At 65.1% G+C, this 218555-nt stretch carries 225 protein-coding genes and 1 pseudogene (2 of these 226 running past the window's edge); 120 read left to right on the top strand and 106 right to left on the bottom strand.

Annotated elements, in window-relative coordinates; genetic code table 11:
- Positions 1-3121 carry the 5' portion of a YhdP family protein gene (locus AC0WRY_RS18635; RefSeq protein ID WP_194402270.1) on the bottom strand. It extends 695 nt beyond the left edge of the window, so 3121 of the gene's 3816 nt are visible here — the first part of the coding sequence; its start codon is at positions 3119-3121; its stop codon lies beyond the left edge, outside the window.
- A 195-nt stretch (positions 3122-3316) separates the two neighbouring features.
- On the opposite strand from AC0WRY_RS18635, the gene AC0WRY_RS18640 reads away from it, so the two are divergent.
- Complete coding sequence (locus AC0WRY_RS18640; protein WP_491120314.1) at positions 3317-4006, top strand: peroxiredoxin; 690 nt, start codon at positions 3317-3319, stop codon at positions 4004-4006.
- A gap of 111 nt (positions 4007-4117) precedes the next feature.
- Positions 4118-5470, top strand: coding sequence for a M23 family metallopeptidase (locus tag AC0WRY_RS18645; protein WP_491120316.1), 1353 nt, complete (start codon positions 4118-4120; stop codon positions 5468-5470).
- 33 nt (positions 5471-5503) lie between these two features.
- Here AC0WRY_RS18645 and AC0WRY_RS18650 read toward each other — a convergent pair whose 3' ends face one another.
- Together AC0WRY_RS18650 and AC0WRY_RS18655 are read right to left on the bottom strand one after the other, a co-directional pair.
- Entirely contained in the window at positions 5504-6682 is a 1179-nt protein-coding gene (locus tag AC0WRY_RS18650; protein WP_491120318.1) for a DUF5666 domain-containing protein, read from the bottom strand.
- Positions 6679-7578, bottom strand: a complete 900-nt coding sequence (locus AC0WRY_RS18655; protein WP_194402274.1) for a DUF6502 family protein — start codon at positions 7576-7578, stop codon at positions 6679-6681. Before AC0WRY_RS18655 ends, AC0WRY_RS18650 begins: the two co-directional genes overlap by 4 nt.
- Positions 7579-7703: 125 nt before the next feature.
- On the opposite strand from AC0WRY_RS18655, the gene AC0WRY_RS18660 reads away from it, so the two are divergent.
- The 5 genes from AC0WRY_RS18660 to AC0WRY_RS18680 are packed head-to-tail and all read left to right on the top strand — an operon-like array spanning position 7704 to position 13220.
- On the top strand, positions 7704-7865 hold the full coding sequence (locus AC0WRY_RS18660; protein WP_194402275.1) for a hypothetical protein: 162 nt from the start codon (positions 7704-7706) through the stop codon (positions 7863-7865).
- Positions 7866-7873: 8 nt separating this feature from the next.
- Positions 7874-9808: a glycosyltransferase gene (locus AC0WRY_RS18665; protein WP_491120322.1), complete on the top strand. Its 1935-nt coding sequence runs from the start codon at positions 7874-7876 to the stop codon at positions 9806-9808.
- Between the two features lie 3 nt (positions 9809-9811).
- Positions 9812-10552, top strand: coding sequence for an ABC transporter ATP-binding protein (locus AC0WRY_RS18670; protein ID WP_491120324.1), 741 nt, complete (start codon positions 9812-9814; stop codon positions 10550-10552).
- On the top strand, positions 10549-11943 hold the full coding sequence (locus tag AC0WRY_RS18675; protein WP_491120326.1) for a glycosyltransferase family 4 protein: 1395 nt from the start codon (positions 10549-10551) through the stop codon (positions 11941-11943). Before AC0WRY_RS18670 ends, AC0WRY_RS18675 begins: the two co-directional genes overlap by 4 nt.
- Positions 11940-13220 carry an O-antigen ligase family protein gene (locus AC0WRY_RS18680; protein ID WP_491120328.1) on the top strand — a complete coding sequence of 427 codons (1281 nt, stop codon included), beginning with the start codon at positions 11940-11942 and terminating at the stop codon, positions 13218-13220. The genes AC0WRY_RS18675 and AC0WRY_RS18680 overlap by 4 nt, the downstream gene beginning before the upstream one ends.
- Here the strand turns inward: AC0WRY_RS18680 and AC0WRY_RS18685 are convergent, their stop codons facing one another.
- The 6 genes from AC0WRY_RS18685 to AC0WRY_RS18710 all read right to left on the bottom strand — a co-directional run bounded on the left by AC0WRY_RS18685 (position 13221) and on the right by AC0WRY_RS18710 (position 21882).
- The gene (locus tag AC0WRY_RS18685; RefSeq protein ID WP_491120330.1) at positions 13221-14453 is read right to left on the bottom strand and encodes an ABC transporter substrate-binding protein; all 1233 of its coding nucleotides are present in this window, start codon (positions 14451-14453) and stop codon (positions 13221-13223) included. It abuts the gene before it with no gap.
- Positions 14454-14559: 106 nt separating this feature from the next.
- The gene (locus AC0WRY_RS18690) at positions 14560-15471 is read right to left on the bottom strand and encodes a DMT family transporter (protein WP_194402281.1); all 912 of its coding nucleotides are present in this window, start codon (positions 15469-15471) and stop codon (positions 14560-14562) included.
- 142 nt (positions 15472-15613) lie between these two features.
- Entirely contained in the window at positions 15614-16495 is an 882-nt protein-coding gene (locus AC0WRY_RS18695; protein WP_491120333.1) for an NAD(P)-dependent oxidoreductase, read from the bottom strand.
- Between the two features lie 2 nt (positions 16496-16497).
- Positions 16498-17629, bottom strand: a protein-coding gene (prfB, locus tag AC0WRY_RS18700; RefSeq protein WP_145659441.1) for a peptide chain release factor 2 whose coding sequence is annotated in 2 segments (ribosomal slippage) — positions 16498-17559 and positions 17561-17629 — 1131 coding nt in all. Because the reading frame shifts where the segments join, the coding sequence is not laid out codon by codon here.
- Positions 17630-17737: 108 nt separating this feature from the next.
- Positions 17738-20251, bottom strand: a complete 2514-nt coding sequence (locus tag AC0WRY_RS18705; protein WP_211417218.1) for a penicillin-binding protein 1A — start codon at positions 20249-20251, stop codon at positions 17738-17740.
- A 335-nt stretch (positions 20252-20586) separates the two neighbouring features.
- Positions 20587-21882, bottom strand: a complete 1296-nt coding sequence (locus AC0WRY_RS18710) for an N-acetylmuramoyl-L-alanine amidase (RefSeq protein WP_491120336.1) — start codon at positions 21880-21882, stop codon at positions 20587-20589.
- Positions 21883-22588: 706 nt separating this feature from the next.
- On the opposite strand from AC0WRY_RS18710, the gene AC0WRY_RS18715 reads away from it, so the two are divergent.
- The 3 genes from AC0WRY_RS18715 (at position 22589) to AC0WRY_RS18725 (ending at position 28595) form a co-directional block, all read left to right on the top strand.
- Positions 22589-25732, top strand: coding sequence for an Rne/Rng family ribonuclease (locus AC0WRY_RS18715; RefSeq protein ID WP_491120338.1), 3144 nt, complete (start codon positions 22589-22591; stop codon positions 25730-25732).
- Positions 25733-25839: 107 nt separating this feature from the next.
- Positions 25840-27336 carry an amidase gene (locus AC0WRY_RS18720; RefSeq protein ID WP_491120340.1) on the top strand — a complete coding sequence of 499 codons (1497 nt, stop codon included), beginning with the start codon at positions 25840-25842 and terminating at the stop codon, positions 27334-27336.
- Between the two features lie 26 nt (positions 27337-27362).
- Complete coding sequence (locus AC0WRY_RS18725; RefSeq protein WP_491120342.1) at positions 27363-28595, top strand: NAD(P)/FAD-dependent oxidoreductase; 1233 nt, start codon at positions 27363-27365, stop codon at positions 28593-28595.
- A 66-nt stretch (positions 28596-28661) separates the two neighbouring features.
- On the opposite strand, the gene AC0WRY_RS18730 is transcribed toward AC0WRY_RS18725, so the two are convergent.
- The 3 genes from AC0WRY_RS18730 to AC0WRY_RS18740 all read right to left on the bottom strand — a co-directional run bounded on the left by AC0WRY_RS18730 (position 28662) and on the right by AC0WRY_RS18740 (position 31916).
- Positions 28662-29996 carry a dicarboxylate/amino acid:cation symporter gene (locus AC0WRY_RS18730; RefSeq protein WP_194402288.1) on the bottom strand — a complete coding sequence of 445 codons (1335 nt, stop codon included), beginning with the start codon at positions 29994-29996 and terminating at the stop codon, positions 28662-28664.
- 82 nt (positions 29997-30078) lie between these two features.
- Entirely contained in the window at positions 30079-30636 is a 558-nt protein-coding gene (locus tag AC0WRY_RS18735) for a biotin transporter BioY (RefSeq protein WP_194402289.1), read from the bottom strand.
- Between the two features lie 92 nt (positions 30637-30728).
- A complete protein-coding gene (locus AC0WRY_RS18740; RefSeq protein ID WP_491120345.1) occupies positions 30729-31916 on the bottom strand; it encodes a pyridoxal phosphate-dependent aminotransferase in 1188 nt (395 codons plus the stop codon).
- Positions 31917-32108: 192 nt separating this feature from the next.
- On the opposite strand from AC0WRY_RS18740, the gene AC0WRY_RS18745 reads away from it, so the two are divergent.
- The 10 genes from AC0WRY_RS18745 to aat all read left to right on the top strand — a co-directional run bounded on the left by AC0WRY_RS18745 (position 32109) and on the right by aat (position 42010).
- Positions 32109-33509 (top strand): M48 family metalloprotease, encoded by a 1401-nt coding sequence (locus AC0WRY_RS18745; protein WP_491120347.1) that lies wholly within the window; start codon positions 32109-32111, stop codon positions 33507-33509.
- A gap of 90 nt (positions 33510-33599) precedes the next feature.
- Positions 33600-34367, top strand: a complete 768-nt coding sequence (locus tag AC0WRY_RS18750; RefSeq protein WP_194402292.1) for a DsbA family protein — start codon at positions 33600-33602, stop codon at positions 34365-34367.
- Positions 34368-34575: 208 nt separating this feature from the next.
- On the top strand, positions 34576-35400 hold the full coding sequence (locus tag AC0WRY_RS18755; RefSeq protein WP_491120349.1) for a DUF1236 domain-containing protein: 825 nt from the start codon (positions 34576-34578) through the stop codon (positions 35398-35400).
- A gap of 248 nt (positions 35401-35648) precedes the next feature.
- A complete protein-coding gene (aroQ, locus tag AC0WRY_RS18760) occupies positions 35649-36116 on the top strand; it encodes a type II 3-dehydroquinate dehydratase (protein WP_259210680.1) in 468 nt (155 codons plus the stop codon).
- A gap of 37 nt (positions 36117-36153) precedes the next feature.
- The gene (accB, locus tag AC0WRY_RS18765; RefSeq protein WP_194402295.1) at positions 36154-36645 is read left to right on the top strand and encodes an acetyl-CoA carboxylase biotin carboxyl carrier protein; all 492 of its coding nucleotides are present in this window, start codon (positions 36154-36156) and stop codon (positions 36643-36645) included.
- Between the two features lie 81 nt (positions 36646-36726).
- Positions 36727-38085 carry an acetyl-CoA carboxylase biotin carboxylase subunit gene (gene accC / locus AC0WRY_RS18770; protein WP_211417228.1) on the top strand — a complete coding sequence of 453 codons (1359 nt, stop codon included), beginning with the start codon at positions 36727-36729 and terminating at the stop codon, positions 38083-38085.
- A gap of 107 nt (positions 38086-38192) precedes the next feature.
- The gene (locus AC0WRY_RS18775) at positions 38193-39719 is read left to right on the top strand and encodes a sensor histidine kinase (protein WP_491120352.1); all 1527 of its coding nucleotides are present in this window, start codon (positions 38193-38195) and stop codon (positions 39717-39719) included.
- Positions 39716-40156 carry a response regulator gene (locus AC0WRY_RS18780; RefSeq protein WP_194402298.1) on the top strand — a complete coding sequence of 147 codons (441 nt, stop codon included), beginning with the start codon at positions 39716-39718 and terminating at the stop codon, positions 40154-40156. Before AC0WRY_RS18775 ends, AC0WRY_RS18780 begins: the two co-directional genes overlap by 4 nt.
- Positions 40153-41268 (top strand): sensor histidine kinase, encoded by a 1116-nt coding sequence (locus tag AC0WRY_RS18785; RefSeq protein ID WP_491120354.1) that lies wholly within the window; start codon positions 40153-40155, stop codon positions 41266-41268. Before AC0WRY_RS18780 ends, AC0WRY_RS18785 begins: the two co-directional genes overlap by 4 nt.
- 61 nt (positions 41269-41329) lie before the next feature.
- Positions 41330-42010: a leucyl/phenylalanyl-tRNA--protein transferase gene (gene aat / locus AC0WRY_RS18790; RefSeq protein ID WP_491120356.1), complete on the top strand. Its 681-nt coding sequence runs from the start codon at positions 41330-41332 to the stop codon at positions 42008-42010.
- A gap of 7 nt (positions 42011-42017) precedes the next feature.
- On the opposite strand, the gene AC0WRY_RS18795 is transcribed toward aat, so the two are convergent.
- Positions 42018-43052, bottom strand: coding sequence for a DUF2155 domain-containing protein (locus tag AC0WRY_RS18795; RefSeq protein ID WP_491120358.1), 1035 nt, complete (start codon positions 43050-43052; stop codon positions 42018-42020).
- 206 nt (positions 43053-43258) lie between these two features.
- Between AC0WRY_RS18795 and lipP1 the strand changes: the two genes are divergently transcribed.
- Positions 43259-44206: a LipP1 family hormone-sensitive lipase gene (gene lipP1, locus AC0WRY_RS18800; protein WP_194402302.1), complete on the top strand. Its 948-nt coding sequence runs from the start codon at positions 43259-43261 to the stop codon at positions 44204-44206.
- Between the two features lie 13 nt (positions 44207-44219).
- Positions 44220-45224: a Na+-dependent transporter gene (locus tag AC0WRY_RS18805; protein WP_491120360.1), complete on the top strand. Its 1005-nt coding sequence runs from the start codon at positions 44220-44222 to the stop codon at positions 45222-45224.
- Here AC0WRY_RS18805 and AC0WRY_RS18810 read toward each other — a convergent pair.
- The gene (locus AC0WRY_RS18810) at positions 45221-46159 is read right to left on the bottom strand and encodes a GlxA family transcriptional regulator (RefSeq protein WP_194402304.1); all 939 of its coding nucleotides are present in this window, start codon (positions 46157-46159) and stop codon (positions 45221-45223) included. The genes AC0WRY_RS18805 and AC0WRY_RS18810 overlap by 4 nt on opposite strands.
- 95 nt (positions 46160-46254) lie before the next feature.
- Here AC0WRY_RS18810 and AC0WRY_RS18815 point away from each other — a divergent pair, with 95 nt between their 5' ends.
- Complete coding sequence (locus AC0WRY_RS18815) at positions 46255-46941, top strand: DJ-1/PfpI family protein (protein ID WP_194402305.1); 687 nt, start codon at positions 46255-46257, stop codon at positions 46939-46941.
- 410 nt (positions 46942-47351) lie between these two features.
- Here AC0WRY_RS18815 and AC0WRY_RS18820 read toward each other — a convergent pair whose 3' ends face one another.
- The gene (locus AC0WRY_RS18820; protein ID WP_194402306.1) at positions 47352-47759 is read right to left on the bottom strand and encodes an NADH:ubiquinone oxidoreductase subunit NDUFA12; all 408 of its coding nucleotides are present in this window, start codon (positions 47757-47759) and stop codon (positions 47352-47354) included.
- 241 nt (positions 47760-48000) lie between these two features.
- On the opposite strand from AC0WRY_RS18820, the gene AC0WRY_RS18825 reads away from it, so the two are divergent.
- From AC0WRY_RS18825 to AC0WRY_RS18835, 3 genes are all read left to right on the top strand, one after another.
- A complete protein-coding gene (locus AC0WRY_RS18825) occupies positions 48001-48621 on the top strand; it encodes a BA14K family protein (RefSeq protein ID WP_491120363.1) in 621 nt (206 codons plus the stop codon).
- Between the two features lie 244 nt (positions 48622-48865).
- Positions 48866-49282 carry a response regulator gene (locus AC0WRY_RS18830; protein WP_194402308.1) on the top strand — a complete coding sequence of 139 codons (417 nt, stop codon included), beginning with the start codon at positions 48866-48868 and terminating at the stop codon, positions 49280-49282.
- Positions 49279-51519 carry a CHASE3 domain-containing protein gene (locus AC0WRY_RS18835; RefSeq protein ID WP_491120365.1) on the top strand — a complete coding sequence of 747 codons (2241 nt, stop codon included), beginning with the start codon at positions 49279-49281 and terminating at the stop codon, positions 51517-51519. Before AC0WRY_RS18830 ends, AC0WRY_RS18835 begins: the two co-directional genes overlap by 4 nt.
- Here AC0WRY_RS18835 and AC0WRY_RS18840 read toward each other — a convergent pair.
- Positions 51516-52412 (bottom strand): DMT family transporter, encoded by an 897-nt coding sequence (locus AC0WRY_RS18840; protein ID WP_491120367.1) that lies wholly within the window; start codon positions 52410-52412, stop codon positions 51516-51518. The genes AC0WRY_RS18835 and AC0WRY_RS18840 overlap by 4 nt on opposite strands.
- A 797-nt stretch (positions 52413-53209) precedes the next feature.
- On the opposite strand from AC0WRY_RS18840, the gene AC0WRY_RS18845 reads away from it, so the two are divergent.
- From AC0WRY_RS18845 to AC0WRY_RS18860, 4 genes are all read left to right on the top strand, one after another.
- The gene (locus tag AC0WRY_RS18845; RefSeq protein WP_194402311.1) at positions 53210-56980 is read left to right on the top strand and encodes a vitamin B12-dependent ribonucleotide reductase; all 3771 of its coding nucleotides are present in this window, start codon (positions 53210-53212) and stop codon (positions 56978-56980) included.
- Between the two features lie 31 nt (positions 56981-57011).
- Complete coding sequence (locus tag AC0WRY_RS18850) at positions 57012-57257, top strand: DUF4160 domain-containing protein (protein ID WP_194402312.1); 246 nt, start codon at positions 57012-57014, stop codon at positions 57255-57257.
- A complete protein-coding gene (locus tag AC0WRY_RS18855; protein ID WP_194402313.1) occupies positions 57238-57486 on the top strand; it encodes a DUF2442 domain-containing protein in 249 nt (82 codons plus the stop codon). The genes AC0WRY_RS18850 and AC0WRY_RS18855 overlap by 20 nt, the downstream gene beginning before the upstream one ends.
- A 201-nt stretch (positions 57487-57687) precedes the next feature.
- Positions 57688-58548 (top strand): hypothetical protein, encoded by an 861-nt coding sequence (locus tag AC0WRY_RS18860; protein ID WP_491120370.1) that lies wholly within the window; start codon positions 57688-57690, stop codon positions 58546-58548.
- Between the two features lie 245 nt (positions 58549-58793).
- On the opposite strand, the pseudogene AC0WRY_RS18865 reads toward AC0WRY_RS18860, so the two are convergent.
- Positions 58794-59357: pseudogene (locus AC0WRY_RS18865) on the bottom strand (type 1 glutamine amidotransferase domain-containing protein).
- 166 nt (positions 59358-59523) lie between these two features.
- On the opposite strand from AC0WRY_RS18865, the gene AC0WRY_RS18870 reads away from it, so the two are divergent.
- On the top strand, positions 59524-60039 hold the full coding sequence (locus AC0WRY_RS18870; protein WP_491120372.1) for a ParB N-terminal domain-containing protein: 516 nt from the start codon (positions 59524-59526) through the stop codon (positions 60037-60039).
- A 217-nt stretch (positions 60040-60256) separates the two neighbouring features.
- On the opposite strand, the gene AC0WRY_RS18875 is transcribed toward AC0WRY_RS18870, so the two are convergent.
- Positions 60257-60523, bottom strand: a complete 267-nt coding sequence (locus AC0WRY_RS18875) for a DUF2312 domain-containing protein (RefSeq protein ID WP_097660861.1) — start codon at positions 60521-60523, stop codon at positions 60257-60259.
- Positions 60524-60633: 110 nt separating this feature from the next.
- On the opposite strand from AC0WRY_RS18875, the gene AC0WRY_RS18880 reads away from it, so the two are divergent.
- On the top strand, positions 60634-61416 hold the full coding sequence (locus AC0WRY_RS18880; RefSeq protein ID WP_491120374.1) for a class I SAM-dependent methyltransferase: 783 nt from the start codon (positions 60634-60636) through the stop codon (positions 61414-61416).
- A gap of 114 nt (positions 61417-61530) precedes the next feature.
- Positions 61531-62394: a nitroreductase family protein gene (locus AC0WRY_RS18885; RefSeq protein WP_491120376.1), complete on the top strand. Its 864-nt coding sequence runs from the start codon at positions 61531-61533 to the stop codon at positions 62392-62394.
- A gap of 17 nt (positions 62395-62411) precedes the next feature.
- Here the strand turns inward: AC0WRY_RS18885 and AC0WRY_RS18890 are convergent, their stop codons facing one another.
- The 4 genes from AC0WRY_RS18890 to AC0WRY_RS18905 all read right to left on the bottom strand — a co-directional run bounded on the left by AC0WRY_RS18890 (position 62412) and on the right by AC0WRY_RS18905 (position 64217).
- The gene (locus tag AC0WRY_RS18890; protein WP_194402320.1) at positions 62412-62693 is read right to left on the bottom strand and encodes a hypothetical protein; all 282 of its coding nucleotides are present in this window, start codon (positions 62691-62693) and stop codon (positions 62412-62414) included.
- 122 nt (positions 62694-62815) lie between these two features.
- Positions 62816-63349 (bottom strand): helix-turn-helix domain-containing protein, encoded by a 534-nt coding sequence (locus AC0WRY_RS18895; protein ID WP_491120378.1) that lies wholly within the window; start codon positions 63347-63349, stop codon positions 62816-62818.
- 142 nt (positions 63350-63491) lie between these two features.
- Positions 63492-63854 (bottom strand): HdeA/HdeB family chaperone, encoded by a 363-nt coding sequence (locus AC0WRY_RS18900; protein ID WP_491120380.1) that lies wholly within the window; start codon positions 63852-63854, stop codon positions 63492-63494.
- Between the two features lie 36 nt (positions 63855-63890).
- A complete protein-coding gene (locus AC0WRY_RS18905; protein ID WP_491120382.1) occupies positions 63891-64217 on the bottom strand; it encodes a hypothetical protein in 327 nt (108 codons plus the stop codon).
- Positions 64218-64377: 160 nt separating this feature from the next.
- On the opposite strand from AC0WRY_RS18905, the gene AC0WRY_RS18910 reads away from it, so the two are divergent.
- Positions 64378-65214 (top strand): PhzF family phenazine biosynthesis protein, encoded by an 837-nt coding sequence (locus tag AC0WRY_RS18910; RefSeq protein ID WP_491120384.1) that lies wholly within the window; start codon positions 64378-64380, stop codon positions 65212-65214.
- A gap of 14 nt (positions 65215-65228) precedes the next feature.
- On the opposite strand, the gene AC0WRY_RS18915 is transcribed toward AC0WRY_RS18910, so the two are convergent.
- The 3 genes from AC0WRY_RS18915 to AC0WRY_RS18925 form a co-directional block, all read right to left on the bottom strand.
- A complete protein-coding gene (locus AC0WRY_RS18915) occupies positions 65229-65876 on the bottom strand; it encodes a cell envelope biogenesis protein TolA (RefSeq protein WP_491120386.1) in 648 nt (215 codons plus the stop codon).
- A gap of 110 nt (positions 65877-65986) precedes the next feature.
- On the bottom strand, positions 65987-66391 hold the full coding sequence (locus AC0WRY_RS18920) for a VOC family protein (protein ID WP_491120388.1): 405 nt from the start codon (positions 66389-66391) through the stop codon (positions 65987-65989).
- Positions 66392-66661: 270 nt separating this feature from the next.
- A complete protein-coding gene (locus AC0WRY_RS18925; RefSeq protein WP_491120390.1) occupies positions 66662-67021 on the bottom strand; it encodes a c-type cytochrome in 360 nt (119 codons plus the stop codon).
- A gap of 169 nt (positions 67022-67190) precedes the next feature.
- On the opposite strand from AC0WRY_RS18925, the gene AC0WRY_RS18930 reads away from it, so the two are divergent.
- Positions 67191-67541 (top strand): zinc ribbon domain-containing protein YjdM, encoded by a 351-nt coding sequence (locus tag AC0WRY_RS18930; RefSeq protein ID WP_491120392.1) that lies wholly within the window; start codon positions 67191-67193, stop codon positions 67539-67541.
- Between the two features lie 11 nt (positions 67542-67552).
- Here AC0WRY_RS18930 and AC0WRY_RS18935 read toward each other — a convergent pair whose 3' ends face one another.
- Positions 67553-68473, bottom strand: coding sequence for a DMT family transporter (locus AC0WRY_RS18935; RefSeq protein ID WP_194402328.1), 921 nt, complete (start codon positions 68471-68473; stop codon positions 67553-67555).
- Between the two features lie 89 nt (positions 68474-68562).
- Positions 68563-68979: a nuclear transport factor 2 family protein gene (locus AC0WRY_RS18940; RefSeq protein WP_491120395.1), complete on the bottom strand. Its 417-nt coding sequence runs from the start codon at positions 68977-68979 to the stop codon at positions 68563-68565.
- A gap of 124 nt (positions 68980-69103) precedes the next feature.
- Here AC0WRY_RS18940 and AC0WRY_RS18945 point away from each other — a divergent pair, with 124 nt between their 5' ends.
- Positions 69104-69673 carry a bifunctional transcriptional activator/DNA repair enzyme AdaA gene (locus tag AC0WRY_RS18945; RefSeq protein WP_194402330.1) on the top strand — a complete coding sequence of 190 codons (570 nt, stop codon included), beginning with the start codon at positions 69104-69106 and terminating at the stop codon, positions 69671-69673.
- A gap of 19 nt (positions 69674-69692) precedes the next feature.
- Here the strand turns inward: AC0WRY_RS18945 and AC0WRY_RS18950 are convergent, their stop codons facing one another.
- The 3 genes from AC0WRY_RS18950 to AC0WRY_RS18960 all read right to left on the bottom strand — a co-directional run bounded on the left by AC0WRY_RS18950 (position 69693) and on the right by AC0WRY_RS18960 (position 70819).
- On the bottom strand, positions 69693-69851 hold the full coding sequence (locus AC0WRY_RS18950; protein ID WP_194408503.1) for a hypothetical protein: 159 nt from the start codon (positions 69849-69851) through the stop codon (positions 69693-69695).
- A 335-nt stretch (positions 69852-70186) separates the two neighbouring features.
- On the bottom strand, positions 70187-70441 hold the full coding sequence (locus tag AC0WRY_RS18955) for a hypothetical protein (protein WP_491120398.1): 255 nt from the start codon (positions 70439-70441) through the stop codon (positions 70187-70189).
- A 174-nt stretch (positions 70442-70615) separates the two neighbouring features.
- Positions 70616-70819 carry a hypothetical protein gene (locus AC0WRY_RS18960; protein ID WP_194402332.1) on the bottom strand — a complete coding sequence of 68 codons (204 nt, stop codon included), beginning with the start codon at positions 70817-70819 and terminating at the stop codon, positions 70616-70618.
- 259 nt (positions 70820-71078) lie between these two features.
- Between AC0WRY_RS18960 and AC0WRY_RS18965 the strand changes: the two genes are divergently transcribed.
- Positions 71079-72419 (top strand): hypothetical protein, encoded by a 1341-nt coding sequence (locus tag AC0WRY_RS18965; protein ID WP_491120400.1) that lies wholly within the window; start codon positions 71079-71081, stop codon positions 72417-72419.
- A gap of 6 nt (positions 72420-72425) precedes the next feature.
- Here AC0WRY_RS18965 and pdxY read toward each other — a convergent pair whose 3' ends face one another.
- Both pdxY and AC0WRY_RS18975 read right to left on the bottom strand, forming a co-directional pair.
- Positions 72426-73244 carry a pyridoxal kinase gene (gene pdxY / locus AC0WRY_RS18970; protein ID WP_491120402.1) on the bottom strand — a complete coding sequence of 273 codons (819 nt, stop codon included), beginning with the start codon at positions 73242-73244 and terminating at the stop codon, positions 72426-72428.
- A 136-nt stretch (positions 73245-73380) separates the two neighbouring features.
- Positions 73381-74013: a TetR/AcrR family transcriptional regulator gene (locus AC0WRY_RS18975; RefSeq protein ID WP_212066259.1), complete on the bottom strand. Its 633-nt coding sequence runs from the start codon at positions 74011-74013 to the stop codon at positions 73381-73383.
- Between the two features lie 97 nt (positions 74014-74110).
- Between AC0WRY_RS18975 and AC0WRY_RS18980 the strand changes: the two genes are divergently transcribed.
- From AC0WRY_RS18980 to AC0WRY_RS18990, 3 genes are all read left to right on the top strand, one after another.
- Positions 74111-74776, top strand: a complete 666-nt coding sequence (locus AC0WRY_RS18980) for an O-methyltransferase (RefSeq protein ID WP_491120405.1) — start codon at positions 74111-74113, stop codon at positions 74774-74776.
- Between the two features lie 178 nt (positions 74777-74954).
- Entirely contained in the window at positions 74955-75299 is a 345-nt protein-coding gene (locus AC0WRY_RS18985) for a DMT family transporter (protein WP_194402337.1), read from the top strand.
- Positions 75299-75868, top strand: a complete 570-nt coding sequence (locus AC0WRY_RS18990; RefSeq protein WP_491120407.1) for a TetR/AcrR family transcriptional regulator — start codon at positions 75299-75301, stop codon at positions 75866-75868. Before AC0WRY_RS18985 ends, AC0WRY_RS18990 begins: the two co-directional genes overlap by 1 nt.
- Before the next feature lie 9 nt (positions 75869-75877).
- Here AC0WRY_RS18990 and AC0WRY_RS18995 read toward each other — a convergent pair whose 3' ends face one another.
- The 5 genes from AC0WRY_RS18995 to AC0WRY_RS19015 all read right to left on the bottom strand — a co-directional run bounded on the left by AC0WRY_RS18995 (position 75878) and on the right by AC0WRY_RS19015 (position 80297).
- Positions 75878-76198, bottom strand: coding sequence for a hypothetical protein (locus AC0WRY_RS18995; RefSeq protein WP_491123485.1), 321 nt, complete (start codon positions 76196-76198; stop codon positions 75878-75880).
- Positions 76199-76281: 83 nt separating this feature from the next.
- Positions 76282-76716 carry a hypothetical protein gene (locus AC0WRY_RS19000; protein WP_491120409.1) on the bottom strand — a complete coding sequence of 145 codons (435 nt, stop codon included), beginning with the start codon at positions 76714-76716 and terminating at the stop codon, positions 76282-76284.
- Between the two features lie 12 nt (positions 76717-76728).
- The gene (locus tag AC0WRY_RS19005) at positions 76729-77007 is read right to left on the bottom strand and encodes a hypothetical protein (RefSeq protein WP_194402340.1); all 279 of its coding nucleotides are present in this window, start codon (positions 77005-77007) and stop codon (positions 76729-76731) included.
- Between the two features lie 194 nt (positions 77008-77201).
- Positions 77202-78218: an SH3 domain-containing protein gene (locus AC0WRY_RS19010; RefSeq protein WP_491120411.1), complete on the bottom strand. Its 1017-nt coding sequence runs from the start codon at positions 78216-78218 to the stop codon at positions 77202-77204.
- 156 nt (positions 78219-78374) lie between these two features.
- Complete coding sequence (locus AC0WRY_RS19015; protein WP_491120413.1) at positions 78375-80297, bottom strand: FAD-binding monooxygenase; 1923 nt, start codon at positions 80295-80297, stop codon at positions 78375-78377.
- 104 nt (positions 80298-80401) lie between these two features.
- Between AC0WRY_RS19015 and AC0WRY_RS19020 the strand changes: the two genes are divergently transcribed.
- Together AC0WRY_RS19020 and AC0WRY_RS19025 are read left to right on the top strand one after the other, a co-directional pair.
- Positions 80402-80866, top strand: a complete 465-nt coding sequence (locus AC0WRY_RS19020) for a MarR family winged helix-turn-helix transcriptional regulator (protein ID WP_194402343.1) — start codon at positions 80402-80404, stop codon at positions 80864-80866.
- A 117-nt stretch (positions 80867-80983) separates the two neighbouring features.
- On the top strand, positions 80984-81415 hold the full coding sequence (locus AC0WRY_RS19025) for a COG4315 family predicted lipoprotein (protein WP_491120415.1): 432 nt from the start codon (positions 80984-80986) through the stop codon (positions 81413-81415).
- A 43-nt stretch (positions 81416-81458) separates the two neighbouring features.
- On the opposite strand, the gene AC0WRY_RS19030 is transcribed toward AC0WRY_RS19025, so the two are convergent.
- Positions 81459-82076 carry a L,D-transpeptidase gene (locus tag AC0WRY_RS19030; RefSeq protein ID WP_194402345.1) on the bottom strand — a complete coding sequence of 206 codons (618 nt, stop codon included), beginning with the start codon at positions 82074-82076 and terminating at the stop codon, positions 81459-81461.
- A gap of 345 nt (positions 82077-82421) precedes the next feature.
- On the opposite strand from AC0WRY_RS19030, the gene AC0WRY_RS19035 reads away from it, so the two are divergent.
- Entirely contained in the window at positions 82422-83480 is a 1059-nt protein-coding gene (locus tag AC0WRY_RS19035) for a hypothetical protein (RefSeq protein ID WP_194408314.1), read from the top strand.
- Positions 83481-83862: 382 nt separating this feature from the next.
- A complete protein-coding gene (locus tag AC0WRY_RS19040) occupies positions 83863-84093 on the top strand; it encodes a DUF6894 family protein (protein WP_194402346.1) in 231 nt (76 codons plus the stop codon).
- On the opposite strand, the gene AC0WRY_RS19045 is transcribed toward AC0WRY_RS19040, so the two are convergent.
- On the bottom strand, positions 84094-84879 hold the full coding sequence (locus tag AC0WRY_RS19045; RefSeq protein WP_491120418.1) for an SDR family NAD(P)-dependent oxidoreductase: 786 nt from the start codon (positions 84877-84879) through the stop codon (positions 84094-84096).
- A gap of 130 nt (positions 84880-85009) precedes the next feature.
- On the opposite strand from AC0WRY_RS19045, the gene AC0WRY_RS19050 reads away from it, so the two are divergent.
- Both AC0WRY_RS19050 and AC0WRY_RS19055 read left to right on the top strand, forming a co-directional pair.
- Positions 85010-85399 (top strand): hypothetical protein, encoded by a 390-nt coding sequence (locus tag AC0WRY_RS19050; RefSeq protein WP_194402348.1) that lies wholly within the window; start codon positions 85010-85012, stop codon positions 85397-85399.
- A gap of 108 nt (positions 85400-85507) precedes the next feature.
- Entirely contained in the window at positions 85508-85759 is a 252-nt protein-coding gene (locus tag AC0WRY_RS19055; RefSeq protein ID WP_491120420.1) for a hypothetical protein, read from the top strand.
- A gap of 19 nt (positions 85760-85778) precedes the next feature.
- Here AC0WRY_RS19055 and AC0WRY_RS19060 read toward each other — a convergent pair whose 3' ends face one another.
- The 5 genes from AC0WRY_RS19060 to AC0WRY_RS19080 all read right to left on the bottom strand — a co-directional run bounded on the left by AC0WRY_RS19060 (position 85779) and on the right by AC0WRY_RS19080 (position 89261).
- Positions 85779-85964, bottom strand: a complete 186-nt coding sequence (locus AC0WRY_RS19060) for a hypothetical protein (RefSeq protein ID WP_194402350.1) — start codon at positions 85962-85964, stop codon at positions 85779-85781.
- Between the two features lie 207 nt (positions 85965-86171).
- On the bottom strand, positions 86172-86453 hold the full coding sequence (gene minE / locus AC0WRY_RS19065; RefSeq protein ID WP_097660833.1) for a cell division topological specificity factor MinE: 282 nt from the start codon (positions 86451-86453) through the stop codon (positions 86172-86174).
- Positions 86450-87265 carry a septum site-determining protein MinD gene (minD, locus tag AC0WRY_RS19070; RefSeq protein ID WP_194402351.1) on the bottom strand — a complete coding sequence of 272 codons (816 nt, stop codon included), beginning with the start codon at positions 87263-87265 and terminating at the stop codon, positions 86450-86452. The genes minE and minD overlap by 4 nt, the downstream gene beginning before the upstream one ends.
- Positions 87266-87284: 19 nt before the next feature.
- On the bottom strand, positions 87285-87983 hold the full coding sequence (minC, locus tag AC0WRY_RS19075) for a septum site-determining protein MinC (protein ID WP_194408315.1): 699 nt from the start codon (positions 87981-87983) through the stop codon (positions 87285-87287).
- Between the two features lie 273 nt (positions 87984-88256).
- Positions 88257-89261 (bottom strand): ABC transporter substrate-binding protein, encoded by a 1005-nt coding sequence (locus AC0WRY_RS19080; RefSeq protein ID WP_194402352.1) that lies wholly within the window; start codon positions 89259-89261, stop codon positions 88257-88259.
- Positions 89262-89361: 100 nt separating this feature from the next.
- On the opposite strand from AC0WRY_RS19080, the gene AC0WRY_RS19085 reads away from it, so the two are divergent.
- From AC0WRY_RS19085 to AC0WRY_RS19110, 6 genes are all read left to right on the top strand, one after another.
- A complete protein-coding gene (locus tag AC0WRY_RS19085; RefSeq protein WP_491120424.1) occupies positions 89362-90009 on the top strand; it encodes a TetR family transcriptional regulator in 648 nt (215 codons plus the stop codon).
- A gap of 102 nt (positions 90010-90111) precedes the next feature.
- Positions 90112-90882 carry an ABC transporter permease gene (locus AC0WRY_RS19090; protein ID WP_194408316.1) on the top strand — a complete coding sequence of 257 codons (771 nt, stop codon included), beginning with the start codon at positions 90112-90114 and terminating at the stop codon, positions 90880-90882.
- Positions 90883-90908: 26 nt separating this feature from the next.
- Positions 90909-91946, top strand: a complete 1038-nt coding sequence (locus AC0WRY_RS19095) for an NAD-dependent epimerase/dehydratase family protein (RefSeq protein ID WP_491120426.1) — start codon at positions 90909-90911, stop codon at positions 91944-91946.
- Positions 91933-92754, top strand: coding sequence for a GNAT family N-acetyltransferase (locus AC0WRY_RS19100; RefSeq protein ID WP_491120428.1), 822 nt, complete (start codon positions 91933-91935; stop codon positions 92752-92754). Before AC0WRY_RS19095 ends, AC0WRY_RS19100 begins: the two co-directional genes overlap by 14 nt.
- A gap of 6 nt (positions 92755-92760) precedes the next feature.
- Entirely contained in the window at positions 92761-93816 is a 1056-nt protein-coding gene (locus AC0WRY_RS19105; RefSeq protein WP_194402356.1) for a dihydrodipicolinate synthase family protein, read from the top strand.
- Positions 93804-94586: an ABC transporter ATP-binding protein gene (locus AC0WRY_RS19110; protein ID WP_194402357.1), complete on the top strand. Its 783-nt coding sequence runs from the start codon at positions 93804-93806 to the stop codon at positions 94584-94586. Before AC0WRY_RS19105 ends, AC0WRY_RS19110 begins: the two co-directional genes overlap by 13 nt.
- Before the next feature lie 154 nt (positions 94587-94740).
- On the opposite strand, the gene AC0WRY_RS19115 is transcribed toward AC0WRY_RS19110, so the two are convergent.
- The 3 genes from AC0WRY_RS19115 to AC0WRY_RS19125 all read right to left on the bottom strand — a co-directional run bounded on the left by AC0WRY_RS19115 (position 94741) and on the right by AC0WRY_RS19125 (position 97268).
- On the bottom strand, positions 94741-95832 hold the full coding sequence (locus tag AC0WRY_RS19115; protein WP_491123486.1) for a TRAP transporter substrate-binding protein: 1092 nt from the start codon (positions 95830-95832) through the stop codon (positions 94741-94743).
- A 133-nt stretch (positions 95833-95965) separates the two neighbouring features.
- Positions 95966-96223 carry a hypothetical protein gene (locus tag AC0WRY_RS19120; protein ID WP_036000273.1) on the bottom strand — a complete coding sequence of 86 codons (258 nt, stop codon included), beginning with the start codon at positions 96221-96223 and terminating at the stop codon, positions 95966-95968.
- 67 nt (positions 96224-96290) lie between these two features.
- A complete protein-coding gene (locus AC0WRY_RS19125) occupies positions 96291-97268 on the bottom strand; it encodes a DUF2778 domain-containing protein (protein WP_491123487.1) in 978 nt (325 codons plus the stop codon).
- A 180-nt stretch (positions 97269-97448) separates the two neighbouring features.
- Between AC0WRY_RS19125 and AC0WRY_RS19130 the strand changes: the two genes are divergently transcribed.
- Positions 97449-97889 (top strand): DUF1810 domain-containing protein, encoded by a 441-nt coding sequence (locus AC0WRY_RS19130; protein ID WP_491120431.1) that lies wholly within the window; start codon positions 97449-97451, stop codon positions 97887-97889.
- Between the two features lie 87 nt (positions 97890-97976).
- Complete coding sequence (locus AC0WRY_RS19135; RefSeq protein WP_491120433.1) at positions 97977-100058, top strand: methyl-accepting chemotaxis protein; 2082 nt, start codon at positions 97977-97979, stop codon at positions 100056-100058.
- 47 nt (positions 100059-100105) lie between these two features.
- On the opposite strand, the gene AC0WRY_RS19140 is transcribed toward AC0WRY_RS19135, so the two are convergent.
- The gene (locus AC0WRY_RS19140) at positions 100106-100696 is read right to left on the bottom strand and encodes an NADPH-dependent FMN reductase (RefSeq protein ID WP_491120435.1); all 591 of its coding nucleotides are present in this window, start codon (positions 100694-100696) and stop codon (positions 100106-100108) included.
- Between the two features lie 49 nt (positions 100697-100745).
- The gene (locus tag AC0WRY_RS19145) at positions 100746-101693 is read right to left on the bottom strand and encodes an AraC family transcriptional regulator (protein WP_194408319.1); all 948 of its coding nucleotides are present in this window, start codon (positions 101691-101693) and stop codon (positions 100746-100748) included.
- Positions 101694-101988: 295 nt separating this feature from the next.
- Between AC0WRY_RS19145 and AC0WRY_RS19150 the strand changes: the two genes are divergently transcribed.
- Genes AC0WRY_RS19150 through AC0WRY_RS19160 form a run of 3 tightly spaced genes read left to right on the top strand, consistent with a single transcriptional unit; the run spans position 101989 to position 104587 of the window.
- The gene (locus AC0WRY_RS19150; RefSeq protein WP_194402361.1) at positions 101989-103098 is read left to right on the top strand and encodes a DUF2336 domain-containing protein; all 1110 of its coding nucleotides are present in this window, start codon (positions 101989-101991) and stop codon (positions 103096-103098) included.
- Entirely contained in the window at positions 103095-103421 is a 327-nt protein-coding gene (locus tag AC0WRY_RS19155) for a PilZ domain-containing protein (RefSeq protein WP_194402362.1), read from the top strand. Before AC0WRY_RS19150 ends, AC0WRY_RS19155 begins: the two co-directional genes overlap by 4 nt.
- 47 nt (positions 103422-103468) lie before the next feature.
- Positions 103469-104587, top strand: a complete 1119-nt coding sequence (locus AC0WRY_RS19160) for an HD-GYP domain-containing protein (protein ID WP_246776269.1) — start codon at positions 103469-103471, stop codon at positions 104585-104587.
- Between the two features lie 365 nt (positions 104588-104952).
- Here AC0WRY_RS19160 and AC0WRY_RS19165 read toward each other — a convergent pair whose 3' ends face one another.
- Positions 104953-106968, bottom strand: coding sequence for an FIST N-terminal domain-containing protein (locus AC0WRY_RS19165; RefSeq protein WP_491120438.1), 2016 nt, complete (start codon positions 106966-106968; stop codon positions 104953-104955).
- Here AC0WRY_RS19165 and AC0WRY_RS19170 point away from each other — a divergent pair.
- Complete coding sequence (locus tag AC0WRY_RS19170; RefSeq protein ID WP_491120440.1) at positions 106967-107218, top strand: hypothetical protein; 252 nt, start codon at positions 106967-106969, stop codon at positions 107216-107218. The two genes, AC0WRY_RS19165 and AC0WRY_RS19170, sit on opposite strands and share 2 nt — an antisense overlap.
- A gap of 18 nt (positions 107219-107236) precedes the next feature.
- Here AC0WRY_RS19170 and AC0WRY_RS19175 read toward each other — a convergent pair whose 3' ends face one another.
- Entirely contained in the window at positions 107237-107914 is a 678-nt protein-coding gene (locus tag AC0WRY_RS19175) for a nitroreductase (protein ID WP_491120442.1), read from the bottom strand.
- A 128-nt stretch (positions 107915-108042) separates the two neighbouring features.
- On the opposite strand from AC0WRY_RS19175, the gene AC0WRY_RS19180 reads away from it, so the two are divergent.
- Entirely contained in the window at positions 108043-109005 is a 963-nt protein-coding gene (locus AC0WRY_RS19180) for an alpha/beta hydrolase (RefSeq protein ID WP_491120444.1), read from the top strand.
- 6 nt (positions 109006-109011) lie between these two features.
- Here AC0WRY_RS19180 and AC0WRY_RS19185 read toward each other — a convergent pair whose 3' ends face one another.
- Positions 109012-109476, bottom strand: a complete 465-nt coding sequence (locus AC0WRY_RS19185) for a cupin domain-containing protein (protein WP_491120446.1) — start codon at positions 109474-109476, stop codon at positions 109012-109014.
- 200 nt (positions 109477-109676) lie between these two features.
- On the opposite strand from AC0WRY_RS19185, the gene AC0WRY_RS19190 reads away from it, so the two are divergent.
- Entirely contained in the window at positions 109677-109925 is a 249-nt protein-coding gene (locus AC0WRY_RS19190; RefSeq protein WP_491120448.1) for a hypothetical protein, read from the top strand.
- A gap of 201 nt (positions 109926-110126) precedes the next feature.
- Here AC0WRY_RS19190 and AC0WRY_RS19195 read toward each other — a convergent pair whose 3' ends face one another.
- Positions 110127-111002, bottom strand: coding sequence for an MBL fold metallo-hydrolase (locus AC0WRY_RS19195; protein ID WP_491120450.1), 876 nt, complete (start codon positions 111000-111002; stop codon positions 110127-110129).
- Positions 111003-111142: 140 nt separating this feature from the next.
- Between AC0WRY_RS19195 and AC0WRY_RS19200 the strand changes: the two genes are divergently transcribed.
- Positions 111143-112126, top strand: coding sequence for a glycerophosphodiester phosphodiesterase family protein (locus AC0WRY_RS19200; RefSeq protein WP_491120452.1), 984 nt, complete (start codon positions 111143-111145; stop codon positions 112124-112126).
- Here AC0WRY_RS19200 and AC0WRY_RS19205 read toward each other — a convergent pair.
- From AC0WRY_RS19205 to AC0WRY_RS19230, 6 genes are all read right to left on the bottom strand, one after another.
- Complete coding sequence (locus AC0WRY_RS19205; protein ID WP_491120454.1) at positions 112123-113745, bottom strand: ABC-F family ATP-binding cassette domain-containing protein; 1623 nt, start codon at positions 113743-113745, stop codon at positions 112123-112125. The genes AC0WRY_RS19200 and AC0WRY_RS19205 overlap by 4 nt on opposite strands.
- A gap of 230 nt (positions 113746-113975) precedes the next feature.
- Entirely contained in the window at positions 113976-114632 is a 657-nt protein-coding gene (locus AC0WRY_RS19210; protein WP_491120456.1) for a hypothetical protein, read from the bottom strand.
- A 10-nt stretch (positions 114633-114642) separates the two neighbouring features.
- Entirely contained in the window at positions 114643-115137 is a 495-nt protein-coding gene (locus AC0WRY_RS19215; RefSeq protein WP_194402371.1) for a type II 3-dehydroquinate dehydratase, read from the bottom strand.
- Positions 115138-115170: 33 nt separating this feature from the next.
- Positions 115171-116451, bottom strand: a complete 1281-nt coding sequence (locus AC0WRY_RS19220; protein ID WP_211417287.1) for a TRAP transporter large permease — start codon at positions 116449-116451, stop codon at positions 115171-115173.
- Between the two features lie 49 nt (positions 116452-116500).
- Positions 116501-117010 carry a TRAP transporter small permease gene (locus AC0WRY_RS19225; protein WP_194402373.1) on the bottom strand — a complete coding sequence of 170 codons (510 nt, stop codon included), beginning with the start codon at positions 117008-117010 and terminating at the stop codon, positions 116501-116503.
- Between the two features lie 73 nt (positions 117011-117083).
- The gene (locus AC0WRY_RS19230; RefSeq protein ID WP_194402374.1) at positions 117084-118103 is read right to left on the bottom strand and encodes a TRAP transporter substrate-binding protein; all 1020 of its coding nucleotides are present in this window, start codon (positions 118101-118103) and stop codon (positions 117084-117086) included.
- Between the two features lie 229 nt (positions 118104-118332).
- Between AC0WRY_RS19230 and AC0WRY_RS19235 the strand changes: the two genes are divergently transcribed.
- The 3 genes from AC0WRY_RS19235 to AC0WRY_RS19245 are packed head-to-tail and all read left to right on the top strand — an operon-like array spanning position 118333 to position 121098.
- Positions 118333-118992 (top strand): GntR family transcriptional regulator, encoded by a 660-nt coding sequence (locus AC0WRY_RS19235; RefSeq protein ID WP_211417289.1) that lies wholly within the window; start codon positions 118333-118335, stop codon positions 118990-118992.
- Positions 118993-119041: 49 nt separating this feature from the next.
- Positions 119042-120208: a M24 family metallopeptidase gene (locus AC0WRY_RS19240; RefSeq protein ID WP_491120460.1), complete on the top strand. Its 1167-nt coding sequence runs from the start codon at positions 119042-119044 to the stop codon at positions 120206-120208.
- A complete protein-coding gene (locus AC0WRY_RS19245) occupies positions 120205-121098 on the top strand; it encodes an SMP-30/gluconolactonase/LRE family protein (RefSeq protein ID WP_491120462.1) in 894 nt (297 codons plus the stop codon). The genes AC0WRY_RS19240 and AC0WRY_RS19245 overlap by 4 nt, the downstream gene beginning before the upstream one ends.
- A 541-nt stretch (positions 121099-121639) precedes the next feature.
- Here AC0WRY_RS19245 and AC0WRY_RS19250 read toward each other — a convergent pair.
- Positions 121640-121894, bottom strand: a complete 255-nt coding sequence (locus tag AC0WRY_RS19250; protein WP_491120464.1) for a hypothetical protein — start codon at positions 121892-121894, stop codon at positions 121640-121642.
- Between the two features lie 148 nt (positions 121895-122042).
- On the opposite strand from AC0WRY_RS19250, the gene AC0WRY_RS19255 reads away from it, so the two are divergent.
- Positions 122043-122774 (top strand): DUF3750 domain-containing protein, encoded by a 732-nt coding sequence (locus tag AC0WRY_RS19255; RefSeq protein WP_491120466.1) that lies wholly within the window; start codon positions 122043-122045, stop codon positions 122772-122774.
- Between the two features lie 103 nt (positions 122775-122877).
- Here AC0WRY_RS19255 and AC0WRY_RS19260 read toward each other — a convergent pair whose 3' ends face one another.
- Entirely contained in the window at positions 122878-123582 is a 705-nt protein-coding gene (locus AC0WRY_RS19260) for a GrlR family regulatory protein (protein WP_491120468.1), read from the bottom strand.
- Positions 123583-123866: 284 nt separating this feature from the next.
- A complete protein-coding gene (locus AC0WRY_RS19265) occupies positions 123867-124016 on the bottom strand; it encodes a hypothetical protein (protein WP_194402381.1) in 150 nt (49 codons plus the stop codon).
- A gap of 100 nt (positions 124017-124116) precedes the next feature.
- Between AC0WRY_RS19265 and AC0WRY_RS19270 the strand changes: the two genes are divergently transcribed.
- Positions 124117-124575 (top strand): hypothetical protein, encoded by a 459-nt coding sequence (locus tag AC0WRY_RS19270; protein ID WP_194402382.1) that lies wholly within the window; start codon positions 124117-124119, stop codon positions 124573-124575.
- A 39-nt stretch (positions 124576-124614) separates the two neighbouring features.
- Here the strand turns inward: AC0WRY_RS19270 and AC0WRY_RS19275 are convergent, their stop codons facing one another.
- The 3 genes from AC0WRY_RS19275 to AC0WRY_RS19285 all read right to left on the bottom strand — a co-directional run bounded on the left by AC0WRY_RS19275 (position 124615) and on the right by AC0WRY_RS19285 (position 127244).
- Positions 124615-125298 carry a substrate-binding domain-containing protein gene (locus AC0WRY_RS19275; RefSeq protein ID WP_491120470.1) on the bottom strand — a complete coding sequence of 228 codons (684 nt, stop codon included), beginning with the start codon at positions 125296-125298 and terminating at the stop codon, positions 124615-124617.
- An 18-nt stretch (positions 125299-125316) separates the two neighbouring features.
- Positions 125317-126018, bottom strand: coding sequence for a GrlR family regulatory protein (locus tag AC0WRY_RS19280; protein ID WP_211417297.1), 702 nt, complete (start codon positions 126016-126018; stop codon positions 125317-125319).
- Between the two features lie 191 nt (positions 126019-126209).
- Complete coding sequence (locus tag AC0WRY_RS19285; protein WP_194402385.1) at positions 126210-127244, bottom strand: glutamine synthetase beta-grasp domain-containing protein; 1035 nt, start codon at positions 127242-127244, stop codon at positions 126210-126212.
- A 540-nt stretch (positions 127245-127784) separates the two neighbouring features.
- Here AC0WRY_RS19285 and AC0WRY_RS19290 point away from each other — a divergent pair.
- A complete protein-coding gene (locus AC0WRY_RS19290; protein WP_194402386.1) occupies positions 127785-127988 on the top strand; it encodes a DUF2735 domain-containing protein in 204 nt (67 codons plus the stop codon).
- 111 nt (positions 127989-128099) lie between these two features.
- Here the strand turns inward: AC0WRY_RS19290 and AC0WRY_RS19295 are convergent, their stop codons facing one another.
- Entirely contained in the window at positions 128100-128426 is a 327-nt protein-coding gene (locus AC0WRY_RS19295) for an MliC family protein (RefSeq protein WP_194402387.1), read from the bottom strand.
- An 86-nt stretch (positions 128427-128512) separates the two neighbouring features.
- On the opposite strand from AC0WRY_RS19295, the gene AC0WRY_RS19300 reads away from it, so the two are divergent.
- Both AC0WRY_RS19300 and AC0WRY_RS19305 read left to right on the top strand, forming a co-directional pair.
- A complete protein-coding gene (locus tag AC0WRY_RS19300) occupies positions 128513-129256 on the top strand; it encodes a tyrosine-protein phosphatase (protein ID WP_491123488.1) in 744 nt (247 codons plus the stop codon).
- A 23-nt stretch (positions 129257-129279) separates the two neighbouring features.
- Entirely contained in the window at positions 129280-129960 is a 681-nt protein-coding gene (locus AC0WRY_RS19305; protein ID WP_491120474.1) for an SDR family oxidoreductase, read from the top strand.
- Here the strand turns inward: AC0WRY_RS19305 and AC0WRY_RS19310 are convergent, their stop codons facing one another.
- The gene (locus AC0WRY_RS19310; RefSeq protein ID WP_491120476.1) at positions 129961-130308 is read right to left on the bottom strand and encodes a hypothetical protein; all 348 of its coding nucleotides are present in this window, start codon (positions 130306-130308) and stop codon (positions 129961-129963) included. It abuts the gene before it with no gap.
- Positions 130309-130436: 128 nt separating this feature from the next.
- Here AC0WRY_RS19310 and AC0WRY_RS19315 point away from each other — a divergent pair, with 128 nt between their 5' ends.
- The gene (locus tag AC0WRY_RS19315; RefSeq protein WP_194402390.1) at positions 130437-131141 is read left to right on the top strand and encodes a DUF2161 domain-containing phosphodiesterase; all 705 of its coding nucleotides are present in this window, start codon (positions 130437-130439) and stop codon (positions 131139-131141) included.
- A 77-nt stretch (positions 131142-131218) separates the two neighbouring features.
- Complete coding sequence (locus AC0WRY_RS19320; RefSeq protein ID WP_491120478.1) at positions 131219-131518, top strand: hypothetical protein; 300 nt, start codon at positions 131219-131221, stop codon at positions 131516-131518.
- A 78-nt stretch (positions 131519-131596) separates the two neighbouring features.
- Here AC0WRY_RS19320 and AC0WRY_RS19325 read toward each other — a convergent pair whose 3' ends face one another.
- Entirely contained in the window at positions 131597-132202 is a 606-nt protein-coding gene (locus AC0WRY_RS19325; RefSeq protein WP_194402391.1) for a GNAT family N-acetyltransferase, read from the bottom strand.
- Positions 132203-132354: 152 nt separating this feature from the next.
- Positions 132355-132753: a PaaI family thioesterase gene (locus AC0WRY_RS19330; RefSeq protein WP_491120480.1), complete on the bottom strand. Its 399-nt coding sequence runs from the start codon at positions 132751-132753 to the stop codon at positions 132355-132357.
- Positions 132754-132872: 119 nt separating this feature from the next.
- Here AC0WRY_RS19330 and AC0WRY_RS19335 point away from each other — a divergent pair, with 119 nt between their 5' ends.
- The gene (locus AC0WRY_RS19335; protein ID WP_491123489.1) at positions 132873-133652 is read left to right on the top strand and encodes a cobalamin-binding protein; all 780 of its coding nucleotides are present in this window, start codon (positions 132873-132875) and stop codon (positions 133650-133652) included.
- Positions 133653-133743: 91 nt separating this feature from the next.
- Here the strand turns inward: AC0WRY_RS19335 and kynU are convergent, their stop codons facing one another.
- The 5 genes from kynU to AC0WRY_RS19360 form a co-directional block, all read right to left on the bottom strand.
- Positions 133744-134946, bottom strand: coding sequence for a kynureninase (gene kynU / locus AC0WRY_RS19340; protein WP_491120482.1), 1203 nt, complete (start codon positions 134944-134946; stop codon positions 133744-133746).
- A gap of 20 nt (positions 134947-134966) precedes the next feature.
- A complete protein-coding gene (kynA, locus tag AC0WRY_RS19345; RefSeq protein ID WP_194402394.1) occupies positions 134967-135806 on the bottom strand; it encodes a tryptophan 2,3-dioxygenase in 840 nt (279 codons plus the stop codon).
- Positions 135807-135842: 36 nt separating this feature from the next.
- A complete protein-coding gene (locus tag AC0WRY_RS19350; RefSeq protein ID WP_491120484.1) occupies positions 135843-136652 on the bottom strand; it encodes a hormone-sensitive lipase in 810 nt (269 codons plus the stop codon).
- A gap of 251 nt (positions 136653-136903) precedes the next feature.
- Entirely contained in the window at positions 136904-138181 is a 1278-nt protein-coding gene (locus tag AC0WRY_RS19355; RefSeq protein WP_194402396.1) for an ArgE/DapE family deacylase, read from the bottom strand.
- A gap of 53 nt (positions 138182-138234) precedes the next feature.
- On the bottom strand, positions 138235-138960 hold the full coding sequence (locus tag AC0WRY_RS19360; RefSeq protein ID WP_211417309.1) for a pyridoxamine 5'-phosphate oxidase family protein: 726 nt from the start codon (positions 138958-138960) through the stop codon (positions 138235-138237).
- A 74-nt stretch (positions 138961-139034) separates the two neighbouring features.
- On the opposite strand from AC0WRY_RS19360, the gene pdxR reads away from it, so the two are divergent.
- Together pdxR and AC0WRY_RS19370 are read left to right on the top strand one after the other, a co-directional pair.
- Entirely contained in the window at positions 139035-140507 is a 1473-nt protein-coding gene (pdxR, locus tag AC0WRY_RS19365; protein WP_491120487.1) for a MocR-like pyridoxine biosynthesis transcription factor PdxR, read from the top strand.
- A gap of 67 nt (positions 140508-140574) precedes the next feature.
- Positions 140575-140820 (top strand): DUF6719 family protein, encoded by a 246-nt coding sequence (locus AC0WRY_RS19370; RefSeq protein WP_491120489.1) that lies wholly within the window; start codon positions 140575-140577, stop codon positions 140818-140820.
- Here the strand turns inward: AC0WRY_RS19370 and AC0WRY_RS19375 are convergent, their stop codons facing one another.
- On the bottom strand, positions 140821-141186 hold the full coding sequence (locus AC0WRY_RS19375) for a hypothetical protein (protein ID WP_491120491.1): 366 nt from the start codon (positions 141184-141186) through the stop codon (positions 140821-140823).
- Between the two features lie 34 nt (positions 141187-141220).
- Entirely contained in the window at positions 141221-141385 is a 165-nt protein-coding gene (locus tag AC0WRY_RS19380; RefSeq protein ID WP_491120493.1) for a hypothetical protein, read from the bottom strand.
- Positions 141386-141803: 418 nt separating this feature from the next.
- On the opposite strand from AC0WRY_RS19380, the gene AC0WRY_RS19385 reads away from it, so the two are divergent.
- Positions 141804-141989: a hypothetical protein gene (locus AC0WRY_RS19385; RefSeq protein ID WP_491120495.1), complete on the top strand. Its 186-nt coding sequence runs from the start codon at positions 141804-141806 to the stop codon at positions 141987-141989.
- Here AC0WRY_RS19385 and AC0WRY_RS19390 read toward each other — a convergent pair.
- Complete coding sequence (locus AC0WRY_RS19390; RefSeq protein ID WP_194402402.1) at positions 141979-142527, bottom strand: CreA family protein; 549 nt, start codon at positions 142525-142527, stop codon at positions 141979-141981. The genes AC0WRY_RS19385 and AC0WRY_RS19390 overlap by 11 nt on opposite strands.
- Before the next feature lie 208 nt (positions 142528-142735).
- On the opposite strand from AC0WRY_RS19390, the gene AC0WRY_RS19395 reads away from it, so the two are divergent.
- The 4 genes from AC0WRY_RS19395 to AC0WRY_RS19410 all read left to right on the top strand — a co-directional run bounded on the left by AC0WRY_RS19395 (position 142736) and on the right by AC0WRY_RS19410 (position 146757).
- Positions 142736-144343 carry a L,D-transpeptidase gene (locus AC0WRY_RS19395; RefSeq protein WP_491120497.1) on the top strand — a complete coding sequence of 536 codons (1608 nt, stop codon included), beginning with the start codon at positions 142736-142738 and terminating at the stop codon, positions 144341-144343.
- Between the two features lie 92 nt (positions 144344-144435).
- Positions 144436-145005, top strand: a complete 570-nt coding sequence (locus AC0WRY_RS19400) for a glutathione peroxidase (RefSeq protein ID WP_194402404.1) — start codon at positions 144436-144438, stop codon at positions 145003-145005.
- A 164-nt stretch (positions 145006-145169) separates the two neighbouring features.
- On the top strand, positions 145170-146192 hold the full coding sequence (locus AC0WRY_RS19405; protein ID WP_194408324.1) for a polysaccharide deacetylase family protein: 1023 nt from the start codon (positions 145170-145172) through the stop codon (positions 146190-146192).
- Positions 146193-146199: 7 nt separating this feature from the next.
- The gene (locus AC0WRY_RS19410) at positions 146200-146757 is read left to right on the top strand and encodes a dihydrofolate reductase family protein (RefSeq protein ID WP_194402405.1); all 558 of its coding nucleotides are present in this window, start codon (positions 146200-146202) and stop codon (positions 146755-146757) included.
- 122 nt (positions 146758-146879) lie between these two features.
- Here the strand turns inward: AC0WRY_RS19410 and AC0WRY_RS19415 are convergent, their stop codons facing one another.
- Complete coding sequence (locus AC0WRY_RS19415; RefSeq protein ID WP_491120500.1) at positions 146880-147332, bottom strand: DoxX family protein; 453 nt, start codon at positions 147330-147332, stop codon at positions 146880-146882.
- 298 nt (positions 147333-147630) lie between these two features.
- The gene (locus AC0WRY_RS19420) at positions 147631-149940 is read right to left on the bottom strand and encodes an NADP-dependent malic enzyme (protein WP_259211089.1); all 2310 of its coding nucleotides are present in this window, start codon (positions 149938-149940) and stop codon (positions 147631-147633) included.
- Between the two features lie 246 nt (positions 149941-150186).
- Here AC0WRY_RS19420 and AC0WRY_RS19425 point away from each other — a divergent pair, with 246 nt between their 5' ends.
- The gene (locus AC0WRY_RS19425; protein ID WP_491120503.1) at positions 150187-152154 is read left to right on the top strand and encodes an aq_1923 C-terminal domain; all 1968 of its coding nucleotides are present in this window, start codon (positions 150187-150189) and stop codon (positions 152152-152154) included.
- 155 nt (positions 152155-152309) lie between these two features.
- Here AC0WRY_RS19425 and aspS read toward each other — a convergent pair whose 3' ends face one another.
- On the bottom strand, positions 152310-154082 hold the full coding sequence (aspS, locus tag AC0WRY_RS19430; protein ID WP_491120505.1) for an aspartate--tRNA ligase: 1773 nt from the start codon (positions 154080-154082) through the stop codon (positions 152310-152312).
- Positions 154083-154278: 196 nt separating this feature from the next.
- On the opposite strand from aspS, the gene AC0WRY_RS19435 reads away from it, so the two are divergent.
- The 9 genes from AC0WRY_RS19435 (at position 154279) to rnd (ending at position 163937) form a co-directional block, all read left to right on the top strand.
- Positions 154279-155751 carry a protein adenylyltransferase SelO gene (locus AC0WRY_RS19435; protein ID WP_491120507.1) on the top strand — a complete coding sequence of 491 codons (1473 nt, stop codon included), beginning with the start codon at positions 154279-154281 and terminating at the stop codon, positions 155749-155751.
- Between the two features lie 207 nt (positions 155752-155958).
- Positions 155959-156810 (top strand): phosphodiesterase, encoded by an 852-nt coding sequence (locus AC0WRY_RS19440; RefSeq protein ID WP_491120509.1) that lies wholly within the window; start codon positions 155959-155961, stop codon positions 156808-156810.
- A gap of 1 nt (position 156811) precedes the next feature.
- Positions 156812-157762 carry a carbohydrate ABC transporter permease gene (locus AC0WRY_RS19445; RefSeq protein WP_491120511.1) on the top strand — a complete coding sequence of 317 codons (951 nt, stop codon included), beginning with the start codon at positions 156812-156814 and terminating at the stop codon, positions 157760-157762.
- A complete protein-coding gene (locus AC0WRY_RS19450) occupies positions 157759-158628 on the top strand; it encodes a carbohydrate ABC transporter permease (protein ID WP_491120513.1) in 870 nt (289 codons plus the stop codon). The genes AC0WRY_RS19445 and AC0WRY_RS19450 overlap by 4 nt, the downstream gene beginning before the upstream one ends.
- 11 nt (positions 158629-158639) lie before the next feature.
- Positions 158640-159974, top strand: a complete 1335-nt coding sequence (locus AC0WRY_RS19455; RefSeq protein WP_194402414.1) for an ABC transporter substrate-binding protein — start codon at positions 158640-158642, stop codon at positions 159972-159974.
- Between the two features lie 235 nt (positions 159975-160209).
- Positions 160210-161076 (top strand): hypothetical protein, encoded by an 867-nt coding sequence (locus AC0WRY_RS19460; protein WP_194402415.1) that lies wholly within the window; start codon positions 160210-160212, stop codon positions 161074-161076.
- 20 nt (positions 161077-161096) lie between these two features.
- Positions 161097-161378, top strand: coding sequence for a hypothetical protein (locus tag AC0WRY_RS19465; protein ID WP_194402416.1), 282 nt, complete (start codon positions 161097-161099; stop codon positions 161376-161378).
- Between the two features lie 61 nt (positions 161379-161439).
- Positions 161440-162444 carry a glycoside hydrolase domain-containing protein gene (locus tag AC0WRY_RS19470; RefSeq protein ID WP_194402417.1) on the top strand — a complete coding sequence of 335 codons (1005 nt, stop codon included), beginning with the start codon at positions 161440-161442 and terminating at the stop codon, positions 162442-162444.
- A 344-nt stretch (positions 162445-162788) separates the two neighbouring features.
- Positions 162789-163937, top strand: coding sequence for a ribonuclease D (rnd, locus tag AC0WRY_RS19475; protein WP_194402418.1), 1149 nt, complete (start codon positions 162789-162791; stop codon positions 163935-163937).
- Positions 163938-164070: 133 nt separating this feature from the next.
- Here the strand turns inward: rnd and AC0WRY_RS19480 are convergent, their stop codons facing one another.
- The 5 genes from AC0WRY_RS19480 to AC0WRY_RS19500 form a co-directional block, all read right to left on the bottom strand.
- A complete protein-coding gene (locus tag AC0WRY_RS19480) occupies positions 164071-165453 on the bottom strand; it encodes an aspartate aminotransferase family protein (protein ID WP_194402419.1) in 1383 nt (460 codons plus the stop codon).
- A 214-nt stretch (positions 165454-165667) separates the two neighbouring features.
- Positions 165668-165838 (bottom strand): hypothetical protein, encoded by a 171-nt coding sequence (locus tag AC0WRY_RS19485; RefSeq protein ID WP_194402420.1) that lies wholly within the window; start codon positions 165836-165838, stop codon positions 165668-165670.
- Between the two features lie 30 nt (positions 165839-165868).
- Positions 165869-166432, bottom strand: a complete 564-nt coding sequence (locus AC0WRY_RS19490; protein WP_194402421.1) for an isochorismatase family protein — start codon at positions 166430-166432, stop codon at positions 165869-165871.
- Between the two features lie 25 nt (positions 166433-166457).
- Complete coding sequence (locus AC0WRY_RS19495; RefSeq protein WP_024338084.1) at positions 166458-167078, bottom strand: GNAT family N-acetyltransferase; 621 nt, start codon at positions 167076-167078, stop codon at positions 166458-166460.
- Complete coding sequence (locus AC0WRY_RS19500; RefSeq protein WP_194402422.1) at positions 167065-167682, bottom strand: hypothetical protein; 618 nt, start codon at positions 167680-167682, stop codon at positions 167065-167067. Before AC0WRY_RS19500 ends, AC0WRY_RS19495 begins: the two co-directional genes overlap by 14 nt.
- Before the next feature lie 70 nt (positions 167683-167752).
- On the opposite strand from AC0WRY_RS19500, the gene AC0WRY_RS19505 reads away from it, so the two are divergent.
- Positions 167753-168793 (top strand): LysR family transcriptional regulator, encoded by a 1041-nt coding sequence (locus AC0WRY_RS19505; RefSeq protein ID WP_491120519.1) that lies wholly within the window; start codon positions 167753-167755, stop codon positions 168791-168793.
- A gap of 21 nt (positions 168794-168814) precedes the next feature.
- Here the strand turns inward: AC0WRY_RS19505 and AC0WRY_RS19510 are convergent, their stop codons facing one another.
- A complete protein-coding gene (locus AC0WRY_RS19510; RefSeq protein ID WP_491120521.1) occupies positions 168815-169972 on the bottom strand; it encodes an autotransporter outer membrane beta-barrel domain-containing protein in 1158 nt (385 codons plus the stop codon).
- Between the two features lie 370 nt (positions 169973-170342).
- Between AC0WRY_RS19510 and AC0WRY_RS19515 the strand changes: the two genes are divergently transcribed.
- Positions 170343-170549, top strand: coding sequence for a cold-shock protein (locus tag AC0WRY_RS19515; RefSeq protein WP_018645416.1), 207 nt, complete (start codon positions 170343-170345; stop codon positions 170547-170549).
- A gap of 92 nt (positions 170550-170641) precedes the next feature.
- Here AC0WRY_RS19515 and purN read toward each other — a convergent pair whose 3' ends face one another.
- The gene (gene purN / locus AC0WRY_RS19520; protein ID WP_194402425.1) at positions 170642-171295 is read right to left on the bottom strand and encodes a phosphoribosylglycinamide formyltransferase; all 654 of its coding nucleotides are present in this window, start codon (positions 171293-171295) and stop codon (positions 170642-170644) included.
- Positions 171295-172368 carry a phosphoribosylformylglycinamidine cyclo-ligase gene (purM, locus tag AC0WRY_RS19525; protein ID WP_491120524.1) on the bottom strand — a complete coding sequence of 358 codons (1074 nt, stop codon included), beginning with the start codon at positions 172366-172368 and terminating at the stop codon, positions 171295-171297. The genes purN and purM overlap by 1 nt, the downstream gene beginning before the upstream one ends.
- Positions 172369-172525: 157 nt before the next feature.
- Between purM and AC0WRY_RS19530 the strand changes: the two genes are divergently transcribed.
- The 4 genes from AC0WRY_RS19530 (at position 172526) to ppx (ending at position 177733) form a co-directional block, all read left to right on the top strand.
- Complete coding sequence (locus tag AC0WRY_RS19530; protein WP_491120526.1) at positions 172526-173068, top strand: CDP-alcohol phosphatidyltransferase family protein; 543 nt, start codon at positions 172526-172528, stop codon at positions 173066-173068.
- Between the two features lie 118 nt (positions 173069-173186).
- Complete coding sequence (locus AC0WRY_RS19535) at positions 173187-173864, top strand: P-loop NTPase family protein (protein ID WP_491120528.1); 678 nt, start codon at positions 173187-173189, stop codon at positions 173862-173864.
- Positions 173865-174022: 158 nt separating this feature from the next.
- Positions 174023-176215: an RNA degradosome polyphosphate kinase gene (locus AC0WRY_RS19540; protein WP_194408325.1), complete on the top strand. Its 2193-nt coding sequence runs from the start codon at positions 174023-174025 to the stop codon at positions 176213-176215.
- Positions 176216-176230: 15 nt separating this feature from the next.
- Complete coding sequence (gene ppx / locus AC0WRY_RS19545; protein WP_194408326.1) at positions 176231-177733, top strand: exopolyphosphatase; 1503 nt, start codon at positions 176231-176233, stop codon at positions 177731-177733.
- Between the two features lie 28 nt (positions 177734-177761).
- Here ppx and AC0WRY_RS19550 read toward each other — a convergent pair whose 3' ends face one another.
- From AC0WRY_RS19550 to AC0WRY_RS19560, 3 genes are read right to left on the bottom strand one after another with little or no spacing between them, the layout of a single operon-like run.
- Positions 177762-179147, bottom strand: a complete 1386-nt coding sequence (locus AC0WRY_RS19550; protein WP_194402428.1) for a sensor histidine kinase — start codon at positions 179145-179147, stop codon at positions 177762-177764.
- Complete coding sequence (locus AC0WRY_RS19555) at positions 179144-179809, bottom strand: response regulator transcription factor (protein WP_194402429.1); 666 nt, start codon at positions 179807-179809, stop codon at positions 179144-179146. The genes AC0WRY_RS19550 and AC0WRY_RS19555 overlap by 4 nt, the downstream gene beginning before the upstream one ends.
- On the bottom strand, positions 179809-180069 hold the full coding sequence (locus AC0WRY_RS19560) for a PepSY domain-containing protein (protein ID WP_491123490.1): 261 nt from the start codon (positions 180067-180069) through the stop codon (positions 179809-179811). The genes AC0WRY_RS19555 and AC0WRY_RS19560 overlap by 1 nt, the downstream gene beginning before the upstream one ends.
- 199 nt (positions 180070-180268) lie before the next feature.
- On the opposite strand from AC0WRY_RS19560, the gene AC0WRY_RS19565 reads away from it, so the two are divergent.
- The 5 genes from AC0WRY_RS19565 (at position 180269) to AC0WRY_RS19585 (ending at position 185794) form a co-directional block, all read left to right on the top strand.
- Complete coding sequence (locus AC0WRY_RS19565) at positions 180269-180547, top strand: PepSY domain-containing protein (protein ID WP_194402430.1); 279 nt, start codon at positions 180269-180271, stop codon at positions 180545-180547.
- Between the two features lie 11 nt (positions 180548-180558).
- Positions 180559-181119, top strand: coding sequence for a cytochrome b/b6 domain-containing protein (locus AC0WRY_RS19570; RefSeq protein ID WP_194402431.1), 561 nt, complete (start codon positions 180559-180561; stop codon positions 181117-181119).
- 257 nt (positions 181120-181376) lie between these two features.
- Positions 181377-182411, top strand: coding sequence for an efflux RND transporter periplasmic adaptor subunit (locus AC0WRY_RS19575; RefSeq protein WP_246776270.1), 1035 nt, complete (start codon positions 181377-181379; stop codon positions 182409-182411).
- Positions 182412-185486 carry an efflux RND transporter permease subunit gene (locus AC0WRY_RS19580; RefSeq protein ID WP_194402433.1) on the top strand — a complete coding sequence of 1025 codons (3075 nt, stop codon included), beginning with the start codon at positions 182412-182414 and terminating at the stop codon, positions 185484-185486.
- Positions 185483-185794, top strand: a complete 312-nt coding sequence (locus AC0WRY_RS19585; protein ID WP_194402434.1) for a DUF3240 family protein — start codon at positions 185483-185485, stop codon at positions 185792-185794. The genes AC0WRY_RS19580 and AC0WRY_RS19585 overlap by 4 nt, the downstream gene beginning before the upstream one ends.
- A gap of 6 nt (positions 185795-185800) precedes the next feature.
- On the opposite strand, the gene AC0WRY_RS19590 is transcribed toward AC0WRY_RS19585, so the two are convergent.
- Complete coding sequence (locus AC0WRY_RS19590; protein ID WP_194402435.1) at positions 185801-186661, bottom strand: TerC family protein; 861 nt, start codon at positions 186659-186661, stop codon at positions 185801-185803.
- A gap of 44 nt (positions 186662-186705) precedes the next feature.
- Entirely contained in the window at positions 186706-187128 is a 423-nt protein-coding gene (gene ndk / locus AC0WRY_RS19595) for a nucleoside-diphosphate kinase (RefSeq protein WP_194402436.1), read from the bottom strand.
- Between ndk and AC0WRY_RS19600 the strand changes: the two genes are divergently transcribed.
- From AC0WRY_RS19600 to AC0WRY_RS19615, 4 genes are all read left to right on the top strand, one after another.
- Positions 187121-187291: a hypothetical protein gene (locus AC0WRY_RS19600; RefSeq protein WP_194402437.1), complete on the top strand. Its 171-nt coding sequence runs from the start codon at positions 187121-187123 to the stop codon at positions 187289-187291. The genes ndk and AC0WRY_RS19600 overlap by 8 nt on opposite strands.
- A 141-nt stretch (positions 187292-187432) precedes the next feature.
- The gene (locus AC0WRY_RS19605; protein ID WP_135165369.1) at positions 187433-187687 is read left to right on the top strand and encodes a sulfur globule protein precursor; all 255 of its coding nucleotides are present in this window, start codon (positions 187433-187435) and stop codon (positions 187685-187687) included.
- A 227-nt stretch (positions 187688-187914) separates the two neighbouring features.
- Positions 187915-188088, top strand: a complete 174-nt coding sequence (locus AC0WRY_RS19610) for a hypothetical protein (RefSeq protein ID WP_194402438.1) — start codon at positions 187915-187917, stop codon at positions 188086-188088.
- Positions 188089-188149: 61 nt separating this feature from the next.
- On the top strand, positions 188150-190015 hold the full coding sequence (locus tag AC0WRY_RS19615) for an ABC-F family ATP-binding cassette domain-containing protein (RefSeq protein WP_194402439.1): 1866 nt from the start codon (positions 188150-188152) through the stop codon (positions 190013-190015).
- A gap of 94 nt (positions 190016-190109) precedes the next feature.
- Here AC0WRY_RS19615 and AC0WRY_RS19620 read toward each other — a convergent pair whose 3' ends face one another.
- From AC0WRY_RS19620 to leuC, 4 genes are all read right to left on the bottom strand, one after another.
- Positions 190110-191075, bottom strand: a complete 966-nt coding sequence (locus AC0WRY_RS19620) for a tripartite tricarboxylate transporter substrate-binding protein (RefSeq protein WP_194402440.1) — start codon at positions 191073-191075, stop codon at positions 190110-190112.
- Between the two features lie 56 nt (positions 191076-191131).
- A complete protein-coding gene (locus tag AC0WRY_RS19625; RefSeq protein WP_491120535.1) occupies positions 191132-192454 on the bottom strand; it encodes a 2-hydroxycarboxylate transporter family protein in 1323 nt (440 codons plus the stop codon).
- A 64-nt stretch (positions 192455-192518) separates the two neighbouring features.
- The gene (gene leuD, locus AC0WRY_RS19630; protein WP_491120537.1) at positions 192519-193127 is read right to left on the bottom strand and encodes a 3-isopropylmalate dehydratase small subunit; all 609 of its coding nucleotides are present in this window, start codon (positions 193125-193127) and stop codon (positions 192519-192521) included.
- Positions 193124-194548: a 3-isopropylmalate dehydratase large subunit gene (gene leuC, locus AC0WRY_RS19635; protein WP_194402443.1), complete on the bottom strand. Its 1425-nt coding sequence runs from the start codon at positions 194546-194548 to the stop codon at positions 193124-193126. Before leuC ends, leuD begins: the two co-directional genes overlap by 4 nt.
- A gap of 125 nt (positions 194549-194673) precedes the next feature.
- Between leuC and AC0WRY_RS19640 the strand changes: the two genes are divergently transcribed.
- Positions 194674-195594, top strand: a complete 921-nt coding sequence (locus tag AC0WRY_RS19640) for a LysR family transcriptional regulator (protein ID WP_491120540.1) — start codon at positions 194674-194676, stop codon at positions 195592-195594.
- 70 nt (positions 195595-195664) lie between these two features.
- On the opposite strand, the gene AC0WRY_RS19645 is transcribed toward AC0WRY_RS19640, so the two are convergent.
- The 3 genes from AC0WRY_RS19645 to AC0WRY_RS19655 all read right to left on the bottom strand — a co-directional run bounded on the left by AC0WRY_RS19645 (position 195665) and on the right by AC0WRY_RS19655 (position 198301).
- Positions 195665-196150: a hypothetical protein gene (locus AC0WRY_RS19645; RefSeq protein WP_194402445.1), complete on the bottom strand. Its 486-nt coding sequence runs from the start codon at positions 196148-196150 to the stop codon at positions 195665-195667.
- 191 nt (positions 196151-196341) lie between these two features.
- Positions 196342-196794, bottom strand: a complete 453-nt coding sequence (locus AC0WRY_RS19650; protein WP_194402446.1) for a DNA polymerase III subunit chi — start codon at positions 196792-196794, stop codon at positions 196342-196344.
- 7 nt (positions 196795-196801) lie between these two features.
- Positions 196802-198301 (bottom strand): leucyl aminopeptidase, encoded by a 1500-nt coding sequence (locus tag AC0WRY_RS19655; protein ID WP_194402447.1) that lies wholly within the window; start codon positions 198299-198301, stop codon positions 196802-196804.
- 339 nt (positions 198302-198640) lie between these two features.
- On the opposite strand from AC0WRY_RS19655, the gene lptF reads away from it, so the two are divergent.
- The 9 genes from lptF to AC0WRY_RS19700 all read left to right on the top strand — a co-directional run bounded on the left by lptF (position 198641) and on the right by AC0WRY_RS19700 (position 208746).
- A complete protein-coding gene (gene lptF, locus AC0WRY_RS19660; RefSeq protein WP_194402448.1) occupies positions 198641-199810 on the top strand; it encodes an LPS export ABC transporter permease LptF in 1170 nt (389 codons plus the stop codon).
- The gene (gene lptG / locus AC0WRY_RS19665; protein WP_194402449.1) at positions 199807-200904 is read left to right on the top strand and encodes an LPS export ABC transporter permease LptG; all 1098 of its coding nucleotides are present in this window, start codon (positions 199807-199809) and stop codon (positions 200902-200904) included. The genes lptF and lptG overlap by 4 nt, the downstream gene beginning before the upstream one ends.
- A complete protein-coding gene (locus AC0WRY_RS19670; RefSeq protein WP_194402450.1) occupies positions 200904-203390 on the top strand; it encodes an LPS-assembly protein LptD in 2487 nt (828 codons plus the stop codon). Before lptG ends, AC0WRY_RS19670 begins: the two co-directional genes overlap by 1 nt.
- Before the next feature lie 69 nt (positions 203391-203459).
- On the top strand, positions 203460-204398 hold the full coding sequence (locus tag AC0WRY_RS19675) for a SurA N-terminal domain-containing protein (protein ID WP_194402451.1): 939 nt from the start codon (positions 203460-203462) through the stop codon (positions 204396-204398).
- Positions 204398-205438 (top strand): 4-hydroxythreonine-4-phosphate dehydrogenase PdxA, encoded by a 1041-nt coding sequence (gene pdxA / locus AC0WRY_RS19680; RefSeq protein ID WP_491120544.1) that lies wholly within the window; start codon positions 204398-204400, stop codon positions 205436-205438. Before AC0WRY_RS19675 ends, pdxA begins: the two co-directional genes overlap by 1 nt.
- Positions 205435-206292, top strand: a complete 858-nt coding sequence (rsmA, locus tag AC0WRY_RS19685; protein ID WP_491120546.1) for a 16S rRNA (adenine(1518)-N(6)/adenine(1519)-N(6))-dimethyltransferase RsmA — start codon at positions 205435-205437, stop codon at positions 206290-206292. The genes pdxA and rsmA overlap by 4 nt, the downstream gene beginning before the upstream one ends.
- Before the next feature lie 24 nt (positions 206293-206316).
- Positions 206317-207375, top strand: a complete 1059-nt coding sequence (locus AC0WRY_RS19690; protein WP_491120548.1) for an alcohol dehydrogenase — start codon at positions 206317-206319, stop codon at positions 207373-207375.
- Positions 207376-207452: 77 nt separating this feature from the next.
- The gene (locus AC0WRY_RS19695; protein WP_211417363.1) at positions 207453-207689 is read left to right on the top strand and encodes a hypothetical protein; all 237 of its coding nucleotides are present in this window, start codon (positions 207453-207455) and stop codon (positions 207687-207689) included.
- 340 nt (positions 207690-208029) lie between these two features.
- Entirely contained in the window at positions 208030-208746 is a 717-nt protein-coding gene (locus tag AC0WRY_RS19700) for a Crp/Fnr family transcriptional regulator (RefSeq protein WP_194402456.1), read from the top strand.
- Between the two features lie 13 nt (positions 208747-208759).
- On the opposite strand, the gene AC0WRY_RS19705 is transcribed toward AC0WRY_RS19700, so the two are convergent.
- Complete coding sequence (locus AC0WRY_RS19705; protein WP_194402457.1) at positions 208760-209497, bottom strand: Crp/Fnr family transcriptional regulator; 738 nt, start codon at positions 209495-209497, stop codon at positions 208760-208762.
- Between the two features lie 157 nt (positions 209498-209654).
- On the opposite strand from AC0WRY_RS19705, the gene AC0WRY_RS19710 reads away from it, so the two are divergent.
- Complete coding sequence (locus tag AC0WRY_RS19710) at positions 209655-209894, top strand: hypothetical protein (protein ID WP_491120551.1); 240 nt, start codon at positions 209655-209657, stop codon at positions 209892-209894.
- Positions 209895-209910: 16 nt separating this feature from the next.
- Positions 209911-210612, top strand: a complete 702-nt coding sequence (locus tag AC0WRY_RS19715) for a Crp/Fnr family transcriptional regulator (RefSeq protein WP_194402459.1) — start codon at positions 209911-209913, stop codon at positions 210610-210612.
- Positions 210613-210690: 78 nt separating this feature from the next.
- On the opposite strand, the gene AC0WRY_RS19720 is transcribed toward AC0WRY_RS19715, so the two are convergent.
- Entirely contained in the window at positions 210691-210942 is a 252-nt protein-coding gene (locus tag AC0WRY_RS19720) for a hypothetical protein (RefSeq protein WP_491120554.1), read from the bottom strand.
- A 245-nt stretch (positions 210943-211187) separates the two neighbouring features.
- Between AC0WRY_RS19720 and AC0WRY_RS19725 the strand changes: the two genes are divergently transcribed.
- The 4 genes from AC0WRY_RS19725 to AC0WRY_RS19740 all read left to right on the top strand — a co-directional run bounded on the left by AC0WRY_RS19725 (position 211188) and on the right by AC0WRY_RS19740 (position 215473).
- Positions 211188-212069 (top strand): AraC family transcriptional regulator, encoded by an 882-nt coding sequence (locus AC0WRY_RS19725; protein WP_491120556.1) that lies wholly within the window; start codon positions 211188-211190, stop codon positions 212067-212069.
- A 131-nt stretch (positions 212070-212200) separates the two neighbouring features.
- On the top strand, positions 212201-213541 hold the full coding sequence (locus AC0WRY_RS19730; protein ID WP_194402462.1) for a caspase family protein: 1341 nt from the start codon (positions 212201-212203) through the stop codon (positions 213539-213541).
- Between the two features lie 37 nt (positions 213542-213578).
- Positions 213579-214103 (top strand): hypothetical protein, encoded by a 525-nt coding sequence (locus AC0WRY_RS19735; RefSeq protein WP_491120558.1) that lies wholly within the window; start codon positions 213579-213581, stop codon positions 214101-214103.
- Positions 214104-214231: 128 nt separating this feature from the next.
- Positions 214232-215473 carry a hypothetical protein gene (locus AC0WRY_RS19740; RefSeq protein ID WP_491120560.1) on the top strand — a complete coding sequence of 414 codons (1242 nt, stop codon included), beginning with the start codon at positions 214232-214234 and terminating at the stop codon, positions 215471-215473.
- Here AC0WRY_RS19740 and gmk read toward each other — a convergent pair.
- The 4 genes from gmk to fabF form a co-directional block, all read right to left on the bottom strand.
- Positions 215406-216065: a guanylate kinase gene (gmk, locus tag AC0WRY_RS19745; RefSeq protein WP_194402464.1), complete on the bottom strand. Its 660-nt coding sequence runs from the start codon at positions 216063-216065 to the stop codon at positions 215406-215408. The genes AC0WRY_RS19740 and gmk overlap by 68 nt on opposite strands.
- Positions 216066-216068: 3 nt before the next feature.
- Positions 216069-216956 (bottom strand): YicC/YloC family endoribonuclease, encoded by an 888-nt coding sequence (locus tag AC0WRY_RS19750; RefSeq protein WP_491120562.1) that lies wholly within the window; start codon positions 216954-216956, stop codon positions 216069-216071.
- Positions 216957-217071: 115 nt separating this feature from the next.
- Positions 217072-218346, bottom strand: coding sequence for an endolytic transglycosylase MltG (gene mltG / locus AC0WRY_RS19755; protein ID WP_194402466.1), 1275 nt, complete (start codon positions 218344-218346; stop codon positions 217072-217074).
- A gap of 123 nt (positions 218347-218469) precedes the next feature.
- Positions 218470-218555, bottom strand: the end of a protein-coding gene (gene fabF, locus AC0WRY_RS19760) for a beta-ketoacyl-ACP synthase II (RefSeq protein ID WP_212066089.1). 1180 nt of this gene lie beyond the right edge of the window; 86 of the gene's 1266 nt are visible here — the last part of the coding sequence; its start codon lies beyond the right edge, outside the window — the gene reads right to left on this strand; the stop codon is at positions 218470-218472.

Consider the following 218555-nt stretch of genomic DNA (forward strand, 5'->3'; position numbering starts at 1 on the left):
CGCGCAAGTCCGCCGCCACCGGCGTGTCTTTGCCGACCTTGCCGCTCAGCGTGAATGCCTTGATGGCGCCGTTGCGCTTCGACATCTTGGCATCGACGCTGCGCATCGCCTCGCCGTTGAAACCCGCGACGGCACCGAGCTTCACGTCGATGTCGAAATCGACGTTCTTCATCTTGCTCTTGTCGTCCTTGGAATTGCCTGAGATCGCCGACTTCAGGAAGCCGCGCCCGTCGAACACGTCGCCGCGCATCGTGCCCTTGACCACGCCGTCCTGGCTGCGCTCCACCTTAAGTGAAGCCTTGTCGCCGTCGGACGGTGAGTAGACCGGGAAGTTCGCGTTCATGAGGTCGCCGTTCGCGTCGACCTCGAGCGAGCCCTTGATCGAGGCGCCGCCGCCTTCGATGACGATGTCCTCGAAGCGCGTCGATTGTGCCGTCGGCACGACCTTGAAGCTGGCCTTGCCTGATTTGCCCGGCAGCTTGACCCAACCCGGCAGGATATTGTCGAGCTTGACCGATGTCAGGTCGGCCTCGACACCGAGCTTCGTCGTCTGGTCGGGGCCGCCGGCGATCTTGCCCGACAGCTTGATCGGCAGCGATCCGCTGACGGCGGGGCTCAGATCGAATCCGAGGCGCGCGCGGCTGGCATCGTCCAGCGTCGCCTGCAGCCTGACATCCGCATCGCCTTCGTTGGGCTTGCGATAGTCGAGCGAGGCGGCCTGCCCGTTGATCTTGACGTCGCCCTTGACCTGATAGCCCTGGTTGTTGGCGACGATCTTGAGGTTGTTGGCTTCCAGCTTCTGGTTCATCACCAGCTTGTCGGCCGAGAAGCCGTTGAGGTCGGCAGTGACGGCGTAGGTCGTGTCGGCCTTCGTCAGCTCGCCCTTGACCGGCAGGCCGAGCTGGATATTGGCCGCGAACGTCCCCTTGCTGGTGTTGGGATCGATGACGGTCGACGACAGATCGCTCAGGCGATCGTTGGCGAGCATTTCGGCTGCGGCCGGCACCGGCCCCTCCACCCGAAACCTGGTTCGCGACGGCGACGGCTTGGGCGCCATGTCAGGCACCTCGAAGACGAAGTCGGAAATCGTGACCTTGCGGCCGGCGGGCGTATCGGCAATGCCCTGCCCGATATTCACGGTCGCGGTGCGCCCGGTCACGCGCGCCTTCAGATCGGCATCGTGCACGACGGGCATGCCGTCCACGGGACGGACCGCGACGCCGCTTGCGACGATGTTGACCGACAGGCCGTCGTCGGGAATGGGCGGACCCTTGCGCGGCAGGTTCTTCGTGGGCGAATTGATGCCGATCTCGATGCGCTGGAGCGTGCCGCGCTCGATCCGCTCGATCACCCATTCGCGCAACTCGGGAACGACGAGCGTCGGCCACATCCGCTTCAGCGCGGAGGCCGACATCGGCGTTCCCGCAAAGCCCAGCGTCAGCCGCGGCTCGCCCGAATAGTCGATCGCACCCGTGCCGGCCACGCCGATCTCGCCATTGCTGATGTCCGCCTGCGTCAGCAGGAAGCGCTTGTGGTCGGTGTCGAAGCGGAAGCCGATCGCGATGCGGTTGAAGACGAGCGGCGGCTCGTTGTCGATGCCGCCGAGCAGGATCGACCCGCCGCTGAAGCCAAGCTGCCAGTCGTTGACGGTGCCGTTAGGCGGCTCGAGATGGGCCAGAAGCGTCAGCCGGTTCGCGCCCGACAGGACCTTGAACGGCGCGACCAGCACCCGCCGATTCGCATCCCACTCGACATTGATCTCGGCCTGGTCGATCGCCATCGGATAGTCGGGCGTGTCCGTGTCGATGATACTGCCTGCGCCGACCGCGATCTTGCCGCGGAAGAAGGTCGGCACGCCGTCGCGGCCGAGCTCGCCCTTGAGCTCGCCGGTCAGCGGCAAATCGGCGGTATAGGTGAGATCCTTGACCCGCAACGCCAGGAGGATGTTGGAGGTCGAGACCTTGTCGGCCTTGATGTCGATCGAGCGCACGCCGTTCTCGGCCGGACCGATCGTGGCCCGCAGCATCCAGGGGCGCGCGCCCTCCTCGCCGAGGCTGAGCGTGACGCCACCACGGCTCGGCCGGCGCAGGCTGAGCGTGATATTCTCAAACGACCATTTGCTGCCGCGCTGCTGGTCGTCGACGATCAGATTGCCGTTCTTCAGACCAATCTCGTTGAGGTTCTGGCCGTCGAGACCCGTCATGCTCAGGCTGTCGAGCCAGTCGAGGCCCTGAAGAATGCCACTCTGTGCGGTCGCCTGAGGGGCAGCCTGTGAGCCGGCCTGAGGATCTTGGCCGGCGGGCGCCGTGGCGAATGGCGGCGGCGGGACCCCGTTGCGCGGGAATGTCGGCGGCAGGCCCGCATCCTTCTTCGAGGCGACGCCGGTTGCCAGGGGCTTTGCGGTATCGCCGGCCGACACGGTGACCGTGCCGTCGGGCGCGATGCGGATCGCGAGCTCGGCGTCGACGAGATTGAGGCTTTCGGCGCGCAAATGCCCCATCAGGAGGCCCGCCCCCGACAGCTTCACCTCGGCCTTCGGCGCGCTGGCGACGATGGCGTGATCGCGATCGCGGACGACGATGTCACGGATACGGACGGCGATGCGGATCCGCCCGGCCCGCTCGATCTGGGTGCCTCCGATCTCGACCGTGTTGCCGTGACCGATATTGTCCTCGATCGCGGCGGCCAGCCACGGCGTTGCGATGTCGAGATTGATGGGACCGGCACCGAGCCGCCACCACAGCGCCGCGAAACAGCCGACGAAGATGACGGCGAGGGTCCCGACGACGAGGACGAGGCGCTTCAGCCAGCGATCGGCGGCCAGCCAGCGGCGCAGCGCGCCAAACCCGTCACCGAAGCGATGAAGGCCCGAGTTGGAACGCGACAACAGCCGGCGCGCGCGATGGCCCGCGGCCGCCTCCTGATCCGGATCCCAATCGGCGTCGTCCCATTCCTGCGGCTGCTCTTGACCGCCGCGCCGATCGAAGTCCCGATTGTAATCCTGGGGCGACTTATTCCTTGCCATTGCCTCTCGATACAGGCGCCCGTCACGAGATTGAGCGCCGCCGGGACCGCAGCCGCCCTCGGGAAGCGGAGCTCCCTGCGCCGGCACTGCAGCCATACCTCGAATATTCCTGCTGTTCGTCATTTCGCCCCGGGAGCGCGTTCAACGAGCAGTGGGGTGGTGCGTGGAATTCCTTGTAACCATACTCCGGCGTCGTCAGACTTGCCCAGCCGAGGGCACGATTCCGGCACGCCGGACGAGGACTGCAATAGCGTTTCGGTTGACCCGCCGAAAGCGTCGAAAGGAAGGCGTATGTCCAAGAAATCCCGAAAGAAATCGTCCAAAGCGCCCTCCGGCAGTCCGACGGCTAAAAAGAAGACCCTGAAAACGCGGGCATCGACTCAAGCAAAATCCGCGAAGACGCAGCGGGCACCGGCGAGCAAATCAGCCGGGACTTTAGCAAAAGCAGGATCACATAAGGCCGCATCGAAACAGTTAAATTCCTCCAAATCGGCATCGGCGCCCGTGACGGCGAAGTCCGGCCTGGCCGAAGGCCAAAAGGCACCCGCCTTCCGCCTGCCCCGCGACGGCGGCGACGTGGTCACATTGGCGGACTATGCCGGCCAAAAGCTCGTCCTGTTCTTCTACCCCCGCGCCGACACGCCCGGCTGCACCCGGGAAGCCATTGACTTCACCCGCCTCGCCGGCGCCTTCGCGGCCGCCGGCACCGCCGTGCTGGGGATCTCCGCCGATCCGTTAAAGGCTCAGGAGAAGTTCCGCGACAAGCATAGTCTCAAGGTCCCCCTGATCTCGGACGAGCAGCACGAGATGCTGGAAGCCTATGGAGCCTGGGGCGAAAAGTCCATGTATGGCAAGAGCTTCCTTGGAATTCTTCGCACTACGGTGCTGGTCGGGGCCGACGGTAAAGTCGCCAGGGTCTGGCGCAACGTCCGGGTCGACGGGCATGCCGACGCGGTGCTCGAAGCGGCAAGAGGCCCTTAACCAATCCCTGGAATTCGCCTGTTCCTGTTTCCGGAAAATTAACCATGACCAGCCCAGATTGCTGCGGCAATTAGGGCCGTACGGACTCATCCGACCGGCGCGGGAGTGCCGATGTCGAAAAGTTCTGCCCAATATTCGCAGTACCCCCAACATCATCCTCACGACCACGGACGGGCCTTCCAACGCCGTGCTGCCGTCGCGGCAGCCGCAGCGATCCCCCTTCCCGCGACTGACGACGCCTACACCATCGTCCATGCCGGCAAGCAGGTCCGCTTCGGGCCCGTGATGTTCTGGATCGTGGTCGGAACGGTGGTGCTGCTCGGTCTCTGGTCGGCGGCGACCGCCACCTATTTCGCTTTCCGTGACGACGTCCTGACCCGGCTGATCGCCCGCCAGGCCGAGATGCAATATGCCTATGAGGACCGCATCGCCGAACTGCGCGCCAAGGTCGACCGCACCACCAGCCGGCAGTTGCTCGACCAGGAGCAGTTCGACCAGAAGCTCGACCAGATCATGAAGCGCCAGACGGCGCTGGAGTCCCGGGCCACGGCACTCGGGGCCATGCCCGACGTAACAGGTTCGATTCCCCGCGCAGCCCCGCAGCGCGGCGAGGCGAGCCAGAGCACTCCGAAGCCCTCGCCGATCAGCGACACCGTGATCTTCGTGGCGCCGCCGGACCGTGAGGCACGGCTCGAATCGCGCGCGCCGACTGTGGCGGCACCTCCGACCCACCAATTCGCCAAGAACCATGGTTTCGACAACGTACTGGTCCGGCTCACGACCTCGCTCGACCAGGTCGAGCGTCGCCAGATGGCGGCGCTCAGCGCCGTCGAGGAAGGCATGGATTCACGCATGCGCCGGATGCGCGGCGTGGTCAGTGATCTCGGCTTGAATCTCGCCAGTCTCGAAGCCGCCGTGCCGCGCACCGCGATGGGCGGGCCTTTCGTGCCCGTCAAGCTGACCGCCAATGCCGGGCCGTTCGAGAAGCAGCTCTCTCGCATCAACACCACGCGCGCCGAGATGGACCGCCTCAATCGCACGCTGGCGCTGGTGCCCTACCGCAAGCCCGTCATCGGCGAGGTCGAGTTCACGTCCGGCTTCGGCGTCCGCAGCGATCCCTTCCTCGGCCGGCCCGCGATGCATACCGGGCTCGACTTCCGCGGCGCCACCGGCGATCCGGTTCGCGTCACCGCCAATGGCAAGGTGGTTTCCGCCGGCTGGTCCGGCGGTTACGGCCGCATGGTCGAGGTCGATCACGGCAACGGGCTTTCGACCCGCTACGGCCATCTCTCCGAGATCAACGTCAAGGTCGGCGAGACCGTGAAGATCGGCCAGGTCGTCGGCCTGGTCGGCTCGACCGGTCGCTCCACCGGTCCGCATCTGCATTACGAGACCCGCATCGAGGGTGAAGCGGTCGATCCGCAGAAATTCCTGCGTGCTGGCGTGCGCCTCAGCGCGAGCTAGGCCCAGCTCCTCCGTTTCGGCCGCGCAGCTGCTCTACCGCCGGCCGCCGCCCATCCCTCCTCCGGGACCGCCGAATCCGCCGCCACCCATTCCACCCCCGGGACCCATCGGCCCGCCGGGCGAGCCCATGCCGCCCGGGCCTGACGGGCCGCTTGGTCCGCTCGGTGCGGAGCCGGGGCTCGATCCAGGTGGAGATGCCCCCGGTGCGCCGGGCCGACTGCCGCCCGGATGGGGCGTGCTGCGATCCGGGTGCATGATCGAGCCACCGGGCGACCGGTTCGGATTGCTGCCGCCGGGTGCAGCTGCCCCGGGTCCCTGACCGATGGCCTGCGCCGAATCCACCTGGAAGCCGCGGGAACGGTCGAATGCACCATTGACCACCATGCGCGCTTCACCGGCTGCCGGCCCGAAACGCGAGCCGTCGCGGGCCACGAGGCCGGAGCCGAGCTGGAGGTTCGCGCCGGCGCGCTGCACATAGGCCTCGACCGACAGACGGCTTGCGCCGACGAGATCTGAGAAATCGTCGATCCGCGTGCGCGTCGCCTGCATCGCGCCCTGGCTCGCGCTGCCTTCGACCTGGACGCGCTGGCCGACCAGCAGCGGATCGACACCGTTCAGTTTCAACCCGCCAATTCGCAGGCCGTCGGGTCCGCGCTCGACCAGGCCGGTCACGCGCTCGGTCGCCGCACGCCGCGGCTCGACCAGGCTTGCGACGACCACGCCGTCGGTCCGGCGCAGACCATAGACGGCCACTTGCGTGCCCGGGCGGAGCTTGCCCTCCTTGTCGCCCGCGACGATTTTCTGGCCGAGCACCGTCAGCTCGTTGCCCTTCACCCGCTCGACCGGACCTGCAACCTCGCTCGCGATCGTGATGTTGCGCGTGACGAGCGTGCCGTCGGCCTGGCGGACCGCGACCACGCGCGCAAGCTGGCCGATGCGGAGCGCTTTGGCGCTTGCCGCCTCGCCGTCGATCCGGACCGGCACATCGCTGGCATAAGTGATCCGCTCGCCGTTGACGTAGATGCTGCCGAAGCGCTGGATGACGCCCACGATGCCGGTACCGCCGATGCCGTGGTCATCCCCGCGGGTGATCCCGGTGCCGCCGATGCCCTGATCGGTGCCGCGCTTGACCTGCGCATGGGCCATCGCGGTGCCGGCGAGCCAAAATCCTGTCAGCAGCAGACGGCGGGAGATCAGCGGCGGCCGGCTCATGCATAACCGCCTTCCTTGCCGCTTTCCTTACTATTTTCCTTACTGTTTTCCTTGGCCCCGCTCTGCTCGTCGGCGTCCTCACTGTAAATGTAGATGCCGAAATTCCAGCGGGCGTCACCGCCCTTGTCCTTGGCGAGCGCGCGGTTGGCCTCGCGGTTGGCGGTCTTCAGCGCGTCCATGGCGAGCTCGCGCGAGCGCGCCTCGAGCTTTCGCGCCAGCTTCGGCGAGATGTTGTTGTAGTGCACCGCGCGTTCGAGGAAGCGCGGCCCATCGGAGACGTTCTGCGCGGCGGCCGCGATGTGGTCGTGCAGATTGCGACCGAGATAGTGCCACTTGCTGTCGTCCTCGCCGCTCGGAACAAAGGCCGCCTCGACCAGCTCGATCTCGTCCTCCGCGTTGATGATGACGAGCTTTCGGTCGATCCATTCGTCGAGCACAGCGCGCGGGCGCACGTCCTTGGTGACGGACGCAACCAGCTGCTCGAACGACGGCGCATCCGCCTCTGCCGTGCGCGGCAACGGCAGCGGCTCGCCCTTGGCATCGGTGAATTCGGGCGCGGCCAGCCAGCGCGCGATCACCGCGCTGGTCAGCGACACCGCCGCCGGCGCCTCGTGCACGGGCGCACCCGCGCCGCGCAGCCGCGCCACCTCCTTGCGATGGATGCCGGTGAGCAGGCTGACGCGGCTGTCGGTCTGCTCCTTGCCCTCCAGCGCGAAATCGTGCTCGGCGACGTTGACGAAAAGCTCGCGAAGCAATTGCGCCAGCGCCGGAAAAGTCATCCCGCTACGGATGCAGAGCCGCACGAGCGGGCGCAGCAGCCGCGCCAATGGCGCGTGCAGCTTCGCGGCGGCATTCGGCTGCGGAGCCGCTGCTTTGGACCCGGGCTTGGCGTTCATTTCTGAATTGTATCACGCCTCATGTGGGACACAATCCCACATTTTTCGCCTCGGCGATTGACGTGGTAAAGTTTCCCACATATACGAGACGCCACTGAGGGGCGCGACGTAAAGGGACAACACCCATGGCTGACCGCTTGGTCCGCATTTCCAGTTCACCGCGTTCCGTGCCGGCTTCCGGCCGGGAGCGCGGCACGATCGACCCGATGCTGCCGGGGCTGCTGCGCGGCGTGATCTTCATCTCGGTGCTGGCCGCACCGTTCGTCGCAGCCATTCTGGCAGGCTGACCGCCATCATGCATCACACTCAAGGAACCTTGCACGACACTCCGCGCCGCCCGTCGGTGCTGCACATCTTCAAGATCTATTATCCCGACCTGTTCGGCGGCACGCTCACGGTGATCCGCGACATCTGCGCGAACCTGAAGGACGCCTTCGCCTCCGCCGTGCTGGTCTGCTCGCAAGCGCCCGAAAAACGCCAGATCGTCGTCGACGACGTGCCGGTCGAGCGCGTTCGCTCGTTCGGCAATCTGTTGTCGCTGCCCGCCGCCCCGACCTATCCCTGGCGTCTCTGGCGGAAGATCGCCGAGCACGATTTGCTCGCGCTCCACGCACCCTTCCCGCTCGCCGATCTGGTTTTCGCGTTCGGTTTCGGCCGGAAGCGGCCGCTCGTGGTGCACTGGCACGCCGACATCGTCACCCATGCCGGCCTGCGCTGGTTCATCGAACCCCTGATGCGGCGGACCTTGCGGCGCGCCAAGGCGATCATCGTCTCCGACCACGTGCTGGTCGACAACACGCCGCTGCTCCGCGAATACGAGGACAAATGCCACGTCGTGCCATTTGGCATCGACATCTCGGGTTACGACTGGCCGAAGATCGAGCCGCATCACGTCAATGATCGCGGCCGGCTGGTGCTCGCGTGCGGCCGGCTCGTGCCTTACAAGGGCTTCGACGTGCTGATCCGCGCCGCGGCCGCATACAATTTCGAAGTCTGGATCGTTGGCGAAGGCACCGAGCGACCGCGGCTGGTGCAGCTGATCGAGGAGCTTGGGCTCTCAGAGCGCGTCCGCCTGCTCGGCTCGGTCAAAGATTGCGAGCGCATCAAGCTGATGTGCCTCGCCGACGTCTTCGTGATGCCCTCCGTCACCACCGCCGAGACATTCGGCCTTGTCCAGCTGGAGGCCATGGCCGCAGGACGCCCGGTCGTGAACACGGCGCTCGACACCGCAGTGCCGCGGGTCGCCCGCCACGGCATGGAGGCGATCACCGTGCCGCCCGGCGACGCCGAAAAGCTTGGCGAAGCCATCGACACGCTGATCCGCGACCCCGAACGCCGCCGGCGCATGGGACTTGCGGCGCGCAACCGCGCCCTCACCCGATACTCGGCCTCGGCTTTCAAGCAGGGCATGGAAACAATCTACCGCGACGCAATTGCCGCGCCATGCCAGCAGCGTTCGGCGAGCGCCGAGCCGGCCACCGGTTGGCTCGACAGCATCCGGATCGCGGCGACGCTGGCCTGGTCGGACATGCGCCATCGCTACGTGCGTTCGCTGCTCGGCCCGTTCTGGATGTCGCTCCAGATGGCGATCGTGGTCGCGGTGCTCGGTTCGGTGATCGGGCAGATGTCGAACGCCGACGTGCTGTCGCGTCTACCCATGCTCGCGCTCTCGATGACGGCCTGGACCTTTCTCAACAGCGTGGTGCTCGATGCGACCACGGCGCTGCAGAACTCCGCGAGCCTGATCCGCGACCGCGCGCTGCCACCGGTCATCTTCCTCCTGCAATGCACGTTCCGCCAGGGACTGTTCGCGCTTCATAACGCCTGCGTGCCGCTGCTGCTGTGGCTCATCCTGTCGCGCCACGACCTCTCCCACGCGCCGGCGGCGCTCCCCGGCCTGCTGCTGTTCGTGGTCTGCACCTTCGCCTTGAGCCTCGTTCTCGGCGCGATGGCAACGCGCTATCGCGATCTCAAGCCGATCGTCGAATCGACGCTGATGCTGGCATTTCTTGCCTCACCCGTGATCTGGTCGTCGGACATGATCAACCATCGCTCGACGGTGATGCGGCTCAATCCGCTGACCCATCTGTTCGCGGTGTGGCGCGAGCCGCTCGTGGGCGGCCACGTTGATCCCGTCAGCATCGCCTATGTTCTGGTCGCGTTGGCACTGCTGGTCTTTGCGAGCATGCTGACGCTGATCCACCTGCGCAAAGCCGCATTCTGGATCTGACCCATGGTCTCGATCAGCCTGCGCAACGTCTGTCTCGATTACCCGCTCTACGGCGCCTACGACTATTCGCTGAAGCGGCGGCTGCTCGGCCATCTCATCCGCGAGCCGGGGGAGACGCGGATCATCCGCGCCGTGGATAACGTCTCGATCGAGGCCGAAACCGGCGCCCGCATCGGGCTTGCCGGCCCCAACGGTTCCGGCAAATCGACACTGTTGCGATTGATCGCCGGCGTTTATCCGCCGAGCAGCGGCAGCATGACGGTTCAGGGCAATGTCGTGCCCCTGCTCGGCCTCAACGCCGGCGTCAATCTCGACTTCGTCGCCGAGGACAACATCGCCCTGCTGCTGCGGATCAGCGGCCGCAAGCCGACCCGCGAGATGATCGACGAGATCTGGGCCTTCACCGAGCTCGAGACGCGCATGCAGCGACTGCCGCTGCGGATGTTCTCCTCGGGCATGCTGATGCGGGTGCTGTTTGCGACCGCCACCGCGTTTCCGGCCGACATCCTCCTGCTCGACGAATGGCTCAGCGTGGTCGACGAGCATTTTGCGGAGAAGGCCCAGGAGCGGCTCCTGAACCTCGTGTCGCAGGCGGCGATCGTGATCATCGCCTCCCACGATCAGCCGCTGCTGCGTCGGACCTGCACCCGCATCGTCAACCTCGATCACGGCCGCGTCGCCTCGACCGTCACGGTCGCCCCGCCGGCCACCCACGCCCTCGATCTCCACGAGAAACGCGCATGAAGCAGAACATCCTCGTCATATCCGAAGCGCTGGGCGAGCCCAACCACAAGCGCGGCATCTTCCACTTCACCCGCGAGCTGATGCGCTCGCTCGCGGCCGAGGGGCACGAGCTGACGCTGCTGGTGGAGACCACGCGGCGCTATCGCAAGCTGCAGCGGCGCGAGCGGCGCACCAAGCTGTTTCCGGCAGAGGCGCGCAACATCGAGCTGCTCGCCCTCTATCGCTTCCTCGACGAGGTCAACATGGCCGAGCCGGTCGTGCGTGGCGGCCTGCGCCGCACGCTCGACTGGATCCGCCACAAGGCCACCATGTCCGTGTCGTGGGACTACATCATCTGTTTCCTGCGCGCGATCGGCCTGCGGGCTTTGCGCGCCCGGCTGATCGAGAACAGGACCGCGGCGCTCGAATACGTCCCGCCCGACCTGCGCCATCTCGAGCTGTTCCGCGAGTTTCAGCTCGAGCCCGGCTTCTACAGCTACCAGGACTCCTCGGCCTTCTTCCTGCTGCCGCCGCCGCGGGTCGATGCCCGCGGCTACGACGTCATCGTCGTGGATACCCCGACCCGGGTCGCGATCACGCGCAGGCCCGGCGCCAAGGTGATCTGCGTCGTGCATGATCTGTTGCCGCTCACCGACCTCAAGCTCAGCGATATCGCAACGCGGCTGTTCCTGTCGCGGCTCCTGACGAGCCTGCGCCAGGCCGACGAGCTCGCCTTCGTTTCAAACTACAGCATGATGCGGTTCAGGGAGCTGCTGCCGCAATTTGCGCACCTGCCGGCGCGGGTCGTGTATCCCCGCACCCGGTTCGACGCCCCGGATGTCCTGCACCTTCCAGCCCCGTCGGGCCGTCCGGGGCGGCCGAGCTTCGTCGTCATCGTCTCGAACGAGCCGCGCAAGAACGTCGCCACCGTCGTTCGCGCCTTCCGTGGCGTGCCCCAGGCCGATCTCGTCGTGATCGGCTATGCTGGCGAGATCGGCCGGATGCGCAATCCGCCGCAAAATGTCCGCTTCGCCGGCTATGTCGACGAGCACGAAAAGGCCGCCCTGATCGCCGAGGCACACGGTCTGATCATGCCGAGTTTCGCCGAGGGGTTCGGCGTGCCGATCATCGAGGCACTGGCCGCGAACACGCCGGTGCTGTGCTCCGACATCGCCGTGTTTCGCGAGGTCGCGGGCGAGCTCGCCGACTATTTCGACCCGTTCTCGACCGACTCGATCGCCGCCTCCGTCACCCGCGTGCTGACCCGGCAGGAGGAGTGCCGCGGCAGGATCCGAGCGCGACGGCACGAGCTCGCCGAGCGCTTCGGCTACGAGACCCAGGCCCGCGATTTCCTCGGGCATCATGCGCCCGCGGCAAGCCTTGTCGGCGCGCAACTCGCTTCATACGGATGACCGCCGAATCCGCGTTGTGGTCCGGTCCTGCCGATCGGCAAGGCAGGACCGGCCGATGGCAGAGTTGGCGCAGCTCGGCCGCGCTGATCCGGGCCGCAGACGTCCTTGCCGCCCTGATCGCGGCGTCCCTGCCCTGGTCCACGACAGTGCCGTCGATCTTCGTCGGACTCTGGCTCCTGGTGGTGACGCCAACCATCGATTGGCGCGACTATGGACACGAGGTCGCGCGGCCGGCGTTTGCCCTGCCCTTCGCAATCCTGCTGCTCGCACTGCTCGGCCTGCTGTGGTCGGACGGCGCGTGGGCGGATCGGCTGCATGCGATCAAGCCGGTCGCAAAGCTCGTGCTGATTCCGCCGCTGCTCTACCATTTCAGCCGGTCGGAGCGCGGTCTTTGGGTTGGCCTCGCCTTTGTCGTGTCCTGCGCCTTGCTCGCCGTCTTCTCCTGGATCGTGTTGCTCGATCCCGCCTGGAAGATCACGGCGACGGCGTCATCAGGCGTGCCCGTCAAGAACTACATCGACCAGAGCCAGGAGTTCACGCTGTGCGCCTTCGCGCTTGCCCTGCCCGCGCTGACCTTCTGGCGTCGCGGAAACGTGGTCGCGACGGCGGCCTGTCTGGCGCTGATCCTGCTGTTCGCGGCCAACATGGTGTTCGTCGCCTCCGCGCGCACGGCGCTGCTCTGCATTGCGGTCCTGCTGGCTCTGTTCGCCTGGAAGCATCTCAACCGGCGCGCAACGCTGGTCCTGCTCGCGGGCACGGTCGCCGTAACCGCGCTGGCCTGGGCGACGTCGCCCTATCTGCGCCAGCGCATCACGGACATTGGGGTCGAATATCGCCATGGCCATGAGGACATCAGCCGTGCCTCGACCGCGCAGCGGCTGACCTATTGGCGCAAGGCGATCCACAGCTTTGCCGAGGCGCCCTTGATCGGGCACGGCACCGGCTCGATCAAGCGGCGGTTCGAACGCGCCGCCACGGGCGGAAGCAGCCTCGATGCGGAGGTCGTCAACAATCCGCACAACCAGACCCTCAACGTCGCCATGCAATGGGGCCTCTTGGGCGTCGTTTTGCTCCACGCCATGTGGATCGCCCATCTCCGCCTGTTCCTCGGCGGAGGGCTCGCAGCCTGGATCGGGCTGGTGGTCGTCGTGCAGAACGTCACGAGTTCGCTGTTGAACTCGCACCTGTTCGATTTTCACGAGGGCTGGATGTATGTGCTCGGTGTCGGGGTCGCCGGCGGCACGGTGTTGAAGGCCAAAACCCGCAGCCAACCGTGATTACTGGCTGCGCTCGTGGCCGACCTCGCCGGTAATGACGTCGCCGAACAGCTCCCAGGCCTGCCCGTTGAAACGCATCAGCTGCATCTGCTCGATCGGAAAGTAGTCATCTGGCGACGTGTTGACCATGATGCCCGGCAGCATCAGGTCGGTGTGGAAGTCCTTCAGGCTGGACGCCTGCTTCATGACGTTCTCGCGCGTGAGATTGTCGCCGCACTGCTTGAGCACCTGCGCCATCGCCTCGGCCTGCACATAGCCGTAGATGTTGTTGGAGTTGGTCTTGTCACCATCGGGGTAATATTTGTCCATGAACTCCCGCCATTTCACCACGGCCGGATCCTTGTCCCAGGTCGGGTCGGTCGGGTCCTTCAGGTAGACGGTCGAGATGATGTCCTTGGCGTAGTCGAGCCCGGCGGGCTTGAGCACCGAGGCGACCGAGGTCGCGGTGTTGGCCAGGAAGAACTTCGGCTTCCAGCCGAGCTCGCCCACTTTCCGGATCGCCTGCGCCGATCCCTTCGGGGCGGCCCATGAGAAGAAGATATCGGCACCTGAATCGTGAAGTGCGACGATCTGCGAGTCGATCGAGGGATCGCTGACCTCGTAGGATTTGTCGGCGATGATCATGTTCGCCTTGTCGCCGAGCCCGTCTTTCAGGCCCTTGAACTGGTCCTTGCCGGCATCGTCATTCTGCCAGAACACCGCGATCTTGCTGTTGGGAAAATGATCGCGAATGTATTTCGCGTAGATCCGCCCCTCGCTCTGGTAGTTCGGCTGAAAGCCCATGGTCCACGGGAAGTTCTTGGGGTCGCCGAACTTGGTGCCGCCGGAGGCGACGAAGAGTTGCGGCACCTTCTTGGCGTTCATGTATTTCATGATCGCGGAGTTCGAGGGCGTGCCGAGCGCCTGGAAGATCAAGAGCACCTCGTCGCTCTCGACCAACTTGCGCGCCTGCTCGATCGCCTTCGGCGGCGAATAGGCATCGTCATAGCTGATGAAGTCGATCTTGCGTCCGTTGATGCCGCCCTGGTCGTTGACCATCTTGAAATAGGCAGCCTCGGTCTTGCCGATCACCCCATAGGACGACGCCGGCCCGCTATAGGGCATGATGTTGCCGATCTTGATGTCGGTGTCGCTGGCGCCGGGGTCGTATTTCTTCTGCGCCAAGGCCGGTGTCGTGACGAGCACGCCGGCAACAAGCATGGCGAGGGCAAGATTCTTGCGACGACCCGGCATTGGTCTCCCCTGTGTTTTGTAGTCTTGTTTTGCTGGGAGTGTCGCAAGGCGGGTTGCGCCTGGCAAGCGCCGCGATTTTCCGCAAGGTGAAACAGCGGATGTGGAACTACGCGCTGCGCCGCAGCAGGCGCGAAGCGCGCCCGTCAATGACCAGCAACGCGCTGCCGATGACGATGGCGCCCGCGATCTCACGCGCGGAGATCGGCTCCCCCAACACCAGCCATCCCAGCAGAATGGCGGTGACGGGAATGAGCAGCGTCACCAGCATGACATTGCTCGCGCCCGAGCGCCGCACGATCTGAAAGAACACGATATAGGCGAGCGCCGTCGACAGCGCGGCAAGGCCGAGCACCGCGGACCACGTCGCGACGCCCGGTACTGCGAGGCGCCATGGCTGCTCGACGACGCCGGCGACAATCGCCATCATCACCGTCGACACCATCAGCTGAAACGTCGCCGTGCCCAGCGGCGGGGAGTCCCTGAGCAATCGCCGCGCTGCCAGTGCGGCGAATCCATAACTGAGCGCCCCGCCGAGGCAGAGCAGAATGCCGAACCCCTGCCCTGGCCTCGTCTCGAGGCCCCATCCGCGCAGGATGACGACGCCGACGAGGCCCAGCGCCACGCCTGCGACACGGCGGATATGCAAGGTCTCTTCGCCTGCCGCAGCCATCACCAGCACCGTGAACAGCGGCGTCGTCGCGTTCAGGATCGATGCCAGACCGCTCGGGATGAAAGTCTGGCCGATCACGATCAGCGAGAACGGGATGACGTTGTTGAGCAGCCCCATCGCAACGAACGGCGTCCACCCCGTCATGCCCTTGGGCCAGCCGATCCCCTGCATGCGCAGCAGCGGCAGCAGAATGGCCGCACCGAGCGCGACGCGCAGGAACACCAGCGTCAACGGCGGCAATTCCCGCAACGCCGCGCCGTTGAAGAAGAACGAGCCTCCCCAGAGCACCGAGAGCACAGCAAGCAGCGACCAGTCTCGCGCGTCGATCCGGCTATCGGTTGGGGACATGGGCTTTCACGTCGGTAGTCGGCCCATGGGCTTAGGATGACACGGCGAACACAGCCACCCGATTTCCGATGAAAGGCCGATCCAAGAAGCGAATGCCGAGAACGAGTGGAACGATCGAAATTGCCTGTGACGATGCAGCCGCCTAGGACGGCTTCTTCGGCCGCGACACCAGCTCGATCATCTTGCCTTCGTCGTCATCGGGCATTGCGGCCTTGGCCTGCGCGTACGCCTCGACCGCGGCACGTGAGACCAGCGGCTTGTCGGCCAGCAGGCTCTCGGCGAGCTTCACGGCGTAGGCTGCATCCTTGTGCCGCAGCGCGGCCGTAAAGGTTGCACCGGAAAAATCGCGGGCGACCATGCGCTTGGAATGACGCTGGACCTGCGGACTGGCGGCGACGCCTGCCTGGATCGACTCCAGCACGAGGTCCATGTCGAGCCCGGCCTGCTCGGCGATCGCAAGCCCCTCGGCGAGGCCGGCGATCTGGATCGCGCCCATGAGATTGTTGATGAGCTTGTAGACGGTGCCGGAGCCGACCGCGCCGAAATGGCGGATGGTCGAACCGATCGGCTCGAGGAACGGGCGTGCGCGTTCGAGATCGGCGGCATCGGCACCGACCAGCAGCGTCAGTTTTCCGGCGGCCGCCGCGTCCGGCAAGCCAGTCACGGGGCAATCGATATAGATCAGTCCGCGTGCATTCAGCTCGCGGCCCATCTCGCGGGCATGGTCATAGGAGACAGTCGAGCATTCGATCGCAATGGTGCCGGCCTTGGCGGTCTTGGCCGCGCCCTTCGGCCCGAGCCAGACCGCGCGCGAGGCCTCGTCGTCGGCGACCATGGTCACGACGGCGTCGGCATCGATCGCCGCATCCTCCGGCGAGGTCGCCCAATGCGCGCCGCGCGCGATCAGGTCCTCTGCCTTGGCCTTGCTGCGATTCCACAAGCTGACCGTGTGGCCGGCATCGAGATAGCGGCCGGCCATGCCGTGCCCCATCCGCCCCAATCCGATGAAGGCGACGCGGGGCATGATCAGTCCACGTCCTCGACGTCGCCGGCGGTGGTGCCGAAGGCGCGCTGCGCCAGCGTCGCGGCCATGAAGTCGTCGAGCTCGCCGTTGAGCACGCCCGATGTGTCCGAGGTCTGCACGCCCGTGCGCAAATCCTTCACCATCTGATAGGGCTGCAGCACGTAGGAGCGGATCTGGTGGCCCCAGCCGATATCGGTCTTGGCGGCCTGGTCGGCGGCGGCCTTCTCCTCGCGCTTCTTCAGCTCGATTTCATAAAGGCGCGCGCGCAGCATGTCCCAGGCTTGGGCCCGGTTCTTGTGCTGGGAGCGGCCGGCCTGGCAGACCACGGCGACGCCGGTCGGAATATGCGTGAGGCGCACCGCGGATTCGGTCTTGTTGACGTGCTGGCCGCCGGCGCCGCCCGACCGCATCGTGTCGACGCGGACGTCGGATTCCTTGATGTCGATCTTGATACTGTCGTCGATGACGGGAAACACCTGCACGCTCGAGAACGAGGTGTGCCGCCGCGCGTTGGAATCGAACGGCGAGATGCGCACGAGGCGGTGCACGCCGGCTTCCGTCTTCAGCCAGCCATAGGCATTGTGGCCGGAGACCTGGATCGTCGCCGACTTGATGCCGGCTTCCTCGCCCTCGGACTCTTCGAGATATTCGACCTTGAAGCCGTGCGTCTCGGCCCAGCGCGTGTACATGCGCAGCAGCATCTGCGCCCAGTCCTGGCTCTCGGTGCCGCCGGCGCCGGCATGGACTTCGAGATAGGAATCGAAGCGGTCGGCTTCGCCCGACAGCAGCGCCTCGAGCTCGCGCCGCGCCACTTCCTTTTTGAGGTTCTTCAGAGCAGCTTCGGCCTCGGCGACGACGCCGTCATCGCCCTCGGCTTCGCCGAGCTCGATCATGCCGATATCGTCTTCGAGCTCCTGCTCGACCTTGCCGATGCCCGAGAGCGAATCCTCCAGCGAGGTCCGCTCCTGCATCAGCTTCTGGGCCTTCTGGGGATCGTTCCAGAGATTGGGATCTTCAGCGAGCTTGTTCAGCTCAGCGAGGCGCGCCGTCGATTTCTCGACGTCAAAGATGCCTCCTCAGCAGCCCGACTGACTGCTTGATCTCTTCTACCAACCGTTCGATTTCGGCGCGCATGTCGTTCTCTGGTCTCGCGGAATCCCGCGTGCAATTCGAGATGGGGATGTAGCGGCGGCGGCTGCAAAGCGCAACCGCCGGAACCGCGATCGTCCGTGTTATCCGGCCTTAGTAGAGCCCGCCGGTGCCGGGCCGCATGAAGAAGCCGGAATCCGGCTGTTGCTGCTGCGAGGCCGGCATGCCGCCGCCGCGCCCGTCTGCGTCGGCCACGCCGATGACGGAGTAATTATCCGGCGGAGCCGTGCCCGGCTTGAAGGCTTCGAGGATGGTTCCGCCGGTCTCGCCGGGACCGGCGCGCATGCCGGTCTTGGAGACGACGCGCACGAGCTTGATGCCGGCCGGCACCTTGAACGGAACCGCGGGCTTGTCGGCGAGCGCGAGCTTGAGGAAATCGCGCGCGATGGGTGCCGCCAGATGGCCGCCGGTCGCAGCATTGCCCTTACCCAGCGGCCGCGGCTTGTCGTAGCCCATATAGATGGCGACGGCGACGTCGGGCGAGAAGCCGACGAACCAGGCGTCCTTGGCCTCGTTGGTGGTACCGGTTTTGCCGGCGACCGGCTTGCCCACTTCCTTGACCACGGTCGCGGTACCGGCCTGGACCACGCCTTCCATCAGCTCGGTGATCTGATAGGCGGTCATGGAATCCAGCACCTGCTCGCGGCGGTCGATCAGCTGCGGCTCGGCCTGGTTCTTCCAGCCGCCCGGCGCGTCACAGCCGCGGCATTCGCGCTGGTCGTGCTTGAAGATGGTGCGGCCGTAACGGTCCTGGATACGATCGATCAGCGTCGGCTTCACGCGGCGGCCGCCATTGGCCAGCATCGAGTACGCCGTGACCATGCGCATCGCCGTGGTTTCGCCGGCGCCGAGCGCGTAGGACAGGTAGTTCGGCAGCTCGTCATAGACACCGAAGCGGCGGGCATATTCGCCGATCAGCGGCATGCCGATGTCCTGCGCGAGGCGCACCGTCACCGTGTTGAGCGATTGCCGCAACGCGTTGCGCAGCGTCACCGGTCCCTGGAATTTGCCAGAAGAGAAGTTTTCCGGCCGCCACACGCCGGCGCCCTGACCCTGATCGATTTCGATGGGAGCATCGAGCACGACAGTCGAGGGCGTATAGCCGTTGTCGAGCGCAGCCGAATACACGATCGGCTTGAAGGACGAGCCCGGCTGCCGATAGGCCTGCGTGGCGCGGTTGAACTGGCTCTGGTCGAACGAGAAGCCGCCGACCATCGCAAGCACGCGGCCGGTCCAGGGATCCATCGCCACCATCGCGCCCGACACTTCGGGGATTTGCCGCAGCCGGTACTGGCCTTCGACCGGATGTCCCTCTTTGCTATAGAGCGGATCGGCATAGATCACGTCGCCGGGGGCAAGCACCTGCGCCACGGACGTCGGCGTCTTGCCCTTGGCATTGCCCTGAACCGCGCGTGCCCAGCGCACGCCATCGAGCGTGACAATGCCGGTCTCGCGCTGCTTGCTGACGGCGCCGCCGAGTTCGCGGCTCGGCTGGAAGCCGATGCGCGCCGACTGGTCGCTAGTCTCCAACACCACCGCCATACGCCACGGCGAGATGTCGGAGAGCGATTTGATCTCGGCGAGCTTGACGCCCCAGTCGCCCGAAATATCGAGCTTGCTCATGGCGCCGCGATAGCCCTGCTGCTCGTCATAATTCACGAGGCCGGTGACCATCGCCTTGCGCGCCATGACCTGGATCTTCGGATCCAGCGTGGTGCGGACGGACAGACCACCTTCGTACAACTTCTTCTCGCCGTAGCGCTCGAAGATGTCGCGGCGAACTTCCTCGGCGAAATATTCGCCGGCGAAGGTGTGGGCCCCGTTGGAGCGGCTGGTGACGGCCAGCGGCTCCTTGCGCGCCTTGTCGGCGTCGGCCTGCTTGATCCAGCCGTTCTCCAGCAAGCGATCGACGACATAGTTGCGACGCTCGATGGCGCGGTCACGGTTGCGCACCGGATGCAGGGTCGCCGGCATCTTCGGCAGCGCCGCCAGATAGGACGCTTCCGCCACCGTCAGCTCGTTCACCGACTTGTCGAAATAGACCAGCGAGGCCGCCGCGATGCCGTAGGCGCCGAGGCCGAGATAGATCTCGTTGAGATACAGTTCGAGGATCTTGTCCTTCGAATAGGTCTTCTCGATGCGCATCGCCAGCAAGGCTTCCTTGATCTTGCGCGCGAAGGAGACCTCGTTGGTGAGAAGGAAGTTCTTGGCGACCTGCTGGGTGATGGTGGAGGCACCCTGCGGACGGCGGTTCGAGCCGTAGTTCTGGATATAGACCAGACCCGCGCGCGCCATGCCGGTGTAGTCGATGCCGCCATGCTCGTAGAAGTTCTTGTCCTCGGCCGCGAGAAACGCGTTGATCACGAGCTTGGGCACCGCCTGGATCGGCAGGTACAGCCGCCGCTCCTTGGCGTATTCACCGACCAGCGAACCATCGACCGCGTGCACGCGAGTCATCACCGGCGGCTCGTAATCCTGAAGCTGAGAGTAGTCCGGCAAGTCCTTGGAGAAATGCCAGATCAAGCCTGCCACGGCCCCGACACCAACAAGGAACACCACTGTTCCCGCGGCGAACAGGAAGCCCATGAACCGCACCAGCAAGCGCATTATCTGTTTATCCGTTCAAACTCTGGATCAGCCCAGTATCAGCCCAGTATCGGTGCCTTGGCACCCCAAACTGGCGCCAACCTCACGTCGCGAATTCGCCGGCTTACACAATACCATCTGTGCCGGACTTAAGACGCTTGCCGAACGGGATTCTCGCCGATTCCGGAACCCCCTGCGGCGTTTTTATAAAGCGCCCGCTGTGGCCAAACTAGGGCTTTTGCGGCGGGACGCAAAAACCCTTTCAGTTTGAAGGCCTTTTGGGGCCGTCAATTGCGCGATCTCCGGATCGTCGGTTCGACGATCCCCGGATCGTCGGTTCGACGATCCCCGGGTCGTCAGTTTGACGATCCTGCCGTCGCCATCCGTTTGGTCAAAAACCCGTCGATCGCCTGCGCCATCGAGCCCACGGCCTTGGACCGCCAGCCCTCGGAGACCAGGTGCTCCAGGTCGCCCTTGTTGGAGACATAACCGATCTCGACCAGCACCGAGGGCACATCGGGCGCCTTCAGGACGCGGAAACCGGCCGACTTCAGGGGATGCTTGTGCATCCGCACCGTCGACTTCATTTCCCCTATCAAGAGGCGGGCGAAACGGTTTGAAAAGGTGCGGGTTTCTCGCTGCGTGAGGTCGATCAGGATGTCGGCGACATCGGTCGGCTCCTCCGCGAGGTTGAAGCCGGCAATCGCATCTGCCCGGTTTTCCGCATCCGCCAGCCGCTGGGCCTCGGCGTCGGACGCCTTGTCGGACAGCGTGTAGATGGTCGCGCCCTGCGCATCACCCTCGGCACGCGGCAGCGCATCGGCATGGATCGAGACGAACAAGGCGGCCTTGAGATTGCGGGCGATCTTGGTCCGGTCATTGAGCGGAATGAAGGTATCGTCGTCCCGCGTCATGACCACGCGGTACTTGCCGGCCTTCTCCAGTCTGTCGCGGAGCGCCACCCCGAACGCCAGCACCAGGTTCTTCTCGCTCTCGCCGCTCGACTGCGTGCCATTGTCGATGCCGCCATGGCCGGGATCGATCACCACCACCGGGCGGCCATCGGCCTTCTGCTGCGCCGTGTCGGGGGCCGCGGTCGCGGGAGTCGCGGCGGGCGGCGCCTCGGCGATCGTGGGCCGCAGCTCAGGCCGATTTTCGGGCGCGAGCGCCTGCACGAACGCGGCGCGATCGACCTCCTCGAGCTCCAGCACGAGCCGGGCGGGCTGGCCGTTGGCCGCCTCCACCACGTAGGACTTGGCGATCTTGGCCGGTCCGGTCAGGTCGAACACGATTCGCGAGCCGCCGGGCATGACCAGCCCGTAGCGGAAAGCCTTGACCAATCCGCGCCCCCCGGCCCCCGTCCCCGCCGGCAGCTGAAAATTGACCTGCGGCACGTCGACGACGACCCGGTACGGGTCGGCCAGCGTGACGGCACGGAAGGTGACGGCCTTGTCGATGTCGAGAATGAAGCGGGTCTGCTTGCCGTCGCCAGCCAGCCGGGCGGCCGAGGCGATCGGAAAATTTGCCGCTGCAACAGCGGGTTGCGGCTGGCTCTCCGCCGCCCTCAGGCGCGAGGAATCGGCACACGGCAACGCTGCAGCGCACAGCAATGCGCATCCCAGCAAAACCCGTTGATTTGTGCGGCTCGCCACCGATTCCGTGCCTCCGAGCAGCCCTCTTTAACGCAATAGAACCACAGGGTTAATCGATCCTTAATGACAGAAACGCGAAACTCGGCGACTGTGACCGCCGTGCGACGCTCCCTTGCACGGATGGCTCATTCCTCGTATGTACGGAATGCTGACGGCCGATATTTCAGGTTGTGTCGCATTCAGCCTCCCGGTGCACCGCGGGAACTCTCAAGGTTTGGGAATTCCAGCGTTTTCCGTTTCCCTCAAAGACCAGCGCGGTGCGCGGCAGCGAGTGGAACGGGTCAAGCGCCGGCGGCGGAACGGTCCCGGGTTACCACTTTCGTTGCCGGGGCGGTTCTGACAGCGATGTAACCCATTACCCGATCCCTTGATCCCAAGGGAGCGGTTCGTGATCCCCAAGGCGAGCGCGCTCGCGCCATGCCTGGCCAGCAGCAACTGATTGAAGGGCGGCCTCGCCGCCCAATGTTTCATACGGGCCGACGCTTGATGCGCCAGACTGTGCCGACGAATTCTGAAGGACCATTCGCGACGCTGCGGAGTGACAATCCCGCGCGCCGCCTTGGTCCTGAAGCTTCCGGTCCGGCAAGGCGCGAGAGACGGCGTTTCGGCCTTCCCCTCACCCCCGAATCAGGTGGACCGTCGCGTCACCCGGCGGCGCGATACGCGCCCACGGTGAATCGCGCCCGCCGCCGCCAAGAGTTAAGACATGCCCAACAAGATGTTGATCGATGCCACCCACCCGGAAGAGACCCGGGTCGTCGTGGTCCGCGGCAATCGCGTCGAAGAGTTTGATTTCGAGACCGCGCAACGCAAGCAACTGCGCGGGAATATCTACCTCGCCAAGGTCACAAGGGTCGAACCCTCGCTCCAAGCCGCCTTCGTCGAATATGGCGGCAACCGCCACGGCTTCCTCGCCTTCAGTGAAATCCATCCAGACTACTATCAGATCCCGGTCGCCGACCGGCAGGCGCTGATCGAGGCCGAGGAACAGGCCCATCGTGAAGCCGAAGAGGAGAGCGAGAACCGCTCCCACGGACGCCGCCGTTCGCGCCACCGCAACGCCCGCCGCCGTGGTCATGGCGAGCGCGTGCGCAGCGACATCGTCGAAGGCCTCGACGCCGGCGCTGATCCCGCCGCCCAGCCGATCGAGGGCGCGGCGCAGCCGGAGCATGCCGAGGGCGCCTTGCACGACGGCGAGCATTCGCACGCCGATGCAGAGCACCGTGGCGAGCACGAAGGCCACGATCACCACGACGACGATCAGGGCGAACCTGCTCATGGCGAGCATGATCACGACGATCATCATGCCCATGATGACCAGCACGCCCACGACCACGACCATGGCCACGACCACGACCACGACCACGACCATGGTCACGATCACCAGCACGATCATCACGACCATGATCATGTTGGCGAGACGCCCGCGCCTGTCGCGGCCGTCGGCGCCGAGCCCGTGGTCGCGACCGAGATCGCTGCCGAGCCGCAGGAGGCCCAGACCTTCGAATCTCACGCGCCCGAGGCGCATGCGGAAGCTCTGGCCGAGGCCGTGACGTCGGCCGATGAGCCAGCTGATGCGGTGTACGGCGGCGGAGAGAATGCCGAGACGTCGCTTGCCGAGGCTGCGGAGGCAACTGGCGAAGAAGACGACGAAGATGAGGACGACGAGGAAGCCGAAGAGGAAGTCGTCGAATCCGTCGGCGGCGACGACGTGCTGGAGGAAGTGCCGGAGCGTACGTTCCGTCCGCGCCGCCAGTACAAGATCCAGGAAGTCATCAAGCGCCGCCAGGTGATGCTGGTGCAGGTCGTCAAGGAAGAGCGTGGCAACAAGGGCGCCGCGCTGACGACCTATCTGTCGCTGGCCGGCCGCTATGCCGTCTTGATGCCGAACACGGCGCGCGGCGGCGGCATCAGCCGCAAGATCACCAGCGCCCAGGACCGTTCCCGCCTGAAGGAAGTGGTGCAGGATCTCGACGTGCCGGAAGGCATGGGCATCATCCTGCGCACCGCCGGCGCCGCCCGGACCAAGCCCGAGATCAAGCGCGACTTCGAATATCTGATCCGGATGTGGGAGACGGTGCGCGACCTCACGCTGAAGTCGCAGGCCCCGACCCTCGTCTACGAGGAAGGCTCGCTGATCAAGCGCTCGCTGCGCGACCTCTACAACAAGGAGATCGACGAAATCTCGGTTGCCGGTGAATCCGGCTACCGCGAAGCGCGCGACTTCATGAAGATGCTGATGCCCGCCAATGTCAGCGCGGTGAAGCAGTATCGCGACGGCCAGCCATTGTTCTCGCGCATGGGCGTCGAGAGCCAGCTCGATGCGATGTTCTCGCCGACCGTGCAGCTGCGCTCCGGCGGCTACATCGTGATCAACCAGACCGAGGCGCTGGTCTCGATCGACGTCAACTCCGGACGATCGACGCGCGAGCACCATATCGAGGACACCGCGCTCAAGACCAATCTGGAGGCGGCCGAAGAGGTCGCCCGCCAGCTCCGCTTGCGCGACCTCGCCGGCCTGATCGTCATCGACTTCATCGACATGGACGAGAAGCGCAACAACCGTGCGGTCGAGCGCAAGCTGTCCGATTGCCTGAGGCAGGACCGCGCGCGCATCCAGGTCGGACGCATCTCGCATTTCGGCCTGCTCGAAATGTCGCGCCAGCGCATCCGCGCCAGCGTGCTCGAGAGCTCGACCGATCCCTGCCCGCATTGCGGCGGCACCGGCCACGTCCGCTCGGTGTCCTCGGTGGCGCTGCAGCTGCTGCGCGGCCTCGAAGAAATCCTGATGAAGGGCGCGACCCACAATCTCGTGGTACGCACCCGCACCGACGTTGCGCTCTATGTGCTCAACCACAAGCGTGGCCACCTGCGCGATCTCGAGAACGGCTTCAAGGTCACCCTCTCGGTGATCGCGGATCCCAGCGTCAGCGGGCCGCAGGCCTACCTCATCGACCGCGGCGAACAGGTGCATACGCTGGAAGCCGCCAAGGCGCTGCTGGCGGCGCAGGCGGCCGCAAGCCCGCCGCCGCTGGTCGAAGAAGCTTATGACGACGAGGAGTTCGATCCGGAGACCGAATCCGAGGTCGAGACCGAGGAGACCGAAGGTCTCGCCGAGGAGCAGTCCGCAGGCGACGCCGGGTCCGAGCAGGACGGCCAACGCCGCAAGCGCCGCCGTCGCCGGCGCGGCCGCGGTGGCCCGCGCGAGGGCGAATTGCGCGAGGATGGCGCCCCCACCCTTCCCGAGGCGGCCGTGGCGGCCGGCGAAGGCGAGGACGATGCCGAACCCGAGCAGGACGGCGAGGAAGGCGAGGAACAGGCAGCCCGTGGCGAACAGCAGGGCAGCGGTGATCGCCGGCGCCGGCGTGGTCGCCGCGGCGGACGCCGTCGTCGCGGTGGCGGCGAGGAAGGTCTCGCCGGCTCCATCGGTGACGAACTCGGCACCAATCATCCATCGGAAGCAGCCGAGGCGGTTGCCGATTTCGACGGCCTCGGCAGTGAGGCTGCGCCCTCGATTGCGCAAGCCGAGCACAGCGCCGCCGAGCCGCAAGTCTCGCAGCCTGAGCCGCACGCCGAAGTGCAGACCGAGGCTCCGGCCCAGCCCGAGCCCGTTGCCGCGGAGGAAGAGCCCGCCGACGACAAGGCCGCGCGGCGCCGCTCCACGGTGCGCGAAAAGGTGAGCTTCATGTCGAGCAGCCCGAGCGAGCCGGCAGCCCCGGTTGCCCAGGCAGTCGAGCCGGTCACCCCGCCCGCACCGGCAGCTGAACCTGCGGCGGAAGCGACGAGCGAAACGCCCGCCGCCCCGCGCCGCGCCGGCTGGTGGTCCCGCCGCTTTGGCGGCGGCGAATAAGGCCTGACAACCTATGCAAGACACGACGCCCGGCACTGCCGGGCGTTTTTGTTTCGCCGATGTCCCGATGTGCTAAGCCGTTTGCGCAATCTGAGAGGGGACCGGCATTGTCAGAGCTTTGCGATTCCAGCGCCGTCGAGTTGCGCCGCCTGTTGGCCGCCCGGGCGATCTCACCTGTCGAGTTGCTCGACGCCTGCCTGTCCCGCATCGCCGCCATCAATCCCGCCGTCAACGCCGTCGTGACGCTGGACGAGCCGGGCGCGCGTGCCGCTGCCAAGGCGGCCGAAGCCGCCATCCTGCGCGGCGAGGATCGCGGTGCCCTGCACGGGCTTCCCGTTCTCATCAAGGATACCCAGGACACCGCGGGGATGCGCTCCACCTATGGCAGCCCGCTGCTGAAGGATAACGTCCCGGCGGCCGACCAGGGCTCGGTCGCGCGCCTGCGCGCCGCCGGCGCCATCATCTTCGGCAAGACCAACACGCCGGAATGGGCGGCGGGCGGCAACACCCGCAATCCCGTGTTCGGCGCGACCGGCAATCCCTTCGATCCCATGCGCTCGGCGGCGGGCTCCTCCGGCGGCTCGGCGGTGGCGCTCGCCTGCGGCATGGCTCCGCTCGCCTCGGGCTCCGACACTGGCGGGTCCCTGCGCAATCCGGCAGGCTTCGCCGGCATCGTCGGCATGCGTCCGTCCTACGGCCTCGTGGCCAGCGAAAAGCGGGCGTTCGGCTGGTCCAATCTGTCGACCGACGGGCCGATGGCGCGCAACGTCGCCGACACCGCCTTGATGCTGTCGGTGATGGCGAGCGATGATGCCCGCGATCCGCTCGCCTATACGCTGCCCGGCGAGGCCGTGCGCGCGCGCGCCGAGCGCTGGGCCGTCCCGCGCCCCGCAGAGCTCGGCAAGCTCCGCCTCGCCTTCACAGAGGATTTCGGCTTCGCTCCGACCGAGCAGGCGATCCGGCGCGTGTTCCGCGCACGCGTGAAGCGGCTCGCACCGCTGTTCGCAGAATCCCGCGAAGCAACGCCGGATTGCGCCGGCGCCGACGACGCTTTTGCCGTGCTCCGCGCAGGCATGTTCCTGGCGACCCACGGCAAGAACTACAAGGAACGTCCCGAGATGCTCGGCCCCAATGTCCGCGCCAATGTCGAGGAAGGGCTCAGCTACACGCTCGAAGACCATGCGCGGGCCTCGACGACGCAGACCAGGATTTATCGCGCCTATCAAAGCTTCTTCGAAACCTGCGACGTACTGATCAGCCCGACGATCACGCTGAGCCCGCGGCCATGGTCGGAGCCTCACCCGGCGGAGATCGATGGCGCTCCGACCAGATCCTACTTCCATTGGCTCGCGCTCGCCTACGCCGTCACGCTTGCAGGCCATCCCGCCATCAGCATTCCGCTCGGCCTCGACGAAGCCGGACTGCCGTTCGGCCTCCAGGTCGTCGGTCCGCGCGGCGGCGACGCCATCGTGCTCTCGGTTGCCGCAGGCATTGAGGCCGCCTTTGCGAGCGACGCGCAATTGTGCCGGCCGGTCCCCGACCTTGCGAGGCTTGCCGCGACGCCGCCGCTGTCCGCCGCCCCCGGCTTTCTCACTTGGGAATAACGCGGTCCGACAGGAGAAGTCTTCCGATGCAAAGCGCAATGGTTCTCGGCGGCGGCATGATCGGCGTGAGCGCCGCGCTGCACCTGCAGCAGCGCGGCTGGGCCGTGACGCTCGTCGATCGCAGGGAGCCGGGCCGTGAGACCAGCTACGGCAATGCCGGCATGATCCAGGCCGAAGCGGTCCGCCCCTATCCGATGCCGCGCGATCTCGCGACGCTGCTCAAGATCGCGACCGGCCGCACCAACGACGTGCGCTACAGCCTGTCGTCGCTTCACCTCCATGTCGAGCCCCTGCTCCGCTACTGGTGGCACTCGGCGCCGAAACGGCATCGCGAGGCGATCGAGGCTTGGGCGCGGCTGATCGCCTACGCGACCCCGGAGCACGACATCCTCATTCGGGAAGCCCATGCCGACAATCTGATCCGCCGCGCCGGCTATCGCGCGCTGTACCGCGACGCCGCGGACCTCGATCTTTCGATCAAGGCCGCAGAACAAGACCAGCGCGAATTCGGCGTGAAGTTCCGGGTGCTGTCCGGCAGCGAGCTTGCCAAGGCCGAGCCGATCCTGCGCGACGATCTTCCCGGCGCGATCCACTGGCTCGATACCTGGACGGTGTCCGATCCCGGCGCCCTCGTCACGGCCTATGCCGAGCTGTTCGAGCGTCGCGGCGGCACCATCGTGCTGGGCGATGCGCAGTCGCTGCAGCAGACCGCGACCGGATGGTCGGTCAACACGGACCAGGGCCGCCTCGACGCCGCCCACGCCGTCGTGACGCTGGGGCCGTGGTCGCCCGACCTCCTCCACAAATTCGGCTATCGCATTCCGCTGGTGCGCAAGCGCGGCTACCACATGCATTACAGCGGCGGCGCTTCGCTCGACCTGCCGCTCGTCGACAAGGGCGGCGGCTACGCCATGGGCCCGATGGCAAAGGGAATCCGCATCACCACCGGCGCGGAATTGACCGGCATGGACGCGCTCGCCACGCCCGTCCAGCTCGCCAGCGCGGAAGGCTCCGCGCGGGAGCTGATCGACCTCGGCAAGCGCGTCGAGCCGGATCCGTGGTTCGGCACCCGCCCCTGCACGCCCGACATGCTGCCGGTGCTCGGGCAAGCTCCGCGGCATCCCGGCCTCTGGATGAATTTCGGTCACGGCCACCAGGGCTTTACCCTGGGACCCGCGAGCGGACGCCTGCTTGCCGAGATCATGAGCGGCGAGACGCCGGCGATTGATCCGCTGCCATATCGGCCCGAGCGGTTCTAGGCCCAAACAAAAGGGCTGATCGAGGATATCGACCAGCCCTTCCCAATTCGAAGCCCGAGGGCGCGATCAGTCCGTGGTGATCGCCGTCTCCATGTCGGTCGGGTCGATCCGCTTGGCGAGGTTGGCGTTGAGCTTGTCGCGGTCGAGCTCACCTTCCCACCAGGCGACGATCACGCAGGCGACGCCGTTGCCGCACAGATTGGTCAGCGCGCGGCACTCGCTCATGAACTTGTCGATGCCGAGCACGATCGCCATGCCCGGCACGAGGCGCGGATCGACCACGGCAAGCGTCGCTGCCAGCGTGATGAAGCCCGCGCCGGTGATGCCGGAAGCGCCCTTCGAGGTCAGCATCGCCACGACCAGGATGGTCAGCTGCTGGCTGAAGCTGAGATCGTAGCCGAGCGCCTGCGCGATGAAGAGCGTCGCCAGCGTCATGTAGATGTTGGTGCCGTCGAGATTGAACGAGTAACCCGTGGGCACCACGAGGCCGACCACCGACTTGGAGCAGCCGAGCCGCTCCAGCTTCTCCATCAGGGACGGCAGCGCGCTTTCCGAGGACGAGGTACCGAGCACGATCAGCAGCTCGTCCTTGATGTAGGCCAGGAACTTGAAGATCGAGAACCCGGCAAGGCGCGCGATGATGCCGAGCACGACGAAGACGAACAGCGCCGCGGTGACGTAGAACGTGGCGATCAGCCCGACCAGATTGAGGATCGCGCCGGTGCCGAACTTGCCGATCGTATAGGCCATGGCGCCGAACGCGCCGATCGGCGCTGCGCGCATCACGATGGAGATGACGCCGAACACGGCATGGGCGGCGTCGTCGATGAAGCTGCGGATGGTGTGGCCGCGCTCACCCAGGCTCATAATTGCGAAGCCGAACAGCACCGAGAACAGCAGCACCTGGAGGATTTCGCCTTGCGCGAAGGCCCCGACCACCGTGTCGGGAATGATGTGCAGCACGAAGTCGACGGACTTCTGGCCGGCAGCCTGCTTGGCGTAATTGGCAACGGCCGCCTCGTTGGCCGCCCCACTGCCGAAGCCCGCGCCCGGCTTCACGAGATTGCCGATGATCAGTCCGATCACCAGGGCGAAGGTCGAGACGACCTCGAAATAGACCAGCGCCTTGATGCCGATGCGGCCGACCTTCTTGGCATCCTGGATGTGGGCGATTCCGGAGACGACGGTGCAAAAGATGATCGGGGCGATCACCATCTTGATCAGCTTGATGAAGCCGTCGCCGAGCGCCTTGATCCATTCGTTGGTGGCAACCGTCGGCCACAGCCAGCCGACGATGGCGCCGAGCACGATGGCGATCAGCACCTGGACGTAGAGAACCTTGTACCACGGCTTTGCTGCGGGCGGCGCGATCGGCGCCCCCGCCATCGTTGTCGTCGTCATCGTTTCACTCCCCCTCAAACGCTGGGCCAGCCAAGATCAACTTGGCCGGCCCTGTCAATTGGAACCGCGAATTTTGCGCGCTTTACCGGCGACGCTCGATCAGTCTTCGCGCTGCCGGCATCAACGTCGCGCCAAGCGCGTTCTTGACCAGCGAAGCCGCAACGAACGGCATGATGCCGACCTGCCAGGCCTTCGCAGCGCCGAGCCCGAGGCCGAACGCCAGCCAGCCGAAGCCGGCGGCCAGAATGACGATATGGCCTATCGCCATCGCTGCAAACAGCAGCGCCACGCTGCGGTCCCAGCCGCGCTCGGCGAGCCAGCCGGTCACGAAAGCGGCCGCAATGAAACCGAACAGATAGCCCGCGGTCGGGCCAACCAGCGGCGCAATTCCACCCACCGGTCCGGCAAATACCGGCGCGCCAAGCGCACCCTCGGCGAGGTAGGCGATCATGGTTGCGCTGCCAAGACGCCAGCCATAGGCCGCGCCGATCATCAGCACCACCAGCGTCTGCAACGTCATGGGGACGTAGGGCAGCGGCAGGCTGACCTTGGCTGATAGCGCCATCAATGCGGTGCCGAGCACAACCAGCACGACGGCACGCACCGCACCGACCGTTTCACCCGGCCGGGTCGGCCACATCAATGCAGCGAGAGAAAAATGTGGCGCAGCAGCGGTCGGGACAGATCGGTGGTCAGACAAGATGAGCTCCGGATGTGGTCGAAAACTGGCGGCTATTTAAGCCAGCGAGCGATCCGGTCAACTGCCTCGCGCATCTCCCCGGACGAGCGTGCATAAGAAAACCGAATGAACGATCGGCCATGAACGGGATCGAAATCGAGGCCCGGCGTCGCCGCAACGCGTGCCTGTTCCAGCATCTGCTTGGCAAATTCGAAACTGTCCGAGGTGAAGTCCGAGACGTCGGCATAGAGATAAAATGCACCATCGGCCGGCAGGAATTTGGCGAGGCCAGCTTTCGGCAATCCCTCGATCAAAATCCGCCGGTTTTCCTGATAGCCATGCTTGATCGCCTCCATCTCGGCCGCGCCGTCGAAGGCAGCCTCTGCCGCGATCTGCGACAGCGACGGCACCGAGATCGACAGGTTCTGCTGCAGCCGCTCGATCGGCCGCACCAGGATTTCGGGCACGACCATCCAGCCGACGCGCCAGCCCGTCATGCAAAAATATTTCGAGAACGAGTTGATCACGAGGGCGTGCTCGGAGAGCGCGGCCGCGGTGACGGCCGGAAACGCATAATCGAGCCCGTGATAGATCTCGTCCGAGATGAAACGGATGCCGGCGTCTTCCGCCGCCGCGATCAGGCTGGCGAGCGCCTCGCGCGACATCATCGTCCCCGTCGGATTGGCGGGGCTGCCAACCAGCACGCCCTTCAGCGGCGCCTTGCGATGGGCGGCGAGCAACGCCTCGCCGGTGAGAGCATGGCGCGTCTCGTTCGTGGTCTCAATCAGCACCGGCTCGCAGCCGAGCGCGGTGAGGATATGACGGTAGGGCGGATAGCCCGGCACCGTCACGGCGACGCGGTCGCCCGGCTCGAACATCGACAGGAAGGCCAGGATGAACCCGCCGGAAGAGCCGGTCGTCACCACGATCCTGTCAGGGCTGACGTCGCAGCCATAGGCATCGCGGTAATGGCGCGCGATGCGCTCGCGCAAGGAGGGGATGCCGAGCGCGGAGGTATAATCGATCCGCCCGGTCTCGAGCGCGGTGTGGGCGGCCGCAATGGCGGTCCTGGGCGCCGCGGCCGCCGGCTGGCCGACCTCCATATGGATGACATGGCCCCCGGCGGCCTCGATTCGAGCCGCCGCGGCCATGACGTCCATCACCATGAACGGGGGAACATCGCTGCGGCGGGAGGGCTCGAGCCACTGCCCCAACCGGTTCCTTAAAGTCGCATCGTGCATTGATTTCTGCTATTTCGCTGGCGGGCCGGTGCGGCCGGTCCGGAAAAACGGGGCGCTTGCGCCCCAGACTGGCCGCATTGTACGGCTCATAAGGGGAACGGCTGATAAGGGCATATCGCGTATCCGGCCCGCCGCCAATCGCCAAAACCAATCACGAAACTGCTGTCCAGACCGTTTGACCAAGACCGTTTGATGTCGCTCCAGATCGCATTGCGCAAGAAGGCTTCCGCCCTCACCGCCCTCGTCACGGCTGCGGCGATCGCGCTGACGCCGTTCTCCGCGGCGCACGCGCAAGCCAAAGGGCCGCCGGTCCTGCGCGACACCGAGACCGAGCAGCTGCTGCGCGAATATACGCGCCCGATCCTGCGTGCCGCGGGTCTGGAGAAGCAGAACATCCAGATGGTGATCCTCAACGACAACTCGTTCAACGCGTTCGTGGCCGATGGCCGCCGCATCTTCGTCAATTACGGCGCGATTCTTCAATCGGAGACGCCGAACCAGATCATCGGCGTGCTCGCGCACGAGACCGGGCATCTGGCTGGCGGCCATCTGTCCAAGCTGCGTGAGCAGCTCGCCGCGGCCCAGACCCAGATGATCATCGCGATGCTGCTCGGCGCCGGCGCGATCGCCGCCGGCAGCACGCGCAACAGCAGCGGCGGCAACAACGGGCTCGCCAATGCCGGCGCCGCTGCGATCTCGGCGCCGCAGGAGGTGATCCGCCGGTCGCTGCTGTCCTACCAGCGCCAGCAGGAGGAGAACGCCGACCGCGCCGGCGTGAAATTCCTGACCGCGACCCAGCAATCGCCGAAGGGCATGTACGAGACCTTCAAGCGCTTCACCAGCGAGAGCCTGTTCGCTGCGCGCGGCGCCGACCCCTATCTCCAGTCGCATCCGATGCCCGCCGAGCGCGTTGCCGCGCTGCAGGAGTTCGCGAGCTCAAGCCCCTACTGGAACAAGAAGGACGATGCAGCGCTCCAGCTCCGCCACGACATGGTGCGCGCCAAGATATCCGCCTTCATGGAGCGGCCCGAGACGGTGTACCGCCGCTATCCCCAGACCAATGACAGCATGCCGGCGCGCTATGCCCGCGCCATCAGCACCTATCTGCACGGCGATTTGCGCAGCGCGCTCAGCCAGATCGACGCGCTGATCCAGGTTCAGCCGAACAACCCGTACTTCTACGAGGTGCGCGGCCAGGCCCTCTTGGAAAGCGGCAAGCCGGCCGACGCCATCCCTGCCCTGCGCAAGGCTGTCGCACTCTCGAACAATTCACCCCTCATCGAGATGTTACTTGGGCAGGCTCTGGTTGGAACCGATAATAAGGCCTACACCGACGACGCCGTTCGGATTCTCCGCGCCGCGGTGGCGCGGGAGCCCGAGGCCATCCTCGGTTATAGCCAGCTCGCGATGGCCTATGGCCGGAAGGGAGATTATGCCGAGGCGGATCTCGCATCGGCCCAGGCCGCTTACTTGCGCGGCGACAACAAGACCGCCCGCGAGCTCGCCACGCGCGCGAAAACCCGTTTTGCCGTCGGCACGCCCGGATGGGTCAAGGCCGACGACATCGTGGCGGCCAAGCCGCCGCGCAACTGACACCACGACGCCTGACACCACGACGTCACGACCTTAGCTTTGAGCGCCGGGACGTATTCCGAAACCTGCTTTGGATAAGAGGATTTGCCTATGCCTTCGCTGCGCCTGCTTGCTCCCGCGTTGTTTGCGCTCGCCATGTTCGGCGCAGCCGTGCCTGCATCGGCCGACAGCTTCTCCGATACCCAGCGCACCGACATCGAGAAGATCATCAAGAACTATCTCGTCAGCCATCCCGAGGTGCTCGAAGAGGCCATGGCCGAGCTCAGCAAGCGCCAAGCCGCGGCCGAGACGCAGAAGCACGAGGCCAGCATCGCGCAGAACGCCGACGCGATCTTCAACTCGCCGCGCCAGGTCGTGCTCGGCAACAAGGACGGCGACGTCACCTTCGTCGAGTTCTTCGATTACAATTGCGGCTACTGCAAGCGCGCGATGGACGACATGCTCACCATCATGAAAGGCGATTCGAAGCTGAAGGTCGTGCTGAAGGAGTTTCCGGTGCTCAGCCAGGGCTCTGTCGAAGCGGCACAGGTCGCGGTCGCCGTACGCATGCAGGATCCCACCGGCAAGAAATATCTCGACTTCCACCAGAAGCTGCTCGGTGGCCGCGGCGCCGCCGACAAGGCACGTGCGCTTCAAGCTGCCAAGGAAGCCGGCCTCGACACCGCGAGGATCGAGAAGGACATCGCGAGCCCCGAGGTGCGCGCCACCATCGAGGAGAATTTCAAGCTCGCTGAAGCGATGGGCATGAACGGCACGCCGAGCTACGTCATCGGCAAGCAGATCGTGATCGGCGCCGTCGGCGTCGAAGGCCTCAAGGAAAAGATCGGCATCGCCCGCTGCGGCAAGGCGACTTGTTGATCGCACGTATTGCGATAGTGAAACACGAAGAGGCCGGCTGGAAAGCCGGCCTTTTTTTCTTGCGCGAAGCTTGGCGTCTTCGTGCAAGTTCATTCATCTGGCGTTCAACAAACAAATGCCGCGGAACAGCCGAAGTTCCGGAACAACTGAAACCTCCTTTCGTTGTTGGCGCGGGCAATGATGCAAAGAAACACGTGAGGAGAATTCGATGTTGAACCGCTTTATGATCTCAGTTGCCGCAGTCGCCCTCGTTGCGGGCGCCGGTCTGGCGAACGCACAGGACAAGGGTCGCGATGGCGGCGCTGGTTCGCAGCAGATGCAGCACTCCCAGCCCTCCGGCGGCGCCACTGAGCGCGGCGGCTCGATGGGCCGCGACTCCGTGAGCCATGACAAGGGTACCGTCGGCCAGGCCGGCGGCGCCATGAAGCCCGGTGGAGCCGACGACAAGTCGTCCGGCGCGATGCAGAAATCCGGCGCCACGGAAAAGTCCGGCGGGATGGAAAAGTCCGGCACGATGAACAAGAACGCGGCTGACGAGAAGGCCGGCATGAAGGGCGAGCACGCCCAGGGCGCGCAGGATAAGTCTGCGCAGGACAAGTCGAAGAGCATGAGCTCGGACTCGACGACCAAGTCCGATTCCACCAAGTCCGGTGCCAAGGACATGAAGGCCGAGGACAACAAGGCCGGCGGCGCTGCCAAGAGCAACAATGCCGAGAACCGCCCGGCCTCCACCGACACCAAGTCGCAGACCACGACCGGCAACGCTCCGGCCACCGCCGCCGCGCCGCCGCCGGAGAAGCGGACGGAAATCTCGACCGCGATCAAGTCGACCAAGATCGAGGAGACCACGAACGTCAACTTCAACATCTCGGTCGGCACCGCGGTCCCGGCGTCCGTCCACTTCCACCCGCTGCCGCCCCGGATCGTCGAGATCTACCCGCAGTGGCGTGGCTATGAAGTGATCTTCGTCCGCGGCCAGTACGTCATCGTCCGTCCGCAGACGCGCGAGATCGTGTACATCATCGAGGGCTAAGCCGCTCGCTGACCGCAAAATGGGCCCCTGCCGAAAGATCGGCAGGGGCTTTTGGCCTATGGACCCGCGCGCCTCGGCCGCCGAGCCATCCTTTGGACTGGTTAACAAGCAATTTCCGTGGTTTCCACACAGGTTTTTGCGCACTGGATGAGGTACTTGAACCCCTCCGGGAGGCCTTCAAGGCTTCCCCTCACGCGCTTTGTTACCTATAACCCCCGCCACGCCGAGCACCTCTTTGCGGGATTGGAATGGCCGAACCAGCAACCGACACGATCCTCGTCCTGAACGGGCCGAACCTCAACATGTTGGGGACGCGCGAGCCGGAGAAGTATGGCCACGCGACGCTGACCGACGTCGAGGCGCTGTGCCGGGAGACGGCGGCGACGTTCGGTCTCAAGGCGGATTGCCGGCAGTCCAACCGCGAGGGCGAGCTGATTGACTTCATCCACGAGGCGCATCGCCGCAAGATGAAGGGCATCATCATCAATGCCGGCGGCTATTCGCACACCTCGATCGCACTGCACGACGCATTGCTTGCGGTTCAGATCCCGACGGTCGAAGTGCATGTGACCAACATCCACGCCCGCGAGAGCTTTCGTCACCACTCCTATACGGCACGCGCGGCCTTCGCCTCGCTCTGCGGTTTCGGCATCGAGGGCTACCGCCTCGCCATCCAGGGCCTTGCCGCCAAGCTTGCCATCAAGCCCAAAGCCTGAAGCTCCCTCATCAATCAGAACATTCGGATCAAACAACATGGCGCGCCAGCCAGACGACAAAGCAGCCGCAAAGTTTTCCAGCGAGGATTCCGCGCTCGTCCGCGAGCTCGCGCTTCTGCTCGATGAGACCAGCCTCACCGAGATCGAGATCGAACGTGCGGGCCTGCGCCTGCGCGTCGCCCGTAACATCAGCGTTGCCGCGACCATGCCTGTGCCGATGGCTGCGGCTCCCGCCGCCCTGCCGGCAGCCTCCGCCTCGCCTGCTGCCGCCGCCGGCCCCGACCTGTCCAAGCATCCTGGCGCGGTCAGCTCGCCGATGGTCGGCACCGCCTATTGGGCGCCGGAGCCCGGCGCCAAGCCGTTCATCGAGGTCGGCAGCAAGGTCTCGGTCGGACAGACGCTGCTGATCATCGAAGCCATGAAGACCATGAACCAGATCCCCTCGCCGCGCGCCGGCACGGTGACGCAGATCCTGGTCGAGGACGGCCAGCCGGTCGAGTACGGCGAGCCGCTCGTGATCATTGAGTGAGGGATCGGCGAACAGCGGGGGAGCGAATAGTTGCTCCTGCCTGTTCGCCATTCGCTATTTCCCGTTCGCCCCCGAGGCACCATGTTCGACAAGATCCTCATAGCCAATCGCGGCGAGATCGCCCTTCGCATCCTCAGGGCCTGCAAGGAGCTCGGGATCGCGACGGTCGCCGTGCACTCCACCGCCGACGCCGATGCCATGCATGTGCGCCTGTCGGACGAGAGCGTGTGCATCGGCCCGCCCGCCTCCAAGGACAGCTATCTCAACGTCCCCGCCCTGCTCGCGGCCTGCGAGATCACCGGCGCCGACGCCGTGCATCCCGGCTACGGCTTCCTGTCGGAGAATGCGCGCTTCGCGGAAATCCTGTCCGAGCACAATCTGCATTTCATCGGCCCCAAGGCCGAGCACATCCGCCTGATGGGCGACAAGATCGAGGCGAAGAAGACCGCCAAGCGCCTCGGCATCCCCGTGGTGCCCGGCTCCGACGGTGCGGTCGGTCCCGACGACGATGCCCTGGCGATCGCAAGGAAGATCGGCTTTCCCGTGCTGGTGAAGGCGGCGGCCGGCGGCGGCGGCCGCGGCATGAAGGTCGCGCACAGCGAGGCCGATCTGCAGGTGGCGCTGTCGACGGCGGCCAACGAGGCCAAATCCGCCTTCGGCGATGCCTCCGTCTACCTGGAAAAATACCTCCAGAAGCCGCGCCACATCGAGATCCAGATTCTCGGCGACGGCCGCGGCGGCGCGATCCATCTCGGCGAGCGCGACTGCTCGTTGCAACGCCGCCACCAGAAGGTCTGGGAGGAAGGCCCCTCGCCCGTCCTTTCCGCCGCCGCGCGGGCCAAGATCGGCGAGACCTGTGCGAAGGCCATGCGCGAGATGAAATATCTCGGCGTCGGCACTATCGAATTCCTGTTCGAGGACGGCGAGTTCTACTTCATCGAGATGAACACCCGCATCCAGGTCGAGCATCCCGTCACCGAGAGCATCACCGACATCGACCTCGTGCTGGAGCAGATCCGCATCGCCGCCGGCGGCGACCTGCCGGCCAAGCAGGACGAGATCCAGGTCATCGGCCACGCCATCGAGTGCCGCATCAATGCCGAGAACCCCGAGACCTTCCGCCCCTCGCCCGGCCGCATACTGCAATACCATCCGCCGGGCGGCCTCGGCGTCCGCATCGATTCCGCCGTCTACCAGGGCTACATGATCCCGCCCTATTACGATTCCCTGGTCGGCAAGCTGATCGTGCACGGCAAGACCCGCGCCGAATGCCTCATGCGGCTCCGCCGGGCGCTGGACGAGATGGTGGTGGAAGGCATCGAGACCACGCTGCCGCTGTTCCGCGCGCTGGTGCGTGAAGACGACATCATCAACGGCGACTACCACATCCACTGGCTGGAACAGTACCTGGCCGGCAAGGCGGAACCCGCCCCGCGATAATATTCGTCGCCCTAGGGAACCCTTTGGCCTCAATCGCGTTCTGGACGGTTGGGGCTAGTTCCAAGGGGGCGTTTTGAAATCCACTGCACGTAAACAGGTGAACCGTCGTGACGGCTGAAGCCCAACGACGGCGGGCATTCTGGCAGATCCTGCTGATCGCGGCGGGTCTCGTGGTGCTGACTGTGATCAGCGCCGGCTCGGTCTACCTCGTCAACAAGGCGCGGGAAGACAGCAAATGGGTGGTCCATACCATCGAGGCGGAGAGCCAGATCAACGCCCTGTTGCTGGAGATCCGCCGTGCGGAGAGCAGCGCCCGCGGCTTTCTCCTGACGCAAGGACCGGATTTCCAGTCGGACCACGAGAAAGCCGTGGCGGCGATCATTCCGGCGCTCGACAAGCTCACGCGCCAGATCGGCGACAATCCCGCGCAACGCGACAGCATCGAGAAACTGAGCGCGGCGATCGAGACCCGGCTCGACCAGTTCTCGCGCGAGATGAAGTTCGTCAGGGAGGGCCAACCCGACCGCGCCATTGCGCTGATCCGCGAGGCCGCGGCGGCCAATACCACGACCACGATCAGCAACCAGGCCAACGCGATGATCCGCGAGGAGGAACGGCTGTTCCGGCTCCGGACGGAAAACTCCGACCACAGTCAGACCCTCGCTGCCTCGATGACCGGCATCGGCTCCGGCCTCGTGGTGCTGCTGGCCATGATCTCGACCTGGCTGGTGCGGCGCTCGGCGCGGGCCCGCGACGAGGCTGAAGCGCGCCTGCGCGATTCCAACGTCAATCTGGAATCCGTCGTCGACGAACGCACGGCGGATTTGCGCGAGGCCAACGACGAGATCCAGCGCTTCGCCTATATCGTCAGCCACGATCTGCGCTCGCCGCTCGTCAACATCATGGGCTTCACCAGCGAGCTCGAAGAGCTCGGCGGCGATATCTTCCGCCGCATCGGCAGCCTCGCCCAGGTTTCTGCGAACGGGGCGCCCCTCGCCCCCGCCGGACCGGGCGAGATGGTGCTCGATGGCGCGGACAAGCAGCTGTCGGAGGATTTTTCCGAAGCGCTCGGCTTCATCAAATCGTCGATCGCCAAGATGGACCGGCTGATCTCGGCGATCCTCAACCTCACCCGCGAGGGCCGGCGCGAATTCCAGCCGGTGAAGATCGACACAGGCGAGCTGATCGAGGCCATCGTATCGACGCTGGCGCACCAGGCGGCCGAGGCGCAGGCCGAGATCCATCTCGAGCCGCTGCCTGACATCGTGAGCGACCGGCTCGCGCTCGAGCAGATCTTCTCCAACCTGATCGACAACGCGATCAAATATCTGAAGCGCGGGGTACCCGGAGACATCAGAATCCGCGGGCGAACCAAGCTCGGTTACGCTATCTTCGAGATCAGCGACAACGGCCGGGGGATCGATCCGAAGGATCACCAGCGGATATTCGACCTGTTCCGCCGCGCGGGAACCCAGGACAAGCCCGGCCAGGGCATTGGTCTTGCGCATGTGCGTGCACTTGTGCGTCGCCTCGGCGGCACCATGTCGGTATCATCGGAACTGAACGCGGGCAGCACCTTCACGATCACGCTGCCGATCGCCTGGAACGTGAACAACCGGAACAGAGATCGATGACCCAGCCTGTCACCATCATCATGATCGAGGACGACGAGGGCCACGCCCGCCTGATCGAGCGCAACATCCGCCGCTCGGGGGTCAACAACGAGATCGTCTCCTTCCAGAACGGCACGGATGCGATGCTGCATCTGTTCGGCGCCGACGGCAGCGGCCTCGTGCAGAAGGGCAATGCGCTTCTGATCCTGCTCGACCTCAACCTGCCCGACATGACGGGGATCGACATCCTCCGGCAGATCAAGGAAAACAAATATCTGAAGGCTTCGCCCGTGGTGGTGCTGACCACCACCGACGATTCCCAGGAAATCAAGCGTTGCTACGAGCTCGGCTGCAACGTCTACATCACCAAGCCCGTCAACTACGAGAATTTCGCCAATGCCATCCGGCAGCTCGGCCTGTTCTTCTCGGTCATCCAGGTCCCGCCCGCCGCCCCATGAACCAGCGCACGCCGACACTGCTCTACATCGATGACGACGGCGCGCTGGCGCGCCTGGTCGAACGCGGCCTGACGCGGCGCGGCTACAGGGTCGTCCATGCCGCGAGCGGCGAGGAAGGCCTGGAGCGCATCCGCCGCGCGAGCGCCCAAGGCAATGTCGATGCCGGCATCGACGTGGTCGCGCTCGACCAGTACATGCCCGGCCTCGACGGGCTGGAGACGCTCGAGCAGATCATGGCGATCCCGGACGCGCCGCCGGTCGTGTTCGTCACGGCTTCGCAGGATTCCAGCATCGCCGTCACCGCGCTGAAGGCCGGCGCGGCCGATTATCTCGTCAAGGACGTCACCGGCGATTTCATCCCCCTGCTCCACGTCGCAGCCGAGGGCGCGCTGCGCCAGGCCGAATTGCAGAAGGCGCGCGAGGAGGCCGAGGCCGAGATTCATGCCTCGCGCGACCGCTACGCGGCCCTTGCCGCCGAACGCGAGATGCTGCTGCGCGAGGTCAATCATCGCGTCGGCAACTCGCTCCAGATCATCGCCTCGCTGCTGCACCTTCAGGCAAGCTCCGCCGCGCAGGACGAGGTCAAGGCGGCGCTGACCAATGCGATGGGCCGCGTCGCCGCGGTCGCGCAAGTGCACCGCCGCCTCTACACCTCGCAGGACCTGAAGAGCGTGGTGCTGAACCAGTATCTGGATTCCCTGCTCGAGGATCTGCGCCGTTCGGCCGAAGGCAACCGGATGTCGCGCCTGACGCTGAAGGCCGAGCCGATCGAGATCGATCCGGATCGCGCGGTTGCCGTCGGCATCATCGTCAACGAGCTGGTGATGAACGCCGTGAAATACGCCTATCCCGACGGCGCCGGCCCGATCCATGTCGAGCTGAACGCGAAAGGAGACGATCTCCTGCTGTCGATCACTGACGACGGCGTCGGCGACGCCGTCAAGGCCGATCCGCGCTCCACCGGCATGGGCCAGCGCATCGTCGCGGCGATGGCCGCCAAGCTCGACGCCACGGTCGAGCGCGATCCCAGCCATTCCGGAACCCGGATCGTGCTGAAGTTCGGTCGCCTGCCCGCAGTTCCCGGCAAGACCAGCACCGCCGCCGCAAGCTGAGCTCGCGCCCTGCTGTGCACCCCATCGCAACGGCATCGCGATCCTGCTATGGTCGCGAACCATGACTTCGCGCGACTCCGCTCCGTCTGAAATCACCCCGGCCGTGCTGCTGCGCGCCTATGCCTGCGGCATCTTCCCGATGGCGGAAAGCGCCGACGATCCGACACTGTTCTGGGTCGAGCCGGAATTGCGCGGCGTCATCCCCCTCGACGGATTTCGCGTCGCCTCGCGGCTCGCGCGCACCGTGCGCTCGGACGTCTTTCGCGTCACCGTCAACACCGCGTTCAAGGCGACGATCGCGGGCTGCGCCGCGCCGCAGGAAGGGCGCGAGGACACCTGGATCAACAAGCGCATCCGCGACCTCTATGGCGGCCTGTATCAGCTCGGCCATTGCCACAGCGTCGAGGCCTGGCAGGGTGAGGATCTCGTCGGCGGCCTGTATGGCGTCAGCCTGGGCCGCGCCTTCTTCGGCGAGAGCATGTTTCACACCGCGCGCGATGCCTCGAAGGTCGCACTGGTGCATCTGGTCGCGCGGCTGATCCATGGTGGGTTCGAGCTGCTCGACACGCAATATGTCACGGAGCATTTGAAAAGCTTCGGCGCGGTCGAGATCTCGCGGCGGCGCTATACCGCCCTGCTCGACAAGGCGCTGGCCGGCGAGCCCGGCGATTTCCTCAGGCTCTCAGCCGGCGACGCGATCCCGGGCGCGCGCGCGCTCGAGATCATCGCTTCTCGACAATAATCCAGATTTACCGGCTACCAAACCCGGGGATACCGAACAGACCCGGCCGCTGCTCCGGCGGCGGGGGCGGCGGTGGTGCCGGCTGCTGCTGCTGGATCGGCGGCAGAGGCTGCGGCGGACGCTGCTGCACCTGCTTCGGCGCGGCCTTCTTCTGCGCGGGCGGCGGTGGAGGGGCCGGCTTGGTCGCGGGATCCGGCGCCGCGGTCGCGATGGTCTGCTGCGGCTCTTTGCAGTCGGTGAGCCAGATGTCGTAGATCGGGTGCTCGACGCCATGCAGGCCGGGGCTTGCCGCGTACATCCAGCCCGAGAAGATGCGCTTCACCTCGCCCTGCAAGGTGATCTCGTCGACCTCGACGAAGGCGTCGGTGTTGGTGGCCTCCGTTGCCGGCCGCGTGTAGCAGGCGTCGGTCTTGACCCTGAGCGCGCCGAACTGGACGGTCTCGCCGATCTCCTCGTCGAAATTGATGATGCGTCCGGTGATCTTGTCGAGGCCGGAGAAGGTCGCCTTCTTGTTCACGATCTTCTGCGCCGGCGGCTCGGTGACGACCTCGTCGCCCGGCTGCAGGCTTGCCGGGGTCTGCGGCACGGCGCCGGGAGCGCCCTTCTGCTGCGGCTGGCGCTGGCCGGGCGCACCTGGCTGGGCACCGCCCGGCGGCGCGACCGCCACGGGCGGCTGGTTCGGCGGAGCGACGGTGGAGCCCGGCGGCGGCGCCAGCGGCTGGCTCTCGACTGGTCCCGGCATCACATTGCCCTGCCGGCCCGGCGGCGGAGGCATCGGGCGCGACGGCAGCACGCGGCCCTGCGGCGGCAGCTCCGGCACCTCTTCGTCGTCGTCGGGAATCTGCTGCGGCTGCGGCTGGCCGCGCGGAATTGTGCCGGGCGGCCGCATCGGCGGCGGATCGGAAAAGATCGTGCCGATTTGCGCCTGAGTCGGCGTCGCAACCGTCAGCGCGGTGGCGGCCAAAAGCGCCGCAAGACCTGTCAGGGTAATGGTTCGAAACATCTCGCGCGGCTTCAACAGCGAATCGGGCTTGTTGGACATTCTACAGGGGTTACCGCCGCTCGCAGGCCATCCGGTTAACACGGCGAATACGGCGGGGGAAGGGCGGCAACCCTGCCCTTCCCGGCCCCATCTGGCCAGACCGGCACCTGAATGGGATAGTCGCGGAGCCCCTCGCGGGGGCGCAGAGGCGGGCATCCCCCTAAAATGCAGCCAACCATAACCAGAAACCTCCCGAGGTCGCTCCCATGCCCGTCGTGCTCGATCCCGACGCCGCCGCCGTCTACAAGGCCTTCCAGGAGGCCGGCCGCCCCGCCTACGAGACCCTGACCGCACCGGAGGCCCGCGCGTATTATGCGCAGGCGCGCTTTGCCACCAATCCTGACGCGCCCGAGCTCGCCCGCGTTGAGCCGCTCTCGATCCCGGCCCCGCACGGCGCCATTCCCGCCCGCCTTTATGTTCCCAAGGAGCCGCGCCGGCACGACGGCCTGTCGCCCGCGCTGGTGTTCTTCCATGGCGGCGGCTGGGTGATCGGCGATCTCGACTCCCACGATGTCGTCTGCCGACAGCTCGCGGTCGAAGGCGCGCTGGTCGTGATCTCGGTCGATTACCGTCTCGCGCCTGAGCACAAATTTCCCGCCGCGGCCGACGACGCGATCGCCGCAACCAGATGGGTTGCCGCCAACGCGCGCGAGCTCGGCATCGACGCGTCCCGGCTGTCGATCGGAGGCGACAGCGCCGGCGGCAATCTCACCGCCGTCGTGGCGCTCGCCGCGCGCGACGCCGGCGGGCCTGCCCTCGCGGGCCAGGTGCTGATCTATCCCGCCACCGATTTCGCCCTCACCCATGGCTCCCACAGCGAGCCGGAGACCAGCGTGCTACTGACGCATTCGGTGATCCGCTGGTTTCGCGACCATTATCTCAACGGCGCCGCCGACATCCACGATTGGCGCGCCTCGCCGGCGCGGGCGCAAAGCCTGGCGGGCCTGCCGCCGGCCTATGTGCTGACCGCGGGCGCCGATCCCTTGCGCGACGAAGGCAACGAATACGCCGCGCGCCTCAAGCAAGCCGGCGTTCCCGTGACGACCAGGCATTATCCCGGCCAATTCCATGGCTTCTTCACGATGGGCAAGCTGTTGCGAGAGGCCAATGTCGCCGTCGGCGAGATCGGCGCATGGCTGAAGGGATTGGGCTGAAACGCCGTCCCGCATGGCCTCTCCGCTGCAATCCATCTCCGCTCTCCCGGCGCGCGTCCTGACCTGGCTCGGCAGCCAGGGCACGCGCGGCGTCGCCGCCATCGTGTTCATCGCGGCCGCGGTGCCGCCGCTCGGCGCATTGCTGCGTCCCTATCTCACCGAGGCTATTCTCTGCCTGCTCTGCATCTCCTTCATGCGGGTCGACCTGGCCGCGCTGTACAGCCATCTGCGCAGGCCGGCGCTGGTTGCGACGGCGACCGCCTGGACCACGATCGGCGTGCCGCTGATCGTCGGTCTGATCGCGCACGCAACCGGCCTCTCGGTGCGCGCGCCCGGACTGTCGCTCGCACTGATGCTGCAGAGCATGGCCTCGCCGATGATGGCCTCCCCAGCCCTCGCCGCACTGATGGGTCTCGATGCCACGCTGGTGCTGATCACGCTGGTGACCTCGACCGCGCTGGTGCCCTTCACCGCCTCGATCTTCGCCGGCCTTTTCCTCGGCGACATGCTGAGCATCACCCCGCTGACGCTGGGCCTGAAGCTGCTGGGCATCCTCGCCACGTCGCTGCTGGCCGCCACGATCATCCGATGGATCTTCGGCGCGGAGGCGATCCGGCGTCACAAGACGCCGATCGACGGCCTCAACATCATCATCCTCTTCATCTTCGCCGCCGCGATCATGGGCGACGTCGTGAGCGACCTCCTCGCACAGCCGCTCTTCACCCTCAGCCTCGCAGCTCTGTCCTTCGCGATCTATTTCACCCTTCTCGCGATCACCACGCTGCTGTTCCGCCGCATCGGCACCGAGCGCGCGCTGGCGCTCGGACTGATGGTGTCACAGCGCAATCTCGGCCTGATGCTGGCGGCAACCGCCGGTGTATTGCCACCCACCACCTGGCTCTATTTCGCGATGACGCAGTTTCCGATCCACCTTGCGCCGTACCTGCTGATGCCGATCGCGCGGCGGCTGACGGCGCGCGCGAAGGCCTCCGGCTCTCCCGCAACCAGCGCGCCCTAACTGGTCCTTGCCGCGCGCCGTAGCGCCTGCGGCGGCTGGCCGAAGGCGCGGATGAAAGCGCGGCGCATACGCTCGGGATCACGGAATCCCGTGGCTTCCGCAACGAGCTCGATCCCCTCGCGCGACGACTGCACGCGCTCGCGCGCGACCTCGAGCCGGAGCCGCTCGATCGCCTTCGACGGGGTCGTGCCGGTCTCGGCGGCGAAGGCGCGGGCGAAATGCCGCGCGCTCATGCCGGCGCGATCGGCGAGGTCCTCCACCGTCAGTGGTGCGTCGAGATTTTCGCGCGCCCAGGACAACAGCGCGCCGAAGCGGCCGTTCGGCGTCTTCAGCTCCAGCAGCGAGGAGAACTGCGACTGGCCGCCGCTGCGGCGATGATACAGCACGAGGTGGCGTGCCGCCTCCTGCGCGATTTCCTCGCCGAGATCTTCGGTCACCATGGCGAGCGCAAGGTCGATGCCTGCGGTGATGCCCGCCGATGTCCACACATTGCCGTCGCGGGTGAATATCTGGTCCGGCTCGAACTTCACCTTGGGATAGCGCGCGACGAAATCGCGCGTGCGTCCCCAATGCGTGGTGGCGCGGCGGCCGTCCAGCAGGCCCGCCTCGGCGAGCACATAGGCGCCCGAGCAGACGCTCGCGACGCGCACGCCGCGCTTTGCCAGCCGCTGCAGGAAGGCGCGCGTGACCTCGCAGCGCGCAGCATCAGCAACGCCCACACCGCCCGCGATCACCAGCGTGGTGATGGCATTCGCCGACTTGAAATCGCGCGCCATCATCTCGACGCCGGAGGAGCTGCGCACAGGTCCCGCATTCAGCGCCAGCACCCGCAGCGCCAGCGGCTTGCCGGCGCAGCGTGCCGCGACCTCGAACACCGAGATCGGGCCGGCCGCATCGAGCAGCTGGAAGTCCGGGAAGATCAGAATGCCGATCATGGGCGATGTCCGAAATAGTGGGAATTATGCCATTTCAGACACGAAGGCAGCATGCCAGTCTTCGCTCGTCAAGCTCATCTTTGGAGAACTCGCCGATGTCGTCACCGCTCCAGATCGGTCTTCTGATATTTCCGCGCGTCACCCAGCTCGACTTCACCGGTCCCCTGCAGGTGTTCGCCATGGTGCCCGGCGCGAAGCTGCATTTGATCTGGAAGCGGATCGAGCAGGTCGCAAGCGATTCCGTGCTGACGCTGACGCCGACCACGACGTTCGCCGAGTGCCCGCAACTCGACGTGATCTGCGTGCCGGGCGGCGGCGGCACCAACGACCTGCTGGGCGACGAGGAAGTGCTCGACTTCCTGCGCAAGCAGGCCGAGGGCGCGAAATATGTCACCTCCGTCTGCACGGGATCGCTGGCGCTCGGCGCCGCCGGCCTGCTCAAGGGCTACCGCGCCGCGACCCATTGGAGCGCGATGGAGATGCTCAGCCAGTTCGGTGCCACGCCGACCAAGTCGCGCGTCTGCATCGACCGCAATCGCATCACCGGCGGCGGCGTCACCGCCGGAATCGATTTCGCGCTGACACTGGTGTCGATCCTGATCGACCGCACCACGGCGGAAGCGATCCAGCTCCAGATGGAATACAACCCGGCCCCGCCGTTCAATTCGGGCTCACCCGATACGGCACCGGCCGAAGTGATGGCCCTGCTGCGGGAGCGCGGCGCGCAAAATCAGGCGCGGCGGCTGGAGGCGGTGAAGCGCGCGGCCGAGCGGGTGACGTAGTCCGTGTCCCGGACGCGGAGCAGCGTGCAACGCTGCTCCGCAGCGTCCGGGGCGCGAGATCTGGCACAAGCTGCCAACAGAAAAAGGCCGCTCGGTTTCCCAAGCGGCCTTTCCTGTCTTACGGCGGCTGCACATTCACATCGGGCGATGTCGGAGCTTCCAGACCGGGGGCCTATCTCCCGATCGAGTCCTTCCTCGGCGGCCGCTGCATCTCGGGACAGTCGCGAACTGTTGCCCGAACCGAACGCAATGGTCTCCCATCTCCGTAAGATGGGATCATTGAGCCGCACGGCTTGCGCTGTGGCAATGTCGGCGCAGACGCCTTCCCCGCTGTTCCCGTTGTTCACAGCAAGCGGCAGCGGATGCGCATGCATCCAGTTTGACGATGGAGATCGCGCCGGCCGGGAGGCCTAGCCAGGCGTCCAGGGCTGATAGTCGCCGGTCGCCTTCGGACGCTTGCCGCTGGCGAGGGTCGATCCCGAGGGACGGTAGGCCATCGCCGTGCCGGTGAGATTCGGCTGGTGCGGCTTCTCCCACTCGCGCGGCTGATAATTGGCCTCGGTCGGCGGCACGTCGACGACGTGATGGATCCAGCCGTGCCAGGACGGTGGGATCCGGCTCGCTTCGGCATAGCCGTTATAGACCACCCAGCGCCGCTCGAAGCCGAGGGTCGGATCGACCACCCCGCCGCGGGTGCGATAGTAGAGATTGCCTTGCTCGTCCTGGCCGACCAGCTCCCCGTACCGCTTGGTCCAGAGTTGGGTGCCAAAAGTCTGGCCATTCCACCAGGTGAAGAGCTTGAGGAAGAACTGTTTCATGCGGCAAGGGCCCTGCTTCGTCCGGCCCTGATGCCATCCGGGCGGCGAAATGTCCAGTTCGACGGGCGGCGGTGCCTGCCTCAAATGCGGGGCCTCGACCCCGGCGCCGCCGCAAATCGGACGCGATCCGTTCATGCCCGGTACAGCGGTTGCGAGAGAGGCTCCCATTCACGCGCAAACCGGCGTGATCCCAGGAACCCCAGCCCCTTCATAGGGTTTGCTTCCGGGAAAGGAGTTTATCATGAACAGTCTGAGAGTTTTGAGTGCCGCCGCAACGCTGGCGCTCGTTCTACCCATGAGCTCACCGAGCTTCGCGCAGAACCCTGGCCCCCGTAGTGTCGGTGGTATCTCAGCCGGCGGTGGCGGCGGTGGCGGCGCTCACTTCGGTGGTGGCGGCGGTGCACGCATGGGCGGCGGCGCAGCGATCCACGGCGGCGGCGGCAATTTCGCGGCCGGCCCGGCGGCGCGTCCGAGCGGCGGCAATTTCATAGCGAGCCCGGGGCCCCGCACCGCCGTCTCGCCGTCGTTCGGCGGCAGCCGCGGCGTCGCGACAGCCGGCAACTGGCAAGGGGGAAGCAACTGGAGCGGTCGCCATTGGCACCATCGTCATGGCGGCGGTTTCTGGCCCGGCTTCGCGGCAGGCGCGGCGATCGGCGGCGTGGGCTCGTACGCCTATTACGGCGGCGGCTATTACGATGATCCCTATTACTATGGCGACAGCTACTACGACGAGCCATCAGTGGCAGTGGTTCCCGACAGCGGGGGTGACTCCTCGGCCTATTGCGCGCAGCGCTACAAATCGTATGACCCGGCTTCGGGCACCTATCTCGGTTATGACGGTCAACGGCATCCCTGCCCGTAACCATTCCGACCGTGCGTGAAGGAAGGCGTCGCAGCGCTGCGACGCCTTTTTCGCGCAGCACGTGCATATCGATGCTGTAGCCCGCGGCGAGCCCGTCGCCCGCGATGATACGTACATATGAATCTAAATGGACCTGTATGCATCGCACCGTGCATATCTACGTTGATCCAATCCAAAATTGACCCGGCACACGATTCGCGGATATCACCAATCCCAGTGGGGACTTCGATTACTGGGAAGTGTCATGCCGCGTATTCTCGTGGTTGATGACGATCCGATGGTCGGCGCGACCATCGAGGTCCTCCTCCAACGTCAGGGCTTCGACGTCACGCTGGCCGACGGTGGTGAAACAGGACTGGCTGCGCTGGAAGCGCAGGCCTTCGAGGTGATGCTGGTCGACATCTTCATGCCGCACATGCGCGGCTTCGAGTCCATCCGCATCTTCCACGAGCGCGCACCAGCTACTCCGCTGATCGCGATGTCCGGTTACGCCTTCGCATCATCCGCCTCGCCTTCTCCCGATTTCCTCCGCATGGCGCTGGAGCTCGGCGCAACGCGCTGCCTGCGCAAGCCGTTCACGCCGGAAGCGTTGCTGACCACGATCCGGGAATGCCTCGCGGGCGAGAGCGCACAGCCGAAGGACAAGAAAGAAGCCCCTTGATTCCAACGCAGCGCGTCATTCTGGGTGCCGGACTTGCCATCCTCCTGATCATCACCGCGGCCTCGATCGCCCTCGACGTCAAGTCGCGGTCCGATGCGGCGTGGGTCCATCAGACCGTCCAGGTGCAGAAGAATATCTCCGATCTGCGCGTGCTGCTGCGCCGCGCCGAGAGCGCCGCGCGCGGCTTTGAGCTCTATCGCAATCCAGCCTTCAGCAGCGAATTCGACTCCGTTCACGCCCAGATCGCGCCGGCCCTCGCCGAGCTCAAGCGCAGCGTGCGCGACAACCCCGATCAGGTCGCGCTGCTGGAGGGTACCGAGCCGCTGGCGCTGCGCCGCGTCGAGATCGCCGCGACCGCGATGCGCCTGCGCGCCGCGAACGACGAGGCCGGCATAGCCGCGCTCAACGGCAAGGCCGAGGGCCGCGGCCTGATGGACACGGTGATGGGCAATCTCGACCGTCTGAGCGCGGAGGAAGAACGTCTGCTCGCCGTGCGCTCCCAGGATTCGCGTCGCAACGGCATCGTGCTGCTCGGCATCGACGTCGCCGGCGCGATGGTGATCCTTCTGCTGGTCGTGATGGTGATGCGTGAGGGCCGACGCACGGAGGTCGCGCTCAAGAGCACGCTGATGGAGACCACAGCCGCCAAGGAAGCGCTTGCCGCGGCGGTGGCCGAGCGCACCGAGCATCTGGTCACCGCACATGACGAGCTGCGCCTGTCGGTCAACGTGCTGCAGAGCACGTTCCACAGCATGGCGGAGGCGGTGCTGGTCATCGATACCGAAGGCAATGTCCTGCTGTCCAATCCGGCCGCCGAGCGCATGCTGCTGCATCGGACCGGCATGAACCTGCGCAATCTGCGTGCGATGTCGGACGTGTTTCACGGCGACGGCGTCACGCCGATGAAGGCCGACGAGCTGCCCTCGGTGCGCGTGCTGCGCGGCGAGAAGTTCGAGGACCTGGAGATGATCGTCCGCCCGCACAGCGGCAATCCTCCCCGCCATCTCATGGTCAGCGGCCGGCCGATGCTGGACGGACAAGGCGAGATTTCCGGCGCTGTGCTGGTCTATCACGACGCGACCATGTCGCGCGAGACCGAGCGCCAGCTGTACCAGTCGCAGAAGCTGGACGCCATCGGCAAGCTGACAGGCGGCGTCGCGCACGACTTCAACAACATGCTGACCGTGATCTCCGGCAACACCGAGACGCTGGTGGAAGGCCTGAAGCAGCAGCCCGAGCTGCAGCGCGTGGCGCGGCTGATCGACGATGCCGCCGAGCGCTGCGCCGAGCTGATCCAGCATCTGCTCGCCTTTGCGCGCCGGCAGCCGCTGCAGCCGCGCAACGTCGAGATCAACGCCGCGATCGCCGACATCGCAAAGCTCTTGCGTCCCACCCTCGGCGAGCAGATCCAGATCGAGACCGTGCTGGAACAGGGACCGATGACCGCGCATATCGACCCGTCCCGGCTCACCAATGCCGTGCTCAACATGGCGATCAACGCGCGCGACGCCATGCCGAACGGCGGCAAGCTGCTGCTGGAGACCCACCGCGTCGTGCTGGACGAGGCCTATGCGCAGGCCCATGCGGACGTGGCGGCCGGCCCCTACATCATGCTCGCCGTCAGCGACACCGGCACCGGCATGACCATCGAGACCCAGCACAAGGCGTTCGAGCCCTTCTTCACCACCAAGGAGGTCGGCAAGGGATCCGGCCTCGGCCTCTCCATGGTCTATGGCTTCGTCAAGCAGTCCGGAGGCCACATCAAGATCTACAGCGAGGAAGGCCACGGCACCACGATCAAGCTCTATTTGCCGCCGGGCGAAGGCACGACGGAGATCGCCGCCGCCGCCGCGCCGCAGGCCGAAGGCGGCGCCGAGACCATCCTCGTCGTGGAGGACGACAATCTCGTGCGCAACTTCGTCACAGGGCAGCTGCAGAGTCTCGGTTACAAGACCGTGGCCGCGCCCGACGGCAAGGCCGCGCTTGACTTGATCGCGGCCGGCCAGACGTTCGATCTGCTGTTCACCGACGTCGTCATGCCCGGCGGCATGAGCGGACGCGAGCTCGCCGACGAAGTGGTCAAGCTGCGGCCGGGCGTGAAGGTGCTCTACACCTCCGGCTACACCGACAACGCCATCGTCCATCACGGCAAGCTCGACGACGGCGTGCTGCTGCTGACCAAGCCGTACCGGAGAAACCAGCTCGCGGAGATGATCCGGAAGGCGCTGGGTCCTTAACGCGTCGCCAGCACCACCGCGGCCAGCGTGAACACCAGCGCGGCGATCTGCCCTGCCCCGAGCGGCTCGCCCAGCGCGATCGCGGAGGCCACGACGCCGATCACCGGCACCGCCATGGTGCCGATCGCGGCCACTGATGCCGGCAGCCGGGCAAGGGCCGCGAACCAGCTGACATAGGCGATGCAGAACTGCACTACCGTCGAATAAACCAGCAGCCACCATCCGGCCGGCGTCACCTTGGACAGATGCGTGGTCTCGACCAGCAGGCCGATGATCGAGATCGGCAGGCAGCCGATCCCGATCTGCCAGGCCGCGGCCGTGATCGGCGGCAGGTGGATCGGGTACTTCTTGGAAAACACCGTGCCGACGGCAAAGCCCAGCGCGCCGGCAAGCGCCATGACGATGCCAGGCAGCTTCTCGACGCTGGCGGCGATGCCGTTGCCGCCCATGATCGAGGCAAGGCCGACGAAGGCCATCACCAGCCCGAGCGTACGGAGCAGCGTCGGCCGCTCGCCCAGCACCGGCCAGGCGATGATCGAGGCCCAGACCGGCATGGTGTAGGCGATCAGCGCCGCCTCGCTGGCGGGCAGCCAGAGCAGCGCCAGCCCCATCAGCACCATCCAGCCGGTGACGTTGAGCACGGCGGCGGTGAGCAGGCGCGGCCAGATTCCCGAGTCCACACTCAGGCTCTGACGGCGCAGAATCGCCAGCGCAGCGAGCAGGAGCGCGCCCAGCACGCCGGTCACCCCGCGCAACGTCAGCGGCGGCAGCTCCGAGAGCAGGAATTTCGTGACCGGCCAATTGAAACCCCAGCCGATCGAGGTGATGGCGAGGAACATCAGGCCGGCCGGAGCGATGCGCGGTCGCGACACCGGCCTGGTCGAATCAAGCATTGGGGGTATCCGGCAAAATCGAGCGTCAGCTTGGCGCGGATTCGCGCAGCCCACCACCACCTCGGCGGGCATGCCTGCCCTCACCTTCCGTAGGGCTACGTGAGTCCTGCTGACGCAATCCCTTCGGCCAAAAATATACCTGCCCTGTGAACAGCGGGATGAAGCATCTGCAGCATCACCGAATGCAAATTTTTTCGGTTGGGAATCTCTGAGGACTCACTGATACTTGGGCACACAACAGGCGCGGCACCGACCCCTGTTATCCCCCACAATCCACCATATTTAGTATTTGATTCAGGAACCCGCACTAGTTCTTGACGGGCGCAACGGAGAGTCCTAGCTTTCGGTCCGTTCGGCGCGAGTGAGTTTGCGTCCCGCCGGCACTCCCCCAAAGGGTCTCGCAAATCTTCAACTCCGCCGGCCAGCCAAAGGCAGCGGATGAGGGCTTGTCTGCCCGCGAAAGGCAGACTCTTCGGGCGCCGAACGGGCCGGCAACAGGCTCGGATGGCAGATTTCACGCTGGTGCAAACCGGCACCTGCGTGAAGTGAGAGACGTTGTGACGGTGGGGCGTTGAACGCGTGTCGGGCTCATCCCCTTGGGGGCGGATGGGCCTGGGCATGCCGGCGGGTGATCGGTGCGCGCATCGAACCACCGCGTCGGGAGAACAAGGGCCGGGTCCACCGGCTGAACTGCGGTTGCCAAAGGCCGAACGGGCCGAAGGCGCCGCGAAACGAAATGTCGACCGGCAGGCCTGAACGGAGGCTGGACCGGTCAAACTTAAGGACGGGGCAAGACGATGCGGATTGAGCGGCGCCACACCACGGTAGGACAGTCACCTTACGCCGGGATCGATTTCCGGCTGACCACGTCGGAGATCAGGAATCCCGACGGCTCGGTCGTGTTCAAATTGGACGGCGTCGAGGTCCCGACCGAGTGGTCGCAGGTCGCCTCCGACGTGCTCGCCCAGAAGTATTTCCGCAAAGCGGGCGTTGCCGCGCTCCTGAAGAAGGTCGAGGAGGAATCCGTCCCCTCCTTCCTGTGGCGTTCCGTGCCCGACACCGACGCCCTCGCAGCCCTGCCCGAGAAAGAGCGCTATGTCAGCGAGCTCTCGGCCAAGCAGGTGTTCGACCGCCTCGCCGGCTGCTGGACCTATTGGGGTTGGAAGGGCAAGTATTTCTCGACCGACGAGGACGCCCAGGCCTTCTACGACGAGCTGCGCTACATGCTCGCGATGCAGATGGTCGCGCCGAACTCGCCGCAATGGTTCAACACCGGCCTGCACTGGGCCTATGGCATCGACGGCCCCGGCCAGGGCCATTATTACGTCGACCCCTTCACTGGCAAGCTGACCAAGTCCAAGTCGGCCTATGAGCACCCGCAGCCGCACGCCTGCTTCATCCAGGGCGTTGGTGACGACCTCGTCAACGAAGGCGGCATCATGGACCTCTGGGTCCGCGAGGCCCGCCTGTTCAAATACGGCTCCGGCACCGGCTCCAACTTCTCCCGCCTGCGCGGCGAAGGCGAAAAGCTCTCCGGCGGCGGCCGGTCGAGCGGCCTGATGAGCTTCCTCAAGATCGGCGACCGCGCCGCGGGCGCGATCAAGTCGGGCGGCACCACGCGCCGCGCCGCCAAGATGGTCGTCGTCGACGTCGACCACCCCGACATCGAAACCTATATCGACTGGAAGGTGAAGGAGGAGCAGAAGGTCGCCGCCCTCGTCACGGGATCCAAGATCAACCAGAAGCACCTCAAGGCGGTGCTGAAGGCCTGCGTCAACTGCGAAGGCTCGGGCGACGATTGCTTCGACCCCGAGAAGAACCCGGCGCTCCGCCGCGAGATCAAGCTCGCGCGCCGCAGCCTCGTGCCTGACAATTACATCAAGCGCGTCATCCAGTTTGCCAAGCAGGGCTACAAGGACATCGCGTTCGACACCTACGACACCGACTGGGACAGCGAAGCCTATCTCACGGTCTCCGGCCAGAATTCCAACAACTCGGTCTCGCTGAAGGACGACTTCCTGCGCGCGGTCGAGACCGACGGCGACTGGAATCTGAACGCCCGCACCTCCAAGAAGGTGACGAAGACGCTGAAGGCGCGCGACCTCTGGGAGAAGATCGGCTACGCCGCCTGGGCCTCGGCCGACCCGGGCCTGCACTTCAACACCACCATGAACGACTGGCACACCTGCAAGGCGTCCGGCGACATCCGCGCGTCGAACCCGTGCTCGGAATACATGTTCCTGGACGACACCGCCTGCAACCTCGCCTCGGCCAACCTGCTGACCTTCTACAACACCGAGACCAAGCGCTTCGACGTCGAGAGCTATGAGCATCTCTGCCGGCTCTGGACCATCGTGCTCGAAATCTCGGTGATGATGGCGCAATTCCCGTCGAAGGCGATCGCCGAGCTCTCCTACGAGTTCCGCACGCTCGGCCTCGGCTACGCCAATATCGGCGGCCTCCTGATGACCATGGGCCTGCCCTATGACTCTAAGGAAGGCCGTGCGATCGCCGGCGCGCTGACCGCCGTGATGACCGGCATCACCTACAAGACCTCGGCCGAAATGGCGGCCGAGCTCGGCACCTTCCCCGGCTACAAGAAGAACGCCGCGCACATGCTGCGCGTCATCCGCAACCACCGCCGCGCCGCGCACGGCCAGTCCAACGGCTATGAGGCGCTGTCCGTCAACCCGGTGCCGATGGACCTCGTCTCCTGCCCGCAGGCTGACCTCGTCAGCCACGCGCAGGCGGCCTGGGATGCGGCGCTCGAGCTCGGCGAGCAGCACGGCTATCGCAACGCCCAGACCACGGTGATCGCGCCCACCGGCACGATCGGCCTCGTCATGGATTGCGATACGACGGGCATCGAACCGGACTTCGCCCTTGTAAAATTCAAGAAGCTCGCCGGCGGCGGCTACTTCAAGATCATCAACCGCGCGGTTCCCGCGGCGCTGCGCGCGCTCGGCTATCGCGAAGCTGATATCGCGGAGATCGAGGCCTACGCCGTCGGCCACGGCTCGCTCTCCAACGCGCCCGGCATCAACGCCTCGACCCTCAAGGCCAAGGGCTTCACCGATGAAGCCATCGCCAAGGTCGAGAAGGCGCTGCCGACCGCCTTCGACATCAAGTTCGCCTTCAACAAGTGGACCTTTGGCGAGGATTTCATCCGCGACCAGCTCGGCATCGGCGCCGAAGCCATTGCGGCTCCGGGCTTCGACCTCCTCCAGGCCGTCGGCTTCACCAAGCGCGAGATCGAGGCGGCCAACGTCCACATCTGCGGCGCGATGACGGTGGAAGGTGCTCCGCACCTCAAGGCCGAGCACTATCCGGTGTTCGACTGCGCCAATCCCTGCGGCAAGATCGGCAAGCGCTATCTGTCGGTCGAGAGCCACATCCGCATGATGGCAGCTAGCCAGCCCTTCATCTCGGGTGCGATCTCCAAGACCATCAACATGCCGAACGACGCCACGGTGGAGGACTGCAAGTCCGCCTACATGCTGTCGTGGAAGCTCGCGCTGAAGGCCAACGCGCTCTATCGCGACGGCTCCAAGCTCTCCCAGCCGCTCAACTCGCAGCTCATCAGCGACGACGAGGACGAGGACGATGCGGTCGAGAGCCTCTACGAGAAGCCGATGGCGGCGCGTGCCACGCAGGTCTCGGAGAAGATCGTCGAGAAGCTGGTCGAGCGCATCATCGTGATGCGCGAGCGCGAGAAGATGCCTGACCGACGCAAGGGCTACACCCAGAAGGCGGTCGTCGGCGGCCACAAGGTCTACCTGCGCACCGGCGAATATGACGACGGCCGTCTCGGCGAGATCTTCATCGACATGCACAAGGAAGGCGCCGCGCTCCGCTCCTTCATCAACAATTTTGCGATCGCGGTCTCCCTCGGTCTGCAATATGGCGTGCCGCTCGATGAATACGTCGATGCCTTCACCTTCACCCGCTTCGAGCCGGCGGGCCCCGTGCAGGGCAACGACAGCATCAAGTACGCAACCTCGATCCTCGACTACGTCTTCCGCGAGCTCGCGGTGAGCTACATGTCGCGCTTCGACCTCGCCCATGTCGATCCCAACGAGACCGGCTTCGACGCGCTCGGCAAGGGCGTCGAGGAAGGCAAGGAGCCGGACGAGGACGGCGGCCACCACGCCACCCGCCTGGTCTCGCGCGGCCTCACCCGCTCCCGGACCGACAACCTCGTCGTGATGCGCGGCGGCAGCGCCGCAGTCACCCAGGGCAACGACAGCGCGCCCTCAGGCGGCAGCAAGGTCACGGCGATGGCGGCCCACGCCACCAGCGCCCGTGTCGGCGATGCCCTCGAAGGCGCCGTCGCCCTGAAGCAGGAAGTCCAGCACGACCTCTCGCCGACGGAGAAGCTGGAAGCCCTGCAATGGAGCAAGGCCGGCAGCGCCGCCACCGCCGTCCCCAGCAAGGCCGAGCGCCGCGCGGAGGCCAAGGCCAAGGGCTACGAGGGCGAGATGTGCTCGGAGTGCGGCAACTTCACGCTGGTTCGGAATGGCACATGCATGAAGTGCGATACTTGCGGCAGCACGACGGGGTGTAGCTGATATCAACAGCGCAAGCCGCCCGGAGGCACCGATGCCGGTTGCATTACGCCAGGGCGGCTTGCGCTACTATTTCTTCTCGAACGAAGGGCAGCCGCCCGAGCCGCCCCACGTCCATGTCAAAGGCGGCGGCAAGGACGCCAAGATCTGGCTCGAACCCGCCATCTCCATTGCGGACAGTTACGGCTTTAATCCGCGGGAACTTTCGAATATCCTGCGCGTCGTCGAAGACAACCGCGATCTTCTCCTGAAGGCCTGGCATGACCATTTCGGCAACTAGCGTTCGCTTTGACGAACACACGATGTGGGTCGAATTGTCGGACGGCCGGACCCTCGGTATTCCGCTAGCTTGGTTTCCGCGGCTGCTGCACGCGACACCAGCCGAGCGCGAGCAGGTCGAACTAAGCCGAGTCGGGCTGCACTGGGAAGCGCTCGATGAGGATATTTCGATTGCCGGCCTCCTCGCGGGACGCGGCGACATCACGCGGTCCACGGAACACGCCGCCTGAGCAATCGAGACATTTGGATTTACGGCGCTTCAGCTCGCGTGGCGCGCGAAGCAATTGAGTGCGCTGTCACCGTAATCCCCTGAAGCTTGTTTTCACGGTTTTTTCGAGGGCCCGGAGTCGTTTGTTGTACGTACTGTTGCCAGTTCGCAGGGGGCTACTCGGCAGGGTTTTTAGACCGGAACGATCACGGAAGATCACGCGATGGACATTAGCAAAAATGGGCGTGACAGGGAAGGTGGTGACTTACTTCCCATGCCACCGACACGAGGCACAAGCGCGTTACAGGCATACAGTCGCGCTTCGATAGCCGACTTACGATTTTTTAGCTTCATTTGCGACACGGTAGTTTCGAGCGACTATGTAGTACACGTCGCGAAACACGCTCTTGATGGAGCTGAAACGAAGGTCAAGGAGCCTATCGACCTGGCTAAATCGACCCCTGGAAATCGCACGATTTTTCTCAGACAGAACAGCCAAGCTCTTCTTGAAATGTTTGTCGCCAGGCAGGTCGATAACTTCCAAAAGTACCTTGTCGATCTTATCCGGGAAGTTTTGCGCTCAAAGCCGTCCATGCTCAGCACTAAGCAGCAATCCATTTCGCTAGAAGATATTTTGAAGCATGGCAGTATCGAAAGCTTGGTGCATGACGTTATCGAGCGCCGGGTCAACACGCTGTCTTACGACGGATTCGCCGACCTCCAAAAATGGTGCGACGAACGAGGAATTCAAATCAAGGTCCCTGCATCGAAGCGCGATGCTGTCGTTGAGCTAATCTCTACCAGAAACATCATTGCGCATAACCGTGGCTTTGTGGATGAGCGCTATTTGCGATCGGTAAAGAATGCAAAATTCAAAGTTGGAAAATGTCGGAAGATTGAGGTTGACGAACTATTCAGTGCCTTGAAGCTGCTGAATGGTGTTGTCTTCGGCACGGATGGCTCCACGCGAAGGAAGTTCAAACTGGCAACCGTCGAAATAAGGCCGCGCAATAAGCCGGAGCGAAGAAAGAAAAAGGAAACCGAGAACTCGCAGCAACAGCTTCCTTTGGGGCGCGGCGGCTGATTAAGCGACCGCCTTACGTGGCCATTGCCGCTTAAGTTTGATGCAGCTCGTAGGATGGGTTGAGCGCAGCGAAACCCATCAATAGCACCCACGGCGAAGAAGGGTTTCGCAAGGGCTCAACCCATCCTACGAGCTACTCCGAAGCGAACCAGTTACAGTGACAGTGCACTAAACATTGCTCCCGCCCCTCGTCCACGACCACCGCCGGGTGGCGTCGACTCAGTGCGCCGTCACCGCAATCGTGGCTAAGCCGCGCTGCTGCGCTGCATGTGGCGACCTTCCTTCACCTCTTCGATGATCTTCGCGCTGAACGCCTTGAGGTCACCGGGGTTGCGCGAGGTGATGACGCCTTGATCGACGACGACCTCCGAATCCTCCCACTTCGCCCCGGCATTGGCGACGTCGGTCTTGATCGATTTGTACGACGTCATCCGGCGGCCCTTCGCGATCCCCGTCTCGATCAGTAGCCAGGGCGCGTGGCAGACCGCGGCGACGACCTTCTTGGCATCGAAGACGCTTCTAATGAATTGAAGCGCCTCGGGCTCGACGCGCAGCAGGTCGGGGTTGATCTGCCCGCCGGGCAGCACGAGCGCGTCATAGTCGGCGGCGGTGGCCTGATCGAGGGTCTTGTCGACCTTGACGGGGCGGCCCCAGTCCTTCTCGTCCTAGCCCTTGATCTCGCCAGCTTGCGGCGAAATGATCTCCACGGTCGCACCGGCCGCCTTGAGTGCGTCACGCGGCACTTCGAGTTCCGATTGCTCGAAGCCATTGGTAGCGAGAATCGCGATCTTCTTCCCGGACAGTTCCATCCGTGTCTCCTGTGAGCGTGTGGTGATGCCTATCAATCGAACGCTTTCGCATTTCGTTCCTCACGCCCCGCCGCCGAAATTGCCTTTGCGGTCGAGCCCTTCCGCCCTAGACTCCCACCCCCACCGGCATGCATTCCGACGCGCCCGGTAGCAGCGGAGTCAAATTATGCCCAAACCGGAAAGCTTCCCGATCGAGACAATCTTCGTTCCCACCAAGCAGAAGAAGGCTCTCAAGCCCGAGACGGTCGCGGAGATCGCGGAAAGCATGCTGGACATCGGACAACAGACCCCCATTTCCATCAGGCGCGACGGAGACCGCCTCGTTCTGGTCGACGGACTGCATCGGCTGGAGGCCTGCAAGGCGCTCGGCGAGACGGCCATCCTCGGGGTCGTGGTCCCGGCCGAGCTTGCTCAAGCCAAGCCGCTGCTTGCCGAGCGACCCGAAGTCGAGGCCGAGCGCCTCAAGATGGCGCGATTGAAGCAGTTGCGCCTGGAGAAGGAAGCCGCGGAGGCATCGGCGGCTTCCTTGAAGGGCGCAGGCGCATCGCAGACGACGCGCACCGGTCCGACGAAGGGCGGCCGAGATAATGCGAAGGCGTCACCCGTCCGGATGGTGAAAGCGAAACCGAAATCATTGTCTGACTGGATCACCCAGCAGAAGGGCAGCGGCAGCCGCTATTGAGGACCGACGCCGTCATTCCGGGGCGGGCCCGGTTGGGCGCGAGCCCGGAATCCATCTGATGGCACGACGCGCGGCGTAATGGATTCCGGGCTCGCGCTTCGCGCGCCCCGGAATGACGGTGGAGTTTCGCTGCGCCACCTTGCGTGGCTGCCACCGCATGATGGCCGCAATCCCGGGGATCGCGGCCATCTCTCTCTCACCGATCAACCTGACCGTCTCACGCCGCCTTCGCCTGCTCCGGCGATGCCGTCTCCATCGCGCGCATGTAGAGGTCGAGCAGGCTTTCGCGCTCGTCGCGCTCGTTCTTGTCTTCCTTGCGCAGCTTGATGATCTCCTTCAGGATCTTCACGTCGAAACCGTCGCCCTTGGCTTCCGCGAAAACTTCCTTCTTCTGCTCGCTCAACTCCTGCATCTCCGTGTCGAGGTTCTCGATCCGCTCGACGAAGGAACGGATCTTGCCGCCGGGAATGGTGATGTCGGACATGGTGTCTCCTCGCTGACTGAGGTCGCGAAAATGACCGCAAAGACATAACCAATGTGTTAACCTCGAAGGCCCCGCGCATTGCCCTGTGGAAACATTGAGGGAGCCGTTTCATGGCCGAGCTTCGCTTCGATGACGGTGCCGCTTACGAGCAGATGATGGGCGTCTGGAGCCGTTCGGTCGGCGAGGTCTTTCTCGACTGGCTGAAGCCGGGACAAGGCCTGCGCTGGATCGATGTCGGCTGCGGCAGCGGCGCCTTCACCGAGCTCATCGTTGCGCGCAGCGCCCCGCTCGAGGTGCAGGGCATCGATCCCTCCGAGGGACAGCTCGCCTTCGCCCGCACGCGCCAGGCTGCGCGCGGCGCAATGTTTCAGACCGGCGATGCCATGGCATTGCCGTTTCCGGCCGCAAGTTTCGATGTCGCAGTGATGGCGCTGGTGCTCGTGTTCGTGCCGGATGCAGCGAAGAGCGTCGCGGAATTGGCGCGGGTCGTTCGTCCCGGCGGCCTGGTTGCGACCTACATGTGGGACATGCTGGGCGGCGGATTTCCACTCGATCCGATCCTCGACGAGATGCGCGCGATGGGGCTGTCGCTGACGCGTCCGCCGCATATGGAGGTCTCCACCCTTGCCGCGCTTCAGGGCTTCTGGAGCGCGGCCGGCTTGCTGGAGATCGAGACCCGCGAGATCACCGTGCAGCGGACGTTCGCCGATTTCGACGAATTCTGGACCGTGGAGACGAAGGCCCCCTCCACCGCGCCGGTCATCGCGGCCATGCCGGCGGCCGATGTCGCCACGCTCATGCAGCGCGTGAGCGCGCGGTTGCCCGCTGATGCGGACGGCCGCATCACCTACAGCGCCCGCGCGCACGCCATCAGCGGACGCAAGCCGGGGTGACGAAGTTGCGAGCGGGCTACGAACTCAAATCAGCGCATCGCGCCAGCCTCGCGCTTTCGCCAACGCACCTCCCGCCCTACACTCCCGTCAAACAAACACCGGGAGGACAGCCAGATGACCGACGCCCCGCTTTTCCAGGACGTCATTCGCAAGCGCCGCAGCGTGCGGAAATTCGAGCCGGGCCGCAGCGTCGGGCGTGACGTGCTGGAGCGGATCGTCGATTGCGGGCGCTGGGCGCCGTCGGGGGCGAACGTGCAGTGTTGGGACTTCATCGTCGTCGACGATCCCGCGATGCGCGAGAAAGTGCTTGCGGTGTTCCTGCGCCAGGCGCAGCGGCTGGTCGACCACGCCAAGGGCTTTCCGGCCGTGAAGAAGACCTATCTCGCCAACACGGTCGCGATCATCCTCGTGCTCGGCGATCCCCGCTGGAAGGTCTGCTTCCCGCAGGCGACCTCGCCCCAATTCGACGCCGAGTATCGCGACAACAACGAGGCGATCTTCTACTGCTCGCTGGGCGCGGCCATCCAGAACATCCAGCTCGGCGTCACCGCCGAAGGGCTGACCTCGGCCTGGCTCTCCGGCGGCGGCGAGGCCGAGACCAACCGCGAGCTCGCGGAGGTCCTGGGCTATCCGTCATGGATGACGGCCTATGGAACGATCCCGATCGGCTATCCCGCAATCGACCAGGACCGCCGCTACCGCCGGCCGCTCGGCCAGCTCGTGCACTGGAACGGCTACCAGCCACAGCAGTATCGCACGCATGCGCAGGTCGATTTCTACGAGAGCACGCTTCGCCCCTTTGCGATGTATCGCGACCAGGAATCCATGGACGCCTGGCCGGATCGCGACGAGATGCTGGGAGAGTGGACGAACGCCTTCACCGGCCCCGTCAGCAACCCCGCGCAAACGCCTGAAAGCGAAGCCGACTTCTCTCATCCCAGGGTGATCGGCCAGGCGACCAAGCGGCGCCGGAGCTGAAGCGCGTCAACAGGCCCCTACCACCAATACGGCCAGCGCCATCCCTGATAGCGCACATAGGACGGCACGATCGGCGGGCCGTAGGGATCGACCTTGTCGTCCTCGGGGCGGTAGCGATAGCGCGGGACGACGTTGTAATCCCACGGCGTCGGCCGCAGCACGGGCGCGGTGACGATGAGGCGCTCTTGCGGCGCGCGGACGACGACGGCCTTGCGTGTGCGGGCCTCGGCGCCTGACGTTGCAAGGCTGCACAGCACCAGGGCGGTTCCGAGCGCACAGGCGGCGGTTGTTCTTGTCATGCACGGGTCTCCTTCGCGCGAAGAGTGCAAAAGGATGTGGGGCAAGGCAAGCAAATTTCGCGCGAGATTTTTTCGCGACCATCCTTCGAGGCGCGCGCTCAGGCGTTTCCGCGAGCCTGGCCCTACGCCTCGACCTCCTCAGGCACCGGCCCCGCAACCAGCCCGTCGAGCCCGACCATCAGCAGATCGGCGATGTGCATCAGCTGGTACAACGGAATGTCAACGTCGCCCCGCTCGGCCTGAGCCACGAACGCCGGCGCGACACCCAGGTGCTCGGCGAGCTGGCTTTCCGTGTAGCCGCGGGCCTCGCGCGCGGCCTTGACGCGCGCGCCGATGCCGAGGCGGTGCCGGGCCTGCTCGTCCGCGGTCATCATGGCCGCCTGCTCGGTGGCGCTCGCATAGCCGGCGGTGAACGCGCCGCCGATCAGGCGTTCCCTGCGCCAGGCGAGCCGGCAGTCCTTGCGCAGGCCGCCCCTGAAGATCAGCGAGAATTGCTCCGCGATCCATGCCGAGCTGTTGAGCTGCAGCCGCGCGCCGGTCGCCGAGACGTCGCGGATCGTGCAGGGCACGCTGACGATGCTGCCGCTGCCATTGTCGAATTCGACAAGGCCGGTCCGCAAGGTGTGATGCCTGAGGGCGGCGCGAAGATCGCTCATGACAGCTCCGAAAAATCCTGCGGCGGCGTCGAAACGGATCGAGGCCGCCGTGATCGGAGCACGCTAGCGCAGAATTTTTCCGCGAGCCCTAATCTTGTCGCAGTTCGGCCGGGACAAGCTTCTATGGTAAAGGATACGTCACCTACTTCTTCAAGGCGCCCACGGCATCGAGCAGCAGCGTGTCGCGATTCTGCTCGCAGAAGCGGGACAGCTTGCTCGAATTCCGCTCCAATTGTTGGGTATCGAGAACCGGGTCGTTGCGCCGCCCGGCGTAGAAGCCGCTTATCCAGATGTTAACGCTGCGAGTGTGGGTGATGCGCTGGGTGATGTATTGGTCGCACGTGATCTTCGACACGTCGACCGTCACCTGGGCCTCGGCCTGCGAGACCGTCAGCATGGCAGCAAACAGTGCGGCAGCTGCCGCCTTCAACGGGACCATGAAATTTCCTCCGAACGATGCGGCCAAGGTCCGATGATCGCGCGCGGTGCCGTTGATCCAGATCAACGAGCTGCCCAAGTGTCGCGGCGACGACGGAAAAGATCAGCCACCGCGTTCGCCGTTCAGCAGCTTGAGCGCCCGCGGCACCTGGTCGCCGTCCGCGACCAGCACATATTCCTGCCGCGCCAGGCTCGTGCCGCTCGCGAGCACGACCGCCTTCTTCGGGCACAGGCCGAAGCATCCGGTCATGACCAGCTTGGCCGGCTTGCTGCCGTCATGCTTGCGCGCCTTCAGCTCGGATTTCAGCGCACGCCTGACGTCGCGGCCGTCATCGCTGCGCTTGAGGCATTTGCGGCAGACCAGCACCGGCGCCGCGCGGCGCGGCCGCACGACCATCGGGCTTGCGGACTTTTGTTTGTTTTCGGGCATGAAGAACCTGTATGAGACCGCAGCTCATATAGGCATGGAACCGCGCCTTCGCCGCTGCGACGGGAGCGGACGCCATGGTAAGGAATTGCTGCCGGGCAACCGCTCCCGGTGCGTCGCGCCGACCCGTTGGCCTTACTGAAGGCAACATACAGGATCCCCCATGACAACAGTCCTTCGTATCGCGGCGTTTTCCGACGGCAACATGGGCGGCAATCCCGCCGGCGTCTGGATCGGCGACGCCCTGCCGGATGCGGCCAGGATGCAGGCGATCGCAGCGGACGTCGGCTTCTCGGAAACCGCCTTTGCCGCGCCCGAGGGCGAGGCCTGGCGCGTCCGCTATTTCTCGCCCGCCATGGAAGTGCCGTTCTGCGGCCATGCGACGATTGCCCTGGGCGCGGCGCTCGCGCACCAGCACGGCGACCGGCGTTTCCAGCTGCATTTGAACGAGGCTGCCATCTCGGTTTCGGGACGCCGCGACGGCAACACCATCGCGGCGGCGCTGCAATCGCCGCCGACCCGCAGCGCGCCGCTCGATCCATCTCTGCGGGATCAGCTGCTGGATCTGTTCGGCTATGCGGCCTCCGATCTCGATCCCGGACTCCCGCCGGCGAAAATTCATGCGGGGGCCGATCATGCCGTCCTCGGCCTCAAATCCCGCGAGGCGCTCGCCCGCATGACCTATGATTTCGCGCGCGGCCGCGCCCTGATGGAGCAGGCCGGGCTCGTCACCATCGCGCTCGTCAATGTGGAGAGCGCGCAACTCTTTCACGTGCGCAACGCGTTCGCCGCCGGTGGCGTCGTCGAAGATCTTGCCACGGGCGCGGCGGCCGCCGCGTTTGCAGGCTATCTGCGCGACATCGGCTGGCCCCATGGCGGCGCCATCGACATCGTCCAGGGCGAGGACATGGGCGCGCGGTCGCTGATCCGCGCGGAGATCGGCGAGGCCCGCGGCAGCTCAATCCGGGTCTCGGGGACGGCACGTTTCATGGATGCGTGAACGGGGGCGCCGCGCTACTCCCGCGCGCGGCGCAACGCCTCCTGCAGCCTCATCCGCTGCTTGTCCCAGCGGGTCTGTTCGGCCTCGGCGCGGTCATCGAGCGCGGCGCGCGCGGCCTCGATCTCCTCCGCCTTCGCCTCGTGCTCCCGCCTCGCTCTGTCCAGCGCCGCTTCGGCGGCGGCGACCGCCTTGTCGCGCCGCACGCGCTCTTTGGCGCGGGCGGCCTCCTCCTTGCGCCGCTCGGCCTCGCGCCGCCGCTCCTCCTTCTCGAACGCCGCGGCGGCCTTGCGGGCCGCCTGGTCGTCGAGCTTGCGCGGAGGCTTCTTGGTGGTCCTGGCTTTCTTGGCCGGACGCTTGGGTTTGCGTTTGGGGCTGGAATGCTCCTCGGCGAGATCGGTGGGCAGCTCGGCGCTCTCGGTGAACGCCCCGTCCGATCCGACCGGGCGCCTGAGCACGACCCCCGGCTTCGCCAAGGTCGCCGCGACGATATCAGGATCGTCAGTCTCCTTCGCGGCGCCCTGATGGAACAGGTTGGAGCTGGCGCCCCAGGCCTCGAGCGCCGCCTTCATCGAGGGCGCGGCGATGGCCTGGTCGTAGAAGCCGAGCGAGGTCTGGTAGGTCTTCAGTTTCCGTGTCGGTTTGCTTTTCGCGCGTTTCGGCATGTCGCCCCGATATTAGATTCGCAGCCCGGATGGAGCGTAGCGCAATCCGGGGTCTTGTGTCCGCGGGGCAAGCGTCCCGGATTCCGCTTGCGCTTCATCCGGGCTACGGATTAGTCCGCTTCCAAAAGCGCATCGTATCCCTTCTCGCTGAAGGCCAGCAGGCAGAACCCGTGCCCGAACGGATCGGCCAGCATAGCAATCCGGCCATAGGGCGCATCGCTCGCCGGCACCTCCAGGATCGCGCCGGCGCGCAGCGCGCGTTCGACCGCGGCATCGACATCGTCGACGACGACGTCGGCATGCACCGGCGTCCAGTGCCGTTCGTAGCGGCGGCGGTCGCCGCCGGCCCCGACCGTGCCGGCCTGCTTGGTCAAGAGATAGACCGGCGCGGGCCAGCCGAGCAGCTCGACGAAGCCGGTGCCGAAGCGGCGGCCGACTTCGAGGCCGAAGGCTTCGGTGTAGAACGTCGTGGCTTGCTCGATATCGGGGACGTCGATGTTGAGGAGGAAGCTCATCTCGGACTCGCTGCGCAGTTCCGCGGCGAGCGTAGCCCAGATGGGGCGCAGCGCAATCCGGGATGTTGCCGCACGCTGGCCCCCGGATTCCGCTCGCGCTCCATCCGGGCTACGCAGCGACCGTCTCACCCGACGGGTGGCACCATGTCATTCTGCCCCTGTTTTGCCCGACGCCGCAAACACCTCTTCGGCATTACCGAAAACATGAGGAGTTTCAAGGCCGTTCCTACTGTGCATGGGGTTGTTTTCGAAAAATCGAGTTGGCCGCCCTCATCTGCCTCGCAAGCTCAGGATATAGGCCGACAGCACATCCGCCTGCCCCTGCGCGATCACGAGGTTCGGCATGTTCTGGTGGCTGGTCTGCCAGAACACCTTGAGCGACAGCGCGGTGGTGCCGCTGCGGTCGGCGATGGACTGAAAGCTCGGCGCCTCGTCGAAGAAGCCGGCCATACCCGGCTCGACCGCGTGACAGCTCTGGCACCACGCTTGCGCCAGGCGATGGCCTTCGGCAACCGCGCGCGGGCCCGACCGCGGAGCGCCGGCAGCAGTGTGGACGACGCTGAACAGAAACAGCACCGACAATACGACCAGAAGAGCGAGACCGAGATAGATTCGGGCACTGTGCGACATGGCGCTTCCCTCGCTGTTGCTTTGCCGGCACACGAAGCGTAAGTCGGCGCAGGCCGATGAAATTGATCTGCGTCAAGGGCCTGACGCGAGGCCCGTAGCAAGAGCTGAAGCGACGTGTCCGCCGCCTCGAAAAAGCGACGCCGGCAGCACATGAAGCGAGACGAGAAGTATGACCGACACGATGAAATGCCCCGCCTGCAGCTCCGAACACGCCTATCAGGACCGCGATCTCTGGGTCTGCCCGGAATGCGGCCACGAATGGAGCGGTGCGGCGGAGACGGCCGCTGAGACCGCACAGGACGCCGGCGTGCGCGATGCCAACGGCAAGGCGCTCGCTGACGGCGACAGCGTCATCGTGATCAAGGATCTCAAGATCAAGGGCTCCTCCTCGGTGGTGAAGGGCGGCACCAAGGTGCGCAACATCCGCCTGCAGGACGCAACCGATGGTCACAACATCGCCTGCAAGATCGACGGCATCGGCGCGATGAACCTGAAGTCGGAGTTCGTGAGGAAGGCGTAGCCGCGAGCTGGCTACCGCTGCCGCTGCGCCAGGTAAAACCCGCACAGCACCGTCACGAGGCCCGCGGTCTGCAACATCGTCGGCGGCTCGCCGAGCAGCAACCAGCCGGTGAGCAGCGTCAGCGCCGGCACGCAGGCCGGAAACACCGCGGCGCGGGCAACGCCGAGGCGCTGCACCGAGACGGCGAACAGATAGAGCGCGGCGGGGCCGGCCAGCACGCCCTGCGCCAGCGCCTGGATGGCATTTTCGGCGACGCCGATCGCCGCGACGTGAGCAAGCCCGACGGTCGCGACATAGATTGGCAACAAGAGCAGCGAAAGCACGTTGATGACCAGCGCGGCCGACACGGCGGAGACGCGCCAGTGCCGCAGCGCCGTGCCGAAGCCGGCGAACATCAGTCCGGTGAGCACGAAGATCAAATCCCCGAGCACGCCGTCGGCCCCGATATGGCCGATCGATTCCGCGCCGATCACGCCGAGACCGCCGACGATGACGAGCGCACCGACGAGGCGCGAGGCGGAGACGTGTTCTTTCAGGAACAGTGCAGCCAGCAAGAGGCCGCCGAGCGTGGCGCAGGACGGCTGGATCACGCTGCCATGGCCGAGCGGCACGAACAGGAAGCCGGTGTAGGAGATCAGCGACATCACGGGGCCGCCGAGCACCATCAGCACGAGACCCCTGCCCCAGCCGATGCCGCAGAGATCCCCAATGCCGGCGCGCAGGACCAGCGGCAGGAATGCGATCCCCGACCAGACATAGCGATGCACCAGCAGATCGACCGGCGTGAAGCCGACCTTGAGCCCGTGCCGTGTCCCGGCGAAGCCGAGCGCCCAGAACAGCGCCGCGGCCAGGCCGCAGGTAACGCCGAGCAATGCCGGCGCCGCATCGTGCTTCTGAGAAAGAGCGTCGGCGCCGCTCGTCCGCTGATCCATGGATCAAGCCTTATGTCAGTGCCTCCATCGGCTCAACCCACGCAGGTGCAGGGCTGACACGCGGCGGGATTCGTGGCCCGAATGGCCCGTCACGCCCGCTCTTCGAACACCATCCGCCATCCCTTGCGCGTATCCATGTATTCGCGCACTTCGCGGATCCTGTCGCCCGCCACCGTGAACACGAAGCAATAGTCGTTCTCGTAAGGCTTGCCGCCGGTCAGCGTGGCGCGCATCCGCTCCTCCACGATCACGACGTCGCCGTCGGCGTACACGCCGCGAAACGCGATATCGATGTTCGAGAACATCTTGTGCATCTCCTGGGCGATGAAGCGCGCGATGTGGCTCGCGCCGACCATGTGGTCGGTGTGACCGAGCGCGACCGCGGTGGCGTTGCCCTTCGGCGCGATCCATTCGGCGTCGTCGGTGAACAATGCGGCGATACGCAGCGCATCCCGCGACGAAAAGGTTTTCCAGGCGTTCAGGACAATCTCTCTCGGGCTGGACATGATGCGCTCCCTGGCTTGCATTGCGGCCACCTTCTAGGCCGCGGTGGGCGTTGCAGCTCGCCACAATCGGACTCGGTCATCCCGCAGCCCTTCCGGCCCCTTCGCCATGCGCTATGATCCGGCCATGCTGAGCTTCGAGACCTGCAACGCCGCCCGCCTGCGCCGCGATCCCCGTTACGACGGCCGCTTCTTCACCGCAGTGAGAACCACCGGCATCTATTGCCGCCCGGTCTGTCCGGCCAAGCAGCCGCTGACGCGCAACGTAACCTATCATCCGACGGCGGCGGCGGCCGAGGCCGCCGGCTTCCGGCCATGCCTGCGCTGCCGCCCCGAGACTGCGCCGTTCTGCCCGGCCTGGAACGGCACACGCTCCACGGTGGCGCGCGCCATGAAGCTGATCGATGGCGGCGCGCTCGACGAAGGCTCGGTGGTCGACCTGGCGATGCGGCTCGGCATCTCGTCGCGTCATCTGGCGCGTCTGTTCGAGCGCCACGTCGGCGCCACGCCGCAGCAGCTCGCCAAGACGCTGCGCGTCCAGCGCGCCAAGCGCCTGCTCGATGCCGGGGAGAACAGCATGACAGATATCGCGTTCCAGTCCGGCTTCGGCAGCCTACGCAGGTTCAACGCCGCCTTCGCCGAGCTCTACGGCCGCTCGCCGTCGAGTTTGCGCACCGCGCGCGTGCGGCGGGCTTAGCGCGCAGCTTGAAGACCTCTCAGAAAAATCCCGGGCTGAGATCGAGGCCGTATGTCAGGCTCAGCACGAACACGAACAACACGGCGGCGGCGAACAAAGCGGCGTGCCTGACAATGAACGCACGCGGCGAGGTGGGAGCAGCAACGACTTTCTGCGCAACCGGCATGATGGCCTCCATTATGATTTCAAAAACTGGCCGCGACGATGCGGCCGCCGCATCAGGCAATGCGGTCTGCAAAACAAATGTTAAGAGGATCACGCTCGTTATGAACGGGGATACATAACCGGCATAGTCACGCGAACTTGTTCGCGGCCGGAGTCTCAATCAGCGCATCGATGCCCAATTGATCGCGCCGAGACATTGCGCAACGCGCGCTGGCGCGAGATTGCGCACGGGACAGCTTCAGCGATGGCTGCGCACACGATACGCAAGCAGCATCGGCGTCGAGGACGTCAAATGAAACGGCGGGTTCCGCCTCTCCGCGGAACCCGCCAATCTCTCAGCGATGGAGCTTAGCGGGCAGTGCCCGTGGTGACGTCAGCGGTCTTGAGCTTGCGGGGGCTGAGCACTTTCGTCTGGTGGGCCGAGGCGACGGTGGTCGGCGCAGCAGCCTGCTGCTCGACATGTGCGGCACCCAGGACGCGAACCTGCAAGGGCGAGACCGGAAATCCATTGGTCTCGTAAGTCGGCAGTTCAGCGGCGAAAGCCGCGGTGCTGCCCGCGATCGTCAGGATGGCGGCGGCGATCGACAAAGTCTTCTTGTTCATTGGTGATACTCCGGAAGTGGAAGAGTCGGAGCATATTTAGGTTCGCTTTGCTGCATTGCGACACGCTTTGTTGCAATGCAACAGCGCGTCCGGCGCATAGCGATATGTTTAACATGTCCAAGGCCTTGGCCGAATCACGCCGCGTCCGACATGGCGCCTTTATGGGCGCGGTGCTCAGCCACCGAGCACGTTGCCCCAGCCGTCGAAGACATAGGCCTTCCAGGCCACGGTTCCGTCGCCGCCCGGTCGGCTGGCCCGTCGATAATCGTCGGCCTGGTCGGCGGTCCAGGTGATGATCGTGTCCGTGAGGCGATCGTGCAGGATGGCGGGTTCGGTGGGATCGAAAGCGTCCATGGGACGAAGCGTGGCATGCGTCATGAGCGACCGAACGCGCTACCCGCAACAAGGTTGCGACGACACGGCGATCAAGACACTTTTGTGGAACCCGCGTTGCACCTCGGCAACAGTGCCGCGAAAAGCCCGTTTTCGCCGATTTGCGCCATTGCGCTGCCACATGGTCCTCCGAACAATCGACGCACTGCGTGCCTTTCCGTGCAAGACTGTTTGCGTCAGACTGTTTGCATCATCACTGTCCGGGCAAGACGGGTTCGGGCAGAACCGTTTGGAGGCAGGGATCATGGACGATCGGCGGTCTCTTCTTGTGGCGGTCACGTGCCCCTCGGCTGTGCTCGCCGGCTGGCTGGCGCTCTCCCTCTCCGCCTATGCCCCTGCCCTCATCGAGAACAGCGGTGCCAACGCGGCCGCCGTCTCACGCGCCAAGGACCACGCTAAGGATAACGCCAACGACCAAGCTAAGGATCTCGGCCGGCTCGACCTCGCCGACGTACCGCGCGCTGCGACGATCGAGGACGGCATCGCCTTGACCGCCGATATCGCCGCTGCCCTGGCTGCGGCACCGGCCCTGACAATCGTTGAAGCGGCACCCGAGACGCCCGCTCCCGCAATCAAGCTCGCCTCGGCCGATCCGGCGCTGATCCTGCCGGTGGACGCACCGCCCGCGCCGCAGATAACACGCGAACCAGAATCCGTCGTCAGCGAGGCGGCCCCGGTCGCGCAGCCGGAGCCGATCAAGCTCGCATCTGCCGATCCCACCGAGATCGTGACGATGGACGCGCTGTCTCCCGCGGCGATCGCCAGCGGCCCGGTCACCCCTGCGAGCAAGGCATCGCCGCCGGCCGATACCGTCGCCGTGCTCGACGAATGCTTCGTCATGGATGCCTGCATCGACCGCTATCTCTGGACGCTTTATCAGCGCACCGCAAAGGAAGACTCGATCAAGGTCCAGGAGCGCCGCGCCGTCACCATCAAGCGCAAGGGCAAGACGGTCACGGTGATGCGCAGCTTCACCAAGCTGGTCGATGAGGATTTCGGCTGGAAGGATCCGAAGGCCGCCGAGCACGCCGGCATGTCGATGATGGATTATGTCATCGGCGGCATGGACAAGAGCTTCAAGCGGAAGCTGTTCCGTACGCTGCTCGCGGCGGAAGCCGCCGGCCTTTCGCCCGGCATCACCAGCGCGTTCCGAGACGATTATAGACAGTCAATCGCGAGCGGCCTGAAGGCCGCCTCCGACCGTTCCTATCACGGCGGCAGCACGCGCGGCGGCTACGGCCACGGCATGGCGGCGGACATCGTCAGCACGCAAGGCAACAACCGCGCGCAGCGCTGGGTCTCGACCGAAATCCTGTGGAAGTGGGTCGACGCCAACGGCAAGGCCTACGGCATCGGCCGGCCGTATCTCGGCCGTGACCCGCCGCATGTCGGCCCCGTCGATGGCGCGGAATACATCTCGCGCCGCGGCACGGGAGACGGAAAGCAAGTCGCCAGCGTGAAGTCCAAGAAGGTGGTGCGCGCCGCGGCCCATGCCAAGCCGCCGAAGGCCCAGGCCGCGCGCGAGCAGAAGAGCCCGGCCAAGCCGCAAAAATCAGCGCAATCGACCGGCAAGCGCGCGACCTGACCCCCGTTACGCCTTACGCGTCGGGATCGGCAACGGCACCAGCCGCATCTCGGCCGTGCCGGCGTCCTGCGTTCGCACCAGCACGGCAAAGATGGTGTCGACCGCAAGCCGCACCGCGGCCTCAATCGCTTCGCCCTTGGCCAGATGGGCTGCGATGAGACCGGTGAGGAGATCTCCGGTGCCGTAAGGGCGGATCGGCAAACGCGGCGTTGCAAAGCGCGACACCTGCCCGTCGGCGCACAGGATCGTCTCCACGTGCCCTTCTGCCGTATCGCTGAGCGTGCAGCCGGTCGCGACGACGTCGATGCGGCCGGTCCACGCCAGCGCCGCGCACGCCGCGCGCAGGCCCTGCGTATCCGCGATCGCGAGACCTGAGAGCAGCTCGAGCTCGAACTGGTTCGGCGTCGTCAACCTGGCCGCCGGCAGCAGCCGGTGCCGGACCACGTCCAAAATGCCGTCGGCGACATAGACGCGGCCGTCATCGCCGATCACGGGATCGCAGAGATAGACGAGCTCAGTATTCCGCGTCAGCGCCCGCTCGACGAAATCGGCGATCACGGCGGCATTGCCCGGCGAGCCGAGATAGCCGGTCACGAGCACGGCCGCCTCGTCGACGAGCCCGCGCTCCTCGACACCCTTCAGAAGATCGGCGACCAGCTCGGTCTCCAGCACCCGCCCATGCAGGCTCGGATAGCGCGGATGATTGGACAGCAGCGTCGTCGGCACCGCCGCAACGTTCACGCCCTCCGCCTGCATGGCGTAGGCCGCCGCGCTGTTGCCGACATGGCCATGGACCACCTGGCTTTGAATGGAGATGACGAGCATGAGAGAGGTCCGTAGAGTCAAACGCCGGATGTGGCAAGCGTAGCCCGGGTGGAGCGTAGCGAAATCCGGGGCCTGATGTCGCGGCAAGAGGCCCGGATTATGCTACGCTCCATCCGGGCTGCAGGCCTGCCACGCGTCAGCGCCTCGCCAGCTCACCGAGATAAGCACAAAACATGTCGGCCAGCCCGTCGGCATGACGCGCGATGTCGGCCTCGCTGCGCGGCACTTCCGAAAATCGCTTGCCGACCTCACTCAGCGTCGTCTTGATGAGTTCGCCGGCAAGCGCGCGTGGCGCAGCGGAGGCTTTGGGCAGCGCCTCCCGCATGAACGCCGCGATGATCCCCTCGCCGGCGGCCCGCGCGTCGTGGGCCTCGGGCGCGTCGCGATAGAGCGGCGCGGCATCGCTGAGCGCGATGCGGATTGCAGCCTCCTCGCACTCGGAGCGGATGAAGGCATGGACCAGCGCGCGCAGCCGCACCAATGGCGGCTTCGTCCGGTCCGCAAGGATGCCGCGCAGCAGATCGCTGGTGCGCCGCCACTCGTCGCTCTGGAGACGGAACAGGATCGCGGCCTTGTTGGGAAAATATTGATAGAGCGAGCCGACGCTCACGCCGGCCCGCTCCGCCACCCGTGCCGTGGTGAAACGCTGCGCGCCTTCCTTCGCCAGAACCTGAACAGCGGCATCCAGGATCGCCGCCACCAGCTCGTTGGAGCGGACCTGTTGCGGCTGTTTTCGTGAGGAAACTGAACGGCTTCGACGATCGGCCATGGCGCGCCCGGTGAATGCGAATAGGAAATGCGACGAATTAGTCGTATTTCACTCCGCACGCAAGCACCCAACTCATCGCCACATCTGGAGACCTCAAATGACCACCCCAACCATCACATCGCTTGCGCCGCTGCTGGATCGCCTGTTCGACGAGGCCGAGGCGGCAAACGGTGCAATGCGAGCCGCCGTCGCCGATTTGTCCGATGCGGACCGGGCGCGGATGATGCGGAGCAAGACCGATTATCGCGACCTCTACGGACGCCTGAAGGAGATACCGCTCGCGGTCTCGCGCGGGACCGGATCACTGCTCTACATGCTGGCACGCAGCTCCCGCGCGAGGACGATCGTGGAGTTTGGCACGTCGTTCGGCATCTCGACGCTGCACCTTGCCGCAGGCTTGCGCGACAATGGCGGCGGCCGCCTCATCACCAGCGAGTTCGAGCCGTCCAAGGCGGCGCGGGCGCGAGAAAACCTCGTCGCCGGCGGCCTGATCGATCTCGTCGAAATCCGTGAAGGCGACGCGCTGAAGACGCTTCAGGCCGATCTGCCTGTTACGATCGATCTCGTGCTGCTCGATGGGGCCAAGGCGCTCTACCCGGATATCCTCGACCTGCTCGAAAACCATCTCGGACCGGGTGCGATCATCGTCGCCGACAATGCCGACGACAGCCCGGACTATCTGGCGCGCGTGCGCAGGCCCGGCAGCGGCTACATGTCGACGCCCTTCGCCGAAGACGTCGAGCTCACCGTGCGGATCAACTGACGCCGCTCTGACCGCCACGAAATCCTGGAGCCGCTGCGCAACCACCGCGCGGCGGCTTCATGCCGCGTTCCGGCACCGTCGCAGGCTCGTCACTCAGACGTGATACGTGCTGCCGGGAAAAGCCAAGCGCCGCGTGCTAAACATACCTACCGCGCGGTATCTTTTTTCCGAGCTGACCATGACCCCCGCCTTCAACGCCTACGCAATGCTCGCCCTCGCCATCATTCTCGAGGTCACGGCATCGGCCTTCCTGCAGCAATCCGCGCAGTTCACCCGCCCGTGGCCGACGCTGGCCATGGTGCTGTGCTATGTCGCCTCGTTCTACGCGCTGTCGGTCGCGATCCGCGTCATCCCCTTGAGCATCGCCTACGCGATCTGGGGCGGGGTCGGCATCATCCTGACCGCCGCCGTCTCCTTCGTGCTGTTTCGTCAGATGCTGGACGCCGCGGCCTTCGTCGGCATCGCGCTGATCGTCTCAGGGGTCGTGGTCATCAACCTGTTCTCGCAGACCACGGCGCATTGATGCCGGAAAGCCGCTATACCCGCGCCAAGCAGCCAGAGCAGGTCCGGCGTGCCCTGCTCGACCGTGCCGCTGCGATCGCCATGGACCATGGCGTCGCCGGCATCACGGTGCAGGCAGTCGCCGCGGCGGCCGGCGTCACCAAGGGCGGGCTGTTCCACCACTTCGGCAGCAAGCAGGCGTTGATCGAGGGCCTTTTCGCCGACCTGCTTGCCCGCGTCGACGCCGAGATCGACGCTGCGATCGAGAACGATCCCAAGCCGCGCGGCAGTTTTACACGCGCCTATGTGAATGCGGTATTCACCGGCAGAACCTTCGGCTTTACGACGCCATGGGCGGCGCTGAGCATGGTCGTCGTCACCGATCCGCCGCTGCGCCGGCTCTGGAACGACTGGATCAAGGCCCGCCTGAAGCGGCATCGCACCACCGACGGCTCGCCCGATCTGCAAATGGTGCGCCTGGCCGCCGACGGCGCCTGGCTTTCCTATGTCACGACGGGACAGACGCGCATGAACGCCGAGCTACGCGCCGTGCACGCACGTCTGCTCGCGCAGACCTACCGGCGCGGATAGCCGCTCGCCCTACTGGCGCGGCACCGGCTTGGGTTGACGCGGGGTGGATCGTGCGGGCTTCTTCGCGGGCTTGGCCGCGGCGCGTGGCGGCGGCTCGTCGACCGATTCCAGATAGGCGGCGAGCACCTTGGCGGAGTCCGAGCTGGTCGCGTAATGGTCCTTCAGGAACCAGGACAGCGTCAGGCTGAAGCGACCCTTGGCGAGGCCGCGCGGGCTGCGATGGCACGTCGCACAGCCGTCAGCGAAGAGCTTGGCAGGCGGCTTGCCGGCATCGAGATTTTGCGCGACCGCAACCGTCGCCGTCACAACGGCGGCGGCTGCAAGACTCATCACGGGCACGATCCGCTCGCGCCCCAGTCCAAACAGCGATGTCAAATGTCGGCCCCAGAGCGTTTTCGAGCGAAGCCCGTCGGTCACGCCGCCGACAGCTGATCGAATTCGGGCGGCGCATAGGCCTTGCCGTCCTGGTCGGTGACGACGACCCGCCACCCTTCGCTCGCCCACACCTTTGCCTTCGCCACGATGAGCAACCGGCTCTCGCGGGCGAAACTGTATTTCTCGTTGTCGCGTTCTGCGATCATCTTGTAGGCCAATTCGCATCCCCTTGCGTCGCCCTGCACCCGACCTCCTCGTGGCAGCGGGCTGCGGCGGCAATTCGCCGGGAGCGTGGCAATTTGGTGCCATCCGCAGGCATGGCGCCGGCGTTCGGCATCGCGCGTGCCCACGGGAACGCGATTCCACCCGTCGCAGGCTGGCCGCCTGCGACGGCGCGGCGCCGTCTTCATGTCGTGCTGAGTCGGCGGCCGGAAGCCGGTCCGTCGCATCAGCGACGGAACCGATCGTCCCATGTCCGAGCTCCGCTAATGCACGCGGATGATGTGGGGGCGACCGAGATCGATCAGTCCCTGCACCGCCGAGAGGCGGTCATCGAGGGCTGCAATGGTGAGCAGCAGATTGTTACGGCGCTCGTCGAGCATGCCCATCTCGGCGCCGGTGAGCTTCGCGCTCGTCCGCTCCTTGTGGATCCCTTCGAGGGATTCACGCAACCCCGCAATCAGACCGGCCAGCTGCTTGGCCTCTTTGGTCATCGACCGCTTCGCGACATTCTGGCGGCGCGTCTCCGCCTGGCTCTGTCTCATCTTCATCCTCCCGTGCCCCGCTGCCCCGAGTGGATGCTTACATCTTTGGGTACACATCTTACGATCGATGAAATCTGCCCGCGAAGAACTTTCTTAAATTGTACGCGCACGGAACCCGGATCAATCCAGCAGAAAGCCCGGCGCGAGAGCCGGGCTTTCCTTAGAGCTTTACTTGACGCTTTCGTTGGAGCTTCTCAGTGCTTCTGGTGACCGCCGCCCGGGCCGCCGGCCGGGGCACCGCCGCCGCGAGGTGCGGCGTTGACGTGCGGAGCGCCGCCACCGCCGTGCGGCATTGCAGGCGCAGCGGCACGGGGCGCCGGCATTTGCGCACGGGCATTCATGGGTGAGCCGTGGCTCACATTCGGCTGCGCGACATGCGGCATCGCGGCTCGCGCAGCCGGCGCGGCGGACACTCGAGGTGCTTCATGCGCGCGTGTCATCGGCTGGGCGCGCACCGCAGCGCGGCTCGCGGCCCGTTCATGCATCACGCGCGCCTGGACATCGCGCGGATCGCGCGTCTGCGTCTGCTCTCGGGTCCGCTCTTGGGTCCGCGCTTGGATCCGCTCATGCGCGATGCGCTCGCTCCGTCCGGCACGCGTCCGGTCGGCGGCAACAGCGGTATCGCGTTTCGCAGCGTCGCGCGTCTCGATCGCAGCGTCGGGCCGCGCATTCGCGGCGTTACGTCCGGAGATCGCGGCGCCGCCCTTGCCCCGCACGCCTTCCCGCTCCAAAGCAACCGCCGCATCGCGCGTCGCCGCGCGGCCGATCCGGGCCGCACGCGGATCAAGCGTCATTCGCGTCGCGACACTCTGGTGCGAGCTCCAGTAATTATTCCAGTAGGCGTGGCGGTGGTACCAGGGACGCCCCGCATAGTAGCTCGACCAGTACGATGTCAGTACGAATGGGACGACGGGCACGTCGATCTCCTCGACATAGTCGGGCAGATAGACGTAGTGGTTGCGATAGAGATATTCGAGATATTGCGACGACACCCAGCCGCGATCGTCGGAGAAGCTGACGTCGCACCAGGCATTGCCGCGCAGGCAGCCATGGATGTTGACGCGGGCGCCCTCGGGGACACGGTCGACGAGTGGAAAACCCGGCCCCGGTCCGGCGCGCAAGCCGGTCGAGACGGTGACGATGCCCGGCGCGGCCAGTGCGGCTGTTGGCGCGAGCAGCAATGCGGCAATCAAAACGCTCCTGAACTTCATGGCGTATTCCTCCTCTTTCGAGTCGGAACGCGCTGACGGAACGGGCGTTCCGTCAGCGAGGGCCGCCCGCATAGAAAGATTGAAGCGCGTGCGGCTCGCGGTTCAATATTCATCCGTTGTTCATCGGCGCAACGCGTCATCTGCGCTGCCGGACCGTCAGTCGACCTGCAGCATGAACGCGTCGAAATACGATGCAAGCCGGGCAAAGTCGTCGAGCGGAAGCACGTTCGCGACATACTGGTCAGGCCGCACCACGACCATGCAGCCGGCTTTGCGATCGATGCCGCGCATGGCGAAGATATCGTGGCCACTCTTGAGGTCCGGGCAGAACATCTTCTCGTAGTCGACCAAGCCGTAGCGCCCTTTACGCGGGAGCAGCAGCGGCGGCATCGCCTCGACGGCGAGCTCGCGATGATCCTGCTGAAACACCGCACGCAGATCGATCACGCTGTCGATGTCGGCGCCACCTTGCGTATAGCGCTTGACCGGCGAATCCCTGGCCTCGGTGAGGAAATTGCAGAGCGCGCGAATAGCCGAGCCTGCGGCGGCAGGAACTTCCGCGGGGGAAAACGCGTAGATCCGGAATCGGCCATCGGCCTGCCCGGCATGGCCGAGATGCACCGGCTTTGCGTCAGCCAGCCGGATCACCGGGGCGGAATGGAAGCGCTTGCCGATGACGAGGCCTTGCGCGAGGTGCTGATGCGACGCCGCGCCGGTGAGAAGCGACGGCCTGTAATGCGTCGCCGTGCCCGCGGTGTAGCGGCCGTGCCGCACGAAATAGTCTTGGGTCCTGGCGGCATCGGCGCCGCCAGCCTTGGCGGCGGAGGCAAGAATGCCCGCCCATTCGCGGTCGAAATCGATCAGCTCTTTCGCGACCGCCTGGCGCTCCGCCGAATAGGAATGCAACAGCTGTGGGGCACACTGCTTCCGCAGCACGGCGGCGAGCTTCCAGCCGAGATTGAAGGCGTCCTGCATCGAGACGTTCATGCCCTGCCCCGCCTTCGGGCTGTGGGTGTGGCATGCATCGCCGGCGATGAAAATGCGCGGCAAGCGCGTTGCGATCTCCGCGTCCGACACGTCGTCGAACTTGTCGGTCAGACGCTGACCGATCTCGTACACCGACCACCAGGCGATCTCCTTCACCTCGAGCGTGTGCGGCTTCAGGATCCGCTGCGCCTTGGCGATCACGTCGTCGGCAGTGATGTTGCGGTTCGCGACGCGCTCGCCGACCTCGAGCTTGGCGATCTCGACATAGATGCGGACCATGTAACCGCCCTCGCGCGGAATGATCAGCAGGCTGCCGTCCTTCGCCGACTGGATCAGCGACTTGAAGCGGATGTCCGGAAAATCCGTCACCGCCAGCACGTCCATCACGCCCCAGGCGTGGTTGGCGGAATCGCCGTGCAGTTCCCGCCCGATCGACTTGCGCACCGTGCTGCGCGCGCCGTCGCAGCCGACGACATATCGCGCCTTGACCGTCTCGACCTTGCCCTTGTTCCCGGCGTCGACGCGTTCGAGGCGCACGGTCACGGCATGATCGCCAGGCCCCGCGGCCGGATCGACCTGGAGGTCGAGAAGACGGCGGCTGTAATGGGGTTCGAGCTTCGCCGGTGATTTGCGCATGACGTCGAGAAAGCCGTCATGGATGCGCGCCTGATTGAGGATGACGTGCGGGAATTCAGACAGCCCGTCCTCGACGTCCTGCACCCGGCCGCTGCGGATGATGGTCTCGGGCAGCCGTTCGTTCGGCTTCCAGAACGTCGTCTCGTTGACCCAATAAGCCTCCTTCAGCACGCGCTCGCTGAAGCCGTAGGCATGAAACATCTCCATGGTGCGGCAGGCGATGCCGTCGGCCTGCCCGACCAGCAGCCGGCCCGGCTTCTGCTCGACGATGCAGGTCTTGATGTCGGGGAATTGCGCGAGCTGGGCGGCGAGCGTGAGGCCGGCCGGCCCGCAGCCGACGATGAGGACATCGACCTCGTCAGGCACGGCGCCCGCAGCACCCGACGCCTGAACACGCTCGGCGGGATCGGCGATTTCAGGGTCGCCCGGCCGGAATCCATTGAGATGGAATTGCATGAGCACCTCTCCCCGCGAACGTTCTGTTTGGATATTGATCAGTATGCTGACTATCAGTATACTTGTCAACGATCCGACCGTCCCAGTCCGAGGAGGAGAATTCGGTGAAAGACAACAACGAGATGCCCGGGCATCTGGCGCGCCGGTTCCAGCAGATTGCGGTCGCCGTGTTCCTGGCCGAGGTCGAGGATGCGGGCTTCGACCTGACGCCGGTGCAATACGCGGCGCTCGCGACCATCAAGGCCAATCCGGGGCTCGACCAGGTGACGCTCGCAGGATTGATCGCCTATGACCGCACCACCATCACTGGCGTGATCGACCGCCTCGTGCAGAAGGGTCTTGCCGAGCGTCGCGCCTCCAGCCGCGACCGCCGCGCCCGCGAGCTCGAGATCACCGACGAGGGCCGGCGCACGCTGCGCAAGATCACACCGGCCGTGGAATCGGCGCAGCGCATCATGCTGCGTGGCCTCAGCGCGAAAGAGGGCGAAGAGCTGATGCGGCTGCTGCGCAAGGCGATCGCCGCCGGCAACGATTTGAGCCGCGCACCGCTGCGCGATAGTCCGGTATGATACGAACCCTATTTGCAATTGTCTGAGGTCCGCGAAACCTGGAACTAACCTTCGCCTGCTAGGGTCCGCAACATTCTGCGATTAACGCGCGATTAACTTTGCAGGGCGGGGGTTCGGATGTTCAGGTGTCTCATTGCGGCCGCGGCCATCGCGCTCTCGACCGGCCATGCGCTCGCGAACGGCCATGGCGGCGGCGAACCTCCTCCGCCGAAGCCGGAGGCGACGACTGCGCCCGCGAAGGTAGTCATCACCAAGCAGGGTCCCAAGCTCGTCGATCTCAAGGGCATGACGCTCTATTATTACGAGCGCGACACCACCGGAAAGACCTCGAACTGCAACGGCAAGTGCACCGAGAGCTGGGTGCCGCTGCCGGCAACGTCCGACGCCAAGGCCATCGGCGATTTCACCGTGATCAGCCGCAACGACGGCAGCAGGATGTGGGCGTACCGCTACCGTCCGCTCTACACCTCGCCCGCCGACAAGGCGCCGGGCGACGCCAATGGCAACGCCACGACGCTGCAATGGCGGATCGCACGGCCTGAAAACTAGCGCGAGATCGGCCACGTAACGTCAGAACGCGCGTAAGCTCTGCTTACCCGCGCCAGCTTCCACCCGTCTCGGCCCGCGCGCTCTGTCCGGGCGGCAGCACCACGACCGTCGAATTGAGCTTCACCCGGTCGTACAGATCGATCACGTCCTCGTTGCGCATCCGGATGCAGCCGGACGAGATCGCCTGCCCGATATATTCGGGCTGGTTGGTGCCGTGGATGCGATAGAGCGTGTCCTTGTTGCCCGCATAGAGATAGATGCCGCGCGCACCCAGCGGATTGGCGGGTCCACCGGGAACGCGCGCCGGATAAGGTCCAAGCCGCGCCTGGATATCCGCCGTCGGAACCCAGTCCGGCCATTCCGCCAGCCGGCCGACCCGCGCCACGCCCGAGAACGCCATGGCTTCCTCGCCGACCGCAACGCCGTACCGGATCGCCTTGCCGTCCGGCAGCACGTAATAGAGATAGCGCGCATCGGTATCGACCAGGATGGTACCGGGCTGCTCCTTGCGGTGATAGTCGACGATGTGACGGAGATATTGCTCGGGCACGTTCGCCTGCGCGTACGGCGTATGCGCGAGCAACTGCCGGTCGCGCGGCGTCATGCTCGCGTCGGTCGACGGTGATAGCGTCGTCTGCATGCAGCCGCCCAGCGGCAGCATGGCGATAGCGAATAAAGCGATGAGAGATCTTGGCACCGCCGGCCCCTGTAGCGGATAGCAGCACCCCCAGCATCGCCAGATGTTGCCAAAATCGTGCTGAAAACAAGGCAACGGGAAACACGTGCGCGTGTTCGAAAAACTGGGTTCCATCACCACAAACGGCGGAAGAGCGTCGCATCATCTCCATCCCCTCGCCTTGCTTTGGTCAAATCCGGCTGGACTCGTGGGGTCATCGGGCCGGGCGCATCGGATTGATGGGCTCACCTCAACAGATCGGCTCGCGCCAATGCGGACGACCAGGACTTAACACCCGGGCTTCAACGCCTGTGCTTTAAAGGAGCGGCGATGCTCGCGACGCTGAACCCCAAGCAAATCGTCGATGAGATCGTGAAGGACACGGTCAAGGACAACGATCCGCACGACGCGATTCAGATTTCGCCCGACATTGTACTGGCCTCGCGCCCCGTCAGCGTTGCACCCACGCTGGCGCCTGACGTCACGCCCCGTCCGGAGCCGAAATTCGCGCCGCCACCCAAAATCTCTCTGGAGCCCAGGCTCTCGCTGGAGCCGAGGTTCGCGCCCGTCTCGGAGCCGCAGACGGCGGCACCGCCGTCGGTCGACACGGCCGTACGCGTCGCAGCGAGCGATGACCATGTTCGGCCGAAGCGATCCGCGGTGCGCAAGTGGTTGCGCGGCGCGTTCGTCACGTTTCTGTTTGCGGGAGGCAGTGCGGCCGCCACCATCGCCTGGGAGAAGCACGGCGATACGGCCAAACAGATGCTCGCGGAATGGACGCCTGCCCTGGCGTCGTTGAGGTCGCTGCTGCCTTCCACGTCGCAGACCGCGCAGGTCGCGCCCGCGCAGGCCGCAGCGCCTGCGGAGCAAGCCGTGCCGCCCGCAAGCCAAGCGGCGACCGATCAAACCACCACCGATCAATCGACCGCGACGGCGCCCGTGGCACAGGTCGCGACAGCCATGCCTGCGGCAACGCCGCCCGATGCAGTGCAGTCGGTGCAATCGATGACGCGCGACCTTGCTGCAATGGCGCAGCAGATCGAGCAGCTCAAGGCCAACATCGCCGAGTTGAAGGCCGGACAGGAGCAGATGGCGCGCGAGATGGCGAAGCCGCCCGCGCCAAAACCGGTCGCTGAGGCCAAGCCGGTCGATCCGCGCGCACGCGCTGCTGCGCTGCCGCCGAAGCCTCCGGCGCCGCCGGCAGTTCATAAACCGAAACCAGTGGTGTCGCGGACCTACATGCCCGCCTATTCGCCCGCGCCGCTCGCGCCTCCCCCGCCGCCTTCGCAAGCCGCCGCAATGCCGCCGCCGGCTGCACCTGTCACCACGACGCAAGCCGTTGCCGATGACGACGGACCGGTCGTGCGTCCGCCGATGCCGCTGCGCTAGACGCGCGCAACAGCACGGTGCACAGCAACGACGTCGCGTATGCTGTCCGAGTCGATGTGATGCGTTGAGTCCGGGCGATTACGGAAAGCGCTATTTTTCGCTCAAGAGAAAAGGCCGTCGGGAGCTATGCCGGCGGCCTTCTCTTGCAGCTGCCGGTTCCCGGAGCCCGGTTCTGCTGCAATTCCATGCCTTATGATTGCGCCGCGTATTTAATAAACTCTTAACGACCCCGCATGCTGCACATCATTTCTGCGCCATAAGCACAGAGATTGCGCGACCTGTTCATTCGATAGATATCGACTCAGTGATACCATCCCGGATGTGTCGAGATTTCCATTGAAGACTTGTTTTTGAAGCTGGGTCGTCACATCGGGGAATTCGGATGCCTTACTACTCCTTCGATCTCGTGGTTGGTGAAGAGTTCAGGAACCAGGGCGGAATCATTCTCGAAGACATCGAGGTTGCCTCCGATCGCGCCGATCAACTCGCATGCGAGCTGTCGCAAGTGAAGCCGGAGCTGCAGCAGAAGGGTTGCGCGGTGCGCGTCACCGATCGTGACGACAACGAGCTCTATCGCACGCCGCTCGATCCGGTGCCGGCCTGGCAGCGCTGACTATTCGTCGAATGCCGGCGGCTCGAACCAGTTGGTCAGCGACAAGCCGCCGTCGACGACAAAGGCAGCGCCGGTGACGTAACCGGAAAGCTTGTTCGACAGCACCGCGAGCGCCATAGGTGCGAGGTCGCCGGCCTCGCCGAGACGCCCGAGCGGAATGTGCCGCGCCAGCGCGGGATCCGCAACGAACCCGCCGGCCGCGATCGCACCGGGCACCAGCGCGTTGACGCGGATGCCGTAGCGGCCAAACGTCTTGGCCAGTTCCTTCACCAGCATCGCCATCCCCGCCTTCGCCGTCGAATAATGCGGAAGGTTGCGCGGCGTGCCCGCATGCAGCGAGGTGAGAAACAGGAACGAGCCCGGCCGCTTCGCCGCGATCAGCCGCTTTGCGAGCTCGCGGCCGAGGTGAAAGCCGGCATCGAGATTGACGGCATGCATCTGCTGCCAGGTCCTGCGATCGACCACGAGCGCATGATCGGCCTCCCGCCGCGGCGGCGATGCACTGTGGACGAAATGCGTGATCTCGCCCAAGGCGGCATGCGCGACGGCAAGCAGTGCGTCACACGCCTCCAGCTCGGCGAGATCGCCGACCCAGGGTACCGCCAGTTCAGGCTTCTCGCTGGCGCTGATCGCGGTTCTCACCCGCTCGGCGTTCACATCGGCGAACACGGTCCGGACGCCCTCGCCGACCAAGGCCTGCGCGATCGCGCGGCCGATGCCATTGCCCGCGCCGGTCACGAGCGCCGTGTCACGAATGGGATCGAACGGCGTGCTGAACAGGCTCATGTCGCTCTCCGAGGCGGGATACGGGCCACGATAGCGCACCGCAGCGGGAAGCGACAAATTCGCACCCGGCGCCATTGCGGAGCAGCCCGCCGGACGCTAGCCTCCCCAAAAAATGGAGGAGATACCTAGGATGCGCTACGGTTTCCTGATGGCCGGCCTGTTGCTGATCGCCGCTCCGGCCCAAGCCGAGGACCATCCACGCTCGACCTATGTGACCCTGGTGCTGCAGGCCTTCGCCGCCAAGGTCGAATGCCCGGGCACGGACGTGGTCTACCAGGACCTGGTCCAGAAGGCGGAGCAGATGCACCTGCCCGATGGCACCACCGAGAAAGTGCGCAAGGCGATCGCCTGGATGCACACCGGCGGCAAGATGGGCGAGAAGCAGGATGACGATTTGATGGCTGAGGTGGCGGTGGCGACCCAGGCGACCGATCTCAACCAGCGCCGCCTCGGCATGCCCACCTGGTGCGAGGCCCAGAAGACCAACCTCGCCGGCCTGATCCGCGCCAAGGGCGGCTAACAGGCTGGCGCTCGCAGCGTTAAGCACACCGCGACGGAACCTGCGTTTCGGCCAACAATCGTCACATTCCCGGCCAGCATGCGGGCTTCTTCACACAGGAGAACCTTCATGCGGTTGACGCATTTCATTGTCGCCGGCGTGCTCGCGGTGAGCGCAGCGCTGGCCGGCCCGGCACAGGCAAGGAATTCAGACGCCCAAAAGGCCGAAGACAAAACGGCCTCGTCGTCATCGTGCAGCGCCTATCAGCAGGCGCCGGACGGATCGTGGGAACAGCTCCCGTGCAAGGAGACAGGCGAGCGCGGCCAGCCGCAAACGCAGCATCGATCCCGCTCACCGGGATCGGACCGCGAGGAACGCTGAACCGCTTCCTGTCCGGCGATCAGCTATGGTGAGGCCCGCGCATGATCTTCATGGCGTCGGCGATGTGACGCCATTCCTTGGCCTCGTCGGCCTCGCCGCGGCCCTCGCAGGCCTGGGCCTGCTCGGCGGCCTTCGCGATCGCAGCAAAACCGTGCTGTTCGAGCATCTGCCGCGCAACGGTGTGGACCTGGACCTCGGACATCATGGGCGCTCTCCGTCTGATGAGGCCGCGGGGTCTGGCTCGACTCTCCCGCGGTCTTCGACAACGATTTCGCCTCCGATGGCGTTCCCCTTACCGTCGATCACATCGGCGGCCCCGAGAATGTGAGTACCCAAACGACAAAGGCGGCCCGCCATGCCCGGCGGACCGCCTTCACCCACCCCAAAGCTGGGAGTCGTCGGCCGCGTGCCCCTACGCGACCGCCACTTTCTTGCGCTCGAAATCGTTGGGCACCTCGATATCGACCTCGAGGGTCGAGACCTCGTCGCCGCGCTCGAGCCGGACGATGACCTTGGTCGGGTCCAGCATCACATGCTTGGACACGACGGCGAGAATTTCCTCACGCAGCACGCCGAGCAGATCGGGCTGGCCACGCATTCCGCGCTCATGGGCAAGCAGGATCTGCAGCCGTTCGCGAGCGACGGGTGCAGAGGCCTTGTTGCCGCGGAGAAGCCGAAGCAGACCCATGCTCATGCAGCCCTCCGTCGCAGCAGGCGATCCATGAAGCCCTTGCGCTCGGTCGGCACCTGCATCGGCACGGTGTCGCCGCACAGCCGGCGCGCCGCGTCGATATAGGCCCGCGCCGGAGCACCTTCCGCATTCGACAACGTCACCGGCGTGCCGACGTTGGAGGCGCGCAGCACGTCCTGGCTCTCGGGAATGATGCCGAGCAAGGGTGTTGCGAGGATCTCGAGGATGTCCTCGATGGTCAGCATCTCGCCGCGCGCGGCGCGGGAGGGATCATAGCGCGTGATGAGAATATGCTTCTCGACGCGCTCGCCCTTCTCGGCCCGCACGGTCTTGGAATCGAGCATGCCGATGATGCGGTCGGAATCGCGTACCGAGGAGACTTCCGGATTGGTCACGATTACTGCCTCGTCGGCGAAGCGCATCGCCATGGAGGCGCCGCGCTCGATGCCGGCCGGGCTGTCGCAGATCACCCAGTCGAAACGGGCACGCAGATCGTCGATGACCTTGCCGACGCCCTCTTCCGTCAGCGCATCCTTGTCGCGGGTCTGCGAGGCCGGCAGCAGCCAGAGATTCTCCAGCCGCTTGTCCTTGATCAGCGCCTGCGGGAGTTTCGCAACGCCCTGCACCACGTTGATGAGGTCGAACACGACGCGGCGTTCAGCCCCCATCACGAGGTCGAGGTTGCGCAGGCCGACGTCGAAATCGACGACGACGACCTTGTCGCCGCGTTGCGCCAGCGCCGCTCCCAGTGCGGCGGTCGTCGTGGTCTTGCCGACGCCCCCCTTGCCTGATGTCACGACCAGTACCTTGGCCATCTCTGAAATCTCCTTCTGGTCAGTTCAGCGCGGTAATTCGCATTGTGTTGCCTTGCAGGAAGGCTTGGGCAGGCCGGCCGCGGAGCGCGGCGTCGATATCGTCGGCGGTCTGATAAAATCCATCGATCGCAAGCAGTTCGGCTTCGATCTTCTGACAATAGATGCGCGCGCTGGTGTGACCGTTCACGCCCGCCATGGCGCGGCCGCGCAGCGCGCCGTAGACGTGGATCGAGCCGCCGGCGACCACCTCCGCGCCGGAGCCCACCGAACCCAGGATGGTGACGTCGCCTTCCGGGAAGATCACGGTCTGCCCCGAACGCACCGGGTTTTCCAGCAGCAGCGAGGTCGGCTTGGCCTCGGCCTTGGTCTCGGGTTTCTTCGGCGCGCTCGGCTCGACCACGCAACTGCGTCCGCCCGACAGCAGCGGCGGCATCATCGGGGTCAGCCTTGCCTCTTCAACGCCCTCGATGCCGAGCACGCGGATGTTGCGGTCCTGCAGGCTGGTGAGCAGATGACCGATGCCGGACTGGCTGAGATCGACCGAGGACAGGTCGATCACCACGGGCCGGCCGGCAAAGAAGCCCGGCGAGCGCGCGATGGTGGTGTCGATCTCCTGCAGCCAGTCCTGGACCGGAACCGTTGGCGTAAACACGAAAGCCACGTAGGAGCGCCCGCGCAGGCGCACCATTTGGCGTTGAGGTTTGACTGCAGCCTCCATCACGGCCGACTCGTTCCCTGTTATTGAATGGTTAACGATGCGGCGAATATGGTTAACGGCCGGTTAATTCTCCGTGGGAATACGTGGGGGATGGGCAGGCTGGAGCCGCTTTCTTGTCCCGGACGCGCTGCAGCGTGCAACGCTGCTGCGCAGAGCCGTCTCCCCTCCCGGATCATGCTCTCGGCAAAATGGGCCCCGGCCCTGCAGCGCACCGTCTAAGGGACGCTGCGCTGCGTCCGGGGCACGTGCGGAGAACGGGGCAACGGCTGCCCTCTACTTCTTCACCTTGCTCGCATCCATCTTGATACTGGGATCCAGCATCTTGGTCGTGAACACCGTGGTCACGTCGAACGGCTTCTCCATGCCGAGATAGGTCTGGACCAGCTCGTAATCCTTCTTCATCCGCTCGCCGTCGATCCAGCCGAGGCCCTTGGTGGTGGTGAACTCGTCCGTCATCAGGAATTTGATGCGCTCCCACTGGCGCTCCTGGTTCTCCTTGTCGAGACCGGAGACCTGGTCGAGCAGCGCCTTCAGGCACGGCGTGGCGTCGGCAACACAGGCGGCAAAGGCCTTCTGCGTGACGCGCACGAAGTCTTCGACGACCTTCGGGTTCTTCTGCAAATACGCGCCATTGACGATCAGCGAATTGCCGTAGGGATTGAGCCCGATGTCCTTCCAGTTGACGTAGCCGAGGTCGGGCCCGAACTCGATCACCTTCAGGTCGTGCTCGTTGTAGAAGTCGCTGATGATGTCGACGGTGTGGCTCTTCAGGGCCGCGATCTTCGCGGTCGGCCCGACATTGACGAAGCCGACGGAGTCCGGCGCGAGCCCTGCGGCTTTGGCGAAGGCCGGCCACATCACGCGCGAGGCATCGCCGGGCGGATTGCCGATCTTGTGGCCTGCAAAATCCTTCACCCCGTTCACGCCATAGCTCTTCAGCCAATAGAAGGTCTGCCCGGTATTGGCGTAGACGCTCATCACGGCAACGGTGTCGGCGCCCTTGCTCTTGGCCACCAGCATGGTGGCGAGATCGGCGACGCCGAAGGGCGAGCCGCCCGAGCCCACCTTGGCGGCGGAGACGCCGGAGCCCTTGCCGACCTCGATGGAGAGGTCGATGCCCGCCTTCTCGTACCAGCCCTGCGCCTTGGCGTAATAATACGGCGAGTGGTCGGCCGTCGGCGTCCAGTTGAGGATCAGGTTGACCGCCTCGCCCGCGCTCGCCGGCAGCGCCGGCAAACCGAGCATCAGGGCCACAACAGCCGCCTGCAAACGCTTCATCGCATCTCTCCTCATGCCAGCGACCCGGCTTGTCGCTCTCCCCTCGTGAGGATACCAATGCAACAAGCCCGCCCTCCACTTGTCAACTGTTTGGTTGGAAATGCCCGCAAAACGATCTGGCGACACCGTGCCGCAGCGCCGCGACCCCGTCGCCACCCGCAAGAAGCTGCTCACCGCGGCCCGCCTGGAATTCGCCCGGCACGGCTTTGCGGGCGCCCGCGTCGACGAGATCGCGATGCGCGCCGGCGTCAACAAGCAGCTCGTCTACCACTATTTCGGCGACAAGGACGCGCTCTACCTCGCCGTGCTGGAATGGGTCTATGAAGACATCCGCGAGCAGGAGCGCAAGCTCAACCTCGAAGGCCTGCCGCCGGAAAAGGCAATCCGCAACCTGATCGAAGCCTCGTTCGACCATCTGGCCGCAAACCCCGATTTCATCGTGCTTTTGAACGACGAGAACCGCGGCGGCGCCCGCCACGTCCGCGGCTCGACGCGGCTGGAAGCGATGCACTCCCCGCTCGTGAAGAGCGTTTCGCATATCCTCAACGAAGGGGTGCGCGCGGGCGTGTTCCGCAAGGGGATCGACCCGGTCCAGCTCTATATCTCCATTGCGGGCCTTAGCTATTTCTTCTTCTCCAACACACCGACATTGTCGGCGATCTTTGGCAAGGACCTGTCGAGCCGCAGCCAGCGCAGCGCCCGCCGCCGCCATGTCGCTGATCTGGTGCTGCAGTCGCTCCGGCCCTAATCAACCAATTGGTTGAAACTTTCCCCGAAGGCGGCTAGGCTCGTGACTGCTTAGGCTGAAGATTTGCGGCATCGTCGCCGCACCAACAGGGAGCAAGCGGTGGTGACAGCAGACGGGGCACGCACCTCGCGCAGCTTTGCGATCATCCTGATCGTGCACCTCGCCGTGCTCGTGCTCTGGCAGGTCGCGGTCGACGCTTTCCACGTGCCGAAATTCATCCTGCCCTCGCCGCTCGCGACGGTGCAGACCCTGGGCACCGCAGGCTATGCCTGGGGCGCCAACACGCTGGTGACGGCGGTCGAGATCCTCGGCGGCTTCGCGCTCGGCGCCTTCGTCGGCGTCGCGCTCGCGGTGATCTTCAGCTGGGCACCGCTGCTCAGCCTCGTGCTGCTGCCGCTGTTCGTGACGCTGAACATGATCCCGAAGGTCGCGCTCGGCCCGCTCTTCATCGTCTGGTTCTCCTACGGCATCGTGCCGAACATCCTGATCGCGTTCAGCATCTGCTTCTTCCCGATCCTGCTCACCACCGCGCGCGGCCTGCGCGAGGTCGAGCCGGATCTGCTCGATCTCGTCAAATCGCTGCGCGGCTCGCGCTGGACGCTATTCCGCAAGATCCAGCTGCCGGGATCGCTGCCTTACATCTTCTCCGGCATGAAGGTCGGCGCCATCCTGGCGGTGGCCGGCGCCATCGTCGGCGAGTTCATCGCCTCCGAGCGCGGGCTCGGCTACCTCATGATCCAGGTGCAGTCCTCGCTCGACACGCCCGCGATGGTGATGGCCGTCGTGCTGCTGACGCTGCTCGGCGTCGCGCTTTACGGCCTCGTCCTCGCCCTCGAACGCATGTTCGTGGTCGGCGACGCCAGGCAGACTTAGCAACGGCAGACCTAAAGGACAGAACCATGCTGCTCACTCGCCAGACGCTGCCGAAGACCATCCCCGATATCGCAGCCCTCGACGATCTCTTGTGCCGGCCGACGCAGGCCCTGATCGACGATCTCGAGAAGGTCGAGGGCGACATCATGATCCTGGGTGTCGGCGGCAAGATGGGGCCGACGCTGGCGGGGCTCGCGAAAGCCGCCGCGCCCGAACGCCGCGTCATCGGCGTCGCCCGCTTCAGCGAGGCCGGCGTGAAGGACTGGCTGCACGCGCGCGGGGTCGAAACGATCAGCTGCGACCTGATGGACGAAAAAGCGATCGCGGCACTGCCGAAGGCGCCGAACGTCGTCTTCATGGCCGGCCGCAAGTTCGGGGCCGAGGGCGATCTGGCGCTGACCTGGGCGATGAACGCGCATGTGCCCGCGCTGGTCGCACAGGCCTTCCCCTCCTCGCGCATCGTGGCGTTCTCGACCGGCTGCGTCTATCCGTTCGTGCCCGTCGACGGCAAAGGCTCGACCGAGGAGATGGCCCCGAACCCACCCGGCGAATACGCGCAATCCTGCGTCGGCCGCGAGCGGATGTTCGAATATTTCTCGCACAAATTCGCAACGCCCGGACGCCTGTTCCGCCTCAATTACGCGATCGACATGCGCTACGGCGTGCTGCACGACATCGCGACGAAGGTGCTCGCGGGCACGCCGATCGACGTCAGCCTCGGTCACGTCAATTTCATCTGGCAGGGCGATGCCTCCGCGCAGGCGCTGCGCTGCCTTGCCCACTGCACCACACCGACCTCGCCGATCAATGTCAGCGGCCACGAGATCCTGGCGGTGCGCGATCTCGCGCAGAAATTCGGCGCGAGGTTCGGCCGCGCCCCGGTGCTGACGGGCAAGGAGGAGCCGACCGCATGGCTAACCGACACCTCCAAGGCGGTCGAGCTGTTCGGCCTTCCCGTCGTCGACACCGAGCAGCTGATCGCCTGGACCGCGGATTGGGTCTCGCGCTCCATGCCGAGCCTCGGCAAGCCGACCAAATACGAGGTACGCGATGGCCGTTACTGACGCCCCGCCCATCATCAAGCTCGGCGTCGACGACGCGATCGCAGGCCTGGCGTTGTCGACGGAAGCGCGGTGGAACCAGACCGAGGAGGACTGGCGCATCTTCCTGCGCGACGGGATCGTCTTCGGCATTCGTGACGGCATGCGGCTGGTCGCAACCGCTGCCTTGCTGCCCTATTCCGGCAACAATGCCTGGATCAGCATGGTGCTGGTCTCAACAACGCATCGCCGCCGCGGCCTTGCCACCCGTCTCGTCGACGCCTGCCTGGAAACGGCACGAAAGAACGGCCTGACCAGCTGGCTCGATGCCACGCCCGACGGCGCGGCCGTCTACGGACCGCTGGGGTTCATGCCGACCCTGCAATTGCGCCGCCTGAAGCTGGTGAAGCCTGCGCGGGCCGAAGCACCGCCAATATCATCCGCCACGCTCGATGCGCTTCGTGCGCGCGATTGGCGCGCCACCGGTTTCGACCGGACCGCACTCCTCTCCGCCTTCGTGCAGCGCTCCGGCTCGCGTATCGTCGCCGCGAACGGCGCCATCGCGCTGGTGCGCGACGGCCGGACCGCCCGCCATATCGGTCCGTTGCTTGCCGACAATGCCGCGGCAGCCCTGGCTCTGGTTGACGCGATCATGCGATCCGAGACAGGCCCGCTGCTGCTCGACGCCGTCGCGTCGCAAGCCCCGTTCCTCGAAGGCTTGACGGCCACCGGCTGGAGTGTCGAGCGCCCGTTTCAGCGCATGCGGTTCGGCCCCACCACCCTCACGAGTGAGGAAACCCCGTTTGCCGTCGCCGGCCCCGAATTCGGATAGGACATCATGCACCGCAGCCAGATCGACGCCGACATCCGCAAGCTGATCGCCGACGGCACCGTGCTGCCGGCGCACCCCCTCGCGCTCACCGCCGAGCGCCAGCTCGACAAGACGCATCAGCGCGCGCTGACGCGCTATTACATCGACGCAGGCTCAGGCGGCCTTGCGGTCGGCGTGCACACGACGCAATTCGCGATCCGCGATGTCGGCCTCTACCGCCCCGTGCTCGAGCTTGCCGCCGAGACAGCGACCAACTGGACCAAGCGTCCGCTGGCGATGGTCGCGGGGCTTGCAGGTCCGACCGCGCAGGCGGTCACCGAAGCCCGCACCGCCCGTGACATCGGCTATCACGCCGGCCTTCTCAGCCTTGCCGCGATGAAGAGCGCCTCCGAGGACGAAATCATCGCGCATTGCACGGCGGTCGCCGCGGAAATCCCGCTGGTCGGCTTCTACCTGCAGCCCGCCGTCGGCGGCGTGATCCTGTCGAGCCGGTTCTGGCAGCGCTTTGCCTCGATCGACAATGTCATCGCCATCAAGATCGCGCCGTTCAACCGTTACCGGACGCTCGACGTGCTGCGCGGTGTCGCAGCGGCCGGCGCGCTCGACCGCGTCGCGCTCTACACCGGCAATGACGATCACATCCTGCTCGACCTGATGCTGCCGTTCGACCTGCGCGACAAGGGCGTTACCACGCGCACCTATTTCAAGGGCGGCCTGCTCGGCCATTGGTCGGTGTGGACCGCGAGCGCCATCAAGCAGTTCGAGCGTTGCAAGGCGGCGCGGCACAAGGACAGCGTCCCGGCCGACCTGCTCGCCCTCGATGCCCGCGTCACCGATTGCAACAGCGCCTTCTTCGACGTCGCCAACAATTTTCACGGCTGCATCGCCGGCTGCCACGAAATCCTGCGCCGCCAGGGCCTGATGCAGGGCCTGTGGTGCCTCGATCCGAACGAGCGCCTCAGTCCCGGCCAAAAGGAGGAGATCGATCGCGTCACGCGCGAGCACGCCGACCTCAGCGACGATACTTTTGTCGCCGCGAACCTGAACAAATGGCTGGCATGAGTCCAACCCCCTTCATCAGCCTGCAAGGCGTCCGCAAGGTCTATCGCAGCGGCGGCGCCGAATTCCTGGCGGTGTCCGACGTCACGATGGACGTGCAGGAAGGCGAGCTCGTCTCGCTGGTCGGCCCGTCCGGCTGCGGCAAGACGACAGTGATGAAGATTCTGGCCGGCCTGCACGGCGCCGACGGCGGCACCGTCAGGATCGGCAATGCCGATAGCCCGTTCGATCCGAGCCGCGACATCGGCATGGTGTTCCAGCAAGCGCTGCTGCTGAAATGGCGCAACATCCTGGACAACGTGCTGCTGCCGGCCGAGATCGTCGGCCTGCCGATGAAGGCCGCGCGCGAGCGGGCGCGCGACCTGCTCAACCTCGTCGGGCTCGCCGGCTATGAGCAGAAATATCCGCGAGAGCTCTCCGGCGGTATGCAGCAGCGCACCGCGATCGCGCGCGCCTTCATCCACGATCCCAAGCTGATCCTGATGGACGAGCCGTTCGGCGCGCTCGATGCGCTGACGCGCGAGCAGATGAATCTGGAGATGCAGCGGATCTGGCGCGAGAGCGGCAAGACCATCATCTTCGTCACGCATTCGATCCAGGAGGCGGTGTTCCTGTCCTCGCATTGCGCCGTGCTGACGGCGGGACCTGCGAAGATGGCCGACTATTTCCCGATCGACCTGCCCTTCCCGCGCGATCTGCCGTTGAAGACGACAGACGCGTTCGGCGCCTATGCGCGAAGGATCTACGCGAAGCTGGGGCTGGGCGCGGCCTGACAAGCCACCTCTCCGCTGTCATTCCGGGGCGCGACGAAGTCGCGAACCCGGAAATCCATTGGGCAGCAGGACAGGCGGTGACATGGATTCTCGGATGCGCAATTGCGCATCACAGCTCGCGCCCAAGAGGCGCGCCCCGGAATGATGGCGTCTATCAGCTCTTGTTGCGCATCTTGCTGAGCAAATAGTTGTCGTAAAAGTTTTCCGCGATCTGCGTATAGAACAGCAGCTCCTTCATATACGCATCGTGGCTCTCCTTGGTCCGCTTGAACAGATCGCTCTTGGCGGCGAGCTCGTTCAGATGGTCCTGGGCCGCGCTGTAGCAGGCTTCCATCACCGGCTGCGGGAATGCCTTCAGCTCCGCGCCATTGGCGATCAGCCGCTTCAGCGCCGCCGGATTCACGCTATCGTATTTTTCCAGCATCCAGGCGCCGGCCGCCGAGGCTGCCTGGTTGACGATCGCCTGGTACTGCTTGGGGAGCGAGGCCCATTTCTCGTCGTTGACGACCATGTGCAGCATGGCGCCGCCTTCCCACCAGCCGGGGAAGTAATAGTACTTGGCGACCTTGTGGAAGCCGAGCTTCTCGTCGTCATAGGGACCGACGAACTCGACCGCGTCGATCGTGCCCTTCTCCAGTGCCGGATAGATGTCGCCGCCCGCGATCTGCTGCGGCACGACGCCGAGCTTGGCCAGCACATGGCCGCCCATGCCGGCGATGCGGAATTTGAGGCCCTTGAGGTCGTCGACGGTCTTGATCTCCTTGCGGAACCAGCCGCCCATCTGGGTGCCGGAATTGCCGCACAGGATCGCGTGCGCCTTGAACGGTTTCAGCGACTCATTGGTGAGGTCGGCGCCGCCGCCGAAATGCCACCACGATTCCTGGTGGCGATGGTTCATGCCGAACGGCGCGCCGGTGGCATAGGCCAGCGCCGGCTCCTTGCCGATGTAGAAATAGAGCGGGGTCTGCGCGATCTCCACCGAGGCGGTGCTGACGGCGTCGAGCGCCTGCAAGCCCGGCACGATTTCGCCGGCGCCAAAGGTCTGGATCTGGAATTTGTTGTCAGTGGCCTCGGCAACATATTTCGCGAAGATCTGCGCCGTGCCGTAGATGGTGTCGAGCGACTTCGGGAAGCTCGAGGTCAGGCGCCATTTGATCTCGGGCGCGCTCTGCGCGATCGCAGGGGCAGCAACCAGCGTCGTCGCGCCGGCAACCGCGCCGCCCTTGAGGAACGTACGGCGTTTCATCATGGCAATCTCCGTTGAATTCAGTTTTCAAACATATGGGTTTTGCGGCGACGGTCTTCGCGGACCGTTTGCCCGTTCCCAAAGCAGAGTTCAAGATGCGACAGAACGGCCGGTAGCCGGGAGCTGAAGACCCTCAGAGCAGCTTGGCGCTGACGAACAGCGCGCGCACGGCGTTGGTCGCCTGCACCGCCAGCATCGCATTACCGGCAGCGCCTTCCAGGGCCGCGACGGCATCCTCGTGCAGGGAACGGAATTCCATCCACTCGACCGACTTGAAGTTGGTGAGGAATTGATAGGCCTGGCCGACCGTCGCGATCGCCAGCGTGTCACCGTTCAACTTGATCTTGAACGTCGTACGCAGCGGGGTCTCGGAATTTGATGGATCACTCATGGGCTGCTTCTGGACGATGACGGCTTAACGAAGGGGAAACGGCAGCCCCACAGCAAGCAGGCAAATATCAGGAGTCGGTGCTCGCGCGCTGCGAGGCAGTGGCCGATCCACTCAGGCTCGGCACCACCACAAGGCGGTTGAACTCGCCATTGTCCCAGGCCTTGAGGAAACGATCATAGTCCTTGATCGAAACGCAGCCGTTGGAATCGCCGCGCGGCCCGAGCATGTAGCTGTGGGTGAGAAGGCCGACGCGGCCGAGCGCACTGGTGCCTTCGGTCGGCGTCAAGCGCAGGGCGCGGATGCCGTGGAACAGTTTTTCGCGCGGCTTCAAATCGTAGATCGCGGGCGGGGTCGCCCCCACCATGCGCTGGTCGACATGATCGGGGTCGTCCATCAGCGCACCCATGCCGGAATGGGCTTCCAGCGCGACACCGCTCGGCAGGTAAAGCGCCTTGGCCTTGATGTCATAGACCGCCGTGCGCGAATCGTAGCCGAGGGCCTGGAGATCGGGCGCCTTGCCGAACAGGCCGTCGCCCGGCGTCAGCGAGGCCAGCCTGATCTTATCGGTGAATTTCTCGAAGAAGTTGCGGTTGTCGACCCTGGGGTTGGTCTCGGCATAGGCCTGGCTGGACGCGATCTGGGCGGAGAAATCCGCCTGAGGCGGGCGCGAGCGCGGCATGGGAACCGCATCGGCGCGCTGCGTGGCGGGCCTGGTCTCGTCAACCGTCTGCCGGTCGTCTTCGGTCAGGGTCGAGCGCCACTCGTCGCCCTGGAGCTTCTGGGCCAGCATCGCCTTGGCATCGCGCAGCTTGAGCTGGACTGCGTTCAACGCAGAACGCTCCACCGTTCGCAGGCCAAGCTCGCGAGCGGACGGATTGCCCGACGCCGAGGCAAAACGGTCTTCGAAAGACGGGCCATTGGTGGCCGGCGGCAGAGCCGCAGTGACCAGCGAGCGCGAATCGCCGATGTCCGCGACCCAGGCGGCCGCGCCCAGCGCCAGCGCCACGGCAGCCAGAGACAGCAAAACGCGCTCCGCCCGCCCCATACGGCGGCGCGACAACAGCCTGTCGGCGCTTGCGCGGTCGGAAACCATCAGATCCCCAAATCGACCCCCGGGGGGCCCAACCCCCGCCCAGAGACTCTATACCAGCTACCACATTGGGAGCCAAAAGTTAGGCATAATCGCGGCCGGCAAGGGCTCCACAGGGCATCCCCAAGGTATCCAATGACCGATCCTTTCGATCTAGAGCGCTTCGTCAGGGCCCAGGACCCGGTTTTTCGCGCCGTCGAGGGGGAGCTGGCGAGGGGCCGGAAGCAGACTCACTGGATGTGGTTCGTCTTCCCGCAAATCGCCGGTCTCGGCTTCAGCGCCATGTCGCAGCGCTACGCCATCGGCTCCCGTGCCGAGGCCGAGGCCTACCTCGCCCATCCGGTGCTCGGGGCGCGCCTGGTCGAATGCACCGGCCTCATCCTCGCCGTCGAGGGCCGGAGCATCAACGCGATCCTCGGCGCGCCGGATGATGCCAAATTCCGCTCGTCGATGACGCTGTTCGGCGCGGTGTCCGATCAGCCCATTTTCGGTGACGCACTCGCCCGGTATTTCGCAGGCGAACGCGACAGCGCCACGCTGAAGATCCTCGCTAGGCTCGACCGCGCATCCGGCTAGGCTGAGGGTGGACAGCGTAAACCCGGGATTAACACGGGCAAACTATCGTCCGGGCAAAATAATTCTCCGTTATTTGCCGGACAGATCATGAAAATCGGTACGCTCCTGACCACCGCCATCGTCTCGCTCTCGACCGTGGGCGGCGGCCTCGCCGTCTACGTCGCCGTGACGAAGTACCAGACGATGGACCGGATCAGCGAGGCTCAGGGCAGGCTCGCGATCGCCCGCGCTGCCAGCGACATCCCGCGCTATCTCAACCCCGAGCGCGGCTTTTCGACCAACATCCTCTACGGGCCTGCGACCATCGACCCGGCGCTGCTCGCGGAACAGAACAAGCTGCGCAAGCAGACCGACGGCGCCCGCGACAAGATGAATGCGCTGCGCAAGGAGCTGCCCGGCGCGTTCGACGACGGCGCGACCATCGGCAGCAATATCGATGGCATCAACGCAAAATTCACCGCGCTGCGCGAGGCCATCGACAAGGCGCTCACCGGACCGGCCGAGGCGCGCAAGGACGCCGCCAAGAAGATCGTCGCCGACAACGCCGTGCTCAACAGCGGCGTGACCGCGCTGCTCAACGAGCAGGTCCGCCGCATGGCGATCCTGAACGGCGACGCCTACCGGCAGGCGAGCTACGCCAACACGGCCATGACGTTGCGCGACGTCGGCGGCTTCAACTCCAGCCTGCACAAGAATCTCGTCGGCGGCAAGAAACCGGCGACCGACACCGAGAAGGCCGATATCGGTCGCTCGCAGGGCCGCAACGACCAGCTCGTGATGGCGCTGCTCGAACTGCGCGGCAATCCGGCAACGCCTGCGAACGTCGCCGCGGCGCTGGAGAAGTTCAATTCGATCTATGTCGAGGAGTTCGGCCGCGAGCTCAAGCTCGTCAAGGACGGCGCCGTCAGCGGCAAGTACGAACACGACATGGAGACCTATTACGCCGCCACGCAGCGCGGCCTCAGCACCATCATCGAGGTCCGCGACGCGTTCTATGACAATTCCGAGCAGATCCTCGCCGGGGCTTCCTCCGCCGCGCGCACCAGCTTCACCATCGCCCTTGCAGGCCTTGCCGCCGTGCTGATCGCAAGCGTCGGCCTGATCGTGATGGTCCGCCGCCGCGTCTGCGCGCCGATCGTCAACCTGACGGGCCGGATGTCGCGACTTGCCGAGGGCGAGGTTGCGGACGCCATCCCCGGCGCCGATCGCTCCGACGAGATCGGGGCGATGGCCGCGGCCGTTCAGGTCTTCAAGGACAACATGATCCGGGCCGACCGGCTCGCCGCCGAGAAGCAGGCCGAGAACGACGGCAAGATGCGCCGCGCGCAGGCGCTCGACGAGCTCACCCGCGCATTCGAAGCCAAGGTCACCGAGCTCGTCGGTGGCCTGTCCCGGGCTTCCTCGACCATGGAGAGCACCGCGCAGTCGATGACCTCGACGGCGGCCCAGACCAACAGCCAGGCCGCGGTCGTCGCCGCCGCCTCCGAGCAGACCTCGACCAACGTGCAGACGGTCGCGAGCGCCACCGAAGAGCTGACCTCCTCGATCTCCGAGATCGGCCGTCAGGTCGCGCAGAGCACCGAGATCGCGGCCCGCGCCGTCGACAATGCCCGCCGCACCGGCGACACCGCGCGCATGCTCGCCGAGGGCGCCCAGAAGATCGGCGACGTCGTGACGCTGATCCAGAGCATCGCCGAGCAGACCAATCTTCTCGCGCTCAACGCCACGATCGAGGCCGCCCGCGCCGGCGATGCCGGCCGCGGCTTTGCCGTGGTTGCCTCCGAGGTGAAGTCGCTGGCGGGCCAGACCGCCAAGGCGACGACCGAAATCTCCGAGCAGATCACGGCGATCCAGACCGCGAGCGACGAGACCGTGGCCGCGATCCGCAACGTCGCCGACGTCATCGGCGAGATCGACCAGATCGGCACCGCGATTGCCGCGGCGATCGAGGAACAGGGCTCGGCCACCAAGGAGATCGCCCGCAGCGTCCAGGAGGCTGCGCGCGGCACCCAGGAGGTCAACACCAACATATCGGGTGTGCAGCGCGCCGCCGACGATACCGGCGCCGCCGCGCGGGAAGTCTTGGTCGCCGCCGAGCAGCTCTCGACCCAGTCGCGCGATCTCGCGGGACAATTCGACCGCTTCCTCGGCGAGGTCAGGGCGGCGTAAGCCGATTACGTAGCGCGGATGGAGCCAACGGGGCTCCACAGCAGGGCCTAATAAGGCGGCGCTTTCCTGGCCCGCTGCGCCTTGGCCGCCTCGATCCACCACGTCAGATCGTCGGCAAAGCGCGGGAACGCGCGCTCCAGCGCCTTGCCACCCTCGCCGATTGGCTCCCCCTCGGCCGACAAGGTCTGCGCGATCGGGCCGACGCCGATGGTGCTCGACACCACCACCATGCCCATCTCCGACAGCGTGCCGTGCCACGCGGTCGCCGCGCGCGCGCCGGACAGGCGGCCGGCCGAATAGCTCACGATCGCGGCCGGACGCCAGAACCACTCTTCGAGGAAATGGTCGGTGAGATTCTTCAAGCCGGGCTGGATGCCCCAATTGTACTCACCGGTGACGAAGACGAAGCCGTCGGCGCCGCGGATCTGTCCGGCCAGCTTTTCCAGCGCCTCGGGCGCCATGCCGTCAGGGTATTCCTTGTACATGCGGTCGAGCATCGGCAGGCCGACCGCCTTGGCGTCGATGAATTCGACGTCCTCACCGCGGCCACGCAGACGATTGATGACGAAATTCGCAAGGCGGATGCCCATGCGGTCGGAACGATAGGAACCGTAGAGGACGAGAATGCGATTGCTCATGGTTGGACGGTAGCACGAAACCGGCTGCCGCCCTACGCGATTTGTCAAACTATCGCCGGCGCCCGTGCTCCAACGTTTGCGACGGTGTCTCGCCAAACTGGTCGCGGTAACTCCGGGAGAAATCGCTGAGATGCCAGAAGCCGAAGGCGAGCGCCACGGCCTTGACGCTGTCGGCGCCGGCGAGCAGGCGCTGGCGCACCAGCCACAACCGGCGCAGCCGCAAGTATCGGTGCAGACTCATGCCGCGATAGCGGCGGACGACGTCGTGCATGGTGCGGACGGACAGTCCGAGCTTGTGCGCCATCTCCTCGCTGTAGATCGGCTGGGAGAGATCACCGGACAGGAGCGCGCGGATATCCTGGAATATCCTGAAGTTCCGCTCGTCGTTGGGACGCTGAGTCCAGCGGGCCGAAACGACGTCTTCCAGCGCATGGTCGACCGCCCCGAGCAGGGATTCTTTCATTGCTCTTGCCTTGAGCGGAATGTGCGACGCCTCGACCGGCTCTGAAGCCGCGGTCAGGACCTCGCGCACCATGCCGCGCAACCGGTTCAGGCCAGCTGCGCTGGTCTCGAAAATCTTGAAGCTCTTGGCTGCTCGTGGCCAGCCACGATCCGTCACCTCCGGCCTGAAAATCACCGAGGCGATTTGCCGCTGCACTTCCTCGATGATGGTGTAGGCCGCGCCGCCACCGCCAATGACAACGGCCGGACGGGCACGCTGCGAGCCATTGAAGCGTATGGGCTCATCAAGATCATCCATGGTGAACCCGACCGCAGTGCAATTCTCGACGAGCTGCGCATCGACCGCGCGGGGAAATGCCGTCGTCAAATTCACGTCGCAGCCTGGCAGTGAGAGAATGATCTGCTCGGCCGAAATCCTCCGTACGAACGGCGTGAATTCGAAGTTCAGGCCTCGGATGGAATTCCGAAATTCATCGACGTCTGAAAAACGAAATATCTTGGGTGCCAACCTGGGCACGTCATCAATACTGTTCATGGTAACAGGAAATGCTGCGCCACCGACACGGGGTCCGGCAGTGCCGGGTCCATTCCCGCTTCGGTTTTTGCGTCGGACCGAGAAAATCAATCTCAACGTGTCTTGGCAAGTTGGCGACGGCAAGACCAAAAGAACAACGCGGGACTTCATATCTCGCCGAATTTCGATAGCGTTTTTCGAGATTCGGCGATTTAGCCCGTATCGGGATACTCCTCGCTTAAAATGCCATTAACGCGCTTAAGGCGCAATGAAGCTCGTTATATCGTCAAGTCATTTTCAAATTCAGGCTCCTGCCATGACGGCAAATTCGCCTGCCGATATTTTGGGTGAGTTGGAGGATGCGGTCGCAACCTGCCCGCTCGACCGTTGCGGTCGCATCCTCGACGGCATTGTGCAACTGCTCACCGGCAGCGGTGACCGGTCTCAGGAATTGCTCGCCGACGTGGTCGATGGCGTCCTGCTGCGATTGGCGGAGCGGGTCGAGGCCAGCGCATTGGTTCAACTCGGTGTGGCGCTCGCCGAACTCAATGTGGCTCCGCCGAAGACGTTGCGGCACCTCGCCGCGCACGACGATCCCGACGTGGCCTGCCCCGTTCTGCTCAAGTCACAGGCGCTGTCCACGTCCGATCTCGATACCATCGCGATTTCGAGCAGCGAACGGCAACAACTCGCGATCGCAGCCCGGGAGCGCATCGAGCCGGCGTTGGCCGAGACGCTCATCAGGCGCGGAGGCCGCGCCGTTCACCTTGCGCTGATTCACAATATAGGGACGCGGTTCTCCGATACCGCCCATGATGCGCTTGTCGAGAAGTGCACGAGGGATGAAGAGCTAACCAAGGCCCTGGCCCTCAGGCCCGGCACGCCCGACCCCGTCTTGCGAAAGTTGCTGTCGCCCACAACGAAGCCCAGCGCTCGCGCAGAGCCAATGACTCCCTCCGTCTCGCCTGCTCAAGCGGCGATGCCGATAGTGCCCAAGCTGCCTGGCCCGGCCGCTTATGCAAGCGCGCGGCCAGAGATCGTCGCGCTCAATCGCATCGGCAAGCTCAACGATTCCACCGTGAACCGCTTCGCGATCCGCGGCGAGACCGCCAATTTGGTGACGGCCTTGTCGGTGCTTTCGGGCGCTCCCATCGAGATTGTTGAACACGTCATGACCGACGGCGATTGCGAAGGCCTGGTCATGGCCTGCCGGGCTTCGCGGCTGAGCTGGCAGACCACGCTTGCCATCCTGAGCAACCGTAGCGGGACCAGGCTATCCTTTGCTGAGCGCGAGCGCGCGCAGGATGTTTTCGAGACACTGCTCCTGTCGACCAGTCAGTGGACGGTCCGATGGGGGGAAATCGCCGCGGGTGCCCAGGGGAACGGTCGCGGAAGATATGGCGCGAGAGCGGGGGGCAACCGATGAAGTTCGATGGCCGCAAGGCATCTCGCGTGAAGATGGACCACCGTCAGCCCGTCAACCTGATGGGCTCGGACGGCACATGGCGGCGCAGCTGCGTTCTGCTCGACGTGTCGCAGACAGGCGCGAAGGTCGAGGTCGAGGGCACGCTGGACGTGCTGCAGGCCAAGGAATTTTTCCTGGTGTTGTCCTCGACCGGACTCGCCTATCGGCGCTGCGAGTTGGTCTGGATCGACGGCACCACCGCCGGCGTTCACTTCGTCACAGCAGATGGCAAGAAGAAGTCCGAGAGCGCACCGCCGGCAAAGACGAAAACCGCCGCAGGATGATTTAGCCGATCGTTCATACGACAATCAGAGACATCGCAGGTCACGCCGTGCAGAACGCGCGAACCATCCTCAGCTCCGCCGACCCGGGCGGTATGCGAGAAAAGGAACGGGCCCGCACCTTCGTGCATGTGCTGGCCGACACTTCCGACAAGCTGACCGGCCTCTGCTCGATCCTGGAGGAGCGGTTCGCCGTCGCGGGCGAGCGGCTGGACGCCCAAGCCAAGCTGTCGCAGGTGCCCTCCGCCGTCGTCATCCGCGCCGACCTCCGCGACGTCGGCAATATTGCCGCGATCAAGAAACGCGCTGGCAAGCTCGCCAAGGCAAAGAAGCGGATATTTCTCCTCGAGCACAGCTCTCACGTCGGCATTTCGCAAGCCTACGCGCTCGGGGCGACGCTCGTCCTGCCCGGCACGATCAATCGTCCCAGACTGCTGGCCGCCCTGTCCAATCCGGCGGACCTGTCTTCTGTCTCATCGAGCGAGACCGCACAGTCGGACAACGCGGTCGAGACCGCGGCCACCGCGATCGCCTCGATGTTCACAGCCGTCACCCTCGGTCAGTCCCTCGACGTCGACGGCACCAAGGAGGCCGGCCGCCAGATTGCCGATCGCATCACCGAACGGGGCCTTTCGGAATGGCTCACGACGGTGCGGCGCCACCACGAGGGAACCTACCAGCACTGCCTGCTCGTGACCGGCGTCGCCATCGACTTCGGCTTGAGCCTCGGCGTCGGAAGAGCCGATCTGGAGCGCCTCTACTCCGCGGCCATGTTCCACGACATCGGCAAGGCGCAGATCCCGCCCGCCATTCTCGACAAGCCGGGCCGCCTCGACGACGAGGAACGCGCCCTGATCGAGACCCATCCGGCTGCGGGCTACGAGTTTCTGAGGGGACACGACGGGATTTCCCCGGAAATTCTCGATGCCGTTCGCCATCATCACGAATATCTCGACGGCAGCGGCTATCCCGATGCGCTCTGCGCCGAGAGTATCGGCGATATCGTGAGGATTCTCACGATCTCCGACATCTTCGCAGCTCTGATCGAGCACCGGCACTACAAGCCGACCATGCCTCGTGCGGAAGCCTACGACATCCTGCGCGGGATGAGCGGAAAACTGGAGAAAGCCCTGGTGAACTCGTTCAAGCCCGTCGCGCTCACGCGTTGAGACGCCGGGCCCTGGCAATCGCGGCGCAGCAAATCCGCCTAGTGAGTGGCGCGATAGCTGGCGCGGCGCGGGATGGACCGGCAGGCCAGCCCGTCGGCCAGCAGCTTCATGTCCTCATGCCTACCGCTGCGAATCAGCCGGCCGAACTCTTCGGGAGTGAAAGGAAGACTTGGATCTTCATCGATCGGGCGCCGCAGTCGCGGGCCAAAGAACCGCCGAACCAGGCTAGCCAGCCGCCGCATGTCAATTCCCTCGCGCCAGCAACAAACCTCTCACGAGGCTTATTGTTCCTGCTAGCGCGGCGAGATTGCAAGAGCCAACTGAATGGTCGTCACCGAAATTTGCGCCCGAGCGGACTCTACGTCCTAGCCGATCCTCTTCAACGTCTCGATGTCGTCCATCGCGCTCGTCAATGCCCCGTTGCGGTCGCGCACGAAGCTTTCGAGATCCGACAGCACCGTGTTGATCATCTGAAGATTCTTGAACATGTCCTCGATCTGGGTCACGATGCTGTTGTAGCCGTCCTGGGTCTGGATCAGCTGGCCCCGGGTTTCATTGATGTTGGCGCCAAGTGACTCGATCGAGCTTTCCATGCCTTCGATCGAGGCATGGGTGCGCGTGAGGCTGCTCTTGGTGTCATTGGCGAGCTTCTTCACTTCGGTCGCAACCACCGAGAAGCCCCGTCCCGCCTCGCCGGCGCGCGCCGATTCAATGGTCGCGTTGAGCGCGAGCAGGTTGGTCTGGCCCGCGATGGTGTCGATGATCTTCAGGATATCGCGCAATCCGTTCATGGCCTGAGTGAGGCCGGCAAACTCCTGCGACAGCGCCGTGGTGTCGGTCGCCTTCGCCGCCGATTGGGCGCTCGCCATGATGACCGAACGGATATCCTCCACGATCGCGTTGATCGACGCCGTCTGCTGCAGCGCGCCCTCCACCTTGCCGCTCAGCGTGGCACTGGCGCTCAGATACTCCGTCAGACGCTGGACGATGCCGTCCTTGATGCGGTTCAGCAGCACCATGCGGTTCAGATGGGTGCGCGTGAAATACTCGACGAAATGCGCATAGTGGATCGGGAACAGGTCGATGAACGGATCGCTCAGCGACTTCTTCGTGACGTCGAAGAACACGATGGCCGTCAGCGTCTGGTTGATGTTGATTCCGAACAGCTCGCCGAAAGTCGAAAATCCCGCAACCGGCATCGGCCACATTCCGCTCATGTTGCGGAGCTGGCTCTCGTTGTTGAGACGACGCAGGATGCAGTCGTTGAGAATCGCGCCGATCGCCGGCGGCTTGTCGCGCAGGAAGGCTTCGAGGTCGCGCCGCGTCTGGTCGACGAAATCGGTCGCCTCCAGGAGTTCGAGCCTGTCGCCCGAATTGACGTCGCAGAAGAAGGAGATGACGCCAGTCTCCGCATCGATGCCGGCGACCGAGCGCACGAACAGGTCACCGCCGACCTCGATGCCGAAGGAGTGTTTCGTCATCATCGGCATCACGTTCGCCGGTGCCGTGTTCAGTGCCTTCGCCACCGCAGACGCGAACGGCTTGATCTCGCTCCCCTCCAGGACGCCCGAGGCAGTGCGCCGGTCCGGATCGGCCCCCATGACGACGAAGGACTTGCCGGTCTTCTTGAAGTTCTGGGTCTTGAAGATGCTGTAGGCCCGGCCCGGCGCCAGCTTCATGAAGGCGACGAGAGCATGGTTCTCGAGGATCTGCCTGCCGTCATAGAGATAGGTGTTCTTGAAGTCGAGCTTGCCGCCGGCGGAGCCCCCGACGAAGGCGCACGGAAACTTGCCGCTCCTGTACACCGCCTCCATGAAATAGTTCTCCGACGCGGAGACGCCGTCGACCAGCGCGAAGGCGATGGTGTCGCGTACGTCGATCACGAAGGGCGTGCGGATCGTTCCGAGTTCTCGGGCGATCGCATCGATCCGCGCGTCATGCGCCTTGGACGGCGCTCCCTTGCGGATGTCCTCGTTGTGGAGGCCAACGCTGTGGATGCTGATCGACTGAAAGAGGTCAGCGGGGAAGACCTGCACGACGACCGAGGACCAACTCGCCCCCGTCGCCTTGTAGAGCGATTGGCTTGCCGAGCACAATTCGCCGGCGGTCGAGATCGCGATCACCGGCGTCGAGCCCGCGAGCCTCTGCAACGACGGCACCACGCGGGCGAAGTCGCAATGCGGCGAGATGAACGCGATGGCGAGCGGCGCGCGCGCACCGGCGACGACGAAGTCGCTCTCGGAAATATTTTGCAGACGGTCGTCACTCTCCAGCACCCGGATCGCGCAAGGCTCGGGGGAAGCCGGCGTCTCATCGTGAGGGTCCGGAACGATCGACGGCGCGGCTTGCTTATGACTTGCCTGGGAAAAGAACGAGAGCATGGCAATATCCTTGTTCGACGCGAGCAGCGTCTCGAAGGAATCAATTACGGATTCGAAATTGCCATTCGGTTATGAGGCGCGCCGCACGGCTGCGTTTGTGCAACGGATTTCCACCGTAGGACTACGGCACGACGCGGTATTGCGGGCTCATGATACCGATCGCGCAAGCACATTTGATCTGAATCAAATTCGCAGGCTGCAGATAATCAACCCGATGCCGAAGCACGCTTCTAAGGCCGATTTCGATTGATGCGCGCGTGTTTGCGCATCAATCGGCGAAGCCGACGAAGCGCACGAAGTCGTCGTTCGCCTCGCGATCCGAGCGCACCGCGTTCGCGGCAAAGCCGTCATCCGGATAGCCCATCGCAACGCATGTCATGATGACCTCGTCCTCCGGAATCTCCGCGACCTCGCGCACGATATCGGAACGCATGATGCCCTGCCCGTTGATGACGGAGCCGAGACCGCGGTCCCACGCTGCGAGCACGATGCCGTAGCAGAGCGCGCCGAGGTCGAAATGGCAGACCGCGCCGGGATCGAGCACGCGGTCGTAGGTCAGGACCAGCGAGACCGGCGCGTCGAACTGCCGGAAACCGCGCAGCACCCAGTCCTGCCGCATCGGCTTGTCGTCGCGCGCGATGCCCATCGCGCCGAACAGCTTCTTGGCGATGTCGACCTGCCGCGCGCGATGCACGCCCTGGTACTCGCCGTGACTGATGATGTCGCGCTTGACCTTGGCCCCGCCGAGCATCTCCTCCATGTTGCGGCGGCGGACCTCTTCGAGCGGGCCGCCTGTGAGCACGTGGACATGCCAGGGCTGGGTGTTCATCGACGACGGCGCGCGCTTGGCGCTGTCGATGATCGCCTCGATCACCGCGCGCGGTACCGGCTCGTTCTTGAAGCCGCGCACGCTGCGGCGCGACTGGACCAGCGTTTCGAATTCCACCTCGAAAAACCTCCCTGCCCGTTCATCCGCCGGCCCGACATGAGACCGGTTGCCGATGCGGCGCGCGAAATCTATGCTAACCCGCAAGCAAGACCAAGAACCCTGCAAGAAACTTGGAGGACTCGAAAATGGCTGCGCCGCTCGACCCCGTCATCGCCCAGATCATTCCGCTCATGCCGATGCGCGACCTCGCTGTCATGACGCCACAGAGCGCCCGCGATTCCTTGCGCGCACTGGCTGCCTCCCGCGCCGCCATCCCGCCCCCGCCCGTCGATCACGTCGAGGATATCAAGGTGAAGGGCGGCGCCGGCCCGCTTCCTGCGCGTGTCTACCGGGCCGGCACCACGCCCGCTCCGACCGTGGTGTTCTTTCACGGCGGCGGCTGGGTTGCGGGCGACATCGAGACCCACGACCGGCAGGCCCGCAACATCGCGATCGAGACCGGCGCCGTCGTTGTCTCCGTCGACTATCGGCGCCCGCCGGAAACGCGCTTTCCCGGCGCCTTTGAGGACGCCTTCGCCGCCGTGAGCGATGTGTTTGACCGCGTCGCGGAATTTGGCGGCGATGCGAAGCGCGTCGGCGTTGCCGGCGACAGTGCCGGCGGCAATCTCGCGGCAACCACCGCAATCGCCTGCCGCGATGCCGGCCTCAAGCTCGCCGCGCAATTGCTGGTCTACCCTGTCACCGACGTCCTCGGCGGCTACGCCGACGCGCGCGAGAACGCGCGCTATCCCTCGCGCGCTGAAAATGCCGACGGCTACTTCCTGACGCGTGCCACGATGGAATGGTTTTGCGGCCATTATCTCGCCGATCCCGGCCATGCTTCGGACTGGCGCGTCTCGCCGCTGCGCGCGGCATCCCTCGCCGGCGTCGCACCGGCGGTCGTCACCACCGCCTGGTTCGATCCCCTGCGCGACGAGGGCGCGGCCTATGCGCAGGCGCTGGAAGCCGCCGGCGTGCGGGTCAAGCACCATGAAGGTCCCGGCCTGATCCACGGCTATTTCGGCATGGGCGATGCCTCGGACGTCGCGCGCGCCGAGGCGCAGCGCGCCCGGGCCGACTTCAAGGCGCTGCTCACGCGAGGGGCCTAGGATGCGCTAGGCGCTCTGCGCCCGCTGCACGCCGGTGTGGCCCCACGTCTCGTCCCAATCCTGACCGGCGGCGTCGACGACGCGGCCGTCGGCCTCGAAGAACTTGTTCGGCACCTGGAAGATCGCGAGGATCAGCGCGCCCTCCGGACACCAGGCGGCGTGCCGGCTGCCCGCTTCGCGCCAGATGAACTCACCGGCCTTGCAGGCGATGCCCTGAGCAGGCCCCTCCTTGTCGACGAGCGCGCCCTCGATCACCCAGCTCTGCTCGATGCCGACATGCTCGTGGTCCGGCAGCACCGCCCCCGGCGCAAACCGCATCAAGGCGGTCATCAGGCCGGTGCGCCGGTCGAACAGCAGCGTCTTGGCCTCGCACCCCGGAAAGCGGGTTCTCTGCCAGTCCATGTCTTGCGGCCGAACCAGGTGAGAATGCTGATCGGCGGCGTCCTGGTGTTTCGGGATCATTGCGTCCATCACGATGCTCCGTCCGGCTCGGCTGGCCAAGCCTAGCAGGATCGCCCACCGGGGTCAGCGAGCAGTGCAGCAGGAAGCGACGGGGCGAACGTCCACGGCAAAATCGTGCGGCGGACCCGGCTGCACGCCATCATCCAGCTTGATTGCGCCACGATTCCCGGTTCCAATCCCGCCGCCATTTCTGGCTGACGGAGACACCCATGATAAAGCGGATTTTCCTGGCTGCGATCGTTGCCACCTTTGCAGCGGGCTCGGCCTTCGCGCAAGAAACCTGCGAGAGCAAGGCGGTCGGCAAGGACGGCAAGCCGCTGGCCGGCGCAGCCAAGACCTCGTTCATGAAGAAGTGCAAAGCCGACGCTTGCGCGCCCAAGGCCGTCAGCGCCGACGGCAAGCCGCTCGCCGGTGCGGCCAAGAACAGCTTCATGAAGAAGTGCGAGACCGGGGCGTAAGGGCGCTCTTCGGTGACTCTCGTGCCCCGGACGCAGCGCAGCGCTACCCTGGCGATGCGAAGCATCTCCAGTAGCGATGCGCTGCAGAGCCGGGGCCCCTGCCGCCGCGAGTATCGCCCCAGAGATGGGTCCCGGCTCGGCGGAGCGGCACTGCGCGCCGCACCGCGTCCGGGACACGAGCCTGGCGATTAGTTCGCAGCTTCATTCCCGCCTGAACTGATAATCGAACGCCCCCTCCCGCGGCCTGATCCACCCCGCCGTCGGCGCCGGAAAATGCACCGGCAGGATCAGCGTGTCGGTGTCGGCCACGGACGCGAAGAATTTTCGCCGCGACGCCGCCGACTGCTTCGGATCCCAATCGGGCCGCGCCGACCAGTCCGGCTCGCGGCACTGGATCTGGTGATGCATGAGGTCGCCCGCGACCACCGCGCGCTGGCCCTTCGAAAAGATGTTCACGCAGCAATGGCAGGGCGAATGCCCCGGCGTCGGCGTCAGCGTGACGGTGTCGTCGAGCGCGTAGTCGTCGTCGACCAAGAGCGCCTGTCCGGCCTCGACGATCGGCAGGCAATTGTCGCGAAACACGGTGCCGGGCGGATTGTTGCCCTTGGCGTGCTCGGCCTCCCATGCCGCATACTCGCCCTTGTGGAAGACGTATTTCGCATTCGGAAACGTCGGCACCCAGCGACCGTCGCGCAGGGTCGTATTCCAGCCGGTGTGGTCGATATGCAGATGCGTGCAGAACACGTAGTCGATCGCTTCGAAAGAGATGCCGAGCGCGAACAATTCGTTGCGCCAGCGCTCCTTGCCGGGAAAATCGAACGGCGGCGGATGGCCCTTGTCCTCGCCGGTGCAGGTATCTATGAGGATCGTGTAACGCGGCGTGCGCACGACAAAAGTCTGGTAGGTGATCATCATCATGCCGCGCGCGGCGTCGAACACCTCCGGCTCCATCGTCGGCAGATGGCGCTTGAAAACGTCTTCGTCATAGGCCGGGAAGAAATCCCGCGGCCGCCGCCACGGCCCCTCCCGCTCGATCACCGCATCGATGGTGATGTCGCCGATCCGGATTTGCTTCATGGCGTTCGCTCCCTTTTTGCGAAAGCGTAGCGAACGGACTCGGAGCATTCAAGACGCCGGGCGTTGGGCCTTCCATGCGCGGCGCGCCGCAAATCGACCTCAAACACTGGCGATGTTGATCGCGGAATGAGGAAGGTGTGGTGGGCAGGAAGTTGAAGGCGAGCGCGGCCATCGTGATGGCCGCCGCAGCTAGCATCTACATCAACAACACCAATCTGCTCGCGCAGCATCGGGGCGGCAAGCCAGTGCTGCTGGCCCATCGCGGCATCGCGCAACGCTTCGATGAGCGCGATGTGAAGAACGACACCTGCACCGCCGCGCGGATGCTGCCGCCGTCGCACGATTATCTGGAGAACACCTTGCGCTCGATGCGCGCCAGCTTCGAGGCCGGCGCCGACGTGGTCGAGCTCGACGTGCATCCGACCACCGACCGCGAGTTCGCCGTCTTCCACGACTGGACGCTCGGCTGCCGCACCGACGGCCAGGGCGTCACACGCGAGCAGAGCATGGCGAAACTGAAAATGCTCGACATCGGCCACGGCTACACCGCCGACGGCGGCGAGACCTTTCCGTTTCGCGGCAAGGCGATCGGGATGATGCCGACGCTATCTGAGGTGCTAGCCACCTTCCCGGACAAGCAACTCCTCATTAACGTGAAAAGCCGCGACGCCGGCGAAGGCGAGAAACTCGCCGCCGTGCTGAACGCGCTGTCGGCCGAGCGGCGGCGGATGATCATGGTCTATGGCGGTGACGAGCCGATCGACACGATCCGTCGCCTGGCTCCTGATGTTCGCACCATTTCGCGCACGACCATCCGGAGCTGCCTGCTTCGCTATTTCGGCTATGGCTGGACCGGCTTGATCCCGGCCGCCTGTCGAAGCGCCCTGGTGCTAGTGCCCATCAATGTCGCACCCTGGCTCTGGGGCTGGCCCGATCGCTTCCTCAATCGAATGGCCGACGCCAACAGCGCGGTCTTCGTGCTCGGCCCTTATAGCGGCGGCGAATTCTCCACCGGCATTGATACGCCCGAATTGCTCGCCCGGCTCCCGCAAGGCTATTCCGGCGGCATCTGGACCAACGAGATCGAGACCATCGCCAGGATCGCGGGCAAGAGCAAGAACTAGCTCCGCAACCCCGGCGCCTCCTGCCCGGTACGCGCGACGTATTCCGTGTAGCCGCCGCCGAACTGGTGGATGCCCTCCGGCGTCAGCTCCAGCACGCGGTTCGACAGCGTCGCCAGGAAGTGGCGGTCATGCGAGACGAACAGCATGGTGCCCTCGAAATCCGACAGCGCATTGATCAGCATTTCCTTGGTGGCGAGATCGAGATGGTTGGTCGGCTCGTCCAGCACCAGGAAGTTCGGCGGATCGAACAGCATCTTGGCCATCACAAGGCGCGCCTTCTCCCCGCCCGAGAGCACGCGGCAGCGCTTCTCGACGTCGTCGCCGGAGAAGCCGAAGCAGCCGGCGAGCGCGCGCAATGAGCCCTGCCCCGCGGTCGGAAACTGGTCCTCCAGCGACTGGAACACGGTGCGCTCGCCGTCGAGCAGGTCCATCGCATGCTGGGCGAAATAGCCCATCTTGACGCTGCCGCCGACCGATACCGTTCCCTCGTCCGGCTCGCTCGCGCCGGCAATGAGCTTGAGCAGCGTCGACTTGCCGGCGCCGTTGACGCCCATCACGCACCAGCGCTCCCTGCGGCGGATCATGAAATCGAGTCCGTCATAGATCCGCTTGCTGCCATAGCCCTTGTGAACGTTCTTCAGGGCGACGACGTCTTCTCCCGAGCGCGGGGCCGGCGGAAAATCGAACGCGATGCTCTGGCGGCGCCGCGGGGGCTCGACCCGCTCGATCTTGTCGAGCTTCTTCACCCGGCTCTGCACCTGCGCGGCGTGCGAGGCGCGCGCCTTGAAGCGCTCGATGAACTTGATCTCCTTGGCGAGCATGGCCTGCTGGCGCTCGAACTGCGCCTGCTGCTGCTTCTCGTTCTGCGCGCGCTGCTGCTCATAGAACTCGTAGTCGCCGGTGTAGGTCGTCAGCGAGCCGGAATCGATCTCGATCACTTTCGAGATCACGCGGTTGATGAACTCGCGGTCGTGCGAGGTCATCAGCAGCGTGCCTTCGAAATCGTGCAGGAATTTTTCAAGCCAGATCAGGCTTTCGAGATCGAGATGGTTGCTCGGCTCGTCGAGCAGCATGACATCGGGACGCATCAGCAGGATGCGCGCCAGCGCCACGCGCATCTTCCAGCCGCCCGAGAGCTTGCCGACGTCGCCGTCCATCATCTCCTGGCTGAAGCCGAGGCCCGACAGCGCCTCGCGCGCGCGGCCGTCGAGCGCGTAGCCGTCGAGCTCCTCGAACGCGTGCTGCACCTCGCCATAGCGCGCGATGATCTCGTCCATCTGATCGGCCTTGTCGGGATCGGCCATCGCGGCCTCGAGCTCGCGCAGCTCGGCCGCGACATCGCTGACGGGACCGGCGCCATTCATCACCTCGGCCACGGCGCTGCGCCCGGACATCTCGCCGACATCCTGGCTGAAATAGCCGATGGTGATGCCGCGATCGGTGGAGACCTGCCCCTCGTCGGGCAGTTCCTCACCGGCGATCATCCGGAACAGGGTGGTTTTTCCAGCGCCGTTCGGGCCGACGAGGCCGATCTTCTCGCCCTTGTTGAGGGCGGCCGAGGCTTCGATGAACAGGATCTGGTGGCCGGCTTGCTTGCTGACGTTGTCGAGGCGGATCATGGGGTCTTTTTGGGGGATTTTTGCGTTGCAGCGTCATAGGCCATGCCGGCGCTGAGGGGAAGCCCGGCGGGGTACGGATTTCTCACCGCCAGACATGCCGGCCCCCTGCAATTGGCTCCCTCCGGTCTGATCCGTTGGCTGCAGCACGCTGCCCGCGCCGCGCCCGAAGCGCCTCCTAGGGCATAGCGTCCACTCGGTCGAGCACGTTCGGCGCAGAGAGAAGATGATTGTCAGCCGAAATCGGCGATGCGGACATCGAGCGTAAACACGGTTTGATAGACTTCCGGTTCGCTCGCCCCGCCGAGGACATCCGGGATGGTCGTGCGGGCCCGCTGCAGGGCGATTTGCAACGAGGTCAAGTCGAGCGCCTCGATCAACAGCAGGCCTGAGAAGAAACCCTCAGTCTTGCGCATGCCCTTTTCAGTCGTCGGTACCGATGTCCGAGCCTCGTCGGTTGCACCGATCTGTACGGCGGCGACCCCGTTGCATGCGACGAGCGCTTCGGCCAGTTCTTGCGGGCTCGCGGGCAGCTTCTCGATCCGCAACGCCGCGATCGTGGCTCCCTCCCCGCGCCCGGCCCGCGCCACCATGGTGCCCCCGCCTCGCATGAAGTTACCGAGCTTTGGCATGATGCGCCGAGACCACGGCGTCGGGGCGTTGAGGCGCGCGAGATAGGCCTCCCCATCGAGGACCTCGGGTGCCACAAGCTCATACAGGATGAAGAAGCGGTTGATATCGTCGCGTCCTGCGCGGAAGACCCGTGACGCCAGAAAGCCTCTGGTCGTGACGCGTTCGGTTGTATGCTCGCGGGTCAGCCAGTGCCGGTAATCAGTCAGATCCTGCGCCTCGACGTCGCTCCAAATCGCAAGAAAACCTGCTCCGCGCATTCCACTCTCCTCAAGCCTTGCCGGCAGCTGCAAGCCCGCGCAGCGCCGACGGAATCGTTTCGGGCAATTGTCCGAGCCGCTGAACAGCCGCGAGGATCGCGACGAGATAGCCGTGCGGACCCAAGCCGCAAATGACCGCCGTGCAAGCGCTGGAGGTGATGGAGTGACGATGAAGCTCATCTCGCGCGTGGATATTCGATATGTGCAGCTCGATCTTCACGCCTTCGAAGATCTTGAGCGCATCGATCAGCGCGATCGACGTGAACGAATAGGCCGCCGGGTTGATGATGATCGCGTCCGCCTTGCCATGGGCTGACTGGATCAGGTTGACGAGCTCGCCCTCCATGTTGGACTGATGGAAAGAGATGGAGACGCCGAGTTGGGCGGCCAGCATCTGGCAGCTGTCCTCGATCTCCTTCAGCGTCGTCCGGCCGTAGATGTGCGGCTCTCTGATGCCGAGAAAGTTGAGGTTGGGTCCGTTGAGGATCATGATTTTGGCGGCCATCTTCGCTCCTCGTATCCTTTGCCGACGCGGCGACTAACCGCCGAACCATTTAGCCGGAATCGTCACCAGTCCCGGGAAGAGTACCATCGCGAAAAGAACGATCAGCTGCGCGATCATGAAGGGCCAAACGCCCTTGACGATGTCCTCCATGCTGATCCTGGAGACGCCGCAGACGACGTTCAGCACGATGCCGACCGGGGGCGTGATCAGGCCGATGGAATTATTGATGATGAACAGCACGCCGAAATAGACCGGATCGATATGTGCCGCTTTGACGATCGGCATCAGGATCGGCGTCAGGATCAGGATTGTCGGCGTCATGTCGAGCGCCGTTCCAACGATCACGACAACGACCATGATCGCGAGCATCAGGATCGTATTGTTTCCCATGAACGGTTTCAGGAGATCGACGACCTGGCCGGAGATCTCGGACACCGTGATCAGCCAGGACGAGACCAGCGCCGCGGCGACGAGAAACATGACAACGCTGGTCGTCACCGCGGACGAGACCAGAACGGCATAGACTTCGGACCATTTCAACTCGCGGTAAACGCAAGTCGCCACGAACAGCGAATAGACGGCGACGACGACGCCGGCCTCGGTGGGCGTGAAGATGCCAAAGCGCAGGCCCACGATGATGATCCCTGGCAGCATCAGCGCCCAGAAGCCGTCGATCACTGCAAACAAAACGGTGCGCAGCGTGGCACGCGGCGGCGGTTTCAGATCTTCCTTGTGCACCACCCAGTACCAGGCAACGCAGAGGCCTAACCCCAGCAGCAGACCGGGAACGATGCCGGCAAGAAACAGCTTCGAGATCGACACGTTGGCCGCGACGCCGAAGATCACGAAACCGATGCTGGGCGGGATCACCGGGCCGATGACCCCGCCGGCGGCCACCAGGCCGGCCGCATAGGTCTTCTTGTGGCCCGCCGCCACCATCATCGGCACCAGCAATGCCGCAAGCGCGGCCGCATCGGCAGCCGCGGATCCCGACAGCGATGACAGGATGCATGCAGCCAGAATCGTGACATAGCCCAGGCCGCCGCGGAAATGCCCGACCGCGACGAGCGCGACATTGACGATACGCTTGGCCAGGCCTCCCTTGTTCATGATCTCGCCGGCGAGCATGAAGAAGGGAATGGCCATCAGCGGAAAGCTGTCGGCGCCGTTGATGACATTCTGCGCCACGATCTGGGAATCGAACATGTCGATCGTGCTCATCAGGGCGACGCCGCAGATGAGAAGCGCGAAGGCGATCGGCATTCCAAGCGCCATCGCGCCAAGCAGCGAGAACGTGAAGACCGCGATTGTCATGGCGTTATCCGGGTGACGCGAGGGGGCGGCGCGGCGACAGCAGAGGACATCACTGCTCCTCCGATTCCCTGACGGCCACCATCTCCTCCTCGCTCGCCTGCCCGCTGACCACCCGATACAGATCGTAGAGCAGGATGACTGCGGTCGACACGCCGAAAATCACACCGACGGCGTAGAAGATCGCCATTGAAAGACCGGTGGCCGGCGCGCGGTCTTCCAGGTTGATGACGGTCTGGCGCCAGCTTCCCGACAGCAACAGCCAGTCGGCAAACAGCATCAGGCAGTAGTTGAGGACGAAGCAGATGCGCTTGCCGGAAGCCGGCAGCATCCGGACCAGAGTATCGACCCCGAGATGGGCGTGTTCGCGCATCGCGACGATGGCGCCGAGGAAGGTCAGCCAGACCAGGAGCCAGCGTGACAGCTCCTCGGAAATCGTGATGCCGGAGTTGAAACCGTAACGCAGCACGACGTTGCCGAACACAAGCACCACCATGACTGCGAGGCACGCGGCAATGACGGCCTTGAGAAACGTGCAATAGAGATCGAGGGCTCGCGCCATGCGTGACGTCCGGACAAGTGAGGGATGAGCCGGCCCATGACCGGCTCAGCCACCCGCGTGGTTGAGAGGTCGGTTACTTCACGTCCTTGCGGATGCGCTCGACCTCGTCGTTGAACAGCTTCACCGTTTCGGAGCGAAGATTGGCGGAAATCTTCTCCACCACCGGCTGCACCGTCTTGCGCATGCGTTCGGTCTCCTCGGGGGCGATCGCGTTGTACTGCATGCCCTTGGCCTGCAATTCGGCTAGAGCCTTTTCGGTCTGAAGACGCGTCTGTTCCTTCTGATAACCGCGACTTTCTGCGTAGGCCTCGCGCATCAGGCGCTGCTCGGTCGGCGACAGCTTGTCCCAGAACGCCTTGCTCACCAGGATGATGTTGAGGGTGAAGGTGTGGTTGGTGGCGGAAACGTATTTCTGCACTTCGTAGAATTTGTTGGAGAGAATGACCGTATAGGGATTCTCCTGTCCGTCGACGGTGCGGGTCTCCAGCGCCGAATAGAGCTCGCCGAACGCCATCGGGACCGGGTTGGCCTTGAAGGCGCTGAAGCTTTCGAGATAGACCGGATTCGGGATGACGCGGAGCTTGAGACCGGCGAAGTCCTCGACCTTGGTGATCGGTCGGGTGCTGTTGGTGACGTTGCGGAAGCCCAGGCCCCAATAGCCGAGACCGACAAGTCCCTTCGCCGGCAGCGTATCGAGCATCGCATTGCCGAACTTGCCGGTCGCGAGCGCGTCGGCCTGTTCGATCGTGTTGAACAGGAACGGGAAGTCGATCAGACCGAATTCCGGGACGACGGTCGCGAGCGAGGTCGTCGAGGCCGATAACATCTCCTGCGTGCCGCCGCGCAGCGCCGATTGCTGCTGCAGTTCGTTGCCCAGTTGCGAGGCCGCGAACTCGCGGACCTTCATCTTGCCTCCGCTCTTGGCCGCCAGGATCTCGCCGAACTTCTGCACGCCGAAGCTGACGGGATGATCGGTGTTGTTCAGGTGGCCCCACCTGATCGTCCGCTCCTGGATGTCGTCGGCGGCGGATGCGCCGACTGTCAGCGCCACGCAGATCGCAGCCGTAGACAGTGCTCGTGCCAACAAGCTCATCGTGTCCTCCCTGTTCACAGGGGCACGAAGCACGGCTTAAGCCACTATTTTCCGTACCCTCAGCTTATTTACACATCATACATATATTTCCATGTCAAACGGCAAAATGAATAACCTATGATATTTTGCCATTCATCGGATTCTATCCATCTGCTATATTGCTGGCAACGTTGATGGTTCGGCCGATCCCTGGGGCGGCCGATGATCCGGACAAGCGGGACCAAAGCCCATGACCACACTCGAGGAACGGCCCATGTCGGCGGGCGACAGCGGCTATCAGCGCATTCGGTCCGACATTATTTTCGGAGTCCTCACGCCATCCGGACGTCTCAGGCTCGATGCGATGAAAGAGGATTACGGCTTCAGCATCTCGACCCTGCGAGAGATCCTCAATCGGCTCACGTCCGAAGGTTTTGTGGTCGCTGAAGGCCAGCGTGGATTCGAGGTGGCCCCTGTTTCGATCCAGAACCTGCGCGAGCTCGCCGATTTGCGCATCCTTCTGGAGCACCATGCCATGGCCGAGTCGTTCCGGACTGGCGACGTCGAGTGGGAGGGCCGCGTGGTTTCGGCTCATCACAAGCTGGCGGCGACAGAACGCGCCATCCTCAAGGAGGGCGACGACCCGGAGCTACGCAAGCGGTACGACGGCGAATTCCACCAGGCCCTGATCTCGAGCTGCGGATCCCGCGAGCTCATGCACACCCATTCGATCGTGTTCGACAAATACTTCCGCTACGCGCTGCGCTATCGGGGGGCGGAGACGATCAACCAGCACAAAGCGCTCCTGGAGTGCGCGCTGAAGCGCGACATCAAGAACGCCAGGGCCGTCCTCAGCGACCATATAAACGGCTGCGTCGCGCATGCGGTGTCCTCCTGGAAGGACGCCTGACCACCCTCGCCTGCCGCAAGATCAAGTCGTCGGCGCACAAGAATGATCAATGCACGCCAATATCCCTTTCTCCACGGACAGGCTTGACGGCTTGCTCGATGCTTCCGGCATCGACGTCCTGATCGTCACCTCGAAACACAACGTCCAGTACCTTCTCGGTGGGTACTATCACTTCCAATTCGACTACATGGAAGCGATCGGGATCAGCCGCTACCTGCCGATCCTGGTCTATGTGAAGGGCGCGCCGGACAAGGCGGCATATGTCGCCGGCCGGAACGAGCGGGACAGCGTCCAGAACAGGATCGGCGCGGGATACTGGATGCCGCCGGTCGTTTTTGGCTCGTCAACTACGGTCGAGGCGATGACGCTTGCGCTCGAGCATGTGAAGGCCGTCGCGACCTCGTTCCGTCTCGGCATCGAGATGTCGTTCTTGCCGGTTGACGCGGCAGACGTGTTACGCCGAGAGCTTCCTGACGCCCGGATCGTCGAGGCCTTGCGCCCGCTCGAGAAGCTGCGGTCGATCAAGAGTGCGGCCGAGCTGGACATCCTCCGGGAGGCGTCCGAGCGCGTGGTCGCCTCGATGATGGACGCAGTCAGCCGTACCCGTGTCGGCCAGAGCAAGCGCGAGATCATCGATCATCTGCGCCGGGCCGAATTGTCGCGCGACATGATCTTCGAATATGCCCTGGTGACCGTCGGAACGAGCCTCAACCGGGCGCCCTCCGAGCAACGTCTCGCACCCGGCGAGATCGTTTCGCTGGATTCGGGCGGAAACTACCGTGGCTATATCGGTGATCTCTGCCGGATGGCCGTGCACGGCGCGCCCGACGGCGAACTCGTCGATCTGCTCGGGGAAATCGAGGTGATCCAGCAGGCAGCCCGCGTCCCGATACGGGCGGGTCTGACCGGACGCGAGATCTTCAACGCCGCGAATGAAGCGCTCGCGCGATCTCCTCACGGCAGCCAGATGCACTTCGTCGCTCATGGCACCGGCATCGTCAACCACGAAGCGCCGCGCCTGACAGCAAGCGGGCCAATCCCTTATCCCGCCGACGACGCCAATGCGCCGCTCGAGGCCGGCATGGTCGTCTCAATCGAAACGACGCTGCCCCACGCGCGCGGTTTCATCAAGCTCGAGGACACAATTGCCGTCACGGCGAGCGGATATCAGGCCTTTGGTGACAGCGGACGCGGCTGGAATCCAATTTCGTCATGAGCATCAATCTGATCTCCCCCACCAAGGTCGAGACCGCGGTCGCTGGTGCTGATATTCTCGGCGAGACGCCATTGTGGTGCGATCGGACCCGCAAGCTGTGGTGGATCGATATCGACGGCAGGCTGCATCAATCCTTCGATCCAGCGACGGGCGCGCACCAAGTAACCTCCTACGATTGCCGGTTCCTTGGCAGTCAAGCCATGACAGCAGACGGCTCGCATTTGCTCGCGCAGGATTTGAGCCTCCACCGCTTGGGCGATACCGCGGGACGGGTCATTGAAGTCGAAAGTGGTCTGGACAATCGTCTCAACGACGGCCGCGTGGATGCACGCGGGCGCCTATGGATCGGCACCATGGATAACGAATTGCATCGTCCGCAGGGCTCGCTCTACCGGGTGACCGGAGGCGGTGAGGTGACACGCATGTTCGGCGACGTCATCGTGACCAATGGGATCGCATTCTCGCCGGACAACCGCACGCTCTATTTCACGGACACACGGCGGTACCGCACTTGGCAGTTCGATTTCGATCTCGACGATGGCACGATCCGCAATCGGCGCCTGTTTGCCGACTATGTGGCGACGAAGGAGCGACCTGACGGCGCGTGCGTTGACGTCGCAGGAGGGCTCTGGACGGCCTTTTTCTCAGGTGGCCGCCTGGTGCGCTATCGGCCGGACGGGCAGATCGATACCGTCGTGCCCTTGCCCGTGACCAATCCCACGTGCCTGTGCTTTGGCGGCAGCGATCTCAAAACGCTATACGTCACGACGGCCCGGAAATTCCTGAATCCGCGGCAGTTGCGAGATGAGCCTCAAGCCGGCCAAATTCTTGCGATCCACGGCATCGCGGAAGGCCTCCTTGAACATCGTTTCGTGCGCAGCTCCCTCTAGACACTGCATGTCCGCTCATGGCCAGGGCCGACATCTTACCATCACATCTACGTCGCCTCTTGACGGCTGAGCAGACGCAAAGAATTCCCAGCAGCTCACGCCCGCCGCATCAGCTTGCGCGAAGGCGGCAGCACGCTGGATGATGATCGTCACTTCCTGAGGATGCCCGTATCGGTATTTCCAAGCTGCTGGACAGCACTATTTGCGGCTGGCGTGTTGTAGGTCGGTCGAGATCCCCCGCCGTCCTGCCCAGACGTCGCGACGCCCAGTCTCTCACCTGTCGTGCCCTGGCTTTTCGCATTGGACGTGTGGGGTCCGGGGGAACCGCCGGTTCCGCTGAGCGTAGTCCCGTTCGAGAGCGTCGAACCACCCGTGCCGCCCGGGCCAGCTGCACCTGCGCCGCCAGCGGATGAAGACCCGCCTGAGGCGCCCCCCGAGCTTTGCGCCATCGAGACCGAAATGGTGCTCAGCAGGATAGTCGCCGCGATCGCTAGACACCTCATCTCTGTTGCTCCATTCACCAGCAAGCTCTACGCGCAACCTATCGGCGGCGAGCGATCCAGGCTCCGGCGAGAAAGGCCACGAGCAACGACCGTAACGGCGCCTTCACCGCCATCTCGCGCAACTGGTCAGCCCATCGCGCCGCGGAATCAAAAGAGGACGAATTGTGCTGCGCACCGAAAGCAGCTTTAGGCGCGGCGGAACTCGACCGTTGCTTGGTGGCTCGCGCCATGCCGCCCTGATCGTCCGTCAATCCGGAGGCTTCTGTCATCGCCTCAGCTTCCTTGATGTCCATGTGTGAACTCCAATCCTGTCGAGGTTGCGGAACAATAACTGATCCAAGTACCTCAGGCTCCGCCGATGGGAGCAGCTCTGGCAGAGGCATTCATGCGAACTATATGTTTGCCACACGCCCCGCCGTACCCACTCCCTTGAAGAAGCCCTTGCTGATCTTTCTGTTCCTCGTCTTCGCACCGCTGGCCGTCTCAGCGGCGAGATATTTCTGGCTGGGCGATGGCCGCGAGAATTGGCAAACCGCCGATCGGTCGAGCGCTGGTCTTCTGCCCGCCGCCGCCGACCATCCCGAAGCCGTCGTGCGAGTGTTCGGAGCGAGAACGGTCAGGTGGCGCAGCATCTTCGTGGTTCACACCTGGATCGTCGTCAAAGAGAACAATGCGACGACCTACACGAGGTACGACTACACGGCCTGGGGCGAGCCGATCCGCACCAACGGCTTTGCTCCGGACGGGCGATGGTTCGGCGCTGCGCCGGAAATCATCGTGGCAGTCGACGGAGCGCGCGCGGAGGCGTTGATCCCCAAAATCCGGGATGTGATCGAAAACTACAAGTTTCGATCCTATGGCGATTACAGCGTCTGGCCGGGTCCCAATTCCAACACCTTCGTGCAGGCGGCCCTCGACTCCGTCCCCGAGCTTCGAGCCGTCCTGCCTCCGACCGCAATCGGCAAGGACTTCCCGTACACCGGCAGATGGGTCGGCGTCACGGCGTCCGGCACGGGCCTCTATGCGTCGCTGGCCGGATATATCGGGGTTTCGATCGGCTGGGTCGAAGGCCTGGAGGTCAACTTCTTCGGTGCCGTGCTCGGTTTCGACATCCGACGCCCCGCGCTCAAATTGCCAGGCCTCGGACGCGTTGGCATGTCCACCGGCGTGTGAGAGCGGGAGCCTGACTGCGGAGCGATTGGCTCGTTCGCGCAAGACCTCGCGTGAGGTTCGCTTCATCCCGGAAAGCGGACATCCGAGATTTGTGAATGCGTTCCTAAGCCTTCCGCATCAGCTTGAGCGAGGCCGCAAGGCGCAGGCTGCGCTTGCCGGCGAGCGCGATGCCTTCGAGCTCGCCACCGTCGGCCGTGCACGTTCCGGAAAAACCGATCCCGACTTCTAACCCGCCAAAGACGGGGTTCTCGCCCTTCGCCGGCGTGTGCTCCTGGTTCAGCATCTCGCCCTTCCAGCGGCCGTCGGCGGAGGAATAGGAGCCGAGATAGTAGAAGAACGCATCGCCGCCGAGGATGCGGCCGTCGATCAGCAGCATCACGCCGGAGAGGCCGGCATCGACGCCGTCGAGCGCGCGCAGGCTCATGCCGTAGAGCCCGTTGGCGATGCCGCCCTGCCCGATCGTGCCGCGCGGCGGCAAGGCCCCGTCGTCGAGCCGGGTGAGATTGGCCCAGAAATGCGCGCCCGGCATCGTGTTCGCGCCGCCCTGAAGACGGATCTCGTTGCCAACCAGCCGGCCGCGCGCGCCGATCGAGGCGACGTCGGCGCCCATCAGCGGCTTGTAGTTGGGATCGAGATTGTGCCGCTCGGTGATCACCTCGGCGACGATCTCGCCGTCTCGCTCTGAATAGGTGCCAAGATGCGCGAAGCCCGAATTGCCGCCCAGCATCTTGCCGTCATGCAGGCACATGATGCTGCGCCCGAACGCATCGTTGACGCCGTATTCTACTTTGTAGAGCCCGTCCAGCAACGCAATGAACCCGCAAAATCGGAAAAGGATCGCGGGCTACCTAGCATTGCCGCCGCATCTCTGCCATCCGGTTTTTCCGCGCAGGGGCTTGCGGATCGCCGCGGTCGCGATGCATCGCCGCTGTTTTGCCCGGCGGGACAAGACACTTTTCGCCGAAACCTCAGGACGCGACGTCGCCCGACAAGTGATTTCAGCGACCGAGCGATTTCAACCACTTGGCTACTGTGCATGGGGTTGTTTTTCGACTTTTTGCCTGGCCGGTGCCGACCGGCCTTGTTCACGCGTCAATGACGCTTGAAATACTGCACCTCGCGCTCGTGCTTCTCGGCTGCCGCCCGGCTCCTGAAGGTGCCGAGGTTACGGCGCTTGCCGGTCTTCGGATCGACCTTGCGTGAATAGAGGCGATATTCGCCGGATGCCAGTTTGCGGATCATGATCGGGCCTCCCGCTTCCTCCGATTCAACGGCCGGTGCCGGAGCTGGTTCCTGATCGAGCCTCCTCGAACCCGCCGGCACGAGCGTGCGACCAAGGGGCATGAACCAGACAGAGCCATCCGCCGAAGAGCAGATCGCCGAATTCGTCGCCAGCGCGGCGAAGCAGCCGCTGCTCGATGCCGCGTTCGAACTCTGGCGCTGGCGCTACCGGTTGGATTCGATCGAAGGGCGCCCGACCGCCGAAGAGGTTCGCATCTATCGCACCCTCACGCCGCAGCAGATGGCCGAGCGATATCGCTACGAACGCGACCATGCCCACGAGGGGCCGATGTTCGGGTACGTCAAGCGCGCCCACCCGCACGCCGACGACGATGCGATCCGGCAGGCGATCATCACCGCCGTCAAATTCGAGGGCGCGGCGGAAGCGCATTTCAAATGGGACGGCGATTTCTGGGCTTGCGTCGTCCGTGCCGTCGCGCAGGCCGCCGCCGAATATCCCGGCTTCCTCGAGACGACCTATCGCGACGCCCGCAACAATCTCGCGTACTACATGAAGTGAGCCGCGCGAGGTCTGCGCTGCGTCCACGCCCCGGCAACTCTAGGGCTCGAGCCCCGATTGGCGCAGGATGGGCACGACCTCCGGCGAAGCCAGATAGCGTAGCAGGCGGCCAGCGGCGTCGGCATGTCTCGCGTTCGCGACACGGCCGGCCGAGAACACCGCCGGCGTTTGCAAATCATGCGGGATCGGACCGGCCACCGCGATGCCTTCGACCTGCTTTAGTTCGCTGATCTGCTGCACGGCGAGATCAGCCTCACCGCTGACGAGGCGCTCGGCGGTAAAGCCCTGCTCGACGATGGTGGCCCTGGTGTTGATCTCGGCCGCGATCCCCATCCGTACGATCAACTGGGCGAAGTAGACGCCGCTCGCCCCCAGCCGCGAATAGGCAACGGACCGTGCTGCGAGCAGCGTCTTGCGCAGTGCCGCTTCGCTTGCGATGTCGGGATGCGCCTGCCCTGCCCGCACGGCGATGCCGACATAGGAGCGGGCCAGATCGGCAGCGCCGCCTGCGAGCACGCGGCCCTCCGCGATCACCTCGTCCAGCCCCTCGCGCGTGAGGATCACGAGATCGGCAGCCTCGCCGTCGCGCAAGCGCTTCAGCAGGGCCAGGGTCGGCGCGAAGTCGGCGTCGACATGGATGCCCGTTTCAGCCGCGAAGGCGGAGGACAGGCTGCGCATCGCGCCCATCAGGCCGAGCGTCGAGAGAATGCGGAGCTTTTCCATGTGCGCTTCCCGGTGCAATCAGGCGCGGTGCATCAGCTTGAGCGCGGCGGTCAGGCGCAGGCTGCGCTTGCCGGCGAGCGCGGTCGCCTCCAGCACCGCCTCCTGCGCGTCGTAGCGGCCGGAGAAACCGATGCCGACCTCGTGGCCGCCGAAGATCGGATCGTCCTTGGCCGGCGTGTGCTCCTGGTTGAGGATCTGGCCCTTCCAGCGCCCGTTCGCGGCGGCGTAGCTGCCGAGATAGTAGAACGCCGCATCGCCGCCGAGGATGCGGCCCTGGTTGAGCAGCATCACGCCGGTGAGGCCGCCGTCGAGACCGTCGAGCATCCGCAGATGGATGGAGTAGAGACCGTCGGCGATGCCGGCTTCGCCGACGCCCCCGGCGATCGGCACCTCGTCGTCCGTGATTGGCGTCATCACCGACTGGAAGGGAACGCCCGGCAACTCCTTCAGCTCGCCCTTGAAGCGGTAGAGATCGCCATCCGCCCAGCCCTTGGCGAGCAAGGTGGCATCATCGGTGCCCGCCATGGCGCGGTAGTTCGGATCGGGGTTGTGGCGGACGGTGCTGATCACGACGTCGACGCCGCTGTCGGTCTTCTCATAGGTGCCGATATGGGCAAAGGCCGAATTGCCGCCGAGCATCTTGCCATTGCCGGCATGCATCACGCTGCGGCCGACCGCGTCGCCGAGCTGAAACTTCACCTTGTAGAAGCCCTCAAACACCAGCCGTGTCCCCGGCCCTCGCGCGCATCCTGGCGCACTCTATCCCGTTTTCCGGGGCGATGGACAAGTCTCGCGCCTCCGAGATTTGCGGGAGCGACTGTCATCCAAATGCAAAAATCCGCCGGAGCCTTGCAGCTCCGGCGGATTGAGCACCAACCCGGGCCAGCCCCCCAGCCCGGGCCGGGAGGATCTTAGGCCGCGGCCTTCTTGTCGGTCGGCACGGACGCGATCGTCTTCAGGATCTGCGAAGCGATCTGGTATGGGTCGCCCTGCGAGTTCGGACGGCGGTCTTCCAGATAGCCCTTGTAGCCGTTATTGACGAAGGAATGCGGAACGCGGATCGAGGCGCCGCGGTCGGCAACGCCGTAGCTGAACTTGTTCCACGGCGCGGTCTCGTGCTTGCCCGTCAGACGCTTGTCGTTGTCCGGGCCGTAGACGGCGATGTGGTCCATCAGGTTCTTGTCGAAGGCGGCCATCAGGGCCTCGAAGTACTCCTTGCCGCCGACCGTACGCATGTACTCGGTGGAGAAGTTGGCGTGCATGCCCGAGCCGTTCCAGTCGGTGTCGCCGAGCGGCTTGCAGTGGAACTCGATGTCGATGCCGTACTTCTCGGTGAGGCGCAGCATCAGGTAGCGGGCCATCCACATCTGGTCGGCAGCGGTCTTGGAGCCCTTGCCGAAGATCTGGAATTCCCACTGGCCCTTGGCGACTTCCGCGTTGATGCCTTCATGGTTGATGCCGGCCGCGAGGCAGAGGTCGAGATGCTCTTCGACGATCTTGCGGGCGACGTCGCCGACGTTCGAGTAGCCGACGCCGGTGTAGTACGGACCCTGCGGCGCCGGATAGCCGGACGACGGGAAGCCGAGCGGACGGCCGTCCTTGTAGAAGAAGTACTCCTGCTCGAAGCCGAACCAGGCGCCGGCGTCATCGAGAATGGTGGCGCGCTTGTTGGAGGCGTGCGGGGTCTTGCCGTCGGGCATCATGACTTCGCACATCACCAGCACGCCGTTGGTGCGCGCCGCGTCCGGGAAGACGGCGACGGGCTTCAGCACGCAATCGGAGCTGTGGCCTTCAGCCTGCTGGGTGGAGGAGCCATCGAAGCCCCAGAGCGGAAGCTGCTCGAGCGTCGGGAACGACGCGAATTCCTTGATCTGAGTTTTGCCGCGCAAATTCGGAGTCGGCGTATATCCGTCGAGCCAGATGTACTCGAGCTTATACTTGGTCATTGAGCCTCTCTGTAGATGATGCGAAAGGTTTGGGGGCCCGGAGGCCCCTGAACGTTTTGTACCCGGCCATCATCGGCCGGCCCTTTACAAGCATTTTGCGTGCCAAAAGGCCGCAGTGCAGAAGGTTTTCCACCACCGCCGAGGTCGCCTCGCCGCGAGCAGATGGACCCCGGCGATATGCGTCATAGCCGCGCACCTTTGCGTGTAGCTGCAGCGCAAAAACCCCGAGGAAATCGCTCGTTTCTCAAGCAGGCGGCGCGGTGACGGAAGCTGCCGATGAAACGCGCATCAACCGCCAGCAATTTTTGCAAAGTCGCCCGCCCCTACCGAGCAACCTTTGGAATGGCCTGGGCGTTGGTCACTGACAGGGTGCCTTAGGGGATGCAGACCTTCCGCTGCCCACAAATTGGGCGGCAACTGATTTCCTTTTCAGCACTTTCCAATTCGGGGGGCGGGGCCGATATGGGGATTCCGGTAACCACAATCGAACGAGTCGGGCGCACCATGGAGGCCAATGCGCTTCGACCCAGGAGAATCGCAATGATGAACAATGGTCTGAGTCACGGATCGGCAACGATCTACCAATTCCCGGTCGGGGGCCGCGCAGCTCTCGCCGGACGCCGCCTTGGCGAGACCCGCCTTCCTGCTGATCCCGCCTCGCTACCCGCGAACGTCTCGATCTGCAGCGACAGCTGGTATCACCAGGACGCGGTCGATGACGCCAAGCCGAAATGGGATCGCTGATGCCTGTGGTTGGTTTGAAACCGCCGCGCTCGGGCAAGCGCCTGGCGGCAGTTGAAAAAGGGTCGAAACAGCAATGTTTCGGCCCTTTTTGATTCCGGCTGCGCCCCGCGGCTAGATCCCGGGCTGTCCGGCCTCCACGCAGCTCGTCACGGGCCGCCTCAGGTGCTTCACCGTGGTGGGCCCGCTCTTGGGAATCTTCAGCGTGACGCCAGCTCCCGAATAACGCGCACCCGAGACTGACAGCCGCCTGGCCAGCGTGATCGGCTCGCCGTCGATCTGGAGAAAGGCCCGCTTGTCGAGGTCATAAAACCCAACGATGAACTGCGTACCATCGGCGCATCGATAGGTCCGGAATGTCTGCGCGTCAGCCTGCGGCACGCTGCCAATTCCGACCGACAGCATGGTGATCCCCAAAAGAATGGTCTTGTGCCGGCTCATGATCACCCCCTGTATAAACCTCAAGGACGCCCCCTCGTGCGTCCAATGGAACCATAACCGAAGCCGATCCCATGCAAGACTCTTCTCTGAGAGACTCCCCTGCCCGCCACCTCGCCCTGCAAGGCGCCAGTAATTTTCGTGACCTCGGCGGTTATCCGACCGCCGATGGCCGCACCACGCGCTGGCGGCACATCTTCCGCTCCAACCATCTCGGTCAGCTCACCGCTGCCGATGTCGAGATCGTCCGTGCGCTGGGCGTGCGAAGCGCATTCGACTTCCGCGGGCTGGAGGAGCGCGCGGCCGGCGTCTGCGTCGTGAACGAGATCACGGTCCATTCGCTGCCGATCGAGCCCAGCGTGGTCGCCGCGCTGCGGGCCGAACTCGCCAGGGGCACCCTGACAGGAGCGGTCGCGCTCGAGCTGATGCGGGAGTCCTATCGCAACTATGTCCGCCACCACACGCACAGCTTTCGTGAGCTGTTCGGACATCTGCTCGAAGACCGCGCGCCGCTGGTGATCCACTGCACCGCCGGCAAGGACCGCACCGGCTTTGCCAGCGCGCTGATCCTGCATGCGCTCGGCGTGCCCGATGACATCATCGCCGAGGATTACCTCTTGACCAACCAGCACTACAAGCGCGACGCGACGGCTGCCACCGACCTGCCCGATGACGTTCGCAACGCCATCGGCAGCGTCGAGACCTCCTATCTTGCCGCAGCGTTCGAAGCGGTCGGCGAGGAATACGGTGATCTCGAAACCTACTTGCGCGATGGGCTCAAGCTCGGCACAGCAGAGCGGACCGCACTGCAGGCGCGCTATCTGCAAGCGTAAGTCACAACGCCCGGAGAGCGATGATGCAAGACAAGGTTCTGGTCGTGACAGGCGCGCGCGGCGCGCTCGGCAATGTGGTTGCGGAGATCGCGCAGGCGAGCGGCGCGCGCGTGGCCGGTATCGATCATGCGCCCTCGCAGGTGCCCGCGACGCCCGACCGCATCGAGATCGGCGGCGTCGACTTGACCGACGCGGCGCAGGCGAAGACCGCGGTCGAGGCGGCGGCCAAGCATTTCGGCCGGCTCGACGCACTGATCAACATCGCCGGCGGCTTCGCGTTCGAAACCGTCGGCGACGGCGACATCAAGACCTGGCAGCGCATGCATGCGCTGAACGTGCTGACCGCGCTCAACGCCTCGCGCGCGGCGCTGCCGCATCTGGCCGCGTCCAGGGCCGGTCGCATCGTCAACATCGGCGCCATGGGCGCGCTGCAGGCAGGCTCCGGCATGGGACCCTATGCGGCATCGAAAGCGGGGGTGCATCGGCTCACCGAGGCGCTCGCCCAGGAGTGGAAAGGCAAGGTCACGGTGAATGCGGTTCTGCCGTCGATCATCGACACCGCCGCCAACCGCGCCGACATGCCGAAGGCGGACTTTTCCAAATGGGTGACGCCGCAGGAACTCGCCGAAATCATCCTGTTCCTCGCCAGCGACGCCGCGAGCGGCGTCACGGGCGCGCTGATCCCCGTGGGCGGGCGAGTGTGATCAATCTGGAACCAGCAGCCGCAGACTGCCCTGGAAACGGATGCTCTGCTTGCCGGCGAGCGCGATGCCCTCGCCATAGGCGGTCTCGTCGGTGTAGGTGCCGCTGAAGCCAATGGTCACCACCTTGCGGCCCCACACGGGGCGCTCGTCGAACGAGGGCGAGTGCTCCTCGTTGGTCAGTTCGCCCTTCCACTTGCCGTTGGCCGAGGTGTAAGTGCCGTAAGCGAAGAAGAATGAATCACCGCCGCGCATCGTGCCGTCGCGCAGCACCATCACGCCCTGATTGCCCCCCTGCACGGCGTCCAGCATCTCGATGCGGATGTGATAGAGCCCGTTCCTGATCGTCATCTTCGTGAAGGCGCCCCGGTTGGTTCCGGTCGCAGGATAATCGCACCAACTGTTCCGGATCAAATGGCGCCGAGGCCGAGGTCCGATCCGGCTAGACTTCCGCAACTGATTCTCCGATCGGACGTCCCGTGGAAACCGCGCTCTACCTGCCCGTCAAACGCTTCCTCGAAGAGCTCGGCTTCACCGTGAAGGGCGAGATCGGCGGCTGCGATCTCGTCGGCCTCAGCGCCGGCGATCCGCCGATCGTTGTGATCGGCGAGCTCAAGCTCGCCTTCAATCTCGAGCTGATCCTGCAGGCGGTCGACCGCGCGCCGGCCGGCGACGAGGTCTGGATCGCAGCGAAGATGTCGATCCGGGGCAAGGGACGCGAGAGCGATGCGCGCTATCGCAATCTCTGCCGTCGCCTCGGCTTCGGCATGCTCGGCGTCACCGACCGCGGACAGGTCGAGGTGCTGGTGAAGCCGCCGACGGCGGCGCCGCGCCGCGAGCCGAAGTTGCGATCGCGCCTCGTCACCGAGCATCAGCGCCGCCAGGGCGATCCCGTGCTCGGCGGCAGCACCCGCGCGCCGATCATGACGGCCTACCGGCAGCAGGCGCTGGCCTGCGCCTCGGCGCTCGCCGACGGGCCGCGGCGCGTGCGCGACCTGCGCGAACGCTGTCCTGATGCCGGCAAGATCTTGCTTAACAATGTGTACGGCTGGTTCGAACGGGCCGACCGGGGAATCTACGGGCTTACCGAGGCCGGGCACGCCGCCCTGAAACGCTGGCCCCAGCAGCGGATTGAGGTCGATACCGGTGGTGCGTCACTGCTGCGACACCCGACCGGTGCATAGCTGAGATGCCACACCAATTTCATATTGCAATGCAACATTGGTGGCACTAGGTATCCCGGCATCAAAACGAGGCCGTTATGAGCGCAGACTGGAAGACCAAATATGGCACGCGGCGCGTCCGCCATGATCCGCCGACCCTGGACGAGGCGATCTTCGCCGCCATCGGCATCACCGACGATCATGAGCAGCAGGCCGAGATCGCCGCAGCCTTGATGGGGATGCCGCTCGATGTCGTGCAGGCCGAGGTGAAGAAGCAGGCGCGCACCAACAGCCGCATCGCTGCAACGCGCGTGATCGCCGGCGAACAAGGTGCGCAGCGTTCCGTCGTGGTTGAGCGCCGCGTCGTCCGCCGCTTCGGTACGCGCACCGGCACCTGAAGCATTCGTTCCAGGACCCAAATACGAAAGCGGACCGGCGATGCCGGTCCGCTTTTTGATTCAGCTTGCGATTTGAGATCAGGCCGCGCGATTGTCGTACATGCTGGAGATGATCTTCCAGCAGGTCGAATTGAGGCTGAGAAGCGCGCGCCCGGCCGTGAACGGCGACGCCGCGAGATCGGCGAGCTCGGCTTCAGGCGTCTTGGCAAGATCGATCGTGCCGGTCGATTCGCCATGGCGGAAGGCCAGATGCGCTCCGAACTTCCTGGCGAGCGCCCGCATCGCGTGATTCTCGGCGCCCGTCGTGATGCGCAGACGCTTGTAGCCCTTCCAGCGCGCCTCCGCGATCAAGCGGCGGAACAGAACGGTGCCGACACCCTGGCGCCGCGCAGAGGCTTCCACGCTGAAGGCAACTTCAGGCAGAGCCTCATCTTCCGGCGGATGCAGCTCGGCCGCACCGCGGACAACGCCGTCGACGATATAGGCCACGATCACGGTGCCGTCCTCGGCGCAGCGGGCGGCGTAACGCTCGATGAAGCTGTCGTCGAGAAAACCGTTGAAACGGTCGTGCCGGCTTGCGGCGTCGAGCCTCAGCAGGTGATCACGCAGGAGCGGTAGTTCTTCCTGCTGGATCAAGGTCCGCACATAGCCCGGGGCCGTGCGGACGGTCTCTTCAAGTACCACGTCAAAACTCCTCTTGGTGTCCCTCGAGGAGGCGTTCGAATCCCTAGACCCTCTATATTGTGCATCGCAGCATCTTTTGCAAGAAGAGGACCTGCCCAACTTAGAGGCATGGGGAACGACCAATTCGTTAATAAAATCAAAGCTCCGTAGTCTTACAGGACAAGCTGGGTCTGGGTCACCACGGCCACCAGCTTGCCCTCCTCGGTTTCCAGCCGGGTGGTCCAGACCTGGGTCCGCCTGCCACGATGGACCGGCGTCGCGGTGGCAATGACCGTGGTTCCCTCCCTGGCCCCGCCGATGAAATTGGTCTTGCTCTCCAGCGTGGTCGTGCCCTTGGCGTCCTCCGGCAAGTTGATCACGGTCGCCGCCGCGCCAACGGAATCGGCCAGCGCCATCACTGCCCCACCATGGATGGTGTGATGCAGCGTGCAGAGATCGGGCCGGACCGTCATCCGCGCCACCACGCGGTCCTTGCCCGCCTCGATGAACTCGACGCCCTTGAGCTCGGCGAACGGCATCTTCATTGCTTTAAGTTTTTCGAGCGGCGTCATCAGATCTCCTCCCAATTCCTTGCTGCCTCAGCGTGAATTGCTTTGTGCGGCAAGGCAATGACGTCTGAGGTCATCGTCACCGTGACATTATCAGCCGCATGAGCGCATATGGTCCCGCCATGCGCCACTTCCCGCCCCGCCGCATCGTCTGCCTGACGGAGGAAACCGTCGAGACGCTCTATCTGCTCGGCGAGCAGGACCGCATCGTCGGCGTCTCCGGCTACGCTGTCCGCCCACCGCAGGTGCGGCGCGAGAAGCCGCGGGTGTCGGCCTTCGTCTCCGCGGACATCCCCAAGGTCCTGGCGCTGGAACCGGACCTCGTGCTGGCTTTCTCCGATCTCCAGGCCGGCATCGCCGCCGACCTCGTCCGCGCCGGCGTCGATGTCCACGTCTTCAACCAGCGCGATATCGCCGGCATCCTCGCGATGATCCGCACGCTCGGTGCGCTGGTTGGCGCGACGGAGCGCGCGCAGGCCCTCGCACAAGGTCTGGAACGGCGCCTGGCAGCGATCGCCGCAACGCCCCGCCCCTCGCCCCGGCCGAGGGTCTACTTCGAAGAGTGGGACGATCCGCTGATCTCCGGCATCGGCTGGGTGTCCGAGCTGATCGAGATCGCCGGCGGCGAGGATGTGTTTCCGGACCTGCGCCATCGGCAGGCCGCGAAGGATCGCATCGTCCTGGCGGAGGCGGTACGCGAGGCCGCGCCGGACGTGATGCTGGCCTCCTGGTGCGGCAAGAAGGTCGTCGCCGCCCGCATCAAGCAGCGTGATGGCTGGAGCGCTATCCCGGCCGTGCGCGAGGATCGCATCGTCGAGATCAAGTCACCAATCATCCTGCAGCCGGGACCGGCAGCGTTGACGGACGGGCTCGATGCGATCGTGACGGCGCTGTGGGGATGAACGCGGATAGCGGGGTCGCCGACACTCTCCTGTCCCGGACGCGCTACAACGCGTCAGCGTCGCTGCGCTACGTCCGGGCGCACGACCTTCCTCAGGTCACGGCATTCACAACCTGATACTCCGGCCGCCGCCACACCTCGCCTGCGACCACCTCCTCGATGATCTCCGCCGCCCGCACGATCTCGCTCTCACCGATATACAGCGGCGTGATCCCGAACCGCATGATATCGGGCGCGCGAAAATCGCCGATGAGGCCGCGGGCGATCAGCGCCTGCATGGCGGCGTAGCCGCCCTCGAAGGCGAAGGAGACCTGCGAGCCGCGACGCTCATGGCTGCGCGGAGTGACGAGCTTCAAGGACGGGCAGCGGCGCTCGACCTCCGCAATCAGGAGGTCGCCGAGCGCCAGCGATCGCGCACGAACCTCCGCGATATCGACGCGGTCCCAGATGTCGAGCGAGGCCTCCAGCGCCGCCATCGCCAGCACCGGTGGGGTGCCGACGCGCATGCGCTCGACGCCGCCGGCAGCCGCATAGGCCAGCTCGAAGGCAAACGGCTTGGCGTGGCCCATCCATCCCGACAACGCAGCCCGCGCCGTATCGGCGTGGCGCGGCGCGACGTAGAGGAAGGCCGGCGCGCCGGGGCCGGCGTTGAGATATTTGTAGGTGCACCCCGCCGCAAAATCCGCGCCGCTCCCGGCAAGATCGACCGGCAGCGCACCGGCGGAATGGGCGAGATCCCAGACCGTGACAATGCCGAGCGCATGGGCTTTCGCGGTCAGATCCGCCATGTCGTGGCGTCGGCCGGTGCGATAGTCGACCTCGGTGATGTAGAGGACCGCGACCTCCTCTGACAACGACGCCTCGATCTCCTCCGGTGCCACCAGGCGCAATTGATGGCCGCGCCCGAGCGTCTCGATGAGGCCCTCGGCCATGTAGAGGTCGGTCGGGAAGTTGCCGGTATCAGACAAGACGATCTTGCGCGACGCGTTCATGTCGAGCGCAGCGGCAAGCGCCTGGTAGACCTTGAGCGACAGCGTGTCGCCGACCATCACCGAGCCTGCTTCCGCGCCAATCAGCCGGGCGATGCGGTCGCCGACATGGCGCGGCTGGGCGTACCAGCCCGCGGTGTTCCAGGCACGGATCAGCTCATTGCCCCACTCCGTCGTGATGACGCGGTTGACCCGCTCGGCAACGCCCAGCGGCAGCGCACCGAGCGAATTGCCGTCGAGATAGATCACGCCGTCAGGCAGATGAAACAGGGCCTTGGTGTCGACGTAGACGCGATATCTGGTCATAGACACTTCTTTGGACATTTCTACAGGATGGTGCGGACGCGCCAGAGCTCGGGGAACAGCTCCACCTCCAGCATGCGCTTGAGATAGCTGACCCCACCGGTGCCGCCGGTACCGCGCTTGAAGCCGATGACGCGCTCGACCGTGGTCACGTGGTTGAAGCGCCAGCGCCGGAAATAATCCTCGAAGTCGACCAGCTTCTCGGCGAGCTCGTAGAGCATCCAATGCGTCTCCGGCGCCTCGTAGACGACGCGCCAGGCCTGCAGAACGCCTTCGTTGAAGCTGTGGGTCTCGCGAACATCGCGCGCGAGCACGGCCGCCGGCATCTTCAGCCCATGGCGGTCGGCAAGCCTGAGCACCTCATCATAGAGGCTGGGCGTCGCCAGTTCGGCCTCAAGCAGTTTTGTCGTTTCCACATCGTGCGCGTGCGGCTTGAGCATGGCATGGTTGCGGTTGCCGAGCAGGAATTCGATCAGCCGGTACTGGCGCGACTGAAAGCCCGACGACTGTCCGAGCTGCGAGCGAAAACGCGTGTACTCGCTCGGCGTCATCGTGCGCAGCACGTCCCAGGCGTTATTCAGCTGCTCGAAGATGCGCGACATCCGCGCCAGCATCTTCATGGCGGGCGACACCTCGTCCCGGGCGATGGCGCGGCGCGCGGCACTGAGCTCGTGGATGGCGAGGCGCATCCACAATTCCGTGGTCTGATGCTGGATGATGAACAGCATCTCGTCATGCGCTTCCGACAACGGATGCTGCGCGCCCAGGATCGCGTCCAGCGACAGATAGTCGGCATAGGACATGCGCCGCGCGAAATCGGTCTCGGCGCCTTCCCTCGTGGGATCGTAATCGCTGGAGGTCATGGGCAGGCCCTTTCGATCGATCTTCCCCGGCCTTGCTCAGTCGAGGCCGATCAGGCGCGCGGTGATCAGCGAGGCCGGATCCTTCAGTCCGTCGATCACGGTAAAATGGTTCAGCCCGGGATCGACGACAAGACGGGTCGGCACGTCGAAACCGGTCCAGACATTGGCCATCAGGTCGGACTGGCGGATGAATTCGGGCCGCTCGCCGCCGCCGACCCAGGCGGTGACAGGCGAATGTCCGCGCGGCAGATGCAGCGCAGCACTTTCGAGCGCCGCCTCTTCCACGGTCATGCGCAGCGTGTCGTTCATTTTGGTCTTCAGCAGCGGACGCAGATCGTGCAGGCCACTGATCGAGAGGGTGCCGGCGATGCGGTTGAAGACGGCGGGCTCCAGCCGGCTGTCGTCGCACAACATGCGCGTGACGAGATGACCGCCGGCGGAGTGCCCGGCAAGCCGGATCGGTCCTGCGACGAGCGAAGCCGCCTTGGCGATCGCGGCGGTGATTTCGGCAGTGATGTCGGAGATGCGCGCGGCCGGCGTCAGCGTGTAGCTCGGCAGCGCCACGGTCCAGCCGTGTTGCCGTGCGCCTTCGGCCAGATCAGTCCAGGTCGATTTATCGAAGCGCATCCAGTAGCCGCCGTGGACGAACACCACGAGGCCTTCGCTGTCGCCGTCGGGCAGGACCAGGTCGAGCTTCTGGCGCTCACCCGCGCCGTAGGCGATATCAGCGCGAAAATTTGTCAGCCCTGCCCGGTAGGCCCCCGCCCGCTCCGCCCACAGCCCCGGCATCTTGTCCGACCCCGGGATATGGGCCGAATTGGCGTAAGCATCATCCCAATCGCGCATTGTCACTCCCGAGGACTCAGGCCTTGCGATGGGCGCCAGTCTGCCACCAGAGCAGGAGGCGTCCTAGTACTTATTTTAAGCTTAAAGGATTTTGGAGAGCCCTTGTTTCGGGCAACAGCCGCTCCGGCCGAGATATCTTGGGGCGAGCAAAGCGCAGCGTGCCCACGCATTTGGTCATGTCAGAGAAAATTCGTGGGCACGGCGCAAGTGCGCCTTTGCCACCCCTACGAGAGCCGCGATCGAGGTGGCCGCTACGCTCTCTCCACTCCGCACCATTCCGCGATGAACAGCGCCATCGCCTTGGTCGTCTTCTTCAGCGACTCCAGCTCGACGAATTCGTTGAAGCCGTGCATCTCGCCGCCGCTGGCGCCGAAGCAGAGGCTCGGGATGCCTTCGTTGAGGCCGTAGAAGCGGGTATCGGTGAGCGCGGTGAAGACGAGGTCCTCCGGCGTGCCGCCATAGACCTTGCCGAACGCTTTGCTGAACGCGGCCTCCGGCGCGGCGGCGTCGGTCAGCTCATAGCCTTCCGACAGGAACCCCGACCACTCGATCTCGGGCGGATTGTTGGCGAGGAAGCGGTGGTTGCGCGCGGCGGCCGCGACGCAAGCCATGATCTCCTTCTGGTGATCGGCGATCGACCAGCCCGGCAACACCGCGATCCGGCAATCGACGTCGCACCAGGCCGGCACGCTGGAGGCCCAGTCGCCGCCCTTGATGATGCCGGGGTTGAAATTGATGGGATGGTTCAACGTCCTAAAGTGCTTGTCGGCCTTGGCGCGCTCGTTCCACTCGATCTCGAGCTTTTGCAGCGCCTGGATCAGATGATAGGCGGCCATGATGGCGTTGGCGCCGGAGCCGGCGAATGCCACGTGCGTCGGATGCCCCTTCACGCGCAGGCGGAACCAGATCACGCCGACCTGCGAGCGCACCATCTTGCCGCCGGTCGGCTCCGGGATGAAGCAGGCGTCCGCGCGGTAGCCGCGCTGCAGCGTCGACAGCGCGCCGACGCCGGTGCTCTCCTCCTCGATCACGGACTGGAAATGGATCCGCGCCGTGGGCTTGAAGCCCGCGGCCTTGATTGCGTCCAGCGCATAGAGCGCGCCGATCGTACCCGATTTCATGTCGCAGGCGCCGCGGCCGAACATCTTGCCGTCCTTGATGACGGGCGAGAACGGCGGCGTGTCCCACAATTCCAGCGGGCCGGCGGGCACCACATCGCAGTGCCCCTGCAGGATCAGCGACTTGCCGCCGTTCGTTTGCGGACGATAGGTCCCCACCACCGAGCGCGCCTTGGAGAAATCATGCTCGATCGGGCCGAAGCCGCGCAGATCCTTGAGATCGTCGACGTTGATGTGCCAGTCATCGACCTCATAGCCACGCTCGCGCAGGAGGTCGCCGATCATGTCCTGGCACGGCCCCTCCGCCCCGCGGGTCGAAGGGATCGCGACGAAATCGCGTGTGGTTGCAAGCTGGGCTTCGAAGCCGGCATCGACGGCGTCGAGAATCCTCTGCTGCGTTTCGGCATTCATCCGGCAACTCCAGGCATTCCAATGGTCCCAAGGAGTGTGCAGGCTAGCCGATTTCAGCCGTTCGGGTACTCCACAAAATATGCATCCCGCAATGCATCTTCGAGCAGGCGGCCTTCGGAATAACCATTCAGCGACGCAGGCCGGCTGACGCCGTCGAGCAGGCGCGGACACGGCTCGGGCGCGCCGAGCACCGTGCGAACCGGGATGCGCTCGGCATAAACAGGCAATTCATAATCCTCCTCGTCGTCGGCAACACCCTTGGCGCGTATCTTGGCCGAGGCTTCCTCGATCTCCATCGCGATGAAGGAGGTCGCCTTGATCTCCTGGGTGTTGCTGGCCCGAAGGCTCGCGGTGCGATCCGGGAAGAAGCGGTCGACCATCGCGATCACCGCGCGCTCCTTCTCCGCGGGATCGGTAACGAGATAGGCGGTGCCGAATGCCATCACCGCACGGTAGTCGGCGGAATGGTTGAAGCCGCAGCGCGCCAGCACGAGGCTGTCGAGATGGGCCACCGTGAGACACACGCGCTCGCCCCTGGTCTGATTGCGCAGCATCCGGCTGGCGCTCGAGCCGTGCCAATAGAGCTTGGTGCCCTCGCGCCAGAAGAAGGTCGGCGTGCAATAGGGCTGGCCGTCGATCACGTAGGAGACGTGGCAGAGCATCGAGGAATCCAGGATGCGATGAACCGTGTCGTGATCGTAGAAGCCGCGGTCGTGCCGGCGCTTCACCTGGTTGCGCGCGGAGGTCGGATAGGAATTGGTGGTCTCGGTCTGGCTCACGGCCGCTCCTGATCGGATTGGAAAGAACGGGCGCAGTTGTAGCGGCGCATTTGGTCTGCGATAGTTCCAATTCCATGCGAAAAATTCCGACCAATTCCATCCCCTCGCCGGTTAAGGCCGAACTGCCGCTCGACCTCACCGGTCCCCACATCACGGCCGGCGCCTCGTCGGCGCACCGGCTCTATCAGGCCCTGTGCGAGATGATCGTCGGCGGCCTGGTGAAACCGGGCGAGCCGCTGCCGCCGTCCCGCACACTGGCGAAACAAACGGGCTTTCGGCGCAACGCCGTCGTCATCGCCTATGAGCGACTGATCGCCGATGGCTTTGCCGAGGCCACTGTCGGCTCCGGCACCTTCGTCGCCGCGCGAATCCCGGCGCGCGCGGCCGCGCCGACCAAGCCCAAGGCGATTGTCGAAACGCCCGGACAAGGCGCGTTCGCGCTCGGCTGCACGCATATCGACGAACGCGCGGTGCAGCGCTTCCGCGCTTTCGTCGGCCGGCGCATGCGCGCCTTCGGGTCGGAACATCTGCATTATGGCGATCCGCGCGGTAGCCGCGAGCTGCGCGCGGCCATCGCCGATCATCTGTTGTCGGCGCGCGGGCTGCGCTGCGATCCCGATCAGATCATGCTGACGTCGGGTACCCTGCACGCGCTGCGCATCGTGCTGAGCGCGATCCTGAGGACGGGCGACCAGGTCTGGTGCGAGGACCCCGGCTATCCGGCCGCGCGAAAAACCATCGTGCATTGCGGCTATCGCGCCGTGCCCGTCCCCGTCGACGAGCACGGCATGCGGATCGCCAAGGGCCGCACCGCGGCGCCCGACGCACGCGCGGCCTATGTCACGCCCTCGCACCAGTTTCCGCTGGGCGTGCAGATGTCGATGCCGCGGCGCCTCGAGCTTCTGGACTGGGCGAGGCACGCCGGTGCCTTCGTGCTGGAGGACGATTACGACAGCGAGTTTCGCTATGACGGCGCACCGTTGATGTCGCTCGCCGGCATCGACCGTCTCCAGCGCGTGATCTACCTCGGCACGTTCGCCAAGACGCTTTTTCCGGGCCTGCGCATAGGCTATTGCGCCCTGCCCGAACGCCTGATCGCGGACGTGACGGCGGCGCGCGCGGCGCTCGACCGCTTCCCCGCCACGCTGATGGAAGGTGCCGTGGCCGACATGCTCAATTCAGGCGCGTTCGCCGCAAACCTCAAGCGCGTGCGAAAACTCTATCGCGACGCACGCGATGTGCTGGCCCAAACGCTGGAAGCCGCGTCCGATGGCATGCTCTCGGTGCCGGTGCCCTCACAAGGCCTGCATCTGGTCGCCCGGTTCGATCCGTCGGTCGACCTGTCGGTGGCCGCGCGGGCCAAGCGGGCTGCCGGCGCGGAAGGCTGGCTGTTGGCCGACACCTATTCGCGCGCGCGGCCTCTGCCCGGCTTCGTGCTGGGATTCTCCGGCCATCCGGTTCCACAGCTCAAGGCCTCCGCCGAACGGCTGGCGAGGGAGTCGCGCGCGGCCCTGCGCGCGAGGGCCAAGGCGGCCAGGGGCGCGTGACGAACGTTCACTATGAGAATCGCCGGCCAGTCCCTACATTGCGGCATCGTCTCCGAGACCTTTCGCCATGCCGCTACGCCGCACGATCTGCCTCTCATTCCTGATCTCCATCGCACTTGCCGCGACGGCACATGCCGGCTCGGTGGGACGCGAGCAAGACATCGGCGATCTCAAGCTGGGTCAGCGCGTGCAGGTGGACGACGGAACCTGTCCCGCCGGACAGATCAAGGAAGTGCGGGGGGCGAAGATGTCGGACAAGGGCGTCGTGCGCACCGCCACTTGCGTGCCGCGCTACGGTCCGAAGACGAAATAGCTACTGCTTCGCCGGATCGAACATGCACTGCAAGGTCGGCTTGGCGATCTTGGTGAAGGTCGGGCCGATCTCGCCCTGCTTGGAAGCCGGCACCCAGTCGGTCTCGATGGTGGGTACGCCGGTTTCGCTGATGCCGCGCAACAGCGCTTCGCGCAGATCGCGGTCCTCGACGGCCGCCGCGGCGTGATCGTGCAGGCAGCCGCAGACTTCCTCGGGATGTTGCCAGCGCCCGATCATCCGTGGTGCGCACTGGCGCACGAACTCGGTGCGGGGGTCCGGTAATCTGGAGGGCGCGCGTACCTGCGCCTCGGCCGCACTGATCGTCAGGACGGACACGAACGCAGCGGCGCAAAATCGAACGAGCATGACGGCCTTTATCGGCTGATTTTCTTGTTATCGATCAGAAGCGCGCGGCAACCACGATCGGCTGCGACGTCGCGGTGGTGATCGGCGAGCCGCTGTACTGGAAGGTGCCGATACCGGGGAGATTGCCGTCCGGCGAACCCGCGAACGAGGAACCGGCAACCACGAAAGCGAAAGCAAGGATGAAGCTGAGCGCGCGCATGGTCTTGTCTCCGAATTCCCTGGCCGGCGGTGCGCCGTCGTCGTTGTGAAGCTGATAACCATGGGCGGTTTCGCCCGTGATGCGCCAAAACGCAAAATGGTTTCATCTGGCGTGAGAATTGTTTCGTCCCCTGCAGGGCGACGACACAATTCTCCAAAACTGCCAATCATTTCAGTCAGGTCGCGCCGGAGCTGAAAGCGGCCTGCCAGGCTCCTGATCCAGCCGCGCAACCGCCTCCGCGCCGCCGCCGTCACCGTAACGCATTGCGCGCTTCACACGCATTTTACGTTTTTCTGCTGAAGAGGATGTCAAACGAAGGCTGGGTCCGGTCGAACCGGGGGCGCGTCGGCTGCGACCCAAGCCATCGAAACCAAGACGCCCGGGATCACCGGGCGCGTTCAGTTGAGGGATGGCCATCATGACGATGCAGGATCGCGCGACGCCGCGCGAGGCGGACCAGCGGACCGACGGCGGAGATCAACGACCGAGGCGCGTCGCCTCGGCCGGCTTGATGTCGCTGCAGTCCGGCCGCGGCTTTGAGGCCGCGCCGCAAGCATTCGTGCGGCTGACCGGCTCGCATCTCGTCAAAGGCGTCACTGCGTGAAGAACTCGCCGCATTTCTGGACGTTTGCGTCTGCCGGTCCCCAAGGCATGATCGGGACGGTGGAGGTCGAGTTCTTCGGCGAGCCCTCGATCAGCCTGTCCGAATAGACCATGTAGACCAGCACGTTCCGCTTGGCGTCGCAGCCGCGCACGATCTGCATCTTCTTGAAGAATAGCGAACGGCGCTGGCGAAACATGTCGTCGCCCTGCTCCATCTTGGTCTTGAACTTGATCGGGCCGACCTGGCGGCAGGCCAGCGAGATGTCAGAGACCTCCTCGGCAAGGCCCAGCCAGCCCTTGAAGCCGCCCTTCTCCGGCACCGTGAAATGACAGGCGACGCCCTCGACCTCCGGATCGTCGAGACCATAGGTCGCGAGCTTGTCGTTCGGGCTCATCCATTTGAACACGGTGGAGCGACGGAAGATCAGATCGGGCTCGTCAGCCGCATGCGCGGACGCCGCCGGCACAGCCAAGGCCAGGAGGAATAAGGCGAGGCCTTTCAAGCGGATGCCGCCAAGACCAGGGAAACGAGATGACATGAAGTTCTCCGGTAACAAGTCCCCACAATGTAGGTATGAGGCCGCCGCTCAGGAAGACGACGAGCGGACGGGCACGGCCGCCGTTTACCGCTCTGTGAGGCTTTTTTGTTACGTCTTGGACAAAAGTAGCTGATGGCAGAACCGCGCTGCTGGTGAACGCGTATCCCCTTTGCGAGACTAACGTCTGATTTGGATTATGGATTCGAGGATGAACAGCGTGAACGGGTCGGGTTTCTCTGCCAAGCCGGCGCGGCTTTGGCAGGTCGCCATTGTGACGGCGGCGAGTGCGATGGGCGCGACCAGCCAGGCAGACGCAGCATATTACTATTGGACGGATTATTCCGACGGCTCCTATTACGGCCGACAGGACCGGCATCCCGAGATACCGCGCCAGAAGCCGCAGAAACGCAGCGCGACCGGCAAGAAGGAAGTTGTCGCCCAAAAGGAAGCCGGCACCAAGCCGCAGGGGCCGCTGGTTATCGTCGTCTCGATCGACCGGCAGAAGGTCACGGTCTACGACACCAATGGCGTGTTCGCGGAATCTCCGGTGTCGACGGGCATGAAGGGCCATTCGACGCCGATGGGTGTGTTCAGCGTCATCCAGAAGCACAAGTTCCATCATTCCAACATCTATAGCGGCGCGCCGATGCCGTACATGCAGCGGATCACCTGGTCCGGCGTCGCCATGCATGCCGGCGTTCTGCCGGGATATCCGGCTTCGCATGGCTGTATCCGGATGCCGATGGCGTTCGCGGTGAAGATGTGGAATTGGACCAAGATGGGCGCGCGCGTCATCGTCGCGCCCGGCGAGATGACGCCGCACAGCTTCTCTCATCCCATGCTCGCCTCATTGCGCGTTCCGCCGCAGCCCGCCGCCAGCCTCGAGCCGCAGACCAATGTCGGCGACAAGGCAGACAAGGGCGCAGCGCAGACCAAAGCCGCCGAAGCCAAGCCCGCTGAAACTAAGCCCGCCGAGACCAAGCCTGTCGAAACCAAGACCGCCAGCGCCGACGCGGTGCTCGAGCTGCGCGCCTCCGTCGGCCACACCGTGATGTCGGATGTGACCACGGGCAATGCGCCGGCGCATGAGGAAGCCGCCGCGCCCGCCGACAAGGCCGAGACGGCCGAAGCATCCGACGCGGCCAAGACTGCGTCGGAAGAAGCCGCCAAGCCGGCGACCGAGGACAAGCCCGCCGACAAGGCCGAGCCGGTCAAGACGCAAGCCGCAGACTCCGCGAAGACGCCCGAGGCACCGGCACCTGCGGTCGCCGGCTCCCCCGAGGCGAAGAAGGACGAGACCCGCGTCGCCGATCCCGCACCGACCGCCAAGCCCGACACACCCAAGCGGGCCGGCCAGATCGCCGTCTTCATCAGCCGCAAGGATTCCAAGCTCTACGTGCGGCAGAATTTTGCGCCGCTGTTCGAGGTCCCGGTCACGATCGCCACGAGCGACCGTCCGCTCGGCACGCACATCTTCACCGCCGAGCTCGACAAGACCGATACCAATGCGCTGCGCTGGTCCGTGGTGTCGCTGCCCGTCTCCGCCCGTTCCGCGGCACGCGAGGACGACAGCCGCCTCACCCGCCGCAAGGCTGGCGCTGCTGTGATCCCCGTTGCCGCCAAGCTCGTTGCTGCCAAGCCTGTCGTCACGCCGGACAGCCCGGCCGCGGCGCTCGACCGCATCTCGATCCCCGCCGACACCATGGCGAAGATCAACGAGATGCTGACATCAGGCGGCTCCATCATCATCTCCGACCAGGGCATCAACCAGGGCGAGACCGGCGAAGGCACCGACTTCATCGTTCGTCTGTACTGACCTGCTTCACTGTGGCCGATAACGCGGTGTTGACGAGGCCGGGCGCACCGGCGGAGTAACATGCGGCCCGGATCATTTCGGGGGATGCCGTCATGATGAACCGCAGGACCGTGCTCACCGTGGCGCTGGCGGGCGTGCTCGCGCCGGCGACGCGTGCGTTTGCCGATGGCGGCATGAGCCGGATCTCGGCCTATGCGTTTTCTTTCCCCGCTTTGTCGGGCGACGACATCCGCCTCGCCGCTTTCACCGGTAAGCCGCTGCTGGTGGTCAACACCGCCTCGCTGTGTGGCTACACACCGCAATATGCCGGCCTGCAGGAGCTCTGGAGCGAGTTTCGCGAACGCGGACTCACCGTGATCGGCGTGCCCTCCAACGATTTCGGCGGCCAGGAGCCCGGCGGCACCAGCGAGATCACGGCGACCGCGCACCACCAATATGGCGTTACCTTTCCGATTACCGCTAAGGCTGCCGTCGTCGGCGCCAAGGCGCATCCCTTCTACAAATGGGCCGCCGATGCGCGGCCTCGGGAAGTTCCGCGCTGGAACTTCCACAAATACCTGATCGGCCGCGACGGCTATATCGCCGACGTGTTTCCGTCAGCGGTCGAGCCGGCCGACACGCGGATCAAGACGGCAATTGCCAAGGCGCTGGCCGACAGCTGACGCGAGGCGCAGCCCATCCGGCTGGGCACAATTATGGCGGGATGCCAAACAGCCGTTGCAATGGCGATGGGCCACCATCTAGGCTAGGATCGTAAGGGCAGGACGGTTTGGCCGAAGGCGAAAAGCCGCGGCGGAACAACGGGATCAATCTCGAGGACAACACCATGCGCGTGGCGGCAGGACTGATTTTGGCAAGCGCGATCTCTCTGGCCATGACCGGCGCGGCGTGGTCGCAGACCCCGGCCGCGAAGCCCGCAGCCGCGACGCAAGCCGCACCGGCGGCGACGCCGGCAGCTGCAACACCCGCCCCGGCTCCGGCGGCCGCTCCCGCAGCGGCGGCGCCAGCAGGTTTCGTCAATCCGCCTCCGCCCAAGCAAGCCCCGCAGCCGGCGCGCGCGGCCTGCAACACGCAAGGCGCGCTCGGTGTCGCCCGCACCGTCGAGATCGATACCACCGGCGGTCCCGGCTTCGGCTTCGAGCATTTCAAGGAGCTCGACTTCCTGCGCGACAAGGAGGTGGTGCTGACCTTCGACGACGGCCCCTGGCCGAAGAACACGCCCGCGGTGCTGAAGGCGCTCGCCGATGAATGCACCACCGGCATCTTCTTCTCGATCGGCAAGCACGCGACCTACGAGCCGGAGATCCTGAAGCAGGTCTACGCCGCCGGCCACACCGTCGGCACCCACACCTGGTCGCACGCCAACCTCAACAACAAGAAGCTCACCGAAGCACAGCGCAAGGAAGAGATCGAGAAAGGCCTGTCCGCGGTGAAGTGGGCGCTCGGCGGCATCTCGCCCTCGCCGTTCTTCCGCTTCCCGGCGCTCCAGCATCCGCCGGAGATGGTCACCTATCTCGGCAACCGCAACACCGCGATCTTCTCCTGCGACATCGATTCCTTCGACTTCAAGGCCTCCAAGCCCGAGAAGGTGGTCGAGACCGTGATGAAGAAGCTCGACACCAAGGGCAAGGGCATCATCCTGATGCACGACTTCCAGAAGCACACGGCGGAAGCCCTGCCCGAGCTGCTCAAGCGCCTCAAAGCCGGCGGCTACAAGGTGGTGGCGATGCGCGCCAAATTCCCGGCGTCGACGCTGCCCGAATACGACCAGGAGCTGCTCAAGGACGTCAAGCTGCCGACGGTGAGCCAGCGCCCGGTCAATTCCGTGGTGACGACGGTTTCCGAATAGACGGCCATTGTCTTTCCAGATCGAAGGCTACGTCATCGTCTCGGCGGACGGCATGCTTGCCGACGCCACCCATGTCATGCCCGACAGCCTGAAGTTCGACGGCGACAAGCTGTTCTTCGAGCAGGCCCTCGATCGCGCCGCGCTGATCGTGCACGGCCGCAACTCGCATGAGCAGCAGCCGAACTCGCCGAAGCGCAAGCGGCTGATCCTGACGCGCAGGATCAAGGCCCTCACCGTCGATCCCGAGATGCCGAACGCGACGCTGTGGAATCCGGATCATGCGAGCTTCGAGGAGGCCTGCGCCTTTGCGGATGTCGCCTCCGGCACGGTCGCAATCATCGGCGGCCCCGTCGTGTTCGACCTGTTCATGGACCGCTATGACACGTTCTGGCTGTCGGAAGCCCCGCATGTGCGCCTGCCCGGCGGCGAAGGCTGTTTCGTCGGCGTGCCCCAGCGGACGCCGCATGAGGTGTTGGCCTCGCACGGGCTGAAGCCCGGCGCGCCGTATCTCCTCGACTCCGGGCACGAGGTGACGGTGACGCCGTGGCGTCGACGCCAGGCCTGAAGTTAAAAACCGAAGATCAACCCCATGCACAGTACCGGCATCTTGTTACCGGTGACCACCTCACGGAATGATCACATCAAACTTGGGACCTCGGGAGCTGACGCCCGGCTGCCAGCTCGCGGCTAGACGTCCCCGTAGGCGGCCTCGGCCGGACGCGTGGTGCGGCCGTAACCCATCAGCATGAACAAGGCGCCGATGATCGAGAGGTTCTTCAGCGCGTCGACCACCATCTTGGCATTGTCGGGCGCAGCCTGGTTCCAGAAGTCATCGAGCACCACCGTCGCAACCGCGACGTAGATGATCATCAGCATCGCGAAGAACCGCGCGCCGAAATTCAGCGCGATCATCAACCCCGCGATGATCTCGAGCCCGCCGATCGCGATCGCCAGCAACTGCGGCGTGGTCATGGCGGTCGCCGTCTCGAGCTGCTTGGCGTAGGGCGCGACGATGTCGGGCACCACGACCTTGCTGGCGATGAAGTCGGCCGTCGCCTGGATGGCAAAGAGCTTGGTCGCGCCCGTGTAGATGAACAGCACGGCGAACAGAATTCGCCCGAAAGTCACGAACGCTGGCATGATCGGCCTCTTGGCAAGCTTAGAGCGCGGAACGCGTGAGCAGATTATGGAGAGTCGTGCGCCGGTTTACAAACAGCGAAATGGAGAAGTGAAAGGAATTCAAGGTTGGCGCCTCTTACCTTCTCCCCTTGCGGGAGAAGGTGGCTCGCGCAGCGGCGAGATGGATGAGGGGTATCTCTCGGCACAGCAAACTCTCGCGATGGCCACTCGCGGAGAGATACCCCTCATCCGGCGCTTCGCGCCACCTTCTCCCACAAGGGGAGAAGGGATTGCACCGCCGATGACGCTGGAGCCAGCCTTACGTGAACAACGTCGGCTGTTGCCGCGCCGCGCGCTCCTGCGCTTCGACCACCGCGACTGCCGTCATGTTGAGGATGCCGCGCGCCGTCACCGACGGGGTGAGGATGTGCGCGGGGCGCGCCGGTCCGACCAGGATCGGGCCGACGGGCAGCGCGTCCGCCAGCGACTTGATCATCTGATAGGCGACGTTGGCGGTGTCCAGCGTCGGCATGATCAGGATGTTGGCCTCGCCCTCCAGCTTGGAATGCGGCAGCACCATTCTTCGCGCAGCCGAGGAGAGAGCCGTATCGCCCTGCATCTCGCCGTCGGCCTCGATCTCGGGATGCTTGTCCTTCAACAGCTGGGTCGCCAGGCGCATCTTGCGCGAGGAGTCGGTGTCGTAGCTGCCGAAATCCGAATGCGAGATGAAGGCGATCTTCGGCTTGATGTTGAAGCGTTGAACGTGGACCGCCGCGAGCGATGCGATCTCGGCCAGCTCTTCCGCGCTCGGATTGGGGCGAACTTGCGTGTCGGCGATGAAGAAGGCGCCCTTGCTCGTGATCAGCAGCGCCAGCGCCGCATAGTCGCTGATGCCCGGACAGAATCCGACGATCTCGCGGACATGGCGCAGATGGCTCATATAGCGGCCCTCGACGCCGCACAGCATGGCGTCCGCCTCGCCGCGCGTGACCGCGAGCGCGGCGATCACCGTGTTGTTGGTCCGCACCACGGTGCGGGCCGCATCCGGCGTCACGCCGCGGCGGCCGGCGACCTCGACATAGGACTGCACGTAGGAACGGTAGCGCGGATCGTCTTCGGGATTGACGAGGTCGAAATCCTTGCCGGCGCGGATCGAGAGGCCGAAGCGCTTGATGCGCGCCTCCACGACCGAAGGGCGGCCGACCAGGATCGGCCGCGCCAAATTCTCCTCCAGCACCACCTGCGTGGCGCGCAGCACGCGCTCGTCCTCGCCTTCGGCGTAGATCACGCGCACCGGCTGGGTCTTGGCCTTGGCGAACATCGGCTTCATGACGAGGCCGGAGCGGAACGCGAAGCGCATGAGCTGCGCAGCATATTCGTCGAAATTGGTGATGGGACGCGTCGCGACGCCGGACTCCATCGCCGCCTTCGCAACCGCCGGCGCCACGCGCAGGATCAGCCTGGGATCAAACGGGCTCGGGATCAGCGAGCCCGGGCCGAAACCGCCCGCCTCGCTGGTTTCGACCCCGAGCGCCACCGCATCCGACGGCGCCTCGCGCGCGAGCTGCGCGATGGCCTCGACCGCGGCGTGCTTCATCTCCTCGTTGATCGCGGTCGCGCCGACGTCGAGCGCGCCGCGGAAGATGAAGGGAAAGCAGAGGACGTTGTTGACCTGGTTCGGATAATCGGAGCGCCCGGTGCAGATCATGGCGTCGGGCCGCGCTTTCCGCGCCTCCTCCGGCATGATCTCCGGTGTCGGATTGGCGAGCGCCATGATCAGCGGCTTGTCCGCCATCGCCTTGGCCATGTCAGGCGTCAGCACGCCCGGCGCCGAGAGACCGATGAAGATGTCGGCACCGCCGATGACGTCGCCGAGCGTACGCTTGTCGGTCTTCTGCGCATAGACCGCCTTCCAGCGGTCCATCGTGGTGTTGCGGCCCTCGTGCACGAGCCCGTCGATGTCGCAGACCCAGATGTTCTTGCGCTGCGCGCCCATCGACACCAGGAGATTGAGCGTCGCGATGGCCGCGGCCCCTGCCCCCGACGCCACGATCTTGACGTCGGACAGCTTCTTGCCGTTCAGCCTGAGACCATTGGTGATGGCGGCGGCGACGATGATGGCGGTGCCGTGCTGGTCGTCATGGAAGACCGGGATCTTCATGCGCTCCTTCAAGCGCGTCTCGATCTCGAAACACTCGGGTCCCCGGATGTCCTCCAGATTGATGCCGCCGAAGGTCGGCTCGAGCGCCGCGACAGTCTCGACCACGCGGTCGATCGTGTCGGCGGCGATCTCGATGTCGAACACGTCGATGCCGGCAAATTTCTTGAACAGGACCGCCTTGCCTTCCATGACGGGCTTGGAGGCCAGCGGGCCGATATTGCCGAGGCCGAGCACCGCGGTGCCGTTGGAGACCACGGCGACCAGATTGGCGCGGGTCGTCAAGGTGGCGGCTTCCGCCGGGTTCTTGGCGATCTCGGTACAGGCCGCGGCAACGCCCGGAGAATAGGCCAGCGCGAGGTCGCGCTGGTTGGCAAGCGGCTTGGTCGCCTGGATCTCGAGCTTGCCGGGGCGCGGCAGACGATGGTAGGCGAGCGCCGCCTGGTGGAGATCATCAGAATAGGACGACATGCGGTCTCTTGCCTCGCGTTACCCGCCTCAAAATGCACGATCCGGGGCCGCTGTCCAAGCGAACCGTATTTCCGGGTCATGGAAACGGGATGAAGCACGCCGGGCGCCCCGGTGGCAACATCCGATTGCGCGCCCATCAACAGGGCGTGCGGCCAAATGTTTGAAAACCATAGCTTTCCCTGGACCGCGCGGCGTTTCGCGAATATGGCAGGTTGCGCGGTGCAGAACGAGCAACTGGAGCCGGAAATGAAGCGAATCCTGATCGGCCTGATCGTGGCAGCCGGGCTCGGCGCGGGCGGATGGTTCGGCTTCAACCTCTATGTCCAGCACCGGGCCACCGGCGAGGTCGAGGCGGCGTTCGAGCGGATCCGCTCGGGCGGCGGCAAGGCGAGCCATGGCAAGGTCACGTTCGAGCTCGCGACCCGGACACTGACCATCGAGGACATCGCGGTCGAACCCGCCCAGCCACAGCTCGCCAACATCAAGGTCGCAAAGGTCACGGCCGTCGGTGTCCGCCAGCCAGACGAGGCCCATTTCTCGGCCGACAACATTGACCTGTCCGGCGTCGAGGTCGCCTACACGTCCAGCGAGCAGGCGAAGCTGAAAGCGAACTACAAGATCCCGCAAATCAGCGCGCGCGACTTTTACGGCCCGACCCGTGCAGACGGCACGCCGCTGTCCGGCTCGATCATCGACATGTACCGTTTCATGCTCGCGCAATACGCGACCGTCTCGGCGTCCTCGATCACGGCGCCGACCATCGCGGTCAACGTCGATGCCGGCAGCGGCAATGCCGGCAGCGGCGACTACGTCTATTCGGGTCTGTCGGTCCAGAACCTCAAGCGCGGCAAGATCGAAACCGCGAAGACGGACCACGTCAGCTTTACGCTCGACCTGGCCCAGCCGGGCAAGCCCGCGAAAATGACCGGCGAAATGTCGGGTCTCGCCATCTACGATTTCGACGCGACCGCCGTCAGGGCCGCGCTCGATCAGCAAGTGTCGAGCGATGACAATTTTCACAGGATCTATCGACGCATTTCAGTGAATTCATATGTGGTGACGACGGCGCCAGGCGTGCGCGCGCTGATCGACGGCATCACCTTCGACGACATTGCGATCCGTCCCTCGAAATTCCGCCCGGCCGAGATCATCGCGCTGGTGCCGGCTGACGGCTCGATCCCGACGCCGACGCAATCGCGCGACATGATCGAGAAGGTGGCCGACTTCTTCGAGGGCTTTCGGATCGGCAAGGCGGAAGTCGGCAAGCAAACGGTCGAGACGCCGCAAGGGACGGGACGGCTCAACGCGGTCAAATACGATCAGGACAAGATCGCGCTGGAAGGCCTGGAGATGCCGATGCCGCAGGGCCAGCTCAAGATGGAGCGCTTCACGCTGAGGTCCTTCAGCGCCGGAAATCTGATGCGCTGGGCAGCAAGCCTGAAGACGCCGGGACAGCCGCCCTCGCCCGATCAGATGCTCGGCCTGTTCCGCGTGCTCGAAGGCGCCGAGATCAAGGGCGTGGTCTCGCCGTACAAGACGACGCGGCAGCTCTTCACCATCGACACGATCAGCCTGAACTGGGGCCAACTGGTCGGATCGATCCCGAGCAAAGCCAATCTGGTGGTGAAGATGGTCACGCCGACCGATCCCGCCAATCCGGCGTTGCAGCCGCTGATCATGGCGGGCGTGGACAAGCTCGCCATCGACCTCGATCTCGGCGCGGCCTGGACGGAATCGACGGGCGCGTTCGCGCTTGCGCCGGCCACGATCGATCTCGGCAACCTTGCCAAAGCGCAAGTCGGCTTCGCGCTCGCCAACGTGCCGCGCGGCCTGTTCACGTCCGATCCGGTGCAGGCGATGGGCCAGGCGGCGCAGGTCGAGACCGGTGCGCTCGAGCTCTCGCTGCGCGACAGCGGCGTCGTCGACCTCGTCGTCGCGCAGTTCGCGCGCATCCAGAATGTCAGCCGCGACGCCGCACGCAACGCCATCGTCGAGATGATCAGGGCGCAAGGCGAGAAGATCGCGGGGGCCAGCGCCGATGCCAAGGGCGCGGTGGATGCGCTCGCCGGCTTCGTCGAGACATCAGGTCAGACGCTGACCGTCAAGCTCGCGCCGCGCGCCAAGGTGCCGCTGATGCAATTGATGCAGCTGATCCAGACCGACCCGGAGAACGCGCTGGCGCAGTTCAGGATCGAGGCGTCGACGGGGTTGTAGTTTGATCTCGTGTCCCGGACGCGGCGCGGCATGAAATGACGCGACGCAGAGCCGGTACCCAGAGAGCTTGCGGTTCACCGCGACAGGGGCCCCGGCTCGGCAGCGCATCACTGCGTGCTGCGCTGCGTCCGGGGCACGAGACCAGGCGTGCAGCCTCACTTCTGCGGCAGGTTCACCCGCACATGCAGCTCGCGCAGCTGCTTCGTCGTCGCTTCCGACGGCGCGCCCATCAGCAGGTCCATGGCCTGCTGGTTCATCGGGAACAGCGAGATCTCGCGCAGATTGGTGGTGCCGCAGAGCAGCATCACGATGCGGTCGACACCCGCGGCCATGCCGCCATGCGGCGGCGCACCGTACTGGAAGGCGCGGTACATGCCGCCGAAGCGGTCGACCACTTCCTGCTCGCCGTAGCCCGCGATCTCGAACGCCTTCACCATCGCTTCCGGCACGTGGTTGCGGATGCCGCCCGAGGCGATCTCGTAGCCGTTGCAGGTGATGTCGTACTGGAACGCCTTGATGGTCAGCGGATCCTGGCCCTTCAGCACCTCGAGGCCGCCCTGCGGCATCGAGAACGGGTTGTGCGAGAAGTCGACCTTCTTGTCCTCGTCGTTGTACTCGTACATCGGGAAGTCGACGATCCAGGCGAGCTCGAACCGCTCCTTGTCGGTGAGGTTCAATTCCTCGCCGACCTTGTTGCGGGCCAAACCAGAGAACTTCCAGAACTTGTCGGGATCGCCGGCGACGAAGAAGGCGGCATCGCCCTCCTTGGTGCCGATCTGCGCGCGAATCGCAGCGGTGCGCTCGGGCCCGATGTTGTTCGCAAGGGGACCTGCACCCTCGCCGCCTTCGCGCCACATGATGTAGCCGAGGCCGGGCTGGCCTTCGCCCTGCGCCCACGAGTTCATGCGGTCGCAGAACGCACGGCTGCCGCCGCCCGGCGCGGGAATGGCCCAGACCTGGTTCTTGGGATCCTCTAGCATGCGCGCGAACACCTTGAAGCCGCTTCCGCGGAAATGCTCGGAGACGTCCTGCATCTCGATGGGGTTGCGCAGATCCGGCTTGTCGCTACCGTATTTGCGCAGCGCCTCGGCAAACGGAATCCGGCGCCAGCCTTTCGTCACCGGCTTGCCCTTGGCGAACTCCTCGAACACGCCGGTGATCACGGGCTCCATCGCCGCGAACACGTCCTCCTGCGTGACAAAGCTCATCTCGACGTCGAGCTGGTAGAACTCGCCCGGCAGACGGTCGGCGCGCGGGTCCTCGTCGCGGAAGCAGGGCGCGATCTGGAAGTAGCGGTCGAAGCCCGACATCATCAGCAGCTGCTTGTACTGCTGCGGCGCCTGCGGCAGCGCGTAGAACTTGCCGGGATGGATGCGCGAGGGCACCAGGAAGTCGCGCGCGCCTTCCGGCGAGGACGCGGTCAGGATCGGGGTGTTGAACTCGAAGAAGCCCTGCCCCTCCATGCGCCGGCGCATCGACTTGATGATCTCGACGCGCGTCATGATGTTCTGGTGCAGCTTTTCGCGGCGCAGATCGAGGAAGCGGTACTTCAGGCGGATGTCTTCGGGATATTCCTGGTCGCCGAACACCGGCAGCGGCAGGTCGCCCGCCGGGCCCAGCACCTCGATCTCGGTGACATAGATCTCGATCTTGCCGGTCGGCAGATCGTCATTGTCGGTGCCCTCGGGGCGGCGGCGGGCCTTGCCGTCCATCCGCACCACGAATTCCGAACGCAGCTTCTCGGCCTGCGCGAATGCCGGCGAGTCCGGATCGACCACGCACTGGGTCAGGCCGTAATGGTCGCGCAAATCGATGAAGAGCACGCCGCCATGGTCGCGGACGCGATGGACCCAGCCCGAAAGGCGGACCGTCTCGCCGATGTTGCTCTCGCGGAGCGCGCCGCATGTATGTGACCGGTAGCGATGCATGGTCGTCCCAAAATCAATGTCGGAGGGGTCGAATCGGACGGCCTGTCACGGCCGGTCCGAGATTGCGGCAGGGTTTACCCGACGAGGCCCAAGGCGGCAACCAAGGGAACGGCCTGTTTTGGACCCGGAGGGCCCATTTTTGGCTTATCGGAGCCCAAGCCTTTGCCATCAGGCGTTCCAGCCCTATCTTGAGGCCATGACAGTGCATTTCCCCTTCCAGAACTCCTATTCGGCGCTGCCGGACAGCTTCTTCGCCCGCGTCGCGCCGACCCCGGTCACGGCCCCCCGGCTGATCAAGCTGAACCGGCCGCTGGCGGTCCAGCTCGGGCTCGATCCGGACATGCTGGACACCCCGGAAGGTGCGGCGATCCTGGCCGGCAAGACGGTTCCCGACGGCGCCGACCCCATCGCCATGGCCTATGCCGGGCATCAGTTCGGCCATTTCGTGCCCCAGCTCGGCGACGGACGCGCCATCCTGCTCGGCGAGGTCATCGACCGGGAGGGCGTCCGCCGCGACATCCAGCTCAAGGGCTCGGGCCCCACCCCGTTCTCCCGCCGCGGCGACGGACGCGCGGCACTCGGGCCGGTGCTGCGCGAATACATCGTCAGCGAAGCGATGTTCGCTCTGGGCATCCCGACCACGCGCTCGCTCGCCGCCGTCGTCACCGGCGATCACGTCATCCGCGAGACCGCGCTGCCCGGCGCGGTGCTGACGCGCGTCGCCTCCAGCCATATCCGGGTCGGCACCTTCCAGTTCTTCGCCGCCCGCCGCGACACCGACGCGATCCGCGCCCTCGCCGATCATGTCATTGTCAGGCACTATCCGCAGCTGCGCGAAGCGGAGCGCCCCTATCATGCGCTGCTCGCCGGCGTCGTCGCGCGTCAGGCCGAGCTCGTCGCGCGCTGGCTGCTGGTCGGCTTCATCCATGGCGTGATGAACACCGACAACAGCTCCATCTCCGGTGAGACCATCGATTACGGCCCCTGCGCCTTCATGGACGCCTACAACCCCGCACAGGTGTTTTCCTCGATCGACGAGATGGGCCGCTACGCCTATGCCAACCAGCCGCGCATCGCGCTGTGGAATCTGACGCGGCTCGCTGAATGCCTGCTGCCGCTGTTTTCCGATGACCAAGAGAAGGCGGTCGCCGAAGCCCAGGACATTCTCGGCGCCTTCGCGGACCAGTTCAGTGCCGCCTATCAGGCTGGCCTGCGCAAGAAGGTCGGCCTGTTCACGGAGCGCGACGGCGACGAGGCCCTGATCCAGGACCTGCTCGATGCCATGGCCAAGAACCAGGCCGACTTCACCCTCACCTTCCGCAAGCTCGGCGACGCCGCGGCCGATGACGCCGCCGACGTCCGCGCGCAGTTCATGGAGCCTGCGGCCTTCGACGAATGGGCCGGCCGCTGGCGCGCGCGCATCGCGCTGGAGCAGCAAGGCGCAGCCGAGCGGCAAGCCGCCATGCACGCCGTCAATCCCATGTTCATCCCGCGCAACCACCGCGTCGAAGCCGTGATCCAGGCTGCCGTGCACGACAACGACTACGCGCCGTTCGAGGAATTGGTGAAGGTGCTGGCAAATCCGTTCGAGGACCAGCCGGAGTATGCGGCCTACGCCGATCCGCCGCTGCCGGACCAGCGGGTGCTGCGGACGTTCTGCGGGACGTGAGGCGGGTCCGACCGCGCACGACCATCTCTAATTGGTTCACTACGTGGATTGCGCCTTGCGCGGCGCATCCTCGTCCCGCGGGCGTTGTGGACACGTCCCGTGCGCGGGAACCGCTGTCATCAAACTGAAACACACGCGCTCTAACCGCCTGTCAGGGTCGTCTTGCCGGAGGCGTCCGTCCTCTAACCATCCCGACACAGCGCGCGCATGCCCTTCAAATTCATCCACCTCACCGACACGCATCTGGCGAACCCCGGCTCGACGCTTTACGGCCTCGATCCGCGCGCCCGGCTGGACGCGGCGATTGCCGACATCAACAAGCATCAGTCCGACGCCGCGTTTGCGGTCGTGACCGGCGACCTCACCCATTGGGGCGAAGCGGAATCCTACGCCAATTTCGCCGACGCGATGGCCGCACTGAAGATTCCCTACATCGCCATGGTCGGCAATCACGACAAGCGCGTCACCTGCCTCGACGCGCTGAAAGCCGCGCCGCGCGATGCCAACGGCTTCGTGCAGGGCACGCGGACCACCGAGCACGGCCTGTTCGTCTTCCTGGACACGCTGGACGAGACCAGCCATGCCGGCGAGATGTGCGCCAAGCGCCTCGGCTGGCTCGCGAGCACACTTGCAGCCGCGCCCGCCGACCAAGAGTTCGTCGTATTCATGCATCACCCGCCCTTCCCGGTCGGCGTGCCCGCGATGGACGAGATCGGACTGAAGCAGAGCGCCGAGTTTGCCGAGGTGATCGCGCCCTATCGCGCGCGCATCCGCCACCTCTTCTTCGGCCATGTGCACCGCCCGATCTTCGGCAGCTACGGCAAGATCCCGTTCTCGACCCTGCGCGGCACCAATCACCAGGTCTGGTTCGAGCTGGACGCCAATGCCACCGACCATCTGGCGAGCCACGAGCCGCCGGCCTATGGCGTGGCGCTGATCGACGACGACAATCTCGTCGTGCACAGCCACGACTTCCTCGACCAAAGCCTGCGCTTCCCCTTCGAGCCTCCGGCGGGAGTGGATGGCCGCCACTATGCGCTCAACTTCGCGGCGCGGTGAGATGAGCCTCGCTGAACCCGCGGCTCTCCCGGTCGCGACCTCGGCAGCGCCGCGCCTGGATGTCCTGAAGCGCCTCACCACCCGTCTCAAAGCTTCGCTGCCGGCCTATCTGCTGCTGCTGCCCTCGCTGATCTTCCTCGCGCTGTTCACCTATGGCGCGATGGGGCGCGTACTGGTCGATGCGCTCTATCAGCGTGCCACGCCCAAGGCGCCGGTCCGTTTCGTCGGTCTCGACAATATCAGCGCGGTGCTGGCCGACCCCGCCTTCACCGGTGCCGTCGTTAACAATTTGATCTACGCCGTCGGCACCGCGATCCCGAGCATCGCGCTCGCGCTGCTGTTCGCACTGGCGCTGTCGCGCACCCATGCCGTCAGCAGCGCGCTGCGCGCCGCGCTGTTCCTGCCGGTGCTGATCCCGATGGTGGCGGCCTCCGCGCTGTTCATGTTCATCTTCCTGCCCAATGTCGGCCTGCTCGACTTCTACATCGGCCGGCTGCTTCCGGTGCTGCCGAACTGGCTCGGCGACCCCGATGTCGCGCTCCACGCGATCATGGTCATCACGATCTGGAAGAACGCCGGCTATTACATGCTGTTCTTCCTTGCCGGCCTCCAGGCCGTTCCGGAGGACGTGATGGAGGCCGCTCATCTCGACGGCGCCGGGCCCTACATGCGCCTGCGCCACATCATTCTGCCGGAGCTCAAGCCCACCTTCCTGTTCGTCACCGTCATCGCGATCCTCAACGCGGTGACGCAGGTCGACCACGTCTTCGTCATGACCCAGGGCGGGCCGTCCAATTCGACCAGTCTCGTGCTGTTCTACATCTACCAGCAGGCCGTCGAGCATTACGACGTCGGCAAGGCTTCGGCCGCGACGCTGCTGACGCTCGCCGCGCTGATGAGCCTCACCGCGCTGTCGTTCCGCACCATGGCGAACCGCGAGGGCGGGCCATGAAGCTGATGGAGCGGCTCTACAAAGACGCCCCGCTCGCCACAAGGGGCGAGATCACCCCAAAGCTCGGCTTTCTGCTGACCGTGCTGCTCGCGATCGTCTGGCTCATCCCTTTCCTGTGGATGGTCGTGGCGACGCTGCGCCCGGCTTCCGACGGCATCAACGCCATGGCCGAGCTGATGCCGAGCCTGAAGCCGACTCTCGACAACATCAGGGATGCCTGGGAGATCGGCGATTTCCCGCGCTACACGCTCAACACCACGATCATCTGCGCCGGCATCCTGCTGGTGCAGTTCGTCACGATCACGCTCGCGGGCTTTGCCTTCGCGCGCCTCGCCTTCGTCGGCAAGACGCTGATCTTCTATTTGTTCCTGATGCAGCTGATGCTGGTGCCGGTGCTGCTGATCGTGCCAAACCTGTCGCTGGTGGCGCGGCTCGGCCTCTACGACACGCTCACCGGCGTGATGATGCCGTTCTTCGCCTCCGCCTTCGGCACCTTCCTGATGCGCCAGGCCTTCGAGGCGATTCCGACCGAGCTGGAAGACGCGGCCCTGATCGACGGCGCCAGCCTATTGCAGCGCATCCGCCATATCTACGTGCCGCTGTCGATGCCGAGCTTCTCGGCCTTCGCCATCATCTCCGTCACCAGCCACTGGAACGACTTCCTGTGGCCGCTGATGGTGATCAATTCGCCGGACAAGCGGCCGCTCACCGTGGGCCTGTCCGTCTTCACCAAGACCGCCGAAGGCACGCAGGCCTGGGGCACCATCGCCGCCGGCACATTGATGGTGATCGCCCCGCTGCTCGTCACCTTCCTGATCTTCCAGAAGCGCTTCATCAGCTCTTTCGTCACCTCAGGCATCAAATAGGAGATTTTCCGATGCTGTTCTCCCGCAGGCTCATGCTCGGCCTTGCCACGGCAGGCTCTTTGGCAAGCGCCCTCGCCTTTCCCGCTCTCGCCGGCGAAGGTCCGACCGAGATCGATCTGTTCTTCCCCGTCCCGGTCGACGGCAAGCTCGCCCGCGACATGGGCACCCTGATCAAGGAGTTCAACGAAGGTCACCCCGACATCAAGGCGACCGCGGTCTACACCGGCTCCTATGACGACACGCTGATCAAGACGCGCGCCGCGATCAAGGCCGGCAAGCCGCCGTCCGCGGTCATCATGTCCGCCAACTTCCTGCTCGACATGCAGATCGAGAACGAGCTCACCAACCTCGATGCGCTGATCAAGGCCGACGGCACCACCAAGGAAAAGTTTCTGGGCCAGTTCTTCCCGGCGCTGCAGGGCAACGCGGTGATCAACCGCTCGGTCTATGGCGTGCCGTTCCACAATTCGACGCCGCTGCTCTACATCAACGCCGACAAGGCCAAGGAAGCGGGCCTCGATCCGAGCCAGCCGCCGCAGACCTGGGCCGAGCTCACCGACTGGGCCAAGAAGCTGACCAAGCGCGAGGGCGACAAGGTGACCCAATGGGGCATCGAGATTCCCTGCGCCTACGACTATTGCGGCTGGATGATGGAAACGCTCACCATGAGCAATGGCGGGCGCTATTACAACGAGGAGTTCGGCGGCGAGGTCTATTACGACACGCCCTCGATGCTGGGGGCGCTCTCCTGGTGGAATGATCTCGTCACCAAGCACAAGGTGCATCCGCCCGGCGCAACGCCAGGACCTGCCGTCAGCACCGCCTTCATCTCCGGCAACGCCGCGATGATGATGCTGTCGACGGGCTCGCTCACCTATGTGCGCGACAACGCCAAGTTCGCCTACAAGGTCGCCTTCATCCCGCGCAACGTCCGCAACGCCGTGCCGATCGGCGGCGCCTCGCTGATCGTTCCGGCAGGTCTCGAAGCCGAGAAGCAAAAGGCGGCCTGGACGCTGATCAAGTGGATGACCTCGCCCGAGAAGAGCGGCTGGTGGAGCCGCGCCACCGGCTATTTCGCGCCCAACATGGCGGCGTACAAGACGCCTGACATGGTCGACTTCCTGAACAAGAACCCGGATGCCAGGACCGCCGTCGAGCAGCTCGACGTCGCCAAGCCGTGGTTCGCGACCTACAAGACCGTGCCGGTCCGCAAGAACCTCGAGGACGAGGTGATGCTGGTCCTCAACGGCAAGAAGCAGCCGAAGGAAGCGTTGGCTGCGGCGCAGAAGGCCGCCGACGAAACGCTGAAGCCTTACAATGCGGAGACGTCGCTGAAGCTGCCGTAGGTCTCACGGATCTAACTCGTGCCGGCGTTTCCCACGGGAGCGCCGGCAGCCCGGCAAACCACTTCCTCCGTCGGCCTGCGATTTTCCCGCCGCATATTGCGGTTGCATTATCCGCATCACTCACCTAACATCTGATGTTGGGGGAGGCGCTCATCACATAAGATGGGCGTGAGGGATCATGCGTGAGCGTTGGTCTGTTTATTTTTATAGGCGTATTGTAGATCTTAGAGCGGCCTTGTTCTTGATCGCTGCGGCTTTCGCGTTGAATGCCTGTGCGACGGGTGGCATCGCCGAATTCGAAGCCTACAAGGCTGCGTTCGACAAGGCGCAAACAACATCCGCGTCGATCTTCGATCAGCTTGCGATTCAGGAACGCTGGCTGTTTCTCAGGGTCAACAGGAAGGCCCTGAACTCGGTCACGTTCGATCCCAATCTAGCAAGATATTACACCGACTCCATCGATCCGCCCGGCACAGCCGCATTACGTGCTTCGCTGGACACGATCAAAACCTATAACGACATCCTCTATGGATTGGAGACCGGGCAAACCGCCGAGGCGTTGGCCGGGAAGATTTCTGCGCTCGAGAGTTCGTTGATTTCCGGTGTCAAAGACACCTCATCAGTCATTTCGGGGCTGACCAAGGCGGAGCCGCATGTCGCGGCCGCCTTGCCCGCGATCGATGCTGCATTCCAGGTCCTGTTGCCGTTCGTTCAAGAGGCGTTGAAACTTCGCTCGCGAGAGTACTTTCGTACTTTCCTGGTGAAGGCATATCCGACAGTGATGGCGTTGCTGCACGAGCTGCGTGAATCGACGCGGTATATTTTTCCGGTTCTGACGGCAGCCATACGAAACAGCGACACCGCGGTGAGAGCAGGCCTGACTGCGGCCGATACAGACAAGGTCAATACGTACAGGAAATTGCTGGCGGACTGGGTCATCTTGATTGATGCGACCGCGAAAGCGCTTGAACGGGCCAAACTGGCCGCCGAGGCACCCCCCACCGTCGTCAGCACCATCACCGGCCTGACAGCGGTTGCGATCGAAATGGATGCTGTCGCGCAGAGCGCAAAGAAGCATCTTGCGGAGCTTGCGACCAAGTAATTTCGAATGGGAGGCGACGTATGCCCACCGCGCTGGAAATCATTCAGGACCTCAAAGTGCCGCTTCAAGAGGCATTGACGAAGGCGACCACGGACGCGGATCGACAGAAGATCGAGCAGCAGCTGCAAGCCCTCTCCGACCTCGATCTCGAGATCACGCAACGCAATTTCACGTCCGGCATCGCCGAGCTGCAAGCGGTCACCGAGGCCTTGAGAAAGATCATCGCGGAGCTGCGGGGCCATATCGACAATCTGTTCATGGACCAGCTCGCGCAAGCCGGACGGGATAACGGTGTGGCCTGATCCCCGGACGACGAGGACTTTCGGCAATTTCGAGCAAATCAGTTTTGACGGGAGATAGGGCATGGCATCCACCCCGCTGGAGATCATCCAAGACCTCGAGGAGTCACTGCGCCAGGCCTACAAGAAGGCAACGACCGACGAGGATCGCCAGAAGATCGTGGAGAAGTTGCAAGCGCTCTCGGATCTCGATCTTCGAATCACGCTCGAGGAATTCGAAACCGAGATCGCCAAGCTGCAGGCGATCACCGATACATTGAAAGCAATCATCACCGAACTGCAGGGCCACATCGACAATCTGTTCATGGACCAACTTGCGCAGGTCGGCAAAGAGAACGGCTTGTTGCCGCAGAGCAAGCCGACCGGCGGCCCGCCCGACAACCTCGGCGCGAGCACGGCTGGAGCTGGATCGGCGGGACCGGCGGGATCGGGCTCGACGGTTGGCGGGATCGACTGTGCCTTGGACTGCCAGGACAAAGCCGTGAAGATCAAGAAAGCGGGCTTCACCTTCGTCTGCCGCTATTACCGCAACGCTTCATCACATTATCCGCCACTGTCCGCCCAGGAGGTGGCAACCCTTTCGGCCGCCGGCTTGTCGGTCGTTGCGGTCTGGGAGAGCGCCTCCGACAAGATCGGGCATTTTTCGTTCACCAGCGGCGTCAACGAGGCGACGTCCGCCTATCATCAGGCGCTACTTGCCGGCCAGCCGAAGGACACGCCCATCTATTTCGCCGTGGACGCCGATTTCAACGCGACGGAGATCGCAGGACCTGTTCGCGATTATTTTCGCGGGATCGCATCCGGCTTCGATGCGATCAGCCACCACGCGCCGATCTACCAGATCGGCGTCTACGGCTCCGGCCTCACCTGCGGAACGCTGACCAATCAGGGCCTGGCCAAATACGCGTGGCTCGCAATGTCCACCGGCTGGCGCGGATCGAAGACATTTAAGGGCTGGAACATCAAGCAGTCGGGTGAGACCGTCAATATGGGCTTCGACTACGATTCAGACGTGGCCAAGCCCGGCTTTGGTGGCTTTCAAAGCGTGCTGGCGAACGCGATCGCCTGAGCGCCCCCATTAACCCCCCGTCCACCATCCGGCCCGTCGCACCGCCGGTAACCATCGCAATTAACAGACCCTCAACGCGCCCCCGACAAATCTATCAATGTTTCTGGAGATTTCGCCGTGGATCTGTTGGTTTTCGAGTTCCTGGGGCTGGCGCTGGTCGGCATGTGCGTGGTCGTGGTGGCGCTGCCCTGCGCGCGCAAATCCTCGCACCGGGTCCGCTACGAATAGGAATTTCGTCGGAAAAGACGATTCCGGACCGAATGCAAGGCTCGAATTCGCATCGAGCCCCTTGACATCACAGCACTTTCGGCAGAACGGCTGATATCAAGTGTCATGGGCCGTTCATGGATTTAATTACCACCACCGCTGACCTCGCGGCTGCCTGCAGCCGGCTGGCCAAGCACCCCGTCATTACCGTCGATACCGAGTTCCTGCGCGAGACCACCTATTACCCGCTGCTGTGCGTGGTGCAGATGGCCAGCGCCGAGGAGGCTATCGTCATCGATACCCTGGCCGCCGGCATCGATCTCAAGCCGTTCTTCGAGCTGATGGCCAATGAGGGCGTGCTGAAGGTCTTCCACGCCGCCCGTCAGGACATCGAGATCATCTGGCATCAGGCCAATATCATCCCGCACCCGGTGTTCGACACCCAGGTCGCCGCGATGGTGCTCGGTTACGGCGACAGCATCGCCTACGACGCGCTGGTCGAGAAGGTCACCGGCCACCGCCCGGACAAGACCCACCGCTTCACCGACTGGTCGCGTCGGCCGCTGACCAAGGAGCAGATGCATTACGCGGTGTCCGACGTCACCCATTTGCGCGACGTGTTCGCAGCGCTCGACGCCGATCTCAAGAAGCGCCGCCGCAGCGAATGGGTCTCCATCGAGATGGAGGTCCTCACCTCCCCCAGAACCTACGACTTCCACCCCGAGCGCGCCTGGGAACGGCTGAAGACGCGCGTGCGCAAGCCGAAGGATCTCGCCGTCCTCATGGAGGTCGCCGCCTGGCGCGAGCAGGAGGCGCAGAGCCGTGACGTGCCGCGCGGCCGCGTGCTGCGCGACGAGGCGGTCACCGACATCGCGACCCACGCGCCGACCACGCTGGAGAAGCTCGCCCATCTCCGCTCGGTGCCGAAAGGTTTTGAGAAGTCCAAATGGGGCGCGGACATCGTCGCCGCGGTCGAGCGCGGCCTGGCCCGGGACTTTGCGACGCTGCCGAAGCTGGAGAAGCCGCGCAACAACAACAATGGCGCGGCCATCGTCGAGCTCTTGAAGGTGCTGCTGCGCATGACCGCCGAGAAGCATGCGGTCGCCAGCAAGGTGATCGCGACGGTCGACGACCTCGAAGAGATCGCAGCCGACGACGAGGCCGACGTCCCCGCCCTGCGCGGCTGGCGCCGCGAGCTGTTCGGTGACGCCGCGCTGAAGCTGAAGCGCGGCGAGCTGGCGCTGGCGGTCGAGAAAGGCCGCGTGATCGGAGTTCAGCGGGCGTAACGGTCAGCCGCACCGCCTCTCCACCGTCATTGCGAGGAGCTCTTGCGACGAAGCAATCCAGACTGTTTCCGAGGAGGGATTCTGGATTGCTTCGCTGCGCTCGCAATGACGAAATTTGACGCCGTGGCTCGGCTTACGCCGGCGTCAGCTTGGCCACTTCCGGCTTCATGTCGTTCAGCACGCCGGTAATCGCTGCGACCAGATCGTCGATGTGGGACTTGTTGACGATCAACGGCGGGCAGATCGCGATCGCATCCAGCATGTTGCGCGAGATCACGCCGCGCTCCTGGAGCATGCGGCTGGCGATGCCGCCGACCGCGCCGGGCGTGCTGGCGGCCGTCTTGCGGCCCTTGTCCAGCACGAGCTCGATCGCCGCGATCATGCCGACGCCGCGGACCTCGCCGACCAGCGGATGGCTGGTGAGCTCGCGCAGCTTGCCTTGCATATAGGCACCGAGTTCGGCGGCATGCGCGACCAGGCCGCGCTCCTCGATGATCTTCAGATTCTCCAGCGCGATCGCCGAGCCGACCGGATGGCCGCCCGCGGTGAAGCCGTGGCCGAGCACGCCGATCTTGTTGCTCTCGTCCGCGATCGGCTCGAACATGCGGTCGTTCATGATGATCGCCGAGAACGGGAAATAACTCGAGGTGATCTGCTTGGAGACCACGAGCACGTCGGGCTTGATGCCGTAGGTCTCGCAGCCGAACATCTTGCCGGTGCGGCCGAAGCCGCAGATCACTTCGTCGGCGACCAGCAGGATGTCGTACTTCTTCAGGACCGCCTGGATCTTGTCCCAATAGGTCGCCGGCGGCACGATGACGCCGCCTGCCCCCATCACCGGCTCGCCGAAGAACGCCGCGATCGTATCGGGTCCCTCCTTCTGGATCAGGGCATCGAGTTCCTCCGCCCGGCGCGTCGCAAACGCCTCCTCACTCTCGCCGGCGGCGCCGTCCTTGTAGAAATGCGGCGAGCCCGTGTGCAGGATGTTCGGCAGCGGCAGGTCGAACGAGCGGTGATTGTTCGGCAGACCCGTCAGGCTGGCCGACGCAATGGTGACGCCGTGATAGGCGCGCATCCGGCTGATCACCTTCTTGCGCTGCGGCTGGCCGAGCGCGTTGGAGCGATAGGCGATCAGCTTCAACACGGTGTCGTTGGCTTCCGAGCCGGAATTGGTGAAGAACACCTTGCTCATCGGCACAGGCGCAAGCGCCACCAGTTTCTCGGCGAGGTCGATCGAGGGCCCGTGCGATTTGGCGGAGAACGTGTGATAGAACGGCAGCGCCTGCATCTGCTTGTATGCGGCCTCGACCAGCCGCTTCTCGTTGAAGCCGAGCCCGACGCTCCACAGACCGGCCATCGCCTCGAAATAGCGCTTGCCCGATGCATCGAAGACGTAAGGACCATCACCGCGTTCGATCACCAGGGGACCGGCCTGCTGATGCGTGCGCGCGTTGGTGTAGGGATGGAGCTGATAGGCCACATCCCGGGCCTCTTGCGAATTGGGCAGCATGGACATTGCTAGAGATCCTTGAAAGCGTCACGTCGCAGGCATAGCCGGCGTCATCACTCGGTGATCGAGTACCTTGGCTATTGCGACAGCGCAGAACTTGCAACGCCAATTCGTCGGCAGCAAGCGCTCAGCAGCGTTGCACAAAGCCGCAGATGACAAAGCCGCGCATCACGGAACGGCACATCCAGGGCCTCACGTCAGAGAACCGCTGGGCCAGCTCTCACGCCGCGTCGTCGTCATGCCCGTCGCCGGCGCCGGCTGCGGCTTCCCTCACCTCCACCAGCGCCATCGAAAGCAGATAGACCGTCGTCGGCAGGCCAAGCCTGCGCGCCTTCTCGGCGGCATGCGACAGGTCGCTCGCCAGCTCCTTGAGCTCGTCTCCCCGTGACAATCTCTCACCCCATCCGCCGGTCGCGGCCGCTTACACCGCAACGGCGCCGCTGGTTCTGATCAGTTCGGCGCTGGACTGGATTGTAGCAAAATTCCCGATGACATTCACTACCGCATGCTTATAGGCGGCGGCATCGCCCGTGGCCGGCTGCCGGCAAGCCACGGCGTCGGCGACGACCCGATAGCGATGGCTGCGGTGAAACCCGTCGGCGGCGGTGGCCAAGATGGTCTCGTCGAGGGAAAAACCGATCAGAATGCAGCGGACATTGCGGATATTGGACATGTAGTCCACAAACCGCGACGAGCTGTAGGCGGACGGGAGCGGATGCTCGAACGTCAGCTCGCCCGGCCGCGGCTTCATCTCCGCAATCCAATCGGTCAGCCTTGATGCCGGATTGAACCACGCGGCCTGCGCAATGCGCTTCAGATGCATCACGGGCCACAGATTGCCGCGCCATAGCATCAGCAATTCCAGGCAGCGTGCGGTCGCGGCGTCGCCGTCGAGGATGACGTGGCGACGCCCGGGGGTCAGATATTCGACCTGAAGATCCGCACAGACCAAGAGTGGCGGATCGTCGTGGATGGAGGCCAGCATTGTCTTGCGCCAGGCTGCACCAATTTCAGCGGTCAGCGAGCGCGAGGTCCCGCAGCGGCGAGGTCACCGCCCGCCCCGCCGAGGCGTCGAGCACGCCCGGCCGGTCCCAATCGCCCTCGGGACGGATGATCACATAGGGATCGCTGTCCAGCGTGATCGCGTCCGGGCCCGGCTCGATCTCCAGCAGCATCTCCGTGTAGGAAAAATCCGAGAACGTGATCTTGCGATTATGGCCGAGCGGCTTGGCGCCGAAATGCGCCCAGAAATCGACCAGCCTGTCCTGCGCCTGACCGTAGATCTTGCGAAATCCCTTGCGCTTCACGTAGTCGACACTGGCCTGCACCAGCTTGAAAGAGACGCGCGAGCGCCTGTATTGGTGACGCACCGCGAGCCGCTCCACCTTGGCGAAATCGCCGAAGAAGCGCACCCGCAGACAGCCCGCAGGTTCGTTGCCGACGAAGCCGATGAAGTGCGCCGCGACCATGTCGTTGCCATCGAACTCCTCCTCGAAGGGACAATCCTGCTCGGCGAGATAGACCGCGGAACGAATGGCGGTGACCAGCATGAGATCGTTTGGATCGCGCGCGAGGCGGATGGTGATGGCGCGGGAACAGGGCTTGGCGACGGGAATCCTAGTACCGTGCATCTGCAAAACTCCTTGCTTGAATGATCGGGCCCGCCATACGCATGGGTTGCCGATGCCAGGGCCGCTCGTAGCACCAGAGGTCGGGCTGGAAACTCGGGACCGGCGCGAAGCCGGTCGCCTTCATGATGTCGCGTCCTGCCACCGTTGACGGCTGCGCATAGCAATCCGCGCCGCGAAACCTTAGCTGTCGCAGGTGTGCAGCCGCCTTGCCGAGACCAGCGATGCCGCGCCCCGTCGCCGCGATCGCCCAGATGTAGATGGCGGCGACCTCTTCCTTCGCGGAAGCGAGATAGTGCGTCTCGGGCGCAGTGAGGCAGATCTCGTCGAGCAGCAGCGCATCGTGCCCGCGGTCGTTGAGGAACAGGAAGGCCATACCGCCGACGAGCTGGCCCTTTCGGCTGAATGTCAGGATGCTCTGGGGATCGAACGTGAAGTATCGCGCAAGCTCTTCTGTCCCTATCCGCACGCCCGGCACCAGCCGGTGCGCCATCTGCGCAAGTGCGGAAATTTCGGAAAATTGCGCGCAGCGGACATCGACGTCCGCGCTCAGCGGTAAGGCATCGAAATCATGCCTTGCGGCAAACGAGCCCCTTTCCATACCCATGTCACGCCTCTATCGTTCGAGGCTTCGCGCCCCGCTATGCCACTGAGCTTAGCGGCTGGGGATCAGGAGTATGCAGCAGTTATTGCACCGGGGTGCTGCGATGATGCAGCACCGTGAAGAAGCCCTGGATGCGTCCTGGGACGATTTGAAACTGTTTTTAGCGTGCGCAAAGTATAAAAGTTTTCGCAATGCCGCCGAGGAGCTCGGGCTCACCTCGACCACGCTGATGCGCCGGGTCGACCGGCTCGAAGAGAGCATCGGCTGCAAGCTGTTCCTGCGCGACCAGAGCGGGCTCACGCTCAGCGATGAAGGCACCGCGATGATCGCCGACGTTGCGCATATGGAGCGTCATGCCTTCAACGTCTTCCGGCGCGCGTCGCGATCGTCGAACGACACCTCGGGCATCGTGCGCGTCGCGGTGACGGAGGGCCCCGGCAATTTCTGGATCCTGCCACGACTGATCGACTTCCAGAAGACCTACCGCAGGATCACCGTCGACCTGCGCTGCGCGATGGAGCAGGCCGACGTCGCACGGCTTGAATCTGACATCGCGATCCAGCTCGAGCCGCCGACCAATCCCGATTTGATCGTCGCCAAGCTCGGCCGCCTCCACATCTATCCCTTCGTCTCCAAGGAGTACGAAAACCTCTACGGCGTGCCCGCGACCCTTGCGGAGCTGAAGAACCACCGCATCATCAAGCAGAGCGCACCGCAGGTCGACGACGGCGCCTATGCCCGTGTGCTCGGATTGAAGTCGCTGGAAGGTATCGTCGGGATCAAGACCAATTCCTCGGTCGGCGTGCTCTACGCCGTCGAACGCGGCGCCGGCATCGGCTTCCTGCCGACGGTCTCGATCGCGCTTGGCGCGCCGCTGGTCGCCGTCGATCTCGGCGTCAGCCACCACGCCGATCTCTGGCTCACCTATCACAAGGAGTTCCGAGCCTCCGAGCGCCACAAGATCGTGGTCGACTGGCTGAAGAAGATCTTCGATCCAAAGGCCTATCCCTGCTTCCGCGACGAGTTCATCCATCCGAACGCGCTGGTGCCGATGATGACGGCCGCGCGGGAGGGTTTTGGCCTGACGGGATATGTCGCGGCGACGCCGGCCTGAACAGCCAGGCGAGCTTTCCGCTCACCATTTGTATTCGAAACCGAACGTGCCCTGGTGCGACGTCAGCAAGCTGCGAAACTTGCCGTCGTAATTGACGTAAAGCCGCGCCACGTTGGTCAGGCTGAGCGAAGCCGAGGCTCCGGCATCCGCGCCGTAGCGGCTCTCGCCGATGCCGGGAACGACGATGCTCTGGGTTCCCAGGCTGACCTGGATCGATCCGAGATCCTGATGGAAATTGTCGACGAATTTGCCGTAGGCGGACAGGTCGAGGATCTTCTGGTCGATGATGAAGTAGCGGCCGATCTCGGCCCCGATCATCACGCGCGCGCGTGAAAGCGCGGTCGAGCCGACGTTGAGCGGGTCGAGGCCGCCGGTCTCCTGGAAAGCCGCACTGGTGGCGCGCACATATTCCAGCGCCCCCTTCGGCACGATGCGCATCTGGTCCTTGGTCCAGTAATAGCTGATCTCGGTTAGCGCGCCGTCGATCGCGGCGCGATAGCCCGCAGTCGCAAGGCCGACGCCGGTGTCGCGGCTGGAACGGACCTTGCCGAAGCCGTGCACCACGGCAAAGGCCCAGGTCCACGGGCCCTTGTCGACCGAACCGTTGATGCCGATTTGCGTCAGGTCGAGCGTCGCCGACTGCAGCGCCAGCGGCACGTCGATGTCGGTATGGCTCTGGTCGACGGAGAAGCCGAGATTGACACCCGGTGCCACGCGCGCGCCGAAGCCGGCGACGCCGCCGGCCGTCTTGCGCTTGTCGCCGACAAAGTCGCCTTGTGCGTCGGAGCGCACAGAGATGCCGTAGCCCTCGAACCAGGTGCGATAGCGCGGATCTTCCGTGCTCGCCGACGCGCCGCCGCCGCCGGGATTGGTGCGGGACGCCCGGTTGAAACCGCCCGAAGCCTGGTTGCCGAGCCGCTCCAGGAAGTTGGAGCCGAGATTGAGCGCGCTGTTGCCGACCGACTGGTCGTAATTGGTCGCTGTCGGCGACGGCATCGGGGTCGGTGACGGCGTGGGTGTCGGGGTCGGCGTCGGCGTCGGGCTTTGCGCGAAGACCGGCGCGGTCGGCGACATCATCAGGACAAGTGCAAACGCCATCGCGATCACGGCCGCGACCCTGCGGACGCGGTCCAGCCCGATCGTCTGCCGTGTCCCGGAGGGCTGCGATGTGCAGCACATGTCGACAAATCCCGAAGCAAAAGGCGGCGCGCAAAAATGCAACACGCACGGCGCGCGCATGTCGCGATTTGTGCCGAACTGCTCCGGAGGGTCAACCGCTGAGCACGCTGTCACCGAGGCTATTGCCTCGATTGTGGTTCCGCGGCCACAGGTCGGAAATTGCAGGGCGGCACGCCCTGCCCGCCCTTGAAATTCGCGCACTGCTTGCTAACGCGCGATTTTCATGTTGCAATATTGGACACAATCGGAATTGGCCGCTCGCTGTGCGTTTCGCGACGTTGAGACTCGAACAGACTTCGGAAGCCCGTTTGTGGCGTGGCACGCGAAACAGCGGCCGCGTCTTTTTTATACCTAGTGGAGGAGACTAGCGATGCCGCAAAAGGGCACCGTCAAATGGTTCAACCCGACCAAGGGCTATGGGTTCATCAAGCCGAATGGCGGCGACAAGGACGTATTCGTCCACATCTCCGCCGTCGAGCGTGCCGGACTCTCCACCCTCAACGAAAACCAGGTGGTTGAATACGACCTCGTGGAGAACCGCGGCAAAGCCTCCGCGGAGAACCTCAAGGTCTCCTGATTTCTCTCAAGACTGACATGCGAGAGATCATGACGTTGCCCCCGGCTCCGCCGGGGGATTTCGTTTGGAAAGACCGCCGCGAGGACAGCGGTTCAGCGCACCACCGGCGCAACCAGAAAATTCTCCGACGGCCCGCTTCCTTCCGTCCTGCACACATCGCCCTCGATCCGGACCTTGCCGGTCGCAAGCAGCCGCAGCGCCTCAGGGTAGATGCGGTGTTCGACTTCGAGGATGCGCTCGGACAGCGTATCCCCCGTGTCGTGGTCGCTGACGGGAACCGCGCCCTGCATCACGATCGGGCCGGCATCGGTCTCGGGGATCACGAAGTGCACTGTCGCGCCTGACAGCTTGACGCCGGCGCGCAAGGCCTGGCCGTGTGGATCGAGGCCGGGGAAGGACGGCAGCAGCGAGGGATGGATGTTGAGCATCCGCCCGTACCAGGCCCTGGTGAACTCGGCCGTGAACAGGCGCATGAAGCCGCCGAGGCAAATCAGCTCGATACCGTGCTGGTCGAGGGCGGCCTGCAACACCTTCTCGAAGCCGGCGCGGTCCTTGCCGAACGGCTTGCTCTCGATCACCAGCGTATTGACGCCGGCCGCTTTGGCACGTTCGAGCCCGAGCGCATCGGCCTTGTTCGAGATGACGAGCGAGATCTCGGCCGGGAAATCCGCCGCGCTTGCGGCCTTGATCAGCGCGGCCATGTTGGAACCGCGGCCGGAGATCAGGATGGCGACGCGGCGCTTCATCACAGCGCCAGATCGAGATGGCCGTTATAGACGACGCGGTGCTCGCCGTCGGCCGGGATCACCGTGCCGAGCTGCGCCACCGTCTCGCCGGCCTCGGTGAAGACCTGCATGACCTGCTCGACCTTGTCGGGCTCGACGATCGCGATCATGCCGATGCCGCAATTGAAGGTGCGCAGCATCTCCAGCTCGGCGATGCCGGCCTGCGCTGCCAGCCATTTGAACACCGGCAGCACCGGCAGGCGCGCCAGATCAATGCCGACGCCGAGGCCGTTCGGCAGCACCCGCGGGATGTTGTCGGTGAAACCGCCGCCGGTGATGTGGGCAAGGCCCTTCACCGCGCCGGTCTCGCGGATCGCCCGCAGGCAGGATTTGACGTAGAGCTTGGTCGGCGTCAGCAGCGCGCCGCCGAGCGTCATGACCGGCGCGAACGGCGCCGGTGCGGCGAAGCCGAGGCCCGATTGTTCCACGATCTTGCGGACCAGTGAGAAGCCGTTCGAATGCACGCCCGACGAGGCGAGGCCGATCACCGCATCGCCCGCCGCGATGTCCCTGCGCGGCAACAGCGTACCGCGCTCGGCGGCACCGACGGCAAAGCCGCCGAGATCGTAATCGCCGTCCTTGTAGAGGCCTGGCATCTCGGCGGTCTCACCGCCGATCAGGGCGCAGCCGGATTCGCGGCAGCCTTCCGCGACGCCCGCGACGATCGAGGCCGTGGCCTCGGGGTCGAGCTTGCCGCAGGCGAAATAGTCCAGGAAGAACAGCGGCTCGGCGCCCTGCACCACGAGGTCGTTAACGCTCATGGCGACGAGGTCGATGCCGATCCCGCCATGCAGCCCGGTCTCGATGGCGATCTTGACCTTGGTGCCGACACCGTCGGTCGCGGCCACCAGGACGGGGTCCTTGAAACCGGCCGCCTTGAGGTCGAACAGCCCGCCGAAGCCGCCGATCTCGGCGTCGGCGCCGGGCCGCGCCGTGGCGCGCACCATCGGCTTGATCAGATCGACCAGGCGGTTGCCCGCGTCGATATCGACGCCTGAATCGGCGTAAGTGAGGCCGTTTTTGCGGTCGGTCATGCCCGATTTCCAGTGGGTTTGCGGCTGGTTACGTCGAATTCCGGGGACGCGCAATGGCTCGCATGGCGCACCGCCATATACTATGTAGAGATATCAACCGGTTCAGCCTCCCGAGAGGCCGGATTCGAGGTCAGACCGGGTGCCGGGAAGCGCTTTCGTGAGTATTCCGAACATCATTACCCTGGGCCGCATCATGCTGGTCCCGATCATCGTCTGGGCCATCGTATCGAGCCAAATGGAGGTCGCGTTCGCCGTCTTCCTGATCGCCGGTATCAGCGATGCCGTGGACGGCTTCCTGGCCAAGCGCTTCAACATGACGAGCGAGCTCGGCGCCCTGCTCGATCCGCTCGCGGACAAGGCCCTGCTGGTCTCGATCTACATGGCGCTGGGGATCTGGGGGGCGATTCCGCGCTGGATTGTGATCCTGGTGGTCTCGCGCGACATCATGATCGTCGCCGCCGTGATCGTGTCCTGGCTGTTCGACCGGCCCGTCGAGATGAAGCCGTCGAAAGTGTCCAAGCTCAACACCGTTGCGCAAGTGGCGTTCGCGGCGCTGGTGCTGGCGGCGCTTGCCTTCGGCTTCAAGCCGGCTCCTTATGATAATATCCTGATGGGCCTCGTCACGGTCTTCACGCTCTCCTCGGTGTCGCTCTATCTCGTCGAGTGGCTGCGACACATGAGCACGATCGAGGCCAAGTAAGAGTGGCCAAGTAAGAGCAGACCAAGTGAGAGGGAAGCGGCCGCGCAAAAGGCCCATTCCGCTCGATTAGATCGCATTCTTCAAACGGGCCGGCGCGCCGGCATGGAGCAAAGCAAGCGTGGCAGGCCGCGTCCATCCCCGACAATTGGCGTTTTCGCTTCCGCATGCGGAAAGCCTCAGCCGGGACAATTTCCTCGAGGGCCCCGCCAACGCGGCCGGTCTGGCCCTGATCGAGCGCTGGCCGGAATGGCCGAACCGCATCATGTGGCTGGCAGGCCCCGAAGGCAGCGGCAAGAGCCACCTCGCCGCGATCTGGGCCGACATGTCAGGCGCCCGCTCGACCGCCGCCAACGCCCTGACCGCCGCAGACGTCCCCGGTGCGCTCGCCACCGGCGCGCTGGTGGTCGAGGATATCAGGGCCAAGGACTTCGACGAACGCGCCCTCTTCCACCTGATGAACCTCGCCCGCGAGGACGGCGCCTATGTGCTGTTCACCGGACGCGAGGTGCCGGCCGCGCTGGAGATCGAGCTTCGCGACCTGCGCTCGCGTCTGCGCGCCGTGCCTGTTGTCCCGCTGCTGCCGCCCGACGACCAGCTCTTCCGCGGCCTGATCGTCAAATTCTGCGCCGACCGCCAGCTCAATGTGGACGAGAGCGTGGTCGGCTACCTCGCCACCCGCCTGGAGCGGTCCTCGGCCGCGGCCCGCCAGGCCGTGGAACTGCTCGACAGCGAGGCCCTGCGGCTCGGCCGCCCCGTCACCCGGGCGCTGGCCGCCGAGTTGCTCCGGGACGCCTGACCCCGGTCTGCCCCGCTCCAAGGGCGGGGCGAAGCCCGCTTGACGCCAGGAAGCGGCGGAACATCAATGTCATCGAAACGTCATCGCTCTAACACATGCTCCCGCAGGTTTTGCGCATAGATCGCAAAGTGAGGCGAGACAGGATGGACCGGCTTCTGATGGACTCTGCGCAAGCTATTGAAACTAAAGAAAAAGCCCCGGAAGCCGAAGGCCCGCCGGCAATCGCGTCGAGCCCCGAACGGTTCATCAATCGCGAGCTCTCCTGGCTGCATTTCAACCGCCGCGTCCTGGAGGAATCGGTCAATCCCAGCCACCCCATGCTCGAGCGGGTACGATTCCTGTCGATTTCCGCGAATAATCTCGACGAGTTCTTCATGGTCCGGGTCGCCGGCATCAAGGCGCAGATCCGCGAGGGCATCGCCGAACGCAGCCCCGACGGGCTGACGCCATCCGAGCAGCTCGCCCTGATCAACCGCACCGTCTCCGAACTCGCCTCCGACCAGCAGGCGATCTGGCGCGACCTGCGCGGCACGCTGGCCGATGTCGGCATCGTGCTGGTGGACGGCAAGGACGTCACCAAGGCGGAACGGACCTGGATCGAGGATTACTTCCTCAACAACGTGTTCCCGCTGCTGACGCCGCTGGCGATCGACCCGGCGCACCCCTTCCCGTTCATCCCGAGCCTCGGCTTCACCATCGCGCTCCAGCTCACGCGCGCCGCCGACGGCAGGCAGATGAACGCGCTGATCCGCATGCCCGGCAAGATCGACCGCTTCATCCGCCTGCCGTCCGAGGGCAAGACCGTTCGGCTGATCTCGCTGGAGCAGGCCACCGCCCTGTTCATCAACCGCCTGTTCCCCGGCTACAATCTGCACGGCCAGGGCGCCTTCCGGATCATCCGCGACTCCGAGCTCGAAATCGAGGAAGAGGCCGAAGACCTCGTCCGCCTGTTCGAGACCGCGCTGAAGCGCCGCCGCCGCGGGTCGGTGATCCGGCTCGAGATCGACGCCAAGATGCCGGAGCAGCTGCGCAGCTTCGTCCAGCACGCGCTCTCGGCCGCCGACGACGAGGTCTTCCTGGTCGACGGCGTGCAGGCGATGAACGAGCTCTCCCAGCTCACCCGCCTCGACCGCCCCGACCTCGAATTCACACCTTACGTACCCCGCCACCCCGAGCGCGTCCGCGAGCACGGCGGCGACATCTTTGCCGCGATCCGTCAGAAGGACCTCGTCGTCCATCACCCCTACGAATCCTTCGACGTCGTGGTGCAGTTCCTGCAGCAGGCCGCGCGCGACCCCGACGTCGTCGCGATCAAGCAGACGCTCTACCGCACCTCCAACAACTCGCCGATCGTGCGCACGCTCGCCGAAGCCGCCGAGGCCGGAAAATCGGTCACCGCGCTGATCGAGCTGAAGGCGCGCTTCGACGAGGAAGCCAACATCCGCTGGGCGCGCGACCTCGAACGCGCCGGCGTGCAGGTCGTCTACGGCTTCCTCGAGCTGAAGACGCACGCCAAGCTCTCGATGGTGGTGCGCCGCGAGGGCGGCAGCCTCACCACCTATGTCCATACCGGCACCGGCAACTATCACCCCGTCACCGCGCGCATCTACACCGACCTCTCCTACTTCACCTCCGATCCGACCATCGGCCGCGATGCCGCGCGCGTGTTCAATTTCATCACCGGCTATGCCGCGCCGAGCGATCTGGAAAAGATGGCGGTGTCGCCGCTCACCCTGCGCAAGCGCATCATCGAGCACATCCAGGGCGAGACCGCGCATGCGCGGCACGGCCGCCACGGTGCGGTCTGGATGAAGATGAATGCGCTGGTCGATCCCGACATCATCGACGCGCTCTACGAAGCCTCTCAGGCCGGCGTGCAGGTCGAGCTCGTGGTGCGCGGTATCTGCTGCCTGCGCCCCGGCATTCCCGGCCTGTCCGAGAACATCCGCGTCAAGTCGATCATCGGACGCTTCCTGGAACACGGCCGAATCTACTGTTTCGGCATGGGCCAGGGTCTGCCGAGTGCCAAAGCGGCTGTGTATATCTCGTCCGCCGACATGATGCCGCGCAACCTCGACCGCCGCGTCGAAGTGCTGTGTCCGCTGCAAAATCCGACGGTGCATCAGCAGGTTCTCGAACAGATCATGGTCGCCAATCTCAAGGACAATGAGCAGAGCTGGCAATTGTTGCCGGATGGGTCTTCAACGCGTATGAAGACCGCGAAGGGCGAGGAGCCTTTCAACGTCCACAACTACTTCATGACAAATCCGAGTCTGTCTGGCCGTGGAAAGTCGCTCAAGGAATCCTCGCCGCGTCGTCTCACGCGCCGGAACGAACGTCATCAATCCTGATCGGGGATGTCCGACGTGAAGCGGCCGCGCAAGCGCGGCTCGAGCGTCGCGGTCATCGATATCGGTTCCAATTCGGTCCGTCTCGTCGTCTACGAGGGACTGACGCGGAGCCTTATCCCGATCTTCAACGAAAAGACGTTGTGCGGTCTCGGGCGCGAGGTGCAGAGCACCGGCCTGCTCGCCCCTGACGCCGTCGACAAGGCGCTGACCTCGCTCAAGCGTTTTCGCGCCTTGTGCCGTGTGATGCAGGTCGGCCGCGTCTTCGCGATCGCGACCGCGGCCTGCCGCGACGCCTCCAACGGTCCCGATTTCATCGCGAAGGCCGAGCGCATCTGCGCCGTGAAGATCGAGATCCTGTCAGGCCCGCGCGAGGCGCGGCTGTCGGCGCTCGGCGTGATCTCCGGCATCCATCATCCGGACGGCATCGTCGGCGACCTCGGCGGCGGCTCGCTCGAACTGATCGACGTGCGCAAGAACAGCGTGCGCAGCGGCGTGACGCTGCCGCTCGGCGGGCTCGCGCTGCAGGACCTCGCGCACAAATCGCTCAAGCGCGCCGATCGCATCGTGCGCGAGGAGCTCGACGAGGTGCCGCAACTCACGGCGGGCCGCGGCCGCACCTTCTACGCGGTCGGCGGCACCTGGCGCGCCCTCGCCCGCATCCACATCATCCAGAGCGGCTATCCGCTCCAGGTGATGCACGGCTATTCGCTGTCCGCGGCTGAAGCGCTCGACTTCTCCCGCAGGCTGCGGCGCCTGGCGGCCGCGGACATGCTCGCCGACATCGAGAGCGTCGCGGACGCGCGCCGCCCGCTCCTCACCTATGCGGCGCTGGTGCTCGAGCACATCATCCGCGTGGCGAAGCCGAAGACCATCGTGTTCTCAACCTTCGGCGTGCGCGAGGGCTTGCTGCACGAGAAGCTGCCCGAGGGGGAACGCAACAAGGACGGCCTGATCTGCGCCGCGGAAGAGCTGAACCGGTTGCTGTCACGCTCGGCCAAGCACGCCCACGAGCTGATCGCCTGGACCGATCGCCTCGCGCGCGTGGTCAAGCTGCGCGAGACCGAGGAGGACCGCCGGCTGCGCCACACCGCGTGCCTCTTGTCCGACATCGGCTGGCGCGTGCATCCCGATCACCGCGGCGAGCAGACGCTGAGCCTGGTCGTCAACGGCAATTTCGGCGCGATCACCCACACCGAGCGCGCCTTCGTCGGCCTGTCGGTGTTCTATCGCTATGCGGGTCTGAGCGAGGAAAACCAGCCGCCGGTCACGATGCAGGAATTGCTGACGCCGGCGCAGCTCGAACGCGCGCGCCTCTTGGGCGCTGCGTTCCGCGTCGCGCATCTGATCTCGGCGGCGCGCCCCGGCGTGCTGCCGGCCACGCACTTCCGGAGCCAGGGACGTAAACTGATGCTCGTGTTCGAGCACCGCCTCGGCGACCTCGTCGCCGACCGCGTCGGCAGCCGTTTCCGCCAGCTCGCCCGCTTGATCAATCGCGCCGGCTCGATCGTGCGGCGCTGACCAACCGAACAGCGCGGCGAGCGAACGGCTAGGTTGCCGGACCAGCAGCAGTCATCCGATCGCGGCCCTCCTCGGGCGCGACCATGGCTTTCAGTCCGCCAAGCTCGGACTCGGCAAGAACAAGCTGCCACCCATAGGCGCTGAGCACGTCTTGCACGATGGAAAGGCCGAGGCCAGCCCCTTCGCCACGCTCGTCCAGCCTTACTCCGCGTTGGAGCACGCGTGCACGTTCGGCAGGCGCGATACCCGGACCGTCGTCTTCGACCGAGATCGCCGGTTTTGCCGCATCCGCAGCAATGCGCACCCGGCTCCTGGCGTAGCGGGCGGCGTTTTCCATGAGATTGCCCAGCACTTCCGCCAGATCTGCGCGATCGAGTGGCACACTCGGCTCGCCCGTCATGCGGATCTCGAAGTCGAGCCGCTGCGCTGCAGGCGTACGCGCCAGCGTCAGAATCAGGGACTGGACGAGCGGTCTGAGCGACGTGGAAATCCCGCCGCGCAGTCGTGCCGTCCCCCTCGCCCGCGCACGCGCCAGCTCGCGGTCGACGTGACGGCTCATTGTCTCGCCGACGGCTTCGATCGCCTGCGCGACCTCCAGCTCTCCGCGCTGGCGCAACAGCGCGACATCGGTCGCGAGTGCGGCAAGCGGCGTCTTCAACCCGTGCGCCAAGTCGGCGGCGCGGCTGCGCGACCGCTCGATTTCGCGTTCCTGGGCGTCAATCAGGCTGTTGACCTCTTCCACCAGCGGCCTGACCTCGGCAGGGACATCGACGGGGAGATGCTTGCATTGCCCGGAGCGGACGTCGGCGACGCCGCGACGAAGCGCGTCCAGCGGACGCAGGCCCAGTCCGACCTGGATCGAGGTGGCAGCCACCAGCACCAGACCCAGCACGCCAAGCGCCAGCGCCAGATCCCTGGCGAAATGCGAGGCGGCAGCCGATACGCGGGCGAGATCGGCCGCCACCGCGACGCGCACCGGCGCGCGGCGGTCGCCCAGGGTGAGCAGCACGCGGCGTTCACTGACCAAGAGGCGTGCGTTTGCAGGCCCGGGGATGATGTGGCGGTGCAATTCGCGAGGCGACGGCTCGTCCCGCGGGAGGTCCAACGCCGTGTCCCACAGCGAACGTGAACGCAGCACCTGACCGGCGTCGTCCGAGACCTGCCAGTACAAGCCCGAAAGCGGGTCGGCAAAACGCGGGTCGGCCGGCGGTCGGCCGACCACCAGCTTGCCCTGTGCATCGGCATCGATGCCCGCGACCAGCTGCTTCAGATAGACGTCGAGGTCGTCGCCGATGGTGCGCGCGACATGGCGTTCGAACAGCAGGGTCAGCCCGGCGCCGGCAATCGTCAGCGCGATCAGGATCGCCAGCAGTCCGCCGACGATCAGTCGGAGCCGCAGCGAGCCCCAGCTCACGGCGTCGTCTCCGGCACCAGATAGCCGAAGCCGCGCCGGGTCTCGATCAGATCGGAACCCAGCTTCTTGCGCACGCGGCCGACCAGCACCTCGAGCGCGTTCGACTCGTGATCCTCGCCGTGGCCATAGACGTTTTCATCGAGCTCCTGCTGCGACACCACTCGGCCACGATGGTGCAGGAGAAACGCAATCAGGCGGTATTCCAACGGCGACAACGCGACGGGTACGCCGCGCAGCGTCACCTTCATCTGACGTTCGTCGAGCTCGACGTCGCCCGCGATAATCCGTGGGGAAGCATGCCCGGCCGAGCGACGCACGATCGAACGCAGCCGCGCCAGCAATTCCTCCATTCGGAACGGCTTTGGCAGATAATCGTCCGCGCCAGCGTCGATGCCGTCGACGCGCTCGGCCCAGCTGCCGCGCGCCGTCAGGATCAGCACCGGCATAGACCGCCCGTTCGCGCGCCAGCGCTTGAGGACCGCCAGACCGTCCATGCCGGGCAAGCCGAGATCGAGCACGATCGCGCCGTAATCTTCGGTGTCGCCGCGGAACCAGGCTTCCTCGCCGCTGCGGACGGTCTCGACGACATAACCGGCCGCGCGCAGCGCCCTCTCCACATCGGCCGCGATCCGTCGGTCATCCTCCACGAGCAGCAGGCGCATCACTTCTCCTTGATGCGTTCGATCTCGCCGCTGCGCGCGTCCACGTGCGCTTCGTAGAGCCGGCCCTTGTCGTCGACGAGGCGAAACTCGTAAATCCAGCGACCGCGCTCGCGCTCGATCTCGACCCCCGCAATTTCGCCCGGCAGCTTGCCGCGAAGCGATGCGAGAATGTCGGCCAGGGACCTGATCTCGCCCGCCTCGACTGCGCGGCGAACCGCATCGGGCGCGCCTTTATCCTGATCGCCTGCGGCCGCAGGCATCGGCGCGAGCAGAACGCCTGCCAGCAATGGCACCGCGAGGAATTCCACAAAACCAGAGGATCGCATTGGCAGAGAATGCCCCAATCAAGCTGACAGATAGCTGACGTGGATCAACAGGCGCCGGTCAGGGCTGTTCTGCCAAGTTCCGCTCATCGCCTCGCCGCATGACGCGGCCGGGCGCCACAAGCCGGAGAGAACCATGCGAAAGATCACCGTCTCCACTGTCACCGCCGCCGCCTTGCTCGCAGCCGCCGCAACCGCTCATGCCGGGAGTCTCGGGCGCCCCTGCACCGCGGCGCCGCCGACAGATTGGCTTCCGCTCGAGCAATTGCAGGCCAAGATCGAAGCCCAAGGATACAAGGTCCAGAAGGCCAAGCTCAAGAACGCCTGTGGCGAACTCTACACGATCGACAAGTCCGGCAGCCGAGTCGAATTGTTCGTCGATCCGACCAGCGGCAAGATCGTCGGTCAGCTGTAAGGGGCTGCATCATGAGCACCATTCACGACACGATCGTCGCCGGCGCAACGCCGCCGGCGACGATCAAGGTCTGGGACCCCTTCGTGCGCGTGTTCCATTGGTCGCTGGCCGGGCTGTTTCTGCTCGCTTACGCGACCGGGGACGAGATCGAAACCGTTCACATCGCAGCCGGCTATACGATTGCCGGATTGCTGATGCTGCGAATTCTGTGGGGCCTTGTCGGGCCGCGCCATGCGCGCTTCAGCGATTTCGTGCGCTCGCCGCGCGCAGTGCTCGCCTACCTACGCGATGTGGCGCTCCTCAGGGCGCGACGTTATCTCGGCCACAACCCCGCGGGCGGTGCGATGGTCGTGACGCTGATCCTCATGCTGATCGGCACCTGCATCACCGGTTACATCATGACAACCGCCAGCTTCTGGGGAGCAAAATGGGTCGAGGAGGTGCATGAGGCGTTCGCCAACCTCACGATCGGCCTTGTCGTCGTCCACGTGCTTGGCGTCCTGGTCGCGAGCTTCGAGCACCGCGAAAACCTGGTGAGAGCGATGATCACCGGGAGGAAGCGTCCGTCGTGAGCAGGGTTGGTCACTCGGCTGGCGCCCCGCGAAGAGCCGGCAGCTTGCCGCAACGGCTGGTCCGCTTGAGGCAAATCAACCCGCCGAGATGCCGGTGGAGTAGTCGAAACTTTCAAGCAGGCCGGGCTTCGCCCGCTCGTGGGTTTGGGACGTCCCTCATGCGAATCCTTCGCAGAAATCTTCTTCGCCCCTCCATCGGGAGCGCGTTGGTTCGTACCTTCTTAGCCGTTGCACTCTGCCTGTCACCTTCCGTTTCGATGGCGCAGGACGAACTGAAGCTGAGCGATGCGCAGGCGCGCAATCTCGGTGTCCGCGTGACCCATCCGGTCGCGAGCCGCACCGACCTGACGCTGCCCTACCCCGTCCAGATCGTGATCCCCACCCAGCAATTGTGGGTCGTCAGTGCGCCAGTGGCCGGCATGGTCGCCAACCTTCTGGTCGGGCGCGGTGACCGCGCCACGGCCGGCCAGCCGCTGGTCACGCTGGAGAGTCCGAGCTTCGTCTCCCAGCAACGCGACTATTTGCATGCGATCGCGCAGGAGCACCTCGCCAGCCAGCAGCTCAAGCGCAACGTCGATCTGTTCGAGGGCAAGGCCGTGCCGCAACGCGTGCTGGAGGCCAGCCAGGCCGAAGCGCGCCAGGCCGCTCTCGTCGTCGCCGAGCGGCGCCAGATGCTGCGCCTGAGCGGGATGTCCGACGAAGCCATCTCTCACTTGTCCCAGGAAGCGGCGATCAGCGGCACGCTCACGGTCAACGCGCCGCAGACCGCATCCGTGGTCGAGGTCGCGGTGTCGCCAGGGCAGCGGCTCGAACAATCCGCGCCGCTCGTCAAGCTGGCGCGGCTCTCGCCGCTATGGGCGGAGATCGCGGTTCCTGCCGCCAATATTCGAGCGATCCGCACCGAAGCGAAAGTCGAGATCGAGGGCTATTCCGTCCCCGGCAAAGTCGTGCTGGTGTCCGAGACCATCGACGCTGCCACCCAGACCATTCTGGTGCGCGCCGAAGTCCCCAACGACGGCGAGCTGCATCCCGGCCAGACCACCGCCGCCCGCATCGGCTTTCTCTCCGCCGGCGAAAGCGCCTTCGAGATTCCGTATAGCGGGCTGGTCCGGCGGGGAGAGCAGACCTCGGTCTTCGTCGCCATCGACGGCGGCTTCCGCCTGGTCCCGGTGAAGCTGCTTGCGGAAGACCAGGACCACGTCGTGGTGTCGGGCCCCATCACGGACCGGGACGCGATCGCGATCGGCGGCATCTCGGCGCTTCGCGGCATTCTCTCGGGCCTGGGGCAGTAGATGCTCCGGCGCCTGGTTGCGTTCGCGTTGTCGCAGCGGCTGTTCGTCATGCTGAGCGTGTTGCTGGTGATCGGCGCCGGCGCTGTCCTCCTGCCCGGCCTGCCGATCGACGCCTTTCCTGATGTCTCGCCGGTTCAGGTGAAGATCATCATGAAGGCGCCGGGTCTCACTCCCGAAGAGGTCGAGCAGCGCATCACCGTCCCCGTCGAGCTCGAGCTGCTGGGATTGCCGAACAAGAAGGTGCTTCGCTCGACCACGAAATATGCGCTGGCCGACATCACCGTCGATTTCGAGGACGGCACCGACATCTACTGGGCGCGCAACCAGGTCTCGGAGCGCCTGTCGAACGTCGCGCGCGATTTCCCCGACGGGGTGAGCGGCGGTCTTGCGCCGATCACCAGCCCCCTCGGCGAGATGTTCATGTTCACGATCGACAGTGCCGAGCTTTCGCTCGCCGAGCGCCGGACCCTGCTCGATTGGGTGATCCGCCCCGCACTGCGGACGGTGCCGGGCGTTGCGGACGTCAACGCGCTCGGCGGCTATGTCCGAGCCTTCGAGATCGTGCCGCGCAACGACGCGCTGGCCGCGCGCGGTATTCCCTACGACCTGTTTCGCCGGGCCATCGAAGCCAACAGCCGCAACGATGGTGCCGGGCGGGTGAACCAGGGTGAGGACAGCGCGCTGGTTCGGATCGAAGGCAGCATCCGTTCGATCGACGACATCAAGGCCATCGTCGTCGACACCCGCGACGGCGTGCCGATCCTGGTCAACGACGTCGCGACCGTCAAAGTCGGGACACTGACGCGCTATGGCGCCGTCACGGCGGACGGCCGCGGGGAAACTGTCGAGGGCCTGGTCCTCGGCCTGCGCGGGGCCAATGCGGGCCAGCTCATCCGCGACGTGCGCGCCCGGCTCGCCGAGCTGCAGCCCTCATTGCCGAAGAGCGTGTCGATCAACGTGTTCTATGAACGCAGCCGCCTGGTCAACCGCGCCGTCGGCACCGTGGTGCGGGCCCTCGGCGAGGCCACAATCCTCGTCATCGTTCTTCTGCTGCTCTTCCTCGGCAACTGGCGCGCTTCGCTGGTGATCGCGCTCAGCCTGCCGCTCGCCATCGTGATGGCGTTGATCGTCATGCGTCTGGTGGGAATGTCGGCCAATTTGATGAGCCTCGGCGGCCTTGCGATCGCGATCGGCATGCTGATCGACGCGTTGGTCGTCGTCGTCGAGAACATCGTCGGCAATCTCGGCAAGCAGGAGCCGGACAAGTCTGCGCCGCTGATCCATTTGATCTACCGTTCGGTGTGCGAAGTGCTCGAGCCGGTCGCCTCCGGCGTGCTGATCATCATCATCGTGTTCGTTCCCCTGCTGACGCTGCAGGGGTTGGAAGGCAAGCTGTTCATCCCGGTCGCGCTGGCCATCATTTTCGCGCTGGCCGCCTCGCTGCTGCTGGCGCTCACATGGATCCCGGTTGCGACGTCTTTCGTGCTCAAGTCCGCCTCGCATCACGATCCCCTGCTGGTGCGGGCGGCCCAACGGGTCTACGCGCCGGCATTGGACTGGGCCCTGCGCAACGAACGCAAGGTGATAGCGGCAGCGCTGATCGCCCTGGTCGCGGCGGGCTTCGCCTACACCAAGCTCGGCAAGACGTTCATGCCGACGATGGACGAAGGTGACGTCATCGTCAGCGTGGAGACGCTTCCCTCGGTCAATCTCGACGAGTCGCTTGCGATGAATGCAAGGCTGCAGACCGCGCTGCTGGCCGTGCCCGATATCGCCGGCATCGTCGCCCGGACCGGATCGGACGAGCTCGGCCTCGATCCCATGGGCCCCAACCAGACCGACACGTTCCTGGTGCTCAAGCCGGCCAGCGAGCGCGCGACCGACAATCGCGAGGCCCTGCTGCAGAAGCTTCGCGAGGTCCTGGCGGGATTTCCCGGCATCTCGCTGAGCTTCACCCAGCCCATCGACATGCGCGTGCAGGAGATGATCAGCGGCGTGCGCGGCGACGTCGCGGTCAAGATCTTCGGCCCCGACATCGCGAAGCTGAACGAAACCGCGGCAAAGCTTTCGGCGATCCTCTCCAGCATCGACGGTGCCGAGGACGTCTACACCACGCTGAACGAAGGCGCTCAATATTACACGGTCGCGGTCAATCGCATGGAGGCCGGCCGCCTCGGCCTGACCGTGGATTCCATCGTCAACTCGCTGCGGACCCAGATCGAGGGCCGGACGATCGGCACCGCGCTCGAGGAAGGACGCCGCACGCCGATCCTGGTCCGAGGTAGCGAGACGACAAGGGAAGCGCCGACCCTGCTGGCGAGCCTGCCGCTGACGCTAGCGTCCGGACAGCATGTCGCGCTGTCACAGGTCGCCCGCATCCAGCGCGTCGACGGCCCGGTGAAGATCGACCGCGAGGACGGCGCCCGCATGAGCGTGGTGCGCGCCAACATCCGCGGCCGTGACATGGTCGGCTTCGTCGAAGCGGCCCGTCAGAAGGTGGCGACCGACCTCCCGCTTCCGAACGGCTACCGGTTGACCTGGGGCGGACAGTTCGAGAACCAGCAGCGCGCCGCCGCGCGCCTGTCCGTCGTGGTGCCCGTCGCGGTCGGGCTGATCTTCGTGCTGCTGTTCACAACGTTCGGTGCCATCCGCCAGGCCTTGCTGGTGCTGGTCAACATTCCCTTTGCGCTGATCGGCGGCGTCTTTGCGCTGGTGGTGACGGGTGAGTATCTGTCGGTGCCGGCCTCCGTCGGATTCATCGCGCTGCTCGGCATCGCCGTGCTCAACGGCGTCGTCCTGGTCTCCTACTTCAACCAGCTCCGCGCCCACGGCCTTCCCGAGGATCGCATCGTCGTCGAAGGCGCCCTGCGCAGGCTGCGGCCGGTGCTGATGACCGCGAGCATCACGGCGCTGGGCCTGATCCCGCTGCTGTTCGCTTCCGGTCCTGGATCCGAAGTGCAGCGGCCGCTCGCCGTGGTCGTGATCGGAGGATTGCTGTCCTCCACCCTGCTCACCCTGATTCTCCTGCCGATCCTGTATCGCCGCTATGGCGGGACGTCGAAGGTGGCGAAATGATCGACCAGCCCGTCTGTCTCACGCTGATCGTGCCTCACCAGCTCCGCGACGAGATGTTCGACTTTCTCACTGAACAGAGCGACCTGGTTTCGGGATTCACCGCGTCACAAGGCTCGGGTCACGGCACGGAGGTCCGTTTGCATACGGCCGCCGAACGCGTGAAGGGCCACGCCGATCAGACAATCGTGCAAGTGGTGCTGCCGGGGAAAGATGCCAGCCGCCTGCTCGACCGCGTGCGGGTTTCGTTCGCTGGAACCAAGCTGGTCTACTGGACCACGCCCGTGACGGAACGCGGCACGATCCAGTGATCCGGCCTATTCGGCCGACGCCCGCGCGTGCCGCTCGGACGATTCCAGGGCGGCGGCAGTCAGCTTGCGCCGGCGCCAGATGGTGCCGACCACCAGCACGACGACGACGCCGAGTGCGGCGCAGAAATATTCGCCGCCGGACCCGCCATGGCCGAACTGCGGCGGGATGCGCAAGGCGCCGAGCATGCTGTCGAGCGAGGCGCCGAACGGACCGTCGAACAGCGTGTGCAGCTTCGGCGCGACGCCGGGATCGGTCGCGATCACCTCGCCCGCGATCCAGCCGAGCAGCGCCGCACCGGCCCAGACCAGCACCGGCAGCTTTTCTAGCAGCGCCATGATCAGCGCCGCGCCGGCGACGATCAGCGGCACGCTGATGGCAAGGCCGAGGATCAGGAGCGGCACGCTGCCATTGGCGGCGGCGGCCACCGCAATGACGTTGTCGAGCGACATGACGATGTCGGCGACCACGACGATCTGCACGGCCTGCCACAGATGCGAGGCGGCATCGACGTCGTCTTCGTCCTCATGTTCCGGCACAAGCAGCTTGGCCGCGATCACGATCAGGGCGAGGCCGCCGATCAGCTTGAGATACGGCAGCTCCATCAGCGTTGCGACGATGCCGGTGAAGATGATCCGCAGCATCACCGCCGCGCCGGCACCGAAGATCATGCCCCACAGCCGGTGTCGCGGCGAGAGGCCGCGGCACGCGAGCGCTATCACCAGCGCGTTGTCGCCGGACAAAAGGATGTTGATCCAGATGATCTTGCCGACCGCAATCCAGAAGGTTGGCTCGGCCATCTCGTTGCGAAACTGGGTGAAGAATGCCCCGATCGTTGCGGGATCGAAGATCTGCCAGAGCCAGTTCACAATACGTCCTTTCGCCCCGTCGACTTAACTTGGCGGCTGATCGATCAGCCGACGATCTCGTTGCCCGAGAAGAACTGCGCAATCTCGATCGCGGCGGTCTCCGGGGCATCCGAGCCGTGGGCGGAATTCTCGCCGATCGACTTCGCGTAGAGCTTGCGGATGGTGCCCTCCGCGGCCTTGGACGGATCGGTCGCGCCCATCGCGTCGCGATACCTGGCGACGGCATTCTCGCCTTCCAGCACCTGGACGACGACCGGACCCGAGGTCATGAACTCGACGAGCTCGCCGAAGAACGGCCGTGCCTTGTGGACGGCATAGAAGGTCTCGGCCTGCTCCTTGGTCATGCGGATGCGCTTCTGCGCAACGATGCGCAGGCCCGCCTTTTCGATCACGGCGTTGACGGCGCCGGTCAGGTTACGCGCGGTCGCGTCGGGCTTGATGATCGAGAAAGTGCGTTCGATGGCCATAATCTTGTCCTTGGAAGAAAACCGGTGGTTGGCGGGTTGCGGGGCTTATATCGGCGCCTTTGCCATCCGGCAAGCGACCGCCGGTATGACGTCACAGGCGCTTCGCCGCAGGACCGTGACCGACCTGGATTACGACAATTTCACCCAGATGAACCCAATCTGAAGGCTCTGTCAGGATTCGGTTCAGCCTCGCCGGCGTAGGGTTGGCCCATCGAAACCGAAGCCTGATCATCAGGCGGACCGTTTCGGCGGCCTTTCCATCGACGCGGATTGCCCCCGCGCCGGCAGTTCTGAGGAGATCACCATGTTGAGGAAACTTTCGCTTGCCGCTGTCGCTGCGGTTGCGCTCGGTGCCGCGCTGGCGCCGACCTCGGCCTCCGCTCACTGGCATGGCGGCGGACCGGGCTGGCATGGCGGTGGCGGCTGGCACGGCGGCTACCGCTGGGGCGGCCCGCGGTTCTATGCCCCCGTCTCCTACGGCTATGGCGGCTGCTATGTGCGCCGGCTGGTCCCGACCCCCTGGGGACCCCGCTGGCGGCTGATCAACCGCTGCTACTGAGCCCGACAGCACCTTTCTGAAGACCGACAGGTATCTGCGCCCCCCACAGGTACCTTCCAAGAGGAGCCCCGGCGATCCCCCCGCCGGGGCTTCGCATTTTGGGCGGATACGGCGGGATTCCTACAATTTTGACGAGAATGGCAGCTATCCCCTGGGAATCGCGAAACCATTTTGGGGGCCAATGACTTGGTACCGTGTCGATACTTTGAGAACACGGAACCTGCGTGATGGCTGGCCTTCTTGCCAATGACAGCGAACAAATCGACCGGCGCACCACCCGCTCGATTTGCGATGCCGTGGGCGAACGGCTCCAGCAGAGCCTCCGCCCCGAAACCCGGCTCCCTACACATCTCGAGCAGCTCCTCAACGAGCTGGAACGGCGCGAACGCGACCCCCATTAGGCTGCGGGCGGCAGTTGCAGAAACGGGTTGCGTTTGATGCCGGCTGCGGTGACAAGGCCGCATGCTGTCCATTACCGACCTCTCCATCCGCCTCGCCGGACGTCTTCTGATTGACCAGAGTTCCGTGCAGATCACGCCGGGATCCCGCGTCGGTCTGGTCGGACGCAACGGCACGGGCAAGTCGACGCTGTTCAAGGTGATCCGCGGCGAGCTCGCGGCCGAGCACGGCTCGGTGACTTTGCCGCCGCGCTGGAGCATCGGCAGCCTCGCCCAGGAGGCCCCCAACGGACCCGAAAGCCTGATCTCGGTCGTGCTCAAGGCCGATCTGGAACGCGACGCGCTCCTCACGGAAGCCGAGAGCGCGACGGATCCGCACCGGATCGCCGAGATCCAGACCCGCCTCGTCGACATCGACGCGCATTCGGCGCCGAGCCGTGCCGCCGCGATCCTCTCGGGCCTCGGCTTCTCCGCCGCCGACCAGCTCCGCCCCTGCGCCGAATTCTCCGGCGGCTGGCGCATGCGCGTCGCGCTCGCCGCCACGCTGTTCGCGGCGCCCGACCTGTTGCTGCTCGACGAGCCCACCAACTATCTCGATCTCGAGGGAACGCTGTGGCTGGAGGATCACCTCGCGCATTATCCGCGCACCGTGATCGTGATCAGCCACGACCGCGACCTCCTGGAAAGCTCGGTCGACCAGATCCTGCACCTGGAGCGCGGCAAGCTCACGCTCTACAAGGGCAGCTATTCCTCCTTCGAGGAGCAGCGCGCCGCGCGCGAGCTGCTCGATGCCAAGGCCGTCAAGCGCCAGGAGGCTGAACGGGCGCGCCTGCAGGCCTTTGTCGACCGCTTCAAGGCCAAGGCCTCGAAAGCCCGACAAGCACAGTCTCGCGTGAAGATGCTGGAGCGGCTGAAGCCGATCACGGCACTGGTCACCGAGGACGTGCGCGAGATCAGCTTTCCCGCGCCCGAAAAAATCCTGTCGCCGCCGATCATCGCGGTCGACAACGCCTCGGTCGGCTACGATCCCGCGGCGCCCGTGCTCAATCGCGTCACCTTGCGCATCGACAATGACGATCGCATCGCGCTGCTGGGCGCCAACGGCAACGGCAAGTCGACGCTGGTCAAGCTGCTCGCCGGACGCCTTGCGCCGTTCTCCGGCAAGGTGACTCGCGCGGACAAGCTCTCGATCGCCTACTTCGCGCAGCACCAGCTCGATGAGCTGAACGAGGACGCCTCGACCTACGACCACGTCCGCAAGCTGATGGGAAGCGAGGCGCCGGAGGCCAAGGTGCGCGCCCGCGCCGGCGCGATCGGCTTCTCCGGCAAGGCCGCCGACACCAAGGCCGGCAAATTGTCGGGCGGCGAGAAGGCTCGGCTGCTGCTGGGCCTTGCGACCTTCTTCGGCCCCAACATGATCATCCTTGACGAGCCGACCAACCATCTCGACATCGACAGCCGTGGCGCGCTTGCCGAAGCCATCAACGAATTTCCCGGCGCGGTGATCATGGTCTCGCACGACCGCTATCTGATCGAGGCCTGCGCCGATCGGCTCTGGATCGTCGCCGATCGCACCGTGACCAATTACGACGGCGACCTCGACGAATATCGCCGCCTGGTGCTGTCGACGCGCAACGGCGAGCCCGCCCCGCGCGAGCGCAGCGCGTCAGCCGAGAAGCCGCAGCGCGCAAGGTCGGACAATCGCGGCTCGCTGAAAAAGCGCATCGCGGAAGCCGAAGCCGAGATCGCCCGCGTCAGCGAGATCATCACCAAGATCGACACGGCGCTGGCCCTGCCCGACATCTTCACGCGCGACCCCAAGCAGGCTGCCCAGTTGTCAAAGGCACGCGCCAACGCGGCCGATGCGCTGGCACGGGCGGAGGAGCAGTGGCTGGAGGCGAGCACGCAGTTCGACGAGGCGGCGGGGTAGATTCAAATTCTCGAAAACAACCCCATGCACAGTACGGGTAATAAACTACCCGCGCACAAGCTGTTGAATAGCGAGCTCTTAGGAGCTGGTCACATCAGTCGGCGTACTGTCCGGCGGCCTTGATGATCGGCGCCCAGCGGTCGATTTCACTCACCAGCACCGCGCCGAGCGCCTCCGGCGTCGCCTTGTCTTTCGGGGCAGGCTCGGTGTTGATGTCGTTGAGCCGGGCGATCATCGTGGGATCCTGGAGTGCGGCCTGGAGCGCCGCCGTCAGCTTCTGAATGATCGCCGGCGGCGTGCCCTTCGGCGCATAGAGGCCGTGCCACACGCCGAGTTCAAAGCCCTTGAGGCCCGCCTCGTCCGCTGTCGGCAGATCGGGCAAGCTCTTCAACCGCTCCTTGGTCGTCACCGCATAGGCTTTGACCTGCTTGGCCGAGATCGGCCCGGTGGTGTTCGTCGCCTGGTCGCAGGTAAGATCGATCTGCCTACCGAGGAGATCGTTCATGATCGGGCCGTTGCCCTTGTACGGCACCGTGGTGAGCTGCTTCTGGATCGCCGTCATGAACAGCATGCCGCACAGATGCGACGCCGCACCGAGCCCAGCATTGGCATAGGTCAGCTTGTCGCCCTGCTGCTGGGCGTAGGCGACCAGGTCCTTGAGCGTGTCGGCCGGGAAATCCGGACGCGCGATGATGGTCATGGGCGCGTTGGTCACGAGCCCGATCGGCGCAAAGGCCGTCTTGGTGTCGTAGGTGAGGTTGCGATAGAGCGTCGCCGCAGTCGAAATGCCGACGTGATGCATCAGCAGCGTATAGCCGTCGGGCTGGGCGCGCGCGGCGCGGGTCGAGCCGATGATGCCGCCGGCGCCGGTCGCGTTCTCGACGATGACCTGCTGGCCCAGCGACTTCGCCATGCCCGCGGCCGTCAGGCGAGCGATGGTGTCGGTCGGCCCGCCGGCGGCGAACGGCACCAGCATGGTGATGGGCCTCGTCGGATAGTCCTGGGCGAAGGCCGCGCCAAGCGGCAAGAGCAGAGCCGACACGAGGGCAATGAACCGCATAATTTCCTCCAGATTGTTATTGGCGCCATCAAAGCGGATTCCTGGCCGCACGGCCATCAGGAAAGCGACTTCATCAGGAGGGTTGCGATCACGATCATGATTGCGCCGCCGACACGGGTCGCAATCTGTGCGAAGGCCATCAGGCCCATGCGATCCGCCGCGCCGAGGATGGCGACGTCGCCGGTTCCGCCGAGGCCGGAATGGCACGCGGTCACGATCGCCGCCTCGACCGGATACATGTTCAGCCACTTGCCGACGAAGAAGCCCGACGCGATCATCGCCAGCACCGTGGTCGTGCAGATCATGATGTAGCCCGGATTGAACGAGGCGACGAGTTGCTGCCATGAGACCAGCAAGGTCCCCATCGCCACCAGGATCGCAAACGTCAGGTTGGTCGACATGAACTTGTTGATCTGATAGGCGCCGAGCTCCATCTCGGCCGGGAGTAACCTCGTCAGCTTCAACGCCACTGCGGCGATGATCATCATGATGGGGCCCGGGATGCCGGTGAACGGCGCCAGGACAATGCCCAGCACGAACAGGCCGCATGACAGCACCATGCCGGCGCCGAGCAGCCCGAGATCGATCGGCCGGTCAGGCCGCGACTCTCCGAGAATGTCGCCGTCTCCGGTCTTGACCAGCATGCCGTTGCCGTTGAGCTCGCGGCGCGTCTCGCCGAGCCGTGCCAGCAGGCCGGCGCTGACGATGGCGACGACGTTGCCGAGCAGCGCCGCCGGCACCATCTGCGCCACCAGCTCGGCCTGCGGCCGGTGCAGCATTTCCGAATAGGCAATCGACAGCGGCAGCACGCCCTCGGCAAGGCCGCCGCCGACAATGGGAATGATGACGAAGAAGAACGTGTCCTTCGGGCTGTGGCCGAACAGAAGTCCGACCGCGATGCCCGCGGAGACGGCCGCGATCGTGCCGACAAGCAGCGGAACGAACATGCGGATGAAGCCCTGGACCAGGACCCGGTAGGGCATGCCGAGGATCGAGCCCGCGACGAGGCAGGCGATGAAGAAATATTGAAAATTGGCGGTGCGGAACGTCGTCGCGATCGCCTTCAGCGCAACCTCCGGCATCAGGCCGTAGCTCACCAGGGCCGAGGGCACGAACAGGCAGAGGATCGCCGTGCCGCCGATCTTGTTCAGAATGGGAATCGTCTGTCCGAGCTTGCCCAGGAGGAAGCCGAGCAGCATCAGGACCAGAAGGCCGCCGATCACGTCGTTCGGCAGCTTGCCGGAATAGACGGCGGCGGCACAGACGAGCGCGGCCGCGAGGTAGATGCCGAGCGGCAAGGGGCCGATCTTGAGGCCTGCAAGCTTCGTCGCAGAAGCGGTCTCCGGCGCTTCAGCCGCGCGATAAGTCGTGTCTACCAAGGGTCCCTCCGCTGTTTATCGTTCTTCGTGGCGCGGGGTCGAGCCGCGCCCGGCGCGTGCAGTCTCAGGCAATCCAAGGATTCTCCACGCGATGCCGCGTCTCGAAGGCGCGGATGTCGTCGGCGAAGACGAGCGTGGAGGCGATGAAATCGCGGCCGGTCAGGAAGGCCTCCTTCCTGTCCGGCTCGATATCGAATGCGATGGCGCGGTGGCCGCGATCGAAGCGGATCGTCTGCGCGGCGAGATCGACGGTGAGGTCATTGCGCGCATCGTCGGCCACGACGGTGGCAAGCTCGGACACGACAGCGGGATCAAGCGAGATCGTCAGCAGGCCGTTGTTGGCGCAATTGTCGTTGAAGATTCCTGCGAAGGTGGTGCCGATCAGCGCGCGGATGCCGAGTTGCTGAAGTCCCCAGACGGCGTGCTCGCGGCTCGAGCCGCAGCCGAAATTCGGGCCCACAACGAGGAAGCTGGCGTCGCGATAGCCGTCCTGGTTCAGGACGAAGTCCGGATTGGGCCTGCCGTCGCCGAACCGCAGCAGGTTGAAAGTCCCCTCGCCGAGGCCACTGCGGTCTACGCCCTTGAGGAACATTTTCGGCATGATCACGTCGGTATCGACGTTCGGCGCCAGCATCGGCGCCGCGACGCCCGTGACCTGATGGAACGGCGTCATTGGCTTGATCCTTCCAGAAGCGAACGCACATCGGTGATGCGTCCGGTGACGGCAGCGGCCGCCACCATCGCCGGGCTCATCAGATGCGTGCGCGCGCCCGGGCCCTGCCGGCCTTCGAAGTTGCGGTTGGTCGATGACGCGCAGCGCTCGCCCGGCTTCAGCACGTCGTCGTTCATCGCAAGGCACATCGAGCAGCCCGACTGCCGCCATTCGACGCCGGCATCCGTGAACACCCTGGCGAGGCCTTCGGCCTCGGCCTGCGCCCTGACCTGGGTCGAGCCCGGCACCACGATGGCCCGCACGCCGTCCGCGACGCGGCGGCCGCGAAAGATTGCGGCGGCATCGCGCAGATCCTCGATCCGCGAATTGGTGCAGGAGCCGATGAAGGCGAAGTCGATCGGAACGGATTGAATGGGCAGTCCGGGCGCAAGGCCCATATAGCTCAGCGCGCGCAGCGCGGCCGCCTTGCGGTCGGGCGCCGCCTGACCTGCCGGGTCGGGGATGCTCTCCGTGACGGCGATCGCCTGGTCGGGGCTGGTGCCCCAGGTCACCAACGGCGCGACCTCGGACACGTCGAGCGCGATCTCGCGGTCGAACCGGGCGCCGGGATCCGAAGCCAATGCAAGCCAGCTCCGGGCGGCGCGCTCCCACATCTCGCCTTTTGGCGAACGCGGACGGCCCTTCAGATAATCCAGCACCTTCTGGTCCGGCGCGATCACGACACCGCGCGCGCCCGCCTCGACGATCATGATCGACATCACGATCCGGCCCTCGACACTCATGTCGGAGACGACGGGACCGCCGAACTCCACGGCATATCCGGTCGCACCGTCGGCACCGATCCGCCGGATCACCTCCATGACGACGTCCTTCGGTGTGACGCCGAGCGAGAGCCTCCCGGTCAGATCGATGCGCATCGTCTTGAGCCGGCGGTAGCGCACTGTGGAGGTCGCGAGATAGTGCTCGATGTCGGACGTGCCGATGCCGTAGCCGAGCGCACCGAACGCGCCATAGGCCGTGCTGTGACTATCGCCCGCCGCGATCACCATGCCGGGCATGACCAGCCCCTGCTCCGGCGCCACGACATGCTCGATGCCCTGCCGGGGATCGAGGATGTCGAAATATTCGATGCCGAAATCCCTGGCGTTATCGGCAAAATAGTCGACCTGCCGCGCCGCCGCGCCGTCCGGCATCGCGCGGGTGCGCCGGGCGGCCGTCGGGTTGACGTGGTCGACCACCATCAACGCCGCCCCGGGATTCCAGACCTTGCGTCCGGCCGCGCGCAAGCCCGCGAAGGCTTGCGGACTGGTGTATTCGTTGAGCACGGTACGGTCGACGTAAAGCAGCACGAGCCCGGACTCATCGAGATTGCGGACGACATGGGCGTCGACCAGTTTGTCGTACAGCGTGCGCGCTGCCATCGCGCTGTCCTCCGGAAAAACTCTTGTCCCGACCGTGCCGTCCGCCACACTGGAAATCCAATGTCGTGTTCTGATATCGTTATGCAGATCATGCATAAGCAATGCAGGGATGTCGGGAGGCTGCGATGGAGATCAATTGGCTGCACGATTTCATCGCGGTTGCGACCACGCGCAGCTTTTCGCGGGCGGCCGAGCAACGCAATTGCTCACAGCCGGCGCTGAGCCGCAGAATCCAGGCGCTCGAGGTCTGGACCGGCGCACCTCTGCTGGAGCGCACCACGCACAGCGTCAATCTCACGCCGGCCGGCGAAGGGTTTCGCGACATCGCCGAGGACGTCCTGCGCCGGCTCGCCGCCGGCCGGCTCGATGCTCAGGAGCGGGCCCGCGGCGCGTCCGACGTGCTGAAATTCGCCTCGACCAACGCGCTGTCGCTGACCTTCTTCCCGGATTGGCTGCGCGGCATCGAGACCGAGCTGTCGTTCGTGCCGAACGTGCAGCTCGTCGCCAACCACATGGAGGCCTGCGAACGGATCCTGCTGGCGGGCGATGCGCACTTCCTGCTCTGCCATTACCATCCGGCGGCAGCCACGGCGCTGACGCCTTCGCATTTCCGCTCGCTTCACGTCGGCAACGACAGGCTCATCCCTGCATCGGTGCCGCTTTCAGGCCGGAGCCGCAAGCCGCGTTTCAAGTTGCCGGGCTCGGCAGCCGCGCCGGTCCCATTCCTGAGCTTCCGTCCTGAATCGGGCATGGGGCGAATCCTCGAATCCGTGCGTGCGACCTCGCGGGACGACGTCTATCTACGCCCGACCTTCACCTCGCATCTTGCAAAGCTATTGGTGACGATGGTGCAGAACGGCCGCGGCATGGCTTGGCTGCCCGAAAGCCTGATCAGCGATCAGCTTGCCTCCGGCGAGATCGTCGCAGCAGGCGGCGCGGAATGGCACGTGCCGATCGAGATCCACGTGTTCCGGCCGAAGCTGCGGCTGGCCAAGGCCGCCGAGGCGTTTTGGAGTCACATCGAGAAGAACGGCGCGCGGACTTAGGGATGACAGCGGCGCGAACCGTACAGACAGCCGCGTTTATTGGCGCGGCATCGGAAGCACGAGCATTCGCTTACGCGTGCTTCTTCTTCGGCTTGGCCGCCCTCGGCACCGGCTGCGGCTCGGGATTGCCCTCGATCGAGGACAGGCGGCCCGCCGTGAAGGTATAGATGCCCGCGCGCGGGCCGGTGGTCCAGGTGACGACGGCGACGCGGCGGCCGGCGGCATCGTTGGAGAGGTTGACGTTCGAGGGCGCGCCGATGCCGCGCACCACGTCGCATTCGGTGTGGCCGAGCGCAACCGTGCCGCCCATCGGCGACGGCGCCGTCGTCGATGCGTTGGCATCGGCCGGCCCGGGCGGCGGCGTCATGCCGGCACAGGCCCCGTCGGCACTGACGAGATCCTCAGCTCCGACCGGCTTGTCGGGGGTCAGCGGCGGCGACTCGATCGAGATGTTCTTGATGAAGATGCGGCCCGGCTTCTGGAACCATTCCGCGTCCTTCGACAACAGGTCGGTCCCGCTCGAACAGCCCGCGACCAGCGGTGCTATTGCAGCCAACGCAACTATGAGCGACCTGGGAAGCTTTTGATGTCGCACGATAAACCAAATTCCCCGCGTGAAGGACCAGCCCTAAGCGATTGTCCCAACATCACTTTGCGGCACGAAGGTGACAAAAGCCAGCATCGCCCGAAAAGTCCAAATTATCATTAATTGCCAAGGACGATTGCAAAGGATGATCGCCAAGGACGCTAATTCCGACGCTGCCACCGGCCCCGTTCGTCGGCCTGCCAATAGGTGACATCAAATCCCTTCGCCTTGCAATCCGTCCAGGCACTGCGGGCGAGCGCCAGCGCATCCGGATCATCACCGTTGAACAGCAGCACCATGCGCGCATAGCCCTGCGCGTCCTCTGGGAGGGCCGCATTGTCGACCAGGAAGCGGATATGGGCGCCGTTGGGATTGCCCTCCTCGATCGCCAGCACGATCGGCTGATCGGCGGCATCGTTCACGCGCCATGTCGCGTGCGGCAGGAAGGAATCGTCGCGATAGGTCCATAAATGGGCGTCGAGCGCGTCGGCCCGTTCCTCCGAGGTCGACTGCACCACGACGCGCCAGCCGCGCTCGAGCGATTTCTCGAGAAGCGGCGGCAAGACGTTCTCCACCGTCATGTTTTGCAGATGGTAGAACAGCACTTCCGTCATCGCGAGGTCACTTGCGCTCGTAGTGATCGGCGACCAGGCGGTCGAGCAGACGGACGCCGTAGCCCGCGCCCCAGCTGTGGTTGATGTCGGTCTTCGGCGCGCCCATGGCGGTGCCGGCGATGTCGAGATGGGCCCAGGGCGTGCCGTCGACGAAGCGCTGCAGGAACTGCGCCGCGGTGATCGAGCCGCCATGACGGCCGCCGGTGTTCTTCATGTCGGCGAACTGGGAATCGATCAGCTTGTCGTATTCGGGACCGAGCGGCATGCGCCAGACCTTTTCCCCGCTCTCGGTGCCGGCCGCCAGCAGGCGTTCGGCAAGCTCGTCATTGTTGGAGAACATGCCGGCATGCTCGGTGCCGAGCGCGACCACGATCGCGCCGGTCAGCGTCGCCAGGTCCACCATGAATTTCGGCTTCACCTTCTTGGCGACGTACCAGAGCACGTCGGCCAGCACGAGGCGACCCTCCGCGTCGGTGTTGATGATCTCGATGGTCTGGCCCGACATCGAGGTGACGATATCGCCCGGCCGCTGCGCATTGCCGTCGGGCATGTTCTCGACGAGGCCGATGGCGCCGACCACGTTGGCCTTGGCTTTGCGCGCCGCCAGCGCGTGCATCAGGCCGACGACGCAGGCTGCGCCCCCCATGTCGCCCTTCATGTCCTCCATGCTGCCGGCCGGCTTGATCGAGATGCCGCCGGTGTCGAAGCAGACGCCCTTGCCGATGAAGCTGACCGGCGCCTCGCCCTTCTTGCCGCCGTCCCAGCGCATGATCACGGTCCGGCTCGGCCGCGCCGAGCCCTGGCCGACGCCGAGCAGCGCGCCCATGCCGAGCTTCTGCATCGCCTTGACGTCGAGCACCTCGACCTTGACGCCGAGCTTGCGGAGCTGACTGGCGCGGCGCGCGAATTCTTCGGGGAAGAGCACGTTCGGCGGCTCGTTGACGAGGTCGCGCGCGATGATCACGCCGTCGACGACGTGGCCGGCCGCGACAAACGCCTTCTTCGCGGCAGCGGCATCGCCGACCGCAAGCGAGATGTCGGCGCGCGGGGCCCCCTCCTCGCCGTCCTTCTTCTTGGTCTTGTAGCGGTCGAACTTGTAGGCGCGCAGGCGCAGGCCCGAGGCGATCGCAACCGCCTGCTCGCTTCCCATCGCACCATCGGGCAGTTCCGCCATGATGGTCATGGCGGCGCTTCCTGCGGGAAGCTTGCTCGCCGCCACACCGCCGAATTTGAGGAAATCGTTCGCCTTCAGGCCGGCCGCCTTGCCGGCGCCGATCACGATCAGGCGGGTGGCCTTCACCCCTTCCGGCGCCAGGACGTCCAGCGCCGCCCCGCTTTTACCCTTGAAGGCGGCAGCGGCGGCCGCGCGCTTCACGAGGTCGACGGCGCCGCCCAGCGCCTTGGCCGTCGCGGGGCCGACCTTCAGATTGTCGTCGCAGAACACGACCAGGATGCCACGGGCGGCTGATGACAGCGGGACGAAGCCGACCTTGATGGCATCGGACATGGGTAACTCCTTCAAAATTCTTGGTCTTTTTGCCGTTCACGGGTCCTGGCGGGGCGACGGATTTGAACGGCGATTCAGTGAGCCTTGCGCACTATGGGCCAGCGGCCCGGCAGATGCCAAGCGCCCCCGTGGCCGGCGGGCCACAACGAGCGAAATATTAACCATATATTGAGGGTGCCATGGGGCAGCCATTTTGTTGACGGATCAAAGGGATGGTAGTGAGAGAGTAAGCTGGCGGAAGAGGCGCTGGCCAACCTTGGGGATCCCCTGCTCGGGATTGGTTGGACCGGCGGAATTTCGGCCGACATTGGGGACTTGGTGGGATTCGTGCGGTAGCGCATGGGGTCGATCGATAAGTATATCTTCCGCACGACGCTGGCGTCGTTTGCGCTGGTCCTGGTCAGCCTCACCGGCGTGATCTGGATTACGCAGGCGTTGCGCGGCATCGACCTGATGACGAGCCAGGGTCAGACCATCCTCACCTTCCTGGGCATCACCAGCCTCGTCATCCCGGCCCTGGTCCTGATCATCTCGCCGATCGCGCTGATGATCGCGATCTCGCATACGCTGAACAAGCTCGCGACCGATTCCGAGATCATCGTGATGAATGCCGCCGGCTTCTCGCCATTCCGGCTGTTCTATCCGTTCTTCTACGCCACCTGCGTGGTGGCGCTGCTGGTTGCCTTCATCGCCGCCTATCTGGCCCCCGACGGCATGCGGCGAATCAAGCAGTGGGACGCCGAGATCACCGCGGACGTGCTCACCAACATCCTGCAGCCCGGCCGCTTTGCCCAGCTGGACAAGAACCTCACGATCCGGATTCGCGAGCGCCAGCCCGGCGGCATCCTGGCCGGCATCTTCATCGACGACCGCCGCGATCCGAACGAGCGCGTCTCGATCGTCGCAGAACGCGGCGAGGTCGTGAAGAACGAGACCGGCTCGTTCCTGGTCCTGGAGACCGGCAATCTCCAGCGCTTCGAGGCCGGCAAGCGCGATCCGGCGCTGGTGGCTTTCGGCCGCTACGGCTTCGACATGTCGAAATTCTCCAACCAGGGCCGCGACGTCACCCTGGGCATCCGCGAGCGCTATCTGTGGGAGCTGTTCTCGCCGTCCGAGGACGACCCCGTCTACAAGCAGATCCCCGGGCAATTCCGCTCGGCCCTGCATGACAGCCTGTTGGCTCCGATTTATCCGTTTGCCTTTGCCGTGCTGACCTTCGCCTTCCTCGGAGCGCCGCGCACCACCCGCCAGAGCCGCAACTTCTCGATCGGCTCGTCGATCATCGCGGTGTTCGGCCTGCGGATGGCGGGCTTTGCCTGCTCGGTGATGGCGGTGAAGTCGTCGAGCCCGGTGCTGGTGCAATATGCGATGGTCTTCGGCGCCATCGGCGTCGGGCTGTGGATGATCATCAGCGGCGTCGTGGTCGAGCCGCCCCCCGGCCTGATGGAGGCCATCAACAGGTCGAATGCGCGCATCGCGCGGCTGTTCGGACGTCCGGCCACCGCATGAGCATGCTCACCAACACACTCGGGCGCTATTTCGCCGGCCGCTTCGTGGTCGCGGCGCTCGGCGTGTTCGCCAGCATTTTCCTGCTGCTGGTGCTGGTCGACTATATCGAGATGGTGCGCAAGACCTCCGGACTGGCCTCCGCCTCGGCGCTCATGGTGGCCGAGACCTCGCTGTTCCGGGTGCCGCAGCTCCTGGAGAAGCTGACGCCGTTCTGCATGCTGATCGGCGCCATGACCTGCTATCTCGCCCTCTCCCGGCGATTGGAGCTCGTGGTCGCCCGCGCCGCCGGTATCTCGGCATGGCAGTTCATCTCGCCGGCGCTCGGCAGTGCGCTGCTGATCGGCGTGATCGCCACGGTCGCCTACAATCCGATGTCGGCCAATTTGCGTGAAGCCTCCAAGCGCATGGAGGCCGAGCTGTTCGGCTCGGCGCCCGGCGGCGGCATCCAGGACGCCTCCGGCTTCTGGCTCAATCAGGTGACCAGCGACGGCCAGACCATCATCAATGCGGCGCGCAGCGAGCAGCAGGGCATCCGGCTCACGGGGCTGACGCTGTTCCGGTTCGACCCCGAGCAGCACTTCAAGGAGCGGGTCGAGGCGCGCGAGGCGACGCTCGAGGCCGGCCGCTGGCTGTTCAAGGGCGTCCGCCGCTTTTCGCTGGACGCCCCGCCGATCGACCAGGCCACGCTCGAGATTCCGACGACGCTGACCGAGGCGCAGGTCCGCAACAGCTTTTCCACCCCGGAAACTGTGTCCTTTTGGCAACTACCGAGCTACATCCGCTCGTCCGAAAGCTCGGGCTTCGCGACAGCGGGATACCGACTCCAGTATCAGAAGCTTCTGGCACAGCCATTTTTGCTGGCCGCCATGGTGATGCTCGCGGCCTCCGTGTCGTTGCGCTTCTTCCGGATGGGCGGCGTGCAAAAGATGGTTTTGAGTGGCGTGGGCGCAGGCTTTCTGCTCTACGTTCTGTCGAAAGTGACTGAAGACTTGAGCAAGGCTGAGTTGATGCATCCGATCGCTGCGGCGTGGTTGCCCGTGGTGGTGGGCGGCCTCACCGGCTTTTTGGCCTTGTTGTACCAGGAGGACGGTTAGTGACTGCCGTCCATCGAGGACCCGTGTCTCGTTTGACGCGCCGCATGGTGATGCGCGCGAACGGGTGCGGCTTGTCTCTTCGCAGGATCGTGATGGCTGTCGCGACGGCGGCCTCGCTCGGCGCGCTGATCGACGTTGCCGCCGTGGCGCCGGCCTCCGCCCAATACACCTACAATCCGCTGCCGCCGCGTCCGAAGCCGGCGAAGGCCGCCAACGACAACCAGATGCTGGTTCAGGCGACCGAGGTCGACTACGACTACAACAATTCGCGTGTTTCCGCGGTCGGTAACGTCCAGCTGTTCTACAACGGAACCAGCGTCGAGGCCGACAGGGTCATCTACGACCAGAAGACCAAGCGGCTGCATGCCGAAGGCAACATCCGCATGACGGATGCCGACGGCAAGATCACCTATGCCGAGATCATGGATCTCTCGGATGATTACCGCGACGGTTTCGTCGATTCGCTGCGCGTGGACACGGCCGACCAGACCCGCATGGCCGCCAGCCGCGCCGACCGCTCCAGCGGCAACTACACGGTGTTCGAGAACGGCGTCTACACGGCCTGCGCGCCGTGTAAGGACGATCCGAAGAAGCCGCCGCTGTGGCAGGTCAAGGGTGCGCGCATCATCCACGACCAGCAGGAGAAGATGCTGTATTTCGAGACGGCACAGCTCGAATTCTTCGGCGTGCCCCTCGCCTACATGCCCTATTTCTCGACGCCCGACCCGACCGTGAAGCGCAAGAGCGGCTTCCTGATGCCGGGCTACATTGCCGGCACGTCGAACACGGGCTACGGCGTCGAGGTTCCCTATTATTGGGCGATCGCGCCCGACATGGACGCAACCATCACCCCCCGCATCCTGTCGCGACAGGGCGTGCTGCTGCAGGGCGAATTCCGCCAGCGCCTGATCGACGGCGCCTACCAGATCCGCGCCTATGGCATCGACCAGCTCGATCCCGGCGCGTTTAGCGGCCAGCCCGGCGACCGCCAGTTCCGCGGCGCCGTCGACACCAAGGGTCAGTTCGCGCTGAACGACAAATGGGTCTGGGGCTGGGACGGCGTCGTGATGTCCGACTACTATTTCTTCTCGGACTACCGCCTCTATCAGTACCGCGATCCGCTCGGCTCGTTCCTGCTGCTGCCGACGGAGGCGCTGTCGCAGCTCTATCTGACCGGTGTCGGCAACCGCAGCTTCTTCGACGCCCGCACGATGTACTGGCTGAGCTATTCGGGCAACCAGAGCCAGGTGCCGATCGTCTATCCGGTGATCGACTATTCCAACGTGCTCAACTATCCGGTGTTCGGCGGCGAGTTCAGCTACAAGACCAATTTCGTGAACCTGTCGCGCGAGCAGGCGGCGTTCGATCCGATCACGACGACCGCCAACACGAGCAGCCTGTGCACGACGGCATCGGCCGATCCGCTGGCGCGCCTGCCCTCGCAGTGCCTGCTGCGCGGCTTCCCCGGCACCTACACCCGCCTCACGGCGGAAGCGCAATGGCGCAAGTCCTTCACCGATCCGCTCGGCCAGATCTGGACGCCGTTCGCGAGCCTGCGCGCCGACGCGATCAATTCCTCGGTCTCCAACCAGCCGGGCGTGTCGAACTATCTTCCCGTCGGCGACACCCAGGCGTTCCGCCTGATGCCGACCGTGGGTCTCGAATATCGCTACCCCTTCATCAACATCCAGCCCTGGGGATCGACCACGCTCGAGCCGATCGCGCAGATCATCATCCGGCCGAACGAGACCTATGCCGGCAAGCTGCCGAACGAGGACGCCCAGAGCATGGTGTTCGACGCCTCGAACCTGTTCAGCGTCGACAAGTTCTCCGGCTACGACCGCGTCGAGGGCGGCGGCCGCGCCAATGTCGGCGTGCAGTCCACCACGCAGTTCGACAGGGGCGGCGCGGTCAAGGTGCTGTTCGGCCAGTCCTACCAGCTGTTCGGCATGAATTCCTTCGCGGTCCAGGACAGCATCAACACCGGCCTCAATTCCGGCCTGGACAAGCCGCGCTCCGATTACGTCGCGAGCGCCAGCTATTCGCCCAACAGCACGTACACGTTCAGCGTCCGCTCCCGCATGGATGAGCAGACCTGGAACGTGCAGCGCTTCGAGGCGGAAGGCCGCGCCAACTTCAATCGCTGGTCGGTCAGCGTACTGTACGGCAATTACGCAGCGCAGCCGGAGCTCGGCTATCTGACCCGCCGTGAGGGTATCCTGACCTCGGGATCGCTGAAGGTCGCGAACAATTGGGTGGTGTCGGGCTCGGCGCGGTGGGACCTCGAGGCCAACAAGATCAACCAATATGTGCTCGGCGCGGGCTATGTCGACGATTGCTTCGTGCTGGCGGCGAACTACGTAACTTCGTATAGTTATTCAGCGGGCACCACGCCGCCCGTGCTGAGCCATGCGTTCATGTTCCAGATCGGCCTGCGCACGCTGGCAACCTCGACGACGGCCAGCAGTTCCTCCGGCCTCCAGTGAACGGTTTGAAGTGCCGGCCGCGCTTGCCCTCATCACAGGCTCGACGCGGCTGACATGCGAGCGACAATCATGACGACCCTATTGCCCGTTTTCCGCCTCCTCCTTGCCGTCAGCGCCGGGCTGATCCTGACCGGACTGCCCTCGGCCTCGCGCGCGCAGAACATCGTCGTCATGGTCAACGGCGATCCGATCACCGATTTCGACATCGAGCAGCGCTCCAAGCTCGACCAGCTGACGACACAGAAGACCCCGAGCCGGCAGGAGGTCATTAACGAGCTGATCGACGACAAGGTGAAGATGAAGGAGGGCAGGAAGTACGGGGTCGATCCCGGCGTCTCCGACGTCAACCAGTCCTACGAGGGCATGGCGCAGCGCATGCGCATCTCGCCGGAGCAGCTCACCAAGTCGCTCGAATCCAAAGGCGTGCGCCCCGAAACGCTGAAGGGCCGCATGAAGGCCGAGATGGTTTGGACCAGCCTCGTGCGCGGCCGCTTCAAGGAGAAGCTGCTGGTCGGCGAACGCGACGTCGCCCAGGCCGTGCAGGCCCAGACCGGCGACAAGCTGCAGATCGAAGGCACCGAATACAAGATGCAGCCGATCGTGCTGATCGTGCCGCGCGGCTCGTCCGCCGCGTTCCTGGAGACGCGGAAGAAGGAAGCCGAGACCTATCGGTCGCGTGTCGGAAGCTGCGAGGAAGCCAATTCGCTGTTCCGCTCGACACCGAACGCCACCATCCGCGACAGCGTCACCAAGACCACCGCGGAGCTGCCGGAGGCGTTGCGCAAGGTGCTCGACGACACACCGATCGGCCACCTCACCGCGCCCGAGCTGACCAAGAACGGCATCGAGATGGTGGTGCTGTGCTCGCGCAAGCCGACCATGATCGACACGCCGAAGAAGCGCGAGGTCCGCGAGAAGATGTATCAGGAGAAGTACGAGAAGACCCAGAAGGCCTATCTCGACGATCTCCGCAAGGCGGCGATGATCGAATATCGCAACCATCGCTGATGGCCGCTTCCGCAGCAAAGGCGCTTCCCCTTCCTCTTGCGCTGACCCTGGGCGAGCCCGCCGGCATCGGCCCCGACATCACGATCGCGGCCTGGCTGCGGCGCCGCGAGCTGAACCTGCCCGCCTTCTATCTGCTCGGTGACGAGGCGCTGATCGCGCGCCGCGCCAGGGCGCTCGCCACCTCGCTGGGGGCCGACGTCAGGACCGCGGCGGTGAGCCCCGGCGAGGCCGCTTCGGCCTTCACCGATGCCCTGCCCGTGGTTGCCACCGGCGAGCGCGCCACCGCCGAGCCCGGCAAGCCCGATGCATCAAGCGCGCCCGCCGCACTCGCCTCGATCCGGCAGGCGGTCGCGGATGTCCGCGAGGGCCGCGCCGGCGCGGTCGTCACCAATCCGATCGCCAAGAGCGTGCTCTACCGCGCGGGCTTCCGACATCCCGGCCACACCGAATTCCTCGCCGAGCTCGCCGCGGAGAACGGGCGCGTGCCGCAGCCGGTGATGATGCTGTGGTCGCCGCAACTCGCCGTGGTGCCCGTGACCATTCACGTCTCGATCCGCGACGCCCTGGCAGAGCTCACGAGCGAGCTGATCGTCTCGACCGTGCGCATCGTCGCAACCGAGCTGAAATCCCGCTTCGGAATCGCGCGGCCGCGCATCGCGGTCTCCGGCCTCAATCCGCATGCCGGCGAGGACGGCTCGCTCGGCCACGAGGAGCAGACCGTCATCGCCCCCGCGCTCAGGACCCTGCGCGGCGACGGCATCGAGACCAGGGGCCCGCTGCCCGCCGACACCATGTTCCACGAGGCCGCGCGCAGCACCTATGACTGCGCCGTCTGCATGTATCACGACCAGGCGCTGATCCCGATCAAGACCGTCGCCTTCGACAACGCGGTCAACGTCACGCTCGGCCTGCCCTTTGTCCGCACCTCGCCCGACCACGGCACCGCCTTCGATATCGCCGGCACGGCGAAGGCCAATCCGGCCAGCCTGATCGCGGCGCTCCGGCTCGCCAGCCGCATGGCGGCCGCGAACATCCGATGAGCGCGATCGACGACCTCCCGCCGCTGCGCGAGGTCATTCGCCGGCACGCGCTGTCGGCGCGCAAATCGCTCGGCCAGAACTTCCTGCTCGATCTCAATCTCACGGCGCGCATCGCGCGCGCCGCGGCGCCGCTCGAGGATTCCACCATCGTCGAGATCGGCCCCGGCCCGGGCGGGCTGACGCGCGCACTGCTCGCGCTCGGCGCCAAACGCGTCATCGCCATCGAGCACGACGAGCGCGCGATCCCTGCCTTGCAGGATATTTCCGCGCGCTACCCTGACAGGCTCGAGATCGTGCATGGCGATGCCATGACTTTCGATCCCCGGCCGTTGCTCAATGGCGAGCGGGCAAAAATCGTCGCCAATTTGCCCTACAACATCGCGACCCAGCTCCTGATCAACTGGCTCACCACCGAGCCCTGGCCACCCTGGTACGACATGATGGTGCTGATGTTCCAGCGCGAGGTCGGCGAGCGCATCGTGGCGCACGAGGACGAGGAGGCCTATGGCCGGCTCGGCGTGCTCGCCAACTGGCGCTGCGAGACCAAGATCCTGTTCGACATTGCGCCATCCGCCTTCGTGCCGCCGCCGAAGGTCACCTCCTCCGTCGTGCGCCTCACGCCGCGCGCAGCGCCACTGCCGTGCGATCGCAAGCTGCTCGAACAGGTCGCGGCCAGCGCCTTCGGCCAGCGCCGCAAGATGCTGCGCCAAAGCCTGAAGTCGCTCGGCGTCGATCCCGCGCGGCTTGCTGCGGCCGCCGGCGTCGATGCGACGCGGCGCGCCGAGACCATTCCGATATCGGGCTTTGTTGCCATGGCCCGGGAATTGGCGGATATACGCAGCGAAGCCGAGTAACGAAGAAATTCCGGAGGAAAGAAAATGGCGTTGATGCGCAGGCAGTCCCTGGTCAAGTTCGACGCGCCCTTGTGCGAGACCATCGTCGACACGCCGAAGCCGCAAGGGCGCGAGGTGCTGGTGCGCATCGAGCGCTGCGGCCTCTGCCATTCCGACCTGCACATCCAGGACGGCTATGCCGATCTCGGCGGTGGCAAGAAGCTCGACACCACGCGCGGCATGACGCTGCCCTTCACGCTGGGCCACGAGATCGCCGGCGTGGTCGACGAGGTCGGCCCTGACGTCGCGGCCAATCTCGTCGGCACGAAGAAAGCCGTCTTCCCCTGGATCGGCTGCGGCCAGTGCCGCGATTGCGCCAACGGCGATGAGAACCTCTGCGTGAAGCAGCGCTTCCTCGGCGTGTCCATCGATGGCGGATTTGCCACCCACGTGCTGGTGCCCGACGCGAAATATCTGCTCGACTACGATCCCCTGCCCGTCAACCAGGCCGCGACGCTGATGTGCTCCGGCGTCACCGCCTATGGCGCGCTCAAGCGCCTGGTCGACCGTCCGCGCCAGCGCAACCTCCTGCTGATCGGCCTCGGCGGCGTCGGCATGATGGGCCTGTCGTTCGCGCAGGCGACGTTCAAGCAGCCGATCACGGTCGCCGACCTCTCGCCCGCCGCGCGCGACACCGCGCTGAACAACGGTGCCGCAGTCGCCTACGATCCGTCCGAGCCCGACGTGATCAAGCGCATCCTGAAAGAGACCGAAGGCGGCTTCGATGAGATCGTCGATTTCGCCGGCAACGAGAAATCGATGGCCTTTGCGGTCGCGGTCGCCGCGCGCGGCGGCAAGATCGTGGTCTCCGGCCTGATGGGCGGCCAGTTCACGCTGCCGATGGTGCAATGGGTCTACAAGCGCATGACCATCGAGGGCTTCATGGTCGGCACGCTCGCCGAGGCCCAGGAGCTGATGGCGCTGGCGCGCGCCGGCAAGATCAAGCCGACGCCGATGCGCGAGGAGCCGATGGGCGACGTCCAGAAATGGATCGACGAGCTTCGTGCCGGCAAGGTCGTCGGCCGCATCGTGCTGAAGAACTGACCGATCGCTTGCTGCGGGCCTGGCGCAAGTCGGGCCCGCCGCACGGAACGCCTTCGACCCCGCCGCGTTGGCAGCGCATGTCCATTCGTTGCACTGTCGAAAGCGCATTCTTCATCGCCTGGAGCTGCCTGGAGCAGAGCGGCGAGCTCGGCCCTCCCGACGAGAGCGCGAACGTCATTCTCGACGCCATCGAAGCCCAGCTCAGGACCGGCGAACGCCGGCAGCTGATGCTCGCCAACCGGGCGATCGACGCCTATCGCGCGCATGCGGCCAAACGCCGATCCTCATGGGATCGCGAAGCGCGCTTCGGCTGACAGATCCTTGCCGCCCTCGGGCCGCCGGCCCGGCGGCATTCAGGCGGATTGCGGCCGGCGGTCCGTCGGGCCAAGCGCACGGGGTACGGCGCCTGGCGCTGTGACGGTACGCCAATCCGCGGCCCCGCTATGTTCACTCCTGAACAGACCTCGCGGCAATCGACGCTGAGGGCGCCGCCTGCAATCCCCGCCGCGCGAGCTTTCCGGAATTCCGGAAAGCCGTCGCCTCAACTTTTCAGCTCTCGGCGAGGTCTTGTGTGCACTTTGGAACCGTTGGTTCCGCCACAGAAACGTAGGGTTCTGGGCGGCGCCGATTCTCGGCCAGACAAGAGAAGAAACTGTGACCGGTCGGCCCCAGAACGATCTACTCCGTCAGCTTGCCCCACGAGATTTCGAGCTTCTCGCACCCTATCTCCAGCCGGTCGAAGTCGAGGCGAGCCACATCCTGCATCACGCCGGTGACGCCGTGGCGGCGGTTCATTTCCCCTGCGGCCCTACGCTTGTCTCGTTCGCCGTTCCGGTCGAGGATGATCGCGAGGTCGAGAGCCTGTTGATCGGACGCGAGGGTGCGGTGGGTATTGCCGCCGGCCGCAATCCGCCACTCGCCTATTCCCGCGTCGTCGTGAAACTGGGCGGCACGCTCGTCCGGCTGCCGCTGCGCGCGCTCGAGCAGGCGCAGCAGAGATCCGCGGCGCTGCAGGAGGTGTTTTCGCGCTATGCCGACTGCCAGTTCGCGCAGTTGCTGCAGACCGCGGCCTGCAACGCTGCGCATTCGATCGAGCAGCGCGCCGCCAAGTGGATCATCTCCGCGCAGGAACGTATCGGCCAGGCCGAGATTCCCCTCACCCACGAGCAGCTCGCCGGCATGCTGGGCGTCTCCCGCTCCTATGCCAGCCGCGTCATCCAGATGTTCAAGGCGAGGCGCATCCTCGCCACCCGCCGCGGCGCCATCCTGATCCTCGACGCGGCGGCGCTCGACGCCAGAGCCTGCCGCTGCAACGACTGGGTCAAGAAGCATTTTGACGAAGTGCTGGGCGCGGCACCCGCCGATGGCTAGCGCACCGGCAGTCTCACGTTAGCGGCGGCGACTGCCGTTTCTGGTGCAGATAGACCGGGCTGAAATCACCGAGCCGCTGCAAGTCGCGCCATTTCAGCACGATCAGCTCGCCCTCGCGCAGGTCCATGGCGCCGCTGCGCCGAAGCTCACCGAGCGTCCGGTTCACGGTTGCGATCGCCATGCCCAGCGTCTCGCCGAGTTGCGCCAGGCTGATCGGCAAGGGGCAGCGATTGCCGCGAACGAGCTGTGCGGCGCGGGCGCGGTAAAACAGCTCGCAGAACAGATGCGCCATGCGCGCCTGCATGGGCCGAGCGCTGTTGTTGGTGATCGCCTCGCGAAAGATCGCGGCATCGAGCAGCGTCTCGCGCCAGACAGCCAGGCCAAAGTTCGGCCGCTGCCGGAACGCGGTGAACAATTCGCGATGCGGGATGAAGGCGACCGAGGCCGGCCCGAGCGCGCTCAATCCGTGATCCATCTGGTCGATGAACAGGCCCTGCGCGTCCGGCAGGTCGCCGGTGAGGTGGAACGCGAGATATTGTCGCCCGCCGCCGGCAAGCAGATGGTAGCGCGCGACCATGCCCGAGACGACCAGCACCGAATGTTCGGGCTCGTCGCCCTGACGGATGAAATCCTCGTTCGGCTCCAAATCGCGCAGCGTGAAGGTGAGCGCGCGAATCTGGGCGAGATCCTCCTCGGCGAGCGCGGTGTGCTCGCACAGGTTCCGGATCAACACGTCGTGGGCTTTATCCATGGTCCGCCAAAAATCACGCCGGTTCTATCAAATGATACATCCGGCTTGGGTTCAGCGGACTAGAACGCGTCTCGGAAGCACAGGTTGCTAATCGATCTGCGACCGATCCGCGTCGCGTTCAACTATCACCCTCGACTGCGAACTTAGCCGTCCTTTCATGAGCCCTACGACGATTCTTCAGCGAATCCGCAACCTGTTCACGTCGGATCCCAACGAGCACTTCGACTGCATCAAAGATGCTTTCTTCAAGGGCACGTTGAGGGAGCCGGTGGGACCGATGTCGGATCAGGAGCTCGCCCGCGCCATCCGCGAGTTCCGTTCGGCGCCGGTCTCCGACTGGAGTCTTGCAAAACTCTCGCGCCGCTTCGCCGAAGCGTCGGTCCCGCGCGACGCCTGAGCAGCACGCAAGGCTCATGCCGCACCCAACGCTCATCACACGTCTGCAGGCCATCGAAGTCCTGTCAGAGGACGAACGCCGACAGATCGCCGCCCTGCCCTCCACGCTGCGGCAGGTCGCCGACGGCGAGATCGTGCTACGCCAGGGCGAGGCCGTCTCGCGCTGCGTCTTCGTCGTCAGCGGCTTCCTGTATCAGGCCCGCATCGTCGGCGACCGCAGCCAGATCCTCGCGTTCCACGTTCCCGGCGACATGCCATGCCTGCACACCCTGCTGGTCTCGCCGATGGATGCGGATCTCGTCGGCCTCGGACCGACCATCGTCGGCACTGTCGCGCACAGCCAGCTCAGGCAGCTTCTCGACGGCTCGAGCCATTTGACGCGCGCGTTCTGGCGCGAGACGCTGATCGATGCGGCGATCTCGCGGCAATGGATCGCGCGCCTCGGCGCGCAGGCGGCCTTGCCCAAGGTCGCGCACCTCATCTGCGAGCTCGCCGCACGGCTGGAGGTCGTCGGCCTCGTCACGGACGGCTGCTTCCAGATGCCGATGACGCAGCGGCACGTCGCAGATGCCTGCGGGCTCTCGATCGTCCACGTCAATCGCACCATCCAGGAGCTGAGACATCGTGGATTGATCGCCTGGGAAGGCAGCGAGATCGAGCTGCTGCATCCTGAGGAGCTGCGCAAGCTCGCCGATTTCACGCCGGACTATCTGACCTGAGCACGGCGGATGAATGCGAGGTCCGGCGCACCATCCTCTCGATCGATCATTGGGCGACGGCGCGGCGCGCGGGATTGGCTATTTCTTCTTGTCGTCTGTCCTGCGTTGTCCGGACACGCCTTTCGTTTCGGGCTGGTTTGCCCGATTGGCATTCATGCCCGTGTCCATCGTCCCTTTCTCCGTGGCACCGTTGGTATTTTCCGGCCTGTCCATGCCGGTCTGCGGAGCCGGACCCTTATTCTGGGCCATGACCGGGCCAGACATGCCTGCAAATGACGTGGCTGCAAATGACATGGCTGCGAATGCGACCGCGGCAATGAGCGCTTTCATGGGCATCTCCATGTAAGGTTGCCGCATCGGGATGGTGCTCCACCAGCTTCCTGGCGAAATTCTCGACCTGATCCTTGATCGGCATGACGTCTCCTCAGCCACAATTCAACGGCGGCGGAGATCATAAGTTTCCCAAGCTGAAAGCATCTTGGCGGCGCTCCGCGCCCCATGGCAAAACCGCAAGATCGGTCGAGCAATTGACGTCCGCGTGCGCTTTAGCTGGTGCTGCCACGGAGAACGGAACGATGACGGCGGCGCTTCAGAACTACCATGCCCGGATGCAGCGGGTGCTGGATCACATCGACCGGCACCTCGACGAGGATCTGGACCTGGATGCGCTGAGCAGCGTCGCAGCCTATTCGAAATATCATTTCCACCGGCAGTTCACGGCGACCTTCGGGCTGTCCGTGCATCGCTATATCCAGCTCGCCCGCATGAAGCGCGCTTCATACCGGCTCGCCTACAGCGAGGCCGAAAGCGTCACTGATATCGCGATGGATGCCGGCTACGACGCACCTGACGCCTTCGCCCGCGCCTTTCGGCAACGGTTCGGCCAATCGCCGTCGTCGTTCCGGAAGTCTCCCGACTGGGAGCCGTGGCTTGCGGCCTTCGGGCCTCTCGACAACGCGAGGAGCAAGTTCATGCAGAAGACCTTCACCAGCGACGACGTGACGATCCGCGATGTGCCGACGATTGCGGTGGCGATCATGGAGCATCGGGGCGACCCGGCGACGCTTCCCGCCACCATCCAGCGATTCATCGCCTGGCGCAAAGCCGCCGGCCTGCACCCACGCAACAGTCCGACCTTCAACGTCTGGCGATCCGAGCGGCGGCCGGCCTCGCTTGGGGACTACAGCGTGGACCTCTGTGTCGGAACCGACCGTCCGATCGAAACGAACGGCGCAGCGATCAAGGCCGGCGAGATCCCCGGTGGACGCTGCGCGGTGCTGCGCATCGTCGGCCACACCGACAATCTGGAGCCGGCCGCGCTCTACCTCTATCGCGACTGGCTGCCGGCCAGCGGCGAGGAAGCCCGCGACTTCCCGATCTACTGCCAGCGGCTGAGCTTCGCCCCCGACGTCGGCGAGCACGAGGCGACCGCGGATTTATTCCTGCCGCTGAATTGAACGTCTGTCCCCGCGTCCACCGTCATTCCGGGATGCGTGCGCAGGCACGCGAGCCCCGGGGTACCGGCTCCCTTGCGCTTTTCGCCGGCGCGCCTTGCTGCTAGACTGCCCCATTATTTTGGGGAATTTTGATGCGCGCGGCGATTTTCAATCGCGTTGTGGGGCTGGCGGCGCTGGCCTTGCTCGTCGTCACTGCGGAGCCGGCGTCGGCGGAGAAGCGCGTCGCGCTGGTGGTCGGCAACTCCGCCTACAAGAACATCACGCCGCTCGACAATCCGTCCAAGGATGCGGGCCTGATGGCGGAGACGCTAGGTGCGCTCGGCTTCACCCTGATCGGCGGACGCGCCCAGCTCGATCTCGACAAGGGCGCGATGGACGTCGCGGTGCAGAGTTTCGGCCGGCAGGTCCAGGGCGCCGACGTCGCGCTGTTCTATTATGCCGGCCACGGCGTGCAGGTAGCCGGCTCCAACTACCTCGTGCCTGTGAGCGCCAATCCGACGCGCGAGGCGGATGTCGACTTCCAGATGACCGACGTCAACCTCGTGCTGCGCCAGATGCAGGGCTCCGGCACGCGGCTCAACCTCGTCATCCTCGATGCCTGCCGCAACAACCCGTTCGGCTCACGCGGCTTGCGATCATCCGATGGCGGCCTCGCGCAGATGCGCGCGCCCGAGGGCACGCTGATCTCCTATGCGACCCAGCCCGGCAACGTCGCCCAGGACGGCGCCGATGGCCACAGCCCTTACACCAAGGCGCTTGCGACGACGATCCGGGTCGCGGGCCTCGACGTGTTCCAGACCTTCAACCAGGTCGGCCTTGCCGTGAAGCGCGCAACCGCGGGCGCGCAGCAGCCCTGGGTGTCGTCGTCGCCGATCGACGGCACGTTTTATTTCGTCGCTCCGACGCAGACCGCCCCGCCGCAGATCGCGGCGATGCAGCCGGATCCCCTGCCCGCGGAGCGTCTGCGCGCCGATCCCGACCGCGTCCCCTTGCGCGATGCCGCGCTGCTCAGCGAGCTCAGCGAGCGGCTCTACGAGCTCAATTTCGATCCTGACACGCCCGACGGCCTGACCCGCGCCATCACGAAATTGCAGCAGCGGATCTCGATGGCGCCGAATGGGGAGCCGACCGAAGGCCTGCTGCTGCGCATGCGCAAGATGGAGGATCTCAAGCCCTGGGGCTCGATCGTCTACGGGCCTGACAGCAGCAAATGGGGGATCTCCTGGAACCACGCCTCGCGGCGCGCCGCGGTGGCGGATGCGCGCGGCAATTGCGCCGGCGCCAAATGCCCGATCGAGCTTTCCTTCTACGGCCGAAGCTGCGGCGCCTTTGCGATCTCCGACAAATCCTGGTCGCTGGTCCAGCGCGAGGGCGTCCAACGCGCGAAGGACGCCGCGCTTGACGAATGCGGCAAGGCTGGCAAAGCTTGCCGCATTATCGGATCCGTCTGTGCCGACGGCTCCGGCCGCTGATGCCTTTTCATTCTGGATTCTTGCTGGATTCTTGCTCATGCCCATTGCCGTCGTCCGCCCCATCGCCATCGCTTTCCTCCTCACCGTCGCCCTCGCTCCGCCTTGCGCCTTCGCCCAGTCCGGCAGCGCCGGGGGCGCGATCGGCAATGACGAGAAGTCGCTGTCCGGCTCGCGCCAGGATCGTTCCTCGGACCGCTCGGCCGAGCCCACGCCGTCGGCGCGCCGGAGCAGGCCGGCTGAAGAGCCGCGCTCGTCGTCGCGGCGCGGCGGCGGCGGAGGTGGCGGAGGTGGCGGCGGTGGCGGCGGTGGCTTTGACGGCGCCTGGGTGGTCACCAGCGTCGGCTGCGGCGGCACCACGTCCGGCGCGGTCGTGGTCTCCTCGGGCAAGGTCATCGGCCAGGGCGTCACCGGCACCGTCAGCCCGAGCGGCGCGGTGAGCACGGTGGGTCAAGGCGACGGCGTGACCTTCACCGGATCGGGACGCCTCGGCTCGCGCAGCGGTTCCGGCACATGGCGTCGCTCCGACGGCTGCGGCGGAACCTGGAGCTCGGCGAAACAGTAGCCGCAAGACGCCCGATTTCGCCGCGGAACAACCGCCCCGCAGGCCCAATTCAAGCCACATCCTCTCCGGATTTGCGGCTCATTGCCACCCAAGTCTTTGATGACAAAGGGCTGGTTAAGAGTTGCGTCATGCGTAACCGGGAGACCAGGATGGGCAACCGCACCGCAAAATTCGTATCCGCGCTGGTCGGCAGCGTCATTGCCGGCTTGCCACTGGCCGCAATGTCGCAGAACGCGCCGAACCCACCGAGCACGGCCAACGCGGCCGCCGACTGTCTCGCCTCGCCAAAGGGCGCAGCGCCGCAGGGACAGCACTGGTACTATCGTCTTGACCGCGCGACCAAGCGGCAGTGCTGGTATTTGCGCGCCGCGGGCGGCAAGGACAACGCGAAGGCTGCGCAGACCGCCGAGGCCGCAGCCGACGCGCCACCGGATTTATCAGCACCGCCGCCGCAGACCGTGCAGGACGCGCGTGCCGAATATGCGGGGCCGCGTGCGGCCCCCAAGGCGCCGGACGCGTTTGCGCCGGCCACACAGACCTCCCCGCCGCCGACACAACAACCGGGGAACCAGGCTGCTGATGGCAGCGCGCAGCAAGCTCCCGTCGCCACTCCGTGGCCCGATGTCTCGGCAGCCTCCACCACGCCAGAGCCCCAGCCGGCAAATGCCATGGGGGCAGCAGCTGCGCAGTCGAAAGCAAAGCCGTCAAAATCCCCTGCTCTGCTCCCGCCCGCTGCAACAGACAGCACGACCGACAAGCCCAGCGGCTCGGTCCAGATGCTGTTGCTCGTGATCGGCGGCGCGCTGGCACTCGCGGGAATCCTCGCCAGCCTGATCTACCGCTTCGCCGGCGGACGCGTCCGCGTCCAGGCCGCCGACCGTCGCGGGCATTGGGACGAATGGACACCGCAAGATCATGACGGAAGCCGCGCGCCCTGGGTCGGTGCGACGCCAGCCGTCACGCCGCGTACGCAGCCGCGCCCGGTCGATTTCGACGAAGCACGGCCACCGCAGACCGCGCAACTCGCCGCCTTCACCAAGGAGATCGGCCGGATCGCCGCCCAATCCGCTTCCCTTCGCAACAAGGCCGCAGCGCTCGACAAGACCGACATCTTCAACGGCGCGTTCGAGATCGAGGCGGCGCCGCCGCGGCTCGCGGCCAAGGAGACCGACGACAAAAAGCCCGCTGCCCGCGACGCGCTCGATCATGATGAAGACGTGCAGGCCGAGGAGGCCGTCGACGTCGACGTGATCACCGCAATGCTGGAACGGCTGGCGAAGCAAGGGCCGCGGCTGCCGCAGCCTAGCCCTGAAGCTGCCCTTGCAAACCTCGCACGAAACCAACGAGGCCAATCCGCCGCTCGCGCTTGAGGCGCTCGGCCTTCAGGATCGACTGCACCTCAGCGAAGGCCTCATCAACATTGTGGTTGATGACGATGTAGTCGTACTCGGCCCAGTGGCTCATCTCGTGGCTGGCGCGGCTCATGCGCTTGCGGATCACCTCGTCGGAATCCTGCGCGCGCGAATGCAGCCGCTTCTCGAGATCGGCCGCCGAGGGCGGCAGGATGAAGACGCGAACGACGTCGATGCTTGCTTTCTGGTGCAGTTGCTGCGTGCCCTGCCAGTCGATGTCGAACAGCACGTCCTGCCCGGCCGATAGTGCCGCTTCAACGGGCGCACGGGGCGTCCCGTAAAGATTGTCGAAGACGGTGGCCCATTCGAGCAGCTCGTCCTGTTCCACCATCGTCTCGAACTTGGGCTTGCTGACGAAGAAATAGTCCCGCCCCTCGACCTCGCCCGGCCGCATCTGCCGCGTCGTCGCCGATACCGACATCTTCAAGCCCGGCTCGCGCTCGAGCAACATCCGCGACAGCGTGGTCTTGCCCGCGCCCGAGGGCGAGGACAGCACGAACATCAAGCCGCGCCGTTCGACACCGTCAGTTCCGTGACCGCCTGATGTCATCGATCACTCCAGATTCTGGACCTGCTCGCGGAACTGCTCGACCACGTTCTTCATGGCGAGCCCCGTATTGGTCTGCTCGATGTCGTTCGACTTCGAGCAGCAGGTGTTGACCTCGCGGTGAAACTCCTGCGCCAGGAAGTCGAGCTTGCGGCCGACCGGACCGCCCTTGCCGATCAACTCACGCGCCTGCGCGATGTGGGATGCGATGCGGTCGAGCTCCTCGCGGATGTCGGCCTTGGTGGCGATCAGGATCGCCTCCTGCATCAGACGGTCGGCGTCGAAGCGATCGGAGGTGTCAAGCAGCGCGGCGATCTGCTCGGCAAGCCGTGCCTTGATCGCCTCAGGCTTCCGCCCGGGCGCGCCTTCCGCCTTCTTCGCCAATTGCTCGATCTCGTCGACCCGCTGGGTCAGGATCTGCCCCAGCGAAGTACCTTCGCGCTTGCGCATCGCGACGAGCTCATCGAGCGCCTTGTCGAAGGCCTCGGCGGCGGCAGCGCGCGCGGCCTTGTCCTCTTCCTCGTCGCCCTCGGGCTCGGCGACCTCGACGACCCCCTTGATCGCAAGCAGGCCGTCGATGCTCGGGGCCACCGCGTCGACCTTGCCGGCGATCACAGCCGCCGCCTTCAGGACGGCGTTGAGCACGTCCTCGTTGACGCGCACGGAAGCTGCGGCGTTGGCACGCTTGACGGTGAGATTGGCGTAGACTGTGCCGCGCGACAAAAGCTCGCCGGCGCGCTTCTTGGCGTGCGCCTCGAGCTCGTCGAAGCCCTGCGGCAGCCGCACCCTGAGATCAAAGCCCTTGGCGTTGACCGACTTCAATTCCCATTCGAACGTGTACGGCCCGCTTGCGCCGTGGCTTCGAGCAAAGCCGGTCATGGACGACAGCGCCATCAGGTCAATTTCTCCAGAAACGCGGGATTCGCGGGGGCATCAAGCCACGCGAATCTTAAGACTATTTTGCAGGAAAGTGGAATCCGCAAAGTCCGCAGGCAGATCTGCAACGCGCCTAGCGCTGGACCACCGGCGGCGAGGATTGCACCGCGCCCTGCCGCGCCGGCGGCGGAGCTGCGGGGCGCGCCGCGGGCGGCTTTTTCTGCTGATTGGGCCGCGCCGGCGTGGTCGCCGTCGGCGTATCGACGGTCCCGGGCGCGGCGGCAGCGGGCGGCGCCGCGTCCTCGGCCGGCTCGACCGTATCGTTCTGGATCTGCTTTTCCATCGCGCGCAGCTTGGCGACGTTCTTCTGGTGCGCGTCGTAGGTCTCGGTGAAGGCGTGCCCGCCGGTGCCGTCGGCGACGAAATAGAGGTCGCGGGTGCGGGCCGGATTGGCGGCGGCCTCCAGCGAGGCGCGGCCGGGGTTGGAGATCGGGCCCGGCGGCAGGCCCTCGATCACATAGGTGTTGTAGGGCGAAGGCTGCGTGATCTCGCTGCGCTTGATCGGGCGGCCCAGCGTGCCCTTGCCGCCGACGAGGCCATAGATGATGGTCGGATCGGACTGCAGCTTGATGCGCTGCTTCAGGCGATTGACGAACACCGCGGCGACGCGGCTGCGCTCGTCGGGCTTGCCGGTCTCCTTCTCCACGATCGAGGCCAGCGTCACCAGCTGCTCCGGCGACTTGACCGGAATGTCCTGATTGCGACGCTCCCAGATCTCGGCGAGCACACGTTTGTGCGCCTGCTGCATGCGCTGGACCACCTGCTCGCGCGGGGTACCGCGCGGGAATTTGTAGGTCTCCGGCAGCAGCGTGCCTTCGCGCGGCAACTCGCGCACGCTGCCGGTGAAGATGTCGTTGTCGGACAAACGCGCCACGATCTGCTCGGAGGTCAGACCTTCCGGAATGGTGACGGCATGCTGCACCACCTTGCCTTCGACGATGGTGGCGATGACGTCGCGGAGCGAAGCGTTCTTCTGGAACGCATATTCACCCGGCTTGAGGTCCGAGCTTGCCTTCAGCGCGGCGACGCTGGCGATGAACACCCAGGGATTGACGTCGGTCACGCCTTCCCGGTTCAGTGTCTCGGCGATGTCGCGCTTGCCCGCGCGCTGCGGGATGTTGACGATCTTGTCGTCCTTCAGCGGCCCAGGCGATTCCAGCACCTGCCGGCCGTAATAATAGACGCCGCCGGCGCCGAGCATGGCGATCAGCAGAAGGGTGATGATGGCGTTGCCGACGACCACGAAGGGATTGCGCGCACGGTCCGATCGCTTCGGCGGCGGTGGGAGCTGTTCAGGCTCGAGCGCTGCCCGCGGACTCCGGGGCGAAATGGGCGGCCTTTCACTCATCGAAACAACCTGAATCCTGCCGGTTCAATAGCGGCTCGGCAATCGCCTGCCGCGCCAAATGCACGCCCACGTCCATGACTATCGCCGAATACGGCAAAACGGTGGATTCGTCTCAAACTCAAGCTAACTGGCCAAACGCCGGACGATCACCGACGCATTGGTACCGCCAAAACCAAACGAGTTCGACAAGGCGACATTGACCTCACGCT

The sequence above is a fragment of the Bradyrhizobium sp. T-12 genome (genome assembly GCF_058314695.1).

What these genes read in the sequence shown, in the direction of transcription:
- AC0WRY_RS18640 (WP_491120314.1), top strand. Translation starts at nt 3,317, where the DNA reads ATGTCCAAGAAATCCCGAAAGAAATCGTCCAAAGCGCCCTCCGGCAGT.
- AC0WRY_RS18645 (WP_491120316.1), top strand. Translation starts at nt 4,118, where the DNA reads ATGTCGAAAAGTTCTGCCCAATATTCGCAGTACCCCCAACATCATCCT.
- AC0WRY_RS18650 (WP_491120318.1), bottom strand. Translation starts at nt 6,682, where the DNA reads ATGAGCCGGCCGCCGCTGATCTCCCGCCGTCTGCTGCTGACAGGATTT.
- AC0WRY_RS18655 (WP_194402274.1), bottom strand. Translation starts at nt 7,578, where the DNA reads ATGAACGCCAAGCCCGGGTCCAAAGCAGCGGCTCCGCAGCCGAATGCC.
- AC0WRY_RS18660 (WP_194402275.1), top strand. Translation starts at nt 7,704, where the DNA reads ATGGCTGACCGCTTGGTCCGCATTTCCAGTTCACCGCGTTCCGTGCCG.
- AC0WRY_RS18665 (WP_491120322.1), top strand. Translation starts at nt 7,874, where the DNA reads ATGCATCACACTCAAGGAACCTTGCACGACACTCCGCGCCGCCCGTCG.
- AC0WRY_RS18670 (WP_491120324.1), top strand. Translation starts at nt 9,812, where the DNA reads ATGGTCTCGATCAGCCTGCGCAACGTCTGTCTCGATTACCCGCTCTAC.
- AC0WRY_RS18675 (WP_491120326.1), top strand. Translation starts at nt 10,549, where the DNA reads ATGAAGCAGAACATCCTCGTCATATCCGAAGCGCTGGGCGAGCCCAAC.
- AC0WRY_RS18680 (WP_491120328.1), top strand. Translation starts at nt 11,940, where the DNA reads ATGACCGCCGAATCCGCGTTGTGGTCCGGTCCTGCCGATCGGCAAGGC.
- AC0WRY_RS18685 (WP_491120330.1), bottom strand. Translation starts at nt 14,453, where the DNA reads ATGCCGGGTCGTCGCAAGAATCTTGCCCTCGCCATGCTTGTTGCCGGC.
- AC0WRY_RS18690 (WP_194402281.1), bottom strand. Translation starts at nt 15,471, where the DNA reads ATGTCCCCAACCGATAGCCGGATCGACGCGCGAGACTGGTCGCTGCTT.
- AC0WRY_RS18695 (WP_491120333.1), bottom strand. Translation starts at nt 16,495, where the DNA reads ATGCCCCGCGTCGCCTTCATCGGATTGGGGCGGATGGGGCACGGCATG.
- AC0WRY_RS18705 (WP_211417218.1), bottom strand. Translation starts at nt 20,251, where the DNA reads ATGCGCTTGCTGGTGCGGTTCATGGGCTTCCTGTTCGCCGCGGGAACA.
- AC0WRY_RS18715 (WP_491120338.1), top strand. Translation starts at nt 22,589, where the DNA reads ATGCCCAACAAGATGTTGATCGATGCCACCCACCCGGAAGAGACCCGG.
- AC0WRY_RS18725 (WP_491120342.1), top strand. Translation starts at nt 27,363, where the DNA reads ATGCAAAGCGCAATGGTTCTCGGCGGCGGCATGATCGGCGTGAGCGCC.
- AC0WRY_RS18730 (WP_194402288.1), bottom strand. Translation starts at nt 29,996, where the DNA reads ATGACGACGACAACGATGGCGGGGGCGCCGATCGCGCCGCCCGCAGCA.
- AC0WRY_RS18735 (WP_194402289.1), bottom strand. Translation starts at nt 30,636, where the DNA reads ATGTGGCCGACCCGGCCGGGTGAAACGGTCGGTGCGGTGCGTGCCGTC.
- AC0WRY_RS18740 (WP_491120345.1), bottom strand. Translation starts at nt 31,916, where the DNA reads ATGCACGATGCGACTTTAAGGAACCGGTTGGGGCAGTGGCTCGAGCCC.
- AC0WRY_RS18745 (WP_491120347.1), top strand. Translation starts at nt 32,109, where the DNA reads ATGTCGCTCCAGATCGCATTGCGCAAGAAGGCTTCCGCCCTCACCGCC.
- AC0WRY_RS18750 (WP_194402292.1), top strand. Translation starts at nt 33,600, where the DNA reads ATGCCTTCGCTGCGCCTGCTTGCTCCCGCGTTGTTTGCGCTCGCCATG.
- AC0WRY_RS18755 (WP_491120349.1), top strand. Translation starts at nt 34,576, where the DNA reads ATGTTGAACCGCTTTATGATCTCAGTTGCCGCAGTCGCCCTCGTTGCG.
- aroQ (WP_259210680.1), top strand. Translation starts at nt 35,649, where the DNA reads ATGGCCGAACCAGCAACCGACACGATCCTCGTCCTGAACGGGCCGAAC.
- accB (WP_194402295.1), top strand. Translation starts at nt 36,154, where the DNA reads ATGGCGCGCCAGCCAGACGACAAAGCAGCCGCAAAGTTTTCCAGCGAG.
- accC (WP_211417228.1), top strand. Translation starts at nt 36,727, where the DNA reads ATGTTCGACAAGATCCTCATAGCCAATCGCGGCGAGATCGCCCTTCGC.
- AC0WRY_RS18780 (WP_194402298.1), top strand. Translation starts at nt 39,716, where the DNA reads ATGACCCAGCCTGTCACCATCATCATGATCGAGGACGACGAGGGCCAC.
- AC0WRY_RS18785 (WP_491120354.1), top strand. Translation starts at nt 40,153, where the DNA reads ATGAACCAGCGCACGCCGACACTGCTCTACATCGATGACGACGGCGCG.
- aat (WP_491120356.1), top strand. Translation starts at nt 41,330, where the DNA reads ATGACTTCGCGCGACTCCGCTCCGTCTGAAATCACCCCGGCCGTGCTG.
- AC0WRY_RS18795 (WP_491120358.1), bottom strand. Translation starts at nt 43,052, where the DNA reads ATGTCCAACAAGCCCGATTCGCTGTTGAAGCCGCGCGAGATGTTTCGA.
- lipP1 (WP_194402302.1), top strand. Translation starts at nt 43,259, where the DNA reads ATGCCCGTCGTGCTCGATCCCGACGCCGCCGCCGTCTACAAGGCCTTC.
- AC0WRY_RS18805 (WP_491120360.1), top strand. Translation starts at nt 44,220, where the DNA reads ATGGCCTCTCCGCTGCAATCCATCTCCGCTCTCCCGGCGCGCGTCCTG.
- AC0WRY_RS18810 (WP_194402304.1), bottom strand. Translation starts at nt 46,159, where the DNA reads ATGATCGGCATTCTGATCTTCCCGGACTTCCAGCTGCTCGATGCGGCC.
- AC0WRY_RS18815 (WP_194402305.1), top strand. Translation starts at nt 46,255, where the DNA reads ATGTCGTCACCGCTCCAGATCGGTCTTCTGATATTTCCGCGCGTCACC.
- AC0WRY_RS18820 (WP_194402306.1), bottom strand. Translation starts at nt 47,759, where the DNA reads ATGAAACAGTTCTTCCTCAAGCTCTTCACCTGGTGGAATGGCCAGACT.
- AC0WRY_RS18825 (WP_491120363.1), top strand. Translation starts at nt 48,001, where the DNA reads ATGAACAGTCTGAGAGTTTTGAGTGCCGCCGCAACGCTGGCGCTCGTT.
- AC0WRY_RS18830 (WP_194402308.1), top strand. Translation starts at nt 48,866, where the DNA reads ATGCCGCGTATTCTCGTGGTTGATGACGATCCGATGGTCGGCGCGACC.
- AC0WRY_RS18840 (WP_491120367.1), bottom strand. Translation starts at nt 52,412, where the DNA reads ATGCTTGATTCGACCAGGCCGGTGTCGCGACCGCGCATCGCTCCGGCC.
- AC0WRY_RS18845 (WP_194402311.1), top strand. Translation starts at nt 53,210, where the DNA reads ATGCGGATTGAGCGGCGCCACACCACGGTAGGACAGTCACCTTACGCC.
- AC0WRY_RS18850 (WP_194402312.1), top strand. Translation starts at nt 57,012, where the DNA reads ATGCCGGTTGCATTACGCCAGGGCGGCTTGCGCTACTATTTCTTCTCG.
- AC0WRY_RS18855 (WP_194402313.1), top strand. Translation starts at nt 57,238, where the DNA reads ATGACCATTTCGGCAACTAGCGTTCGCTTTGACGAACACACGATGTGG.
- AC0WRY_RS18860 (WP_491120370.1), top strand. Translation starts at nt 57,688, where the DNA reads ATGGACATTAGCAAAAATGGGCGTGACAGGGAAGGTGGTGACTTACTT.
- AC0WRY_RS18870 (WP_491120372.1), top strand. Translation starts at nt 59,524, where the DNA reads ATGCCCAAACCGGAAAGCTTCCCGATCGAGACAATCTTCGTTCCCACC.
- AC0WRY_RS18875 (WP_097660861.1), bottom strand. Translation starts at nt 60,523, where the DNA reads ATGTCCGACATCACCATTCCCGGCGGCAAGATCCGTTCCTTCGTCGAG.
- AC0WRY_RS18880 (WP_491120374.1), top strand. Translation starts at nt 60,634, where the DNA reads ATGGCCGAGCTTCGCTTCGATGACGGTGCCGCTTACGAGCAGATGATG.
- AC0WRY_RS18885 (WP_491120376.1), top strand. Translation starts at nt 61,531, where the DNA reads ATGACCGACGCCCCGCTTTTCCAGGACGTCATTCGCAAGCGCCGCAGC.
- AC0WRY_RS18890 (WP_194402320.1), bottom strand. Translation starts at nt 62,693, where the DNA reads ATGACAAGAACAACCGCCGCCTGTGCGCTCGGAACCGCCCTGGTGCTG.
- AC0WRY_RS18895 (WP_491120378.1), bottom strand. Translation starts at nt 63,349, where the DNA reads ATGAGCGATCTTCGCGCCGCCCTCAGGCATCACACCTTGCGGACCGGC.
- AC0WRY_RS18905 (WP_491120382.1), bottom strand. Translation starts at nt 64,217, where the DNA reads ATGCCCGAAAACAAACAAAAGTCCGCAAGCCCGATGGTCGTGCGGCCG.
- AC0WRY_RS18910 (WP_491120384.1), top strand. Translation starts at nt 64,378, where the DNA reads ATGACAACAGTCCTTCGTATCGCGGCGTTTTCCGACGGCAACATGGGC.
- AC0WRY_RS18915 (WP_491120386.1), bottom strand. Translation starts at nt 65,876, where the DNA reads ATGCCGAAACGCGCGAAAAGCAAACCGACACGGAAACTGAAGACCTAC.
- AC0WRY_RS18920 (WP_491120388.1), bottom strand. Translation starts at nt 66,391, where the DNA reads ATGAGCTTCCTCCTCAACATCGACGTCCCCGATATCGAGCAAGCCACG.
- AC0WRY_RS18925 (WP_491120390.1), bottom strand. Translation starts at nt 67,021, where the DNA reads ATGTCGCACAGTGCCCGAATCTATCTCGGTCTCGCTCTTCTGGTCGTA.
- AC0WRY_RS18930 (WP_491120392.1), top strand. Translation starts at nt 67,191, where the DNA reads ATGACCGACACGATGAAATGCCCCGCCTGCAGCTCCGAACACGCCTAT.
- AC0WRY_RS18935 (WP_194402328.1), bottom strand. Translation starts at nt 68,473, where the DNA reads ATGGATCAGCGGACGAGCGGCGCCGACGCTCTTTCTCAGAAGCACGAT.
- AC0WRY_RS18940 (WP_491120395.1), bottom strand. Translation starts at nt 68,979, where the DNA reads ATGTCCAGCCCGAGAGAGATTGTCCTGAACGCCTGGAAAACCTTTTCG.
- AC0WRY_RS18945 (WP_194402330.1), top strand. Translation starts at nt 69,104, where the DNA reads ATGCTGAGCTTCGAGACCTGCAACGCCGCCCGCCTGCGCCGCGATCCC.
- AC0WRY_RS18950 (WP_194408503.1), bottom strand. Translation starts at nt 69,851, where the DNA reads ATGGAGGCCATCATGCCGGTTGCGCAGAAAGTCGTTGCTGCTCCCACC.
- AC0WRY_RS18955 (WP_491120398.1), bottom strand. Translation starts at nt 70,441, where the DNA reads ATGAACAAGAAGACTTTGTCGATCGCCGCCGCCATCCTGACGATCGCG.
- AC0WRY_RS18960 (WP_194402332.1), bottom strand. Translation starts at nt 70,819, where the DNA reads ATGACGCATGCCACGCTTCGTCCCATGGACGCTTTCGATCCCACCGAA.
- AC0WRY_RS18965 (WP_491120400.1), top strand. Translation starts at nt 71,079, where the DNA reads ATGGACGATCGGCGGTCTCTTCTTGTGGCGGTCACGTGCCCCTCGGCT.
- pdxY (WP_491120402.1), bottom strand. Translation starts at nt 73,244, where the DNA reads ATGCTCGTCATCTCCATTCAAAGCCAGGTGGTCCATGGCCATGTCGGC.
- AC0WRY_RS18975 (WP_212066259.1), bottom strand. Translation starts at nt 74,013, where the DNA reads ATGGCCGATCGTCGAAGCCGTTCAGTTTCCTCACGAAAACAGCCGCAA.
- AC0WRY_RS18980 (WP_491120405.1), top strand. Translation starts at nt 74,111, where the DNA reads ATGACCACCCCAACCATCACATCGCTTGCGCCGCTGCTGGATCGCCTG.
- AC0WRY_RS18985 (WP_194402337.1), top strand. Translation starts at nt 74,955, where the DNA reads ATGACCCCCGCCTTCAACGCCTACGCAATGCTCGCCCTCGCCATCATT.
- AC0WRY_RS18990 (WP_491120407.1), top strand. Translation starts at nt 75,299, where the DNA reads ATGCCGGAAAGCCGCTATACCCGCGCCAAGCAGCCAGAGCAGGTCCGG.
- AC0WRY_RS18995 (WP_491123485.1), bottom strand. Translation starts at nt 76,198, where the DNA reads ATGAGTCTTGCAGCCGCCGCCGTTGTGACGGCGACGGTTGCGGTCGCG.
- AC0WRY_RS19000 (WP_491120409.1), bottom strand. Translation starts at nt 76,716, where the DNA reads ATGGGACGATCGGTTCCGTCGCTGATGCGACGGACCGGCTTCCGGCCG.
- AC0WRY_RS19005 (WP_194402340.1), bottom strand. Translation starts at nt 77,007, where the DNA reads ATGAGACAGAGCCAGGCGGAGACGCGCCGCCAGAATGTCGCGAAGCGG.
- AC0WRY_RS19010 (WP_491120411.1), bottom strand. Translation starts at nt 78,218, where the DNA reads ATGAAGTTCAGGAGCGTTTTGATTGCCGCATTGCTGCTCGCGCCAACA.
- AC0WRY_RS19015 (WP_491120413.1), bottom strand. Translation starts at nt 80,297, where the DNA reads ATGCAATTCCATCTCAATGGATTCCGGCCGGGCGACCCTGAAATCGCC.
- AC0WRY_RS19025 (WP_491120415.1), top strand. Translation starts at nt 80,984, where the DNA reads ATGTTCAGGTGTCTCATTGCGGCCGCGGCCATCGCGCTCTCGACCGGC.
- AC0WRY_RS19030 (WP_194402345.1), bottom strand. Translation starts at nt 82,076, where the DNA reads ATGCTGCCGCTGGGCGGCTGCATGCAGACGACGCTATCACCGTCGACC.
- AC0WRY_RS19035 (WP_194408314.1), top strand. Translation starts at nt 82,422, where the DNA reads ATGCTCGCGACGCTGAACCCCAAGCAAATCGTCGATGAGATCGTGAAG.
- AC0WRY_RS19040 (WP_194402346.1), top strand. Translation starts at nt 83,863, where the DNA reads ATGCCTTACTACTCCTTCGATCTCGTGGTTGGTGAAGAGTTCAGGAAC.
- AC0WRY_RS19045 (WP_491120418.1), bottom strand. Translation starts at nt 84,879, where the DNA reads ATGAGCCTGTTCAGCACGCCGTTCGATCCCATTCGTGACACGGCGCTC.
- AC0WRY_RS19050 (WP_194402348.1), top strand. Translation starts at nt 85,010, where the DNA reads ATGCGCTACGGTTTCCTGATGGCCGGCCTGTTGCTGATCGCCGCTCCG.
- AC0WRY_RS19055 (WP_491120420.1), top strand. Translation starts at nt 85,508, where the DNA reads ATGCGGTTGACGCATTTCATTGTCGCCGGCGTGCTCGCGGTGAGCGCA.
- AC0WRY_RS19060 (WP_194402350.1), bottom strand. Translation starts at nt 85,964, where the DNA reads ATGATGTCCGAGGTCCAGGTCCACACCGTTGCGCGGCAGATGCTCGAA.
- minE (WP_097660833.1), bottom strand. Translation starts at nt 86,453, where the DNA reads ATGAGCATGGGTCTGCTTCGGCTTCTCCGCGGCAACAAGGCCTCTGCA.
- minD (WP_194402351.1), bottom strand. Translation starts at nt 87,265, where the DNA reads ATGGCCAAGGTACTGGTCGTGACATCAGGCAAGGGGGGCGTCGGCAAG.
- minC (WP_194408315.1), bottom strand. Translation starts at nt 87,983, where the DNA reads ATGGAGGCTGCAGTCAAACCTCAACGCCAAATGGTGCGCCTGCGCGGG.
- AC0WRY_RS19080 (WP_194402352.1), bottom strand. Translation starts at nt 89,261, where the DNA reads ATGAAGCGTTTGCAGGCGGCTGTTGTGGCCCTGATGCTCGGTTTGCCG.
- AC0WRY_RS19085 (WP_491120424.1), top strand. Translation starts at nt 89,362, where the DNA reads ATGCCCGCAAAACGATCTGGCGACACCGTGCCGCAGCGCCGCGACCCC.
- AC0WRY_RS19095 (WP_491120426.1), top strand. Translation starts at nt 90,909, where the DNA reads ATGCTGCTCACTCGCCAGACGCTGCCGAAGACCATCCCCGATATCGCA.
- AC0WRY_RS19100 (WP_491120428.1), top strand. Translation starts at nt 91,933, where the DNA reads ATGGCCGTTACTGACGCCCCGCCCATCATCAAGCTCGGCGTCGACGAC.
- AC0WRY_RS19105 (WP_194402356.1), top strand. Translation starts at nt 92,761, where the DNA reads ATGCACCGCAGCCAGATCGACGCCGACATCCGCAAGCTGATCGCCGAC.
- AC0WRY_RS19110 (WP_194402357.1), top strand. Translation starts at nt 93,804, where the DNA reads ATGGCTGGCATGAGTCCAACCCCCTTCATCAGCCTGCAAGGCGTCCGC.
- AC0WRY_RS19115 (WP_491123486.1), bottom strand. Translation starts at nt 95,832, where the DNA reads ATGAAACGCCGTACGTTCCTCAAGGGCGGCGCGGTTGCCGGCGCGACG.
- AC0WRY_RS19120 (WP_036000273.1), bottom strand. Translation starts at nt 96,223, where the DNA reads ATGAGTGATCCATCAAATTCCGAGACCCCGCTGCGTACGACGTTCAAG.
- AC0WRY_RS19125 (WP_491123487.1), bottom strand. Translation starts at nt 97,268, where the DNA reads ATGGGGCGGGCGGAGCGCGTTTTGCTGTCTCTGGCTGCCGTGGCGCTG.
- AC0WRY_RS19130 (WP_491120431.1), top strand. Translation starts at nt 97,449, where the DNA reads ATGACCGATCCTTTCGATCTAGAGCGCTTCGTCAGGGCCCAGGACCCG.
- AC0WRY_RS19135 (WP_491120433.1), top strand. Translation starts at nt 97,977, where the DNA reads ATGAAAATCGGTACGCTCCTGACCACCGCCATCGTCTCGCTCTCGACC.
- AC0WRY_RS19140 (WP_491120435.1), bottom strand. Translation starts at nt 100,696, where the DNA reads ATGAGCAATCGCATTCTCGTCCTCTACGGTTCCTATCGTTCCGACCGC.
- AC0WRY_RS19145 (WP_194408319.1), bottom strand. Translation starts at nt 101,693, where the DNA reads ATGAACAGTATTGATGACGTGCCCAGGTTGGCACCCAAGATATTTCGT.
- AC0WRY_RS19150 (WP_194402361.1), top strand. Translation starts at nt 101,989, where the DNA reads ATGACGGCAAATTCGCCTGCCGATATTTTGGGTGAGTTGGAGGATGCG.
- AC0WRY_RS19155 (WP_194402362.1), top strand. Translation starts at nt 103,095, where the DNA reads ATGAAGTTCGATGGCCGCAAGGCATCTCGCGTGAAGATGGACCACCGT.
- AC0WRY_RS19170 (WP_491120440.1), top strand. Translation starts at nt 106,967, where the DNA reads ATGGCAATATCCTTGTTCGACGCGAGCAGCGTCTCGAAGGAATCAATT.
- AC0WRY_RS19165 (WP_491120438.1), bottom strand. Translation starts at nt 106,968, where the DNA reads ATGCTCTCGTTCTTTTCCCAGGCAAGTCATAAGCAAGCCGCGCCGTCG.
- AC0WRY_RS19180 (WP_491120444.1), top strand. Translation starts at nt 108,043, where the DNA reads ATGGCTGCGCCGCTCGACCCCGTCATCGCCCAGATCATTCCGCTCATG.
- AC0WRY_RS19185 (WP_491120446.1), bottom strand. Translation starts at nt 109,476, where the DNA reads ATGGACGCAATGATCCCGAAACACCAGGACGCCGCCGATCAGCATTCT.
- AC0WRY_RS19190 (WP_491120448.1), top strand. Translation starts at nt 109,677, where the DNA reads ATGATAAAGCGGATTTTCCTGGCTGCGATCGTTGCCACCTTTGCAGCG.
- AC0WRY_RS19195 (WP_491120450.1), bottom strand. Translation starts at nt 111,002, where the DNA reads ATGAAGCAAATCCGGATCGGCGACATCACCATCGATGCGGTGATCGAG.
- AC0WRY_RS19205 (WP_491120454.1), bottom strand. Translation starts at nt 113,745, where the DNA reads ATGATCCGCCTCGACAACGTCAGCAAGCAAGCCGGCCACCAGATCCTG.
- AC0WRY_RS19210 (WP_491120456.1), bottom strand. Translation starts at nt 114,632, where the DNA reads ATGCGCGGAGCAGGTTTTCTTGCGATTTGGAGCGACGTCGAGGCGCAG.
- AC0WRY_RS19215 (WP_194402371.1), bottom strand. Translation starts at nt 115,137, where the DNA reads ATGGCCGCCAAAATCATGATCCTCAACGGACCCAACCTCAACTTTCTC.
- AC0WRY_RS19220 (WP_211417287.1), bottom strand. Translation starts at nt 116,451, where the DNA reads ATGACAATCGCGGTCTTCACGTTCTCGCTGCTTGGCGCGATGGCGCTT.
- AC0WRY_RS19225 (WP_194402373.1), bottom strand. Translation starts at nt 117,010, where the DNA reads ATGGCGCGAGCCCTCGATCTCTATTGCACGTTTCTCAAGGCCGTCATT.
- AC0WRY_RS19230 (WP_194402374.1), bottom strand. Translation starts at nt 118,103, where the DNA reads ATGAGCTTGTTGGCACGAGCACTGTCTACGGCTGCGATCTGCGTGGCG.
- AC0WRY_RS19235 (WP_211417289.1), top strand. Translation starts at nt 118,333, where the DNA reads ATGACCACACTCGAGGAACGGCCCATGTCGGCGGGCGACAGCGGCTAT.
- AC0WRY_RS19240 (WP_491120460.1), top strand. Translation starts at nt 119,042, where the DNA reads ATGCACGCCAATATCCCTTTCTCCACGGACAGGCTTGACGGCTTGCTC.
- AC0WRY_RS19245 (WP_491120462.1), top strand. Translation starts at nt 120,205, where the DNA reads ATGAGCATCAATCTGATCTCCCCCACCAAGGTCGAGACCGCGGTCGCT.
- AC0WRY_RS19250 (WP_491120464.1), bottom strand. Translation starts at nt 121,894, where the DNA reads ATGGACATCAAGGAAGCTGAGGCGATGACAGAAGCCTCCGGATTGACG.
- AC0WRY_RS19265 (WP_194402381.1), bottom strand. Translation starts at nt 124,016, where the DNA reads ATGATCCGCAAACTGGCATCCGGCGAATATCGCCTCTATTCACGCAAG.
- AC0WRY_RS19270 (WP_194402382.1), top strand. Translation starts at nt 124,117, where the DNA reads ATGAACCAGACAGAGCCATCCGCCGAAGAGCAGATCGCCGAATTCGTC.
- AC0WRY_RS19275 (WP_491120470.1), bottom strand. Translation starts at nt 125,298, where the DNA reads ATGGAAAAGCTCCGCATTCTCTCGACGCTCGGCCTGATGGGCGCGATG.
- AC0WRY_RS19285 (WP_194402385.1), bottom strand. Translation starts at nt 127,244, where the DNA reads ATGACCAAGTATAAGCTCGAGTACATCTGGCTCGACGGATATACGCCG.
- AC0WRY_RS19290 (WP_194402386.1), top strand. Translation starts at nt 127,785, where the DNA reads ATGATGAACAATGGTCTGAGTCACGGATCGGCAACGATCTACCAATTC.
- AC0WRY_RS19295 (WP_194402387.1), bottom strand. Translation starts at nt 128,426, where the DNA reads ATGAGCCGGCACAAGACCATTCTTTTGGGGATCACCATGCTGTCGGTC.
- AC0WRY_RS19305 (WP_491120474.1), top strand. Translation starts at nt 129,280, where the DNA reads ATGCAAGACAAGGTTCTGGTCGTGACAGGCGCGCGCGGCGCGCTCGGC.
- AC0WRY_RS19310 (WP_491120476.1), bottom strand. Translation starts at nt 130,308, where the DNA reads ATGACGATCAGGAACGGGCTCTATCACATCCGCATCGAGATGCTGGAC.
- AC0WRY_RS19320 (WP_491120478.1), top strand. Translation starts at nt 131,219, where the DNA reads ATGAGCGCAGACTGGAAGACCAAATATGGCACGCGGCGCGTCCGCCAT.
- AC0WRY_RS19330 (WP_491120480.1), bottom strand. Translation starts at nt 132,753, where the DNA reads ATGACGCCGCTCGAAAAACTTAAAGCAATGAAGATGCCGTTCGCCGAG.
- AC0WRY_RS19335 (WP_491123489.1), top strand. Translation starts at nt 132,873, where the DNA reads ATGCGCCACTTCCCGCCCCGCCGCATCGTCTGCCTGACGGAGGAAACC.
- kynU (WP_491120482.1), bottom strand. Translation starts at nt 134,946, where the DNA reads ATGACCAGATATCGCGTCTACGTCGACACCAAGGCCCTGTTTCATCTG.
- kynA (WP_194402394.1), bottom strand. Translation starts at nt 135,806, where the DNA reads ATGACCTCCAGCGATTACGATCCCACGAGGGAAGGCGCCGAGACCGAT.
- AC0WRY_RS19350 (WP_491120484.1), bottom strand. Translation starts at nt 136,652, where the DNA reads ATGCGCGATTGGGATGATGCTTACGCCAATTCGGCCCATATCCCGGGG.
- AC0WRY_RS19355 (WP_194402396.1), bottom strand. Translation starts at nt 138,181, where the DNA reads ATGAATGCCGAAACGCAGCAGAGGATTCTCGACGCCGTCGATGCCGGC.
- pdxR (WP_491120487.1), top strand. Translation starts at nt 139,035, where the DNA reads ATGCGAAAAATTCCGACCAATTCCATCCCCTCGCCGGTTAAGGCCGAA.
- AC0WRY_RS19370 (WP_491120489.1), top strand. Translation starts at nt 140,575, where the DNA reads ATGCCGCTACGCCGCACGATCTGCCTCTCATTCCTGATCTCCATCGCA.
- AC0WRY_RS19375 (WP_491120491.1), bottom strand. Translation starts at nt 141,186, where the DNA reads ATGCTCGTTCGATTTTGCGCCGCTGCGTTCGTGTCCGTCCTGACGATC.
- AC0WRY_RS19380 (WP_491120493.1), bottom strand. Translation starts at nt 141,385, where the DNA reads ATGCGCGCGCTCAGCTTCATCCTTGCTTTCGCTTTCGTGGTTGCCGGT.
- AC0WRY_RS19385 (WP_491120495.1), top strand. Translation starts at nt 141,804, where the DNA reads ATGACGATGCAGGATCGCGCGACGCCGCGCGAGGCGGACCAGCGGACC.
- AC0WRY_RS19390 (WP_194402402.1), bottom strand. Translation starts at nt 142,527, where the DNA reads ATGTCATCTCGTTTCCCTGGTCTTGGCGGCATCCGCTTGAAAGGCCTC.
- AC0WRY_RS19395 (WP_491120497.1), top strand. Translation starts at nt 142,736, where the DNA reads ATGAACAGCGTGAACGGGTCGGGTTTCTCTGCCAAGCCGGCGCGGCTT.
- AC0WRY_RS19400 (WP_194402404.1), top strand. Translation starts at nt 144,436, where the DNA reads ATGATGAACCGCAGGACCGTGCTCACCGTGGCGCTGGCGGGCGTGCTC.
- AC0WRY_RS19405 (WP_194408324.1), top strand. Translation starts at nt 145,170, where the DNA reads ATGCGCGTGGCGGCAGGACTGATTTTGGCAAGCGCGATCTCTCTGGCC.
- AC0WRY_RS19415 (WP_491120500.1), bottom strand. Translation starts at nt 147,332, where the DNA reads ATGCCAGCGTTCGTGACTTTCGGGCGAATTCTGTTCGCCGTGCTGTTC.
- AC0WRY_RS19420 (WP_259211089.1), bottom strand. Translation starts at nt 149,940, where the DNA reads ATGTCGTCCTATTCTGATGATCTCCACCAGGCGGCGCTCGCCTACCAT.
- AC0WRY_RS19425 (WP_491120503.1), top strand. Translation starts at nt 150,187, where the DNA reads ATGAAGCGAATCCTGATCGGCCTGATCGTGGCAGCCGGGCTCGGCGCG.
- aspS (WP_491120505.1), bottom strand. Translation starts at nt 154,082, where the DNA reads ATGCATCGCTACCGGTCACATACATGCGGCGCGCTCCGCGAGAGCAAC.
- AC0WRY_RS19435 (WP_491120507.1), top strand. Translation starts at nt 154,279, where the DNA reads ATGACAGTGCATTTCCCCTTCCAGAACTCCTATTCGGCGCTGCCGGAC.
- AC0WRY_RS19440 (WP_491120509.1), top strand. Translation starts at nt 155,959, where the DNA reads ATGCCCTTCAAATTCATCCACCTCACCGACACGCATCTGGCGAACCCC.
- AC0WRY_RS19445 (WP_491120511.1), top strand. Translation starts at nt 156,812, where the DNA reads ATGAGCCTCGCTGAACCCGCGGCTCTCCCGGTCGCGACCTCGGCAGCG.
- AC0WRY_RS19450 (WP_491120513.1), top strand. Translation starts at nt 157,759, where the DNA reads ATGAAGCTGATGGAGCGGCTCTACAAAGACGCCCCGCTCGCCACAAGG.
- AC0WRY_RS19455 (WP_194402414.1), top strand. Translation starts at nt 158,640, where the DNA reads ATGCTGTTCTCCCGCAGGCTCATGCTCGGCCTTGCCACGGCAGGCTCT.
- AC0WRY_RS19465 (WP_194402416.1), top strand. Translation starts at nt 161,097, where the DNA reads ATGCCCACCGCGCTGGAAATCATTCAGGACCTCAAAGTGCCGCTTCAA.
- AC0WRY_RS19470 (WP_194402417.1), top strand. Translation starts at nt 161,440, where the DNA reads ATGGCATCCACCCCGCTGGAGATCATCCAAGACCTCGAGGAGTCACTG.
- rnd (WP_194402418.1), top strand. Translation starts at nt 162,789, where the DNA reads ATGGATTTAATTACCACCACCGCTGACCTCGCGGCTGCCTGCAGCCGG.
- AC0WRY_RS19480 (WP_194402419.1), bottom strand. Translation starts at nt 165,453, where the DNA reads ATGTCCATGCTGCCCAATTCGCAAGAGGCCCGGGATGTGGCCTATCAG.
- AC0WRY_RS19490 (WP_194402421.1), bottom strand. Translation starts at nt 166,432, where the DNA reads ATGCTGGCCTCCATCCACGACGATCCGCCACTCTTGGTCTGTGCGGAT.
- AC0WRY_RS19495 (WP_024338084.1), bottom strand. Translation starts at nt 167,078, where the DNA reads ATGCACGGTACTAGGATTCCCGTCGCCAAGCCCTGTTCCCGCGCCATC.
- AC0WRY_RS19500 (WP_194402422.1), bottom strand. Translation starts at nt 167,682, where the DNA reads ATGGGTATGGAAAGGGGCTCGTTTGCCGCAAGGCATGATTTCGATGCC.
- AC0WRY_RS19505 (WP_491120519.1), top strand. Translation starts at nt 167,753, where the DNA reads ATGCAGCAGTTATTGCACCGGGGTGCTGCGATGATGCAGCACCGTGAA.
- AC0WRY_RS19510 (WP_491120521.1), bottom strand. Translation starts at nt 169,972, where the DNA reads ATGTGCTGCACATCGCAGCCCTCCGGGACACGGCAGACGATCGGGCTG.
- AC0WRY_RS19515 (WP_018645416.1), top strand. Translation starts at nt 170,343, where the DNA reads ATGCCGCAAAAGGGCACCGTCAAATGGTTCAACCCGACCAAGGGCTAT.
- purN (WP_194402425.1), bottom strand. Translation starts at nt 171,295, where the DNA reads ATGAAGCGCCGCGTCGCCATCCTGATCTCCGGCCGCGGTTCCAACATG.
- purM (WP_491120524.1), bottom strand. Translation starts at nt 172,368, where the DNA reads ATGACCGACCGCAAAAACGGCCTCACTTACGCCGATTCAGGCGTCGAT.
- AC0WRY_RS19540 (WP_194408325.1), top strand. Translation starts at nt 174,023, where the DNA reads ATGGACTCTGCGCAAGCTATTGAAACTAAAGAAAAAGCCCCGGAAGCC.
- AC0WRY_RS19555 (WP_194402429.1), bottom strand. Translation starts at nt 179,809, where the DNA reads ATGCGCCTGCTGCTCGTGGAGGATGACCGACGGATCGCGGCCGATGTG.
- AC0WRY_RS19560 (WP_491123490.1), bottom strand. Translation starts at nt 180,069, where the DNA reads ATGCCTGCGGCCGCAGGCGATCAGGATAAAGGCGCGCCCGATGCGGTT.
- AC0WRY_RS19565 (WP_194402430.1), top strand. Translation starts at nt 180,269, where the DNA reads ATGCGAAAGATCACCGTCTCCACTGTCACCGCCGCCGCCTTGCTCGCA.
- AC0WRY_RS19570 (WP_194402431.1), top strand. Translation starts at nt 180,559, where the DNA reads ATGAGCACCATTCACGACACGATCGTCGCCGGCGCAACGCCGCCGGCG.
- AC0WRY_RS19575 (WP_246776270.1), top strand. Translation starts at nt 181,377, where the DNA reads ATGGCGCAGGACGAACTGAAGCTGAGCGATGCGCAGGCGCGCAATCTC.
- AC0WRY_RS19580 (WP_194402433.1), top strand. Translation starts at nt 182,412, where the DNA reads ATGCTCCGGCGCCTGGTTGCGTTCGCGTTGTCGCAGCGGCTGTTCGTC.
- AC0WRY_RS19585 (WP_194402434.1), top strand. Translation starts at nt 185,483, where the DNA reads ATGATCGACCAGCCCGTCTGTCTCACGCTGATCGTGCCTCACCAGCTC.
- AC0WRY_RS19600 (WP_194402437.1), top strand. Translation starts at nt 187,121, where the DNA reads ATGGCCATAATCTTGTCCTTGGAAGAAAACCGGTGGTTGGCGGGTTGC.
- ndk (WP_194402436.1), bottom strand. Translation starts at nt 187,128, where the DNA reads ATGGCCATCGAACGCACTTTCTCGATCATCAAGCCCGACGCGACCGCG.
- AC0WRY_RS19605 (WP_135165369.1), top strand. Translation starts at nt 187,433, where the DNA reads ATGTTGAGGAAACTTTCGCTTGCCGCTGTCGCTGCGGTTGCGCTCGGT.
- AC0WRY_RS19610 (WP_194402438.1), top strand. Translation starts at nt 187,915, where the DNA reads ATGGCTGGCCTTCTTGCCAATGACAGCGAACAAATCGACCGGCGCACC.
- AC0WRY_RS19615 (WP_194402439.1), top strand. Translation starts at nt 188,150, where the DNA reads ATGCTGTCCATTACCGACCTCTCCATCCGCCTCGCCGGACGTCTTCTG.
- AC0WRY_RS19620 (WP_194402440.1), bottom strand. Translation starts at nt 191,075, where the DNA reads ATGCGGTTCATTGCCCTCGTGTCGGCTCTGCTCTTGCCGCTTGGCGCG.
- leuD (WP_491120537.1), bottom strand. Translation starts at nt 193,127, where the DNA reads ATGACGCCGTTCCATCAGGTCACGGGCGTCGCGGCGCCGATGCTGGCG.
- leuC (WP_194402443.1), bottom strand. Translation starts at nt 194,548, where the DNA reads ATGGCAGCGCGCACGCTGTACGACAAACTGGTCGACGCCCATGTCGTC.
- AC0WRY_RS19640 (WP_491120540.1), top strand. Translation starts at nt 194,674, where the DNA reads ATGGAGATCAATTGGCTGCACGATTTCATCGCGGTTGCGACCACGCGC.
- AC0WRY_RS19650 (WP_194402446.1), bottom strand. Translation starts at nt 196,794, where the DNA reads ATGACGGAAGTGCTGTTCTACCATCTGCAAAACATGACGGTGGAGAAC.
- AC0WRY_RS19655 (WP_194402447.1), bottom strand. Translation starts at nt 198,301, where the DNA reads ATGTCCGATGCCATCAAGGTCGGCTTCGTCCCGCTGTCATCAGCCGCC.
- lptF (WP_194402448.1), top strand. Translation starts at nt 198,641, where the DNA reads ATGGGGTCGATCGATAAGTATATCTTCCGCACGACGCTGGCGTCGTTT.
- lptG (WP_194402449.1), top strand. Translation starts at nt 199,807, where the DNA reads ATGAGCATGCTCACCAACACACTCGGGCGCTATTTCGCCGGCCGCTTC.
- AC0WRY_RS19675 (WP_194402451.1), top strand. Translation starts at nt 203,460, where the DNA reads ATGACGACCCTATTGCCCGTTTTCCGCCTCCTCCTTGCCGTCAGCGCC.
- pdxA (WP_491120544.1), top strand. Translation starts at nt 204,398, where the DNA reads ATGGCCGCTTCCGCAGCAAAGGCGCTTCCCCTTCCTCTTGCGCTGACC.
- rsmA (WP_491120546.1), top strand. Translation starts at nt 205,435, where the DNA reads ATGAGCGCGATCGACGACCTCCCGCCGCTGCGCGAGGTCATTCGCCGG.
- AC0WRY_RS19690 (WP_491120548.1), top strand. Translation starts at nt 206,317, where the DNA reads ATGGCGTTGATGCGCAGGCAGTCCCTGGTCAAGTTCGACGCGCCCTTG.
- AC0WRY_RS19695 (WP_211417363.1), top strand. Translation starts at nt 207,453, where the DNA reads ATGTCCATTCGTTGCACTGTCGAAAGCGCATTCTTCATCGCCTGGAGC.
- AC0WRY_RS19705 (WP_194402457.1), bottom strand. Translation starts at nt 209,497, where the DNA reads ATGGATAAAGCCCACGACGTGTTGATCCGGAACCTGTGCGAGCACACC.
- AC0WRY_RS19710 (WP_491120551.1), top strand. Translation starts at nt 209,655, where the DNA reads ATGAGCCCTACGACGATTCTTCAGCGAATCCGCAACCTGTTCACGTCG.
- AC0WRY_RS19715 (WP_194402459.1), top strand. Translation starts at nt 209,911, where the DNA reads ATGCCGCACCCAACGCTCATCACACGTCTGCAGGCCATCGAAGTCCTG.
- AC0WRY_RS19720 (WP_491120554.1), bottom strand. Translation starts at nt 210,942, where the DNA reads ATGAAAGCGCTCATTGCCGCGGTCGCATTCGCAGCCATGTCATTTGCA.
- AC0WRY_RS19725 (WP_491120556.1), top strand. Translation starts at nt 211,188, where the DNA reads ATGACGGCGGCGCTTCAGAACTACCATGCCCGGATGCAGCGGGTGCTG.
- AC0WRY_RS19730 (WP_194402462.1), top strand. Translation starts at nt 212,201, where the DNA reads ATGCGCGCGGCGATTTTCAATCGCGTTGTGGGGCTGGCGGCGCTGGCC.
- AC0WRY_RS19735 (WP_491120558.1), top strand. Translation starts at nt 213,579, where the DNA reads ATGCCCATTGCCGTCGTCCGCCCCATCGCCATCGCTTTCCTCCTCACC.
- AC0WRY_RS19740 (WP_491120560.1), top strand. Translation starts at nt 214,232, where the DNA reads ATGCGTAACCGGGAGACCAGGATGGGCAACCGCACCGCAAAATTCGTA.
- gmk (WP_194402464.1), bottom strand. Translation starts at nt 216,065, where the DNA reads ATGACATCAGGCGGTCACGGAACTGACGGTGTCGAACGGCGCGGCTTG.
- AC0WRY_RS19750 (WP_491120562.1), bottom strand. Translation starts at nt 216,956, where the DNA reads ATGGCGCTGTCGTCCATGACCGGCTTTGCTCGAAGCCACGGCGCAAGC.
- mltG (WP_194402466.1), bottom strand. Translation starts at nt 218,346, where the DNA reads ATGAGTGAAAGGCCGCCCATTTCGCCCCGGAGTCCGCGGGCAGCGCTC.